This window comes from Geodermatophilus obscurus (genome assembly GCF_900115395.1).
Lineage (GTDB): Bacteria > Actinomycetota > Actinomycetes > Mycobacteriales > Geodermatophilaceae > Geodermatophilus > Geodermatophilus obscurus_B.
In genome coordinates this window covers 54,635-283,710 of the sequence record NZ_FOWE01000002.1, presented here as the reverse complement: position 1 = coordinate 283,710, position 229,076 = coordinate 54,635, and the positions used below count along the sequence as shown (strand labels likewise).

General features: G+C 75.3%; 221 protein-coding genes, 3 tRNA genes and 1 pseudogene (2 of these 225 running past the window's edge). 114 read left to right on the top strand and 111 right to left on the bottom strand.

Annotated elements, in window-relative coordinates:
* The 3 genes in view from BM165_RS04765 to BM165_RS04755 are tightly spaced (at most 2 nt apart) and all read left to right on the top strand, a layout consistent with a single transcriptional unit that may run on beyond the window.
* Positions 1-186: the 3' portion of a sugar phosphate isomerase/epimerase family protein gene (locus BM165_RS04765; protein ID WP_244274036.1), read on the top strand. Its footprint begins 663 nt before the window's first position; only the last 186 of its 849 coding nucleotides appear in the window; its start codon lies beyond the left edge, outside the window; its stop codon occupies positions 184-186.
* Complete coding sequence (locus BM165_RS04760; protein WP_075012354.1) at positions 183-1,391, top strand: glycosyltransferase family 4 protein; 1,209 nt, start codon at positions 183-185, stop codon at positions 1,389-1,391. Before BM165_RS04765 ends, BM165_RS04760 begins: the two co-directional genes overlap by 4 nt.
* 2 nt (positions 1,392-1,393) lie before the next feature.
* The gene (locus tag BM165_RS04755) at positions 1,394-2,110 is read left to right on the top strand and encodes a PIG-L deacetylase family protein (RefSeq protein ID WP_244274034.1); all 717 of its coding nucleotides are present in this window, start codon (positions 1,394-1,396) and stop codon (positions 2,108-2,110) included.
* A 46-nt stretch (positions 2,111-2,156) separates the two neighbouring features.
* On the opposite strand, the gene galE is transcribed toward BM165_RS04755, so the two are convergent.
* Together galE and BM165_RS04745 are read right to left on the bottom strand one after the other, a co-directional pair.
* Positions 2,157-3,125 (bottom strand): UDP-glucose 4-epimerase GalE, encoded by a 969-nt coding sequence (gene galE / locus BM165_RS04750; RefSeq protein ID WP_075012352.1) that lies wholly within the window; start codon positions 3,123-3,125, stop codon positions 2,157-2,159.
* 36 nt (positions 3,126-3,161) lie between these two features.
* Positions 3,162-3,440 carry a DUF1905 domain-containing protein gene (locus BM165_RS04745; RefSeq protein ID WP_244274033.1) on the bottom strand — a complete coding sequence of 93 codons (279 nt, stop codon included), beginning with the start codon at positions 3,438-3,440 and terminating at the stop codon, positions 3,162-3,164.
* A gap of 63 nt (positions 3,441-3,503) precedes the next feature.
* On the opposite strand from BM165_RS04745, the gene BM165_RS04740 reads away from it, so the two are divergent.
* The 6 genes from BM165_RS04740 (at position 3,504) to BM165_RS25985 (ending at position 7,736) form a co-directional block, all read left to right on the top strand.
* A complete protein-coding gene (locus tag BM165_RS04740; RefSeq protein ID WP_075012350.1) occupies positions 3,504-3,704 on the top strand; it encodes a hypothetical protein in 201 nt (66 codons plus the stop codon).
* Between the two features lie 93 nt (positions 3,705-3,797).
* A complete protein-coding gene (locus tag BM165_RS04735; RefSeq protein ID WP_208976647.1) occupies positions 3,798-4,592 on the top strand; it encodes a VOC family protein in 795 nt (264 codons plus the stop codon).
* Positions 4,593-4,638: 46 nt separating this feature from the next.
* On the top strand, positions 4,639-5,445 hold the full coding sequence (locus BM165_RS23745; protein WP_348271787.1) for a reverse transcriptase domain-containing protein: 807 nt from the start codon (positions 4,639-4,641) through the stop codon (positions 5,443-5,445).
* A gap of 52 nt (positions 5,446-5,497) precedes the next feature.
* A complete protein-coding gene (locus BM165_RS04720) occupies positions 5,498-5,698 on the top strand; it encodes a DUF1905 domain-containing protein (protein ID WP_075012349.1) in 201 nt (66 codons plus the stop codon).
* Positions 5,695-6,084 (top strand): DUF1761 domain-containing protein, encoded by a 390-nt coding sequence (locus tag BM165_RS04715; protein WP_177225109.1) that lies wholly within the window; start codon positions 5,695-5,697, stop codon positions 6,082-6,084. The genes BM165_RS04720 and BM165_RS04715 overlap by 4 nt, the downstream gene beginning before the upstream one ends.
* Before the next feature lie 143 nt (positions 6,085-6,227).
* Positions 6,228-7,736 carry a PRC-barrel domain-containing protein gene (locus BM165_RS25985; protein ID WP_083427056.1) on the top strand — a complete coding sequence of 503 codons (1,509 nt, stop codon included), beginning with the start codon at positions 6,228-6,230 and terminating at the stop codon, positions 7,734-7,736.
* Between the two features lie 53 nt (positions 7,737-7,789).
* Here the strand turns inward: BM165_RS25985 and BM165_RS04705 are convergent, their stop codons facing one another.
* A complete protein-coding gene (locus BM165_RS04705; RefSeq protein ID WP_075012347.1) occupies positions 7,790-8,629 on the bottom strand; it encodes an SRPBCC family protein in 840 nt (279 codons plus the stop codon).
* A gap of 183 nt (positions 8,630-8,812) precedes the next feature.
* On the opposite strand from BM165_RS04705, the gene BM165_RS04700 reads away from it, so the two are divergent.
* From BM165_RS04700 to BM165_RS04685, 4 genes are read left to right on the top strand one after another with little or no spacing between them, the layout of a single operon-like run.
* The gene (locus BM165_RS04700; RefSeq protein ID WP_075012346.1) at positions 8,813-9,166 is read left to right on the top strand and encodes a hypothetical protein; all 354 of its coding nucleotides are present in this window, start codon (positions 8,813-8,815) and stop codon (positions 9,164-9,166) included.
* A 55-nt stretch (positions 9,167-9,221) separates the two neighbouring features.
* The gene (locus BM165_RS04695; protein WP_075012630.1) at positions 9,222-10,322 is read left to right on the top strand and encodes a winged helix DNA-binding domain-containing protein; all 1,101 of its coding nucleotides are present in this window, start codon (positions 9,222-9,224) and stop codon (positions 10,320-10,322) included.
* A 53-nt stretch (positions 10,323-10,375) separates the two neighbouring features.
* A complete protein-coding gene (locus tag BM165_RS04690; protein WP_075012345.1) occupies positions 10,376-10,876 on the top strand; it encodes an inorganic diphosphatase in 501 nt (166 codons plus the stop codon).
* A 23-nt stretch (positions 10,877-10,899) separates the two neighbouring features.
* Positions 10,900-11,769 carry a glycoside hydrolase family 26 protein gene (locus BM165_RS04685; protein ID WP_075012344.1) on the top strand — a complete coding sequence of 290 codons (870 nt, stop codon included), beginning with the start codon at positions 10,900-10,902 and terminating at the stop codon, positions 11,767-11,769.
* A 117-nt stretch (positions 11,770-11,886) separates the two neighbouring features.
* Here BM165_RS04685 and BM165_RS04680 read toward each other — a convergent pair whose 3' ends face one another.
* The 3 genes from BM165_RS04680 to BM165_RS04670 all read right to left on the bottom strand — a co-directional run bounded on the left by BM165_RS04680 (position 11,887) and on the right by BM165_RS04670 (position 17,234).
* Positions 11,887-12,723, bottom strand: coding sequence for a class I SAM-dependent methyltransferase (locus BM165_RS04680; RefSeq protein ID WP_075012343.1), 837 nt, complete (start codon positions 12,721-12,723; stop codon positions 11,887-11,889).
* A 91-nt stretch (positions 12,724-12,814) separates the two neighbouring features.
* The gene (locus BM165_RS04675; protein ID WP_244274032.1) at positions 12,815-15,682 is read right to left on the bottom strand and encodes an AfsR/SARP family transcriptional regulator; all 2,868 of its coding nucleotides are present in this window, start codon (positions 15,680-15,682) and stop codon (positions 12,815-12,817) included.
* A gap of 91 nt (positions 15,683-15,773) precedes the next feature.
* Positions 15,774-17,234, bottom strand: a complete 1,461-nt coding sequence (locus BM165_RS04670; protein WP_075012629.1) for an NAD(P)-binding protein — start codon at positions 17,232-17,234, stop codon at positions 15,774-15,776.
* A 23-nt stretch (positions 17,235-17,257) separates the two neighbouring features.
* Here BM165_RS04670 and BM165_RS04665 point away from each other — a divergent pair, with 23 nt between their 5' ends.
* The 4 genes from BM165_RS04665 to BM165_RS04650 all read left to right on the top strand — a co-directional run bounded on the left by BM165_RS04665 (position 17,258) and on the right by BM165_RS04650 (position 19,422).
* Positions 17,258-17,860, top strand: coding sequence for a TetR/AcrR family transcriptional regulator (locus BM165_RS04665; protein ID WP_083427054.1), 603 nt, complete (start codon positions 17,258-17,260; stop codon positions 17,858-17,860).
* 80 nt (positions 17,861-17,940) lie between these two features.
* The gene (locus BM165_RS04660; protein WP_177225121.1) at positions 17,941-18,330 is read left to right on the top strand and encodes a VOC family protein; all 390 of its coding nucleotides are present in this window, start codon (positions 17,941-17,943) and stop codon (positions 18,328-18,330) included.
* A gap of 79 nt (positions 18,331-18,409) precedes the next feature.
* A complete protein-coding gene (locus tag BM165_RS04655) occupies positions 18,410-18,784 on the top strand; it encodes a nuclear transport factor 2 family protein (protein ID WP_075012627.1) in 375 nt (124 codons plus the stop codon).
* Positions 18,785-18,900: 116 nt separating this feature from the next.
* The gene (locus BM165_RS04650; RefSeq protein ID WP_075012340.1) at positions 18,901-19,422 is read left to right on the top strand and encodes a hypothetical protein; all 522 of its coding nucleotides are present in this window, start codon (positions 18,901-18,903) and stop codon (positions 19,420-19,422) included.
* A 48-nt stretch (positions 19,423-19,470) separates the two neighbouring features.
* Here BM165_RS04650 and BM165_RS04645 read toward each other — a convergent pair whose 3' ends face one another.
* Positions 19,471-20,382 carry a hypothetical protein gene (locus BM165_RS04645; protein WP_143108023.1) on the bottom strand — a complete coding sequence of 304 codons (912 nt, stop codon included), beginning with the start codon at positions 20,380-20,382 and terminating at the stop codon, positions 19,471-19,473.
* A 129-nt stretch (positions 20,383-20,511) separates the two neighbouring features.
* Between BM165_RS04645 and BM165_RS04640 the strand changes: the two genes are divergently transcribed.
* Both BM165_RS04640 and BM165_RS04635 read left to right on the top strand, forming a co-directional pair.
* Complete coding sequence (locus BM165_RS04640) at positions 20,512-21,087, top strand: carboxymuconolactone decarboxylase family protein (RefSeq protein ID WP_075012339.1); 576 nt, start codon at positions 20,512-20,514, stop codon at positions 21,085-21,087.
* Entirely contained in the window at positions 21,084-21,953 is an 870-nt protein-coding gene (locus BM165_RS04635) for an RNA polymerase sigma-70 factor (RefSeq protein ID WP_075012338.1), read from the top strand. Before BM165_RS04640 ends, BM165_RS04635 begins: the two co-directional genes overlap by 4 nt.
* A gap of 18 nt (positions 21,954-21,971) precedes the next feature.
* Here the strand turns inward: BM165_RS04635 and BM165_RS04630 are convergent, their stop codons facing one another.
* On the bottom strand, positions 21,972-22,544 hold the full coding sequence (locus tag BM165_RS04630; RefSeq protein ID WP_075012337.1) for a TetR/AcrR family transcriptional regulator: 573 nt from the start codon (positions 22,542-22,544) through the stop codon (positions 21,972-21,974).
* A gap of 45 nt (positions 22,545-22,589) precedes the next feature.
* Here BM165_RS04630 and BM165_RS04625 point away from each other — a divergent pair, with 45 nt between their 5' ends.
* Positions 22,590-23,555, top strand: a complete 966-nt coding sequence (locus tag BM165_RS04625; RefSeq protein WP_075012336.1) for an SDR family NAD(P)-dependent oxidoreductase — start codon at positions 22,590-22,592, stop codon at positions 23,553-23,555.
* Between the two features lie 104 nt (positions 23,556-23,659).
* Here the strand turns inward: BM165_RS04625 and BM165_RS24130 are convergent, their stop codons facing one another.
* Entirely contained in the window at positions 23,660-24,025 is a 366-nt protein-coding gene (locus BM165_RS24130; protein ID WP_143108022.1) for a hypothetical protein, read from the bottom strand.
* Between the two features lie 548 nt (positions 24,026-24,573).
* On the opposite strand from BM165_RS24130, the gene BM165_RS04615 reads away from it, so the two are divergent.
* The 3 genes from BM165_RS04615 to BM165_RS04600 all read left to right on the top strand — a co-directional run bounded on the left by BM165_RS04615 (position 24,574) and on the right by BM165_RS04600 (position 29,540).
* Positions 24,574-27,201, top strand: coding sequence for an NB-ARC domain-containing protein (locus tag BM165_RS04615; RefSeq protein ID WP_143108021.1), 2,628 nt, complete (start codon positions 24,574-24,576; stop codon positions 27,199-27,201).
* 668 nt (positions 27,202-27,869) lie between these two features.
* Positions 27,870-28,643: an endonuclease/exonuclease/phosphatase family protein gene (locus BM165_RS04610; protein WP_143108020.1), complete on the top strand. Its 774-nt coding sequence runs from the start codon at positions 27,870-27,872 to the stop codon at positions 28,641-28,643.
* Between the two features lie 498 nt (positions 28,644-29,141).
* Positions 29,142-29,540 carry a hypothetical protein gene (locus tag BM165_RS04600; protein WP_075012331.1) on the top strand — a complete coding sequence of 133 codons (399 nt, stop codon included), beginning with the start codon at positions 29,142-29,144 and terminating at the stop codon, positions 29,538-29,540.
* Positions 29,541-29,575: 35 nt separating this feature from the next.
* Here the strand turns inward: BM165_RS04600 and BM165_RS04595 are convergent, their stop codons facing one another.
* Positions 29,576-30,463 carry a tyrosine-type recombinase/integrase gene (locus BM165_RS04595; RefSeq protein ID WP_177225108.1) on the bottom strand — a complete coding sequence of 296 codons (888 nt, stop codon included), beginning with the start codon at positions 30,461-30,463 and terminating at the stop codon, positions 29,576-29,578.
* 389 nt (positions 30,464-30,852) lie between these two features.
* On the opposite strand from BM165_RS04595, the gene BM165_RS04590 reads away from it, so the two are divergent.
* The 3 genes and pseudogenes from BM165_RS04590 (at position 30,853) to BM165_RS04575 (ending at position 33,763) form a co-directional block, all read left to right on the top strand.
* Positions 30,853-31,449: a hypothetical protein gene (locus tag BM165_RS04590; protein WP_075012329.1), complete on the top strand. Its 597-nt coding sequence runs from the start codon at positions 30,853-30,855 to the stop codon at positions 31,447-31,449.
* A 490-nt stretch (positions 31,450-31,939) separates the two neighbouring features.
* A pseudogene (locus BM165_RS04580) lies at positions 31,940-33,109 on the top strand (IS3 family transposase).
* Between the two features lie 195 nt (positions 33,110-33,304).
* Positions 33,305-33,763, top strand: coding sequence for a hypothetical protein (locus BM165_RS04575; RefSeq protein WP_075012327.1), 459 nt, complete (start codon positions 33,305-33,307; stop codon positions 33,761-33,763).
* 30 nt (positions 33,764-33,793) lie between these two features.
* Here BM165_RS04575 and BM165_RS04570 read toward each other — a convergent pair whose 3' ends face one another.
* Positions 33,794-34,204, bottom strand: a complete 411-nt coding sequence (locus tag BM165_RS04570) for a hypothetical protein (RefSeq protein WP_075012326.1) — start codon at positions 34,202-34,204, stop codon at positions 33,794-33,796.
* A 421-nt stretch (positions 34,205-34,625) separates the two neighbouring features.
* Between BM165_RS04570 and BM165_RS04565 the strand changes: the two genes are divergently transcribed.
* The 5 genes from BM165_RS04565 to BM165_RS04550 all read left to right on the top strand — a co-directional run bounded on the left by BM165_RS04565 (position 34,626) and on the right by BM165_RS04550 (position 38,212).
* Positions 34,626-35,201 (top strand): hypothetical protein, encoded by a 576-nt coding sequence (locus tag BM165_RS04565; RefSeq protein WP_208976646.1) that lies wholly within the window; start codon positions 34,626-34,628, stop codon positions 35,199-35,201.
* Positions 35,202-35,467: 266 nt separating this feature from the next.
* On the top strand, positions 35,468-35,815 hold the full coding sequence (locus BM165_RS04560; protein ID WP_075012325.1) for a hypothetical protein: 348 nt from the start codon (positions 35,468-35,470) through the stop codon (positions 35,813-35,815).
* Between the two features lie 506 nt (positions 35,816-36,321).
* Positions 36,322-36,579 (top strand): hypothetical protein, encoded by a 258-nt coding sequence (locus BM165_RS23740; protein WP_177225107.1) that lies wholly within the window; start codon positions 36,322-36,324, stop codon positions 36,577-36,579.
* A gap of 138 nt (positions 36,580-36,717) precedes the next feature.
* Positions 36,718-36,927, top strand: coding sequence for a helix-turn-helix domain-containing protein (locus BM165_RS04555; protein WP_075012324.1), 210 nt, complete (start codon positions 36,718-36,720; stop codon positions 36,925-36,927).
* A 130-nt stretch (positions 36,928-37,057) separates the two neighbouring features.
* Positions 37,058-38,212 carry a tyrosine-type recombinase/integrase gene (locus BM165_RS04550; protein WP_083427051.1) on the top strand — a complete coding sequence of 385 codons (1,155 nt, stop codon included), beginning with the start codon at positions 37,058-37,060 and terminating at the stop codon, positions 38,210-38,212.
* 249 nt (positions 38,213-38,461) lie between these two features.
* On the opposite strand, the gene ychF is transcribed toward BM165_RS04550, so the two are convergent.
* Positions 38,462-39,535: a redox-regulated ATPase YchF gene (ychF, locus tag BM165_RS04545; RefSeq protein WP_075012323.1), complete on the bottom strand. Its 1,074-nt coding sequence runs from the start codon at positions 39,533-39,535 to the stop codon at positions 38,462-38,464.
* Positions 39,536-39,630: 95 nt separating this feature from the next.
* Here ychF and BM165_RS04540 point away from each other — a divergent pair, with 95 nt between their 5' ends.
* Genes BM165_RS04540 through BM165_RS04530 form a run of 3 tightly spaced genes read left to right on the top strand, consistent with a single transcriptional unit; the run spans position 39,631 to position 42,506 of the window.
* Positions 39,631-41,151, top strand: coding sequence for a flavin-containing monooxygenase (locus BM165_RS04540; protein ID WP_208976645.1), 1,521 nt, complete (start codon positions 39,631-39,633; stop codon positions 41,149-41,151).
* 21 nt (positions 41,152-41,172) lie between these two features.
* Complete coding sequence (locus BM165_RS04535) at positions 41,173-42,201, top strand: alpha/beta fold hydrolase (protein WP_143108019.1); 1,029 nt, start codon at positions 41,173-41,175, stop codon at positions 42,199-42,201.
* Positions 42,198-42,506 (top strand): cupin domain-containing protein, encoded by a 309-nt coding sequence (locus tag BM165_RS04530; protein WP_075012322.1) that lies wholly within the window; start codon positions 42,198-42,200, stop codon positions 42,504-42,506. The genes BM165_RS04535 and BM165_RS04530 overlap by 4 nt, the downstream gene beginning before the upstream one ends.
* Here BM165_RS04530 and BM165_RS04525 read toward each other — a convergent pair.
* The 8 genes from BM165_RS04525 to BM165_RS04490 all read right to left on the bottom strand — a co-directional run bounded on the left by BM165_RS04525 (position 42,400) and on the right by BM165_RS04490 (position 50,017).
* Positions 42,400-43,737 (bottom strand): HNH endonuclease signature motif containing protein, encoded by a 1,338-nt coding sequence (locus BM165_RS04525; protein ID WP_348271786.1) that lies wholly within the window; start codon positions 43,735-43,737, stop codon positions 42,400-42,402. The two genes, BM165_RS04530 and BM165_RS04525, sit on opposite strands and share 107 nt — an antisense overlap.
* A gap of 136 nt (positions 43,738-43,873) precedes the next feature.
* Positions 43,874-44,395 (bottom strand): hypothetical protein, encoded by a 522-nt coding sequence (locus BM165_RS04520; RefSeq protein WP_075012320.1) that lies wholly within the window; start codon positions 44,393-44,395, stop codon positions 43,874-43,876.
* A 33-nt stretch (positions 44,396-44,428) separates the two neighbouring features.
* On the bottom strand, positions 44,429-45,061 hold the full coding sequence (locus BM165_RS04515; RefSeq protein WP_075012319.1) for a response regulator: 633 nt from the start codon (positions 45,059-45,061) through the stop codon (positions 44,429-44,431).
* A complete protein-coding gene (locus BM165_RS04510) occupies positions 45,058-46,296 on the bottom strand; it encodes a sensor histidine kinase (RefSeq protein WP_075012621.1) in 1,239 nt (412 codons plus the stop codon). The genes BM165_RS04515 and BM165_RS04510 overlap by 4 nt, the downstream gene beginning before the upstream one ends.
* Positions 46,293-47,120: an ABC transporter permease gene (locus tag BM165_RS04505; protein ID WP_075012318.1), complete on the bottom strand. Its 828-nt coding sequence runs from the start codon at positions 47,118-47,120 to the stop codon at positions 46,293-46,295. Before BM165_RS04505 ends, BM165_RS04510 begins: the two co-directional genes overlap by 4 nt.
* On the bottom strand, positions 47,117-48,040 hold the full coding sequence (locus BM165_RS04500; RefSeq protein ID WP_075012317.1) for an ABC transporter ATP-binding protein: 924 nt from the start codon (positions 48,038-48,040) through the stop codon (positions 47,117-47,119). The genes BM165_RS04505 and BM165_RS04500 overlap by 4 nt, the downstream gene beginning before the upstream one ends.
* Positions 48,041-48,134: 94 nt before the next feature.
* On the bottom strand, positions 48,135-49,016 hold the full coding sequence (locus BM165_RS04495) for an ABC transporter permease (protein WP_244274030.1): 882 nt from the start codon (positions 49,014-49,016) through the stop codon (positions 48,135-48,137).
* On the bottom strand, positions 49,013-50,017 hold the full coding sequence (locus tag BM165_RS04490) for an ABC transporter ATP-binding protein (RefSeq protein ID WP_244274029.1): 1,005 nt from the start codon (positions 50,015-50,017) through the stop codon (positions 49,013-49,015). Before BM165_RS04490 ends, BM165_RS04495 begins: the two co-directional genes overlap by 4 nt.
* 93 nt (positions 50,018-50,110) lie before the next feature.
* Here BM165_RS04490 and BM165_RS04485 point away from each other — a divergent pair, with 93 nt between their 5' ends.
* Positions 50,111-50,923: a TetR/AcrR family transcriptional regulator gene (locus BM165_RS04485; RefSeq protein ID WP_075012315.1), complete on the top strand. Its 813-nt coding sequence runs from the start codon at positions 50,111-50,113 to the stop codon at positions 50,921-50,923.
* On the opposite strand, the gene BM165_RS04480 is transcribed toward BM165_RS04485, so the two are convergent.
* Genes BM165_RS04480 through BM165_RS04470 form a run of 3 tightly spaced genes read right to left on the bottom strand, consistent with a single transcriptional unit; the run spans position 50,880 to position 53,065 of the window.
* Positions 50,880-51,452 (bottom strand): hypothetical protein, encoded by a 573-nt coding sequence (locus BM165_RS04480; RefSeq protein WP_075012314.1) that lies wholly within the window; start codon positions 51,450-51,452, stop codon positions 50,880-50,882. The two genes, BM165_RS04485 and BM165_RS04480, sit on opposite strands and share 44 nt — an antisense overlap.
* A gap of 54 nt (positions 51,453-51,506) precedes the next feature.
* Positions 51,507-51,752, bottom strand: coding sequence for a hypothetical protein (locus BM165_RS04475; RefSeq protein WP_075012313.1), 246 nt, complete (start codon positions 51,750-51,752; stop codon positions 51,507-51,509).
* An 11-nt stretch (positions 51,753-51,763) separates the two neighbouring features.
* Entirely contained in the window at positions 51,764-53,065 is a 1,302-nt protein-coding gene (locus BM165_RS04470) for a S8 family serine peptidase (protein WP_075012312.1), read from the bottom strand.
* A gap of 126 nt (positions 53,066-53,191) precedes the next feature.
* Here BM165_RS04470 and BM165_RS04465 point away from each other — a divergent pair, with 126 nt between their 5' ends.
* From BM165_RS04465 to BM165_RS04450, 4 genes are all read left to right on the top strand, one after another.
* Positions 53,192-54,688, top strand: a complete 1,497-nt coding sequence (locus BM165_RS04465) for an AlkA N-terminal domain-containing protein (protein WP_280140681.1) — start codon at positions 53,192-53,194, stop codon at positions 54,686-54,688.
* Positions 54,685-55,221: a methylated-DNA--[protein]-cysteine S-methyltransferase gene (locus tag BM165_RS04460; protein WP_075012310.1), complete on the top strand. Its 537-nt coding sequence runs from the start codon at positions 54,685-54,687 to the stop codon at positions 55,219-55,221. The genes BM165_RS04465 and BM165_RS04460 overlap by 4 nt, the downstream gene beginning before the upstream one ends.
* A gap of 96 nt (positions 55,222-55,317) precedes the next feature.
* The gene (locus tag BM165_RS04455) at positions 55,318-56,478 is read left to right on the top strand and encodes a DNA recombination protein RmuC (protein ID WP_083427049.1); all 1,161 of its coding nucleotides are present in this window, start codon (positions 55,318-55,320) and stop codon (positions 56,476-56,478) included.
* Positions 56,479-56,699: 221 nt separating this feature from the next.
* The gene (locus BM165_RS04450; RefSeq protein ID WP_075012309.1) at positions 56,700-57,473 is read left to right on the top strand and encodes a DUF6542 domain-containing protein; all 774 of its coding nucleotides are present in this window, start codon (positions 56,700-56,702) and stop codon (positions 57,471-57,473) included.
* An 81-nt stretch (positions 57,474-57,554) separates the two neighbouring features.
* Here BM165_RS04450 and BM165_RS04445 read toward each other — a convergent pair whose 3' ends face one another.
* On the bottom strand, positions 57,555-58,523 hold the full coding sequence (locus BM165_RS04445) for a 4-hydroxy-3-methylbut-2-enyl diphosphate reductase (RefSeq protein WP_083427048.1): 969 nt from the start codon (positions 58,521-58,523) through the stop codon (positions 57,555-57,557).
* 179 nt (positions 58,524-58,702) lie between these two features.
* Here BM165_RS04445 and BM165_RS04440 point away from each other — a divergent pair, with 179 nt between their 5' ends.
* The 3 genes from BM165_RS04440 (at position 58,703) to BM165_RS04430 (ending at position 61,947) form a co-directional block, all read left to right on the top strand.
* Positions 58,703-60,340 carry a hypothetical protein gene (locus tag BM165_RS04440; RefSeq protein WP_075012307.1) on the top strand — a complete coding sequence of 546 codons (1,638 nt, stop codon included), beginning with the start codon at positions 58,703-58,705 and terminating at the stop codon, positions 60,338-60,340.
* Positions 60,341-60,419: 79 nt separating this feature from the next.
* Entirely contained in the window at positions 60,420-61,643 is a 1,224-nt protein-coding gene (gene xseA, locus BM165_RS04435; protein WP_075012306.1) for an exodeoxyribonuclease VII large subunit, read from the top strand.
* 76 nt (positions 61,644-61,719) lie between these two features.
* The gene (locus BM165_RS04430) at positions 61,720-61,947 is read left to right on the top strand and encodes an exodeoxyribonuclease VII small subunit (RefSeq protein WP_075012305.1); all 228 of its coding nucleotides are present in this window, start codon (positions 61,720-61,722) and stop codon (positions 61,945-61,947) included.
* Between the two features lie 18 nt (positions 61,948-61,965).
* On the opposite strand, the gene BM165_RS04425 is transcribed toward BM165_RS04430, so the two are convergent.
* Positions 61,966-62,574 (bottom strand): DUF4245 domain-containing protein, encoded by a 609-nt coding sequence (locus tag BM165_RS04425; protein WP_075012304.1) that lies wholly within the window; start codon positions 62,572-62,574, stop codon positions 61,966-61,968.
* Positions 62,575-62,707: 133 nt separating this feature from the next.
* Between BM165_RS04425 and glpX the strand changes: the two genes are divergently transcribed.
* The gene (glpX, locus tag BM165_RS04420) at positions 62,708-63,766 is read left to right on the top strand and encodes a class II fructose-bisphosphatase (protein ID WP_208976644.1); all 1,059 of its coding nucleotides are present in this window, start codon (positions 62,708-62,710) and stop codon (positions 63,764-63,766) included.
* 47 nt (positions 63,767-63,813) lie between these two features.
* Here the strand turns inward: glpX and BM165_RS04415 are convergent, their stop codons facing one another.
* Positions 63,814-64,737 (bottom strand): hypothetical protein, encoded by a 924-nt coding sequence (locus BM165_RS04415; RefSeq protein ID WP_075012303.1) that lies wholly within the window; start codon positions 64,735-64,737, stop codon positions 63,814-63,816.
* A gap of 232 nt (positions 64,738-64,969) precedes the next feature.
* Here BM165_RS04415 and BM165_RS04410 point away from each other — a divergent pair, with 232 nt between their 5' ends.
* The 4 genes from BM165_RS04410 to BM165_RS04395 all read left to right on the top strand — a co-directional run bounded on the left by BM165_RS04410 (position 64,970) and on the right by BM165_RS04395 (position 70,101).
* Complete coding sequence (locus BM165_RS04410) at positions 64,970-66,364, top strand: class II fumarate hydratase (protein ID WP_075012302.1); 1,395 nt, start codon at positions 64,970-64,972, stop codon at positions 66,362-66,364.
* Between the two features lie 92 nt (positions 66,365-66,456).
* On the top strand, positions 66,457-67,758 hold the full coding sequence (locus BM165_RS04405; protein ID WP_075012301.1) for a citrate synthase: 1,302 nt from the start codon (positions 66,457-66,459) through the stop codon (positions 67,756-67,758).
* A gap of 11 nt (positions 67,759-67,769) precedes the next feature.
* Positions 67,770-67,967, top strand: coding sequence for a hypothetical protein (locus BM165_RS04400; protein WP_075012300.1), 198 nt, complete (start codon positions 67,770-67,772; stop codon positions 67,965-67,967).
* Between the two features lie 169 nt (positions 67,968-68,136).
* A complete protein-coding gene (locus BM165_RS04395; RefSeq protein WP_075012299.1) occupies positions 68,137-70,101 on the top strand; it encodes an NlpC/P60 family protein in 1,965 nt (654 codons plus the stop codon).
* 133 nt (positions 70,102-70,234) lie between these two features.
* Here the strand turns inward: BM165_RS04395 and BM165_RS04390 are convergent, their stop codons facing one another.
* From BM165_RS04390 to BM165_RS04350, 9 genes are all read right to left on the bottom strand, one after another.
* Positions 70,235-70,999: a hypothetical protein gene (locus tag BM165_RS04390; RefSeq protein ID WP_177225106.1), complete on the bottom strand. Its 765-nt coding sequence runs from the start codon at positions 70,997-70,999 to the stop codon at positions 70,235-70,237.
* Entirely contained in the window at positions 70,996-71,337 is a 342-nt protein-coding gene (locus BM165_RS04385) for a hypothetical protein (protein ID WP_075012297.1), read from the bottom strand. Before BM165_RS04385 ends, BM165_RS04390 begins: the two co-directional genes overlap by 4 nt.
* 150 nt (positions 71,338-71,487) lie before the next feature.
* Positions 71,488-72,588, bottom strand: a complete 1,101-nt coding sequence (locus BM165_RS04380; RefSeq protein ID WP_075012296.1) for a sigma-70 family RNA polymerase sigma factor — start codon at positions 72,586-72,588, stop codon at positions 71,488-71,490.
* 34 nt (positions 72,589-72,622) lie between these two features.
* Complete coding sequence (locus tag BM165_RS04375; protein ID WP_075012618.1) at positions 72,623-73,090, bottom strand: hypothetical protein; 468 nt, start codon at positions 73,088-73,090, stop codon at positions 72,623-72,625.
* Positions 73,091-73,290: 200 nt separating this feature from the next.
* Positions 73,291-73,599, bottom strand: a complete 309-nt coding sequence (csrA, locus tag BM165_RS26280) for a carbon storage regulator CsrA (protein ID WP_075012295.1) — start codon at positions 73,597-73,599, stop codon at positions 73,291-73,293.
* An 85-nt stretch (positions 73,600-73,684) separates the two neighbouring features.
* Entirely contained in the window at positions 73,685-74,089 is a 405-nt protein-coding gene (fliW, locus tag BM165_RS04365) for a flagellar assembly protein FliW (protein WP_075012294.1), read from the bottom strand.
* Positions 74,086-74,991: a flagellar hook-associated protein FlgL gene (gene flgL / locus BM165_RS04360; protein WP_075012293.1), complete on the bottom strand. Its 906-nt coding sequence runs from the start codon at positions 74,989-74,991 to the stop codon at positions 74,086-74,088. Before flgL ends, fliW begins: the two co-directional genes overlap by 4 nt.
* Before the next feature lie 5 nt (positions 74,992-74,996).
* Positions 74,997-76,430, bottom strand: a complete 1,434-nt coding sequence (gene flgK, locus BM165_RS04355; RefSeq protein ID WP_075012292.1) for a flagellar hook-associated protein FlgK — start codon at positions 76,428-76,430, stop codon at positions 74,997-74,999.
* On the bottom strand, positions 76,427-76,912 hold the full coding sequence (locus tag BM165_RS04350; RefSeq protein ID WP_075012291.1) for a flagellar protein FlgN: 486 nt from the start codon (positions 76,910-76,912) through the stop codon (positions 76,427-76,429). Before BM165_RS04350 ends, flgK begins: the two co-directional genes overlap by 4 nt.
* 157 nt (positions 76,913-77,069) lie before the next feature.
* Here BM165_RS04350 and BM165_RS04345 point away from each other — a divergent pair, with 157 nt between their 5' ends.
* The 32 genes from BM165_RS04345 to BM165_RS04190 all read left to right on the top strand — a co-directional run bounded on the left by BM165_RS04345 (position 77,070) and on the right by BM165_RS04190 (position 106,551).
* The gene (locus BM165_RS04345) at positions 77,070-78,038 is read left to right on the top strand and encodes a sigma-70 family RNA polymerase sigma factor (protein ID WP_083427047.1); all 969 of its coding nucleotides are present in this window, start codon (positions 77,070-77,072) and stop codon (positions 78,036-78,038) included.
* A gap of 135 nt (positions 78,039-78,173) precedes the next feature.
* Entirely contained in the window at positions 78,174-79,307 is a 1,134-nt protein-coding gene (locus BM165_RS25975) for a flagellin N-terminal helical domain-containing protein (protein WP_177225105.1), read from the top strand.
* A 116-nt stretch (positions 79,308-79,423) separates the two neighbouring features.
* The gene (gene fliD / locus BM165_RS04335; RefSeq protein WP_075012289.1) at positions 79,424-80,749 is read left to right on the top strand and encodes a flagellar filament capping protein FliD; all 1,326 of its coding nucleotides are present in this window, start codon (positions 79,424-79,426) and stop codon (positions 80,747-80,749) included.
* A gap of 67 nt (positions 80,750-80,816) precedes the next feature.
* Positions 80,817-81,197: a flagellar export chaperone FliS gene (gene fliS, locus BM165_RS04330; protein ID WP_075012288.1), complete on the top strand. Its 381-nt coding sequence runs from the start codon at positions 80,817-80,819 to the stop codon at positions 81,195-81,197.
* Positions 81,194-81,538, top strand: a complete 345-nt coding sequence (locus BM165_RS04325) for a hypothetical protein (protein ID WP_075012287.1) — start codon at positions 81,194-81,196, stop codon at positions 81,536-81,538. Before fliS ends, BM165_RS04325 begins: the two co-directional genes overlap by 4 nt.
* Positions 81,539-81,881: 343 nt before the next feature.
* A complete protein-coding gene (gene flgB, locus BM165_RS04320; protein ID WP_075012286.1) occupies positions 81,882-82,229 on the top strand; it encodes a flagellar basal body rod protein FlgB in 348 nt (115 codons plus the stop codon).
* 1 nt (position 82,230) lies between these two features.
* Positions 82,231-82,629, top strand: a complete 399-nt coding sequence (locus BM165_RS04315; protein WP_075012285.1) for a flagellar basal body rod protein FlgC — start codon at positions 82,231-82,233, stop codon at positions 82,627-82,629.
* Between the two features lie 2 nt (positions 82,630-82,631).
* Positions 82,632-82,961, top strand: coding sequence for a flagellar hook-basal body complex protein FliE (gene fliE, locus BM165_RS04310; protein WP_075012284.1), 330 nt, complete (start codon positions 82,632-82,634; stop codon positions 82,959-82,961).
* Positions 82,961-84,556 (top strand): flagellar basal-body MS-ring/collar protein FliF, encoded by a 1,596-nt coding sequence (gene fliF, locus BM165_RS04305; protein WP_075012283.1) that lies wholly within the window; start codon positions 82,961-82,963, stop codon positions 84,554-84,556. The genes fliE and fliF overlap by 1 nt, the downstream gene beginning before the upstream one ends.
* Positions 84,553-85,632: a flagellar motor switch protein FliG gene (gene fliG, locus BM165_RS04300; RefSeq protein WP_083427045.1), complete on the top strand. Its 1,080-nt coding sequence runs from the start codon at positions 84,553-84,555 to the stop codon at positions 85,630-85,632. The genes fliF and fliG overlap by 4 nt, the downstream gene beginning before the upstream one ends.
* A complete protein-coding gene (locus tag BM165_RS04295; RefSeq protein ID WP_083427044.1) occupies positions 85,616-86,467 on the top strand; it encodes a FliH/SctL family protein in 852 nt (283 codons plus the stop codon). The genes fliG and BM165_RS04295 overlap by 17 nt, the downstream gene beginning before the upstream one ends.
* The gene (locus BM165_RS04290; protein WP_075012282.1) at positions 86,464-87,762 is read left to right on the top strand and encodes a FliI/YscN family ATPase; all 1,299 of its coding nucleotides are present in this window, start codon (positions 86,464-86,466) and stop codon (positions 87,760-87,762) included. The genes BM165_RS04295 and BM165_RS04290 overlap by 4 nt, the downstream gene beginning before the upstream one ends.
* Position 87,763: 1 nt before the next feature.
* Entirely contained in the window at positions 87,764-88,228 is a 465-nt protein-coding gene (locus tag BM165_RS04285; RefSeq protein ID WP_075012281.1) for a flagellar export protein FliJ, read from the top strand.
* On the top strand, positions 88,216-89,196 hold the full coding sequence (locus tag BM165_RS04280; protein WP_075012280.1) for a lytic transglycosylase domain-containing protein: 981 nt from the start codon (positions 88,216-88,218) through the stop codon (positions 89,194-89,196). Before BM165_RS04285 ends, BM165_RS04280 begins: the two co-directional genes overlap by 13 nt.
* A complete protein-coding gene (locus BM165_RS04275) occupies positions 89,193-90,596 on the top strand; it encodes a flagellar hook-length control protein FliK (protein WP_075012279.1) in 1,404 nt (467 codons plus the stop codon). The genes BM165_RS04280 and BM165_RS04275 overlap by 4 nt, the downstream gene beginning before the upstream one ends.
* Before the next feature lie 12 nt (positions 90,597-90,608).
* Positions 90,609-91,043, top strand: coding sequence for a flagellar hook capping FlgD N-terminal domain-containing protein (locus BM165_RS04270; RefSeq protein ID WP_075012278.1), 435 nt, complete (start codon positions 90,609-90,611; stop codon positions 91,041-91,043).
* Positions 91,044-91,082: 39 nt separating this feature from the next.
* Complete coding sequence (locus BM165_RS04265) at positions 91,083-92,270, top strand: flagellar hook protein FlgE (protein ID WP_075012277.1); 1,188 nt, start codon at positions 91,083-91,085, stop codon at positions 92,268-92,270.
* Positions 92,271-92,504: 234 nt separating this feature from the next.
* A complete protein-coding gene (locus BM165_RS04260; RefSeq protein WP_075012276.1) occupies positions 92,505-92,807 on the top strand; it encodes a flagellar FlbD family protein in 303 nt (100 codons plus the stop codon).
* Positions 92,808-92,810: 3 nt separating this feature from the next.
* Complete coding sequence (locus tag BM165_RS04255; RefSeq protein ID WP_075012275.1) at positions 92,811-93,581, top strand: flagellar motor protein; 771 nt, start codon at positions 92,811-92,813, stop codon at positions 93,579-93,581.
* Entirely contained in the window at positions 93,578-94,540 is a 963-nt protein-coding gene (locus BM165_RS04250; RefSeq protein ID WP_075012274.1) for an OmpA/MotB family protein, read from the top strand. Before BM165_RS04255 ends, BM165_RS04250 begins: the two co-directional genes overlap by 4 nt.
* Entirely contained in the window at positions 94,537-95,028 is a 492-nt protein-coding gene (locus BM165_RS04245; protein WP_075012273.1) for a flagellar basal body-associated FliL family protein, read from the top strand. Before BM165_RS04250 ends, BM165_RS04245 begins: the two co-directional genes overlap by 4 nt.
* A gap of 126 nt (positions 95,029-95,154) precedes the next feature.
* Positions 95,155-96,123, top strand: a complete 969-nt coding sequence (locus BM165_RS04240; RefSeq protein WP_244274027.1) for a flagellar motor switch protein FliM — start codon at positions 95,155-95,157, stop codon at positions 96,121-96,123.
* Positions 96,120-96,878, top strand: a complete 759-nt coding sequence (gene fliN / locus BM165_RS04235) for a flagellar motor switch protein FliN (RefSeq protein ID WP_075012272.1) — start codon at positions 96,120-96,122, stop codon at positions 96,876-96,878. The genes BM165_RS04240 and fliN overlap by 4 nt, the downstream gene beginning before the upstream one ends.
* Positions 96,879-96,883: 5 nt before the next feature.
* Positions 96,884-97,282 (top strand): FliO/MopB family protein, encoded by a 399-nt coding sequence (locus tag BM165_RS04230; protein ID WP_244274081.1) that lies wholly within the window; start codon positions 96,884-96,886, stop codon positions 97,280-97,282.
* Positions 97,282-98,100, top strand: a complete 819-nt coding sequence (gene fliP / locus BM165_RS04225; RefSeq protein ID WP_075012270.1) for a flagellar type III secretion system pore protein FliP — start codon at positions 97,282-97,284, stop codon at positions 98,098-98,100. Before BM165_RS04230 ends, fliP begins: the two co-directional genes overlap by 1 nt.
* Positions 98,097-98,372, top strand: a complete 276-nt coding sequence (gene fliQ / locus BM165_RS04220; RefSeq protein ID WP_075012269.1) for a flagellar biosynthesis protein FliQ — start codon at positions 98,097-98,099, stop codon at positions 98,370-98,372. The genes fliP and fliQ overlap by 4 nt, the downstream gene beginning before the upstream one ends.
* 5 nt (positions 98,373-98,377) lie before the next feature.
* Positions 98,378-99,142: a flagellar biosynthetic protein FliR gene (gene fliR / locus BM165_RS04215; RefSeq protein ID WP_075012268.1), complete on the top strand. Its 765-nt coding sequence runs from the start codon at positions 98,378-98,380 to the stop codon at positions 99,140-99,142.
* Positions 99,143-99,148: 6 nt separating this feature from the next.
* Complete coding sequence (locus BM165_RS04210) at positions 99,149-100,297, top strand: EscU/YscU/HrcU family type III secretion system export apparatus switch protein (RefSeq protein ID WP_075012267.1); 1,149 nt, start codon at positions 99,149-99,151, stop codon at positions 100,295-100,297.
* Positions 100,298-100,429: 132 nt separating this feature from the next.
* On the top strand, positions 100,430-102,460 hold the full coding sequence (gene flhA / locus BM165_RS04205; RefSeq protein ID WP_075012266.1) for a flagellar biosynthesis protein FlhA: 2,031 nt from the start codon (positions 100,430-100,432) through the stop codon (positions 102,458-102,460).
* Positions 102,441-105,254, top strand: a complete 2,814-nt coding sequence (locus BM165_RS04200; RefSeq protein WP_075012265.1) for a hypothetical protein — start codon at positions 102,441-102,443, stop codon at positions 105,252-105,254. Before flhA ends, BM165_RS04200 begins: the two co-directional genes overlap by 20 nt.
* Entirely contained in the window at positions 105,251-105,487 is a 237-nt protein-coding gene (locus BM165_RS04195; RefSeq protein WP_075012264.1) for a hypothetical protein, read from the top strand. The genes BM165_RS04200 and BM165_RS04195 overlap by 4 nt, the downstream gene beginning before the upstream one ends.
* Before the next feature lie 140 nt (positions 105,488-105,627).
* Positions 105,628-106,551, top strand: coding sequence for a type IV toxin-antitoxin system AbiEi family antitoxin domain-containing protein (locus BM165_RS04190; protein ID WP_075012263.1), 924 nt, complete (start codon positions 105,628-105,630; stop codon positions 106,549-106,551).
* Positions 106,552-106,664: 113 nt separating this feature from the next.
* Here the strand turns inward: BM165_RS04190 and BM165_RS04185 are convergent, their stop codons facing one another.
* The 4 genes from BM165_RS04185 to BM165_RS04170 all read right to left on the bottom strand — a co-directional run bounded on the left by BM165_RS04185 (position 106,665) and on the right by BM165_RS04170 (position 110,565).
* Entirely contained in the window at positions 106,665-107,960 is a 1,296-nt protein-coding gene (locus tag BM165_RS04185; RefSeq protein ID WP_208976642.1) for a PhoH family protein, read from the bottom strand.
* A gap of 246 nt (positions 107,961-108,206) precedes the next feature.
* Entirely contained in the window at positions 108,207-108,551 is a 345-nt protein-coding gene (locus BM165_RS04180; protein WP_075012262.1) for a hypothetical protein, read from the bottom strand.
* A gap of 3 nt (positions 108,552-108,554) precedes the next feature.
* Entirely contained in the window at positions 108,555-109,772 is a 1,218-nt protein-coding gene (locus tag BM165_RS04175; protein ID WP_075012261.1) for a DUF885 domain-containing protein, read from the bottom strand.
* A 13-nt stretch (positions 109,773-109,785) separates the two neighbouring features.
* Positions 109,786-110,565 (bottom strand): isoprenyl transferase, encoded by a 780-nt coding sequence (locus tag BM165_RS04170; RefSeq protein ID WP_075012260.1) that lies wholly within the window; start codon positions 110,563-110,565, stop codon positions 109,786-109,788.
* A 134-nt stretch (positions 110,566-110,699) separates the two neighbouring features.
* On the opposite strand from BM165_RS04170, the gene trhA reads away from it, so the two are divergent.
* Positions 110,700-111,512, top strand: a complete 813-nt coding sequence (trhA, locus tag BM165_RS04165; RefSeq protein WP_083427043.1) for a PAQR family membrane homeostasis protein TrhA — start codon at positions 110,700-110,702, stop codon at positions 111,510-111,512.
* 50 nt (positions 111,513-111,562) lie between these two features.
* On the opposite strand, the gene BM165_RS04160 is transcribed toward trhA, so the two are convergent.
* Genes BM165_RS04160 through BM165_RS04150 form a run of 3 tightly spaced genes read right to left on the bottom strand, consistent with a single transcriptional unit; the run spans position 111,563 to position 114,131 of the window.
* Positions 111,563-112,816, bottom strand: a complete 1,254-nt coding sequence (locus BM165_RS04160) for a geranylgeranyl reductase family protein (RefSeq protein ID WP_075012259.1) — start codon at positions 112,814-112,816, stop codon at positions 111,563-111,565.
* Positions 112,817-112,846: 30 nt separating this feature from the next.
* Entirely contained in the window at positions 112,847-113,503 is a 657-nt protein-coding gene (locus BM165_RS04155; RefSeq protein ID WP_075012258.1) for a maleylpyruvate isomerase N-terminal domain-containing protein, read from the bottom strand.
* A gap of 19 nt (positions 113,504-113,522) precedes the next feature.
* On the bottom strand, positions 113,523-114,131 hold the full coding sequence (locus BM165_RS04150; protein ID WP_143108018.1) for a hypothetical protein: 609 nt from the start codon (positions 114,129-114,131) through the stop codon (positions 113,523-113,525).
* Between the two features lie 207 nt (positions 114,132-114,338).
* Between BM165_RS04150 and BM165_RS04145 the strand changes: the two genes are divergently transcribed.
* Both BM165_RS04145 and BM165_RS04140 read left to right on the top strand, forming a co-directional pair.
* Positions 114,339-115,010, top strand: coding sequence for an SDR family NAD(P)-dependent oxidoreductase (locus tag BM165_RS04145; RefSeq protein WP_075012257.1), 672 nt, complete (start codon positions 114,339-114,341; stop codon positions 115,008-115,010).
* A gap of 201 nt (positions 115,011-115,211) precedes the next feature.
* On the top strand, positions 115,212-115,769 hold the full coding sequence (locus BM165_RS04140) for an AMIN-like domain-containing (lipo)protein (RefSeq protein WP_075012256.1): 558 nt from the start codon (positions 115,212-115,214) through the stop codon (positions 115,767-115,769).
* 63 nt (positions 115,770-115,832) lie between these two features.
* Here BM165_RS04140 and BM165_RS04135 read toward each other — a convergent pair whose 3' ends face one another.
* Both BM165_RS04135 and mca read right to left on the bottom strand, forming a co-directional pair.
* Positions 115,833-116,171 carry a hypothetical protein gene (locus tag BM165_RS04135; RefSeq protein ID WP_244274026.1) on the bottom strand — a complete coding sequence of 113 codons (339 nt, stop codon included), beginning with the start codon at positions 116,169-116,171 and terminating at the stop codon, positions 115,833-115,835.
* Positions 116,168-117,055 (bottom strand): mycothiol conjugate amidase Mca, encoded by an 888-nt coding sequence (gene mca, locus BM165_RS04130; RefSeq protein ID WP_075012255.1) that lies wholly within the window; start codon positions 117,053-117,055, stop codon positions 116,168-116,170. The genes BM165_RS04135 and mca overlap by 4 nt, the downstream gene beginning before the upstream one ends.
* Positions 117,056-117,269: 214 nt before the next feature.
* Here mca and greA point away from each other — a divergent pair, with 214 nt between their 5' ends.
* A complete protein-coding gene (greA, locus tag BM165_RS04125; RefSeq protein ID WP_075012254.1) occupies positions 117,270-117,770 on the top strand; it encodes a transcription elongation factor GreA in 501 nt (166 codons plus the stop codon).
* A 19-nt stretch (positions 117,771-117,789) separates the two neighbouring features.
* Positions 117,790-118,110, top strand: coding sequence for an RNHCP domain-containing protein (locus tag BM165_RS04120; RefSeq protein WP_075012609.1), 321 nt, complete (start codon positions 117,790-117,792; stop codon positions 118,108-118,110).
* A gap of 97 nt (positions 118,111-118,207) precedes the next feature.
* On the opposite strand, the gene BM165_RS04115 is transcribed toward BM165_RS04120, so the two are convergent.
* The 4 genes from BM165_RS04115 to ilvA all read right to left on the bottom strand — a co-directional run bounded on the left by BM165_RS04115 (position 118,208) and on the right by ilvA (position 123,576).
* Positions 118,208-120,283: a M3 family metallopeptidase gene (locus BM165_RS04115; RefSeq protein WP_075012253.1), complete on the bottom strand. Its 2,076-nt coding sequence runs from the start codon at positions 120,281-120,283 to the stop codon at positions 118,208-118,210.
* A 102-nt stretch (positions 120,284-120,385) separates the two neighbouring features.
* Positions 120,386-121,189 (bottom strand): ABC transporter permease, encoded by an 804-nt coding sequence (locus tag BM165_RS04110; RefSeq protein ID WP_075012252.1) that lies wholly within the window; start codon positions 121,187-121,189, stop codon positions 120,386-120,388.
* Entirely contained in the window at positions 121,186-122,190 is a 1,005-nt protein-coding gene (locus BM165_RS04105) for an ATP-binding cassette domain-containing protein (RefSeq protein ID WP_075012251.1), read from the bottom strand. Before BM165_RS04105 ends, BM165_RS04110 begins: the two co-directional genes overlap by 4 nt.
* 156 nt (positions 122,191-122,346) lie before the next feature.
* Positions 122,347-123,576 carry a threonine ammonia-lyase gene (ilvA, locus tag BM165_RS04100; RefSeq protein ID WP_244274024.1) on the bottom strand — a complete coding sequence of 410 codons (1,230 nt, stop codon included), beginning with the start codon at positions 123,574-123,576 and terminating at the stop codon, positions 122,347-122,349.
* A 72-nt stretch (positions 123,577-123,648) separates the two neighbouring features.
* Between ilvA and BM165_RS04095 the strand changes: the two genes are divergently transcribed.
* The 4 genes from BM165_RS04095 (at position 123,649) to BM165_RS04080 (ending at position 128,464) form a co-directional block, all read left to right on the top strand.
* Positions 123,649-125,112, top strand: a complete 1,464-nt coding sequence (locus BM165_RS04095; protein WP_244274022.1) for a sigma 54-interacting transcriptional regulator — start codon at positions 123,649-123,651, stop codon at positions 125,110-125,112.
* An 81-nt stretch (positions 125,113-125,193) separates the two neighbouring features.
* Entirely contained in the window at positions 125,194-127,176 is a 1,983-nt protein-coding gene (locus BM165_RS04090; RefSeq protein WP_075012248.1) for a VWA domain-containing protein, read from the top strand.
* 8 nt (positions 127,177-127,184) lie between these two features.
* Positions 127,185-127,616, top strand: coding sequence for a GNAT family N-acetyltransferase (locus tag BM165_RS04085; RefSeq protein WP_244274021.1), 432 nt, complete (start codon positions 127,185-127,187; stop codon positions 127,614-127,616).
* Positions 127,617-127,645: 29 nt separating this feature from the next.
* A complete protein-coding gene (locus tag BM165_RS04080) occupies positions 127,646-128,464 on the top strand; it encodes an alpha/beta fold hydrolase (RefSeq protein WP_075012246.1) in 819 nt (272 codons plus the stop codon).
* Here the strand turns inward: BM165_RS04080 and BM165_RS04075 are convergent.
* Positions 128,430-129,794: a DUF2252 domain-containing protein gene (locus BM165_RS04075; RefSeq protein WP_244274020.1), complete on the bottom strand. Its 1,365-nt coding sequence runs from the start codon at positions 129,792-129,794 to the stop codon at positions 128,430-128,432. The genes BM165_RS04080 and BM165_RS04075 overlap by 35 nt on opposite strands.
* A gap of 62 nt (positions 129,795-129,856) precedes the next feature.
* On the opposite strand from BM165_RS04075, the gene BM165_RS04070 reads away from it, so the two are divergent.
* Together BM165_RS04070 and BM165_RS04065 are read left to right on the top strand one after the other, a co-directional pair.
* A complete protein-coding gene (locus BM165_RS04070; protein ID WP_083427042.1) occupies positions 129,857-130,882 on the top strand; it encodes an SGNH/GDSL hydrolase family protein in 1,026 nt (341 codons plus the stop codon).
* A 137-nt stretch (positions 130,883-131,019) separates the two neighbouring features.
* The gene (locus BM165_RS04065) at positions 131,020-132,240 is read left to right on the top strand and encodes an acetyl-CoA C-acetyltransferase (RefSeq protein WP_075012244.1); all 1,221 of its coding nucleotides are present in this window, start codon (positions 131,020-131,022) and stop codon (positions 132,238-132,240) included.
* 135 nt (positions 132,241-132,375) lie between these two features.
* On the opposite strand, the gene BM165_RS04060 is transcribed toward BM165_RS04065, so the two are convergent.
* The 4 genes from BM165_RS04060 to BM165_RS04045 all read right to left on the bottom strand — a co-directional run bounded on the left by BM165_RS04060 (position 132,376) and on the right by BM165_RS04045 (position 135,737).
* Positions 132,376-133,302, bottom strand: coding sequence for a Bax inhibitor-1/YccA family protein (locus BM165_RS04060; RefSeq protein WP_244274019.1), 927 nt, complete (start codon positions 133,300-133,302; stop codon positions 132,376-132,378).
* 140 nt (positions 133,303-133,442) lie between these two features.
* A tRNA-Leu gene (locus tag BM165_RS04055) sits at positions 133,443-133,516 on the bottom strand.
* Between the two features lie 25 nt (positions 133,517-133,541).
* Complete coding sequence (locus tag BM165_RS04050) at positions 133,542-134,927, bottom strand: NAD(P)/FAD-dependent oxidoreductase (RefSeq protein WP_075012243.1); 1,386 nt, start codon at positions 134,925-134,927, stop codon at positions 133,542-133,544.
* A 9-nt stretch (positions 134,928-134,936) separates the two neighbouring features.
* Positions 134,937-135,737, bottom strand: coding sequence for a uracil-DNA glycosylase (locus BM165_RS04045; RefSeq protein ID WP_075012242.1), 801 nt, complete (start codon positions 135,735-135,737; stop codon positions 134,937-134,939).
* A gap of 62 nt (positions 135,738-135,799) precedes the next feature.
* Here BM165_RS04045 and BM165_RS04040 point away from each other — a divergent pair, with 62 nt between their 5' ends.
* Positions 135,800-136,093 (top strand): DUF4235 domain-containing protein, encoded by a 294-nt coding sequence (locus BM165_RS04040; protein WP_075012241.1) that lies wholly within the window; start codon positions 135,800-135,802, stop codon positions 136,091-136,093.
* A gap of 13 nt (positions 136,094-136,106) precedes the next feature.
* On the opposite strand, the gene BM165_RS04035 is transcribed toward BM165_RS04040, so the two are convergent.
* The 4 genes from BM165_RS04035 to eno are packed head-to-tail and all read right to left on the bottom strand — an operon-like array spanning position 136,107 to position 139,472.
* Positions 136,107-137,057 carry a Ppx/GppA phosphatase family protein gene (locus tag BM165_RS04035; RefSeq protein WP_208976641.1) on the bottom strand — a complete coding sequence of 317 codons (951 nt, stop codon included), beginning with the start codon at positions 137,055-137,057 and terminating at the stop codon, positions 136,107-136,109.
* Positions 137,054-137,656 (bottom strand): DUF501 domain-containing protein, encoded by a 603-nt coding sequence (locus BM165_RS04030; RefSeq protein ID WP_244274017.1) that lies wholly within the window; start codon positions 137,654-137,656, stop codon positions 137,054-137,056. Before BM165_RS04030 ends, BM165_RS04035 begins: the two co-directional genes overlap by 4 nt.
* A complete protein-coding gene (locus tag BM165_RS04025; protein ID WP_244274016.1) occupies positions 137,653-138,186 on the bottom strand; it encodes an FtsB family cell division protein in 534 nt (177 codons plus the stop codon). The genes BM165_RS04030 and BM165_RS04025 overlap by 4 nt, the downstream gene beginning before the upstream one ends.
* A 5-nt stretch (positions 138,187-138,191) precedes the next feature.
* Positions 138,192-139,472, bottom strand: coding sequence for a phosphopyruvate hydratase (gene eno, locus BM165_RS04020; protein WP_075012239.1), 1,281 nt, complete (start codon positions 139,470-139,472; stop codon positions 138,192-138,194).
* A 159-nt stretch (positions 139,473-139,631) separates the two neighbouring features.
* Between eno and BM165_RS04015 the strand changes: the two genes are divergently transcribed.
* Positions 139,632-140,273 (top strand): hypothetical protein, encoded by a 642-nt coding sequence (locus BM165_RS04015; RefSeq protein WP_075012238.1) that lies wholly within the window; start codon positions 139,632-139,634, stop codon positions 140,271-140,273.
* Here BM165_RS04015 and BM165_RS04010 read toward each other — a convergent pair.
* Together BM165_RS04010 and BM165_RS04005 are read right to left on the bottom strand one after the other, a co-directional pair.
* Positions 140,270-141,184 (bottom strand): nucleoside triphosphate pyrophosphohydrolase, encoded by a 915-nt coding sequence (locus BM165_RS04010; protein ID WP_075012237.1) that lies wholly within the window; start codon positions 141,182-141,184, stop codon positions 140,270-140,272. The genes BM165_RS04015 and BM165_RS04010 overlap by 4 nt on opposite strands.
* 3 nt (positions 141,185-141,187) lie before the next feature.
* A complete protein-coding gene (locus BM165_RS04005; RefSeq protein ID WP_177225104.1) occupies positions 141,188-142,168 on the bottom strand; it encodes a SurA N-terminal domain-containing protein in 981 nt (326 codons plus the stop codon).
* Positions 142,169-142,295: 127 nt separating this feature from the next.
* Here BM165_RS04005 and BM165_RS04000 point away from each other — a divergent pair, with 127 nt between their 5' ends.
* Together BM165_RS04000 and BM165_RS03995 are read left to right on the top strand one after the other, a co-directional pair.
* Positions 142,296-142,952: a 4'-phosphopantetheinyl transferase family protein gene (locus BM165_RS04000; protein WP_075012235.1), complete on the top strand. Its 657-nt coding sequence runs from the start codon at positions 142,296-142,298 to the stop codon at positions 142,950-142,952.
* A complete protein-coding gene (locus BM165_RS03995) occupies positions 142,949-145,867 on the top strand; it encodes an acetoacetate--CoA ligase (RefSeq protein WP_075012234.1) in 2,919 nt (972 codons plus the stop codon). The genes BM165_RS04000 and BM165_RS03995 overlap by 4 nt, the downstream gene beginning before the upstream one ends.
* Before the next feature lie 298 nt (positions 145,868-146,165).
* Here BM165_RS03995 and mfd read toward each other — a convergent pair whose 3' ends face one another.
* Entirely contained in the window at positions 146,166-149,741 is a 3,576-nt protein-coding gene (gene mfd / locus BM165_RS03990) for a transcription-repair coupling factor (RefSeq protein ID WP_208976640.1), read from the bottom strand.
* A 281-nt stretch (positions 149,742-150,022) separates the two neighbouring features.
* On the opposite strand from mfd, the gene BM165_RS03985 reads away from it, so the two are divergent.
* Both BM165_RS03985 and BM165_RS03980 read left to right on the top strand, forming a co-directional pair.
* Complete coding sequence (locus BM165_RS03985) at positions 150,023-150,883, top strand: WecB/TagA/CpsF family glycosyltransferase (RefSeq protein ID WP_083427040.1); 861 nt, start codon at positions 150,023-150,025, stop codon at positions 150,881-150,883.
* A complete protein-coding gene (locus tag BM165_RS03980; RefSeq protein ID WP_075012233.1) occupies positions 150,880-152,094 on the top strand; it encodes a glycosyltransferase in 1,215 nt (404 codons plus the stop codon). Before BM165_RS03985 ends, BM165_RS03980 begins: the two co-directional genes overlap by 4 nt.
* Before the next feature lie 22 nt (positions 152,095-152,116).
* Here the strand turns inward: BM165_RS03980 and BM165_RS03975 are convergent, their stop codons facing one another.
* The 20 genes from BM165_RS03975 to BM165_RS03880 form a co-directional block, all read right to left on the bottom strand.
* Positions 152,117-152,944: a GumC domain-containing protein gene (locus BM165_RS03975; RefSeq protein WP_075012232.1), complete on the bottom strand. Its 828-nt coding sequence runs from the start codon at positions 152,942-152,944 to the stop codon at positions 152,117-152,119.
* Between the two features lie 3 nt (positions 152,945-152,947).
* A complete protein-coding gene (locus tag BM165_RS03970) occupies positions 152,948-154,234 on the bottom strand; it encodes an O-antigen ligase family protein (RefSeq protein ID WP_143108016.1) in 1,287 nt (428 codons plus the stop codon).
* A gap of 119 nt (positions 154,235-154,353) precedes the next feature.
* Positions 154,354-155,346, bottom strand: coding sequence for a glycosyltransferase family 2 protein (locus tag BM165_RS25970; protein WP_177225103.1), 993 nt, complete (start codon positions 155,344-155,346; stop codon positions 154,354-154,356).
* A 95-nt stretch (positions 155,347-155,441) separates the two neighbouring features.
* The gene (locus BM165_RS03960) at positions 155,442-156,365 is read right to left on the bottom strand and encodes a glycosyltransferase (protein ID WP_075012229.1); all 924 of its coding nucleotides are present in this window, start codon (positions 156,363-156,365) and stop codon (positions 155,442-155,444) included.
* The gene (locus BM165_RS03955; protein WP_083427038.1) at positions 156,362-157,624 is read right to left on the bottom strand and encodes a hypothetical protein; all 1,263 of its coding nucleotides are present in this window, start codon (positions 157,622-157,624) and stop codon (positions 156,362-156,364) included. The genes BM165_RS03960 and BM165_RS03955 overlap by 4 nt, the downstream gene beginning before the upstream one ends.
* 124 nt (positions 157,625-157,748) lie before the next feature.
* Complete coding sequence (locus BM165_RS03950; RefSeq protein ID WP_075012228.1) at positions 157,749-158,954, bottom strand: rhamnosyltransferase WsaF family glycosyltransferase; 1,206 nt, start codon at positions 158,952-158,954, stop codon at positions 157,749-157,751.
* A 44-nt stretch (positions 158,955-158,998) separates the two neighbouring features.
* Entirely contained in the window at positions 158,999-160,063 is a 1,065-nt protein-coding gene (locus BM165_RS24125; RefSeq protein WP_208976639.1) for a glycosyltransferase family 2 protein, read from the bottom strand.
* 86 nt (positions 160,064-160,149) lie between these two features.
* The gene (locus BM165_RS03940) at positions 160,150-161,631 is read right to left on the bottom strand and encodes an oligosaccharide flippase family protein (protein WP_075012227.1); all 1,482 of its coding nucleotides are present in this window, start codon (positions 161,629-161,631) and stop codon (positions 160,150-160,152) included.
* Positions 161,632-161,659: 28 nt separating this feature from the next.
* Positions 161,660-162,727: a glycosyltransferase family 2 protein gene (locus tag BM165_RS24120; protein WP_177225101.1), complete on the bottom strand. Its 1,068-nt coding sequence runs from the start codon at positions 162,725-162,727 to the stop codon at positions 161,660-161,662.
* Positions 162,724-163,320 carry an acyltransferase gene (locus BM165_RS03930; protein ID WP_075012226.1) on the bottom strand — a complete coding sequence of 199 codons (597 nt, stop codon included), beginning with the start codon at positions 163,318-163,320 and terminating at the stop codon, positions 162,724-162,726. Before BM165_RS03930 ends, BM165_RS24120 begins: the two co-directional genes overlap by 4 nt.
* Positions 163,313-164,458, bottom strand: coding sequence for a DegT/DnrJ/EryC1/StrS family aminotransferase (locus tag BM165_RS03925; protein WP_208976638.1), 1,146 nt, complete (start codon positions 164,456-164,458; stop codon positions 163,313-163,315). Before BM165_RS03925 ends, BM165_RS03930 begins: the two co-directional genes overlap by 8 nt.
* Complete coding sequence (locus tag BM165_RS03920) at positions 164,455-165,147, bottom strand: NeuD/PglB/VioB family sugar acetyltransferase (RefSeq protein ID WP_075012225.1); 693 nt, start codon at positions 165,145-165,147, stop codon at positions 164,455-164,457. The genes BM165_RS03925 and BM165_RS03920 overlap by 4 nt, the downstream gene beginning before the upstream one ends.
* The gene (locus BM165_RS03915) at positions 165,144-166,304 is read right to left on the bottom strand and encodes a DegT/DnrJ/EryC1/StrS family aminotransferase (RefSeq protein ID WP_208976637.1); all 1,161 of its coding nucleotides are present in this window, start codon (positions 166,302-166,304) and stop codon (positions 165,144-165,146) included. Before BM165_RS03915 ends, BM165_RS03920 begins: the two co-directional genes overlap by 4 nt.
* A complete protein-coding gene (locus BM165_RS03910) occupies positions 166,301-167,311 on the bottom strand; it encodes an NAD-dependent epimerase/dehydratase family protein (protein ID WP_075012224.1) in 1,011 nt (336 codons plus the stop codon). The genes BM165_RS03915 and BM165_RS03910 overlap by 4 nt, the downstream gene beginning before the upstream one ends.
* Positions 167,308-168,381: a Gfo/Idh/MocA family protein gene (locus BM165_RS03905; protein ID WP_075012223.1), complete on the bottom strand. Its 1,074-nt coding sequence runs from the start codon at positions 168,379-168,381 to the stop codon at positions 167,308-167,310. The genes BM165_RS03910 and BM165_RS03905 overlap by 4 nt, the downstream gene beginning before the upstream one ends.
* A gap of 85 nt (positions 168,382-168,466) precedes the next feature.
* The gene (locus BM165_RS03900) at positions 168,467-170,005 is read right to left on the bottom strand and encodes a sugar transferase (protein ID WP_083427035.1); all 1,539 of its coding nucleotides are present in this window, start codon (positions 170,003-170,005) and stop codon (positions 168,467-168,469) included.
* 523 nt (positions 170,006-170,528) lie between these two features.
* The gene (locus tag BM165_RS03895; RefSeq protein ID WP_208976636.1) at positions 170,529-171,347 is read right to left on the bottom strand and encodes a polysaccharide deacetylase family protein; all 819 of its coding nucleotides are present in this window, start codon (positions 171,345-171,347) and stop codon (positions 170,529-170,531) included.
* Positions 171,344-171,805 carry an FAD synthase family protein gene (locus BM165_RS03890; RefSeq protein WP_075012222.1) on the bottom strand — a complete coding sequence of 154 codons (462 nt, stop codon included), beginning with the start codon at positions 171,803-171,805 and terminating at the stop codon, positions 171,344-171,346. Before BM165_RS03890 ends, BM165_RS03895 begins: the two co-directional genes overlap by 4 nt.
* Positions 171,806-171,899: 94 nt before the next feature.
* Entirely contained in the window at positions 171,900-172,511 is a 612-nt protein-coding gene (locus tag BM165_RS03885; protein WP_075012221.1) for an arsenate reductase/protein-tyrosine-phosphatase family protein, read from the bottom strand.
* Between the two features lie 8 nt (positions 172,512-172,519).
* Entirely contained in the window at positions 172,520-173,959 is a 1,440-nt protein-coding gene (locus BM165_RS03880) for a tyrosine-protein kinase domain-containing protein (protein ID WP_083427033.1), read from the bottom strand.
* Between the two features lie 242 nt (positions 173,960-174,201).
* Here BM165_RS03880 and BM165_RS03875 point away from each other — a divergent pair, with 242 nt between their 5' ends.
* From BM165_RS03875 to BM165_RS03865, 3 genes are all read left to right on the top strand, one after another.
* Positions 174,202-176,643, top strand: coding sequence for a hypothetical protein (locus tag BM165_RS03875; protein ID WP_143108014.1), 2,442 nt, complete (start codon positions 174,202-174,204; stop codon positions 176,641-176,643).
* 80 nt (positions 176,644-176,723) lie between these two features.
* Entirely contained in the window at positions 176,724-177,716 is a 993-nt protein-coding gene (locus tag BM165_RS03870) for a glycosyltransferase family 2 protein (protein WP_075012218.1), read from the top strand.
* Positions 177,625-179,217: a lipopolysaccharide biosynthesis protein gene (locus tag BM165_RS03865; RefSeq protein WP_348271785.1), complete on the top strand. Its 1,593-nt coding sequence runs from the start codon at positions 177,625-177,627 to the stop codon at positions 179,215-179,217. Before BM165_RS03870 ends, BM165_RS03865 begins: the two co-directional genes overlap by 92 nt.
* Before the next feature lie 76 nt (positions 179,218-179,293).
* Here BM165_RS03865 and BM165_RS03860 read toward each other — a convergent pair whose 3' ends face one another.
* From BM165_RS03860 to BM165_RS03845, 4 genes are all read right to left on the bottom strand, one after another.
* Positions 179,294-180,037: a polysaccharide deacetylase family protein gene (locus BM165_RS03860; protein WP_208976634.1), complete on the bottom strand. Its 744-nt coding sequence runs from the start codon at positions 180,035-180,037 to the stop codon at positions 179,294-179,296.
* Positions 180,034-181,041 (bottom strand): glycosyltransferase family 2 protein, encoded by a 1,008-nt coding sequence (locus BM165_RS03855; protein WP_075012217.1) that lies wholly within the window; start codon positions 181,039-181,041, stop codon positions 180,034-180,036. The genes BM165_RS03860 and BM165_RS03855 overlap by 4 nt, the downstream gene beginning before the upstream one ends.
* Entirely contained in the window at positions 181,038-183,200 is a 2,163-nt protein-coding gene (locus tag BM165_RS03850; RefSeq protein WP_143108013.1) for a glycosyltransferase, read from the bottom strand. The genes BM165_RS03855 and BM165_RS03850 overlap by 4 nt, the downstream gene beginning before the upstream one ends.
* A 207-nt stretch (positions 183,201-183,407) precedes the next feature.
* A complete protein-coding gene (locus tag BM165_RS03845) occupies positions 183,408-187,724 on the bottom strand; it encodes a PKD domain-containing protein (protein ID WP_075012215.1) in 4,317 nt (1,438 codons plus the stop codon).
* Between the two features lie 374 nt (positions 187,725-188,098).
* Between BM165_RS03845 and BM165_RS03840 the strand changes: the two genes are divergently transcribed.
* Positions 188,099-188,854 (top strand): CDP-alcohol phosphatidyltransferase family protein, encoded by a 756-nt coding sequence (locus BM165_RS03840; protein WP_075012214.1) that lies wholly within the window; start codon positions 188,099-188,101, stop codon positions 188,852-188,854.
* A 453-nt stretch (positions 188,855-189,307) separates the two neighbouring features.
* Here the strand turns inward: BM165_RS03840 and BM165_RS03835 are convergent, their stop codons facing one another.
* The 6 genes from BM165_RS03835 to BM165_RS03810 form a co-directional block, all read right to left on the bottom strand.
* The gene (locus tag BM165_RS03835; RefSeq protein ID WP_083427031.1) at positions 189,308-190,087 is read right to left on the bottom strand and encodes an acyltransferase; all 780 of its coding nucleotides are present in this window, start codon (positions 190,085-190,087) and stop codon (positions 189,308-189,310) included.
* Positions 190,088-190,118: 31 nt separating this feature from the next.
* Entirely contained in the window at positions 190,119-190,766 is a 648-nt protein-coding gene (locus BM165_RS03830) for a hypothetical protein (protein WP_075012213.1), read from the bottom strand.
* Positions 190,763-192,013 (bottom strand): DUF1972 domain-containing protein, encoded by a 1,251-nt coding sequence (locus BM165_RS03825; protein ID WP_083427030.1) that lies wholly within the window; start codon positions 192,011-192,013, stop codon positions 190,763-190,765. Before BM165_RS03825 ends, BM165_RS03830 begins: the two co-directional genes overlap by 4 nt.
* 184 nt (positions 192,014-192,197) lie before the next feature.
* Positions 192,198-193,733 (bottom strand): sugar transferase, encoded by a 1,536-nt coding sequence (locus BM165_RS03820; RefSeq protein WP_244274014.1) that lies wholly within the window; start codon positions 193,731-193,733, stop codon positions 192,198-192,200.
* A 135-nt stretch (positions 193,734-193,868) separates the two neighbouring features.
* Complete coding sequence (gene pth, locus BM165_RS03815; RefSeq protein WP_075012212.1) at positions 193,869-194,519, bottom strand: aminoacyl-tRNA hydrolase; 651 nt, start codon at positions 194,517-194,519, stop codon at positions 193,869-193,871.
* An 8-nt stretch (positions 194,520-194,527) separates the two neighbouring features.
* The gene (locus BM165_RS03810) at positions 194,528-195,232 is read right to left on the bottom strand and encodes a 50S ribosomal protein L25/general stress protein Ctc (RefSeq protein WP_075012211.1); all 705 of its coding nucleotides are present in this window, start codon (positions 195,230-195,232) and stop codon (positions 194,528-194,530) included.
* 297 nt (positions 195,233-195,529) lie between these two features.
* Here BM165_RS03810 and BM165_RS03805 point away from each other — a divergent pair, with 297 nt between their 5' ends.
* Entirely contained in the window at positions 195,530-196,414 is an 885-nt protein-coding gene (locus BM165_RS03805; RefSeq protein ID WP_075012210.1) for a phytanoyl-CoA dioxygenase family protein, read from the top strand.
* A 33-nt stretch (positions 196,415-196,447) separates the two neighbouring features.
* On the opposite strand, the gene BM165_RS03800 is transcribed toward BM165_RS03805, so the two are convergent.
* The 3 genes from BM165_RS03800 to BM165_RS03790 form a co-directional block, all read right to left on the bottom strand.
* Positions 196,448-197,428, bottom strand: coding sequence for a ribose-phosphate diphosphokinase (locus BM165_RS03800; RefSeq protein ID WP_075012209.1), 981 nt, complete (start codon positions 197,426-197,428; stop codon positions 196,448-196,450).
* Between the two features lie 13 nt (positions 197,429-197,441).
* A complete protein-coding gene (gene glmU, locus BM165_RS03795) occupies positions 197,442-198,950 on the bottom strand; it encodes a bifunctional UDP-N-acetylglucosamine diphosphorylase/glucosamine-1-phosphate N-acetyltransferase GlmU (RefSeq protein WP_075012208.1) in 1,509 nt (502 codons plus the stop codon).
* A 56-nt stretch (positions 198,951-199,006) separates the two neighbouring features.
* Positions 199,007-199,079: transfer RNA gene (locus BM165_RS03790), tRNA-Gln, on the bottom strand.
* A 191-nt stretch (positions 199,080-199,270) separates the two neighbouring features.
* On the opposite strand from BM165_RS03790, the gene BM165_RS03785 reads away from it, so the two are divergent.
* Complete coding sequence (locus BM165_RS03785; protein ID WP_083427029.1) at positions 199,271-200,254, top strand: acyl-CoA desaturase; 984 nt, start codon at positions 199,271-199,273, stop codon at positions 200,252-200,254.
* 53 nt (positions 200,255-200,307) lie between these two features.
* Positions 200,308-200,910: a TetR/AcrR family transcriptional regulator gene (locus BM165_RS03780; protein WP_075012207.1), complete on the top strand. Its 603-nt coding sequence runs from the start codon at positions 200,308-200,310 to the stop codon at positions 200,908-200,910.
* A 4-nt stretch (positions 200,911-200,914) separates the two neighbouring features.
* Here the strand turns inward: BM165_RS03780 and BM165_RS03775 are convergent, their stop codons facing one another.
* From BM165_RS03775 to BM165_RS03740, 8 genes are all read right to left on the bottom strand, one after another.
* Complete coding sequence (locus BM165_RS03775) at positions 200,915-201,874, bottom strand: 4-(cytidine 5'-diphospho)-2-C-methyl-D-erythritol kinase (RefSeq protein WP_075012589.1); 960 nt, start codon at positions 201,872-201,874, stop codon at positions 200,915-200,917.
* Between the two features lie 25 nt (positions 201,875-201,899).
* The gene (gene rsmA / locus BM165_RS03770) at positions 201,900-202,619 is read right to left on the bottom strand and encodes a 16S rRNA (adenine(1518)-N(6)/adenine(1519)-N(6))-dimethyltransferase RsmA (protein WP_244274012.1); all 720 of its coding nucleotides are present in this window, start codon (positions 202,617-202,619) and stop codon (positions 201,900-201,902) included.
* Positions 202,620-202,764: 145 nt separating this feature from the next.
* Positions 202,765-203,871 (bottom strand): resuscitation-promoting factor, encoded by a 1,107-nt coding sequence (locus BM165_RS03765; protein WP_075012205.1) that lies wholly within the window; start codon positions 203,869-203,871, stop codon positions 202,765-202,767.
* A gap of 319 nt (positions 203,872-204,190) precedes the next feature.
* Positions 204,191-205,030 carry a hypothetical protein gene (locus tag BM165_RS03760; protein ID WP_075012204.1) on the bottom strand — a complete coding sequence of 280 codons (840 nt, stop codon included), beginning with the start codon at positions 205,028-205,030 and terminating at the stop codon, positions 204,191-204,193.
* A 27-nt stretch (positions 205,031-205,057) separates the two neighbouring features.
* Positions 205,058-205,948 (bottom strand): TatD family hydrolase, encoded by an 891-nt coding sequence (locus BM165_RS03755; RefSeq protein ID WP_075012203.1) that lies wholly within the window; start codon positions 205,946-205,948, stop codon positions 205,058-205,060.
* Positions 205,945-207,741: a methionine--tRNA ligase gene (gene metG / locus BM165_RS03750; protein WP_075012202.1), complete on the bottom strand. Its 1,797-nt coding sequence runs from the start codon at positions 207,739-207,741 to the stop codon at positions 205,945-205,947. The genes BM165_RS03755 and metG overlap by 4 nt, the downstream gene beginning before the upstream one ends.
* Before the next feature lie 24 nt (positions 207,742-207,765).
* Entirely contained in the window at positions 207,766-208,371 is a 606-nt protein-coding gene (locus tag BM165_RS03745) for a hypothetical protein (protein ID WP_075012201.1), read from the bottom strand.
* Positions 208,372-208,457: 86 nt separating this feature from the next.
* Positions 208,458-209,981, bottom strand: a complete 1,524-nt coding sequence (locus BM165_RS03740) for an amino acid permease (RefSeq protein WP_075012200.1) — start codon at positions 209,979-209,981, stop codon at positions 208,458-208,460.
* 134 nt (positions 209,982-210,115) lie between these two features.
* On the opposite strand from BM165_RS03740, the gene corA reads away from it, so the two are divergent.
* A complete protein-coding gene (gene corA / locus BM165_RS03735; protein WP_244274011.1) occupies positions 210,116-211,252 on the top strand; it encodes a magnesium/cobalt transporter CorA in 1,137 nt (378 codons plus the stop codon).
* A gap of 37 nt (positions 211,253-211,289) precedes the next feature.
* Here corA and BM165_RS03730 read toward each other — a convergent pair whose 3' ends face one another.
* Positions 211,290-212,204 (bottom strand): endonuclease domain-containing protein, encoded by a 915-nt coding sequence (locus BM165_RS03730; RefSeq protein ID WP_244274009.1) that lies wholly within the window; start codon positions 212,202-212,204, stop codon positions 211,290-211,292.
* A gap of 123 nt (positions 212,205-212,327) precedes the next feature.
* Entirely contained in the window at positions 212,328-213,167 is an 840-nt protein-coding gene (gene rsmI, locus BM165_RS03725; protein ID WP_075012587.1) for a 16S rRNA (cytidine(1402)-2'-O)-methyltransferase, read from the bottom strand.
* Between the two features lie 53 nt (positions 213,168-213,220).
* Here rsmI and BM165_RS03720 point away from each other — a divergent pair, with 53 nt between their 5' ends.
* On the top strand, positions 213,221-214,747 hold the full coding sequence (locus BM165_RS03720) for a dolichyl-phosphate-mannose--protein mannosyltransferase (protein WP_075012198.1): 1,527 nt from the start codon (positions 213,221-213,223) through the stop codon (positions 214,745-214,747).
* Positions 214,748-214,902: 155 nt separating this feature from the next.
* Here BM165_RS03720 and BM165_RS03715 read toward each other — a convergent pair.
* The 5 genes from BM165_RS03715 to galU form a co-directional block, all read right to left on the bottom strand.
* Positions 214,903-214,976 (bottom strand) — tRNA-Ala (locus tag BM165_RS03715).
* A 73-nt stretch (positions 214,977-215,049) separates the two neighbouring features.
* A complete protein-coding gene (gene sepX, locus BM165_RS03710; RefSeq protein WP_075012586.1) occupies positions 215,050-215,757 on the bottom strand; it encodes a divisome protein SepX/GlpR in 708 nt (235 codons plus the stop codon).
* Positions 215,758-215,914: 157 nt separating this feature from the next.
* The gene (locus tag BM165_RS03705) at positions 215,915-216,475 is read right to left on the bottom strand and encodes a GNAT family N-acetyltransferase (protein ID WP_280140686.1); all 561 of its coding nucleotides are present in this window, start codon (positions 216,473-216,475) and stop codon (positions 215,915-215,917) included.
* A 67-nt stretch (positions 216,476-216,542) separates the two neighbouring features.
* Entirely contained in the window at positions 216,543-217,952 is a 1,410-nt protein-coding gene (gene glp / locus BM165_RS03700; protein WP_208976633.1) for a molybdotransferase-like divisome protein Glp, read from the bottom strand.
* A gap of 32 nt (positions 217,953-217,984) precedes the next feature.
* Positions 217,985-218,899: a UTP--glucose-1-phosphate uridylyltransferase GalU gene (galU, locus tag BM165_RS03695; RefSeq protein ID WP_075012196.1), complete on the bottom strand. Its 915-nt coding sequence runs from the start codon at positions 218,897-218,899 to the stop codon at positions 217,985-217,987.
* 77 nt (positions 218,900-218,976) lie between these two features.
* Between galU and BM165_RS03690 the strand changes: the two genes are divergently transcribed.
* The 5 genes from BM165_RS03690 (at position 218,977) to BM165_RS03670 (ending at position 224,200) form a co-directional block, all read left to right on the top strand.
* Positions 218,977-219,570, top strand: a complete 594-nt coding sequence (locus BM165_RS03690) for a 5-formyltetrahydrofolate cyclo-ligase (protein WP_075012195.1) — start codon at positions 218,977-218,979, stop codon at positions 219,568-219,570.
* Between the two features lie 45 nt (positions 219,571-219,615).
* Positions 219,616-220,956 (top strand): SLC13 family permease, encoded by a 1,341-nt coding sequence (locus BM165_RS03685; protein WP_075012194.1) that lies wholly within the window; start codon positions 219,616-219,618, stop codon positions 220,954-220,956.
* 19 nt (positions 220,957-220,975) lie between these two features.
* Positions 220,976-222,163, top strand: coding sequence for a CaiB/BaiF CoA transferase family protein (locus BM165_RS03680; RefSeq protein ID WP_075012193.1), 1,188 nt, complete (start codon positions 220,976-220,978; stop codon positions 222,161-222,163).
* On the top strand, positions 222,160-223,677 hold the full coding sequence (locus tag BM165_RS03675; protein WP_075012192.1) for a carboxyl transferase domain-containing protein: 1,518 nt from the start codon (positions 222,160-222,162) through the stop codon (positions 223,675-223,677). Before BM165_RS03680 ends, BM165_RS03675 begins: the two co-directional genes overlap by 4 nt.
* A 151-nt stretch (positions 223,678-223,828) precedes the next feature.
* Complete coding sequence (locus BM165_RS03670; protein ID WP_208976632.1) at positions 223,829-224,200, top strand: DUF1801 domain-containing protein; 372 nt, start codon at positions 223,829-223,831, stop codon at positions 224,198-224,200.
* Here BM165_RS03670 and BM165_RS03665 read toward each other — a convergent pair.
* The gene (locus BM165_RS03665) at positions 224,197-224,694 is read right to left on the bottom strand and encodes a MarR family winged helix-turn-helix transcriptional regulator (RefSeq protein ID WP_075012191.1); all 498 of its coding nucleotides are present in this window, start codon (positions 224,692-224,694) and stop codon (positions 224,197-224,199) included. The genes BM165_RS03670 and BM165_RS03665 overlap by 4 nt on opposite strands.
* Positions 224,695-224,911: 217 nt before the next feature.
* Here BM165_RS03665 and BM165_RS03660 point away from each other — a divergent pair, with 217 nt between their 5' ends.
* Positions 224,912-226,204 (top strand): aminotransferase class I/II-fold pyridoxal phosphate-dependent enzyme, encoded by a 1,293-nt coding sequence (locus BM165_RS03660; RefSeq protein ID WP_075012190.1) that lies wholly within the window; start codon positions 224,912-224,914, stop codon positions 226,202-226,204.
* Here BM165_RS03660 and BM165_RS03655 read toward each other — a convergent pair.
* Positions 226,201-226,788: an MBL fold metallo-hydrolase gene (locus BM165_RS03655; RefSeq protein ID WP_075012189.1), complete on the bottom strand. Its 588-nt coding sequence runs from the start codon at positions 226,786-226,788 to the stop codon at positions 226,201-226,203. The two genes, BM165_RS03660 and BM165_RS03655, sit on opposite strands and share 4 nt — an antisense overlap.
* Before the next feature lie 160 nt (positions 226,789-226,948).
* Between BM165_RS03655 and BM165_RS03650 the strand changes: the two genes are divergently transcribed.
* The gene (locus tag BM165_RS03650; RefSeq protein ID WP_075012188.1) at positions 226,949-227,299 is read left to right on the top strand and encodes an FmdB family zinc ribbon protein; all 351 of its coding nucleotides are present in this window, start codon (positions 226,949-226,951) and stop codon (positions 227,297-227,299) included.
* An 85-nt stretch (positions 227,300-227,384) separates the two neighbouring features.
* Positions 227,385-227,984, top strand: a complete 600-nt coding sequence (cpaB, locus tag BM165_RS03645) for a Flp pilus assembly protein CpaB (protein WP_075012187.1) — start codon at positions 227,385-227,387, stop codon at positions 227,982-227,984.
* A 6-nt stretch (positions 227,985-227,990) separates the two neighbouring features.
* Here the strand turns inward: cpaB and BM165_RS03640 are convergent, their stop codons facing one another.
* Entirely contained in the window at positions 227,991-228,695 is a 705-nt protein-coding gene (locus BM165_RS03640) for a YbaK/EbsC family protein (protein WP_075012186.1), read from the bottom strand.
* A gap of 90 nt (positions 228,696-228,785) precedes the next feature.
* On the opposite strand from BM165_RS03640, the gene BM165_RS03635 reads away from it, so the two are divergent.
* Positions 228,786-229,076, top strand: partial view of a VOC family protein gene (locus BM165_RS03635; RefSeq protein WP_177225100.1) — the 5' portion only. Its footprint extends 69 nt past the window's final position; only the first 291 of its 360 coding nucleotides appear in the window; the start codon lies at positions 228,786-228,788; its stop codon lies beyond the right edge, outside the window.

Genomic DNA, 229,076 nt, shown 5'->3' with positions numbered 1-229,076 from the left:
CACGACCACCTGCCGCTCGACGAGGGCGACGTCGACCTGCCCGCGGTGCTGCGGGCGCTGCGCGAGGCCTCCTACGACCGGCTGGTCACCCTGGAGCTCTCCCGCGACGGGCACCGCGCGCACGAGATGGTGCCGCGCTCGATCGAGGTCCTGCGCCGGGCGGAGTCCCAGGGGATGGCCGCGTGAGGATCTGCTTCGTCAGCCGGCGCTACTGGCCGGCGGTCAGCGGGATGAGCGTCTACGCCGAGAACCTGCTGCGCGAGCTGGTCGCGCTGGGCCACGAGGTGGTGCTGGTCAGCCAGTACCGCGACGACGAGGCCGGCACCCGCGTGTACGGCGGCGGCCCGCCCCCCGCCGCCCGGGTGCCCGCCGGAGTCGAGGTGCACGCGCTGCCCAGCCGTGGCGAGACCGTCGTCCCCGCCGACTGGGAGGGCGACGTCGCCGAGATCGTGCGCACGGTGCTGGACCTGCACCGCGAGCGCCCGTTCGACGTGCTGCACGCCCAGTACGGCTACCCGCCGGGGCTGGCGGTGCTGGCCGCCGCGCGGGAGACCGGGCTGCCGGCGGTGGTGAGCATCCAGGGCGGTGACGGGCACTGGGTGGGTACCTGCTGCACCACCCACGCGCACGCGATGCGCGCCGTCGTCGACGCCTCGAACGCCGTGCTCATCGGCAGCGCGAGTTTCCGCGACGAGGTCGTCGGCAACCTCGGCAGCGACCCCGCGCGGTTCACCATCGTCCCGGGCGCCACCGACACCCGCCGGTTCACCCCGGCCGAGCGGCCGATCGGCGCCCTGCAGGACGCCCCGGTGCTGCTGTTCCACGGCCGCGTCGACCGCCGCAAGGGCGTGCTCGACCTGCTGGAGGCGCTGCCCGACGGCGTCCGGCTGGTCGTCTCCGGCATCGGCCCGGACCTCGACGAGGCGCGGGCCCGTGCCGACGACCGGACGACGTTCCTCGGCTACGTCCCGCCCGACGAGGCGCCGGCGGTGTACCGCTCGGCCGACGTGTTCGTCAGCCCCACCTACAGCGAGGGGTTCTCGAACACGCTGCTCGAGGCGATGGCCAGCGGGCTGCCCACGGTGAGCACCGACAGCGTCGGCGTCGTCGACTGCCTGCGCGACGGGGAGAACGGCCTGCTGCACACCCCGGGCGACGTCGCCGGGCTGCGCGCGGCGCTGGACCGGCTGCTCGCCGACGGCGCCCTGCGCGCCCGCCTGGCGACGACGGCGCTGGAGGAGGTGCGCCGGCTCTACTCCTGGCCGGTGCTCGCCCGCTCGATCGACGACGTCTACCGGTCGGTGGCGGGGGCTCCCCCGTCGCCGGACTGGACGATGCCGGCCGACGTCGACCTCTCCTGCCGGTTCCGGTCGGCGGCACACCTGCTGTGAGGGTGACCGCGGTCAGCCCGCACCTCGACGACGCCGCGTTCTCCGTGGGCGGCACCCTGGCCGCGCTGGCCGACGCCGGGCACGAGGTCACCGTGGTCACCTGCTTCACCGCGAGCGTCCCCGGCCCCACCGGCTTCGCGCTGGCCTGCCAGCTGGACAAGGGCCTGCCGGCCGACGCCGACTACATGGCGCTGCGCCGGGACGAGGACGCCGCCGCGATGGCCGTGCTCGGCGCGACGCCGCTGCACCTGGACCTGCCGGAGGCCCCGCACCGCGGCTACGGGAGCGCGGCGGAGCTGTTCGCCGGGGCGCACGAGGGCGACGAGGTGTGGCGCACCGTGCGGGACCTGCTGGAGGCCGTGCCGGGCGACCTGTGGCTCGCGCCGCAGGGGCTGGGAGCGCACGTGGACCACCTGCAGGTGCTGCGCGTCGTCGCCGGGACGGGCCGGCCGGTGCTGTGGTGGCGGGACTCGCCGTACGTGCTGCGCGACCCCGACGCGCGGCCCGGGCCCGACCTGCCCGGCGGGCTGACGGCCCTCGAGCTGCCGCAGGACCTCGACCGGCGGGCCGACGCCTGTGCCTGCTACGCCACCCAGCTCGGCTTCCAGTTCGGCGGGCCGGAGCGGATGCGCGCGGCGCTGGCCGGCCTGCCCGAGGTGCTGCTCGCCGACGCCGCGGCCCAGGAGCTGGCGGCCACGGTGGTGTCCCCCGCCCGCTAGTGCCCTGCCCACCACCCGGGGGCAGAGCTCGAGCGAGCGCGGGAGGTCAGAGCGGCTGCAGGGCCCGCCAGGCGGTCCAGGCGCCGGCGATCATCTCCCGCAGGTCGCGGGTGGCGCGGAAGCCCAGGTCGCGGGCGATCCGGTCGACGGCGGCGACCACGCGGGCCGGGTCGCCCGGGCGCCGGTCGGTCACCTCCGGCGTGGTGTCCCCGCCGGTCACCTCGGCGACGACCCGCAGCACCTCCCGGACACTGCTGCCCTCCCCGCGGCCGACGTTGTACGTGCCCCCGGGCCGGCCGGCGGCGAGCGCGCGGACGGCGGCCACGTGCGCGTCGGCGACGTCGGAGACGTGCACGAAGTCGCGGACCGGGCTGCCGTCGGGGGTCGGGTGGTCGTCGCCGAACAGCAGCGGCGGCCGGCCGGCGTCGAGCGCCTCGAACACCAGCGGCACGAGGTTCGCCGTCCCCCGGTCGCCCAGCCCGGGCGCCGCGGCACCGGCCACGTTGAAGTACCGCAGGCTCGTGGCGGCCAGCCCCCAGGCAGCGCAGTCGCGGAGCAGGTCCTCCCCCGCGAGCTTGGTGCGGCCGTACGGCGACAGGGGGCGGCATGCGGTGTCCTCGCCGACCCGGTCGACGTCGGGCATGCCGTAGACCGACGCGCTCGAGGAGAACACGAAGCGGGTCACGCCCTTGGCGCGGCAGCCCTCCAGCAGCGCGACGAGGCCCTCGACGTTCTCCGCCCAGTAGAGCAGCGGATCGGCCACCGACTCGGCCACCTGCTTCTTCCCCGCCAGGTGCACGACCCCGGTGACGCCGTTCTCCCGCAGCACCCGCCGGACCATGCCGCGGTCACGCACCGATCCGACCTCCAGCCGCACCCGCGGCAGCGCCGCCAGCCGCTGAGCGTCGCCGGTGGAGAGGTCGTCGAGGACGACGACGTCCTCACCCGCCGCCACCATCGCGTGCACGACGTGCGCGCCGACGTACCCGGCGCCCCCGGTGACCAGCCAGCTCACCGCCCCAGCCTGCCCTGCCGCACGCCGGGCCGCCCGTCAGGACAGGCGCTGACGCAGGTGGACGGCGACCTCCTGACCGGCGGCGTCCTTGCCGATCGCCGCGCAGACCGCCTTCCGCAGCGGGAGCCAGTGCGGGCCGTCGCCCGAGGGCATGCACGTGGCGGCGAACTCGTGGCCGTCGACGGTGCCGGTGACCTTGACGGCCCGGCGGGTGCCGAACAGCTCCGCGGAGCCGGGCACGGTCACGAAGGTGGCGAAGGCGCCGTCCTTCTCGATGGGTGCGGTGAACGAGGCGTCGATGTCCTGAGGGGTCACGGCGGACAGACTGGGCGCACGCGCAGGACTCATCGGGCCGATGCCGCGAGATCGGAGCCGTCCATGGCCGACGTGGCCGTCACCGTGACGCTCGCCCGCGTCCCCCACCGGGCGGTGCGCTTCGCCGACGACCCCGAAGGCGCCGCCGCGGTGCGGGCGCACCACCCGGAGGGCTTCGAGCTCTCCCCCACCGTCGTGGTGGGTGGGCGGTACCTGACCGACCCCAGCCTGCGCGAGGTCCGCGAGGCGATGGCCGCCCGCTGACGCGGAACCGTCCCCGGGCGTCCCTACGCTGCTGGCCACCCGGACCCCGGTGGGAGGAGCGGTCGTGATCCGGACGTACCCGCACGGCGTGACGTGCTGGATCGACACCGAGCAGCCCGACCCGGTCGCCGCGGCCGCCTTCTACGCGGGCCTCTTCGGCTGGACGCTCACCGACGCCGTGCCGCCCGGCGTCCCGGGCCCGTACCTGATCGCACCCTCGACGGGCGGGACGTCGCCGCGATCGGCCCCGGGGACGGCCTCCCGGCCTGGCACACCTACGTCGCCGTCGACGATGCCGACGCGGCCGCCGCCCGGGTGCCCGGGCTGGGTGGCGCCGTCGTCTCCGGCCCCGAGGACGCCGGCCCGGGCGGGCGGACGGCGTCCTGCACCGATCCGCAGGGTGCGGCGTTCCGGCTGTGGGAGGCCCGTCGCCGCCCCGGCGCCCAGATCACCAACACCCCGGGCACCTGGAACTTCTCCGACCTGCACACCCCCGACCGGGGCGCCGCGATGGCGTTCTACCAGCCGCTGTTCGGCTGGCGCGACGTGGACATGGCCCAGGACGCCGGCACGATGATCCAGGTCCCCGGCTACGGCGACCACCTCGCCGCGACCGTCGACCCGGGCATCCACGAACGCCAGGCCTCGGCGCCGCCCGGCTTCGCCGACGTCATCGGCGGTCTGCTGGTCACCGCCAACGAGCCGCCGCACTGGCACGTCACCTTCACCGTGGCCGACCGCGACGACAGCGTGGCGACCGCCGAGCGGCTGGGCGCCACCGTGCTCCGCTCGGCCGACGGCGCGTGGACCCGCGACGCGCTGCTGCGCGACCCGCAGGGCGCGGAGTTCACCGTCAGCCAGTTCACCCCGCCCGACGGCGACTGGTGAGCGGTCAGCTCCGCGAGCCGGCGGCCAGCCGCTCGGCCGCCGGGCCGTGGAGTCGCCCTGCGGGCTGACGCGCCGGCCGCAGACGGCGAGCAGCAGGTCCCCCGGTGCCGGCACGGTGTTCGCGATGGACCTCGAGTCCTTCTTCGCCAGCGTCCCGGCCGCGCGGGTGTGGAGCCTGCTGCAGGGCGTCGTCGAACTGCCCGAGCCGGTGGCCCACGCCGTCACCGGCCTGGTGACCACGGTGGTGCCGGCGGCGGTGTGGCGGCAGGTGCCGGTGCCGGCCGACCCCGCTGGCCGCGACCGGCACGCCCGCCTCGGCCGCCTGCTCGCGACACCGCACCTCCCGCAGGGCGCCCCCACCTCGCCCGCGCTGGCCAAGCTCGCCTGCACCCGGCTGGACCGGCGGCTGACCGGCCTGGCGGCGTCGCTCGGGGCGGTCTACACCTGCTACGTCGACGACCTGTTCCTCAGCGGGCCGCCCACGCTGCACCGCCCGGCCGTCGCCGCCCGCGTGGCCGCGATCGCCGCCGGCGAGGGGTTCCGGGTCGACCCGGGCAAGACGCGCAGCGCCGGGTCGGGACGCCGCCAGACGGTGCTCGGCGCCGTCGTCAACACCCGGCCGACGCTGCCGCGCCCCGAGCGCGACGCGCTGCGGGCCCTGCTGCACAACTGCGCCGTCTCCGCCTGGGCCTCCCAGGTCCGGGACCGCGACCCGGCGACCTTCCGCGACCACGTCCTCGGCCGGGTCGCCTGGGCCGCCTCGGTCGACCCGGTCCTCGGCGCCCGGCTGCGCGACCTCGCTGCCCGGATCGACTGGGGCACACCGGGAGGACGGAGCGGTGACGTGCACTGACGGCGCAGTCCAGCGCGAGATCACGCCATCAGCGCACACCACCGCCCGCCCGATGAGTCCGGCGCCCGACGCCGGTCTGCCCCCGTACCACCGCGACGAGGAGGACGTCATGGACCAGCGGTTCAGCGCGACCCTGCAGAAGAGCCCGGCACCTGGCGGCTGGACCCACCTGGTCTGGCGGGAGTCGGTGCGGGAGCTCGGCACCCGCGGGCGGGTGGCGGTGGCCGGCACCGTCGACGGGTACCCGTCGTGAGCGCCGTCTCGCCGCTGCGGGTCGCCGCCGCGGCCGGAGCCGCCTTCGTGGCGAGCTCGGCCTGGTACGCCGCGTTCGGCTCCCGGCTGGCCGGGCTCGACGAGGCCTACGCCGGACCCCCGCGGTCGCCCACGGTGGTCGCGCCGGTGGAGCTGCTGCGCAGCGGCGTGGTCGCCACCGGGGTGTCGGTGCTCGTCGACCGGCTGCCCGCCCGCGGTCCCCGTGAGGCGCTGGCCCTCGGGACCGGGTTGTGGGCGGCCTTCCCGGTGGTGCTCCTGACCGGGTCGGTGTTCCACGAGAAGGTGCCCTGGCGGCTGGCCGCCATCCACGCCGGCGACTGGCTGCTCAAGCTGCTGCTGGTCTCCGCCGTCGTGAGCCGCCGCTGAGCGGGGCGGGCCCAGGCGTGCCACGGTCGGGCGCGGACCGCCGCGGCGATCCGGAGCCGAATGCTCCGGGAGTCGCGGGGTAGGGGCGGTCGGATGTGCGCGGCCGGGCCACCCGGGCCCGGCGACGAGGTGGGGAGACAGCGATGACACTGCCTGAACGGGAGTCGGTGACCGACTGGGTCGGCAAGCCGGTCGTGGACCGCGACGGCAACGAGATCGGCACGGTGACGCACCTGCTGGCCGACGAGGACACCGGCCGGCCGGAGTGGCTCTACGCCGAGCACGGCGGCGCCACCGTCGTCGTCCCGCTGGTGGGTGCCACCGGGGACGGCGAGCGGGTGCAGGTCACCGTCGAGCGCGGCATGGTCGACGGCGCCCCGCGCTACGGCGAGAGCCGCGAGCTCACCACCGACCAGGAGGCCGCGCTCTACCGGCACTACGGGATCGAGGCGACGACGGCGACCTCCGACACCCTGCTCCCGGCGGAGGGCGCCGAGCCCACGACGACGACCACGACGGCGGCCGCCGCGAGCGACACGGTGCCGGTCGCGCAGCCGGCCGAGGCGCTGCCCAGCGGGGACGACGCCGGCGAGGCGCTGCCCCCGACCCCGCCGCCGACGGTGGCCCAGCCCGGCGACCGGGACTTCGGGCGGGCCGACGACACCTCCGGCGGAGGCACCGGCACCACCCGGATCGCCGCCGCCGTCGCCGCGGCGCTCGCCCTCGGGGCGGTCGTCCTCTCGGTGCTCCGCCGGCGCCGGCAGCCGGCCGCCCGGCTCCCGCGCAGCGCCCGCCGGACGGCGCGCCCGTCCACGCGCAAGACCGCCCGCAAGGCCTCCCGCAAGGCGTCCCGCAAGGTCGGGCTGAAGGTCGCGAAGGTCGGCCGGAAGGCCGCCGAGGCCGACCGGAAGACCCGCAGGGCCACGCGAAAGGCCACCGGGAAGGCCGCCGGGAAGGCCGCCCGCCGGACGCGCGCCGTCCCGGCCACCGGGGCCTCCCTCCTGCAGCAGGCGACCGCCGGGGTCGCACCGGCCGTGCTCAGCGCCACGCGGCAGGTGCGGGAGGCCACCCGCAGCGGCACCGCCGGCGCCGGCGCGGTCGTCGGCAACGCCGCCCAGCAGGTCCTCGAGGCCACCCGGTCCGGCGCCGCGGCGGCCGTGCCGGCCGTGACCGGCGTCGCCCAGCAGGCCCTGGAGGCCACCCGCGGCAGCCTGTCCGCGGCCGGGCCTGCCGCGGCCAACGCGGCGGCGCAGGTCCTCGGCGCCACCCGCAGCGGCGCGCTGGCGGCCGCTCCCCTGCTGGCGTCCACCGGGTCCGTGCTGCGCGAGGCGGCCGACGAGAGTGCCGCCGCCGCCCGGCAGGCGCTGGGGACCGGTGCCGCGCTGGCGACCGCCGCGGTGTCGAAGGCCGCCGAGGTCGGGGCCGAGCTGGGCCAGACCGGGATGCGGGCGGCGATGCGCGCCGAGCGCGCCGTCGAGTCGGTGCCCGAGGAGGTCGCCGAGGCCGGCCACCGGCTGAAGAAGAAGGGCAAGCGGGTCGTGCGCCTGACGGCCTTCGGGCTGGGCGCGGGCACCGGCTACGTCGTGGGCGCCGGGTACGGCGACTACGAGCAGATCACACGGGCCGCCGGCCGGCTCACCGGCCGGGCCTGAGACCGCGACCGGCCGGGTGCCCGCTGCGTGCGGGCACCCGGCCGGTCGGCAGGTCAGCGGCGGCTGCCGCCGCCGATCATCGGGTCGTCCCCGTCACCACGGACGGTGTGCTCGACGCCCTCCGTGGACGACGGGGCGGTGTAGCCCTCCGCGTCGGACTCGGGGATGAGCACGTCGTCGCGCACCACGACGTCCGCCGGCGGCTGGTCCACCACGGTGACCTGCTGCGGCTGGGCGACGCCCTCGGGCCGGTCCACCGGCTGATCCACCGGGCGGCTCTCCTGCTGCCCGCCGGACGACGCCACCGCCGCGGCCGCTGCCGCGACCCCGGCCACCGCCGCGGCCGCACCGGCGACGACCTTCCCCGAGACGCCGGCCTTGCCGCTGTCGCCCTGCGACCGGTGCGCGGTCTCGGCGGTCGGCGTGCCGACGTCGAGCTCCTCGTTGATCGACCCGCGCCAGGCGCCGCTGGCATAACCCTGGCTCTCGACCAGGCTCTTGAACCGCTCGAGGTCCGACCGCACCTGCCGCTCGACGATCCCGAGCTTGTCGCCGACCTGCTCCACCAGGCCCTCGGGCTCGTACTCCAGCTGCAGGTACACGATCGTCGAGTCGGGGCCGGCGGCCTCGAACCGGACCGCGCCGGCGTTGGTCGCCCCCTCCGTGGCGGCCCAGGCGACCTTCCGGTCGGGGTCCTGCTCGAGGACGGTGGCCTCCCACTGCCGGCGGACGCCGGCGATCTCGGCGACCCAGTGCAGCCGCCGGTCGTCGAGCTGGCGGACCTCCTTGACCCCGCCCATGAAGTGGGGGAAGTCCTCGAACTGCGTCCACTGGTCGTAGGCCGTGCGCACCGGCACGTCGACCTGGATCGACTTCTCGACCTTGGTGGTCATCGCTCCTCCTGTCGTCGTCACGACCGTCTCGGCACGTGTGTGAGCTGCGTTACCCCTGGTCAAGGTGGACAACCGTGCCGCGTGTCCGAGGAGAGGAGGAGCGCCCGCCGGCCCCGGTGCGACGGCTGTGGCGCGTGGGGCTGCCGCGTCCCTCCCGGGCCGTGGACCGCCGATGGGGAGGGCATGCGCGCCAGTCACGTCGCCACCGCCCTCGCCGCCTTCACCGCCGGTCTCACCGCCGCCTCGGCACTGCACCGCCGTGCCGGCCGTGCGGTCCCGGCTCCCGCCCGCGCCGCCGTGCCCGGCCCGGTGCCCGCCGAGGCACCCGCCGTCGCCCGGGACGCCATCGCCCGGGACGCCGTCGTCCTCCCCTTCCCCCGCCCGGCACTGGCCGCCCTGCCGGCCGCACAGCCCGCGGCGCGGCCCGCGGCCCCGGCCCGCTGCGGCGACAGCGGCGGGGTGACCCGGGCCGGCGCACCGTGCGCCGCCCGCGCCACCAGCAACGGCCGCTGCCACCACCACCCGCTCGCCGCCTGACGACGGTCGGCCCGCGCGGTAGACAGACGCGGTGGGCGCGCGCCGGGGAGCCGAGGTGCTCTCCCGGCGTGCGCTCGACCGCGCCACGCTCGCCCGGCAGCTGCTGCTGCACCGCGACGAGCGCGACGCGTCCGGCGCCGTCGACCACCTCGTCGGCCTGCAGGCCCAGGAGCCGCAGGAGCCCCACGTCGGGCTGTGGTCGCGGCTGGCCCGGTCGTCCCCGGCCGAGCTCGACGGCCTGCTCGAGGGGCGGCAGGTGGTCCGCACCCAGCTGATGCGCCGCACGCTGCACCTGGTCACCGCCGACGACTGCCTGCGCCTGCGGCCGGTGCACCAGCCGATGCTCCTCGCCCGGATGCTGGGCGTGCTCGGCCGGCGGCTGCCGGGCGTCGACCTCGACGAGCTCACCGCCGCCGGCGAGCCCCTGTTCGCGGCGGAGCCGCGGCTGCTGCCCGAGGTCGGCCGGCTCCTCGCCGGCCGGTGGCCCGACGCGCTGCCGCGCGACCTCGGCGACGCCCTGTCCAGCCTCGTCCCGCTGGTCCAGACGCCGCCGCGCGGGCTGTGGCGGCAGCAGGCGCCGGCCCGCAACACCACCGTCCGCGCCTGGCTGGGCCGCGACCTGCTCGTCGGCCCGCCCGACGACGTCCTCGACGCCCTCGTCCTGCGCTACCTGCGGGCGTACGGGCCGGCGGCGAGCGCGGACCTGCGCGCCTGGTGCGGCCTGAGCGGACTGCCGGCGGTGGTCGCCCGGCTGCGGCCGCAGCTGCGCTCCTGGCGCGACGAGCGCGGACGCGAACTGCTCGACGTCCCCGACGCTCCCCTGCCCGACCCCGGCGAGCCGGCGCCGGTGCGCTTCCTGCCGGCGTTCGACAACGCCGTCCTGGGCTACGACGACCGGTCGCGGGTCATCGCCGACGAGCACCGCGGGCTCAGCGTGACCGGTGCCCGCCTCGTCCTCGTCGACGGCTCCGTGTCGGCCACCTGGACCACCGGCGGGCGCGACGACGGCGGCGTCGACGTGACCGTCCGGCCGCTGCGCCCGCTCACCCCCGCCGAGCGCGACGACGTCGAGGCCGAGGGCACCGCCCTGGCGGCCTTCCTCGGCGACGGCGCACCGGGCCGGCTGACCGTCGTCGGAGGACCGGCCTCCGGTTGACGCGCGGCCGGCGCTCGGCGAGGGTCGCTCCCACCGCTCGGGAAGGGGTCCGCGTGGAAGCCGACGTGATCGTCGAGGTGCCCAAGGGCTCCCGGAACCGCTACGAGTACGACCAGCGGCTCGGCCGCATCCGGCTGCTGCGGATGCTGTTCACGGCCACCGGCTACCCCGGCGACTACGGGTTCGTCCCGGACACCATCGCCGAGGACGGCGACCCGATCGACGCGCTGCTGCTGCTCGGCGAGCCGACCTTCCCCGGCTGCCTGGTGCGCGCGCGGGTCATCGCGGTGTTCTGGGTGCACGACGAGCGCGGCCCGGACGCCAAGCTGCTCTGCGTCCCGGCCACCGACCCGCGCCAGCAGCACCTGCAGGAGCTCGAGGACGTCCCGATCCACCAGATCGCCGAGATCTGGCACTTCTTCGAGATCTACGAGGCGCTGGCCCCGGAGAAGTCGGCCGAGACCCGCGGGTGGGAGCGGCGGGCGCAGGCGGTGGCCGCGCTGGAGGACGCCCGGCGCAGGTTCGCCGAGCAGGCCCGGACCGTCACCGGCTGAGGCCCCGGCCCCCGAGGGATCCGGTGACGGACGACGAGTGCCCGGAGCTGGTCACCCGGTGCCGGTTCGGGGCCTGGTCGGCCCTGGGGGGCACGCCGGTGGAGGACCACCGGGCGCTGGAGGCCCGCCTCGGCGCCGCGCTCCCGGTCTTCTCCTGGTTCTCGGCCCTCCACGACTGGGACGCCGGCACCGCCGGCGGCATCGCCGCGTTCGACCCGGCCGACCCCTACGACTGCATGGTCTGCCTGGAGCCCTGGGACACCCGCCTGGCCGACGTCGTGTCCGGCGCCCGGGACGGGTACTTCCGGCGCTGGGCCGGCGGGGCCCGCGCCTACCCGGGGCGGGTCCTCGTGCGGCTGATGCACGAGGCCAACGGGAACTGGTACCCGTGGTCGGTCGCGCACGAGAGCGATGCGGTGACCGACCCGGAGCAGTGGCAGGAGGCCTGGCGCCGCGTCGTCGGGATCGCCCGGGGTCAGGGGGCGACCAACGTGGCGTTCGTGTTCTGCACGAACACCAACGACGTCGGCGGGGTGCCCGCGGAGGCCTACTGGCCCGGCGCCGAGTGGGTCGACGTCGTCGGGGTCGACGGCTACAACTGGGGATGGGACGCCGCCGGGAGGCCGCAGGTCACCGCGGAGCAGGTCATCGGGCCCATGTACCGGCGCCTGACGGCGCTGCACCCCACCGCCGAGTTCGTGGTCGGCGAGATCGGCTGCGCCGCCGGGCCCGGCAAGGCCGCCTGGCACGAGGCGCTCTACCGCTCCCGCCGGTTCCCACGCCTCACGCGGGTCGCGTACTTCCACGAGGCCAAGGAGCAGGACTGGCGGCTGGACTCCGACGAGGCGACCCTGCGGGTGCACCGCCGGTACCTGGCCCGGGCACCCCGGTGACCGCCGCCCGCTGCTCCAGCGGGGACGGACGGCGCTGCAGGAGGGGCCGGCGCCCACCGCCCCGTCGTCGCCGGGGCCCGGCACCGGGACGCAGGACCGCCGTCCCGGTGCCGACGCTCAGGCGCGGCGGGCCGTGAGCAGCAGGTACTCCCAGTCCATGACCGTCGACCCGGTGCCGCGGTCGTACCGCGCGGCGAGCGCGGCCAGGTCGTGGTCGAGCGCCGCGGTGCGGGCCGGATCGTCGGCGATCCCGCGGTAGATGGCGATGGTCGGCCCGTAGACGGTCTTCCACCAGTCCCGCCAGGCCTCCGGGGAGGCGTACTCCGGCGAGGTGACGGTCTGCCGGCGGGCGACGACGTCGGTCACCCGGTCGCCGAGCAGGCCGCGCACGTGCTGCTCGTCGCCCCACAGCGGCGGCGGCTGGGCGCCGGGCGGCGGCGTCGGCGCGTAGGGCTTCATCGTCCGGAACATCTCGCCGACGAAGCCCTGCGGCGTCCAGCTGAGCAGGCCGATCCGCCCGCCGGGGCGGCACACCCGCACGAGCTCGTCGGCGGCCTGCTGGTGGTGCGGGGCGAACATGACCCCGACGCAGGACAGGACGACGTCGAAGCTCGCGTCCCCGTAGGGCAGCGCCTCGGCGTCGCCCTCCTCCCAGGTCACCGGCACACCCTCGCGGGCGGCGAACGCGCGGCCGGCGTCGAAGAGCTCGGGGGTGAGGTCGGAGGCCACGACGTCGGCGCCGGTCAGGGCGGCGGGGACGGCGGCGTTGCCGCTGCCGGCGGCGACGTCCAGCACCCGCTCGCCGCGCCGGACGCCGGCCGCGGCGACCAGGACGCGGCCCAGCTCCGGGATCACGTCGCGGGCCACGGCCGGGTAGTCGCCCAGCCCCCACATCGCCCGGTGCCTGCCCTTGAGGGCACGGTCGGCGGCGGTCGTGTCGACGGTGTCGGTCATCGTCTGCTCCTGTCGTCGTGCGGGTCCTCCCCCGCGGTGGGACGACGGTCCCGCCGGCGCGTTGCAGACCGGCTGCACCTGGGCTGCAGCCTCAGCCACGGACGGGCGCGGGCTCCCCGGACACCAGGCGGCGCAGCGCCGCGCGGGCGTGCGCGACCGCGGCGGCCTCGACGGCCCGCGGGTCGGGCGGGGCTCCGTCGCGGTGCGGGGCCGGCAGGTCCAGCGGCGAGGGCCGGCCCGCGGCGAGCAGGTGGCCGTGCAGGACGGCGGCGTCGTCGTCGGCGTGCACGCGGTGCAACAGCCGGGTGACGTAGCGCAGGTCGAGCCACTGCTGCGTGGAGTCGCCCACCCGCTCCCAGTGCGCGAGGACCGCGAGCAGCCCCTGCGCGGCGACCCCCGGGTCGCCGTGCACCGCCCGGGTCGCCGCGGCCTCCATCATCGCGATGCCCTGCCACCAGAAGTTGCGCACGGCCGCGGCCAGCGCCTCGGCCTCGTCGAACAGCGCCAGCGCGCGCTCGGGGTCGGACTTCTTCACCACCAGCCCGAGGGCGTAGCGGGCCATCGACCGCGCCGTCGGGTTGGCCGTCGCCTCCGCGACCTCGAGGCTCTCCCGGGCGGCGGGCAGGCCGCGCTCGGCCCGGCGGCTCACCGCGTGGCAGACCGCGACGTAGTACAGCGTCCACACCAGCCGGATGCGGTCGCCCTCGGCGCGGGCCCGCTCCGCCTCGCCGGTGTAGTGCGCCAGCGCGGCGCCGACGTCGCCCTCGTAGAGCGCCACGTCGGCGAGCACGTCGCCGGGGTGGGCGATGCGCGGCGACCCCGGCGGTGGCCGGCGGTCCCCCGCCCGGCGCGCGGTGGCCACGGCGGTGGCGAAGTCGCCGCGGTTCCAGGCACCCCGGGCGGCGGCGCCGACGGCGGCCGGGTACCGCGGGTGGTCCGGGTCGACCACGGGCAGCAGCTGCTCGGCCCACGCGTAGGCCTCGTAGCCGACGCGCAGGTGCACCAGCTCGGGCACGGCCGCGACCAGCCGCACGGCGAGGTCCCAGTGCGACCCGGCGGCGGCCCGGGTGAAGGCCGCGCGCAGGTCGTCGTAGACGCCGAGCGCCTCCTCCGCCCACGCCCGCTCGTCGGGGCCCTGCAGCCCCGCGCCGGCCCGCTCGGCGTAGTCGACGTGGTACTCGACGTGCCGCCGGGTGAGCCCGGCCGTCTCACCGGCGGCCTCGGCGCGGGACCGGCCGTAGGCCCGCAGCGTCTCCAGCAGGCGGTAGCGGCTGTGCACCCCGCTGCGGGCCACGACCATCGACCGGTCGACGAGCCGGGAGAGCCGGTCGAGGACGTCGTCCTCGGAGGCGCCGGGGTCGGCGACGCCGTGCACGGCGCGCAGGTCGGCCCCGCCCGCGAACACCGACATCGCGCGGAAGAGCCGCTGCTCGTCCTCGGGCAGCAGCCGGTAGGACCACTCGATCGCGGCGACGAGGCTCCGGTGCCGGGCGACCGGGCCGCGGCCGCCGCCGAGCAGCGGGGCGTCCTCGAGCCGGGCGGCCACCTCCGCGGGGCTCATCGCCCGCATCCGGGCCGCGGCCAGCTCGATGCCCAGGGGCAGGCCGTCGAGGCGGGCACAGATGGCCGCGACGGCGTCGGCGGTGGCCGGGTCGAGGGAGAAGTCCGGCGTCGCCGCCCGGGCGCGCTGGACGAACAGCGCGGTGGCGTCCGCGAGCGGCAGCGGCGGGACCGGCCACACCTGCTCGCCGTCGACGCCGAGCGGCTCGCGGCTGGTCGCGAGCACCACCACGCCGGGACACCGCTGCACGACCTCACCGACGAGGGCGGCCGCGTGCGGGCGCACGTGCTCGCAGTTGTCGACGACGAGCAGCAGCGACCGCGGGCGCAGGTACTCCAGCACCGTCTGCTCCACCGACAGCCCGCTGCGCTGCCGGATGCCCAGCGCCGCCGCGACCGCGTCACCCACCGGGCTGCCGTCGGGGAGGGCGGCGAGCTCGCACAGCCACACGCCGTCGCCGAACCGGGCCCGGCCGAGGGCGGCGACCTCCACCGCCAGGCGGGACTTCCCCGCTCCCCCGACGCCGGTCAGCGTCACCAGCGGGCCGGCCTCCAGGGCGGCCAGCACGCCCCCGGTCTCCTGCCGGCGGCCGACGAAGCCACTGGCCCGCCGCGGGAGGTTGCCCGGGGCCGGCGTCGCGGTGAGCGCGGGGTCGTGGGCGAGGACCCGCCGGTACAGCTCCTGCGCGGGCGCGGCCGGCTCGACCCCCAGCTCCTCGGCGAGGCGGGCCCGCAGCTCGTGGAAGGCGGCGAGGGCGTCGGCCTGGTGCCCGGTGGCGTACCGCGCCCGCATGAGGCTGACCGCGGGCCGCTCCCACGACGGGTGTGCGCGCACCAGCGCCTCCAGCTCGGGCACCGCCTCGGCGGACCGGCCGAGCTCCACCAGCGCGTCCGCGCGGTCGGCCGTGGCGCCCGTGCGCAGCTCGGTCAGCCGGGCCGCCTCACCGGCGGCGAACTCCTCGTCGGCGAACTCGGCCAGCGCGTCCCCGCGCCAGAGCGCGAGGGCGGCGTCGAGGTCGGCGAGCGCCCGGGCGTGGTCGCCCGCCGCGGCCGCGGCCCGGGCGCTGCGGACCCGCTGCTCGAACTCGGCGGCGTCCAGCGTCGCGGCGTCCAGCGAGAGGCAGTAGCCGGGCGGGCGGTGCCGCAGCGGGGCGGCGTCCCGGAGGACGCCGCGCAGCCGGGAGACGTAGGCGCGCAGGGCGGTCGCCGCGCCGTCGGGCGGGGCGTCGCCCCACACCGCGGCGACCAGCCGGTCGGCGGGCACCACCTCGCCGCGGGCGACGAGCAGGGCCGCCAGCAGGGAGCGTGGCCGGTGGCCACCGACGGCGAGCGGCCCGTCCCCGTCCTCGACCGAGAGCGGCCCGAGGACCCGGAAGCGCACGTGCCCTGTGCCTGTCATGGATGCCTCGCCCTGCACGCGGACCGCCACGGGCCGGGGCGACCCTAGCGGCGACCCGCGGGCGGGGACAGGGGCGAGCGCGCCGCCTGGCTCAGCCGGCCCCGGCCCCACCCGCGGCGCCGGTGAGCGCGGGCATGTTGCCGACCGCGGCCATCGCCTGCTCCCGGTACCGCGCGAGCACGGCCTGCCGCTGCGCGTCCTCGCGGTCGACGCCGGCGACCAGCTTGCCGAAGCCGTCGAGGCGGCTGGTGCGGATCCAGCGCCGCAGCTCGCGGTCCTGCGACCAGTGGAACTGGTTGAGCATCGTCGTCATGACCGAGCCGGCGTACTCGTCGAGCGTGTGCGGGAACCGCACCGGCGCGCACAGCCGGTTCTGCTGCTCCTCGTCGTCGTGGTGCGCCTCGACCCAGGCGGTGAGCGCCGAGCTGAAGGCCGGCTGCGGCAGCCGCAGCATCTGCAGGACGATGCGGTCGCCCTGGAACACCGGCTGCACCGGGCGCGGCCGCACGGCGGAGGCGGTGCAGTCGACGAACAGGGTGCCCGGCGCCACGGGCACCTCGCCGCCGTCGAGGACCATGCGGCCGGGCTCCAGCGCCCGCACCCGCCCGAGGCGGACGACGTCGCGGACCCGGCGCAGCACCTCGACCTCGCCGGGCGCGACCGTGGCGAGGTGGAACATGCCGGGCGTGCGCTCGCGGTCGATGCGCGTCACCGCGCCGCAGGCCTCCAGCCGCAGGAACAGGTCGTCGGTGGAGGTGGCGGCGGCGAAGGCGGCCATCTGGTCGGCCTGCCCGCCGATGACCGCGTCGAAGAACTCCGGCGCCGGCTGCGTGGTCACCCGGTTGATCAGCCAGGAGTCGCGCGGGACCACCCAAGTGATCGCGTCCGGGTCGGCGCCGGCCTGGACCAGCCAGACGACGGTGTCCATCGCCGTCTTGCCGCCGCCGAGCACGGTGAAGCGGTGCGGGACCTCGTCGGTGCCGGTGCCGGTGCCGGTGCCGGTGCCGGTGCCGGTGCCACTGCCCAGGCCCGGCAGCGCGTTGGGCGGGACCATCCGCACGCCGGGCGCCACGGAGAACGACGGCGTGTGCGTCGACGGCACCGTGGGGCTGGCGTAGGTCGCGTCGACGACCTTGCGGCGCACGTGCACCCGCGTGACCGCGCCCGAGAGCAGCGAGCGGAACCGCCCCTCCCCCTCGTAGTCGCTCATCGGGTGGTAGGAGACGCGCCCGCTCGGGACGAGGCGGGTGCTGACCACCCGGTCGTAGTAGCCGCAGATCTCCGGGCCGGACGCGAGCTCGTAGAGGCCGGCGTTGAGGCCGGTGGTGTCCTTGCGGCCGCTGCCCAGCTCGGTCGAGTTGACGCCGTAGAAAGCCGACGGCTGGTGCAGCGTGACGAAGGGGTACGCGTCGTTCCAGTGACCGCCGGGCTTGCCGTGCCGGTCGACGATCGTGACGTGCGCGTCGGTCTCGTCGAGCAGGGTGTCGGCGAAGGCAAGCCCGGAGGCGCCGGCGCCGACGACGAGGTAGTCGGTCTCGATGACGGGGTCCACGACCGCCACGGTATAACAGTGTCATGACAGTGTCATGGGGGAACGGGGACGACGACCCCCGGCGCACCCGCGTGGTGGAGCTCGCCGCGCGCCTGATCGCTGAACAGGGGCCGCACGCCCTGTCCCTGCGACGCCTGGCGACCGCGGCCGGCGGGTCGACCCAGCTGGTCTACACGCTGTTCGGCGGCAAGCCCGGGCTCGCCGACGCGCTCTACGCCGAGGGCTTCCGCCGGCTCGGCGAGGCGATGCGCGCGGCCGCGGCGGAGGCCCCGGCGCCGGTGGGCGACCCCGCCCGGCTGGTCGTCCTCGCGCAGGCCTACCGCCGGTTCGCCGCCGACGAGCCGGCGTTCTTCTCGGTCATGTTCGGGCCGGTCATCCCGGGGTTCACGCCGAGCCGGGCGACCCGCGAGGTCAGCCGCGACCGGTCCTTCGGCCAGGTCGTCACCGCGGCGCAGGAGTGCCTCGACGCCGGGACGCTGCGGGCGCAGGACGCGCTCGCGCTGGCGCGGGCCTGCTGGACGACGACCCACGGGGTGGCCGCCCTGCAGCACGCCGGGCTCCTCGACGGCGGCGCCGGCGACCTCGACCCGGTGCTGCGGGTGGTCGTCGACGCGCACCGTCCCTGAGCGATGAGCCCGGCGGTCGGGCACGGTCTCCCCTGCGGGCGGCACGGCGCCGCCGGTGCGGGAGGTGGGTCGTGGTGAGGATGAAGCTGGAACTGGTGCCGGTCCCGGTCGCCGACGTCGACCGGGCGAAGGCCTTCTACGTCGAGCGGCTCGGCTTCACCGAGGACGTCGACGTGCGGCCCGTCGACGGCGTGCGGGTGGTGCAGCTGACGCCGCCCGGCTCGGCCTGCTCGATCGGCCTGGGCACCGGACTGCCGGCCTACGACGACGCCGCGCCCGGCTCGGTCCGGGGGCTGCACCTGGTGGTCGACGACATCGAGCGCGCCCGCGCCGACCTCGTGGGCCGCGGTGTCGACGTGGGCGAGGTGGTCGATGTCGGGGGCGGGGTGAGGTACGCCTGGATCACCGATCCCGACGGCAACACGCTGACCCTGCAGGAGATGGCCTGGCGCACCGGCGACGCGTTCTAGCGGGCCCGTGGCGCTCGGAGGTTCCCCGCGGGGCCCGACCTCCGCCACGATGGGGCCCGGCACCGACGAGGGGACGACCATGACCACGCCCGGCACCGTCGAGGACCTGGTCCTCCGCAACGTCTTCGGCGTCTTCGGCGAGCGGGACGCCGCCGCGCGGGCCGCCGCGATCGCCGAGGTCTACGCCCCGGACGCGGTCCTGCACCTGGGCGCCGAGGCCGTCCGCGGCACCGAGGCCATCGACCGGCACGTGCAGGCGCTGCAGGACGGCACCCCGGGCTTCGTGTTCCGGACCCTCGGTGAGCCGGAGGTCGACGGCGGCCTGGGCACCCGGGCCTGGGGCTACGGCCCGGAGGGCGCGCCGCCGGTGGTCACCGGCCGCGACGTCATCCGCGTCGAGGACGGCCGGATCGCCGAGGCGTTCGTGTTCGTCCACGCGCCCGCGGGCGGTTGAGTACCGGTCCCGGTTGGCCCGCCACCTGCTGGGTAGCTGCGGGCGAACGGGTCGGCCCTGCCGGTCGCGGCGTCCGAGATGGCCGCCGGGAACGGCGGACGAGTGGAGGAGAAGACATGGGCAAGCTGTCGTTGGGACTGGGTCTCGCCGTCGGGTACGTGCTGGGCGCGCGGGCCGGCAAGGAGAAGTACGAGCAGATCAAGCAGGCCGCGTCCGGCGTGATGGCCCGGCCGGAGGTGCAGCAGGCGGTGGGGCAGGCCGTCGAGCAGGCCCGGGCGGTCGCGCCGGCCCAGCTGCGGGGGACGATCGACAAGCTGGCCGCGAGCGCGACCGGCGGCAGTGGCTCCGGCGGCGCCGGCTCCGGGGGCAGCGGCTCCGGGGGCAGCGGCTCCGGGGGCACCGGGACCGACGCCGCAGGCCGCACGCCGGCCGGGACGATCGAGGGCGAGGCCACGCTCCTCGGCGACGTCGAGGCCGTGGTCCCGCCGCCGCCCGCGACGACCGGCACGGGCACCACCACCGTCACCACCACGGGCACCACCACGGTGACCGGCGGTCCGGTGACCGACGACGTCCCGGTGCCCGACCCGCTGGTCCCGCCCGCCAAGTCCAACCGCGGCTCCGCCGGGCGGGCCTGACGACCGCCCCGCCGGTGCAGGTGGCCCGCCCACCTGCACCGGCGGGCGTCATCCGGGACGGTGCCGGACGACCCACCAGCCGTAGCCGCCGGTCGCCACGACGACGGTGAGCACGGCCCCGTAGGCCCACAGGGCCGGTCCGGCGTCCATCTCCCCGCGGTAGCGGAGCAGGACCGCCCCCTGGAGGACGCCGAAGGCCGCGTAGGTGACGGCCGGGACGCGCAGGCCGGCGGGGTCCCGCTCCCGGACGACCAGGGCGGCGCCGATCGCCAGGGCCAGCAGCCAGGCCCCCAGCACCTGGGCGCTGAGCGGCATCAGGGGCCAGGGCCAGCACCCCGCCGTCGCCCCGGTCCCGTGGTGGGCCGTCAGGCCGCGGCCGAAGAGGACCGCGCCGGTGGCGCCGAGCGCCAGGCCCTGCGCGGCGACCACCCATCGCAGCCATGTCGGCAGCGGGCTGCGGGCGGGGCGCGACCGCGGCTCCGTCCACTGCCGGGCGAGCACCGCCAGACCGGCCGCCGGCACCGCGAGGTACACCGCCAGCCAGACCCAGGCCGCCGACCGCGCCAGGGGGTCCGCGGTGGACAGGTGCAGCTTGTGCCCGTGGACCAGCGTGGCCGCCAGCGTGAGGACCGTGAACGCGGTGACGGTGGCCACCGCCACGCGGACGTGCGGCCACGAGCGCTGCCGCAGCCCGGCGACCGACAGGACGAAGCCGGCGGCGTACGCCGCGCCGAGGAAGGCGACGGTCGGCCGCGTGTGGATGGTCCACGCCCAGTACTGGTCGGTGCGCCCGCCCAGCACGAACAGCTGGTGCGTCGCCAGCGCGGTGAGCACCGCGAAGGCGGTCAGCAGCCGCCGGGGCCCCGACCCGAGGGTGCTCTCCGCCTCGGGGAGCACCCGTTCGGCGTCGAGCGGGTCCACGGTGCCGGTCGTCTCGTCCTCGCACAGGTGTCCTGTCACGCGACGACGGTGGACCCCGGGTGTTGCAGGCCGTCTGCAGCCCGGATGCGGCCGGCTGCAACGGGCCTGTCACACCCGGACGGCGGCCGGTGTCTCCATGTCGGACACACCGCATCCCCTGGAGGAGACATGGCCGGCAGCACCCGGGTCCCCGCGACCGAGATCACCGGCGCCTACGGCGCCCTCGTCACGACGATCAGCCGCAGGGTGCTGGGCCAGGTGCCCGACGCCGTCGGGGTCATGTGGCACCACCCCCGGGTGCTCAGGGACTCGATGGGCTTCGGCCGCAAGGTCGACTCGTGGGACCGGCTGGACCGGAGCCTGGCCACGTTCGCGGCCATGGCCGCGGCCGGGACGATCGGCTGCGGCTTCTGCCTGGACCTGCACCACTTCCTGTCGCGCGACCGCGGCCTCGACGAGACGAAGGTCCGGGAGGTCCCGCGGTGGCGGGAGTCGACCGTGTTCACCCCGCTGGAGCGGCGGGTCATGGAGTACGCCGAGGCGATGAGCCAGACGCCGCCGGCCGTGACCGACGAGATGTCCGCCGCGCTGCTCGCCGAGCTGGGGGCTCCCGCACTGGTGGAGCTGACCGCCAGGATCGGGGCGATGAACATGACCGCACGGGGCAACGTCGCGCTCGGCATCCGGTCCCAGGAGTTCGCGGCGTCCTGCGGCCTGCCGCCGCTGGCGGCACCGTCGTCGTGACCGGGGACCCCTTCGTCGCCCACCGCGGCCTGCTGTTCACCGTCGCCTACGAGATGCTCGGCTCGGCGGCCGACGCCGACGACGTGGTGCAGGAGACCTGGCTGCGGTGGGCCGACGCCGACCGAGCGGCGGTGCGCGACCCGCGGGCCTACCTGGTGCGGATCGTCACCCGCCAGGCGCTCAACCGGCTGCGCACCCTCGCCCGCCGGCGGGAGGACTACGTCGGCGAGTGGCTGCCGGAACCGCTGCTGACCAGCCCAGACGTGGCCGACGACGTCGAGCTGGCGGAGAGCGTGTCGATGGCGATGCTGACCGTGCTGGAGACGCTCGGACCGACCGAGCGGGCGGTCCTGGTGCTGCACGAGGTGTTCGCCGTGCCGTACGACGAGATCGCCGAGGCGGTGGGCAGGACGGCCGCCGCGGTGCGGCAGATCGCGCACCGGGCGCGCGAGCACGTGGCCGCCCGCCGTCCGCGGGCGGTGGTGAGCCGCGCGGAGCAGCAGCGCGTCGTCGACCGGTTCCTCGCGGCTCTCGCCGGGGGCGATGTCCAGGAGCTCATGGACGTGCTCGCACCGGACGTCGTCGTGGTCGCGGACAGCGGCGGCCTGGCACCGGCCGCGCTGCGCCCGCTCACCGGCCACCTGCGGGTGGCGCGGGCGCTGGCGCGGTTCGCCGACCTCGCGCCGGGGGTGGGGATTACGACGCCGCTGGTCAACGGCACGGTGGGCGTGCGCATCGACGCCGGTGGCGCGTTCGACACCGCGATCACCTTCGCCGTCGAGGACGGCCGGATCAGCCGTATGTACGCGATGCGCAACCCGCACAAGCTGCGCCGTCTCGACGAGGTGGCCGACCTGCGCCGGTGAGCCGGTCCCCGCCCCGGGTCACGGCACCAGGGCCCGCCCGACGACCAGTCGCAGCGCGGCCCGCCGCCGCTCGTGCTCGCCGGGGTCCTCCCCGGCCGAGGCGGTGTAGGTGCTGCTGACCGGCGACCAGGTCCCCGCGAGGGCGACGACGAGGGAGTAGACCTCGTCCGGCCGGATGCCGCCGACGACGCGCCCCTCCCGCTGCGCCTCGGCGATCGCGTCGTACTTGGGCTGCGCCAGCGTCTCGTGCCCCGCCAGGATGTCGCCGGCGGGGACGCGTTCCAGCCGCTTCCAGCTCGTGAGGCGGACCAGTTCCGGTGCGGCGAGGTAGGAGTCGTAGAGGGCGACGGCGTAGCCGGGCAGGTTCTGTGCGTCGAAGGGCACCGAGTCGACGATGCGGTGCAGCTGCTCGTCGAAGACGGCGTCGAACAGGCCGTCCTTCGACCCGAACCAGGCGTACATCTGCGCCTTGTTCACGCCGGACGACGCCGCGATGCGGTCGACCCGCGCACCGGCGATCCCGTACGCGGCGAACTCGGCCGCCGCGGCCTCGAGCACCCGGCGACGACTCCGCTCCCCGTCCCTCGGCACCCGTCCACGCTAGCAAGTAACCAAACAGTTGGTTACCTTCGGGGCATGACACGCATCCGGAGCCGCTTCACCAGCAGGAGCACCGCGCTCGAGGTCGTCGAGGGCATCGACCTGACCGGCCGGCGGGCGGTGGTGACGGGGGCCTCCTCGGGCATCGGCGTCGAGACCGCGCGGGCCCTCGCCTCCGCCGGGGCCCAGGTCACCCTGGCCGTCCGCGACCCGCGCGCCGGAGAGCGCGTCGCCGCGGACATCGCCGGCACGAGCGGCGGGCCAGCGCCCGACGTCGCCCGCCTCGACCTCGCCGACCTGGCGAGCGTGGACGCCTTCGCCGGCGCCTGGGCGGGCCCGCTGCACGTCCTGGTCGCCAACGCCGGCGTCATGGACACCCCGTTCGGCCGGACGGCGCAGGGGTGGGAGACGCAGCTCGGCACCAACCACCTGGGCCACTTCGCCCTGACGACGGGTCTGTCCGGGTCCCTGGCGGAGGCCGGCGACGCCCGCGTCGTCGTCGTCTCCTCCAGCGGCCACGCCGCCTCACCGGTCGTCTTCGACGACCTGTTCTTCGAGCGTCGCCCGTACCAGCCCGGCCTGGCGTACGGGCAATCCAAGACGGCGAACGTGCTGTTCGCGGTCGAGGCGTCGCGGCGCTGGGCCGGCGAGGGCGTCACCGCCAACGCCCTCATGCCCGGCGGCATCTGGACGCCGCTGCAGCGTCACTGGCCCGCGGAGCAGCGCGCGGCGGCGGAGGAGCAGGCGCGCCGGGCGGAGAGCGCGGGCCTGTTCCACATGAAGACCCCCGCGCAGGGCGCTGCCACGTCGGTCTTCCTGGCCACCTCCCCCCTGGTGGCCGGCGTCGGCGGGAGGTACTTCGAGGACTGCCAGGAGGCCGAGGTCGTCGAGCGGCTGGACGGTATCCACGGGGTCGTGCCCCACGCGCTGGACCCCGACGCCGCCCGGCGTCTCTGGGACGTCAGCGAGCGGCTCGTGACTGCCGCACGGTCGACCGCCTGACCGGAGGCGTTCAGCAGCCGGGCATGCCACGAGCGCAGCGGCCGATCTCTCCGCGCCGCGACAGCCTCACGTCGAGGAGGGCCGCGCCGGTGTGCGCATTCCGATCAACTCGACCGCCGGTCCTCGTCCTGCATGTCGTCGGCCGCTCTCAGCAGGCCGGAGACCGCCATGGACAGGGCGTGGTGACGGGGGTTGCTGCGGTCCTTGGGCTCACAGGTCCTGTTCCGGATCCGACGGACGTCCTCGACCATGGCGCGGAGGAGGGCCACGTCCTCGTCATGCGTCGACATGGAGCCAGTACACCGCTCCACCGGGCGAGCCTCCGCCGGACGGCCCGGACCAGCGGCCGATCCGAGCGCCGGGCTGAGCCGAGCGCAGACCCGCCCGGTCAGACGTTGAAGCGGAACGTTCTCAACGTGCCCGGTCGTCGTTGGACGCTTTGGAAAGTTGCTGTTGACCAGCAGTTTCATGGTTGGTCGGTGTTGGCCGATCGTGGTCTACAACGGGAGTCTTGTTGACTGGCTGTTGACTGACGTCCACGCGGTCGGGCGTGGCGTTTGCCTTTAGGTGCCTGCCGCCGCCCCCGCTACTTGTGAGCCGACGGTCCAGCGTCACTCTGGGCGATGGGTTATCGGTCGACAGAGGCCGCGCGTCCCTGAAGGCGGCTTCAGGGACTCCTGTCATGCAGCGGCACGTCCAGGCAACGACCCCACCGGCTAGGTGTTCGTTGAGCACCAGCCAACCGCACTTCTGCCTCACAACCCGTCCCCTCGGCAGGTGTCGATGGGCATTCAGGTTCACTCCGACAGGAGCCGCGGGTTCGACTTGACGCCCTCGACAGACAGCAACGAGGTCCGCCATCGATCTTGAAGTCAGGGTGAGGGCAGGAGCGCCGGAGTTCGGGAACGCGGAGTGCCGTGGCGCTGGCCTGTTCAACTTGGCCTAATCTCACCTAATCGACGATGGGGGAGCTGTGAGTACAGACATTAGGATTAGCCGGTCCCGACTTTATGCCTTGATGGACGCCTTCGAGGCGGACATGCGGGATATCATCGAGCACTACATTCTGGATCACTTATCGGAAGAAGAAGCTCTTGGTAACGACTACGGGCCGGTCGCGCAATTAAGAGAGAGCGATGTGGGCGACCAGCCCGTATCAATCGTGCATTACCTATACACGCGTCAGGCGTACGATCTTCTGAACCGCCACCGGACAAAGCTGCCCGGAGAACTAGCGGACGAGCTCCGAGTCAGCGCTACACGCATGGATGAATTGGTGCCTGTGCGAAACCGCGTGATGCACGGGAGGCCCCTTCGGGTGGACGACCCTGAACGTGCCGTATCCGCGCTGCAAGGGTTCACCACACGGCATTGGGCGGCCACGCATGCAATTCTGCGAAGACTAGCCCAAGACAGTACGTGGGAGCCCGCCTTTGCCACTCTCCCATCCCCCACGGAACGCATCCTGCATAACCTTCCTGAGGCCGACTACGACGAGACCGGCCTGATCGGCCGGTCCGACGAACTCGTGAAGCTCAAGACGCTCGTGCAGAAAAGGCGAGAGGCGATAGTCACTATCACCGGCGAAGGGGGCATCGGAAAGACGGCTTTGGCTCTGGAGGTTGCCTACGCCATCGTCGATGACCCAGCCTCGGACTTCGACTGTGTGCTTTGGGCGTCCTTGAAGTCGGAACTCCTGACAGTGTCAGGGGTGCGCACAATCGAGAAGGCAATCAAGGACCTTACGGGAGCCACACAAGAGTTCGGTAGGACCCTTGATCAGTCCTTCAATGGCTCTGTCGCGGAACTTGCCGATAGTCTGCAGGGAATCAGGGCGCTCATCATCATCGACAATCTGGAGTCAGCCAAAGGCGATGAAGTTCTGCGCCTCTACGACACTCTTCCCGAGACCGCGACCTACTTGTTGACAAGTCGCGTCGGCATCGGCCAAATTGAGCGTCGCTTCCCGCTCGGCGCCCTTCAGCAGAAAGATGCGGAGTTGCTCCTGCGGAAAATGGCTAGCATGCGAGGCCTTCGAAATCTGGCCAGATTGACCTCGCGGACCGCTAACGAGGTGTTGGCGCGGCTGCGGTTCAGCCCCTTGGCGATTCGCTGGTACGTCCTGTCCGTGGAGGCTGGACGGGAGCCTTCCTCGGCCCTCCGGGATCAAGCGGAATTGATTCGCTTCTGTGTGAAAAACGTGTATGACGCCTTGTCCGTCAATTCCAAGCATATCCTTTCGGTCCTCGAGTCTCTAGACCGTGGCGTTACGTTTGATGAATTGGCCGTATTAACTGATTTGACGATCGACGACCTGCGGAGTGCGGCTCAAGAGCTCGGCCGAGGCTCGTTGGTCGTTCACCAACCCGATCCGCAGGGAGGTCTCGCCTCTCAGATCAGCCTTAGCGCCGCGGCTAGCCTTTTCCTTCGGACGCAGCCGCGCGTCGGACCCTCAGCCGCCGACATATTGGCGCGGGAGGACGCCTACATCAAGAGCGCGGAACGCCGCCGCGCCGATGAGGCCGCACGGGGCATGGGTCCCAACGTCGTGCGCGTACGTGGACCGGAGGACGAGCCAACAGCCCATCTGCTGCGGTTGGCGTTGTCGCACAGTAAGAGAGGGGACACTGAAACAAGCCGGGCCCTTATTGATCGAGCCCGGGCATTGAACCCGGACTACTGGGAGACGGATCGGGTTGCTGCGTTCGTTGCCTCCTCCTCTGGGCGACGCGAAGAGGCGGTAACTCTCTATAAGTCGGCCTTAGTTAAAGCTCAGGCCCCCGAGGAGAAAGCGATAGTTGCGTACTTCCTGGCGGGTCACCTCGCCCGTGCGATGCATGAGCTCGAGTTGGCGCTACCTTACGCTGTAATGGCTCATCAAATCCTGCAGAGCGGCGATACTGCGCTAAGTCTCGGCACGTACCGCGTGTGGAACCGGGAGTTTGAAGAAGGCCAAGCGCTCCTAGAGGACGCGCTTGATAGCACGCAGGAGAAGACCTGGCTCATAGCGCTGACATCGCTTGTGGAAAGTTGGCGACGCTGGGCGGAGGCGGATCTAGAGGGGCACCGGGCAATGAATGCGTTCGAGAAGGCCTATGCTGGCTTCAACGTCGGCGCCGAAAAGATCAACGTTGGAATTTTCGATGGTCGTCTGGCCGGAGCCGTGCTTGAGTCCGTGACGATCGCTTTTCGTGCCGCAAGTCATCGCGGCGTATTGAATGACGAGGTTGCTCGACAAGCCTTGGTTATGCTTACCGCCATCAAGAGCCGCCGACCCCTGTACAGAGGACAAAGAAACTGGACCGTCTTCGTGCGACACCTCGCTCAATGGCTTCGGGAAGGAGGTAGTAGTTCGCACGTCTCGGGGATCGCTCAAGAGGTGCTCGGTGACGCGTTGGATGCGGGACCAGCGCGCCAGGATGCGAGCGTGATCGGTGACCTCGCGGGGGAGATCGTCTCGTGGAGAGGCCGATATGGATTCATTGCGCACTCCGAGTACCCTCGCAACGTATTCTTCCATCGAGGGTCGCTTGGCTCGCAGGGATTTGAACCAAGGCAAGGTGCCATGGTGCTGTTTCGCGTCGAGGAGAGTGATGGAGATCGCCCGAGAGCTGTGGCCGTGCGGCCACTTGGTGCCAGTATGTGACTCGGCACGTTTAGCGATTACGCAGTTGGGTGAGATGGGGTCGAGTCAGCCCTGCAGGATGACCCAGCAGGGCGCTTGATCCGCCGCGGCGAGGCCCTGCGCGTGGCATGGACAACGCCAGAAGCGTCATACAGGCTTCGTCAGAGCGCGGTCGGGTCCGACAGTAGGCGATCTGCTCACCGTGCACGCACCCGGCTGCGCGTGTCTCTCAATGGGGCAGTTCAGGTGTGGTCGGACTCCGGTCGGATCGCAGCACCAGTCGCAGCACAAGATTGTGGAGCAAACCGAAGGCGACTTTCACTCCCTATCCCGCCTCGCCGTCCGTGAGCCAGTCCACCGACGATGCCTCACGGCCGCCAGCAAGCACGACGGCGATCTGCACCCTTGTCGACGTCGCCGCGTGATCGTCCCCATCAAGGCTACGGCTGAGCCATTCGCTAACCCGACGGTACGCTTGGCTGGTGTCTCGTAGTGGGCCGCTCAGGGATAGCCACCGGCCCGCCTAGAGGGCGGCCTCGGGGACAGACGACCCGCGGCATGGATTGCAGTGAGGCGCCAACGACATCCGAGTCCGTTCGGCGTGGATGCCGCCGTGTCTGCGCCCAGGATGGGAGCGAGGTCGACGTACCGTCGCCGCTGGCCCCTCGATCGTCTGAAAGCGGAAAGCCTTGCGCATCGGCACCTGGAACATGGAGAAGTACCCGTTCGCGGGGCAGGGCAAGGGACCCGAAGCCGCGGCCTTCTTGGCGTCGGCCCGGGTCGACCTCTGGCTGCTCACGGAAGTCAACGCCGGATGGCGGACTCCGGGAGAAGTATTGGTGGTCTCGCCGCGCCGTGTGCTCGGCGACTCGCAGAGGCGGTGGGCGGGCATCCAGACAGCGTTGCCATCGACACCGCTGCCCGACGACGGGCGAATCCCGGCTGCCGCCGAGGAGGCACTCTGTCTCGCTCGGGTTCAGTTGCCGACCGGATCCTCCGCCGCGACCGTCCTCGTGGCGTGCTCCGTCCTGCCGTGGGATGACGCCGCGGCCTCGTGGCCGGGGCTCCCATCCGGCAACCTCAACGACCAGGCGAGGTTCGTCCTCGACCACCACGTCGACCGGATTCGACGGGCTCGCCGACCAGGGGAACCGATCATCTGGGGTGGGGACTTCAACCAGGCACTGCGCCGGCCCACCCCCGAGCTGGAGCAGGTCGGCTACCGGACTCTCGGCACGGTCGATGGCATCGCCCGGCTGAGGACGGCCTTCGATCAGTGTGGCCTGAGGCCGCTGACCGAGTACGCCGAAAATCGCATGCCGGGCCGCGAGGCCATCGACCACCTGGCCGTCTCGCGCGAACTGACCGTCGCAGGAGATGTCGAGGTGTTCCGCCCACCGACAACGGCCGCCGGCACGCGGCTCAGCGACCACGCGGCCTACGTCGCCGACGTCGAGCTCTGACGCGTCAACGCCGCCCGGCAGCCGTCCGAGCTGTCCCTGAGTGGGCCGCTCAGAGACACCGGCCGGCTGACCGCAAAGGCGGCTGCAGGTACGGGGGTAGCAGGTCCCTCAGCCGACTGGGCGACCTCGATCGCGATAGCCCCCGGTGCCAGGCAAGCTGCATGGGTGCGGTGGTGGCGGGCGCTCAACACACCACGCGGTGTCTTCTGGTCCCGTGTGGGGCGGCCCTCCTGATGGTGGTATTCGGGGTGCTCGTCTTCGTCTTCGGGGACCAGGACGAGCAGGTCATCGGGGGAGCTGCCTTCCTCATCGCATTGGTGAACGCGGGGATGGCCGTGGGGCAGTGGCCGGAGGTGAGGGCAGCCAGGAGACGGACAGATCCCGGGCTGCCGAGCTGACCGCAAGGCGCCCCATGTCCCTGAGTGGGCCGCTCAAAGACACGGCCGAGTCGTCGCAGAGCCGGTCGAGGCGACCTCCGCCGTCGGCCACGACAACCCGGTGAGGGAGGCTAGCGAGGTGGTTCCGCAGCAGGCTGTCTACACGTTCGAGGGACCGAGCGTCCTGTACGTCCACCCCTCCCTCGCCGCTGCTGAGGACTACTTCGAGGCCATCGATCTCGAGAACGACGAGTACGTCTTCTTCGGACAGGACGGCACCGTGATCCAGCCAAAGGTCGAGGACGGTCGAGTCGTGCTGACCGCGACCCTTGAGCAGCGGGCGGATAAACTCCGGCAGCGCCTGCGGACCTATCTCGACCACTCCGGAGAGTCCAATCTGGCGTTGGCCGACGACGCCGCCTACCTCGCGCGCTTGCTACTGGACCGAGAGAGGGAGTGCCAGAAGTCGAGGTGGTTATCCCGCTTGTCTGGCATCCTCGCTCGTCGTCGCACCGGGTGACGGGTGTCCCTGAGTGGGCCGCTCAAGGACATAGCTCAGCCGGCCCAGCCGGCGAGGAAGCCGGCGACCTGGTGGAAAGCGTGACGTTCCAGCGCTTCGCCGGTGATGTCGTAGCTGCCCAGGGTGGTCTCCGGGCGGGCGTGGCGGAGTAGTCGCTGAACATCGCGCAGCGGGATGCCCTGGTTAAGCCCGACGGTGCCCACGGTGCGACGCAACGCGTGCGGGCCGATGGGCCGGGAGATGCCCGCGGCCTTGGCGGTTGCGGCGACGTAGCGGTACACCGTGCGCCGGTCCATGCCGGCACCGGTCCGGGTGCGCAGCAGCGGCCCGGCGGTGCGGCCGTCGATGGCGGCCTGGACGGCGCCGAGGGCGGGGATGGGCACCGGCACGCGGGCGGGCTTGTCGCCCTTGCCCAGGACGATGAGGGTGGCGTAGCCGCGGACGGTGCCGAAGGACTGCACCGTCAGGGTGGCCATCTCTGTGGCGCGCAGGCCCATCATGCCGCCGAGTACGGCGATGGCGTGGTGGCTTGGGCCCAGGTGGCGGGCGGTGGTCAGGAAGGCGGCGTACTCCAACACGGTGAGCACCTCGCGGCGCTGCAGCTCGCGCTGAATTTTCGGCCGGGTGACGCGGGCGCAGGGATCAGCCGCGACCAGCTCCTCTTCGTAGGCGAGGCGGTAGAGGCTGGCGATGGCGTCGTAGTGGGCGGCGACCGAGGCGCGGGACAGCCCGGAGTCGGCGACGGCGCGCAGCCATAGCTCGACGTCGGCGCGGCGGGCGGCCAGCGGATCGATGCGGCGGTCGGCGCACCACCTGCTCCAGCGCGGCAGGTAGGTGGCGTAGGTCTGCTGGGTGGAGGGCTTGTAGCGAGCCAGCCACCAGGCGGCGAGCTCATTCCAGGCCGCATGCTCAGAGGACGGCAAGATCACAGGCGTCATGCGCGAGCAGACGCGCGACAGCTCAGGGCTGGCCCCGATGCCGCCGCGGCCGTGCCCAGGCAGACTCGAACGGGGGATCAGCGGTCACCTGTCGGAGTGAGCGCCTGACCTGGTGACCGTGTAGGAGCTGCTCGAGCACGCGCGGATCCCAGACCGACCCGCCCTCTGCATCGAGGCCCCGCAGGGGCATTCAGCGCCGCGGTCGTCGCTGCGGTCTGACCAGGAAGGTAGCTCGGAACAGCGAACGCCTCTGAGCCCGGTAGCGAACCTCAGTGAGGGTTCGCCTATCGCCAGAACGCCTCGCTGCCGATACGAGACAGCAGCGACCCGACAGGCGGGGCCACCGGAGCAGGAAGTTGACCGCAATGACTGCTGTGCAGCCCGACCCGACCGTGGAGCCGACCACCACTCCCAGCGAGTCGACGGAGCGGCCAGGGCAGCGGACCGCCGGGTGGCTGCGCTGGACCGTCCCTGTCGCCGGTCTGGTCCTCGGAGTCGGGATCGGGGCAGCGGCGGCACAGTCTGACCCGACGCAGAGCGCGGAGTACCTCACCCTCGAGCGCGACCTGCAGTCGCTCGAACAGCGGAACAAGTCGCTCGAGGAAGGATCCCGGCGGGTGAGCGAGGCGGCTGAGCGGGCCGAGGCTAACGCCGCGCGGGTTGTTGCGGACGTGGAGGCGCGGGAGCGCACGGTTGCCGCCCGTGAGGCAGCCGTGGCTGTTGTGGAGGAGCAGGTCGCCGCGAACTCGATTGGCGAGGGCACCTGGACCGTCGGCGTCGACGTTCAGCCGGGCACCTACCGGACCTCGTCAGCCGTCCTTGGGCAGTGCTACTGGGGCATCTACCGCTCCGGGACGAACGGCTCGGACATCATCGACAACAACATCGTGACCGGCGGCTTTCCGACCGTGCAGCTACGCGAAGGACAGGACTTCACCAATCGGGACTGCGGGACCTTCGTCAAGCAGTGATGCCGTTGGCGTCGTCCGTTCCAGCAGCCACGTGCACGTGTTGGCCAGCGCGGCAGTCCGTGAGGCGGAATGCTAGCCCGCGGCGCCGGTGGTCGGATGGCGCGCTGGACGCCTTGCCCTCGGTCCATTCGGCGACGCGGGCAAGATTGACGAGGGGTAGGCCGTCGAGGTGATGGTGGGGCCACTCCACAGCCTGTTGCCGCCAGACACGGCCGGTGCGGCGGGGTACAGCACGGGTAAGCGCTGACGCCGTCCCTGGGCGTCGAGGGCGGTGTCCTTCAGCAGCCCGCTGTGAGGCATCAGGGTCGGTCAGGCTGGACCGCTCGGCGCATGAGGGCCTCGGGACTCTGCCGTGGGAGGCGCTGCCGAGGCTCCCACGGGGGACGGCCCCTAGCCGCGGCCCGGTCTGGCCGACGGCACTCCGGGACTGCCCCCGGTTCGGTTGACTCCTTGCCTGTGAGGCTTCGGCCTCGCTGGAAGGATCAGCATCGTGCCCAAGCCGTTCCCGGCGGAGTTCCGTCGTGACGTGATCGCTGTGGCCCGCAAGGGCGAGGCGTCGATCGCTCAGATCGCCCGGGACTTCGGGATCTCGGAGTCCTGTCTGCAGCGCTGGCTGAAGATCGCCGACCGCGAGGACGGGCTGGCCCCGCCGGCCACCGCTGACCGCGGCGGCGGGAGCTCGAGGGAGGAGTCGGCGGAGCTCCGCGAGTTGCGCCGGCGCAACAAGCTGCTCGAGCAGGAGAACGAGATCCTGCGCCGGGCGACGGCCTACTTCGCCCGCGACGTCCTCCCAAAATGATCTACCCGCTGGTCCGTGAACTCGCCGCCGAGCACATCCCCGTCGCGGTGACCTGCCGGGTGCTGGGCTTCTCTACGCAGGCCTTCTACAAGTGGTGCGCCAACCCCGTTTCCCAACGGGACTGGGATGACGCGCACCTGATCAACGCTGCCTACGACATCCACCATGACGACCCCCGCCTTCGGCTACCGGTTCATCGCCGACCAGCTGCACGAACGCGGCCTGGCCGCCGGTGAGAACCGGGTCGCTCGGCTGTGCTCCCAGCAGCGGATCTGGTCGGTGTTCGCCAAGAAGCGCGGCCTCAACCGCAAGGCCGGACCGCCCGTGCACGACGACCTGGTCGACCGCCAGTTCACCGCCAGGGCACCGAATGCGGTCTGGCTGACCGACATCACCGAGCACCCCACCGGCGACGGAAAGCTCTACCTCTGCGCGATCAAGGACGTTCACTCCGGCCGGATCGTCGGCTACTCGATGGACGCCCGGATGACCGCGGCACTCGCGGTGACGGCGCTGCGCAACGCGATCGCCCTGCGCGGGCCGGCCGGCACAATCGTGCATTCCGACCGCGGCAGCCAGTTCCGCTCCACCGCCTTCGTCACCGCGCTGAAGAACAACGGCCTGATCGGCTCGATGGGCCGGGTCGGCGCCTGCGGGGACAACGCCGCGATGGAGTCCTTCTTCGCCCTGTTGCAGCGCAACGTCCTCGACCGGCAGCGCTGGGCTACCCGGGAGGACCTGCGGCTGGCAATCATCACCTGGATCGAGAAGACCTATCACCGCCGGCGCAGGCAACGCCGCCTCGGCCGACTCACGCCCATAGAGTTCGAGACCCTGACCAGGACCGCTCACGCGGCCTGACCGCTCCTACCGAACCGAGTCAACTGAAGTCGGGGCAGTCCCGTTGCCAGGCCAGCGCACTCTGCTGCACACCAGCGACCCCTTGAGAGCCGCTACGGCGACCTCTCAGGGGGACTTCTTGGTCCCTCTGACCCGATGGAGCCACGCAGTCACGGGGGCGCTAGAACTTCGTAACCCTGTGCTTACCTCGGCGCTGTGACCGACTGGATCGCCCTCCTACTCTCCGGCCTGGCCTTGATCGCTTCCGGCATCGCCCTTGTCTACAGCCGCCGCGCCACGCGCGCGGCCGAGGTATCAGCGACCGCCGCAGAGCGCTCAGCGGCCGTCGCCGAGCGGGGAGAACTCCGCGAGCAGGAGGCCGCGGAGGAGCGTGCGGTGCGATGGCAGCTCACTCACGACTCCGTGCCCGGCGATGCCAACTTGACCAACCGGGGCGAGAGAGCTGCGCACGACGTCAAGGTGGACCTTGAGTCCGAGGGCGGGCAGCGTCGTCACCTCAACGCCGCCGAGATCGTGGAAGTCGGCGATCACGCCGTCGAGAGACTGGCCATGGGCTCGCTGGGACGGCAGCAGGTCCTAACCGTTCGATGGCGGACCAGCCCGGATGGTCCGGAGAGGACCTCTCGGCAGGCCCTATACCTGTGGTGGCGATGACGGCCCGCGCTGGGGCGAGTTCGCGCCGTCCTACCGCGATGCCGTCTCGGTCGAATCCTCGAGGCACTCGCCGATGGCCTCGTGCAGCGCTCGTAGCCGGTCCACGTCAGTGCGGTGACGCGTCCAGTCGCGGAACAGCAAGTCGATGTGCCGGGTCCGCCGCTGGGCCTCCTGAGGCACGGGCGCGTCCGCATCGGCGTTGATGAGCTCAGCCCGCATCTGGCCGCCGACTCGGCTGCCATCGCGGCGGCGGTACTGCTCGACGTAGGCAGCACCGCGGGGGCTGCGGACGCTGACGGCGATGTGCGGCCCGTCCGCGCGGACGACGACGCCGGCGGTGTGCCTCGGCCGGCCGGACTCGGCGCCGGACTGGATGACGACCGGGTCGCCGGGCAACAGCGCGGCCAGTTGGTCGGCGGTCAGCCGGTTATCGACGCCCATGGCGTTCGTCCTTCGATGCTCGTCTGCACCGGGGAAGTGTCGGCACTGCGCCGAGCACGTCGGGAAGAGGCCACGGCTGCCGTTCAGGATAGGCGCGTGCGAGCGGGTTCGGGCTGCTCGGGCCTGTCCTGCGGATCATGTGCGGCCGCTGCCGGTGTCCCTGAGCGGCCCACTTGAGGACAGCTCCTGCCACAACGGCCCGCGAGAACGCGGTCGACGTGCGCGGCTGGCGGCGCTTTCTGAGCGCCCGTGTCGCTGCGACGGGAACTCCGAGCGGGTCCACTACGGGCCAGCGTGGATCCTGGCGCCACGACAGACGGGACATCATCGAACCGCTCAGCCGGTTGCGGGTGGTCGGCGACACGACACGCCGCGTCGAGCTGTTGCCAGTGAGGTAACAGGTCGATTGCTAGACAGCACCATGCCGTTACTCGACGACGACCGCGTTGCCCGCCTAGTCAAGGCTCGCCAGGAGGTCGAGCAACAGGTCTCGGGCGCTTACGACGAGGTGCTCGACGAAGTGGTTGGACGCATCCGCGGCTCCGGCAGCATCGGCAAGCTCGACATCGGCGCGCTGCTGTTCTGGAAGCGACTGCAGGCCAACACCCCTTGGGCCGCGCAGCTACACGCGATGCCTGAGGTCCAGGTGCGGCGGATCACCGCAGTCGCGGTACAGGCAGTCACGGACGAGCTTCTCGACACTCCTGAGGCCGCACGTCAGGGACGCTCGGCCTTGTCGCCGCTGCCAGGGCTCTCGACAGGGGATGCGCTGGCGTCAGCTCTGCTGCTAGCCGCCGCGCCGGAGCGGATGGCGGTGTACGACCGGCGGGCGCAGACGGCGCTCCAGCGACTGGGAGTCGAGCTGAGCCCCGCGCCCGGACGCTTTGGGCGGTACATGGACCTCGTCGAACAACTGCGCACACAAGCGGCGGCAGTGGCCGGCCAACCATGGAAGGCGCGAGACGTCGACCTCGCCCTGTACTGGCTGGGTGGATAAGCAACTCCACCGACGACGAGGCCTAGCGAAAACAGCGAGCGAGCGGTAATTCGGCCCAGCCATTGCCCGCCCAGCGCGACCTTCCGCTTGACCCCCGGGTGTCAGCCGACGTCCCGTTCGTCAGTAACTTCGCGGCGGCTGCGAACCACTGGAGTATCCCTGGAGCCGCCGTGTGTCCCGGAGCGGCCCACTTTGGGACAGCATGCCTGTGATGCCGTGAGCGTGTTCGATCCGCGACGGTCCGGCGTCCGTGCCATCTTGTCGCCATGTGGCGGGGAGACGATGGACGCCTTCACACGGTCGCTCTGCCTGAGCCGGATGAGATCTTCACCGACGCTGCCCTGCCGGCCGTCGAGCGGGTGCTGGAACGTACGGATCACGAAGAAGTAGCCGATCTTCTGGAGCGCCGTGAGCTGGCCGCTGTCGAGTACTGGGACAACCGGCCGGTCGATGAGGAGACCGAAGCGCCTTTTGTGGACATCCCCGCACCCACCGGCCTGTTCCATCGCGTCGTCGCCAGCCTCGCCGAGCTTGAGGCCGCTCTGGCGGAGGTCGACCCCCGTTGGGCGCTGGACGTCGCTCTGGCGCTGGACGACCTTGCTGGAGCCGAGTGACCGAAGGTCTGCCTGTCCCATAGGCCGCCTTTAGGGACACCTCTCCGACTCGTGCAGACCACTCAAGCACCCCTCGACACGCTGCCTCCGCAGTCCTCGACGCTCCGCCAAGCCGACCTGGAGAACAGCAAGATCACAAGGCCACACACCTCTTGCACCGTCGGGTCTCACAATTCGTGGTGACGGGTAACTGGAGGTTCGTCAGCAGTCTCAGCGCCATGGGCAGCAAGGGAACGGCCGATCACCGAAGACGACGCGCGGAGGCTGAGCGCCGCCGGCGCCAGAAGGTAGAGCGGGCGCAGATCGAGCCGAGGCGATCCGACGCAGCCGACGCAGCTGCCAAGGAGAGGCCCTTCCCGGGACGTCGGGCGGCGGCCACCGAGTGCGCCTGGTGCGGCGGACCGATCACCCCACGCAGCCGCGGTCCGATTCCGAAGTGGTGTTCCGCCACCTGCCGGCACCGCGCGTGGGAGCAAATCCGAGCCGCAGCGTCTGGCCGCTCCGCCGTGGAGGTCGTCGAGCGACGCGTCGAGGTCCCAGTACCCGCGACACCGACACGCCGCGACTGGCCGCCCCTGCTCGACGAGCTCGCTCGCCAAGTGGACGACGGCCGGATCTACGACCGCGACTTGCTGAACTTGTCCAAGGCGCTCGGTGATGTCCTCGAGGCATTTCGCCGCCGCCCGTCTGTGCGCAGCGGATCGTTCGACGACCAGCGTCGGGCGCGGGCGCGGCGACAAGCCCGCCGCGGCTCGATCACCTGAGCGACTACCGCAACGCCGGCACTGCAGATCAACTGGGGAAGGTTGCTCAGGCTGGCTGGTGAGTGAGGCGGCCGAACGGTGCTGGCAGGAGTGGACGCCTCCTCGTCAGTCATCAGCCGCCATCTGGGGAGACCCGCCATGCCTTCGACCAACGCTTTGAGCAGTGGAAGCGACCTCATGACCCTCGTCGAGGCTGCGGCCTCCCTCCGGACCCCTGTCGCGACTCTCCGCTACTGGCGGCACCTCGGCGCCGGCCCCGCCGGCTTCCGCCTTGGCCGCCGGGTCATGTATCGCCGCGAGGACGTCGACCGGTGGATCGGTCAACGCCAGCGGGCACAGGCGTACTGAGCTGACTCGCGGGGCGTCGGCATCAAGGACCTTGCGTCACCGTGCTCGTCGTGCACCGCCTCAGACGTCGGGCCCCCAGACTACGTTGACCGGCATTTGAACCTCATCGCGCGGCCGACTGGAGGTCACCGTGGCGAGCATCCAGGACCGGTGGCGCCGGAAGGACCCGGTCACCGGCAAGCTGGTTCCGACAGCGCAGGACGGCAAGGGCCTGCGCTACCGACCGCAGTTCCGCGACCCGTCGGGCCGACAGGTAGCCAAGTCCTTCGCTCTCAAGCGGGACGCACAACGGTGGCTCGACGAGCAGACCGCGCACGTCGCACGAGGCACTTACGTCGATCCCGGCGCAGGCCGGATCACCTTTGCTGAGTTCTACGCCGACTGGTCCGAACGGCAGGTGTGGGCTCCGGGGACTGTCTTGGCCATGAGGCTGGCCGCCAACTCCGTGCCGTTCGCCGACGTCCCGCTGCGATCACTCCGTCGTTCACATGTCGAGGGCTGGGTGAAGGGCATGGTCAGCCGCGGACTCGCCCCCGGCACGGTGCACACCCGGATGAACAACGTCCGCGCGGTGCTGCGTGGCGCTGTCGCGGACAGGCTCATCCCGACCGATCCCAGCGTCGGGGTGGCACTCCCCCGCCGTCGTCGCCCTCAGGCCGCGATGACCCTGCCCACAGCGGCGCAGGTGGGCAGGATTCTCGACGCGGCCGACCCAGCCTTCCGGCCGTTCGTAGCGCTCTGCGCGTTCGCCGGGCTCCGGCTCGGCGAGGCCGCCGGCCTCCAGGTGGCGGACATCGACTTCCTGCGTCGCACCCTCACCGTCGCCCGCCAAGTGCAGCGGGCCGGCCGCGGACAGGTCGAGGTCCGGCCGCCCAAGTACGGCAGCGAGCGAGTCGTGTTCCTGGCACCCGGACTGGTCGAGATGCTGGCCGTACACGTCGCCGCGCAGAACCACGAGGGCGGCTGGATGTTCACCGGGGAAGGCGATCAACCGCCGCACCAGAACACCGTCGGCCACCGCTGGCGCACCGCGATCACCGCTGCCGGAATCTCCGGACTCCGTCTGCACGACCTCCGGCACTTCTACGCCTCGGGGCTGATCGCCTCCGGCTGCGACGTCGTCACCGTCCAGCGCGCACTCGGGCACTCCTCCGCGACCACCACGCTGTCCACGTACTCGCATCTGTGGCCGAGCGCCGAGGACCGCACACGCGCCGCCGCGCAGGCGATGCTCACCGAGTCCTACGGCCCGGAGGCCGACCGGAGCACCACCGGAGGTCGCTGACGAGGCCGGCGCCGGCCTCCAGTGCCTTCCGCCGCGGCGCCCGCCTCCTCCGGCTGTCACGCCGCAGCGGCCTGCCGAGACTGCTCCACGCGTCAGCGACGACCGTCCCCGTCAAGCGTTAGACCGGACCGCAGAGCCGCCCGGAGAGGTGCGAGTCGGCGGCGTCGACGACCTCGAGCTCGGAATCCTGTTGACTGGGTGTTGACTGGAGGACCTGCATCGGCCGCTGACCTGCGGAAACAGGCCGTCCTACACGTTGAAGCGGAACTCCACGACGTCGCCGTCGGACATGACGTAGTCCTTGCCCTCGATGCGCACCCAGCCGCGGGACTTGGCCTCGGCCATCGAGCCGGCCTCCATGAGCTGGTCGTAGGACACGACCTCGGCCTTGATGAACCCGCGCTGGAAGTCGGTGTGGATGACGCCGGCGGCCTGCGGGGCGGTCGCGCCGACCGGGATGGTCCAGGCGCGCGCCTCCTTCGGGCCCGCCGTCAGGTAGGTCTGCAGGCCCAGCGTGCGGAAGCCGACCTTCGCCAGCTGGTCGAGGCCCGGCTCGTTCTGCCCGATCGACGCGAGCAGCTCCGCGGCCTCCTCGGCCGGCAGCTCGGCGAGCTCGGACTCGGTCTTGGCGTCGAGCAGGATCGCCTCGGCCGGCGCCACCAGCTCGCGCAGCTCGGTGATCAGCTCCTCGTTGGCCAGCTCGTCGGCGTCGACGTTGAAGACGTACAGGAACGGCTTCGTCGTCAGCAGCGTCAGCTCGCGCAGCGGCGCGGGGTCTACCCCGGCGGCGAACAGCGTCTGCCCGGAGTTGAGCACCTGCTCGGCGACCTGCGCCGCCTGCAGCAGCGCCGCGCGCTCCTTGTCCTTGCGCGACTCCTTCTCCAGCCGCGGGATCGCCTTCTCCAGCGTCTGCAGATCGGCGAGGACGAGCTCGGTGTTGATCGTCTCGATGTCGTCGCGCGGGGAGACCTTGCCCTCGACGTGGACGACGTCGGGGTCGGTGAACACGCGGATCACCTGGCAGATCGCGTCGCTCTCGCGGATGTTGGCCAGGAACTTGTTGCCCAGCCCCTGCCCCTCGCTGGCGCCGCGGACGATGCCGGCGATGTCGACGAACGACACCGTCGCCGGCACCACCTTCTGCGAGCTGAACAGCTCGGCCAGCTTCCCCAGCCGCTCGTCGGGCACGCCGACGACGCCGACGTTCGGCTCGATCGTGGCGAAGGGGTAGTTGGCCGCCAGGACGTCGTTCTTGGTCAACGCGTTGAACAGCGTCGACTTGCCGACGTTGGGCAGCCCGACGATCCCGATGGTGAGACTCACGGGGGTCCAGCCTACGGGGACCCCGGACGGTGCCGACGACGACCGGTCGGACCCGTGCGACGCTCCCCACACCCCGCACGCCACCGGAGGCGCCCGTGTCCGCGACGACGACGTCGCCCGCTCCCCGTCCCCTGCCCCCGCACGCCCGCGTGGTCGTCGTCGGCAGCGGGTTCTCCGGCATCGGCACCGCCGTCGCCCTGCGGGAGGCGGGCATCGACGACTTCGTCGTCCTCGAGCGCGCCGACGGCCTGGGCGGCACCTGGCGCGACAACACCTACCCCGGCGCGGCCTGCGACGTCCCCAGCCACCTCTACTCCTTCTCCTTCGCGCCGAAGCGGGACTGGTCGCACGTCTACTCGCGCCAGCCGGAGATCCGCAGCTACCTCGAGCAGGTCGCCGCCGACTCCGGCGTGCTCCCGCACCTGCGCTGCGGCACCGACGTCGTCTCCGGGCGGTGGGACGACGACGCGCTGCTCTGGCGGCTGCGGACCTCGCGCGGCGACCTCACCGCCGACGTGCTGGTCAGTGGCGCCGGCGGCCTGGTCGAGCCGCACCTGCCCGACGTGCCGGGCACCGGGACCTTCGCCGGCCCCTGGTTCCACTCCGCGCGCTGGGACCACTCGGTCGACCTGACCGGCAAGCGGGTCGCCGTCGTCGGCACCGGTGCGTCCGCCGCGCAGTTCGTGCCGGAGCTGCAGCGGACGGCGGCGGAGGTCGTCGTCTTCCAGCGCACGCCGCCGTGGGTGATCGCGCGGGCCGACCGCGCCTACACCGAGCGCGAGCACCGGGTGATGGCCGGCGTGCCCGGCTTCCTGCGCCTCGCCCGCGGGGTGCAGTACTGGAGCCGCGAGGCCCGGCTGCGCGCCTTCATCGGCGGCGGGCGGCTGCGCGGCCTGTTCGAGAAGCAGGCGCTGGCCTTCCTCGAGCAGCAGGTGCCCGACCCGGAGCTGCGCGCGAGGCTCACCCCGGACTACGCCATCGGCTGCAAGCGGGTGATCGTCAGCGACGACTACCTGCGGGCGCTGACCCGGCCGAACGTGCAGGTCGTCGCGTCCCCGGTGACGGAGGTGCGCCCGCACGCGGTGGTCGCCGCCGACGGGACCGAGCACGAGGTCGACGTCGTCGTCTACGGCACCGGCTTCCGGGTGATGGACATCCCGCTCGCCCACCGGCTCACCGGCCGCGAGGGCCGCACGCTGTCCGAGGAGTGGGAGCGCTCGGGCGTCCAGGCCCACCGCGGCACCACCGTCGCCGGCTTCCCGAACCTGTTCCTCCTGCTCGGCCCGAACACCGTGCTCGGCCACACCTCGGTCGTGATCATGATCGAGGCGCAGATCGGCTACGTCGTCGCGGCGCTGCGCGCGATGCGGGACGCCCGTGCCGACGCCCTCGAGGTGCGGCGGTCGGCACAGGACGCCTCGAACGCGCGGCTGCAGGCCGAGCTCACCGGCACCGTGTGGAACGCCGGCGGCTGCCGGTCCTGGTACCGCGACGAGCAGGGGCGGAACTTCACCCTCTGGCCCACGCACACGGTCACCTTCATGCGCCTCATGCGGCGTTTCGACGCCGAGTCCTACGAGCTGCGCGCCGCCCGGCGCGTCCCCGTCCCCGCCTGACCTCCGGAGGTCCACTCCCCCATGCGCACGTCCATCACCATCGCCGGAGCCGCCGTCCTCGCCGCCGGTGCCGCGGTCGCCCGGCGCCGTGCCGCCCGTCCCGCTCCGTCGCCGGCGGCCGCACCCGAGCCGCCGCCGCAGGGCCGCGTCCGCACGGTGACCACCGAGGACGGCCTCGAGCTGCACGTCGAGGAGTTCGGGGCGGAGCAGCCCGTCGCGACCGTCGTCCTCGCGCACGGCTACGTGCAGTCGTCACGGCTGTGGGCCGGCCAGGTGCGCGACCTGCTGGCGGCCCGGCCGGACCTGCGGGTGGTCACCTACGACCACCGCGGGCACGGGCGGTCCGGGCCGACGACGCGCGACCGCGCCACGATCGAGGTGCTCGGGCGGGACATGGCGCGGGTGGTCGAGGAGGTCGCGCCGGCCGGGCCGGTGGTCGTCGCCGGGCACTCGATGGGCGGCATGACGCTGATGGCACTGGCCGAGCAGCGTCCCGACCTCCTCGGCGAGCGGGTGGTCGGCGTCGCGTTCGTGGGCACCAGTTCCGGCGGCCTGGACGCGGTGACCTACGGGCTGCCGCGGCCGGTGGCCCGCGTGGTCGAGAAGCTGCTGCCGGTGCTCAACGAGCGGGCGGTCCGGGCGGAGCGGGCCGGCCGGCCGCGCGTGGTCGGCCCGCTGGACATGAAGCTGATCTTCAGCGGCACGGCCGACGCGGCGGACGTCGCGGCCGCGATGGACGTCCACCGCGCCTGCTCGGCGGAGACCGTGGCCGCGTTCCTGCCCACCTTCTCCGACCACGACCGCGCCAGGGCCCTGGAGGCGCTCGCCGAGGTGCCGGCGCTGGTGGCCGTGGGCGACGCCGACCGGCTCTGCCCGGTCGAGCACAGCCGCGCCATCGCCGACGCCCTGCCCATGGCCGAGCTCGCCGTCTACCCCGGGGTCGGACACATGGTGCAGCTGGAGCGCCGCGCGGAGGTCAGCCGGCGGCTCCTCGCCCTGGTCGACCGCGCGCTCGCCCGGGCGTCGGCGTCGGTGGACGTGGTGCCGTGAAGCGACCCGTCGACCTGGCGGCGGTCCTGGCCGGCATCGACGAGCCGTGGTCGCCGCGCACCGTCGCCGTCCTCAACGACTACGACGTCCGCGTCGTGCACACCCGTGGCAGGTTCACCCGCCACAGCCACCTGGAGACCGACGAGGTCTTCCTCGTGCTCTCGGGCTCGCTGACCATCCGGATGGACAACGGCGACGTCACGCTCGGCCCGGGCCAGCTCTACGTCGTGCCGAAGGGCACGCCGCACCAGCCGTACTCGCCCGACGGCGCGCAGGTGCTGCTGGTCGAGCGAGCACCACGGTGAACACGGGGGACAGCCCGAGCGAGCTCACCGCGGAGCGTCGAGTGGTCGACCTGTAGCGATCAAGCGGCGGGGACCAGCGCCGCGGGGGTGGTGATCTCCGAACCGTCGGGTCGCCAGGTGCGCCATCGCCCGTCCGGTTTCGTTCGACGCGGAACCCGTGGTGGACCTTCGTGTGGTGCCGTTCGCAGAGCAGCCCGCTGTTGGCCAGCGACGTCTGGCCGCCGTCGATCCAGTGGATCAGGTGGTGGACGTCGCACCAGGAGTTCGGTGCGTCGCAGCCGGTGAACACGCAGCCGCCGTCGCGGGCCTCGACCGCCCGCCGCAGCGGCCCGGAGACCAGTCGCTGTTCGCGGCCGACGTCGAGCGGGGCGCCGTCGGGGCCGAACACGACCCGGGCGATGCCGCTATCGCAGGCCAGCCAGCGGGCGCGGGCGGCGGAGATGGTGGCGCCGAACCCCGTGGTGGCCGCACCGGCGCCGGTGGCCGGGTCGGCCAGGTCGTCGAGGTCGATGCGGACCGCGACGTGGGGCTTGACCGTGCGCAGCACCGGCGCCGCGCCGGAGGCGAGGGCGTTGTCGGCGATCTGCACCAGGGCGTCGCCCTGCCGCTGCGCGCGGGTGCGCTCGTCCCCGGCGGGCCGGTCGGCCTGGACATGCGCCTCCACCGCGGCCTGGACCTTCTCCCTACCCACGGCGTCGAGGTGCCCGTGGAAGGACACCGACCCGTCGGCGTGCCGGACGAAGACGAGCCGGCGCCCCTCGGTGGGGTCCGGCCCGGGCCCGTCGGGCTCCAGACCGAGCAGGTAGCGGGCCACCACCGCCACCAGGTCGGCGTGCGGCCGCTGCACCGCCACCCCGGTGAAGACGGCGTCGATGACCGCCAGGTCCACACCGGCAGCGGCGGCCGCGGCCAGCCGCCGCGGCGTCACCGCCCGGGCCGCCTCGGCGACCTGCCCGGCGCTGGCCAACCCCGCCTCGGCCGCCTCGGCCAGGGCGGGCAGGTGCTCCATCGCTCGCCCGGCGGTCACCAGCCGCAGGGCCTCCGACCCCGACAGCCGGCAGTGCCCCCGCAACCACGCAGCCATCGACCGCTGACCGTCCCGCTCCGGCGCCTGCGCCAGCTCCGCGGCCCGCACCCGGCGGGCCAGCGCGGCGTCGATCCGGTTGCGCTCGGCGACCAGCGCGGCGACGTCGTCGAGCACGTCACCCGGCCGCCAGTCACTCGAACACATGATCGAATTATAGCCGAAGTCGGATCAGTCCGCGACCCGAATCCGCAGGTCAGCGACCCGTCCACAGATCGCGGCCGCGCGTGACGCAGGATCATCGACCGCCCACGCCGACCGACCGGCCGGCCGCCGCCACCCGTCAGCGGACGGAGTCGTCGCGGTCCTGCATGAACTCGACCTGGGCCTGCGCCCGGACCTCCACGCCGTCGAGGAACGCTGCCGCGGCGAGCATCTCGCGGTGGACCGCGGCGACGTCGACGCGCTCGGCACCGAAGGCCGTCTGCAGCCGGATCAGGGCGCGGGACGTGACCGCGGCGTCCTCGGCGGCGTCAGGCCACAGGTCGAGCAGCACGTCCTGCACCCCGCCCCAGTGCGCGAAGACGTCGTCCCCGTCGAGGGTCAGCGACCGCCCGGTCAGCAGGGGCAGGCTGTCGACGAGGCCGCGCAGTGACAGGCGCAGGTGTCGCCGCCAGGCACGCAGGAAGCCGTAGGCCACCCAGTGGTCGGCCGGGTACCCGGTGGTCAACCGCGCGTAGAGCAGGGCCACCTCCTGGCGGGCACCCTCCCGCTGCTCGTACCAGCCCTGCGGCCCGTCCCAGGACAGCCGGACGAGGAGCGCCTCCGGCGCCCCGGTCACCACCGGTTCCGGGTCGTCCGTCATGGTCCGGCACGGTAGAGGACGGACGCGGGCCGGTCAGCCGCCCGGCCGCGGCAGCAGGCCGCGCTCGACGGCGACCATCACCGCGCGGGTGCGGTCGTCGACGCCGAGCTTGGCGAACAGCCGCAGCAGGTGGGTCTTCACCGTCGCCTCGCCGATGAACAGCTCGCGGCCGATGTCGGCGTTGGTGAGCCCCCGCGCCACCCCGGCCAGCACCTCGAGCTCCCGCGCGGTCGGCTCCTCGACGACCGGCGCGCGCATGCGGGACACCAGCCGGGCGGCCACCGGCGGCGCGAGCACCGTCTCCCCGCGCGCGGCGGCCCGGACGGCGTCGGCGAGCTGCGGCAGCGGCGCGTCCTTGAGCAGGTAGCCGGTGGCGCCGGCCGCGACGGCCCGCACGATGTCGGCGTCGGTGTCGTAGGTGGTCAGCACCAGCACGCGCACGCCGGGATGGGAGGCGGCCAGCCGCTCGATCGCGGTGACGCCGTCCATCCGCGGCATCCGCAGGTCCATGAGCACGACGTCGGGCGCGGTCGCGGCCACCTGGGCCAGCGCCTCCAGCCCGTCGGCGGCCTCCCCGACGACGTCGAGGTCCTCCTGGGCGGCCAGCCAGCCGACCAGGCCACCGCGCACCACCGGGTGGTCGTCGACCACGAGGACGCGGATCACGAGCCGGGCACCCGCACCGTCACCCGCGTGCCCGAGCCCGGCACCGAGACGACGTCGACCTCGCCGCCCACCTGCGTCACCCGCCCGCGCAGCCCCTCCAGGCCCGACACGGTCACCGCCGCGGGGTCGAAGCCCACGCCGTCGTCCTCCACGTGCACCGACACCTGCGAGCCCACCCGCGCCAGCCGCAGCACCACCGCCGAGGCACCGGCGTGCCGGCGGACGTTGGTCAGCGCCTCCTGCGCCCCGCGCAGCAGCACCACCTCCTCGTCGGTGCGCAACCCCGGCGCGGCGTCGAGCGCCGAGGTGTCCACCCGCACCGGCAGCCCGGTCTCGCGGGCGAACCGCTCGGCGAGGCGGCCCAGCGCCTCCATCAGCGTCGACCCGTCCAGGGCCACCGGCCGGAACGCGGCCACCACCGCCCGCGCCTCGGCCAGGTTGTCGCGGGCCACCTCCTCGATGACCGCCAGCTTCTCCCGGGCGGCGTCAGGAGCGGGGCCGACGAGCGCCGCGGCGGTCTGGGAGAGCACGACGATCGACGTGTAGCCCTGCGCCAGGGTGTCGTGCACCTCCTGCGCCAGCCGCTCGCGCTCGGCCAGCACGCCGCGCTCGCGCTCGGCGGCGGCGAGCTCGGAGCGGGTGGCCTCCAGCTGGGCGATCAGCGAGGCCCGCTCGGCGCTCTGCCGCAGCACGTGGCTGATCCACAGGCCGAGCGCCAGGCTGAACGCCAGGCTGATGACCGACTCCCGCAGGACCTCCAGCGTCGACCGCCCGGCCTCCGCGTCGGTCACCGGGCCGACGGCGCTGGCGACGGCGAGCAGCACCGTCCACACGACCCCGGTCCGCGTCCCCTGCACGACGAACCACACCTGCGGGTAGGCGAGGAAGAGCAGGAACAGCAGCCCGGGCGCCAGGACGCCGAGCAGCCCGAAGGAGACGACCACGACCACGAGGTGGGTCAGCGCCCGCCAGCGGTGCCCGCCGCTGAGCGCCGGGCCGCCGGCGAGCACGTAGGACAGCGCCAGCGCCCCCAGGACGGCGAGCACCGGACCGCGCTCCCCGGTACCGGTCACCTCGCCGGACCCGACGCTGAGCAGGGCCAGCGCCCAGAGCCCCGCCGAGATGACGTGCATCCCGACCAGGGTGGTCCGCCAGCCGCGCTCGGACAGCGGCGCGCCGCCGTCGTCCTCCGCGGGAGGGACGACGGCGGCGGTCAGCCGGTGCCGGAGGCTCACGTCGTCCGGCGCCAGCGGAAGGTCCGGGCGCACACCACGACGCCGATGATCACCCATGCGGCCAGCACCAGGGCAGTGGTCCCGTGCTCCCAGGTGCCGGCGGGCTCGGCCACCGCGGCGGCGTCGGGGAGGAAGACCGAGCGCATGCCCTGCACCATCCACTTCAGCGGGAAGACCGCGGCCACCTCCTGCATCCACGACGGCAGCTCGGAGAAGACGAAGAAGACCCCCGAGAAGAACTGCAGGACGATGGCGAACGCCGCGATCCCGTTGCCCACCGAGCGGGTGCTGCCGACCGAGGCCACCGCGATGCCGAGCACGGTGCCTGCCAGGGCGCCCCCGAGCACCACCCAGGCGAAGGTCACCCAGCGGCCGGCCTCCGAGGGCAGCGGCACGTCGTAGACCGTGGCCGCCACGGTCAGGAGCGCGGTCAGCTGGACCGCGGTCGTCACCAGCACCTGGCCGGCCTTGCCGAGGAAGTAGGACACCGCCGGCGTACCGACGGTCTGCAGCCGGGCGAGGTCGCCGCGGTCGCGCTCCTCGGCGATCGCCGTCCCGACCGCCTGGAAGCTGGTCAGCATGATCCCGGTGGCCGCGATCCCCGCCAGGAAGTACTGCGCGAACGGCACCCCGGCCGGCCGGTCCTCGTCGGCCATCACCGACGCGAAGATCACCAGCATCACGATCGGGTAGGCGAAGGAGAACACCACCTGGCCGGGGTCGCGGACGAACAGCCGCAGCTCCAGGCCGACGCGGGCCAGCCCGATGGCGGCGGCCGACGGCGGCGACGGGCGGGTGACGGCGGGGGTCAGGGCGGCGGTCATCGCGCGGTCTCCTCGGGAGCGGTGGCGCCGACCATCGCGAGGTAGACGTCCTCGAGGCCGGGGCGGGTGACGGTGAGGCCGGGGACCTCCCCGGCGGGGTGCGCGGCGAGCAGGTCGCGCAGGACGGCGGCCGGCTCCGGCGTGGTGACCTCGCGGGGCACGCCGTCCTCGAGCCAGCGGACGGTGGCCGCCTGCCGCAGGCCGGCGCCGAGCTCGGCCGGCGGGGCGACCTCGACGAGCCGGCCGGCGCTGATGACGCCGACCCGGTCGGCCAGGTGCGCGGCCTCGTCGAGGTAGTGGGTGGTGAGCAGCACCGTGGTGCCGCGGTCGCGCAGGCCCTCGACCAGCGACCAGAACCGGCGGCGGGCCACCGGGTCCATGCCGGTGGTGGGCTCGTCGAGGAACAGCAGCTCCGGCCGGCCCTGCACACCGAGTGCCACCTCCAGCCGCCGGCGCTGCCCGCCGGAGAGCCTGTCCACCCGGGTGCGGGCGGCCTCGCGCAGCCCGACGTCGGCGAGCAGCTCGGCCGTCGGCACCGGCGTCGCGTGGTAGCGGGCGAAGTGGTCGAGCGTCTCGCGCACGGTGAGCGCGTTGCCGGCGCCCGTGCTCTGGCCGACGACGCCGACCCGGTCGCGCCAGGCCCGTCCCGCGCGGGCGGGGTCCTCGCCCAGGACGTCGACGTCGCCGCCGTCGCGGCGGCGCACGCCCTCCAGAATCTCGACGGTGGTCGTCTTGCCCGCCCCGTTCGGCCCGAGCAGGGCGAACACCTCCCCGCGCCGCACGTCGAGGTCGATGCCGTCCACCACGGTCCGGTCGCCGTAGCGCTTGAGCAGCCCGCGCGCGCGGACCGCGGAGTCGTCCCGCGCCCCGGCCACCGGGGCGGGCGCCGTCTCGGTCGATGTCACCCGGGTCGATGTCATGGCACGAGCCTGTCGGCCGCAGGCGGTCGGCGGCACCTCCGGTCCGTGGGCCGGCCGTCCACCGGTCGGTGGACGGCCGGCCTCTCCCGTCAGGTCACCGCGACAGCGCCTGGTACCGGCGGACGCTCAGCACGGCGAACACCGTGCCGATCACCACCGGCCAGACCACCGCGAGCAGCAGCGCGTTCTCGGTCGGCCAGCCGCCGCCGGCCCCGACCGGGTTGCCGAACAGCTCGCGCACGGCGGTGACCGTGGTCGCCAGCGGGTTCCACTCGGCGACCGCGGCCAGCCAGCCGGGCATCGTCGCGGTGGCGACGAAGGCGTTGGACAGGAACGCGAAGGGCCAGACCAGGATCTGCACGGCGACCACCGCCGCGGGGTCGCGGGCGACCAGGCCGAGGTGGATGCCGGCCCACAGGCAGGCCAGCCGCAGCAGCAGGAGCAGCCCGACCGCCGCCAGCGCGGGTCCCACGGCGCCGGGCCGCCAGCCGATCGCCAGGCCGCCGGCCAGCAGGACGAGCAGGCCGGCGACGGAGGCGGCCACGTCGGCCAGGAAACGGCCCAGCACGACCGCCGACGGCGCCATCGGCAGCGAGCGGAACCGGTCGGTGATCCCGCGGCCGGCGTCGGTGGCCACCGCGGTCATCGTGGCCTCCAGCCCGAACACCATCGCCAGCGCGAGCATCCCGGGGAACAGGAAGTCGAGGTAGTCGCCGCCCCCGGGGACGACCATGCCGCCGCCGAGCAGGTACCCGAACATGACCAGCAGCAGGACCGGGAACAGCAGGCCCACCAGCAGCGCGGCAGGCCGGCGCCGCCAGTGGGCGACGTCGCGGCCGGCCACGGTCAGGCCGTCGGCCACCGCCCACCGCAGCCGCTCCAGCACCGACTCCTCCTGCACCGACTCCTCCTGCACCGACTCCTCCTGCACCGACTCCTCGGGCACCGGCTCCCCGTGCACCGCAGGCGCGCTCACGCCGGCACCCCCGCCGGCGCCTCCGCCGGCTCGCGGCGGGTGATCCGCAGGTAGGCCTCGTCCAGGGTCGTCGGGCGCAGGGCGAGGTCGTCGACCTCGATGCCCGCGGCGTCCAGGGCGCGGACGACGGCGCCGACCGCACCCGCCCGCCGGGCGACCGGCACGGTCACCCGCACCGGCGGTGGCCCGCCGGGCGCGGCCCCGGGTGGACCGGCGAGGGCCGGCCCGGCCAGCGCCCGTTCCACCAGCGCCCGTTCCACCACGGAGACGGCCTCCGCCGCGCGTGCCGGGTCGCTGACCACGAGCTCGAGGCGGTCCCCGCCGACCGCCGCGGTCAGCTCCGCCGGGGTCCCGCGGGCGACCACCCGCCCGGCGTCGAGCACGCAGACGTCGTCGGCGAGCTGCTCGGCCTCCTCCAGGTACTGCGTGGTGAGCAGGACCGTGGTGCCGGCGGCCACGAGGGCACGGACGGCGTCCCACACGTCGCGGCGGCCGGCCGGGTCCAGACCGGTCGTCGGCTCGTCGAGGAAGAGCACCCGGGGGGCGAGGACCAGCCCGGCGGCGAGGTCGAGCCGCCGGCGCATGCCGCCGGAGAACTGCTGCACCGGCCGGTCGCCGGTGTCCGACAGCCCGACCTGGTCGAGCAGCTCCCCGGCCCGCCGGCGGGCGGCGCGCCGGTCGAGGTGGTGCAGCCGGGCGAACAGCTCCAGGTTCTGCCGCGCGCCGAGCACCTCGTCGACGGCGGGCTGCTGCCCGACCAGCCCGATGCGGCGGCGCACCTGCCGCGGCTCGCGGACGACGTCGTGCCCGGCCACCTCGACGCGGCCGCGGTCGGGCCGCACCAGCGTGGTCATGATGCGCACCGCCGTCGTCTTGCCCGCCCCGTTCGGACCGAGGAGGGCGCACACCGTGCCGGCGCGGACGTCAAGGTCGACGTCGTCGAGCACCGCCGTCCCGCCGTAGCTCTTCCCCAGGCCCGTCGCCCTGACAGCCGTCTCCACCGGATACCTCCGTACGCTGTACGCCATTGCCGGACGATGGCACCGTACACCGTACGGAGACGCGTCGCTACGACGCTGCGGGAGGCTGGGCGCATGGCCACCGAGTTCACGGGCATCGGCGACCCGGCCCGCAGCATGGACCTGCTCTGGCGCACGGCACCGGCGTCCGGGCGGCGGCCGGGCCCGCGGTCGTCGCTGGACGTCGACCGGGTGGTCGCCGCCGCCGTGCGCCTGGCCGACGCCGAGGGGCTGCCCGCGCTGTCGATGCGCCGGGTGGCCGCCGACCTGGGCGTGGGCGCGATGACCCTCTACGGCCACGTGCCCGGCAAGGGCGAGCTCGTCGACCTCATGCTCGACTCGGTCCTGGCCGAGCTCTACCCGGACGAGACCGTGGTCACCGGCGGGGACTGGCGCGCGCGCCTGGAGGCGGTGGCCCGGGCCAACTGGGACCTCTTCCTCCGGCACCCGTGGGCGCTGCACCTGGCCACCGGCCGCCCGCCGCTGGGCCCGCACCTGATGCGCAAGTACGAGCTCGAGCTGCGCGCCGTCGACGGGCTCGGCCTGTCCGAGGTCGAGATGGACCTGCTGGTCACCCTCGTCAACGACCTCGTGCAGGGCACCGTCGGTGGCGTCCACGAGAAGGTGGTGGCCGAGCAGGTCAGCGGCGTGTCGGAGGACCAGTGGTGGACGGCGATGGCGCCGCACGTCGACCGCTTCTTCGACGCGGAGCGCTTCCCCACCGCCGCCCGCGTCGGGCCGGTGGCCGGCGAGGAGCTGCAGGCCGCCTCCGACCCCGAGCGCTCCTTCGCCTTCGGCCTGGCCCGGCTCCTCGACGGGGTCGGCGTGCTGGTCGAGCAGCGCGCTAGCGACCCGTCCCGAGCACCGGCCGGCCCGCCAGCGCGCTGACCACCTCGACGGCGTCGTCCCACCAGCGCGCGTAGTGGTACGGGTCGGCGTTGCGCTGGGTGCGGTGCGCGGCGATCGTCGGCGGCAGCGAGCGCCAGCCGGGCACCTCCTCCAGCGCGCGGAAGAAGTTGGTGGCACTGGTGGCCGGGTCCATCCGGTCGGCGTAGGAGCCCCAGGCGCCGTTGTCGCGCTGCTGGAACAGCCCGCGCGAGTCGGGGCCCACGGCGTCGCCGCGGTCGAGGACGCGCAGCGAGGACTCCCCCATCGCCGTCATCACGCCGACCACCTGGGCGCAGGTGTCCAGCCCGAGGGCGTGCGCGGCGTTGACGATCGCCGCGGCGTTGGCCAGCTGCTCGCCGGACCACCCGGCGACCGGCCCCTCGGGCACCGCCGCGGGGTCGACCCGGATGCCGGGCCCGGCCGCCGCGCACTCCGCCGACGGCGGCGGGTCGGCGGTCACCTGCCGCACCGCCAGCAGTGCCCCGAGCACCGCGAGGACGACGACGGCGACCCCCACCGCCGTCCGCACCCCCGTCCACCGCACACCCCGGTCAACGGACGGCGGTCCCGGGACGTCCCCGGCCTACTGGACCGGCGCGTCCGGCGGCGGCAGCTGGACCCGCAACTGCTCGTCGACCGACGTCACGCCCTCGACGGCGAGCAGGGTCGACCGCGCGTCGGCGGGCGCCTGGCCGGTGATGAGCCCGAGCGTGCCGAGCACCCGGTCGACCTGCATGCCCGAGTCGCGCAGCGCCCGGGCCACGGCGTCGAGGTCGGCCAGGTGCCCGTCGTCGACGGTCACGCTGAAGCGCGCCAGCGGGGACCCCATGGGGCGGGAGGTTACGCCGTGCCGGCGCCCTCCTGGGGTGCCAGCGCCAGCCCGCTGCCGACGTCGACCGACGGCTCGCCCAGCCGGCGGCTCGCCTGGGTGAGGGTGGCCCACAGCTCGAGGCCGCGCCGCCCGGTGGCCTCGGCCCACAGCGCCGCCAGTCCCGCGACGTGCGGGGTGGCCATGCTGGTGCCGCTGATCGTCTCGTAGCGGGTGGGCATGGGCCAGGTCGAGAGCACGTCGACGCCCGGGGCGGCGAGGTCGACCTCCCCGCCGGGCGTGGGCAGGCTGCGGGCGGAGAACCAGGCGGTGGTGAGCGCGCTGGTCAGGGCCCCGACGGCCATGATCTCGACGCTGTTGGCAGGGGCGCCGACGAAGCCGGGGTCGCCGTTCTCCCGGTCGGCGTTGTTGCCGGCCGCGGCCACGATCAGCGAGCCCTGCTGCAGGGCGCGCCGCCCGGCGGCCGAGTACGGCGGGTGGGCCTCGGCGACGTCGGCGCCCAGCGACATCGAGATCACGGCGCAGCCGTTGGCCACCGCCCAGTCGATGCCGGCCAGGATGCCGCCGTCGTCGCCGCTGCCCTCGTCGCTGAGCACCTTGCCGGCGAAGACCTCCGCCTCCGACGCGACGCCGTACCGCGGCCCGGCCGGGGGCACCCGCGGGCCGCACGCGGTGCCGGTGCAGTGGGTGCCGTGGCCGTGCCCGTCCTGGGCGCTGTCGACCCCGGTGACGAACGACTCCGCGGTCACCGGGCGGCCGGCGAAGTCGGGGTGGGCGAGGTCGAGCCCGGTGTCGAGGACGGCGACCCGGATGCCGCGGCCGGTGAACGGCGACGTGGTCGCCTGCACCGCCTGCACGCCCCAGGTGGCCGCCGGGGTGTCCTCGAACAACGGCGGCGGGGGCGCGGTGCCCTCCCCGGGGCCGCTGCTCCCGAGCCGGCCGGCGAGGTCGGTGACGCCGTCGCGGTAGCCGCGGACGTAGGCCGACGGGTCCTCGGGGAGCACCCGGTGCACCAGCTCCGGCGACACCGACAGCACCGGCCGGCGCGCCGAGCGCAGCGCGCTGACCTGGTCCGGAGCGGCGTCGACGACCGCGATGCCCAGCCGGGCGAACACCGTGGCACCCGCCTGGCGGAGGGCCTGCGCGGGGACCCGGCCGGACGTGAAGTCCCGCGAGTCGGCGACGTCGGTGATCCCGGCCGCCGACCAGTCGACGGCCTCCCCGTCGGGGTCGGCGAAGACGACGACCTGCCGCCCGGTCGTGCTCACCCCCGGCAGGCGTCGCGGGCGGCGGGCGGCCGGCGGGTCGATCATGGTTCCCCCTGGTGAACGGCGTGGTACCGACAGTGGTCGCAGTCTGACGGCCGGTACCGACGACTGCCCACGGCCGCGTCCGATTCCCGCCGGTCGCCGTCCCCGCGCGGTGCCATGCTCGGTGCCGTGACCACCTCCCTCGACGCCGAGCGCTGCTACCGCGCGGTCGCCAGCCGGGACGCGCGTTTCGACGGCTGGTTCTTCACGGCGGTGCGCACCACCGGCATCTACTGCCGGCCCTCCTGCCCGGCGCGCACCCCCGCCGCGGCCAACGTGACCTTCTTCGGCACCGCGGCCGGCGCCCAGTCCGCGGGCTTCCGGGCCTGCCGGCGCTGCCGCCCCGACGCCGTCCCCGGGTCGCCGGAGTGGGACGTCCGCGCCGACGTCGTCGCCCGGGCCATGCGGCTGATCGCCGACGGCGAGGTCGAGCGCGCCGGCGTCCCCGGCCTGGCCGCGCGGCTGGGCTACTCCGAGCGCCAGGTGCACCGGCTGCTGGTCGGCGAGCTCGGCGTCGGCCCGCTCGCCGTGGCCCGCGCCCAGCGCGCGCAGACCGCCCGGGTCCTCGTCGAGACCACCGACCTGCCGATGGCCGACGTCGCCTTCGCCGCCGGGTTCGCCAGCATCCGGCAGTTCAACGACACCGTCCGCGAGGTCTTCGCCTGCACCCCCAGCGAGCTGCGCAGCCGCCGGCCCGCCACGCGCGGCGGCGGCACCCCGGGCTGGCTGACCCTCCGGCTGGCCGCCCGGGCGCCGTTCGACGCCGGTGAGGTGCTGCTCTTCCTCGGCGCCCACGCCGTCCCCGGCCTGGAGGAGTGGGACGGGACGACGTTCTCCCGCGTCCTCGACCTGCCCGGCGGCCCCGCCGTCGTCCGGCTCTCCCCCGCCCCCGACGGCGGCCCGGCCGTCACCGCGCGGCTGCTGCTGGCCGACCTGCGCGACCTGCGCGCCGCGGTCCCCCGGTGCCGGCGGCTGCTCGACCTCGACGCCGACCCCGCCGCCGTCGACGACGTCCTCGGCGCCGACCCCGCCCTGGCCCCGCTGGTCGCCGGCGCGCCCGGCCGCCGCGTGCCGGCCTCCCCCGACGCCCCGGAGACGGCGGCGCGCGCGGTGCTGGGCCAGCAGGTGTCGGTGGCCGGCGCGCGCACGCTCACCGCCCGGGTGGTGGCGCTGGCCGGCACGCCGCTGGCCGAGCCGGTCGGCAGCCTCACGCACGCCTTCCCGCGGCCTGAGGCGCTCGCCGCCGCCGACCTGTCCGCCGTCGGCCTCACCGGCGCCCGCCGCCGCACGCTCACCGGGGTGGCCGCCGCGCTGGCCGACGGGCGCGTGGCGCTCGACCCCGGCTGCGACCGCGACGAGGCGGTCCGCGACCTGCTCGCCCTGCCGGGCATCGGGCCGTGGACGGCGGCGCTCGTGGCCATGCGCGGCCTCGGCGACCCCGACGTCTGGCTGCCCGGCGACCTCGCGCTGCGGCGCTCGCTGGCGGCCCTGGGCAGCTCCGACGCCGACGCCGCCACCCGCTGGCGGCCGTGGCGCTCCTACGCCGTGATGCACCTGTGGTCGCTGGCCGCGCCCTCCCTGTTCACCCGACCCCCCGCCCCTCCCTCCGATCGGAGTGCGTCATGACCACGTCCGCCCGCTTCGCCACCGTCGCGACACCGCCCGGCCCGTTCACCGTCGTCGTCACCCCGGGCCCCGACGGCGGCGACGTCGTCCTGGCCGCCGGGTGGACCGGCGACGTCGCCGACCTGCTGCCCGTCGTCCACCGCTCGCTGCGCCCGACCTGGGTCGAGCGGGCGGAGCACCTGCCGGTGCTCGACGCCGTCGAGGCGCACGCCGCGGGCGACCTCGGCGCGATCGACGCCGTCCCGGTGCGGCAGCGGTCGGGGCCCTTCCTCGAGGACGCGTGGGACGTGCTGCGCACCGTGCCCGCCGGGCAGCCGGACACCTACGCCGCCTTCGCCGTCCGCTGCGGCCGGCCCGCGGCGGTGCGCGCGGCGGCCAACGCCTGCGCCCGCAACGCCGCCGCGCTGTTCGTGCCCTGCCACCGGGTCCTCGGCTCCGACGGCGGCCTCGGCGGGTTCCGCTGGGGCACGCCGGTCAAGCGCTGGCTGCTCGACCACGAGGCGGAGCACGCCGCCGTCCCCGTCGAGGCATAGGAAGCGATACCCACGTCCCGGGAGCCGGGACGTGGGTATCGCTTCCCATGCCTGCGCCTCCTGGGAGATGTCGGTCCCGTCCGGCACGCTGCTGGCGTGGACGCCGCCTCCCTGCTCCTCGGCCTGCTCGTCGGCGCGCTGCTGGGGGTGGCCGTCACCCTCGGCGTGGTGGCGCTGACGTCGCGCCGCCGCCCGGCCGACGACGCCCTCGAGCCGGTGCACGAGTCGCTGGACCACCTGCACCGGCTGCTGGCCGGAATCGAGCGCGACCGCGCCACCGCCCACGGCGAGCTGCGCGAGCAGATGGGCACCGTCGGGCAGACCAGCGCGTTGCTGCGCCAGGAGACCGCGGCGCTGGTGACGGCGCTGCGCACCCCGCACGTGCGCGGCCGCTGGGGGGAGGTGCAGCTGCGCCGGGTGGTCGAGGTGGCGGGCCTGCTCGAGCACTGCGACTTCGTCGAGCAGCCGTCGTCGGTCAACGACGAGGGCGCCGGCGTCCGGCCCGACCTCGTGGTCACCCTCGCCGACGGCCGGCAGGTCGTCGTCGACGCGAAGGTGCCCTTCACCGGCTACATCGAGGCCGTGCAGGCCACCGACGAGGCCGTCCGCGTGCAGCGGGTGGCCGCGCACGCCCGGCAGCTGCGCACCCACGTCGACCAGCTGGCCGCCCGCCGCTACCCCACGGCGTTCCGCCCGGCGGCCCCGTTCACCGTGCTCTTCGTCCCCTCCGACGGCTTCCTCACCACCGCGCTGGAGGCCGAGCCCGCGCTCCTGGAGCACGGCTTCGCCCGCGACGTCGTCATCGCCACCCCCAGCACGCTGCTCGCCCTGCTGCGCACCGTGGCCCACTCCTGGCGCCAGGAGCGGCTGGCGCGCGACGCCGACCAGGTCATCGAGGTCGGCCGCCGGCTGCACGCCCGGCTCACCACGCTGTCGGGGCACCTCACCCGCCTGGGCTCCGCGCTGGGCACCGCGCTGACCCGCTACAACGAGACGGTCGGCTCCTACGAGCGCTCCGTCCTGGCCGCCGCCCGCCGCTTCGACGACCTCGGCGTGGCCGAGACCGCCGTGCCCTCGCCGCCCGAGGTCGAGGCGGTGGTCCGCCAGCTCCGGCCGGCCGTCGACGACGACGACGCGGACGCCGTCCCGCTGCCCGCCGTCCCGCTCCCCGAGGTCCCCGTGCGCGAGGTCCCCCTGCGCGAGGTCCCCGTGCACGAGGACGCCCCGGTGCGCTGGCGGCTCACCGACGGCGGCTGACCCGGGCACCCCCGGCGCGGCGGTGCCGCCGGCTCGTCCCGCCGGTCGCGCTGGACCCCTCCGTCACACCCACCCCGCCGCTCACCGAGACTTGCCAAACCGCGGCGGCGACGTGTCGCATCCCGACACCACGAGGTGCCCCGCCGGACGTCCTCCCGTCGCTACGGTGGAGTCCGACACCGGCCCGGCTGGGACAGGCCGGGCGAAACGGGGAGGTGGCCATGGCCTCGGCGAGTGCAGCCGACACCTGGCGCGACAGCAGCGCCGGCGGCGGGCGGCCCCTCGCCGGTCCGCAGGTGCCACGCCGGGACCTGCCGCGGCACGACGCGACGCCGGCCCGGGCCGCGCGCATGTCGCTGCCGCCCGTGCCGCCGCCTCCGCCGCGTGGCCGCCCCGCGGGTCCCGGTCCCGAGCGCCGCAGCGCGCCGGGGCACGGCACGAGCATGGGCAACGGCCGCCCCGTCGCCGACTCCCGCCCGCCGGCGGCCCGGCCGCAGCAGCGCACCCCCTACCCCGGCGTGCACCCGCTGTCCGAGCGCGGCGCCCCCGAGGCGCCGGTCCGCCGCAGCCGAGCCGCCGACCGCCCGCCGGCCCCCGATGCCCACCGCGCCCCGGACCGCGGTGCGCCCGCCGAGGACCGCGGCACCGGTCTGCGCGGCAGCCTCGCCGTCCTCGGTGTCTTCGTCATCACGCTGGCCGGCGGTGCCGTCGACTCGTTCCTGGGCATCGGCCTCGGCACGCTGACCCTGGTCACGCTGGTCGCCGCGTCCGCGGTGGGCACGCTGCTGGTGCGCAAGCGCGACCTGCTGAGCCTCGTCGTCGCCCCGCCGCTGGTCTTCGTGCTGGTCGGCGTGGTGAACATCGGCCTGGCGCCGTCGGCGAGCTTCAACCTCCCGACGCTCGCCACGATCCTCATCCGCGGCTTCCCCACCATGGCCGTCGCCACCGTGGTCGCGGCCGTGGTCGCGATCGTCCGCTGGGCCGCCCGCCGCTGAGGAAGGACCACCCCGGCACGCAGCAGGGCCCCCTCCCGATCGGGAGGGGGCCCTGCTCGTGTGGGGTGGGGAGGTCCTCCGTCAGGAGGTGGGCCGGGCGGCCTTCTCGGCGCGCCGCAGCTCGTGCGGCAGCGCGAACACCAGCCGCTCCTCGGCGGCCTTGACCGTCTCGACGTCGGCGTAGCCGCGCTCGCCCAGCCAGTCGAGGACCTCGCTCACCAGCACCTCGGGCACCGACGCGCCGCTGGTGACGCCGACCGTGGACACGCCCTCCAGCCAGGCCGGGTCGATCTCGGCGGCGTAGTCGACCAGGTGCGAGGCGCGGGCACCGGCCTCCAGGGCCACCTCGACCAGCCGGACGGAGTTCGACGAGTTGGTCGACCCGACGACGATCACCAGGTCGCACGCCGGCGCCATCTGCTTGACCGCCTGCTGCCGGTTCTGGGTGGCGTAGCAGATGTCGTCGCTGGGCGGGGACTGCAGCCCGGGGAACCGGTTCCTGAGCTGGTCGACCGTCGCGAGCGTCTCGTCGACCGACAGCGTCGTCTGCGACAGCCACACCACCCGCTCGGGGTCGCGCACCTGCACGGAGGCGACGTCGTCAGGGCCGTCGACGAGCTGGATGTGCGACGGCGCCTCACCCGAGGTGCCCTCGACCTCCTCGTGGCCGCGGTGGCCGATGAGCAGGATGTCGTAGTCGTCGCGCGCGAACCGCTTGGCCTCCTGGTGGACCTTGGTCACCAGCGGGCAGGTGGCGTCGATCGTGCGCAGCTGCCGGGCGGCGGCCTCCTCGTGGACGGCCGGCGAGACGCCGTGCGCGCTGAAGACGACGACCGAGCCCTCGGGCACCTCGTCGGTCTCGTCGACGAAGACCGCGCCGCGCCGCTCGAGGGTCGCGACGACGTGCTTGTTGTGGACGATCTGCTTGCGGACGTACACCGGGGCGCCGTGGATCTCCAGCGCCCGCTCGACGGCGACCACCGCCCGGTCGACGCCGGCGCAGTAGCCCCGGGGATCGGCCAGCAGGACCCGTCCGCGCTGATCAGCCATGCCTCCCATGGTAGGAGCACCCCGGCCGCACCCCCGGCGTCCACGCGCCTCCGGCGGGACCCGGCAGGGCCCTGCGCATGGAGACTTCCGACACACCGGGGGGAGCAGCCCCGCCCGACCGGGTGGCCGCAGCCGGGGCCGTGCTGCCGACACAGGCGGCCTGCGGCAGTCTGGGGAGCATGTCCCGTGAGATCCCCGAGCCGGTCCGCGCCTACGTCGGACTGGCCGCCACCGTCCTCGACGAGGCCCGTCGCCTCCCCGAGACGCTGCCCGGCCTCCCGGTGCGCCTCGTCGGCATCGCGCTCCAGACGGCCATGAAGCTGCAGCAGCACTGGTCGGGGCTGGTGGCCCGCGGCGACGAGGTGCTCACCGGGCTGCGCGGTGACCGCGAGCCGGGCCTGGCCACCTTCGACGACGACGAGGAGGTGCCCGCCGTCGGGCTCGTCGCCCAGCCGATCGACGTGCTGCGTGACTCCGCGTTCGACCGCGCACCCGACGTCGACTCGATCGGCATCTCCGACGAGGAGGTCGCCGAGCTGCCCACCGACCCGGCCGCCGACGCCGTCGCGGCCGCGGTCGAGGACACGGCGGGGCTCACCGAGGTCGACGTCATGGAGGTCGACGTCGACACCGACGCGGCCGGACTGGTGGACGACGAGCTCGCCGGCCTGCCGCAGGACCCGGCGCCGGCCGCGGTCGTCGCCGCCGTCGAGGACGTCAACGACCAGGTCCTGGGCGCCCAGGAGGCCGAGGCGGCGCTCGGCGCCGCCGACTCCGCGCTGACCGCCGAGGACGCGCTGGAGAGCGCGCTGCTGGAGGCCGAGGGCACCGACGCCACGCCGGCGGCGGGCACCCCGGACGACGCCCCGGCGGCCAGCGACCCGGGCGGCTCCCCCGTCGGCGAGCTCGCCGGCGCGCCCGACGTGGGCAGCGACGACACGACGACGCCCGACGCCGCTGACTCCGGCACCCCCGACACCGACATCGGCCTGGCCGACGAGGCCGCCGGCGATGCCACCGGTGACGCCACGGCCGGCACCGCGACCCCGCCCGACGCCGGCGTCCTCGGCGAGGACGCCGAGGCCGACGCGTCGGCGGCCGAGGACGCCGCCACCGAGGTCGACGTCATCACGCCCGACGGCCAGGTCACCACGGTCGAGGGCACCGTCACCGACGAGGGCGTCGTCGCCCCGGAGACCGGTGACACGGGCGGTGACACGGCCGGTGACACGGGTGCGGAGGCCGGCGGCGCCCCCGACTCCGACGTCGTCACCGACGAGCACGTGCGCGTCGACGAGGAGATGGGCACCGAGGCCGGGCCCGGCGAGGACAGCGGGGCGGCCACCGACACCGTCGAGCCCGAGCCGGCCGCCGACGCGCTCAGCACGGAGGCCACCACGGAGGCCCCTGCGGAGGTCATCGACGAGGGCGGCACCCCCGTCGCCGCGGCCACCGGCGTGCGCACCGACGTCGGCGACACCGACACGGCCGAGGACGACGCCGCGATCGCCGAGGGGGCGGCCGTCGACGCCGTCGGCGGGGAGTCCGCGGCACCGACCGACGACCCGGAGGGCGGCAGCGACCTGTCGGGCTCCCAGGCGGCCGGCGCCGCGCCGGTGGAGGGCTACGACTCCTTCAGCGTCGCCCAGCTGCGCGGGCGGCTGCGGGGCTACCAGCTGGCCACGGTGTCCGACCTGCTCGCCTACGAGGAGGCCACCCGTGCGCGGGCGCCGTTCGTGACGATGCTGCGCAACCGGCTGGAGAAGCTCGAGCAGCAGGCCGCCGACAACAGCCCCTTGCAGCCGCGCGGCCAGTAGGACGCCGCCACACCGGCCCGGGATCCCCGATGCGGGGTCCCGGGCCGGTGTCGTCGGTGGCGCCTGGCAGGCTCGGAGCATGACCGCGCCCTCCTCCCCCGAGGCGCCGTGGCCCGTGCGCACGGTGGCCCGCAAGGTCGCCGAGTGGATCGGCCGGCTCGGCGAGGTGTGGGTGGAGGGCCAGGTCGCCCAGCTCAACCGGCGCAGCGGCGCGGCCACGGTCTTCCTCACCCTGCGCGACCCCGCCGCCGACCTGTCGGTGCCGGTCACCTGCGCCCGCGACGTCGCCGACCGGCCCGGCCTCGAGCTGACCGAGGGCGCCCGGGTCGTCGTGCGGGCCCGGCCCGACTACTACATCGCCCGCGGCTCCTTCTCCCTGCGTGCCACGGAGATCCGCGCCGTCGGCCTGGGCGAGCTGCTGGCCCGCATCGAGCGGATCCGGAGGCTGCTGGCCGCCGAGGGACTCTTCGACGTCGCCCGCAAGCGCCCGCTGCCCTTCGCCCCCGCCGTCGTCGGCCTGGTCACCGGCAAGGACTCCGCCGCCGAGCGCGACGTGCTGGTCACCGCCCGGCGCCGCTGGCCGGCGGTGCGCTTCGCCGTCCACCACAGCCTCGTGCAGGGCGTCAACGCCGCGGCGTCGGTCATCGACGGCCTGCAGCGGCTCGACCGCGACCCGGAGGTGGAGGTCATCGTCCTCGCCCGCGGCGGCGGGTCGGTCGAGGACCTGCTGCCGTTCTCCGACGAGGGCCTCGTGCGCGCCGTCGCCGCCTGCCGCACGCCGGTGGTCACCGCCGTCGGCCACGAGACCGACACCACCCTGGTCGACCACGTCGCCGACGTCCGCGCCGCCACCCCCACCGACGCCGCCCACCGCGTGGTCCCCGAGATCGGCGAGCAGCGACGGCTGGTCGACGGGCTGCGCGCCCGCGCGCGGCACCTGCTCACCGTGCGCATCGAGCAGTCCGAGCGGTGGCTGGAGAGCGTCCGCAGCCGGCCGGTCCTGGCCGATCCGGAGCGCCTGCTGCACGGCCGCGCCGACGACGTCACCGCGCTGCGCGACCGGGCCCGGCGCACCCTCACCCACCGGGTCGAGACCGCCGAGCGCGACCTCGAGCACGCCCGCGCCCGGGTGGCCGCCCTCTCGCCGCAGGCGACCCTGCAGCGCGGCTACGCACTGGTGCAGCGGGCCGACGGCGGGCTGGTCCGCGACCCGGCCGAGGTGGCCGACGACGAGCGGCTGTCGGTGCGGGTGGCGGGCGGCCGGCTTCCGGTGCGGGTCGCCAGGGAGGATGGGCAGCCGTGAGCGGACAGGAACGTGAGCATCGCAGCGAGGAACGAGCGAGGAGCGGAGCGTTCCGCGGGAGCGAACCGAGGACATCGTGAGCAGTCCCGAGCAGCCGACGCGCGAGCAGCCGACGCAGACCTACGAGCAGGCGCGCGAGGAGCTGGCCGACGTCGTGCGCCGGCTGGAGGCCGGCGGCCTCACGCTGGAGGAGTCGCTGACCCTGTGGGAGCGCGGCGAGCAGCTGGCCGAGCTGTGCCGGCACTGGCTGGACCGGGCCCGCGAGCGGCTGGCCGCCGCGACCCCCGCCGACCGGGAGGGCTGAGCTCCTCCGGCCGGGCGCTCAGCGCACCACGACGGGGGCGATCGAGGCGGCCACCGTCTCGAGCTCGCCGTCGTCGGCCGAGCCGGTGACCAGGGTGGTCACCCCGGCCTCCTCCCGGGACAGCACCGTCTCACCGCGCTGGCTGGTCAGCCGGGTCCAGGTGCGCCCCGCCACGTCGACGCTGCCGTCCTCCTCCGCGCCGTCGAGCACCGCCCGCAGCGGGTCGGCGCGCGGGTCGTCGCTGGTGACGAACCCGGCGTACTCGTCCGACGGCGTCACGTAGCCCACCTCGAGGGTCACCGGCGCACCCGGGGCGGCGTCCCCGGCGTCGGTGCGGGCGCTGGTCGGCCGGTAGCCGTCGGGCAGCCCGGACGGCGCCTCGACGAGGTAGTCCGCCCGAGCCGCGGCCAGCTGGACGGTGCTGGAGGGGTCGATCGCGCGGACCGGGTCGGTGCCGCCCTGCCGGAACGCCATCCAGCCGACGGCGAGCAGGCAGATGACCACCAGCGGCAGCAGCGAACGGATCATGTTCGCCGCGCTCATCCGGTTGGCCCGCTCGACCGCGGACGGCGCCGGTGGGGGCTGCTCCTCGGGGGCCTGCTGGCCCGACGGGCCGGTCGTGGTCATACCCCTAGGATCGCAGCACCGATCCCGTACCCCGCCGCGCCGCGTCCCGACGACCCCGTCCGCCCGATCGGCAGCGGGGGACGACCGCCCTGGGCGGTGGGTACCGGCGACGTCGCCGAGACAGGAGGTCCTCGTGACCCTTCCCGTGCCCGACGGCCCCGTGCCCGCGAGCAACCGCGCCAGCACCTTCCGCGCCGGCCGCCCCGCCCCCGACCGCAACCTCGCCCTCGAGCTGGTCCGCGTCACCGAGGCCGCCGCGATGGCCGCCGGCCGCTGGGTGGGCCGCGGGGACAAGAACGGCGGTGACGGCGCCGCCGTCGACGCGATGCGGGCCCTCATCGGCACGGTGAGCATGCGCGGCGTCGTCGTCATCGGGGAGGGCGAGAAGGACGAGGCGCCCATGCTCTACAACGGCGAGCAGGTCGGCGACGGCTACGGCCCCGAGTGCGACGTCGCCGTCGACCCGATCGACGGCACCACCCTGATGGCCAAGGGCATGCCCAACGCGATCGCCGTCATGGCCGTGGCCGACCGCGGCGCCATGTACGACCCGTCCGCGGTGTTCTACATGGAGAAGATCGCCGTCGGGCCCGCCGCCGCCGACGTCGTCGACATCACCGCACCGGTCGCGGAGAACGTCCGCCGGGTCGCGCGGGCCAAGCACAGCTCCCCCGGCGACGTCACCGTCTGCATCCTCGACCGGCCCCGCCACGACCGGCTGGTGCAGGAGGTCCGCGAGGCCGGCGCGCGCATCCGGTTCATCACCGACGGCGACGTCGCCGGTGCCATCGCCGCGGCCCGCGAGGGCACCGGCGTCGACATGCTGATGGGCATCGGCGGTACGCCGGAGGGCATCATCGCCGCCTGCGCCCTCAAGTGCATGGGCGGTGCGCTGCAGGGCCGGCTGTGGCCCAAGGACGACGAGGAGCGGCAGAAGGCGATCGACGCCGGCCACGACCTCGACCGGGTGCTGCAGATCGACGACCTCGTCCGCGGCGACGTCTTCTTCGTCGCCACCGGCATCACCGACGGCGAGCTGCTGCGGGGCGTGCAGTACCGGGCGGGCGGCTGCACCACCCAGTCGCTGGTCATGCGCTCGCGCTCGGGCACCATCCGCTCGATCGACAGCCTGCACTCGCTGCAGAAGCTGCGTGCCTACTCCGCGGTCGCCTTCGACCACACCGACGACTGAGCGGCCGGCCCCGGGCGGGTGCCCGGGGCCGGCCGCTCAGGGGCGGGTCACTGCGGGAAGGTGACCGTGCACAGCTCGCCGGTGCCCTCCGGTTGCCGGCCGGCGCAGGTGTCGCCGTAGGTCTCGTAGGACGTGTCGACGTCGGCCTCGAAGAACAGGTCGTCGCACGCCGTCATGGTGCCGTCGAAGCACTGCTGGGCGAGGGCGTCGAGCGCCGGGTCCGCGCCGAGGCCGGTGGGCGGGATCGTCGCCGGCGGCAGCCCCGCCCCCGGGGGCGGCGCGCTCGGGCTGCTCGGCGGCGGCGCGCTCGGCGAGGACGGCCGCGGGCTGCTCGACGAGCTCGACGACGAGCTCGACGAGGACGAGCTCGACGAGGACGAGCTCGACGAGGAGCCGGACGACGGGCTCGACGACGCGGTGGAACTGCTCCGCGTCGGGTCGGCGACGGTGGTGGGGTCGTCGTCGCGGAGCAGGAAGAACAGCAGCGCACCGATCCCGGCGATCACCAGCACGCCGACGACGGTCAGGACGACCGCCAGGTTCCCCCTGCTCTTCTGCGCCGGCTGACCGGGTGGCGGCCCGTACTGGCCGTACTGCTGGTCCGCGCCGTAGCCGGCCGGCGGGTACTGCTGCACGTACGGCTGACCCGTGCCGTACCCGCCCGGCCGGTACGGCTGCCCGTAGGGCTGGTTCGGGTCGTAGGCGGGCTGGGTGTCCTGCCGGTTCGGGTCGTAGCCGCCCGGCGGGTACTGCTGGCCGTACTGCTGGCCCGGGTCGACGCCGGGCTGGGTCTGCCGGTTCGGGTCGTAGCCGCCCTGCGGGCCGTACTGGCCGGGCTGGAACTGCGCCGTGGGCGGGGCCGGCTGGCCGAACTGCCGGGTCGGGTCGTCGGACTGCCCCCAGCCCTGCTCCCCGGGCTGCCGGCCCGGGGGGTCGTTGCCGTCCTGCGGCGGATGCGGCGGCTGGGACATGGGGCGGACTCCTCGGGCTCGGTCACTGGCGGGCCCAGGCTAGGTCGGGCCGGGGCGGGGGCCAACCACCGACAGGTCACGGGACGGCGACGGACCGGCCACTCCGCCCCGGTGGGCCACGCCCGCCCCCTCGCGAGGGCCGCCGGCGGGCAGGCGGGCGGCGGGCGGAGCGGAGCCCCTCCTAGGGTCACGGCTGCAGCACCGATCCCACCGACACCACACGGGAGCCAGCGTGGCCACCGAGCAGGAACACCGCGTCGAGCACGACTCCATGGGGGAGGTCCGCGTCCCGGCCTGGGCGAAGTGGCGGGCCCAGACCCAGCGCGCCGTCGAGAACTTCCCGATCTCCGGGACGCCCATCGAGCGGGAGCTCATCGCGGCCCTGGCCGCGATCAAGGGCGCGGCCGCGCGGGTCAACGCCGACCTCGGCGTCCTCGACGGCGAGGTCGCCGCGGCGATCGCCGACGCCGCCGCGGAGGTGGCCTCCGGGAAGTGGGACGAGCACTTCCCCATCGACGTCTTCCAGACCGGCTCGGGGACGTCGAGCAACATGAACACCAACGAGGTCATCGCGACCCTCGCCACCGAGGCCGGCGGCACGCCGGTGCACCCCAACGACCACGTCAACGCCTCGCAGTCGTCCAACGACGTCTTCCCCTCGGCCATCCACGTGGCCGCCACCCGGGCGATCGTGCGCGACCTGGTGCCGGCGCTGCAGCACCTGGAGGCCTCGCTGTCGCGCAAGGCCGAGGAGTTCCGCGAGGTCGTCAAGAGCGGCCGCACCCACCTCATGGACGCCACCCCGGTCACCCTCGGGCAGGAGTTCGGCGGGTACGCGGCGGCGGTCCGCTACGGCGTCGAGCGGCTGAACGCGTCGCTGCCCCGCATCGGTGAGCTGCCGCTGGGCGGCACCGCCGTCGGCACCGGGATCAACACCCCGCCCGGCTTCGCCGCGGCGATCATCGAGAAGCTGGCCGCCGAGCTCGAGCTGCCGCTGACCGAGGCGCGGGACCACTTCGAGGCGCAGAGCTCGCGCGACGGCCTGGTCGAGGCCTCCGGCCAGCTCAAGACGATCGCCGTCGGCCTGGTGAAGATCGCCAACGACCTGCGGTGGATGGGCTCGGGCCCGCGCACGGGCCTCGGCGAGATCCAGCTCCCCGACCTGCAGCCGGGCAGCTCGATCATGCCCGGCAAGGTGAACCCGGTGATCCCCGAGGCGGTCATCCAGGTGGCCGCCCAGGTCATCGGCAACGACGCCGCGGTCACCTACGCCGGCACCACCGGCGTCTTCGAGCTCAACGTGACGCTGCCGCTCATGGCGCGCAACGTGCTGGAGTCGATCCGGCTGCTGGCCAACGTGAGCCGGATCCTGGCCGACCGCTGCGTCGACGGGGTCGTCGCCAACGTCGAGCAGTGCCGCACCTATGCCGAGTCCTCGCCGTCGATCGTCACTCCGCTGAACAAGTACATCGGCTACGAGGAGGCGGCGAAGGTCGCCAAGCAGTCGCTGGCCGAGCAGAAGACGATCCGCCAGGTCGTCCTCGAGCGCGGCTACGTCGACCAGGGCAAGCTCACCGAGGCCCAACTCGACGAGGCCCTCGACGTCCTGTCGATGACCCACCCCTGACCGCCCGGCGGGGTGGACGCCGCGCCGGTCCACCCCGCCGCGTGGCGGTCCCTGTCGTCTGCGCGGCCTGACGCCAGTAGCGTCGGGCCACCATGACCGAGACAGCCACCACCCCTGAGGTATCCCTCCGGCACCCGGGAGGTGAGCTCCCGCTGCGCACGGTCCCGGCGACGGAGGGCTCCTCCGGGCTCGACGTCTCCAAGCTGATGGCGACGACCGGACAGGTCGCCCTCGACATCGGCTTCGTCAACACCGCCGCGTGCACGTCGGCGATCACCTACATCGACGGCGACGCCGGGATCCTGCGCTACCGCGGGTACCCGATCGACCAGCTCGCCGGGAAGGCCAGCTTCCTCGAGGTCACCTACCTGCTCATCTACGGCGAGCTGCCCACGACCGACCAGCTCGGCGAGTTCGACGAGCGGCTGCGGCGGCACACGCTGCTGCACGAGGACCTCAAGCAGTTCTTCAACGGCTTCCCGCGGGACGCGCACCCGATGCCGGTGCTCTCCTCCGCGGTGAGCGCCCTGTCGACCTTCTACCAGGACTCCCTCGACCCCTTCGACGAGCGGCAGGTCGAGATCTCCACGGTGCGACTGCTGGCCAAGCTGCCCACGATCGCCGCCTACGCCTACAAGAAGTCCGTCGGCCAGCCGTTCCTCTACCCGGACAACTCCCTCGGCCTGGTCGAGAACTTCCTCCGGATGACCTTCGGGTTCCCCGCCGAGCCCTACGAGGTCGACCCCGAGCTCGCCTCCGCCCTGGACATGCTGTTCGTGCTGCACGCCGACCACGAGCAGAACTGCTCGACGTCGACCGTCCGGCTGGTCGGCTCCTCGCACGCCAACCTCTTCGCCTCCGTCTCGGCCGGCATCAACGCGCTGTTCGGCCCGCTGCACGGCGGGGCCAACCAGTCAGTGCTGGAGATGCTGGAGGCGATCCAGCGCGACGGCGGCGACATCCCCGCCTTCGTCGAGCGGGTGAAGAAGAAGGAGCCCGGCGTCAAGCTCATGGGCTTCGGTCACCGGGTCTACAAGAACTACGACCCGCGCGCGACGATCGTGAAGCAGACCGCCGACACCGTGCTCGACAAGCTGGGCGGGGACAACCAGCTCCTCGACCTGGCCCGCCAGCTCGAGGAGATCGCGCTGTCCGACGACTACTTCGTCGAGCGCAAGCTCTACCCCAACGTCGACTTCTACACCGGGTTGATCTACCGGGCCATGGGCTTCCCGGTGCGGATGTTCACCGTGCTGTTCGCCCTCGGCCGGCTGCCCGGCTGGATCGCCCAGTGGCGTGAGCTGATGGACGACCCGGCCACCAAGATCGGCCGTCCGCGACAGGTGTACACCGGCGAGACGGAGCGGGCCTTCGTCCCGCTCGCCGAGCGCTGATCCCGGCGCCGATGGGCAGCGAGCCGCCCGAGGACGTCCTGGTCCTCCCCCCGATCCCCCTGGCGACCGGGCGGCTGCTGCGCGACGACGACGACCGGCCGCTGGCCATCACCGCGGTCGAGCTCGTGGTCTCCACGGAGGACGGGGGCGAGCACCGCATCGCCCTCGTCCCCCGGCACGGCGCCTGGTGGGCACCGCCCGACCGCTGACGCCCCGCGCCCCGTCCCCCGGGCGGGCGCACCGTCTCACCCCCTGGGGTGAGACCTCCTCCCTCGTCCCTCCTCCGGGTCCCCCGACCGGTCGATCTGACGGCGAGCGCTCCACGGCACGACGCCGCGGAGCGCGGCCAGCCGATCGAGACCGCCGGGGGACCACGCCGTGCCCGCACCACGCACGACCACACCCCGCACGACCGCCTCCCGCAGCTCGGCCTCCCGCAGCTCGGCCTCCCGCAGCTCGACCCCCCGCAGCTCGGCCCCCCGGCGCGAGCTCACCGCCCGCGAGGCCGAGGCGCTGCGCGCCCTGCTGGCCGCCCGCGCCGCGGCCGGCACCCCGGCGGCTCCCGGTGCCTCCCGCCCGGCGCCGGCGCGTGCCGCGTCGCGGAGGAAGGGCCCCGCCCGGAAGCGCCGGCCGGCCGCCCGCCGCCGGCCCGCCGCCCGGACGCCCCGCGAGCGCGGCCCCTGGCGCACGCGGCTGCTCGTCGTCGGACTGGCCACGCTGCTGGCCCCGGTCGTGACCGTGCTGCTGACCCCCGCCGCCACCGCGCCCGGCGCGGCCACCGCGGCCGACCCGTCCGGCCTGGCGCTGGCCGCCCGCAGCACGCTGCTGCAGGACGCCGACGCCTACCGCCGGCTGCAGGCCGAGATCGCCACCCGCCGGGCCGAGCTGGCCGACGCCGTCGCCGCCGAGCGGACCGCCCGCGACGCCGTCGCCGCCGAGCAGGTGACCGTCGGCAGCGCCGCGGCCGACCTCTACCGCTCGCGGGCCACCGGCCGGATGCCGGTGCTCGCGCTGGACGCCACCGCCTCGGCCAGCACCCCCGACGTCCTCTACCGGCAGGCGCTGGCCGACCGGGCCGCCGCCGAGCGGGAGGCCGCCGTCGTCCGGGCCCGGCGCGCCGCGGCCGCCGCGGAGGCCGCCGCCGCGCGGGTGACCGGCGCGCAGGCCGCCGTCGACGCCGCGACCGCGCAGGCCCGCGTCCTGCTCGACGGTGTCCGGGAGACCGCCGACGACCTCGGCCTCGACGTCGCCGCGCAGCTGGCCGGGCTGGGCACCGTGCCCGCCGCGGGTGCCCAGCAGGAGCGCAACACCGCCGCGCTGCAGCGCTGGCAGGGCTTCCTCGCCGAGCTGGCCTCGGCCGGGATCGAGCCGCCGTCGGCCGCCGAGCTGGCCGACCCCACCGCGCTGCCCGACGGCTTCTCCCCCGCGCTCGACGCCGCCGGCCAGGCCGTCCCCGGTGTCGCGTGGGCCGTCGTCGGCAACCGCCCGGTGACCGTGCTCCCGGCGGAGACGGTGGCCGCGGTCAGCACCGCGCTGTCGCAGGCCGGGCGTCCCTACGCCCCCGGTGCCGCCGGCCCGGACAGCTACGACTGCGGCGGGCTCACCGCGGCGGCGTGGCTGCTGGCCGGGTACGACCTGCCGGCCACCGCGGCCGGGCAGTGGGCCGTTGCCGCCGTCGTCCCCGCCTCGCAGCTGCAGGTCGGCGACCTGGTCGTCTCCGACGGCGGCGCCGACGTCGGCCTCTACGTGGGCGCCGGCGAGGTGCTCGGCGCCTCGGCCGCCACCTACCAGGTCGGCGTCCGGCCGGTGCCGGCCGACGCCCGCGCGGTGCGGGTCACCCTGCCCGCCCCGGCGCAACCCAACGCCCCGCTGCCGCCGACGGCCTCGAGCCGCGGCGCCTGCGGCGCTCACCCGGCGCCGGTCGGGCCGGTCAGCCCCGCCTGGGGCGGCTGGGCCAACGGCCGCATCCCCGGCGAGGCGCTGTGCCCGGTCGCCCGCGGCCACGCGCTGCGCTGCGACGCCGCGGCCGGCTACGCCGCGATGAGCCGGGCGTTCGAGGCCGACCTCGGTGAGGCGCTGTGCATCACCGACTCCTACCGGCCGATCGGCGCCCAGGTGGACGCGTTCCGCCGCAAGCCCGGGCTGGCCGCGGTGCCGGGGACGTCGAACCACGGCTGGGCGCTGGCGGTCGACCTGTGCGGCGGCGTCAACGTCGCCGGCACCCGCGAGTGGACCTGGATGACGCAGCACGCCGGGCGGTTCGGCTTCGTCAACCCCGACTGGGCGCGGCCCGGCGGCGAGAAGCCCGAACCCTGGCACTGGGAGTTCGGCCACCTGGCCTGAGCGGCCGGCCGCCGAGATCACGTGATCTCCGCAGGGAATGCGGGGTCGGAGCGCCGAGATCGCGCGATCTCGGCAGGGAATGCGGCGTCGGAGCGCCGAGATCGCGTGATCTCGCCAGGAGCCTCCGGACCTCCTACAGCCAGGCGAGCCGGGTCAGGCCTGTCCAGGGCAGGCGCACGCACGCCTCGCCGGTCAGGCCCGCCAGGCGGTCGGCCACCCCGGCGGCGGCACAGGCCAGCGGCCGCGTCGGCGTGACGACGACGTTCGGGTCGCGCAGGCCGAGCCCCGCGTCGGCGATGCGCGCGAGCAGCCGCTCGGGTGCGGCCAGCGCGGCGGTGGCCAGCATCGGTGCGCCGGGATGCGACCACAGCGCCACCGGCCCCTCGACCCGCAGCACCCCTCCGGCGTCCGCGGCGCGGGCGGCCGCGCCGGTGCGGGTGCGGGCCACGGCGGCGGCGTCGGCGCGGTCCGACGGCGTCCAGGCGACGGTGCGCTCACCACGCCGGACGACGACCCGCCAGCCCACCGCCGACCGGCGCTCGTCGGTCCAGTCCAGGACGGCGACCCCGGTGCGGGCGGCGACGGCGTCGCTGACCGGGCGCCGGGCCACGACGGCGGTCAGCGCGGCGGCGACCCCGTCGGTCGCGGGGTCCACCCCGGCGTCGGTCATGTCCTCGGCGAGGTCGCGCAGCGGGAGCCGGGTCCGCCGCTCGTCCTCGGCGAGGACCAGCACGGGACCGCGGGCGGGGTCGGTCAGGACGGCGGCGCGCAGGCCCCCGGTGACCAGGCCGGGCAGCACGGCGGCCGCGGCGGCGCGGACGTCGTCGACGGCGACCGGTGCCGGCCGCCGGCGGTGCAGCAGGCCGGCCGGGGACCGCAGCGGGCGCTGGGGCATCACGGGCGGCGCCCGGCGAGGGTGGCGCGCAGCGCGGCCGGCAGTGCGGGGAGGCCCAGGACGCTGTCGAGCTCCTCGGCCGACAGCCGCACCGGCAGGACGTCGTCGGCCCAGCCGGTCACCCGGCGCACGCGCGCGGCCGGCGCGGGCCAGACGGCGTCGCGCGCGGCGGCGACGTGCAGCTCGGTGAGCACGTCGGCGAGGTGGACGGCGGTGACCGGGTGCAGCCCGGGTGCGGTCAGCCCGTCGCGGACGAGACCGGCCAGGCACGCGCGGTCGGCCTCCGAGAGCCAGTGCGGCAGCAGGACGACGGCGGGGTCGCCCGCGGGCAGCACGCTCACCGCACACCTCCCCCCGTCGGCGTCTGCGGTCCCGGCCGGCCGGCGGCTGCGGCGTGTCGGCGGGGACTCGCGGTCACGTCCTCGGTATCGGCAGGTCGGAGGCGGGATGGACCCGTCTGGACCGCACTGCTTCCAGCCGATTCCCGGGCGTCACTCCGACAGCTCGGTCAACCTGTCCTTGAGCGCCCGCTCGACGCGGTCGGCGTGCACGTTCATGTTCCGGACCGAGGTGCCGAGGTCGGCCGAGACCTGGGTCTTGGTCTGCCCGCCCCAGGTGGTCAGGTACCAGGTGGCCCAGCCGAGGACGTTGGGCTGCGCGGCCCGCTGGCCCCGGGCCGCGGTCGGGTCGGGGGCGCAGGCGGCGGTCAGCGCGTGCGACAGCAGCGTCTGCTCGGCCTCGTCCATGATCTGGTCGGGCGCCTCGGTGGAGTCGGGCACCAGCACCTCGGTGGCGTCCGGGCCGCCGTCGAGGGACTGCAGGTTGCGCAGGCCGTTGAGCGTGGCCACGGTCTGCGAGTTGCGCCGCAGGGTCGCGACGCTCTGCCCCATGTACTCGGCGAGCTCCCGCTCGGTGGGCCGCCGCTGGTGCTCGGCCTGGAACGCGGCGAGCGCCTTCTGCTGGCGGTTCTCGGTGTCGGCCGCCGTCCGGCCGTGGGCGCTGCGGCCCAGGTCGTGCACCCACTTGGACAGCTGGGTGGCGAGGAAGGCCCCGAACGGGACGCCCTTGGTCTCGTCGTACTGCCCGACGGCCTTGAGGATCCACTCGGCGACCTGCTGGTGCAGGTCGTCCTGGTCCGGCACGTGCATGCGCAGGGTGCTCGTGTTGCGCTGCAGCCGCTTGAGGCTGACCGGGTGGTAGTGCCGGCACAGGTCCTCGAGGAACGCCGGAGGCAGGTCCCGGGGGGCGCGGCGGCGGACGCCGGGCTCGGCCCGCAGGCCCACCGTGGCGCAGCCGCGGCCGGCGCACCACGCGCGGATCCAGTCGGCGAGGACCTGGCCCTGGCCGCACGGGCCGTCGACCCGGTACAGCCCCTCCCCCTCGTCGTGGCTGACCGTGACGCCCTCGGGCAGGTCGGCGCGTAACTCGGCGAGCGGCAGGTCCTGGTCGACCCGGAAGTGCACCCGGTCGCGGGCGGTGATCGGGACGGCGGCGAAGCCCTCGGCCTCGGGGATCCCGCCGAAGACGAGCGGCGCGCGGCCGGCGGCGTCGGCCGGCTGGTCGGTGGCGGGGACGGCGGTACGGGTGCTCACGGAGGTCCTCACGTCGATCGCGGGGTGGCGGCCGTCAGGCGAGGACGCGCGGGGCCGGGACGACCCGCGGGGCCGGGACGCGGACGGCCGGGGCCGCCTCGACGTCGGCGTCGCCGAGCAGGACCTCGGCCGCGGCGCGCTCGGCGGCCGACGGCTCGGCGGCGTAGACCGGCATGTGGTCGTAGAGGACCGTGAAGACGTCGCTGACGAAGGCGTAGGCCGCCTGCGCCTGCGGCGAGAAGCGCGCGATGGCCTCGCGCGGCCCGAGCTCGACGCCGACGGTCACGCGGACGACGCGGTCGTCCTTGGCCAGGCCGGTGACGGCGAAGGCGATGTCGGGGTGCGCGGCGGCCAGGGCCGACAGCTCGGCGAGGCAGCGCCGGGTCGACCCGCGACGCGGCCGCAGCTGCACGTGCACGACCACGGTCTCCTCGGCCGGCAGGCCGTACCCGTCCTCGACCCGAGTCCGCTCGGTGTCCACTGCGTACGCGCTCTGACGCATCTCCATCGCCCCCTGTGTCGTGCTCGGGGGCAACTCTGTCGCATGAGCGCACAGTAACGGGCACACAACTCGCCGTGCCCTGCGCAATCCGCGGGCCGACCTTCGTCAGGTCTTGCCCGTGCGCGGCGGCCGTGCGGTCCAGCGGGTCGGCGCCACGGCAGGAGTTGCCGAGCCGCCGACCCGCCGTCCGTGCGAGTCGTTCAGCGTCGGCCGGTCTCCGGCGGGCCGGGGCGGGCGGCGCGGCGCGGGGCCGCGCCGTCGGCGGGCGCGGGGGCGCTCCCGGACGACGGGGCGAAGGCGGCCAGCGCCCCCAGCGTGTCGGCGGTGACCTGGGCGGCGAGCAGGTTGGCCTCGGCGATCTGCCGGTAGACCTCCTCGCGGTGGATGGTCACCTCGCGGGGGGCGGTGAAGCCCAGGCGGACGGTGCCGCCGCGGACCTCGACGACGTGGACCTCGATGTCGTCGCCGATGCGGATCGTCTCGCCGACGCTGCGGGTCAGTGTGAGCACGGGTACCCCTCCATGGGTGTCTGTCAGCCTCCGTGGCACACCCGCTCGGGAGCGGGTGGTGGAGCGATCGTGCGCTCCGCTTCCTCTATCGGCGCAGGGGACGCCGGATCGGATGACGGCTGTCGGGCAGGACCACCTGGGTGGCCCGCCAGTTCGCCGGGTTGAGCACGACCGGTGCCCGCAGGTTCGCCGTCGCACCCGCGACGCCCTCGGCCGGCACGGTGACCAGGCAGAAGAGCAGGGCGCCGGCGGCGTCGTCGAGGTCGAGGTCGGTGAGCACCTGGCGCGGCAGGGACGGGGCGTAGTCCGGGAACCACCGGGCCGGGGGGATGGCCAGGAAGCGCGGACCGTCGGCGTCCATCGACTGCAGCCAGAACAGCAGGCCGTCCCCGTCGGCCGTGACGAGCACGTAGTCACGGGAGTCGGGGAAGCCGGGCAGCGGGGTCACCATGCCGAGCAGCGGCAGGGTGACGACGGGGGCGAGCGTCACCGGAGGAAGTCCACGAGCGTGGGCTGGATGACCTTCGCCGTCGCCGAGAGCGCCGCCTGGTAGCCGGTCTGCTGCATGTTCAGCTGCATGATCGTCTTGGGCAGGTCGATGTCCTCGACAGCCGTCAGCTGCTTGGTGAGCGTCAGCTGGAGGTCGGCGTTGACCTGGCTCGCCGTGTCGACGCGCACCGCGCGAGCGCCCACGGAGGCGGCCGCGGTGAGCAGCCGCTCCATGCCGGCGTCCAGGGCGTTGAGGTGCCCGGACAGCGCGGCCGGGTCCGCCGTCACGTCCGTGGCGATCCTGCCCACGAGCGCGAAGAGGTCGTCCCCGTCTGCGGGGTCGCCGAAGGCCTCGGGACCCGCGACGTCGATGCGGACCACCTCGGTGTTCGACAGCCGGCGCTCGACCGCGATGGCCGGGATCCCCGCCGTGCCGCCGACCCCGACGTAGGCCCCGTTCTCGTCGTAGGCCCGGGATCCCTCGGTCACGCCACCGAACAGCGGGCGGCCGTCGAGGGTCTGGTTCGCCAGCCCGAGGAGGGCGTCCCGCAGGGCGGCCACCTCGGTGGCGACGGCGGCTCGGCTCGTGCCGGACATCGCGCCCTCGTTCGAGGCCTGGACGGTGAGGTCCCGCACGCGCCGCACCTGCGCGAGCATCGTCGTCAGCGCCGTGTCGGTGGCCTCCAGCCAGCCCTTCGCGTCGGAGATGTTGCGTTCCTGCTGGAGGGCGGCCGACTTGTCCTGCCGCACCTGCATGGCGCGGTTGACGCCGGTCGGGGAGTCCGACGGGCGGCTGATCTGCTTGCCGGAGGTGAGGCGTTCCTGGGTCCGGCCCAGCTCGCCGAGGTTGCGGTTGAGGCCCTGGAGCGCCGTCTGGGCGACGGCGCGCTGCGTGATGCGCACTCAGGTCACCGCCCCACGAGCCCGGTGCGGCTGATGAGCGTGTCCAGCGCCTCGTCGATGGCGCTCACCAGGCGGGCGGCCGCACTGTAGGCGTGCTGGTAGGACAGCATGTTGGTCATCTCCTCGTCGAGGTTCACCCCGGAGACGGACTCGCGCGCGGCCTCTACCTGCGTGGAGACCGCCGACTGCACCTCGAGGTTGCGTGTGGCGACCGAGGTCTCGACGCCCAGGGCGACGACGAGCTTGCGGTAGGTCGCGTCCAGACCCGCCGGGTCCAGGCTGAGCTTGAACATGGCATCGGCGTTCTTGCCGTCCGCGGAGACCGCGCCGGCGATCGTGGCGGGGTCGGTGGCCGACGCCGCCACCTGCTCCGGCGTCAGCGCCCGGAGGCTGATGTTCGCGGCGGTGACCGCGCCGAGGACGACCGGCAGGGTGCCGCTGCCGTCGTCGAACAGCGGGCCGCCCCTGACGCCCTTCGCGTCGAAACCGGCCCCGTGGGCGGCGTTGAGCGACGAGACCAGGTCGCGGGCCAGGGTGTCGAGCTGGGCGCGGTAGCCCGGCACGATCGTCGTCAGCGTCGCCACGTGGCTCGCGGCGGTGCCACCGACACGGAGCGAGGTGCCGCCCGGCTGGGTGACGAGGCGGGGTGGGTCGCCGGCGACGTCGTCGGGTCCCGAGGCGCCGGCCAGCCGCACGCCGATGGCGGTGTTGCCGGAGACCAGGCTCGTCCCGCCGATGACCACGTCGACGACGCCGTCGTCGCGCGCCACCCCGGTCGCCCCCACGGTCAGCGACAGCTCCATCACGAGGACGTCACGGCGGTCGGAGAGCTCGTTGGTGGGCAGTCCGGACAGGCTCGCCTGCCGGATCGCCTGGTTCAGCTCGGCGATCGAGGTGGCTGACGCGTTGACGTCCGCCGCCAGCGCCGAGAGTCCGTCACGGGTCTGGTCCCACTGCTGGTCGAGCGATGCCCGGGTGGTGCGGATGCCGGCCGCCAGGGTGTCCAGGCGCTCCAGGACCTGGCTGCGCGGGGCCAGCTTGAGCGGGTTGTTGGCCAGGTCGCTGAAGCCGGACCACACGTCCGAGAGCAGGCTCTGGAGGCCGCTGTCGGTCGGCTCCCGGAAGGCCTCCTCCACCCGCGACAGCGCCTGGCTCTCCGCGGTCAGCCGGGCCGTGGTCCCGGTCTCCAGCTGCGCCCTCGCCTCCAGGAAGGCGTCCCGCACCCGGCGCACGGCCTCGACGTCGACACCACCCTCGGCGGTCCCGGCGACCGAGTGGATCGCCGGGACGGCGGCGCCGCCCATGGCGCGCTGGTCGACCCGCTGCCGCGAGTAGCCGGCGGTGTTGACGTTGGCGATGTTCTGGCCGGTGACGTCGAGGCCGCGCTGCGCGGCCCACAGTGCCGTCGACGCGGTGTTCAGACCGGAGAACGTGCTCACAGGGCACCGTCCAGGGTGACCGCCCGGTGGGCGGCGGTGTCCGAGCGGCCGGTGGCGCCGTAGGTGCCGGCCGAGGGGTGCCGCACCGACAGCAGCGCGTCCCCGATGGCGGCCAGGCCACCCTCGATCAGCCCGCGATTGGCGTCGGAGAGGCTGCGGAGGTCGGTCACCAGGACCAGCAGCGCCTCGTGGTGCCGGGCCAGCAGGTCGTTCCACGGGGCGGGCGAGGCCTCGGCGAGCTGGCGCAGCGACGGGTTGACCCCGGTGCCCAGCCGGACGGCGATCGCCTCGGTGGCCGCGGCGCGCTCGACCTCGAGGGTGCGCAGCTGGTCGAGCACGACCTCGATCTCGTGGGCGATGCGCGCCAGCCAGCGCGTCTTGCCCGAGAGGATCAGGTACTGCTTCTCCTCTGCCTTGAACAGCAGCAGGTCGAGCAGCTCCTGCTCGCGCCACAGCAGCGTCGACAGGTGCTGGTAGTCCACGTCCGCGACCGCCTCCCTCGTGTCCCGGCGGAGGTCACCGCCGTCCGCGCCATGCGGTCAGACCGTCGGCACCGGGCAACGGCCCCTCAAGCCGAGATCGCAGGATTGGCAGGAGTTGTGCGTCCCCCACCCCCCGGTCCCTGCCGAGGAAGGGGCCGTGCCCGCTGCCCGCCTTCCGGTGACCGCCCCGGTCGCCCCGCGCTCCGCTCCCCCGCTGCCGACCGTCCCGGCGCGGCCCCGTGCCGTGCGGTCCGAGGCCCTGCGCCCGGAGTCGGAGGTCGAGACGCTCGTCACCGACCACCTCCCTCTGTGTTCCTTCGCGGTCAACGCGGTGGCCTCACGCATCTCCCTCCCCGGTCACGTGAGCCGCGAGGACCTGCTGTCCTGCGCCAAGGTCGCGCTGGTCGAGGTGGCCCGCCGGTTCGACCCCTCGGCCGGCGCCACCTTCGCCACCTATGCCCTGCCGCGCCTGCAGGGCGCCGTCCTCGACGAGCTGCGCTCGGGCGACTGGGCCAGCCGGTCGGTCCGCGCCGCGGCCCGGCGCAGCGACGCCGCCGCCGACGCCCTCACCATCCGCCTGGGCCGCCCGCCGACGCGCGAGGAGCTCGCGGAGAGCCTCGGCGTCCGCCGCGAGGACCTCGAGGCGCTCCAGGTCGACGTGCACCGCGCCGTCATGGTCAGCATCGACGCCGAGAGCGGCGGCGAGGGCGGCGGCTCCCTCGACCTGCCCGACCCGGGTGAGTCCCCGGAGCGCGCCGTGCTGCGCGGTGAGCGGGCCCGGTACCTGCAGGACGCCATCCGCGCGCTGCCCGACCGGCTCGACGAGGTCGTCGAGCGCAATTTCTTCGGCGGGGAGTCCCTCACCGACATCGCGGCCGACCTCGGCGTCACCCTCTCCCGCGTCTCGCAGATGCGCGCCCGTGCGCTGACCCTGCTGCACGCGGCCATGAGCGAGGTCTGGGACGGTCGCGCCGTCCCGGCCGACGGCGGCGTCCGGGCACGCAACCAGCAGCGCCAGTACGTCGACCGGGTCGCCGGCCGCGCCGTGCCGACCATCCCCGCGCCCCGGTCGGCGCCCGTCCGGGCCGGCTGGCAGGCGGCCTACGGGGCCTCGCGACCCGCCTGAGTGAGACCGGGCGGAAAAAAGCCGTAGTTCGCCTCAAGCGCCGGCCGGTGCCGGCCGAAACACCACCTGCACGACCCGCAGCACGGATGCAGCGGTAACCAGTCAGCCCCGATTCCACGGAGGAACACCATGGGCATGAGCGTCAACACCAACATCGGCGCGCTCAACTCGTACCGCAACCTGTCGGTCACGAACGACCAGATGGGCAAGTCGCTCGAGCGGCTGTCCTCCGGTTTCCGCATCAACCGCGCCGCCGACGACGCGGCGGGCCTGGCCATCTCCGAGGGTCTCCGCTCGCAGATCGGCGGCATGAAGCAGGCCGTCCGCAACACCCAGGACGGCATCAGCGTCGTGCAGGTCGCGGAAGGTGCCCTGGGCACCACCACCTCGATCCTGCAGCGCATGCGCGACCTGGCGGTCCAGGCGGCCAACGACTCCAACAACCAGGCCGCCCGCGACGCGATCGGCACCGAGGTCGAGGGTCTGCAGAAGGAGCTGGCCCGGATCGCAGACTCGACCAACTTCAACGGCACCAAGCTGCTGGACGGGTCGACGACCACCCTGAACTTCCAGGTCGGCGCCAACGGCGACACTGCCAGCCAGATCGCCGTGGACCTGTCCTCGGCCGACGTCTCCGCCGTGGCCGACGCCCTCGGTGTCGGTGGCGGCAGCAAGACCTCGTTCGCGGTCATCACGCCGAGCACGGCGGCTGGGACCTACACCTTCTCGGACGGCCAGGGCGCCAGCGCCGCGGTCGACCTGGGCACCGCCGGCGACCACACCACGGTCGACTCGGTCGCCAAGAAGCTGAACGGGGACAGCAGCTTCTCGGCTGCATTCCGAGCGTCGGTCAACTCGGAGAACAAGCTCGTCGTGACCGCGAAGGACAGCGCCGCCACCGCGGTGACCGTGGCCGCCGGCACCGGTGCCGCTGGCATCAACACGACGGGTGCGGCCGTGACCGGTGGCATCAGCTTCGACAGCGCCGCCGACGCTCAGGACGCCATCGAGTCCATCAACGACCAGCTGGCGCAGGTCTCGGAGGCCCGGGCCCAGCTCGGTGCCTACCAGAACCGGTTCGAGCACACGATCAACAACCTGAACGTGGCGATCGAGAACACCACGGCCTCGGAGTCGCGGATCCGCGACACCGACATGGCTCAGGAGATGACCAACTTCACCCGGACCCAGATCCTGACCCAGGCCGGCACCTCCATGCTGGCCCAGGCCAACCAGTCCTCGCAGGGCATCCTCAAGCTGCTGGGCTGAGCCATCCGCACCACCTGAGCACCACTCGGTGAGGGGGGAGGCCCTGGGCCTCCCCCCTCATCGCTGCTCGCACGTTCACCGACCCCGGACCTCGAGAGGGGACCCGCATGGCTGGCATGAGCACCGGCATCGGACTGGCCTCCGGCCTGGACTACACGACGCTGGTCAGCCAGTTGATGCAGATCGAGGCCCAGCCTCAGAAGCTCCTGGAGACGCGGCTCTCCGAGACGAGGGTCGACGCGTCGGCCTACCGCGCCGTCAACACCGCGGTGTCGGCGATGCAGACGGCAGCCGAGGCACTCACCAAGGCCACCACCTGGACGCCGGTCAAGGCCTCCAGCTCGTCCTCGACGGTCACCGCGAGTGCCGCCACCGGCGCCGCACCCGGCTCCGTCACCTTCACCGTCGACCGGCTCGCAGCCCGGCACGCGCGCGTCAGCGCCGTGGACTGGGCGCCGCCGGCCACCGAGACCACCCTGACCGTCACGCGGGCCGACGGCACCGCGAAGCCGGTCACCATCGCCGCGGGCGCATCGGTCCAGGACGCGGCAGCGCAGATCAACAGGGCCGGCGCCGGCGTGACCGCGACGGTCCTCGACACCGGGGCCGGCCACCGGATCCAGCTGACCGCGTCCGCCTCCGGGGCCGACGGCGTCTTCTCCGTCAGCGGCGGCCTCGACTTCAAGCTCCTCACCCAGGGCGCCGACGCGCAGCTGACCGTGGGCGCCGGGAGCGAGGGCAGCTTCCCGGTGACCTCCTCGACCAACACCTTCAGCGACCTGCTGCCCGGGGTGACGTTCACCGTCGCCGAGAAGGGCGCGACCGCCACCGTCACGGCGGCCAGCGACCCGTCCGCCGTGACGGCCGCGGTGCAGGCGCTGGTCACCGCCGTCAACAGTGCGCTGACCACCGTCAACGGGTACAGCTACAACGGCACGGGCAGCACCGCCGCCCTGCGCGGGGACAGCGCACTGCGGCAGGTGGCCAGCGACATCCTGAGCGCCGTCTCGTACGCCGTCGGGAACCGGTCCCCCGCCACCGCCGGCGTCGAGCTGACGCGTGAGGGCGCGATCAAGTTCACCCCCGAGACCTTCACCAAGGCACTGGAGTCCGATCCGGCGCTGGCGCAGGCGCTGCTCAACGGCACGTCCGGCACGGGTGGCGTGCCGGGCGTCGCGCAGCGGGTGCTGGAGGTGGCCAAGCGCGCCACCGACGCGACCACCGGCACGCTGACGAGGCTGGCGAAGAGCAAGGACGACCAGGCCACGGAGCTCGAGAAGCGCATCGACGACTGGGACCTCCGCCTGGACCTGCGCAAGCAGTCGCTCACCCGGCAGTTCACCGCCATGGAGTCCGCACTGGGCGCCCTCCAGAACCAGTCGTCATGGTTGTCCTCCCAGCTCTCGGCGCTGCCCAGCTGGTCGAAGTCCTCGTCCGACTGACGTCGGACCTGTCCACCTGCTCACTGCCGTCGGCGTCCGACGTCGCGTTCCCGAGGAGTCCTGTCCCATGAGTGCTGCCCTGCGCGCCCGGTACATGGGCGACACCGTCGCCACCGCGTCGCCCCAGCAGCTGCTGGTCATGCTGTACGACCGGCTGGCGCTCGACCTCGAGCGTGCCGAGACCGCCCTGGTCTCCGGTGACCGGCAGGAGGCCGGCGCGCAGCTCCTGCACGCCCAGGAGATCGTCTTCGAGCTCCGCAGCAGCCTGCAGGTCGACCTCTGGGACGGCGGCCCGCGCCTCGCCGCGCTGTACGGCTGGCTGATCACGGAGATGCTGCAGGCCAACGTCAAGGGCGACCTCAACCGCGTCGCCGCCTGCCGTCAGGTCGTCGAGCCCCTCCGCGACGCGTGGCGCCAGGCCGCGGCGAGCCTGGCGGGCACCGCATGACCGCCGCGCACGCCTCGGACGAGGACCGCCGCGCCGAGTGGGCGGGCGTCCTCGAGGAGATGGAGGTCGAGGTCCTCGACGCCGAGCGCTCCATCCGCGGCAACCGCGCGGAGGAGATCGCCGCCTGGGGCCGGCGCATGGAGGACTGGACGCCGCCGAACATGCTCGGCCCGCTCCCCCCGGACCTGCGCGAGCGGGCCGCCCGGCTCCTGCAGCACCAGCTCGCCGTCGCCGAGGAGCTCGTCGAGCGCATCACGCAGTCCCAGCGCCAGCGCGACGTCGCCGCCCGCATGGCCTACCGGCCTCGCCCGGTGGCCGCCTACGTCGACCGCGCCCTCTAGCAACACCTCACGAACACCGACCCCGGCCGGGCCCGCCTCACCGCGGGCCCGGCCGTCGTCGTCGTGGGGTGGGTGTCACCGTCCGCGCGCGGACGGCGCCTCACGTGCCGCCACGGACCCCACCCGCGCCCGTCCGGCTCATCCACTCCCCCGGTCCCACCCGTCACGCGCACCACGGACGGTGGTCAAGGTCTGCCCGGGCACTGCCGATGTCGGCCCTGCACGGACAGCACCGCACTCGCCACGGATCGGCGGCCACTCCCCTGCGCCTCGCGCGCGGGGGTCCCCGACGTACCCGGAGGCACCTCGTGTCCTGCCGTCCTGCCCACCGGCGGTCCGCCCGATGATCAGCGACGTCACGATGACCACGCTGCACGCGGCGCTGAGCGGCCTCGCGCAGCGCCAGCGTGTGACGGCGGACAACATCGCCAACGTCCAGACCCCGGGCTTCCTCGCCGGCCGGACCGACTTCGAGTCCTCGCTGCGCGCCGAGCTGCGCCAGGGACGGACGCCGACCGTGTCCGGCGGGTCCATCGCCCGCTCGCTGGAGCCCACCCGGGAGGACGGCAACAACGTGAACCTCGACAGCGAGACGGTCATCGCCACCGAGACCGGCCTGCGCTACCAGCTCGCCCTCACCGCGCTCGAGGGCAAGTACAACGGTGTCCGCTCGGCCCTCAGGACGGCATGACGTGTTCGACGGCCTCGACATCTCCGGATCCGCGCTCTCCGTCCACCGCCGGTGGATGGACGCCGTCTCGGACAACATCGCCAACATCAACACCGCCAGCCCGACCGACGGCGAGGCGTTCAAGGAGCGCATGGTCGTCGCCCAGGCCGTGGACTACGGCTCCGGCGAGGGCGGCGTGCGCGTCGCCGGCGCCGCGTTCGGCAGCGGTGAGGGCCGGGTCGTGTACCAGCCCGACCACCCGCTGGCCGACGCCGACGGCAACGTCCGCTACCCGGACATCGACCTCGGCGAGCAGATGACCCAGCTGATCATGGCCCAGCGCGGCTACCAGGCGAACATCGCGGCCATGGAGCGGGCGACCAACGCCTACCAGGCCGCTCTCCAGTTCGGGAAGGGCTGACCGTGACCTCCCCCATCGGCGGCGTCTCGCTGCCCGGCATCCCCCTGGTCGGCGCCCTCGGCGGCGCCGCCGAGGTCGGCGCGGTCGTCCCGGCGGTGCCCGCGGCCTCCGGCGAGGGCTTCGCCTCGGTGCTGACCGGTGCGCTCGAGCAGCTCGGGAGCCTGCAGAAGACCCGGGACGCCATGGCCGTGCAGGCCGCCACCGGCGACCTGCGTGACGTGCACGACTACATGATCGCCGCGCAGGAGTCCTCCGTGGCGACCGAGATGGTCGTGACCCTGAAGAACAAGGCCGTCGAGGCCTTCACCGAGATCATGAGGATGCCGGTCTGATGCCTGCCGCACTGGCGGGGCCGCTGGCGAAGGTGCGCGGCACCCTCGCCACGATCAGCCTGGGCCAGAAGGTCGTCATCGGCCTGCTGGTCGCCGCGCTGGCGATGGGCGGCTTCTTCTTCTACCGCTGGATCACGACGCCGACCATGGCGCCGCTGTTCTCCAACCTGGCCTCCACCGACGCCTCGGCGATCGTCGACGAGCTCAACGCCGGCGGCGTCGCCTACGAGCTGGCCGACGGCGGCGGGACGATCCTGGTCGCCAACGACGCCGTCTACGACCTGCGGCTGCAGATGTCCGGCAAGGGCCTGCCCGCCGGCGCCGACACCGGGTACGCGCTGCTCGACGAGCAGGGCATCACCACCAGCGAGTTCCAGCAGCAGGTGCAGTACCAGCGCGCCATCGAGGGCGAGCTGGCCAACACCCTCGAGGCCCTCGACGGCGTCTCGCAGGCGGTCGTGCACGTGGCGCTGCCCGAGGACGAGGTCTTCGCCTCCGACGAGGCCGAGCCCACCGCGTCGGTGCTGCTCGACCTGACGCCGGGGACCGACCTCTCCGGCGAGCAGATCCAGTCGATCACCAACCTCGTGTCCTCCAGCATCGAGGGGATGGCGCCCGAGCAGGTCACCGTCAGCGACTCGGCCGGCCAGCTGCTCTCGGCCGCCGGCCAGACGTCGTCGGCGGCGTCCGGTGACGCCCGCTCGCAGATGGAGACCGACTACGAGACCCGGCTGGCCGCCAACGCCCAGTCGATCCTCGACACCGTCCTCGGCCCGGGCAACGCGCGCGTGTCCGTCCGCGCCGACCTCGACATGAGCCAGCGAGACAGCACCGCGACCACCTACGGCTACACCGAGGGCACCCCGCCGATCAGCCGGCAGTCCTCGACCGAGCAGTACACCGGCGACGGGGCCGCCGTCGGCGGCGTCCTGGGCCCGGAGAACACCGCCGACGCCGCGGACGGCGGCGCCGGCGGCGCCGCCGACTACTCGACCGAGTCGTCGACGGAGAACAACGCCGTCGACCAGACCGTCACCAACACCGTGTCCGCCCCGGGCGAGGTCAACCGGCTCACCGTCGCCGTCGTCATGGACGACACCGTGGCCGGCGGGCTCAACCAGGCGCAGGTGCAGGACCTGGTCAGCAACGCGGTGGGCCTCGACGAGGCCCGCGGCGACGACATCAGCGTCGCGTCGCTGGCCTTCGACACCAGCGCGGCCGACCAGGCCGCCGCCGAGATGGCCGCCGCCCGCGAGGCCGAGCAGCAGGCCCAGATGTGGTCGCTGATCAGGACCGGCGGCATCGCCCTCGGCATCGCCCTCCTCGTGCTCGTCGTCTGGCTGCGCTCGCGCCGCCGCGACGACGAGGAGGACGACGACGAGGAGGAGTACGACGTCGACGACGGCCTCCTGGCCGAGCTCGAGCGGCTGCGGGTGTCCAGCTCCCGCGACGACACCGCGGTGCTGGACAACCGGGCCCTGGAGCTGGAGGCCGCCGAGCGCCAGCGGGTGCGAGGGGAGATCGCGTCGATGGTCAGCGAACGTCCCGACGAGGTGGCGCAGATGCTGCGCGGATGGCTGAGTGACGTGAAATGACGCTGGCATCGGTCGAGCAGCTGGTGGGCGCGGGCGGGACCAACCTCCCCGCGCTGCCGCCGGCCCCGCCGCGCCCGGAGCTGCCGGGCCTGCGCAAGGCCGCCGTCTTCCTGGCCCAGATGAGCAAGGAGGAGGCCGGGCTGCTGCTGTCGAAGCTGCGCCCGCGCGAGGTCGAGGCGATCACCCGCGAGATCATGAAGCTCGGCTCGGTGGAGCCCGAGGACGTCGACGGCGTCCTGTCGGAGTTCCACCAGCTGATGAGCGCGCAGCGGTTCGTCGGCCGCGGCGGCGTCGACTTCGCGCGGGAGATCCTGGCCGCGGGCTTGGGCGAGGACAAGGCCGAGGGCATCCTGGCCCGGCTCAACGTCGTCTACACCGAGGTGCCCTTCGCCTCGCTGCGCAACGCCGACGTCCGGCAGCTGGTCACCTTCCTCAAGGACGAGCACCCGCAGGTCATCGCGCTGGTGCTCGCCCACCTGTCGGCCGCCCAGTCGGCCGAGGTGCTGTCGGGCTTCGGCCCCGAGCAGCAGGCCGAGGTGGCGCACCGGATCGCCACGATGGACCGCACCTCCCCGGAGATGGTCCGCCTGGTCGAGGAGGAGCTGGGCCGGCGCATGGGCTCGCTGCTGGCCCACCAGGACATGTCCACCGTCGGCGGCGTCGAGACCCTCGTCGAGATCATCAACCGCTCCCCGCGGCCCACCGAGCGCTCCATCCTCGAGTGGCTGGACTCCTCCGACCCGGAGCTGGCCGAGCAGGTCCGCGCGCAGATGTTCGTGTTCGAGGACATCACCACGATCGACGACCGCTCGATGCAGCTGGTGCTGCGCGAGGTCGAGGCCAACGACCTGGCCACCGCGCTCAAGGGCGTGCGCCCCGACGTGCGGGACAAGGTCGTGCGGAACCTCTCCGAGCGCGCCGCCGAGAACCTCGCGGAGGAGATCGAGCTGCTCGGCCCGGTCCGCGCCCGCACGGTCGAGGAGGCCCAGGGCAAGATCGTCGCGGTCATCCGCACGCTCGAGGAGCAGGGTGTCGTGACCATCTCGCGCGGCGGGGACGATGAGTTCGTCGCCTGAGGCGCGGGGCGGGACCCTGGACGGGGCCGACCGGGGCGTGCGGCCGTCGGTGCTGCTGCGCGGCGCGTCGGCCGTCGCCGCGGCGCCGTACCGCTCGGTCCCCGGGACGACGGTGCCGCCGGCGCCGCGGCGCGCCCCCGCGCCCGCGCCGGCCGGCCCGTCCCCCGTCGTCGCCACCGCGCCGGAGGTCGTCGTCGAGCGACGGACGGCGCCCCGACGCGCCGCCGACGTGCCGGTGCCCAACGGCCGCGGCGTGCTGCGGCTGGGCGACGTCTACGCCGAGGAGCTGGCCCGGCTGCGCGAGTTCGCCCGCGCGGAGGGCTACAGCGCCGGGCACGCCGAGGGCGTCGCGTCGGCGGCGGAGGTCGTCGCCGAGGCCGAGGCCGCCGCGGCCGCCCGGCTGGCCGACGTCCAGGCCCGCTGGGAGCGCCGCATGGCCTCGGCGACCGCGGCGCTCGCCGCCGCCGTCGCCGCGCTGGAGGCCGCCGCGGTGCCCACGGCCGAGGACGTCCGCGACACGATCGTCGACGGCGTCGCCGGCCTGGTCGAGGAGCTGCTCGGCCGGGAGCTGTCGGCGTCGGGCACCGCCGGCGTCGACGCGCTGCGCCGCGCGCTGACCCTCGTCCCCGCCGACGCGCCTGCCGTCGTCCGGCTGCATCCCGACGACCTCGCCGAGGTGCCGCCGCACGCCCTCGCCGCGCTGCCGCCGAGCGTCACCGTCGTCGCCGACGACGCCGTCGAGCGGGCCGGCGCGGTCGCCGAGTGCGGCCCGCGCCGGGTCGACGCGCAGCTGTCGACGGCGCTGGCGCGGGTGCGGGCGGTGCTGTCGGCGTGAGCGTCGCCGCCACCCTGGCCCGCGCCCGCCTGGCCGCCCGCCCGCAGCCGACCGGCTCCGTCGTCGGGGCGATGGGCCTCACCCTCACCGTCGAGGGCGTCGTCGCCGCCGTCGGTGACCTCGTCGAGGTGGGCGCCGGGCTGCTCGCCGAGGTCGTCGCCGTGTCCCGCGACCGGCTGACCTGCATGCCGCTGGGTGAGATCTCCGGCGTCCACGCCGGGGCACCGGTGCGCGCCACCGGCATGCCGCTGCAGGTGCCGGTCGGCGAGGCGCTGCTGGGCCGGGTGCTCGACGGCCTGGGCCGGCCGGTCGACGGCCTGGGCCCGCTGGGCGGCGGGGTCGACTGGGTCGACCTGGCCAGCGAGACCCCGCACGCGCTGTCGCGCCGCCGGGTGGAGGAGCCGCTGCCGGTGGGGGTGCGTGCCCTGGACACCCTGGTGCCGGTCGGCAAGGGCCAGCGGCTGGGCATCTTCGCCGGCTCCGGCGTCGGGAAGTCCACGCTGCTCGCGCAGATCACCCGCGGTACCGAGGCCGACGTCCGGGTCATCGGGCTGATCGGCGAGCGCGGCCGCGAGGTGAAGGAGTTCCTCGAGGAGAACCTCGGCGCGGAGGGCATGGCCCGCACGGTCGTCGTCGTCGCCACCTCCGACGAGCCGCCGCTGGTGCGGCTCAAGGCCGCGTTCGTGGCCACCCGGATCGCCGAGGGCTTCCGCGACCAGGGCCGCGACGTGCTGCTGCTCATGGACTCGATCACCCGCACGGCGATGGCCCAGCGCGAGGTCGGACTGTCGGCCGGCGAGCCGCCGGCCACCCGCGGCTACCCGCCGAGCGTGTTCGCGATGATGCCCCGGCTGCTGGAGAAGGCCGGGCCGGGCGCCACCGGCTCGATCACCGGCCTCTACACCGTGCTCGTCGAGGGCGACGACCACAACGAGCCGATCGCCGACACCGCCCGCTCCATCCTCGACGGGCACGTCGTGCTCACCCGGAGGCTGGCCACCGCCGGCCACTTCCCGGCGATCGACGTGCTCGAGTCGATCTCCCGCGTGGCCGGCGCGGTCACCTCCCCGGCACGCATGGCCGACGCCCGCGAGGCCCGGCGGCTCATGGGCGCGCTGCGCGACGTCAAGGAGCTCGTGGAGATCGGCGCCTACCAGGCCGGCAGCGACCCGCTGGTCGACCGCGCCCGGATGCTCTCCCCCGCCATCGACGCCTTCCTGCGCCAGGCGCTGGAGGACACCACCTCGCCCGACGACGCCTGGTCGATGCTGCACCGGCTCGTGACCGCGGGCTGACGTGGGCAAGCACGCCGCCTTCCGCCTCGAGCCCGTCCTGCGGGTGCGCGCCGCCGCCGAGGAGGCCGCCCAGCGGGCGGCCTCCGCGGCCGACGCCGCCGCGCACGACGCCGCCCGCCGCGCCGAGGAGCAGGCGGCCGCGCTCCACACCCGCGTGCCCCCGGCGTCCGCACCGGGGCACGTCTTCCTCGCCGCGATGGTCGCATCGGCCGCCGCGGCTGCCGATGTAGCGGCTGCACGGTCGCTGGCGCAGGCCTCGGCCGAGCAGGCGGACCTGCTGCGGCAGCGGTGGACCGCCGCCGCCCAGGAGACCCGGGCGCTGGAGAAGCTGCGCGAGCGGCACCTCCTGGCGCTGCGGACCGCCGAGCTGGCCGCCGAGGAGCGCGCGGTCGACGACCTGGTGACGCGCCGGCACTCGGTGCGCGCGGCCGACGAGCAGGGAGAGGAGGAGCCGTGGAGGGCCTGACCGCGGTGCACGGCCGCATCGCCGAGATCCAGAACCGGATCTTCACCCTGGCCTCGGCGTCCTCGACGTCGACGTCGACCGCGGTGTCCTCGCAGTGGGCCTCCGCGGCCTCCGCCGCCGGGCTCACCGGGACCTCCGCGACGACGGCGACCGGCACGGCGGCGACCGCCGCCAGCGGGATGGAGGGCCGCGTGGTGGCCGCCGCGCAGCGCTACCTCGGCGTCCCCTACGCCTGGGGCGGCACCGACCCCGCGGTCGGCCTGGACTGCTCCGGCCTGGTGCAGCGCGTCTACGGCGACCTCGGCATCGACCTGCCCCGCACCAGCTCCCAGCAGGCGACCGCGGGCACCGCCGTCGCGAGCCTGGCGGAGGCCCGCCCCGGCGACCTCGTCTTCTTCGACCACTCCCCCTCGCGTCCGGGCATCGACCACGTCGGTATCTACGTCGGCGACGGGAAGATGATCGCCGCGCCGCAGGCGGGCGAGGTCGTCAAGGTGCAGGACGTCGGCGACCCGGCCCTCATCCGCCGGGTGCTCCCGTCGTCGGCCGCCGCGGCGGCGGCGGCGGCCGTCCCCGGCTCCGGGCTCGCCGGCGTCCCCTACGCCGACCTGTTCACCGCCGCCGGCGCCCGCCACGGCGTCGACCCGGCGCTGCTGGCCGCGGTGGCGAAGGTGGAGTCGGGCTTCGACTCCTCGGCCGTCTCGCCGGCCGGCGCCACCGGCCTCATGCAGTTCATGCCCGCGACGGCGGCCGGCCTCGGCGTCGACCCCGCCGACCCGGCGTCGGCCGTCGACGGCGCGGCCCGCTACCTGCGCCAGCTCACCGACCGCTTCGGCTCCACCGACCTGGCGCTGGCCGCGTACAACGCCGGCCCCGGCACGGTCGCCCGCCACGGCGGGATCCCGCCGTACGCCGAGACCCAGTCCTACGTCCGCAAGGTCACCAGCGCCGTGGAGGCCTACTCGTGACAGCCCCCGTCCTCCCCTCCGTCCCCCCGGCCGCGCCGCCGTCGGGCCCGTCCCGCGCCGCCGGCCCCGCGTCGGCCGCCGGGTTCGCCGCCGCCCTGGGCAGCGCGGTCGCCGACCGTGCCTCCGCGGCCCGGGCCCCGGTGGCCCGGGGTCCGGTCGACCGCGGTGCCGACGAGCGGGGCCCGGTGGCCCGCGGTCCCGCCGGCCGGGGTCGCCCCGAGCGCGACCCCGCCGACCCGGCAGCCGGCGGACCGGCTCCCGGCGAGCCCGTCCCCGCCGAGGAGGCCGCGGCCACCGGCCAGGCAGCCACCGACCACGCGGCCACCGACCACGCGGCCACCACCCCGGTCACCCCGCTGCCCGCCGGCTGGGCGATGGCGCTGGCCCTCGGCACGCCCGTCGCGGCCCCGGGCACCGCGGCCGCGCCCGTCACCGTCCCCGGCGCCGTGGTGCCCGCCGCGCCCCCGGCCGCGGACACCACCGGCGGACTGCCGGCCGGGCCCGTCGTCGCCGCGGCGCCCACGGGTGCCGCGCTGCCCGGCGGCCCGCTGCCCACGGATCCGGTCGGCGTCCCGGCCGCGACCGCCGCGCCGTCCGCCCCGCCCGCCGCCGCGCCGGCTGCCGTGCCGGGCACCGCGCCCGCCGCGGTGCCCACGGTGCCCGCCGTCCTGCCGGAGGGCCTCGTCGTCGTCGCGGCGGACCTCGCGCCGGCTCCCGACGCCGCTGCCGGCCCCCTCCCGTCCGCGGCCGCCCCGGCCGTGCCCGCCGTCCCGGCGGCGGCGTCCGGCGAGGACGCCGGCCCCGGCACCGGCGACCCGCGGCCGCGGCCGGTCGAGTCGCCGTCCACCGCGCCGGCCCCGACCGGTGCGGGCGCCGTGGCCGCACCGGCAGCGCCGTCCCCCGTCGCCGCCCCGGTCCCGGTGGCCCGCGCCGACGCGCCTCCCCCGCCGGTCGCCGGCCAGGTCGCCCCCGTCGTCGCCACGCTGGCCGCCGGGCCGAACGGCGCGCACACCATGACCCTGGTGCTCACGCCGGAGACCCTCGGACCGGTCGAGATCCGGGTGACCGTGCAGAACGGCACGATCGACCTCGGCCTGCGCGGCGCCTCCGAGGCCGGCCGGGCGGCGCTGCTCGACGCGCTGCCCGACCTGCGCCGCGACCTCGAGTCCTCCGGCCTGAGCTGCTCGCGGCTGCAGGTCGACCGCGAGCAGGCCGGCTCGGGCCAGTCGCAGGACCGGACCGCCTGGCAGCAGGCCGACGACCGCGGCCGCGGCCACGGTCAGGGACGCGGCCCGGCCGACGACCGCGGCCGCCCGTGGCCGCGCACCGACCCCGACGGGAGCCGCCCGGCTGCCGCCCCGACCCACCCCGCGTCGAGCCGTCTCGACGTCCGGGCCTGAGAGGAGCCGACGATGACCAACCCCGTGGGCGGCGTGGGCACCTCCGCCCCGGCCGCCGCGACCTCCACCGCCACCAGTTCGGTGGACCGCGCCGACCAGATGGGCAAGGACACCTTCCTGCAGCTGCTGGTCGCGCAGATGAAGTACCAGGACCCCAGCAACCCCACGAGCACGACCGAGTTCATGTCGCAGACGGCGACGTTCACCCAGGTCGAGAAGCTCGAGGAGATCGCCACCCAGAACGCCGCGCTCCTGTCGCTGCAGCGCTCGCTGTCGGCCGGGGCCCTGGTCGGCCACGCGGTCAGCTGGACCGCGGAGGACGGCTCGACCCGGACGGGGACGGTGTCCTCGGTCCGCTTCGGCGGTGACGAGCCCCAGGCCGTCGTCGACGGCCAGGAGGTGCCCCTCGGGCGCCTGACCGAGATCTCCGTGCCCGCCTCCTCCTGACCCCGCCCCGCGCTCCCCCTCCCGAGAGGACCTCCCCCCGTGCTCCGTTCGATGTTCTCGGCCATCTCCGGCCTGCGCGCCCACCAGACCAAGCTCGACGTCACCGGCAACAACATCGCCAACGTCAACACGGTCGGCTTCAAGAGCTCCCAGACCGTCTTCGAGGACACCCTGTCCCAGGTCATCCGCAACGGCTCCGCGCCGACCGCCGACACCGGTGGCACCAACCCGGCCCAGGTCGGCCTCGGCGTCAAGGTCGCCGGCATCACGACCAACTTCGGTCAGGGTTCGACCCAGAACACCGGCCGCTCGACCGACTTCATGATCAGCGGCGACGGCTTCTTCGTCACCCGGGCCGGCAACGAGAACCTCTACACCCGCGCCGGGTCCTTCGACTACGACGGCGCCGGCAACCTGGTCACCCCCGACGGCGCGCAGCTGCAGGGCTGGATGGCCGACGACGGCGTGGTCAACACCAACGCCGCGGTCGGCCCGCTGAGCATCCCCTTCGGCCAGGTCATGCGCCCGACCGCGACCACGGAGGGCGCCGTCGCCGGCAACCTGTCGACGACGGCCGGCGTCGGCGAGGCGGTGCAGACCCAGATCACCACCTACGACGCGGTCGGGACGGCGCACCCGATCGCGCTGACCTTCTCCCGGACCGCCACCGGCTGGTCGGTCGCCGCCACCGAGAACGGCGCCCCCCGCGGGACGACGGCGCTCGCCTTCGGCGCCGACGGCCGGCCCACCGGCGCCACGGCCTTCACCGTGAACGTCGGCGGCGCGCCGGTCGACATCGAGCTCGGCGGGATGACGCAGTACGGCGGCAAGACCTCCCTGACGCCCAGCGGTGTCGACGGCAACGCCATGGGCACGCTGCAGTCGATCTCGCTGAGCGGCGACGGCACGATCATGGGCGTCTACTCCAACAGCCTCCGGGAGCCGATCGGCAAGCTGGCGCTGGCCACCTTCGCCAACCCCAGCGGCCTGTCCAAGGCCGGCAACACGAGCTACCGGGTGGGCGACAACTCCGGCCAGCCGGTCGTGGGCGAGGCCGGCACCGGCGGCCGCGGCTCCCTGACCGCCGGCGCGCTGGAGATGTCCAACGTCGACCTGGCCGAGGAGTTCACCGGCCTGATCGTCGCCCAGCGCGGCTTCCAGGCCAACAGCCGCGTGATCACCAGCTCCGACGAGATCCTGCAGGACCTGGTCAACCTCAAGCGCTAGCCGCAGACCCCTCCGGGCGGCCCGGCACCCGCGCGGGTGCCGGGCCGCCCGTCGTCGCGGGCCGTCCCGGTGCCCCTGGGGCGCACGGGGACGCGGTGCGCAGGTCACCCGCGCGGGTGACCCGGCGGACGGTGTTCGGCTCAAGCAGCCCCCGCGCGGGACCGATGGTCCCTGCAGCCGGCAGTCCGCAGCGCCGCGGCCGCCCCTCCCCCGACGAGCCAAGAGGACCCACCCGTGATCCGTGTGACGCGCCTGAACGGGGAGCACTTCGCGCTCAACCCCGACCTCATCGAGCGGGTCGAGGGCCACCCCGACACGGTCGTCTTCCTCGTCGACGGCACCAGGTACATCGTCCGGGAGGGCGTCGACGAGGTGCTCGACGAGATCCGCGAGTACCGGGCGAGCATCCTCGCCACCGCCTACGCCATGGACCGCGGCACCTACCGCGCGGCCTCCCCCGGCTCGGCCCCCGCCCACCCGGCCGACGGCGCCCCGCGCGCCTCGGTCGTGCCCTTCCCGGCCCGTGAGGAGCGCTGACCCATGGACCCCGCCACCCTCATCGGGTTCGTCGTCTCGATGGTCGCCCTGCTGGTCTTCATGATCATGGAGGGCGCCGACCCGACGTCGCTGCTGTTCCTGCCGGCGATCATCCTGGTCATCGTCGCGACCTTCGGTGCGGCGATGTCCGGGCAGACGATGGACGACCTCAAGAAGATGCCCGGCTGGTTCAAGCAGGCCCTGACGCCGGCCAAGGTCCCGCCGGCCAGCGAGCAGATCCAGACCCTGGTCAGCCTCGCCGAGAAGGCACGCAAGGAGGGCCTGCTCGCGCTCGAGGCCCAGGTCAAGGCGATCGAGGACCCGTTCCTCAAGCGCGGACTGCAGATGGGCATCGACGGCACCGACCCCGAGGAGCTGCGCTCCGTCCTCGAGAGCGAGATCTCGGCCAAGAAGGCGGAGGACAAGACCGCCGCCAAGTTCATGACGACGATGGGCGGCTACGCCCCGACCATCGGCATCGTCGGCTGCATCGTCGGCCTGATGAACGTCATGGGGAACCTCAGCAACCCCGAGGCGCTGGGCCCGATGATCGCCGCGGCGTTCGTCGCCACGCTGTGGGGCGTCATGGCCGCCAACTTCTGGTTCCTGCCCATGGGCGCCAAGATCCTGCGGGTCAGCGAGCTGCAGGCCGCGCAGATGGAGCTCCTCGTCGAGGGCATCGCCGAGATCCAGGCCGGCACCAGCCCCCGCGCCGTCCGGCTCAAGCTCAACTCCCTGATCCCGCCCAGTGAGGTCGCCAAGGAGGCCGCGTGAGCGGCGGCGGCCACGGCGGCAAGCGCCGGGCCAAGAAGCACGAGGAGGAGGAGCACGAGAACCACGAGCGGTGGCTGGTGTCCTACGCGGACATGATGACGCTGCTGCTGGTGCTCTTCGTGGTCCTCTTCGCGATGAGCCAGGTGGACAAGGAGAAGTTCGCCGCCCTGGCGAGCGGGCTGTCGGAGGCCTTCGGCGCCCCCGTCACCGCGATGCAGGGGTCGGCGAGCAACCCCGAGGCCTCGGTGCTCGACTCCCTGGACGCCGCCGTCGACGTGCAGATCCCGCCGGCCCCGGCCGCGCAGGAGTCGATCGACGCCGCCGCGGCCGAGGCCGCCCGCCAGGAGGCCCAGCGGGTCGCCGCCGAGGCGCGGGCCGAGTACGACCAGCTGCGCGCCGCGCGCGACGCCATCGACGCCGCCCTCGCCGCCGCCGGTCACGCCGGCGCGGCCAAGTACGAGATCGACGAGCGCGGCCTGGTCGTGCACATCGTGTCCGACCCGGTGCTGTTCGGCCCCGAGGAGGCCGCGCTGCAGCCCACGGGCCGCGAGATCCTCCGCGCCGTCGCCCCGGCGCTGACCGGCCTGCCCAACCAGATCGACGTCGAGGGGCACGCCAACTCCCTCCCGGTCACCCCGGGCGGGCCGTGGCCGTCGAACTGGGAGCTGTCGGCCTACCGCGCCACCACCGTCGTCCGCTTCCTCGCCGCCGAGGGCGTCCCCCAGACCCGGCTGCAGGGCACCGGGCTCTCCGACACGCGGCCGATGGTGCCCGCGACCGACCCCGGCGCGCTCTCCCTCAACCGCCGCGTCGACATCGTCGTGCTGTCCGACGCCTCCGCCGAGGCCCGGGAGCTGCTGCCCGGCCTCGATGCCCCCGCACAGCAGGCCCCCGCCCAGACCGCACCCGCGCCGGCCGCCCCGGCCGCGCCGGCCGCACAGGAAGGCACCCACGAGTGAGCACCAGGACCAGGGACAAGGCCGCCAAGGGCAAGGACGACGCGACCGACGGCGAGGAGGGCGGGGGCGGCGGCAGGAAGAAGCTCCTCGTCATGCTGGTGCTCCTGCTGGTCGCCGCCGGCGCGGGTGTCTACTTCTTCCTCTTCGCCGGCAGCGGCGAGGCCGCGGCCGAGGAGCCCGAGCACGGCGGGTACACCGCCCTGGAGCCCATCGCGGTCAACCTCGCCGGCGGCGGTTACCTCAAGATCGGGATCACGCTCGAGTACACCGCGGCCGCCGCCGCGGGCGGGCACGGCAGCGGTGGCGTCGACGGCTCCAAGGCCCTCGACATCGTCATCGCCACCTACTCCCAGGCCCAGCCGGCCGACGTCACCGGCGCCCGCGAGGCGCTCAAGGAGTCGCTGGAGCACCAGATCGTCGAGGCCTACACCGAGGACGGCGTCCCGATGGTCATGCACGTCTACCTCACCGAGTACGTCACCCAGTGACGTCCTGACCCACCCGCCACGCCCCAGTGGCCCCCGGGCGCACCACGCGCCCCACCCTCCCCTGCTGACCGGCGGCGCCCCGCGCCGCCGGTCAGTTCGCGTTCCGGCCCCGCCGATGAGGGAGGCGTGACCCGCCCCGAGAACGCGACCGTGCCCGCCGGGCACGAGGCGCAGTCGCCGGCCGTGGGCGGCCGCAGCCGGCGCGGTGCACCCCGCACCTACGACTTCCGCCGCCCCACCAAGCTCTCCCGCGAGCACGTCCGGGTGCTGCAGATCGCCCAGGAGTCCTTCGCCCGCCAGGCGACGACGGTGCTCACGACCATGCTGCGCACCGGCGCGCGCATGGAGCTGCTGGGCATCGAGCAGCACTCCTACGACGACTTCGTCGCGACGCTGCCCGACCCGTACTTCCTGACGACGTTCACCATCGAGCCGCTGGCCGGCAAGGGCCTGCTGGCCTACCCGCTGGACATCGCGATGGCGACCGTCGACCACATGCTCGGCGGCTCCGGCGCCGCGCAGCAGCCCACCCGGCCGATGACGGCGATGGAGACCACCATCACCCACTCGCTGCTCGGCCGGCTGCTGCGGGAGTTCGCGGCCGCCTTCCAGCACGTCAGCACGCTGCAGCCGGTCATGGACGGCATCGAGTACAACCCGGCGCTGGCCCAGGCGGCCGCGGGCTCGGACACCGTGATGGTGGCCCGCTACACGCTGTCGATCGGCTCCCGCGAGGGGACGGCGTCGCTCGTGCTGCCGTTCTCCTCCTTCCACCAGGCCCTGGACAACGCCGCCTCCCCGCAGCTGTCGGAGTCCGCGCAGCGCAAGCGGCAGCGCGCCGCCGAGCTGCTGGCCGAGCGGATCGAGCTGGTCCCGGTCGACGTGAGCGTGCGGTTCAGCCCGCTCGAGGTCTCCTCGGAGGACCTGCTGTCGCTCACCGTCGGCGACGTCCTCCTGCTGCGCCACCCGCGGGACGCGCCGCTGGAGGTCACCACCAACGACGCCGTATTCGCCCACGCCATCGCCAGCAACCACCGCCGCCGGCTGGCCGCCTCCATCGTCCCCGCCCCGTCCGCCGAGAAGGACACCGCATGACCGCCACGCTCGACCCGTCCCAGGCCCACGCGCAGGCGTCGGAGGCCATCACCAGCGTCGTGGTGGCCGCCGCGCGCGCCGCGGCCGTCCTCGTCCCGGCCGGCACCGAGCTCGAGCCCGGCCCGGCGGTGACCGACCCCGACGCCGTCCCGGTGCCGCCGTCGGCCGCCGCGGCCGTGAGCGCCCGGCTCTCCGGCGAGGTCACCGGCGACGTCGTCCTGGTGCTGTCGGCCGAGGTGGTCGAGGCCCTGGACAACTCCCCCGTCGGCCCGATGGACGTCGCGACGGCGCTGCGCCCGGCGCTGGAGGCGGCCGCGGCCACCCTCGGCCGGGTGCGCGTGGACTCCGAGCGCACCGAGGACCCGGTCACCGCCCTCGACGGGCTCCGCGACAAGGGCATGTTCGTCGCCGTGCCGCTCGTCACCGGCGGCGACCACCAGGCGACGCTGGCGCTCCAGGTCACCCTGCCGACGGCGCCCCGCGCGCGGCGCAACAGCCTCGACCTGCTGCGGCACGTGGCCATGGAGGTCACCGTCGAGATCGGCCGCACCCGCATGACCGTCGGCGAGCTGCTCTCGCTGCACCCGGGCGAGGTGGTCGAGCTCGACCGCGCCGCGAGCGCCCCGGCCGACCTGCTGGTCAACGGCACGCTCATCGCCCGCGGCGAGGTCGTCGTCGTCGACGAGGACTTCGGCCTGCGGATCAGCGAGATCGTCGCCGACGCCGCCTCCGAGCTCGGGCAGGACCGGCCGTGACCTGGATGGTGATCCGGCTGCTGCTGTCGCTGGCCTTCGTCGCCGGCGTGCTCTGGTTCGCCGCCCGGCTGGCGAAGAAGCGCGGCCTGGGCTCCTCCGGCGGCCTCGTCGAGGTCGTCGCCCACCAGCGGATGGGCCGCGCCAGCACCGTCAACGTGCTGCGCATCGGCGACCGCGTGCTCGTCGTGGGCGCCACCGAGCAGCAGGTGACCCTGCTGGCCGAGCTCGACGGCGAGGCGCTCGAGGCGACCCTGGCCGAGCGGGCCGACCGCGAGGGCCGGCCCGCCCTGCCCGTGGCGTCCGCTGCGGGCCGGTCGGGCGGCGCGCTCGCCGGGTCGGTGCTCGACCGCAGCGCGTGGTCGGGCCTGGTCGGGCAGCTGCGCGAGCGGACGGTCCGCCGCTGATGACCCGCACCGCCCGCGCACGGGACCTGGCGCGCCGGGTCGCCGCCGTCCTGCTGGCCCTCCTCGGCTGCGCGCTCGCCGGCGTGCTGCTGGCCGGGCCCGCGGGGGCGGCCCCGACCGCGCCCACGGCCCCCACGCCCCCGGCCGTCCCCGCCGTCGACGGCGGCGTGGACATCTCGGTGGGCAGCGGCAGCCCCAGCACCTCGATCACGCTGATCCTCGCCGTCACCGTGCTGTCGGTGGCGCCGTCGGTCCTGCTGCTGACGACGTCGTTCACCAAGATCGCGATCGTCCTGTCGCTGACCCGCAACGCGCTGGGCCTGCAGCAGTCGCCGCCCAACTCGGTGCTGACCGGGATCGCCCTGTTCCTGACGCTGTTCGTCATGGGCCCGGTGTTCTCCGACGTCAACGAGGTCGCCGTCCAGCCCTACATGGACGGGGCGATCACCGTCTCGCAGGCCTACGACGCCGGCGTCGTGCCGCTGCGGGAGTTCCTGCTGTCCAACACCCGCGACGACGAGCTCGAGCTCATGGTCGGGCTGTCGGGCGAGGAGCAGCCCGAGGACGCCGCCTCGGTCAGCATGACCACGCTGGTGCCGGCGTTCGTGCTGTCGGAGCTCAAGAGCGCCTTCATCATCGGGATCGTCGTCTTCATCCCGTTCCTGGTGCTCGACATGCTCGTCAGCGCCGCCCTCATGGCGATGGGCATGATGATGGTGCCGCCGTCGGTGGTGTCACTACCGTTCAAGCTGCTGCTGTTCGTGGTGGTCGACGGGTGGGCGCTGATCACCACCGCGCTGGTGGGCAGTTACACGTGACGGACGCCGACGTCACCGAGATCGCCGTCGAGACGATGACGGTGGGCGCGAAGGTCGCCGCCCCCGTGCTGCTGACGGCGCTGCTGGTCGGGTTCCTCATCTCGCTGTTCCAGGCGGCGACCCAGATCCAGGAACCGACCCTGTCCTTCGTGCCGAAGATGATCGCGGTGTCCATCGCGCTGCTGGTGACGGGCAACTGGGTGCTCGCCGAGATGGTGAGCTTCACCGAGCACCTGTTCGACCAGCTGCCGCGTTTCCTCGGGCGGACCTGAGCGCCATGGACCTCGAGGTCCCGGCGGTCACCCTCGCGGCCCTGCTCCTGGCCACCGCCCGGGCGGCCGGCTTCGTCCTGCTGGCCCCGCCGTTCAACACCCGCACGGTCCCCGGGCCGGTCAAGGGCGCGCTCGCGCTGGCCCTGTCGGTCGCGCTGGTCGACCGCGTCGCCGTCGGCCTGCCCGAGCCGACCACCGGCTTCCTGGTGGTCACCGCGGTCACCGAGGTGGCCATCGGCGCAGCCCTCGGCTTCGTCGTGCAGCTCTTCTTCACCGCGGTGCAGTTCGCCGGCGAGCTCATCGACGTCACCGGCGGCTTCACGCTGCAGCCGGCCTACGACCCCCTGTCGATGACGATGAACTCGGTCATGGGCAAGCTGCACACCCTGCTGGCGACGACGCTGTTGTTCACCAGCAACGGGCACCTGCTGCTGGTCCGCGGGTTCGCCACCTCCTACGAGGGACTGCCGGTCACCGGCGGCTTCCCCGTCGACTCCATCGGGGCGGTGGTGCTCACCGCGTTCTCGATGATGTTCCTGGCCGCGCTGCAGATCGCCGGGCCGATGGTGGCGGTGCTGCTGCTCTCCGACGTCGCCCTGGCCCTGCTCTCGCGTGCCGCACCGACGCTGAACATCTTCGCCATCGGCTTCCCGGTGAAGATCATGCTCACCCTCACCCTGCTGGGCCTGACGTTCCCGCTGCTGCCCACGGCGCTCGACGCCCTGCTCGAGCAGGCCACCCGCGCGGTCATCAGCATCCGGAGCGGGTGAGCGGCGGTGGCCAAGGACGGTCCGGGCGGTGAGAAGACCGAGAAGCCCACTCCGAAGCGCCTGAAGGAGGCGCGCAAGGAGGGGCAGATCCCGCGCACCCAGGAGCTGGGCACCTGGACGGCGATGGCGGTGGCCAGCGCGCTCCTGCCGTTGCTCGCGGGCGATGCGTTCGACTCGGTGGGCCGGTTGTTCGTGCAGATCGGGGCGGTGGCACGCCGGCCGGAGGTCGAGGCCCTCTCCGTGCTGCTCGGGCAGGCGCTGACGGCGTTCCTCGAGGCGGTCCTCCCGATGGCGCTCGCCCTGATGCTCGTCGGCTTCCTCGCCTCCGCCGCCCAGGGCGGGATCGCGGTGTCGGCGAAGGGCATGAAGCCGACGCTGAAGAAGCTGAACCCGTTCCCCGGGATGAAGCGGATGTTCGGCACGCACGGCGTGTGGGAGGCGGCCAAGGCACTGCTCAAGACCGCGGCCCTGGCCACGGTCGTCGTCGTCACCAGCGACCGGGCGCAGGAGATGGTCTCGGCGTCCGGCGCGCTGCCGCTCTCGGCCGTCGTCGCGACCTTCGCCGACTCGGCCGTCCTGCTGTTCCGCGTGGTCGCGGTGACCGGGCTCGTCATCGCCGTCGCCGACTACGTCGTCGTCCGCGTCCAGATCATGAAGAAGCTCAAGATGAGCAGGTACGAGATCGAGCAGGAGCACAAGCAGTCCGAGGGTGACCCGCACGTCAAGGGACAGCGGCGGTCCATGGCGATGGCCCTGTCCCGGAACCGGATGATGGCCGAGGTCGCCGACGCCGACGTCCTGCTGGTCAACCCGACGCACGTCGCCGTCGCGCTGCGCTACCGACCGGAGAAGGGCGCGCCGCGGGTCGTGGCCAAGGGCGCCGACGAGATCGCCGCCCGGCTGCGGGAGCGGGCGGCCGAGGCGCGGGTGCCGATGGTGCAGGACGTCCCGCTGGCCCGTGCGCTGCACGCCTCCTGCGAGATCGGGCAGGAGGTGCCGCCGCAGCTGTTCACGGCCGTCGCGCGGGTGCTCGCCTTCGTCATGCAGCTCGGCGCCCGCGGGGTGCGCGGAGGGGTGCACCGGCCCGGGTTCGAGGCGCCGGACGTCACGGGGCTGCCGAAGGCCGGCCGCCGGAGGGCGCCGCTCGCCTCCTGACCCGAGCGCACCCGTGCGACGACCCGTGCACTCCCGCGGACGTGCACGGGTCGTCGTGGTGCGCGTGTGACGCGTGCGCCGAGCGCGGTCGGTACGCCCTCGGCGGCTGCCGATGGGAGGTCCGTGAGAGGGATGACGAAGGCCGCCGTGCCGATCGGTGTCGTGGCCATCGTCCTGATGCTGGTCGTGCCGCTGCCGGCGGCGCTGATGGACCTGCTGATCGGGCTGAACCTCGCGATCTCGCTGCTGATCCTGCTGGTGGCGATGCAGATCCGGAAGCCGCTGGACTTCGCGGTCTTCCCGTCGCTGCTGCTCATCGCCACGCTGTTCCGGCTCGCGCTCAACGTGTCGTCGACCCGCCTGGTGCTCACCGACGGCTACGCCGGCAAGGTCATCGAGGCCTTCGGGCACATCGTGATCGGCGGCTCGCTGATCGTCGGCATGGTCATCTTCCTGATCCTCACGATCGTGCAGTTCGTGGTCATCACGAACGGTGCCGGCCGTGTCGCCGAGGTCGGCGCGCGCTTCACCCTCGACGCCATGCCCGGCAAGCAGATGGCCATCGACGCCGACCTCAACGCCGGCCTGATCGACGAGGCGCAGGCCCGGAAGCGGCGCACCGAGGTCACCGCCGAGGCTGACTTCTACGGCTCGATGGACGGTGCGTCGAAGTTCGTCAAGGGCGACGCGATCGCCGGCATCATCGTCACGCTGGTCAACCTCGTCGGCGGCATGGCCATCGGCGTCATGCAGCGGGGCCTGGCGCCCGGCGAGGCCGTCTCCACCTACTCCCTGCTCACCGTGGGCGACGGCCTGGTCTCGATGATCCCGGCCCTGCTCATGTCGACCGCCACCGGCATCATCGTCACCCGCTCGGCGACCGAGGGCGACATGGGCAGCGACCTGCTCGCCCAGCTCGGCCGCTTCAAGCAGCCGGTGCGCATCTCCGGCGGCGCCGCGCTCGCGCTGTGCCTGATCCCCGGGCTGCCCAAGCTGCCGTTCCTGCTCGTCGGCGGCGCCTTCCTGCTCATGGCCGCCCGCATGCAGGAGGCACCGGACGAGGACGAGACGACGCCGGCCACCGACGTCGACGACGAGCCCAAGCCGGACTCCCCCGAGGCGATCGCCGAGCGCATGCGCGTCGACCCGCTCGAGCTCGAGGTGGCCTTCGACCTCGTCGACCTCGTCGACTCCTCCCGCGGCGGCGACCTGCTCGACCGGGTCAAGGCGCTGCGCCGGAAGGTCGCGATGGAGACCGGCCTGGTCATCCCGCTGGTCCGCACCCGCGACAACCTCGACCTGCCGGCCTCGCAGTACGTCATCTGGCTCAACGGCGTCCCCGCGGCCAAGGGCACCTCCCCCGCCGGCACGGTGCTGGCCATCGGCGACTCCCTCGACGGGCTGCCCGGCCGCCCCACCCGCGAGCCGGTCTTCGGCCTGCCCGCCAAGTGGGTGCCGGCCGAGCTGCAGCGGCAGGCGGAGATGGCCGGCGCCACCGTCGTCGACCGCTCGTCGGTCATCACGACGCACCTGGCCGAGGTCGTCCGCCAGCACTCCGCCGACCTGCTCGGCCGCGAGGACGTCCGCGTGCTCGTGGAGATGGTCCGCCGCACCCACCCGGTCGTCGTCGAGGAGCTCACCCCGGCGCTGCTCACCCTCGGCGAGGTCCAGCGGGTGCTGCACGCGCTGCTCACCGAGAACGTCTCCATCCGCGACCTCGTGCGCATCTTCGAGGCGCTGTCGCTGCGGGCGAAGACGTCGACCGACCTCGACGGCCTTGTCGAGGCGGTGCGCTCCTCCCTCGGCGCGGCCATCAGCCAGCCCTACGTCACCCCCGACGAGCGGCTGCACGTGCTCACCCTCGACCCCGCCTTCGAGCAGCGGCTCCTGGAGGCCGTCCGGCACAGCGACGGCGGCCAGGTGCTGGCGCTCGACGCCGGCTCGGTCGACGCGCTGGTCACCGGCTGCACCGGGCTGCTGGAGGAGGCGGAGAACCACGGCCTCTCGCCGGTCCTGGTCTGCTCGCCGCAGGTCCGCGCCGCCCTGTCCCGCCTGGTCCGCCAGGTCCTGCCCCGGCTGCCGGTGATCTCCTACACGGAGGTCTCCCGGACGGCCCAGATCGAGTCACTGGGAGTGGTGAGCGGTGCCGTTGCCATCCGTTGAGGCGCCCACGCCCGAGGCCGCCGTCGCCGCGGCGCGGGAGCGGTACGGCAACGCCGTCCGGGTCGTCGGGGTCCGTCGCATCCGCTCCGGCGGCGTGCTCGGGTTCTTCGCCACCGAGCGGTTCGTCGCCGAGGTCGAGGACGTCGAGCCCGCCCGCCCGCGGCCGGCGTCGAAGTCGGAGTCCGCGCGGCGCATCGAGGCCGCGCTGAGCCGCGACCCCGGCCCGCTGGCCGACACCGGCGCCTTCCTGCGCGCCACCGGGATGCACCGGTCGCGTCCCGCGGCCGCACGTCCGACGGCGCGCCCCGCGCGTGGCCTGCCCGACCCGGTGGACGAGGCCGCCGGCCTGCTCGGCGGCGGCGCCGGCCCGGACGTCGACCTGTACTCGCGGACGGCGTTCGCCGCGGCCCGGCAGCCCTCCTCCGGGACGACGGCGTTCCGCCCGGCCGCCGCGCCGCGCACGGCTCAGCACCGGACGGCCGCCTCCTCCCCTGCTGCCGCGGCCGCCGCCCCGGTCACGCCCCGGCGCGCGCCGAAGGCCGCGCCGCGGCCGCCGGCCACCCCGGCCGAGCCCGCCGGCCCGTCGCTCTTCACCGCGGCCCTGGCGCAGGTCGTGGCCGGTGACCGCGAGGTCCGTGAGGCCGTCGACGACGCCGTCCGCACCGCCGCCGCCACCTCCGCGGCCGAGGCGCTGCGCGCGCTGACCGAGGCCGCGGCGGCGTCGGTGCCGCTGGTCGACGAGGCGCCGTTCCCCGCGGAGCCGGTGTCCGACGAGCTGGTGTCCGACGAGCCTGCGTACGACGAGCCGGTGTCCCGGTCGGTGCTGCGGACGCCCGCGTCGGCGCCCGCTGCCCCGGCGATGCCGCTGGCCGCCGCCCTGGCCGCCGCGATGGCCGCGCCCGTCCCCGCCGCGACCCCGGCTCCCGCTGCTGCTGTGCCCGCTCCCGCGCCTGCTGTGCCCGCTCCCGCTGCGGCCCCGGTCGTGGCGGAGGTCGCCGAGCCGATCGCCGTCGAGGAGGTGGCCGTCGAGCCGGTCACCGCGCCCGTCGTCGAGCCGGTCGCCCCCGCCGTGGAGACCGTCGCCGTGGAGGCCGTCGCCGTAGAAGCCGCCGTCGACGAGCCCGTCCTGGAGGAGCCCGTCCTCGAGGAGTCCGTCCTGCAGGAGGACACCGGCGGGGAGGACGCCCTCGGCGTGGACATGTGGGCCGAGCCCGTGCCCGTGTCGCGCCCGTCGGCCGCCCCGGCTGCGGCGCCGGTCGCCGTCGTGGAGCCGGTCGTCGAGATCCTCTCCGAGGAGTCCGCCGAGGAGGGCGTCGACGAGGACGAGGAGTCGCTGCTCACCGAGCTGCTGGGGACGGCCGAGGACGAGCACGAGCCCGCCGTCGCCGAGCCGGTAGCCGAGCCCGCCGTCGCCATCGCCGAGCCGGTCGCCGAGCCGACCACCGACGTGCTGCCGGCGGTCGTCGTCGAGCCCATCGAGGTGCCCGCCCCGCAGCCGGTCGCGGCCGGCTGGCCCGACGCGGAGACCGGCCCGTCCACCGGCCGCGAGGAGGCCATCGCCGAGGTGCTGCGCGCCGCGCTGGCGCACGACACCCCCGACGACGCGCTGACCGACATCCTCCGCGGTGTCCTGGCCAGCGCCTCCACCCACGGCGGCGTGCACCGCGGCCGCCCGCCGGTGCCGGCCACCGCCCGGCGGATGGACCGCGAGCCGGCGTGGGTCGAGGCCTCCGCGGAGTCCGACGAGTGGGAGGTCGAGGAGGCCGCCGAGGCCGGCACCGAGGTGGTCGCGCTCGCGGCCACGGCCAGCGACCCCGCACCCCTCCCGCTCGACGCCACCGCCGTCCTCCCTCCCCTGTCACTCCTCCCGCCGCCGACCCCCGGTGCGGAGCTCGCCGTGCCGCGCCTGCTCGGGCGCCCGCCGGTCCCGCCGGCCCGGCGGCTGCCGCCGGTGCCCGGCCGGGCGGTGGCGCGTGTCGCGGCGCCGCTCGCGACGGTCACCCGCCTGCCCGTCGAGTCCCGCGGTGGCTGGTCCGGCGGCCGGGTCGTCGTGTCGTCGGTGCGCGAGCGCGGCGCGGCGGGCCCCTCCGGCCGTGAGCTCGTCGACCCGCGGATGGTCGAGGCGGCCGGCATCGTCAGCCGGCTGCGCGCCCTCGGCGTGCCCGAGGACCTGCTCGGCGGCGGCTTCGCGGCCGACGTCGCCGCCGGCGGCACCTACGCCGCCCTGACCCGCGCCCTCCGCGGGCTCCCCGCCGCGCCGGCCGCTCCCAGCGGTGCCGGTGAGGTGCTGCTGGTGGTCGGCCCCGGCGTCGAGACCCTCGCCGCCGCCCGGTCGCTGTCGGTCTCGATGCGGCTCGACCCCGACCGGCTGCAGTGGGCCACCCGCGGCGACCTCGCCGCCCTGGTCCCCGAGGCCAGCCGGGTCACTTCGGTCGACACGGCGCTCGTGCGGCGTCAGGAGGCCGCGCGGGCCGGGACCCCGACCGTCGTGGCGGTCGACGCCCCGATGCGCGCCGGTGGCCGCACCTGGCTCGAGCAGGTCATGGCGGTCTTCTCACCGGTCGCCGTCTGGGCCGTGGTCGAGGCCACCCGCAAGCCCGAGGACGTCGGCCCGTGGCTGGACGCGCTGCCCCGCGTCGACGCGCTCGTCGTCCAGGACACCGACCTCACCGCCGACCCCGCCGCCGTGCTCGGCCGCAGCGCCGTGCCCGTGGCCCTCCTCGACGGCGTCCGCGCGACCGCCCACCGCTGGGCGTCGCTGCTGTGCGAGCGGCTGGAGACCGCCGGGACATGAGTCCGCTGCGCTGGGACGTCCTCGGGCTGGGCCTGCTCCTCGCCCTGCCGGTGCTCGCGCTCGGCGCGCGCGGCGACTTCTCGGCCGACGAGGTCGTCGTCCGGCTGCCGTGGTGCCTGCTGGCAGCCTGGGGCGCGGTGGCGCTGCTGCGCTGGGCGATGACGCCGCCCGCCCCGCCGGCACGGCGTCCCGCCGCGCCGACGCCCGAGGACGAGCCGGCCCCCGGCCCCTGACCGCCTCGCATCTCCCGCGGCGCCGTCCCCGCTCCTGCGGTGTAGCGACACCGCAGGAGCGTGTGGACGGCCGCACGAGGGCCGTCCACAGATGTCGTCGGAGAGGTCCGCCCCGGCCCGCGTCCCGTGAGGGTCGCAGCATGGACGACGCACTCCCCCTCGGCCGGCCGCTGCTGCTCCGTGCCGACGCCCTCGCCGCTGGTCTCGACGACCGGGATCTCGCGCGAGCGGTCCGTCGCGGACAACTCACCCGAGTCCGCCCAGGCGCCTACCTCGACCCGTCGGCGACCCTCTCCGCCAACCACGCCCTGGTCCTGGCGACGGCGGCCGTGCTCCGCGACGGTGGTGCGGTCAGCCACGTCTCGGCCGCGGTCCTCCACGGGCTGCCGCTGTGGCACGCAGCGACCGACCGCGTGCACGTCACCCGGTCTCCGCCCGCGGCGGGCAGCGGCAGCGCGAGGGTGCACCTCCACGTCGCCCGGCTGCCCGAGGACGACCTGACGACCGTCGACGGCGCGACGACCACCAGCCTGGCGCGGGCCGTCGTCGACCTAGGGCGCTCCCTGCCGTTCGAGTCCGCGCTGGTGGCGGCGGATGCGGCGCTCGCCTCCGGTCAGGTCACCCCCGCGCACCTAGACGCGTGTCTCGCACGGATGGGACCGGTACCCGGCTCGCGCCGGGCCTCCCGCGTCGTCGCGTTCGCCGACGGGCGCAGCGAGAGCGTCGGCGAGAGCCGCAGCCGGGTGCTGATGCACCGACTCGGCCTACCCGTGCCCGATCTACAGGTCCGGCTCCTGCGACCCGACCGTTCGGTGATCGCTCGGTGCGACTTCGGCTGGCGTGACCACCGGACGGTGGGCGAGTTCGACGGTCGGGTCAAGTACCGGGGCGAGGCCGCCGGTCCCGACCCCGGTGAGGTCGTGTTCCGGGAGAAGCGGCGCGAGGACGACATCCGCGACTCGGGTTGGGAAGTCGCACGGTGGACGTGGGCGGACCTGCGCACCCCGGCCGTGGTCGAGCGCCGGATCCGCCGCGCCTTCGCCCGGGGCGGACGCTCGCTCTGATCCGCTCCTGCGGTGTGGTGTGCACTCCTGCGGTGTCGCAGCACCGCGGGAGCGCATGCGACACCGCAGGAGCGGAGCCGGCCAGCAGCCGGAGCCGGAGCCGGCGCCGGGCGTCAGAGTGGGAGGTCCCCCAGCATCTCGGTCACCAGCGCGGCGATCGGCGAGCGCTCGGAGCGGGTGAGCGTGACGTGGGCGAACAGCGGGTGGCCCTTGAGCTGCTCGACCACCGCCGCGATGCCGTCGTGCCGGCCGACCCGCAGGTTGTCCCGCTGCGCGACGTCGTGGGTCAGCACCACCCGCGACCCGCTGCCCAGCCGCGACAGCACGGTCAGCAGCACGCCGCGCTCCAGCGACTGGGCCTCGTCGACGATGACGAAGGAGTCGTGCAGCGACCGGCCGCGGATGTGGGTCAGCGGCAGCACCTCGATGAGCTCGCGCGCGGCGATCTCCTCGAGGACCTCCTTCGACACCAGCGCGCCGAGGGTGTCGTAGACGGCCTGCGCCCAGGGCGACATCTTGTCGCCCTCGCTGCCGGGGAGGTACCCGAGCTCCTGCCCGCCGACGGCGTACAGCGGCCGGAAGACGACGACCTTGCGGTGCGCCCGCCGCTCCATCACCGACTCCAGCCCCGCGCACAGTGCCAGCGCCGACTTGCCGGTGCCCGCGCGCCCGCCCAGGGAGACGATGCCGATGGTGGGGTCGAGGAGCAGGTCGAGGGCGATCCGCTGCTCGGCCGACCGCCCGTGCAGGCCGAACGCCTCGCGGTCGCCGCGCACCAGCCGCACCTGCTTGTCCGGCATCACCCGGCCCAGGGCCGACCCGCGCGAGGACAGCAGCACCAGGCCGGTGTGCGCCGGCAGCTCCGCGGCCGCCGGGATGTGCACCTCGCCGTCGTCGTAGACCGCCGACAGCTCGGCGTCCTCGAGCGCGACCTCGGCCATGCCGGTCCACCCGGCGTCGACGGCGTCGAGCACCCGGTACTCGTCGGTGTCCAGGCCGACGGCGGCCGCCTTGACCCGCAGCGGCACGTCCTTGGTGATGAGGCAGACGTCGCGGCCCTCGGCGCGCAGGTTCAGCGCGACGACCATGATCCGGCTGTCGTTGCTGTCGCTGCGGAAGCCGGCGGGGAGCACCGCGCCGTCGCTGTGGTTGAGCTCGACGTGCAGCGTGCCGCCGTCCTCACCCACCGGGACCGGCGCGTCGAGCCGGCCGTGGGTGACCCGCAGGTCGTCGAGCATGCGCAGCGCCTGGCGGGCGAACCAGCCGAGCTCGGGGTGGTGCCGCTTGTCCTCGAGCTCCCCGATGACCACCAGCGGGAGCACCACGTCGGCGTCGCCGAAGCGCAGCAGCGCCCGCGGGTCGGACAGCAGGACGGAGGTGTCGAGGACGTACGTGCGGCGCAGAGTCACGAGTCGTCTCCCCTGGGGCGCACGGCGCGCCCCGGCTCTGAGGTGGCCGGGACCCGGCACAGGGGCCGGGTCGCGGCCCCCCTGGTCGACGAGCTCGTCAGCACCAACCGGGCCTCCCGCGGACGGCGGGGCGGGCCCGTCGTCCACTGCGGACGCTAGAGCCGGGAGGTGACAGGAGCATGACGAGCAGGCGGCGTGTCCTCCATCGGGGGGACGCAGCCGTCCCGTCCGTACCAGCGGCCCGGCTCAGCCCCAGCGGGTGTCCGGGGGGCGCGGGCGCGGGCGCGACGCCGGCATCTCCCGCGTCGGCGGCACCTCCCGCGGCGGCTCGCCCCACGGCCGCGCCTCCCACGACGACGCCTCCCACGACCGTGCCTCCCACGACCGCGCCTCCCACGGGGGCGCGGCCCGGCCCGGATCCCGACGGCGCGGCCGCAGCGCGACCAGCGCCCACAGCACCGGCACGGCGAGAACCGGCCACTGCACGCGCAGGTCACCGATCCACAGCAGGCCGGCGAGGAGCAGCGCGAACAGCCAGCCCGCCGTCCAGAGCCCGAGGGCGCGGGCCTCGCGCGGGTCGCGGCGCGGCACTGCTCAGGTGGCCGACAGCTCGGCCGTGACGACGGCGGGGGTCAGCGGCTCGTCAAGCAGGCGCACGAACCGCCCGGCGACGTCCTGGCCGGCCGGCCGGGCGGCCAGCCAGCGGTGCAGCAGGTCGTAGCCCTCGACGTAGGTGGTGATGTAGGCCCGCCACAGCGGGTGGGTGAGGAAGCGCAGCTGCTGGCGGGCCCGCTCGGCGCTGACCAGCGACCACCGCTGGATGTAGGCGGCGACCTCGTCGGCGTCGGCACCGCGGTCGTGCAGCATCACGGCGGCGTCCTGGCGCACCCGGTTCAGCGGCGCGGCGGCCGCGGCGATCCGCTCGGCGAGGTGTCCGTCGAACCGCAGGCCCAGGTCGCCGAGGACCTCGGCCGACCACGGGCCCCACCCCTCGCCGACGGCGGCGGCGACGCCGAGGTCGGCCAGCCCCTCGGCCATCAGGCACTCGGGGGTGTTGACCAGGAAGACGGTGTGCTCGAGGTGGCCGGCGCGCTCGACCAGCCCCTGCTCCTTGCGGCAGTGCTCGGTGTGGTGCCCGGGGTAGGACTCGTGCGCGACCAGGTGCACGAGCTGGCCGAGCCGGTGCGGCAGGTCGGCGTTGATCGCCACCCGCGAGCGGAAGTCGCCCTCGTAGTAGTTGAAGCCTGACCACGGCTTGTCGGTGACCACCTCGTAGCGCACCGTCTCGACCTCGGGCAGGCCGTACCGGCCGCGCACCCGGTCGCGCAGCGCGCTCGACAGCGCGTGCACCGCGGCGTCCAGCCGCTGCGGCGGGCACTCCTCGCGGCGCCGGTGCGCGGCGTAGCGCTCGGCCAGCGTGCCGTCGCCCGGCAGCAGGGTGTCGAGCTCGGCGTGCGCGACGGCGTAGTCGGCCGGGTCACCGAGGGTCAGGTCGACCTGGAAGTAGCTGCGCACCTCCTCGAGGAAGCCGACCGGCTCGCCGCCGAGCTTGCGGGCGCTGCACTCCAGCCCGGTCAGCTGGCCGCGCAGGAACTCGGTGCGGTCGGCCGGCAGCGCCGCGGCGTCGAGCTCGCGCAGCAGCGCCCGCGCCTGGTCGCGCAGGGCCTGCGGCGTCGGTGCGGGCTCGCTCTCCACCTCGGCGCGGATCCGCTTCGTACCGGTGTAGGCGTCGACGAAGCCGGACTCCAGGCGGTCGAAGCGCAGTCCCAGCCGCACGTACTCGAGGGGGACGTCGACCGTGCCGGGTGCCATGCGCCCGAGTCTGTCACCCGCCGAAACGGCGGTGCCGCGCCGCGTAGGCCCGCAGCGCCCGCAGGAAGTCCACCCGCCGGAAGTCGGGCCAGTAGACGTCGGTGAAGTGGAACTCCGAGTGCGCCGTCTGCCACAGCAGGAACCCCGAGAGCCGCTGCTCGCCGCTGGTGCGGATGACCAGGTCGGGGTCGGGCTGGCCGCGGGTGTAGAGGTGCTCGGCGATGTGCGCGACGTCGAGGACCTCGACGAGCTCGTCGAGCGGCGTCCCCCGGGCGGCGTGCTCGGCCAGCAGCGACCGGACGGCGTCGGCGATCTCCCGCCGCCCGCCGTACCCGACGGCGAGGTTGACCGTCGCCCCCGGCCGGCCGCGGGTGGCCTCCTCGGCCTCCTTGAGGACGGTGACGGTCTCCGCCGGCAGCAGGCCCAGGGCGCCCACCGGGTGCAGCTGCCAGCGGCGGTCGGGGGCGGAGAGGTCCTGGACGACGCCCTCGATGATCCGCAGCAGCGGCGTGAGCTCGGGTTCGGGACGGCCCAGGTTGTCGGTGGAGAGCAGGAAGAGCGTGACCACCTCGACGCCGGCCTCGTCGCACCAGGTGAGGAAGGAGGCGATCCGGCCCGCGCCGCGGCGGTGCCCGGCGTTGGGGTCGAGCAGCCCGGTGGCGCGCGCCCAGCGGCGGTTGCCGTCGATGATCACGCCCACGTGGCGGGGGACGTCGGCCCCCACGAGCTGGCGGGCCAGACGGCGCTCGTACAGCTGGGTGAGCGCGTCGCGGACCCACTGACGCGCCCCCACGGGCACCAGCCTAGGGCCCCCGGGACGCTCCCGTTCCGCGGGCGCACCACCCCTCCCCCGGCCTGCGCCGATGCGGGGCGAACTCACAGCCGCGTGCCGGTGCGCCGTTCCCTACGCCTCCGTAACCTCGGTGCATGACCGGTGTCCCCGACGACCGCCAGCCCGTCCGGGTGCAGGCGGACCAGGCCGAGATCGAGGCCCCGCACGCCGCCGCCGTCGGCACCGTCCTCGCGGAGGGCGAGCAGGTCGAGCAGACGTGGACGGCGGCGGACTTCGCCGACGACGACTGGGAGCACCCCGACACCCGGCCGCGGATGCGCGGGTGGCTGCACCTGTTCGCGTTCTTCGGCGCGATCGTCGCCGGCGCGGTCCTGATCCCGCTGGCGTCCGTGCTCGGCGCCCGGTCGGGCTTCTCCGTCGCCGTCTACTGCCTGACCATCTGCGGCCTGTTCGGCACCAGCGCGCTCTACCACCGCCGCCGCTGGTCGCCCCGCGGCTGGAAGGTCATGAAGCGGCTCGACCACTCGATGATCTTCCTGTTCATCGCGGGCACCTACACGCCGTTCGCGCTGCTCGCCGTCGACCAGCCGCTGGGCTGGTGGGTGCTGGTCGGCGTCTGGGCCGGGGCCCTGGCCGGGGTCTGCCTGAAGCTCACCTGGCCCACGGCACCGCGGTGGGTGGGCGTGCCGCTCTACATCGGCCTCGGCTGGGTGGCCGTCTTCATCCTCACCGACATCCTGCACATCGCCGGGGTGACCTCGCTGGTGCTGCTCGCGGTCGGCGGCGTGCTCTACACGGTCGGGGGCGTCGCCTACGCGATCAAGTGGCCCAACCCGTGGCCCGGCGTCTTCGGCTACCACGAGGTCTTCCACGCGATGACGATCGTGGCCGCGATCTGCCACTACATCGCCGTCTACTTCGCGATGTACAACTCCCCCTTCGTCTGAGCGGGGCCCCCTGCCCCACCGCTCACGGCGGGGCCCCGGGGGTGGGCGGGTCACCCGAACGGCGGCCGCTCGTCCCACCGGGTCGAGGCCCGGCCCGCCGCCCGCCAAGCCCGCGCGACGACGTCGCGGTCGGCCTCGCCGACCAGGTTGCCCATGACCCGCAGCGCGACGGTCATCAGCGGCCGCGAGCGCATCCCGACCGGACCGGCCGTCGGCAGGAACCGGGGCACCGTCAGCAGGGCGGCCAGCCGCCGGGCGATGGAGAACGCCTCGCCGTAGTGCTCCCGGAGCGTGGCCGGCCAGGCGCGCGACCAGTCGTCCTCCGCGAACAGGCCGACGACGGCGCGACCGGTCTCGAGGCCGTAGTCGATGCCCTCGCCGTTGAGCGGGTTGACGCACCCGGCGGCGTCGCCGATCAGTGCCCAGTTCCGGCCGGCGACCCCGGAGACGGCGCCGCCCATCGGCAGCAGCGCGGAGGCGACACCGCGGACCGGCCCGTCGAGCTGCCACTCCTCGCGCCGCGACTCGGCGTAGAACTCCAGCAGCGACTTCAGCTGCACGCCGGCCGGCCGCCGCGCCGTCGCCAGGGTGCCGACGCCGAGGTTGACCTCGCCGGCAGCGGCACCCAGCGGGAAGACCCAGCCGTAGCCCGACAGCAGCTCGCCCTCCTCACCGCGCAGCTCCAGGTGCGAGGAGATCCACTCGTCGTCGCTGCGGCCGGAGCGGACGTAGCTGCGCGCGGCCACCCCGTAGGCGGTGTCGCGGTGCCACTCCCGGCCGAGCACCCGGCCCAGCGGCGACCGCACGCCGTCGGCGACGACGAGCCGCCGGCAGGCGACGCTGACCCGGCTGTCGTCGGCGAGCTCGAAGACCACCGCGCGCACCCGGTCACCGTCGCGCTCCACGTCGACCGCCCGTGCGCCGTCGAACGGGACCGCCCCCGCGGCGAGCGCCACCTCCCGGATGCGCGCGTCGAGCTCCGTGCGCGGGACGGCGCTGCCGTGGTCGGGGAACTGCCCGCCGGGCCAGGGCAGCTCCCACTGCCGGCCGAAGCCGGCGGCGCGCAGACCCCGGTTGCGGGCGTGCCCGCGCACCCAGTCGCCCAGGCCGAGCAGGTCCAGCTCGGCGACCGCCCGGGGGGTCAGCCCGTCGCCGCAGGTCTTGTCGCGGGGGAAGACCGCCGCGTCGGCGAGCACGACGTCGTGCCCCGCGCGGGCCGCCCAGGCCGCGGCGGCCGAGCCGGCCGGACCGGCGCCCACCACGAGGACGTCGGTCGCGGACGGGAGGGCAGCGGTGGGGGGCACGTCCCCAGTGTCCCTGCTCGGCGGGGTGCGCTATCCGAAGAGCGGGAACGACGCCGCTGCGTCCCCCAGCGCCGCACGGTCGGCGTCGGTGAGCGGCTCCCGGCCGGTGCCGCGGCGGGCCGCCGTCGCGTCGTCCCACCCCGCCGGCAGCGGGTGCCCGAGCAGTTCCCCCAGCACCCGCCGCACCTCCGCGAGCGCTCCGGGCGGGGGCCCGGGCCGGTCCAGGTGCGCCACCAGGTCGAGGTGGTGGACGGCGGCCTCGACGGCGAGCGTGGACAGCAGGTCGTCCACGCGCACGACCCAGCCCTGCGTCGCCACGAGGCCACCGGGGTCCGCGCGGCCGGCCGCGACGACCACCGCGGCCGCCGTCTCCGCGTACAGGGGTGCCAGGCCCGGCAGCCCGCCGGTGACGCTGGCCCGGACGCGGGTGCGCCAGGCCGTCGAGTCGTCGTCCTCCGGCGAGGGCTGCCAGGACCGCCAGTACGCGACGGCGTCGGTGGTGGCCGGGCCGTCCGCCGGGGTGGCCAGTGCGACCAGTCCCCGGCGGGCGTCGTCGAGCAGGTGCTGGGTGAGGTCGAGGACGCTCCAGCCGGCGCACCCGCTGGGCTGCCAGCCCTCCTCCGGCCGCAGGTCGGACACCAGGGCGGAGAGGTCGCCGTAGGCCGACCGCAGCAGCTCCGGGCTCACCCCGCCAGCCTGGCAGAGGTCAGGTCTGCGGGCCGCGCGCCCGGACCTCCTCCACCGACGCCATGGCCTGGCGCAGCTCGGTCAGCCACTCGTCGGCGTGCTGCCCGACCAGCCGGACCGCCCAGACCAGCGCCTCCGACCGGGACCGGGCGACGCCGGCGTCGACGAGGGTGTCGAGCACCAGCCGCTCGGGCTGGCGCAGCCGCGTCATCACCGGCACCGAGGCGTTGGTGAAGACCTCGCGGACGTCACCGCAGGCGGCGCCCCAGGCCACCGAGCGGCCGTAGCGGGCCTGCGCGGCGTCGGCGATGGCCATCCGCTGCTCGCGGGTGTCCTCGCGAAACCGCGCGATCCGCCCGGCGCGGGCGGCGGCGGGGTCGCCCTCGCCGGCCTCGGGCTCGGCGAGCGGGCCGACGACGGTGATCTCGTCGCGGTCGACGACCAGCTCGACGGGGCCGGTGAACCAGCCGTCGGGCAGCCGGCCGGCGAACCAGCCGGCGACCTCGGCGCGGTCGACCGGCGGCGAGCTGTCGGCGCCGCGGCCGCGTCCGCCCGGTCCGCGACCGCGGAAGCCGGGGGCGCCCATGCGGGCGAAGGGGGAATCGGCGAAACGGTGGTGTCCGTACACGGCGGCCTCCTCGTGGCACATCTGATTACACGCTTACACGGTAACGCTGATCGGGCCCGGTCGGGCTACGCCCAGAGCGGACGGTGCGCCGGCCCATCCTCCGCCCCGGGAGAGGACACGCCGGTTCCGCCGTCCCGGCGCCGGTCCACGGTGTCCCGGTGTCCCCGCCGGTCCGAAGCGGCCCGACCCCCGGCCCGCGGCGTCCCGGTGAGGGCGCTGGTCACCGGGGCCTCGTCGGGGATCGGCCGGGCCACCGCCGCCGCCCTCGTCGCCCGCGGCCACTCCGTGCTCGGTGCCAGCCGCGACCCCGACCGGCTGGCACCGGCCGACCGGGTACCCAGAGTGGAGTACGCCGCCCTGGACCTGACCGACCCGGCTGCCGTCGAGGCGTTCGCCGGGCGGCTGGCCGACGTCGACGTCCTGGTCAACGCCGCCGGGGAGAGCCAGAGCGGCCCGCTGGAGGGGCTGCCGGCCGAGGCGCTGGAGCGGCTGTTCCGCCTCGACGTGCTCGCCCCGGTCCGGCTGACCCAGCTGGCCCTCCCGGGCATGCGCGCCCCCGGCCACGGGCGGGTGGTGATGGTCGGGTCGATGCCGGCGAGCTTCCCGCTGGCGCACCACTCGTCCTACGTGGCCACCGAGGCGGCGATCCGTGGCTTCGCCGACGCCGCGCGGCTGGAGCTGTCCCCGTTCAGCGTGCACATCACCACCGTCGAGCCGGGCTCGGTGAGCACCGGCATCGGGCAGCGCCGCACGACCTACGTCGCCGACGGCTCCCCCTACGCCGACGACGTCGCCACGATGCTCGCGGTGCTCGACCGCAACGAGGCCGCCGGGACGGTGCTGCGGATGGTGGCCCGGAGGCACGGACCGCGCCGCTGACCGAGCGTCGCCATTTGGTGACCCTGGCGACATCTGCCGTTCCGTGTCGCGCCCGGAGGGCTGTTCGTCGTCGACATCTGCCCGGGGAACGGCGCTGGGATCGACACTTCCGCGCAGTCCTGGCCATGGCGCGGGACGGCGTGTCTGCGGACCCTCGTCCTCGTCCGCACCGCCGATCCCCCTGACCCCGGGAGGCACACCATGAGCACCACCCTCACCCGCGCCGCCGTCGTCGTGTCCGCCGCCGCGGCCGCCCTCGCCGGCGCCGTCCTGCCCGCCACCGCCGCCCCCACCTGCAGCACGGCGTGGGGCTCGCTGACCGAGTCCGCCGTCGAGGACGGGGGCGGCACGCTCGACGACGCCCGCAGCGGCCGGCACGCCTGCTACGACCGGCTCGTCCTCGACCTCGACGGCGTCGACGCGTCCGACGTGTCCTACGACGTGCGCTACGTCCGCGAGGTCATCGAGGACGGTTCGGGCCGCGTCGTCCCGCTCCGCGGGGCCGCCGACCTGCAGGTGCTGGTGCACACCCCGGCGTACGACGGTGGTGGAGCGGCGACCTACGCCCCGCGCAACGCCGCCGAGGCCCTCGACGTCCGCGGCTACAGCACCTTCCGCCAGGTGGCGTGGGCAAAGTCCTTCGAGGGGGAGAGCCGGTTCGGCGTGGGCGTCCGCGCCCGGCTGCCCTTCCGGGTGCAGGTCCTGGACGGGCCCGGCGACGGCTCGCGTCTCGTCGTCGACGTGGCGCACACCTGGTGACGACGACGGGCGGGTGGGCCGTCACCACCCACCCGCCCGTGGCCGGGTCGCGGCCCGCCGGCGTCAGTGCGCCGGCGGGCCGTCCCGGTCGTCGTCGCGCCCGGCCCGCGGGCCCTCGATCGCCCGCGGGGCGCGGCGCAGCGTGTCGAGCAGGTCCTGGCCGGGCTGCCGTGGCTCGACCAGCTCGGCCGGGGTGTCCGGGACGACGACCCGCGGGCCGTCGTCCTCGTCGAAGCTGCGGGGCAGCCGCCTGAGGTGCTTGCCCATCGACCGCACCAGCAGCGCGGTGGCGAGCAGCAGGACGAGGATCAGGAAGAGCCCGAGCGGGCCGGACTTGCCGACGTCCTCGGGCAGCTGCGGCTCGGCGGCGAGCACCGTGCCGACCGCGGCGATCGTGTTCACGGGATGGTCACCTCACTGCGGATGCCGGCGAACAGGTCGTCCTCGGGCAGCGTCGAGTCGACCAGCGAGCGGGCCAGCTCGTAGTCCTCGGTGGGCCAGACCCGCTGCTGGACGTCCATCGGGCAGGCGAACCAGCGGCCGGTGGGATCGATCTGGGTGGCGTGCGCGATGAGCGCGGCGTCGCGCACGGGGAAGTAGTCCGCGCAGGGCACCCGGGTGGTCACCCGGTGCGACATGTCCCGCTCGGGGTCCCAGGTCGCCAGCCACTCGGCGTAGGGCGACTCCGCGCCGGCCTCGAGCATCGCCTCGTGCAACGCCCGCATCCGGGTCAGCGTGAAGCCCATGTGGTAGTAGAGCTTGCTCGGCTGCCACGGCTCACCCAGCTCCGGGTAGCGCTCGGGGTCGCCGGCCGCCTCGAAGGCGACGACGGAGATGTCGTGCGTCTTGATGTGGTCGGGGTGCGGGTAACCGCCGCGCTCGTCGTACGTGAGTACCACCTGCGGGCGGAACCGCCGGATGATCTCGACCAGCGGTGCGGCGGCCTCCTCGGTGGGCACCAGCGCGAAGCAGCCCTCGGGCAGCGGCGGCAGCGGGTCGCCCTCGGGGAGGCCGGAGTCGACGAAGCCGAGGAACTCCTGCCGGACGCCGAGGATCTCGCGGGCGCGCGCCATCTCCTCGACGCGCAGCTGCGGCAGGCGCTCCCACACTTCCGGGCGGTCCAGGGCCGGGTTGAGCACGGAGCCGCGCTCGCCGCCGGTGCACGTCGCCACCAGCACCTCGACGCCCTCGGCGACGTACTTCGCCATGGTCGCCGCGCCCTTGCTCGACTCGTCGTCGGGGTGGGCGTGCACGGCGAGCAGGCGCAACGGGTCTGCTTCGGTCACCCGACCAGTGTCCCCCGTGGCGGGGACGGTCCGCCGCGGGCGGTGGCCCGGAGGGGTGGATGTGCTGCTCTTCACGCCCGTCGTGGGTACGGTCCTGCACTCCCGGCGGGTCCTCGGGTCCGTGCAGGGGCCCGTCGGCCGGTGTTAGTTTGGCGGATCGACGTCGACCGCCTCCCGTCCGGGAGGTGGCCCCCGAGCTGCAGGAGTTCCACGCGTGACCACCCCCACTGAGCACGAGCAGGGCATCTGGCTGACCCAGGAGGCCCACGACCGGCTGAAGGCCGAGCTCGACCAGTTGGTGGCCGGCCGGCCCGCCATGGCCGCCGAGATCAACGCCCGCCGCGAGGAGGGTGACCTCAAGGAGAACGGCGGCTACCACGCCGCCAAGGAGGAGCAGGGCAAGCAGGAGGGCCGGATCCGCCAGCTCACCGACCTGCTGCGCAAGGCGCGCGTCGGCGAGCCCCCGACGACGGCGACCACCGCCGAGCTGGGCACCGTGATCACCATCCGGTTCCAGGGCGACGACGACACCGAGAAGTTCCTCCTCGGCTCGCGCGAGATCGCCGGCACCACCGACCTCGCCGTCTACTCGCCGGAGTCGGCGATGGGCTCGGCGATCATGGGCTCGGAGCCGGGCACGTCGGTCACCTACAAGGCGCCGAACGGCCGCGACATCACCGTCGAGGTCGTCGCCGTCGAGCCGTTCGTCCCCTGACCCGGACCCTCCCGTGCGCGTGACCCGCTCCCGGCGGGCGGAGAACACCGGCTTCGCCTGCGTGCACTGCGCCGCCGACGTCCCGGCCAACACCGACGGGCACTACCGCAACCACTGCCCGGTCTGCCTGTGGTCGCTGCACGTCGACGACCTGCCCGGCGACCGTGCCAGCGGGTGCCGGCAGCCGATGGAGCCGATCGGGCTGGTCGAGAAGTCCGGCAAGGGCTGGCAGGTGGTGCACCGCTGCACGGCGTGCGGCCACCGCCAGCCCAACCGGCTCGTCCGTGACGGCGACGCCCCCGACGACCTCGACCTGGTGCTCTCGCTGCCCTGGCTCTGAGCCAGGAGCAGCGCCCAGGGGTCGCCGGCGCGTCCTCCCTCACCGTGGCGCGTCCTCCCTCACGGTGGGACGTGAGGGAGGACGCCCCACGATCAGGTCACCTGATCGTCGGGGGACCCACCGGGGTGAGCCCCCGGCGGCGGAGCAGCGGCCCGGGGTCGGCGTCGCGGCCGCGGACGGCGCGGAAGGCCTCCAGCGGGTCCACCGACCCGCCGCGGGACAGCAACCGCTCCCGGAAGACGTCGCCGTTCTCCCGGCGCAGCCCGCCGTTCTCCCGGAACCACTCGACGGTGTCGGCGTCGAGGACCTCCGACCAGATGTAGGAGTAGTAGCCCGCCGCGTAGCCGCCGGCGAAGACGTGCTGGAAGTAGGTCGTCCGGTAGCGCGGCGGGACCAGGTCGGAGGCGACGCCGGCCTCCTCCAGCGCCCACCGCTCGAACTCCGCCGGGTCGCCGACCTCGGTCTCCGGCGTGATCCGGTGCCAGGCCTGGTCGAGCAGGGTCGCGGCCAGGTACTCCAGCGTCGCGAAGCCCTCACCCCACAGCCGGGCGGCGTCGATCGCCTCGACGACGGCGCCCGGCAGCGGCTCCCCGGTCTCGACGTGCCGGGCGTAGTGCGCGAGCACCTGCGGCTCCATCGCCCACATCTCGTTGACCTGGCTGGGGAACTCGACGAAGTCCCGGGGCACCGCGGTGCCGGCGAACCGCGGGTAGGTCACCGCGGAGCTCAGCCCGTGCAGCGCGTGACCGAACTCGTGGAACAGCGTGTCGACCTCGGACAGGGTCAGCAGCGTCGGCCGGCCCTCGGGGGCGGGGGTCACGTTGAGGTTGTTCACCACCACCGGCCGGGTGCCGAGCAGCCGGGACTGGGTGACGAACGAGCTCATCCACGCCCCGCCGCGCTTGCCCTCCCGCGCGAGGAAGTCCCCGAGGTAGAGCCCGACCTGCTCGCCGCCGGGGCCGGAGACCTCCCACACGCGGACGTCGGGGTGGTACCCGGCGAGGTCGGGCCGGGCGGTGAACGTGTAGCCGTAGAGCAGCTCCGCGGCCCGGAAGACGCCGTCGACGAGCACGCGGTCGAGCTCGAACCAGGGGCGCAGCGCGGCGGTGTCGACCGAGTAGCGCTCGGCGCGCACCCGCTCGCTGTAGAACGCCCAGTCCCAGGGCGCGAGGTCGGGAACGCCGTCGCGGGCGGCGGCCTCGGCCAGGACCTCGGCCTCGGCCCGCGCGTTCGCCGTCGACGGGCCGACCATCGAGGCGAGCATCGCGTCGACGGCGGCCGTGCTCCCCGCTGTCTGGTCGGCCAGCACCAGGTCGGCGTGGGTGGCGAAGCCGAGCAGCCTCGCCCGCTCGGCGCGCACCCGCGCGATCCGGGCGGCCACCGGCCCGTTGTCGTGCTCGCCCGACGACGCACGGGTGACCGACGCCTCGAACACCCGGCGGCGCAGCTCCCGGTTCCGCAGCGCGGCCAGCACCGGCTGACCGGTGGGCAGCAGCAGCGGCAGCACGTACCCCTCGAGGCCGCGGTCGGCGGCGGCCCGGGAGGCGGCGGCCACCTCCTCCTCGGTCAGTCCGTCGAGCTGGGCGGCGTCGTCGACCCGGACGGCGGCGGCCTCGGTGGCCAGCTGCAGGTTCTGCCCGAACCGCGTCGACAGCTCCGACAGCTCGCGGTTGAGCTCCGAGAGCCGGGCGCGGCCGGCGTCGTCGAGCCGGGCGCCGGCGAGCACCCGGTCGAGGTGGTGGCGCTCGACCAGCCGCACCGCCTCGGCGTCCAGCCCGGAGTCGCGGCGCGCGGCGTGGACGGCGTCGACGCGGGCGAACAGCGCCGGGTCTAGGCGCAGCGCGTCGGCGTGGGCGGACTCCAGGGGCGCGAGCTCCCGCTCGATCTCGCGCAGGCGCGGCGTGGACAGCGACGAGGACAGGTTGCCGAACACCGCCTCGGCCCGGCGCAGCAGGGCGCCGGAGCGCTCGAGGGCCTCGATCGTGTTCTCGAACGTCGGCGGCGCGGTGGAGCCGGTGATCGCGTCGAGCTCCGCCCGCTGCTCGGCCATCCCGGCGAGCACCGCCTCGCGGCAGTGCTCGAGGGTGATGTCGGCGAACGGCGGCAGCCGGTACGGCAGCGGCGAGTCGGTCAGCAGCGGGTTGGACGGGGCGGTGGTGGCGTCGGCGCTCATCGCTCCCCATCCTGCTGCACCACCGCGGTCCGGACCGCCGCACGCCGGTGGCCCGGGACCGGCCGGGTCCCGGGCCACCGGTGTGCGGCGGGGCCGTCCGGTCTAGCGGCTGGAGGTCCGCCGGTAGATGCGCACCGACAGCGGCACGAACACCGCCAGGAGCAGCGCCGACCAGATCAGCGTGTACAGCACCGGGTTCTGCAGCGACCAGGTGTCCCCGGCCGACAGCCCGGGCGCGGTGTTGCCGAACAGCTCCCGCGCCGCCTGCACCACCGCCGACACCGGGTTCCAGTCGGCGATCCACTTGAGCACCGTCGGGAAGTTGTCCGTGGGCACGAACGTGTTGGCGATGAAGGTCAGCGGGAAGATCACGATGAAGCTGGCCTGCTGCACCACCTCCGGGGCGCGCACGAGCAGCCCGACCGTGGCCATGAGCCAGCTCATCGCGTAGGCGAACAACAGCAGCAGCGCGAAGCCGGCCAGCGCCTCCCCCAGCGAGGAGCGGATCCGCCACCCCACGATGAAGCCGGTCACCCCCATGACCACGATGGACAGCGCGTTGAGCGCGAGGTCGGCGACCGTCCGGCCGACCAGGACGGCCGAGGAGGCCATCGGCAGCGAGCGGAACCGGTCGATGAGGCCCTTCTGCAGGTCCTCCGCGAGGCTCGCCCCGGTGATCGTGCTCCCGAAGACGATCGTCTGGGCGAAGATCCCGGGCAGCAGGAACTCGGCGTAGCTGATGCCCTGGATGGGGATCGCGCTGCCGAAGACGTAGCGGAACAGCAGCACGAACATGATCGGCGACAGCGTCGCGAAGACGATCAGCTCCGGCACCCGCTTGACCTTGACCAGGTTGCGGCGGGTGATCGTCAGGCCGTCCTCGACGGCCACGGACAGCGAGCTCATCGGGCACTCCCCGCGGTCTGGGTCGCGGTCCGCCCGGCGGGCGTCCCGTCGTCGGAGCCGTCCTCGGCCGCGTGACCGGTGAGGCTGAGGAAGACGTCGTCGAGGTCGGGGCGGCGCAACCCGACGTCGAGCACCTCCACGCCGCTGCCGGCCAGCAGCCGCAGCGCCTCGGCCAGTGCGTCGGTGCCGCCCCGGACCGGCACGCTCAGCCGCCGGGTCTGCTCGTCGGCCTGGGGCTCACCCGCCGCCAGCGGCGTCAGCAGCCGGACGGCGTCGGTGAGCTCGGCCGCCGAGCTGACGGTCAGCTCCAGCCGCTGCCCGCCGACCTGGGCCTTGAGCTCGTCGGCGGTGCCGCGGGCGATGACCCGGCCGCGGTCGATGACCACCATCCGGTCGGCGAGCCGGTCGGCCTCCTCCAGGTACTGGGTGGTGAGCAGGATCGTCGTGCCGCCGGTGGCGAGGTCGGCGATGAACTCCCACATGCCGAGCCGGCTGCGCGGGTCGAGCCCGGTGGTGGGCTCGTCGAGGAAGAGCACCCGCGGGCGGGCGATCAGCGAGGCGGCGATGTCGAGCCGCCGGCGCATGCCCCCGGAGTAGGTCTTCGCCGGCCGGGACGCGGCGTCGGTGAGGTCGAAGCGCTCGAGCAGCTCGTCGGCCCGCACCCGCGACTCCCGCTTGCCCAGCCGGTAGAGCCGCCCCACCATCTCGAGGTTCTCGAAGCCGGTGAGGTACTCGTCGACCGCCGCGTACTGGCCGGTCAGGCCGATGACCGCGCGCACCCGGTCGGGCTCGCGCAGGACGTCGATGCCGGCGACCTCCGCCCGGCCGCCGTCGGGCTGCAGCAGCGTGGTGAGGATGCGGACGACCGTGGTCTTGCCCGCGCCGTTGGGTCCCAGGAGGCCGAGCACGCTGCCCTCCGGGACCGTGAGGTCCACGCCCGCGAGGGCGGTGTTGGACCCGAAGCGCTTCTGCAGTCCCTCGACGAGGATGGCGTCGCTCATGCCCGTGGAACTAGGTGTGAGCACGGACACTTCCCGAGCCCTCTTCGCGGTCCGCGAACGCCCGTACACCTGCTGTTCGTCTCCATGACGCCCTCCCTGTCCGGGCCGTGCCGACGGCCCGGGAGGAGAGACGCCGCGGCGCCCGGGAACTGAGCGCTACGCCTCCGAGACGGCGAACCCGGCCTGCTCGAGCGCGCCCACCACGGACCGCGCGTGGTCGGGACCGCGGGTCTCCAGGACGACGAAGACCTCCACCTGGCCGAGGTCCAGACGGGTCGCCGTCCGCTCGTGCTCGACCTCCAGCACGTTGGCCCCGACACCGGCCAGCACCGACAGGACCCCCGCCAGCGACCCCGGGCGGTCGGGCACGTGCAGCCGCAGCCGCAGGTAGCGGCCGGCCGCGGCCATGCCGTGCTGCACGACCTTGAGCAGCAGCACCGGGTCGATGTTGCCGCCGGAGACCACCGCGACCACCGGCGGCGCGAACGCGGTCGGGTCGGCCAGCACCGCGGCCACCGCGGCCACGCCGGCCGGCTCGACGACGAGCTTGGCCCGCTCCAGGCAGAACAGCAGCGCCCGGGAGAGGTCCTCCTCGCTGACCGTGCGCACCTCGTCGACGAGGTCGCGGACGTGCGCGAAGGTCAGCTCCCCCGGCGACCCGACCGCGATGCCGTCGGCCATCGTGGCCATGCCCGACAGCGCGACCGGCCGGCCGGCGGCCAGCGACCCCGGGAAGGCCGCGGCCGCGTCGGCCTGCACCGCGACCACCCGGACGCCGGGCCGCCGCTGCTTCACCGCCGCGGCCACCCCTGCCACCAGCCCCCCGCCGCCGGTGCAGACGACGACGGTGGCGGCGTCGGGGCACTGGTCGAGGACCTCCAGCCCGACGGTGCCCTGACCGGCGATGACGTCGGGGTGCTCGAAGGGGTGGATGAAGACCGCGCCGGTCTCCTGCGCGTACGCCACCGCGGTGGCCAGCGCCTCGGTGAGGTCGGCGCCGGCCAGACGCGCGTCGGCGCCGTAACCCCGGGTGGCCGCGACCTTCGGCAGCGGGGCGGCGTCGGGCATGAACACCGTCGCGCGGACGCCGAGCATCTGCGCCGCCAGGGCCACCCCCTGCGCGTGGTTGCCGGCGCTGGCCGCGACCACGCCGCGCGCCCGCTCCTCCGCCGTCAGCCGGGACAGCCGCGTGTAGGCGCCGCGGAACTTGAACGAGCCGGTGTGCTGCAGGTTCTCGCACTTGAGCCACACCGGGCCGCCGACCCGCTCGGCCAGCGCCCGGGAGTGCTCCAGCGGCGTGCGCCGCACGACGCCGTCGAGCAGGGCCGCCGCCGCGGCGACGTCGTCCCCCGAGACCAGCTGCACACCCACGTCCGGAACCGACACGACCGGGATCCTCCCAGGCCGGTGCGCCGAGGGCGTTCACGGATCACCGCAGGTCGTCGTACCGTGGCTGAGGTGACGGACGTCGCACCAGCGCAGACCCCACCCGCACCCACGACACTCGGCGAGCTCCGTGCCTCCGGGGCCGCCTTCCGGCCCGTCAAGGCCGAGATCCGCGCGAACCTGCTCGCCCGCCTCGGCGCCGGCGAGCCCACCCTGCCCGGCATCGTCGGCTTCGAGGACACCGTCGTCCCCGAGGTCGAGCGCGCACTGATCGCCGGCCACGACCTGGTCCTGCTCGGCGAGCGGGGCCAGGGCAAGACCCGCCTCATCCGGACCCTCGTCGGCCTGCTCGACGAGTGGACCCCGGTCCTGGCCGGCAGCGAGCTCAACGAGCACCCGCTGGCCCCCATCAGCGCCTGGGCGCACCGCCGGATCGCCGAGGAGGGCGACGACACCCCGGTCACCTGGCTGCACCGCAGCGAGCGCTTCGGCGAGAAGCTGGCCACGCCCGACACCAGCGTCGGCGACCTCATCGGCGACGTCGACCCGATCAAGGTGGCCGAGGGCCGGACCCTGGGCGACCCGGAGACGGTCCACTACGGGCTGGTGCCGCGCACCAACCGCGGCATCTTCAGCGTCAACGAGCTGCCCGACCTCGCCGAGCGCATCCAGGTCGCGCTGCTCAACGTGCTGGAGGAGCGCGACATCCAGATCCGCGGCTACCGCGTGCGGCTGCCGCTGGACCTGCTGCTCGTCGCCAGCGCCAACCCCGAGGACTACACCAACCGCGGGCGGATCATCACCCCGCTCAAGGACCGCTTCGGCGCCGAGGTGCGCACCCACTACCCGCTGGAGCTCGCCGACGAGGTGCGGCTGCTGCGCCAGGAGGCGCAGACCAGCGGCCTGGGCGCCCCCAGCGGGCACGACGCCTTCGACGCCCCGGTGGTGCCCGAGCACCTGGTGGAGATCGTCGCCCGGTTCACCCGGCTGGTCCGCGAGTCCAGCCACGTCGACCAGCGCTCGGGCGTCAGCGCCCGGTTCGCCATCGCCGGGCTGGAGACCGTCGCCGCCTCCGCCGTCCGGCGGGCCGCCGTCGCCGGGGAGACCCGGCCGGTGGCGCGGGTGGTCGACCTGCCGAGCATCGTCCCGGCCAGCCGCGGCAAGGTGGAGTTCGCCGACTCCGGCAGCGACCCCGACGACGACCGGGAGACGGAGGTGCTCGAGCACCTGCTGCGGCAGGCCACCGCGCAGACCTTCCGCGCCCGGTGCGGCGGGCTGGACCTGACCGGCCTGCAGGAGCACTTCACCGGCGGGGAGACCGTCGAGTCCGGCGAGCTGGTGCCCGGCGCGGCGCTGCTCGGCCAGCTCGGCACCATCCCGCGGCTGGCCGAGCTGCTGGGCCGCCTCGGCGTGCCGGAGGGCGAGGAGTCCGCCGAGCAGGCCGCGGCCGCGGTCGAGTTCGCGCTCGAGGGCCTCTACCTCACCCGCCGGCTGGCCAAGGACACCGACGGCACCCGCACGGTGTACGGGGCCTAGTGCGATGAGCGAGCGTGCGAGCTCATCCACGAGCACAGCGCCTCTGGTCACTGCTCCGACGAGCGCCAGCGAGGAGGAGTAGTGGCCAGGCCCCGCCCCGGCAAGGGGTACCGGTACGGCCGCTGGCGGGGCGGGGCCGACCCGCTCGCCCCGCCGTACGACCTCGGCACCGCCGTCGACGAGATCGGCGACTCCGTCCTCGGCGGCAGCGGCGTCCGCGAGGCGCTGCGCGAGCTGCTGCGCCGTGGCATGGACGGCCGGCGCGGCCTCGACGAGCTGCGCCGCTCGGTCCGCGACCGGCTGCGGCAGGCGCGCACCGCCGGGCGCATGGACGGCACCCTGCAGGAGGTCCGGGAGCTGCTCGACCGGGCGCTCGACGCCGAGCGCCGCGCGCTCTTCCCGGACCCCGACGACGCCGCCCGGCTGGCCGAGGCCGAGCTCGACGCGCTGCCCGAGGACACCGCGGGGGCGGTGCGGGCGCTCAAGGAGTACCCGTTCCGCAGCGGCGAGGCCCGGGAGGCCTACGAGCAGATCCAGGACCTGCTGCGCCGTGAGGTGCTCGACAGCTCCTTCGCCAACATGAAGCAGGCGCTGGAGAACGCCTCCGAGCAGGACGTGCAGGCCGTGAAGGACATGGTCGCCGACCTGTCCCGCCTGGTCGACGCGCACAACCGCGGCGAGGACACCGACGAGCGCTTCCGCGAGTTCATGGAGAAGCACGGGCAGTTCTTCCCGGACGACCCGCAGTCGGTGGACGAGCTGATCGACTCCCTCGCCCGCCGGGCCGCCGCGCAGGAGCGGATGATGGCCGGGCTGTCGCCGGAGCAGCGGGCCGAGCTGGCCGACCTCATGGCGCAGACGATGTCGGACATGGGCCTGGCCAGCGAGATGGCGCACCTGCAGGACGCGCTGCGGCAGGCCCGCCCGGACCTGCCGTGGGGCCAGCGCGGCCAGGTGCCCGACGGCGAGCAGGCCCTCGGCCTCGGCGACGCCACGAGCGCCGTCGCCGAGCTGGCCGACCTCGAGGCGCTGTCCAACCAGCTCTCCCAGGGCTACGCCGGCGCCTCGCTGGCCGACGTCGACGAGGAGCTCCTGGAGCAGGCGCTGGGCCGCGAGGCGGTCGACGACCTCGCGGCGCTGCGGCAGATGGAGCGCGAGCTCGAGCGGCAGGGGCACCTCGTCCGGCGCGACGGCAAGCTCGAGCTGTCCCCGAAGGCGGTGCGCCGGCTGGGCGCCACCGCGCTGCGGCGGGTGTTCGCCAAGCTCGACGCCACCGGCCGCGGCGAGCACGACGTCGCCGACGCCGGTGCGGCCGGGGAGCTGACCGGCGCCTCGCGGGAGTGGCAGTTCGGCGACGAGCAGCCCCTCGACGTCGTCCGCACGGTGCGCAACGCCGTGCTGCGCACCGCCGGCGGCCCCCGCGGGGACCGCGGGGTGCGGATCGCCGTCGAGGACTTCGAGGTCGTCGAGACCGAGCGGCGCACCGGCGCGGCCGTCGCGCTGCTGGTCGACCTGTCCTACTCGATGGCGCTGCGCGGCACGTGGGGCGCGGCCAAGTCGACAGCGATGGCGCTGCACTCCCTGGTGACCACCCGGTTCCCCCAGGACGCCATCCAGATCATCGGCTTCTCCTCCACCGCGCAGGTGCTCCGGCCCGAGACGCTGGCCGAGCTGAGCGTGGACACGCTGCAGGGCACCAACCTGCAGCACGGGCTGATGCTGGCCCGCCGCTTCCTCGCCCGGCACCGCGACGCCGAGCCGGTGGTGCTGGTGGTCACCGACGGCGAGCCGACGGCGCACCTGGAGGACGACGGCACGCCGTACTTCTGCTGGCCGCCGATGCCCGAGACGATCGCCCGCACGGTCGCCGAGGTGGAGCGGGTCGCGCGGTCGGGGGCGACGCTCAACGTGTTCGCGCTCGACCCCGAGCCCAGCCTGGTGCACTTCGTCCACGACATCACCGCGCGCGCCGGCGGCCGGGTGTTCACGCCCGACACCGACCGGCTGGGCGAGTACGTCGTCGCGGACTACCTGCGCACCCGCCGGGGCCGCCGGGCCCGGTGAACCCGCAGGTGACGGTCGAGGAGGTGCCGGTCGGCGTCGTGCTGCCGCTGCGCAGCGCCGTGCTGCGCGACGGCGGGCCGGCGGACCTCCCCGGCGACGACGACCCGGCCACCGTGCACCTCGCCGCCCGTACCGCCGACGGGCGGGTGGCCGGCGTCGTCCGACTCTCCCCCGCTCCCTGCCCGTGGCGCGACGCCGGCGCACCGTGGCAGCTGCGGGCGATGGCCACCGACGACGCCGTCCGCGGCACCGGCACCGGCCGGGCGTTGGTCACCGCCGGGCTGGCCCTGGTGGGAGCGCGCGGTGGCGACCTGGTGTGGTGCAACGCGCGGGTCACCGCGGCCGGGTTCTACGAGCGGATGGGCTTCACCGTGGTCACCGACCCCTTCGACGTGCCGCCGATCGGCCGCCACGTGGGGATGGTCACCGGCCTCCGCTGAGTTGCGCCGCCGCAGGCGGTCTGCACCGCGTGACCGGATTCGTGCAGACCGCGGACGGCGTCCGCATCGCCTACGACCGCGTCGGCGGTGGCCGGCCGCTGGTGATGGTGGGCGGCGCGGGCCAGTTCCGCGCGGTCGACCCCGCCACCACCGGGCTGGCCACCGTGCTGGGCGGGCGCGGCTTCGACGTCGTCGTGTACGACCGGCCCGGGCGCGGGGACAGCGGCGGCGAGCCGCCGTTCGGGCTGGCGGGCGAGCTGGCCGCGATCCGTGCCCTCCTCGACCTCCTCGGCGGGCGGGCGTGGCTCTACGGCAGTTCCTCCGGGGGTGCGATCGCCCTGGCCGCGGCCAGGGAGCTGCCCGGGGTCGAGCGGCTGTTCCTGTGGGAGGTCCCCCTCGACGAGGAGGAGGGCACCGGCGGTGCGGAGGCCCTCGCCGCCGTGCGGACCCTGGTGTCGGCCGGCGACCCCGAGGGGGTCTGGCGGTACTGGACCGACGGGATGCCGCCCGAGTGGTTCGAGGCCGTGCGCACCGGCCCGCACTGGCCGCTGTTCGAGCGCATGGCGCCGGCCCTCGAGGCCGACGCCGAGGCGCTGGCCTGGACGCAGTCGGCGCCCCGCGCGCGGCTGTGGGGGTCGGTGACCGCGCCCACCGTCGTCCTGCTCGGGTCGCGCACCTTCCCCTCCATGGCCGACGCCGCGGACTCGGTCGTCGCCGCGCTGCCGCACGCCGAGCGGGCGGTGATCCCCGGCCACGACCACGGGTGGGAGCCCGAGGCCATGGCGGCGGCGGTGCTGGCCGCCGCCCTCCCGGTCAGGGGCGGACCGGGTGCGAACCGCTCGAGCTGATGCCCGGGATCGCGCCGGCGCGGAAGGCGTCGACGAAGAGCCGGTGGTCCTCCTGCGCCTGCCGGGCGTAGGCGTGCGCGAACGCGACCAGGTCGTCGAGGAACGCCTCGCGCCGGTCGCCGACCACCGCCAGGACCGCGTCCTCGGTCTGGAAGTCCACGAGCGCGTGGTCGCTGTCGGCGTCTGCGACGCAGTGCATCTTCGCCGTCGCCCGTCCCAGCTGGGCCAGCACCGGGGCGATCTCCTCCGGCTCGGTGAGGTCCTCCCAGTCCAGGTCGTTCTCGTAGGGCGAGAGCTCCTGGACGACGAACCCGACGCCGTCGATCTCGGTGTGGCCGAGGAACTGCGAGGCGTTGGACTGCAGCGCCCGCTGGCTGACCGCCGTGCGGTGCCCGTGGTGCTCGAAGAACCCGGCGATCCGCTCGTCGCGGACGATCCGGCTCGGCGCGGCGACGTTGCCCTGCTTGATCGACAGCACGACGTCGTTCTCGAGCGCCTGGTCGTACCCCTCCAGCAGCACGTTGTAGGCCGGCAGGCCGGCGCTCCCGATGCCGAACCCGCCGGTCCCGATGACGTCCTTGACGTCGTAGGCCACGTCGCGGCGGCGCACCGGCGGGTGCACGGTCCCCCGCCAGCGCTCCAGCGCGGCGAGCACGCGGTCGCGCTCGCCGTCGTCGAGGCGGCGGGTGCGGCCGCCGTCGGCGAACCGCCGCTGGTAGCCCTCGACGACGGTCATCCGGTCCAGCAGCGAGGCGCGGGTGCGCAGCGTGGTCTCCAGGATCGCCGTCCGGACCGCGCCCTCGGTGTCGGCGGCGGTGAGGGCGAAGGACCGGTCGTCGTCGGAGCGGGCGAAGGCACCGACCTGATCGAGGTAGGCCCGCAGGTAGGTGCGCAGCAGGTCGGAGATGACGTCGTCACCCAGCGCCTTCCGCCACGCCAGCAGCGCGAAGCTGGCACAGAAGCGGCGCAGGTCCCAGGTGACGTGCCCGACGTAGGCCTCGTCGAAGTCGTTGACGTCGAAGACGATCCGGCCGGCGCCGTCCATGTAGGTGCCGAAGTTCTCCGCGTGCAGGTCGCCCTGGATCCACACCCGGCCGGTGCGCTCGTCGGCCCACGGGTCCGCGAGACCGTCCATGTCGGCGTAGAACAGACACGCGCTGCCCCGGTAGAACGCGAACGGGTCGGCCGCCATCTTGCGGAACTTGGTGCGGAAGGCGTCGGCGTCGGCGGCCATCAGCTCGGAGAAGGCGTCGACCAGGACGTCGACGATGAGGCGGGACCGCCCACCCGGAGTTCCCTCGGTGGACACCCGTCGGGGGGATTCGGACACGGGGGGCACCGTAGAGGCTGACTAGCCTGCTGGACAGACGGTGGCAGGGCGCGACGATCGGGGTGGCGGTGACTCGAGCGGGCAGGGCGCGACGGCTGGTCGCCGCCACCGCCTACGGCGGTGGCGGGGTCGGTGTGGCCGGCGCCGGCCTGCTCGGGCTCCTGCGCCTGCAGGCCCGCGCGGCCCGTCGCCGGGTGGAGGCGCGGACCTCCCGGCAGGACCCGCCCTCCGGCGACGGCGTCTACGGCCGGGGCCGCGGCCGGGTCAGGCCGCTGGTGTTCACCGTGCTCGGCGACTCCAGCGCCGTCGGCCTGGGGGTCGAGCGCGCCGGTGAGACGCCGGGGGTGCTGCTCGCCGCGGCCCTCGCCGAGCTGGCCGAGCGCCCCGTGCGGCTGGTCCGGGTCGCCGTCTCCGGTGCGGAGTCCTGCGAGCTGGACCCGCAGGTGGACCGGGCGCTCGCCGAGCGGCCCGACCTCGCGCTGGTCATGATCGGCGCCAATGACGTCACCACCCGGACCCGGCCGGCGGTGTCGGTGGCCCACCTCGCCGACGCCGTGCGCCGGCTGCGGGAGGCCGGCGCACAGGTCGTCGTCGGCACCTGCCCCGACCTCGGCACCATCCGGCCGATCGGCCAGCCGCTGCGCCTGCTGGCCCGGCGCTGGAGCCGGCAGCTGGCCGCGGCGCAGACCATCGCCGTCGTCGAGGCCGGGGGCCGCACCGTCTCCCTGGGCTCGGTGCTCGGCCCGTCCTTCGCCCAGGACCGGTCGCTGTTCAGCGTCGACGAGTTCCACCCGAGCGCCGCCGGCTACGCGTCCGCCGCCGCCGTGCTGCTGCCCGCGCTCGCCGACTCCGTCGGCGTGTGGCCGGCCCGCGACGAGCGGCGGCTGCGCGGCCGCGGCCGCGTCCGCCCGGTGGCCCGGGCGGCCGCGCGGGCCGCGGGGCGTCCCGGCACGGAGGTGCGGGCCACCGAGGTGCGGGGCTCGGTCACCGGCCCGCTGGGCACCTGGGCCCGCCTGCTGCGCCGGCGGCCCAGCGACCTGCCGACACCCGAGGAGGTCACGCAGGCCGCGGAGATCCCGGTCGGCTGACGGCCCCGTGATGCGGGACACAACCGCCCGCGCCCGCGGGGAGGCCCGCGTCCGCCCGGCTACCCGGGGGTAGTTTCCGGGGTGACCCGACACCCGGCACTCCCCGGCCGGGAGCCCGCCTCATCGTGGAGGACCCCATGCCCGAAGCCGTCATCGTCGCGACCGCCCGCTCCCCCATCGGACGCGCGTTCAAGGGGTCGCTGAAGGACTTCCGCCCCGACGACCTGGCCGCCACCGTCATCCGCGCGGCGCTGGACCAGGTCCCCGCCCTCGACCCCACCGACATCGACGACCTGATGCTCGGGTGCGGGCTGCCCGGCGGCGAGCAGGGCTACAACATGGGCCGCGTGGTCAGCGTGCTGCTCGGCATGGACCACCTGCCCGGGACCACGATCACCCGCTACTGCTCCTCCTCGCTGCAGACCACCCGCATGGCGATGCACGCCATCAAGGCCGGCGAGGGCGACGTCTTCATCTCGGCGGGCGTCGAGATGGTGTCGCGCTTCGTGAAGGGCAACAGCGACTCGCTGCCCGACACGCAGAACCCGGTGTTCACCGACGCCCAGGCCCGGGTGGCCAAGACCGCCGAGAGCGGCGCCGACTCCTGGACCGACCCGCGGGAGAACGGCGACGTCCCCGACGTCTACATCGCCATGGGCCAGACCGCCGAGAACCTGGCGCTGCTCAAGGGCGTCACCCGGCAGGACATGGACGAGTTCGCCGTCCGCAGCCAGAACCTGGCCGAGAAGGCGATAGCCGAGGGCTTCTGGGAGCGGGAGATCACCCCGGTCACCACGCCCGACGGCACCGTCGTCAGCACGGACGACGGCCCGCGCGCCGGCACCACCCTCGAGGGGATCTCCGGCCTCAAGCCGGTCTTCCGCCCCGACGGCCGGGTCACCGCCGGCAACGCCTGCCCCCTCAACGACGGCGCCGCCGCCGTGGTGGTCATGAGCGACACCAAGGCCCGCGACCTCGGCCTCACGCCGCTGGCGCGGATCGTCTCCACCGCGGTCACCGGCCTGTCGCCGGAGATCATGGGCTACGGCCCGGTCGACGCCTCGAGGCTCGCCCTGCAGCGGGCCGGCCTGACCATCGACGACATCGACCTGGTCGAGATCAACGAGGCCTTCGCCGCGCAGGTCATCCCGAGCTACCGGGACCTGGGCATCGACATCGACAAGCTCAACGTGCACGGCGGCGCCATCGCCGTCGGCCACCCCTTCGGCATGACCGGCGCCCGGATCACCGGCACCCTGATCAACGGCCTGCGGACGAAGGACGGGACGCTCGGCCTGGAGACCATGTGCGTCGGTGGCGGCATGGGCATGGCGATGGTGCTCGAGCGCCTGTCCTGACGAAGGACCCCCTCGCCCCCCGCCACGAGCGAGCTCGCGGCGGGACCCTGCGAGGGGGCCGTTCCAGCACGTCACCTACAACGGGCAGTGGCCCGGCCCCCGCGAGGGGACCGGGCCACTGTCGTGCGGTGCGGGCTAGTTGTCCTGGAAGTAGGACAGCAGCCGCAGGATCTCCAGGTACAGCCAGACGACCGTGACGAGCAGGCCGAAGGCGACGTACCAGGCGAACTTGGCCGGGGCGCCGCGGCGGATGGCCTGGTCGGCCATGTCGAAGTCGAGCAGCAGCGAGAAGGCCGCCACACCGATCACGACGAGGCTGAACACGATGGCCACCGGGCCGCCGTCACGCAGGCCCAGGCCGCCCTGGACGAAGAAGCCGGCGACCAGGTTGACCAGCACGAGCGCGAGGACGCCGAACAGGGCGCCGACGATCCAGCGGGTCAGCTTCGGGGTCACCCGGATGGCGCCGGTCTTGTAGACCACCAGCATGCCGGCGAAGACACCGAACGTACCGACGAGCGCCTGGGTGACGATCCCCGGGAACAGGTCGTTGAAGGCCTCGCTGATGGCGCCGAGCGCGACACCGTAGAGCGCGCCGTAGGTCAGCGTGGCGACCGGGTTGGCGATCTGCTTGAAGGCGATCACCAGGCCCAGCACGAAGGCCACGAGGACCGCCGGCAGGGCCAGGCCGAGCGCCAGGTCCTGCGGGAGCAGGGCCCAGGTGACGGCGGCCGAGAGGACGGTGACCAGGAAGGACAGGCCCGTCTTCTGGACGACGTCGTCCATCGTCATGTACCGGGTGGCCGGCGGGCCGAAGGGCGTGCCGGCCGGCGCCGGGGCGCCGTACTGCTGGTCGTAGCCCTGCGGGGCGCCGTACTGCTGGCCGTAGGCGGGGGCGCCGTAGCCGGGGGCACCGTACTGCTGCTGGCCGTAGCCCTGCTGGCCGTACTGCTGCCCGTAGCCCGGGGCACCAGGGCCCTGCTGGCCGTACTGCTGGCCACCACCGGACCCGGCGTTGGCGAAGCCCCGGCCGAAGACCGGGTTGTGGCTGGGCATCGTCATCTCCTCGAGGTGACTGGTCGGTCGGTGGGCTGCTACCTCGCACCCCACTCGGTTCTTACAACGCAGCAGGTGGCCTGCGCGTTCCGCATGTCGGCCACCCCGGACGGGTGACCGGGCACACCGGACGCAGGACCCTGCGGTGCCCCCGGTGGGACTCGAACCCACACTGCGACCCTTTTAAGGGGCCTGCCTCTGCCGATTGGGCCACGGGGGCGTGCGGACGGCCCGCCGACCCGGGCTCAGCTCGCCTGGGCACGGTCGGCGGCCGACGGGGCGGGCAGCTGACCGGTGCCGCCGAGGCCGGCCGCGGTGACGAACTCCCGGCGCGGGTCCTGCAGCTGCCCGAGCGCGATCACCTCGCGGCGGAACACCGAGGCCAGCGTCCAGTCGGCCACCACCCGGGCCTTGCGGTTGAACGTCGGGACCCGGCTGACGTGGTAGCTGCGGTGCATGACCCAGGCGGGCCAGCCCTTGAGCTTGACGCCGTAGACCTGGGCCACGCCCTTGTGCAGGCCCAGGCTGGCCACCGACCCGGCATAGGCGTGCCGGTAGGGCTGCGGCTGCCCGCCGCGCAGCACGGCGACGACGTTGTCGGCGAGCCGCTTGGCCTGCCGCACGGCGTGCTGGGCGTTGGGCGCCGTCGTGGCGCCGGGTTGGTCCTTGGTCAGGTCGGGGACGGCGGCGAGGTCGCCGGCGGCCCAGGCGTCGTCGAGCCCGCTGACCTGCAGCGTGGACTCGCAGCGCACCCGGCCGCGCTCGTCGAGGGGGAGGTCGGTCTGCGCCAGCACCGGGTTGGGCTTGGTGCCGGCGGTCCAGACCAGGGTGTCGCTGGCGAAGGCGTCGCCGTCGCTGAGGCGCACGACGCCGTCGTCGGACACCTCCTCCAGCCGGGTGTTGAGCCGCACGTCCATGCCGCGGGCGGTGAGCTGCTTGACCGTCCAGGCGGCCATGTCGAGGTCGACCTCGGGCAGGATCCGCCCGGTCGCCTCGACCAGCACCCAGCGCATGTCGCTGGGCGACAGCCGCGGGTAGTAGTGCTCGACGGCGTAGCGGGCCATGTCCTCGAGCTCGGCGAAGGCCTCGATGCCGGCGTAGCCGCCGCCGACGAAGGTGAAGGTGAGCGCGCGGGCGCGGACGGCGGGGTCGTCGGTGGAGGCGGCCGCGTCGAGGCGGGCCAGCACGTGGTTGCGCAGGAAGATGGCCTCGCCGACGGTCTTGAAGCCGACGCCGTGCTCGGCCAGCCCCGGGATGGGCAGGGTGCGGGCCACCGAGCCCGCCGCCATGACCAGGACGTCGTAGGAGAGCTCGTAGGTGGCGCCCTCCGCGGGGGCGATGCGGGCCCGCCGCTGCGCGTGCGAGAGCGAGACGACGGCGCCGGTGACCACGCGGCAGCGGTTGAGCGTGCGCCGCAGCGGGACGACGACGTGGCGCGGCTCCACCGAGCCGGCCGCCGCCTCGGGCAGGAACGGCTGGTAGGTCATGTGCGGCTGGGGGTCGACCACGATGATCTCGGCCCGGCCCCGCGACAGCCGCTTCTGCAGCCGCAGCGCGGTGTAGAGGCCGACGTAGCCACCGCCCACGACGAGCACCACCGGACGGGACGCGGGACCCTGACGAGACGCCATGCGCCCACCCTAGGGGCGGACGGACCGGTCCTCTGCCCCCTCGGGGCGTCCCGTTCCGGCGAGCTCCGTGGCCCGCGCCAGGACGGCGTCGAGCATCGGCTCGGTGAGCCGGCCGGTGAAGGTGTTCTGCTGGCTGACGTGGTAGCTGCCCAGCACGGTCAGCTCGCCGCGCGGCCCGGACAGGGTCACCTCGGCGCCGTGCCCGAACGCCGGGCGCGGCCGGGGCAGCGCGTAGCCCGCCTCCGCCAGCACGGGCCACAGCGCCGTCCAGCCGAAGCCGCCCAGCACGACGGCGACCCGCAGCCGCGGCAGCAGGGCGAGCTCGCGGGCCAGCCACGGTGAGCAGGTGTCCCGCTCGGCCGGCGTCGGCGCGTTGTCCGGCGGCGCGCAGCGGACGGCGGCCGCGATCCGCACGCCGGTGACCTCGAGCCCGTCGCCGACGTGCGTCGACGTCGGCTGGCTGGCCAGCCCGGCGCGCCACAGCGCGGCGAAGATCCAGTCGCCGCTGCGGTCGCCGGTGAACACCCGGCCCGTGCGGTTGCCGCCGTGCGCGGCCGGGGCCAGCCCGACGACGGCGATCCGCGCGTCGGCGGGGCCGAGGCCCGGCACCGGGCGGCCCCAGTACTCCTCGTCGCGGAAGGACGCGCGCTTGACCCGCGCCACCTCCTCGCGCCAGGTCACCAGCCGGGGGCAGGCGCGGCAGCCGGAGATCCGGGCGTCGAGGACGGCGAGGTCACGCGCGCCCCGGGCCGAGCGGGCGACCCCGGCGGGCGTGCGGGTGACGGGGAACCCCAGGGCGTCGGCTGCCACCCACCCAGTGCAGCACCCGGCCGGGGCGGGCGGCTCCCGGGGTGGCAGGGCATGATCACCGCATGGCCAGGAAGACCAAGCCGCCGATGACCTGGAAGCTCCTGGGCGCCGGAGCCACCACCCTGTCCGGCATCGCCGTCCGCAAGCTCACCGACGCGGCCTGGTACGCCGCGCGCGGCACGACCCCGCCGAAGAACCCCGCCGCGCCCGGCGTCTTCTGGCCCGACGCGCTGGCCTGGGCCGCGTTCTCCGGCCTGGCGGTCGCCGGCGGCCGGCTGCTGGCCGCGCGCGGCGCCGCCGCGGCCTACACGTCGCTGACCGGCAAGCTCCCGCCCGGGGTCGACGAGGTGGGGTGAGGCAGGGGGTCCGTCATCCGCGCGCGAGCCGGATCGCGATGCCGTCGAGGATGTCGTGCTCGCTGACGACCACCTCGTCGAGCGCGAACGCGTCCATCACCACCCGCAGCACCAGCGCGCCGGCGCCGATGACGTCGACCCGCCCCGGGTGCATCACCGCCTCGACCGCGCGGCGCTGCCGGGTGGCGGTGAGCAGCCCCGCGGTGACCGACCGGACGGCGCCCACCGGGATCCGCGAGCCGTGGATGGCCTCGGCGTCGTAGGCCGGCAGCCGCAGCGCCAGCGCCGCCACGGTGGTCACCGAGCCGGCCAGGCCCACCAGCGTCGCCGTCTCCCCCACCGGCACCGCCTCGGCCACCTCGGCCAGCGCGGCCCGGATGTCGGCCTCGCTGCTGCCGATCTCGTCGGGGGTCGGCGGGTCGCCGTGCAGGTGCCGCTCGGTGAGCCGCACACACCCGATGTCGACCGAGCGGGCGGCGCGCACGCCGCCGGAGTCGCCGAGCACGAACTCCGTCGACCCGCCGCCGATGTCGACGACCAGGTACGGCGGGCGCGGAGGCGGGCCCCCGTGCGCGGCGGCCGCGGCGTCGAGGGAGGCGGTGGCGCCGAGGAAGGACAGCCGCGCCTCCTCGTCGCCGGGGACGACGTCGGGCCGCTGGCCCAGGGTGTCGAGGACCATCGACTCGAAGTCGGCGCGGTTGGCCGCGTCGCGGGTGGCGCTGGTGGCCACCATCCGCACCGCCGTCGCGCCGAGGTCGCGGGCCTGGGCGGCGTACTCGGCGAGCACGACGCGGGTGCGCTCGATCGCCTCGGGGGCGAGCCGGCCGGTGGCGTCGACGCCCTGGCCGAGGCGGACCACCTCCATGCGGCGCAGCAGGTCGGTGTGCGCGCCCTCCGGCGGGACGTCGGCGACCAGCAGGCGGATGGAGTTGGTGCCGCAGTCGACGGCGGCCACGCGGGTCACGGACGTCCCTCCGGCTGAGGTGTCTCCGGCTGTGCGCAGGGGCCGTGCGCCCACCACTCCCCCATCTCGGCCACCGCGCGGTCGCCGACCGGGTTGACGCCGGGGCCGGCGGCCAGCGCGTGCCCGGCGAGGGCGTGCAGGCACTTGACCCGGTCGGGCATGCCGCCGGCGGTGCTGCGGGTGGGCAGCTCGCCGAGGGCGTCCCGCTCGGCGAGGTAGGCCTCGTGCGCGGCGCGGTAGGCGGCGGCCAGGCCGGCGTCGGTGCCGAGGTCGGCCTGCCACTCGCGCATCCGGCCGGCCGACTCCAGCCGGCTGGCGGCCGCCGACGCCCGCGGGCAGGTCAGGTAGTACAGCGTCGGGAACGGCGTGCCGTCCTCCAGCCGCGGCGAGGTCTGCACCACGTCGGGCTGGCCGCACGGGCAGCGGTGCGCCACCGCCCGCACCGCCCGCGGGTCGCGGCCCAGCTGGCGGGCGACGACGTCACGCTCCTCCGGCGTGACCGGCTCGCGGACCGGCCGTCCCGGTGAGGAACCGGAACGGCCCTGCTGCAGGGGCTCGTCCCGAGCCTGCGAGCGGTGAGGGGCAGGTAGGTCCTTCACCCGTCGGCCTCGGCGACCGAGCCCAGCAGCTCCTCGTACCAGGGCCGTGGCGTGGTGTCCGGCGCCTCGGGCAGGGTGCCGGCGTCGCCCTCGGCCACCTCGCCGTCGACCACGACGACGAGCCGGTCCCCGGGCAGCACGTAGGCCAGCCGCTCGCGGGCCTGGCGGGCGGTCCAGTCCGGGTCGGACTGGCGCGCCAGCTCCGCCTCGAGGTCGGCGATGCGCTGGTCGTAGGCGGTGCTCCCGGCGGCCAGTCGGGCGAGCTCGGCCCGGCCCTCCAGCCACTGCCGCACCGGCCCGGCCAGGGTCAGCGCCAAGAGCAGCAGCAGCCCGACCAGCAGCACCACGCGCCCGGTGACCAGGGGCCGCCGGGCGGCCGTGGCACGGGGTGCCGGCCGCGCCGCGCGCCGGTTGGGCCGCGGGGCGGGACGGCTGCCCGCGCCCGAGCGCGTCCCGGCCGGGACCGGCCGGGACGCGGCGTGCGACAGCGGCCGGCCGGTGGAACGTCGCCGGCCGGTACCCGCGCTCACCTGCGTCAGCGGGCCCGCAGGCGCGGGAAGGCGGCCGCACCGGCGTAGCGCGCGGCGTCGTCGAGCTCCTCCTCGAGGCGCAGGAGCTGGTTGTACTTGGCGACCCGCTCGCTGCGCGCCGGGGCGCCGGTCTTGATCTGCCCGCAGTCGGTGGCGACGGCGAGGTCGGCGATCGTGGTGTCCTCGGTCTCGCCCGAGCGGTGGCTCATCATGCAGCGGTAGCCGTTGCGGTGGGCCAGCCCGACGGCGTCGAGGGTCTCGGTGAGCGTGCCGATCTGGTTGACCTTGACCAGCAGGGCGTTGGCGGCCCCGCGCTCGATGCCGTCGGCCAGCCGGGTGGGGTTGGTGACGAACAGGTCGTCGCCGACGATCTGCACGCGGTCACCGAGGGCAGCGGTCATCGCGACCCAGCCGTCCCAGTCCTCCTCCGAGAGCGGGTCCTCGATGGAGACGATCGGGTAGGCGTCGACCAGCTCGCGGTAGTAGTCGACGAGGTACTCCGCCGAGCGGGTCTGCCCCTCGAAGTCGTAGCCGCCGTCGCCGTGGAACTCGGTGGCGGCGACGTCGAGCGCGAAGCCGATGTCGGTGCCCAGGGTGTAGCCGGCCTTCTCGACCGCCTCGGCGATGAGGTCCAGCGCCGCCCGGTTGGTGGGCAGGTCGGGGGCGAAGCCGCCCTCGTCGCCCAGGCCGGTGGACAGGCCGCGGCCCTTCAGCACCGACTTCAGGGCGTGGTAGGTCTCGGTGCCGACGGCCAGCGCCTCGGCGAAGGTGGCCGCCCCGATCGGGGCGATCATGAACTCCTGGACGTCGACGTTGCTGTCGGCGTGGGCGCCGCCGTTGAGGATGTTCATCATCGGCACGGGCAGCAGGTGCGCCGACGGGCCGCCGACGTAGCGGAACAGCGGCAGGCCCGTGGAGTCGGCGGCGGCGCGGGCCACGGCGAGGCTGACGCCGAGGATGGCGTTGGCGCCCAGGCGCGACTTGTCCGGCGTGCCGTCGAGGTCGATGAGCCGCTGGTCGACCAGGCGCTGCTCGGTGGCCTCGTAGCCGACGAGCTCCGGGCCGATGACGTCGAGGACGCCGTCGACGGCCCGGGTGACGCCCTTGCCGCCGTAGCGCTCGCCGCCGTCACGGAGCTCCACCGCCTCGAAGGCGCCGGTGGAGGCGCCGCTCGGCACCGCCGCCCGGGCGATCGTCCCGTCGTCGAGGGCGACCTCGACCTCCACGGTGGGGTTTCCGCGCGAGTCCAGGATCTCCCGCGCGCCTACGGCATCGATGCTCGGCACGGGGAGCAGCCTAGCGAGGGACGGCGCACACCCGTCCGCGGCGCGTGGCCGCCGGTCTCCTGTCACGGAGCGGTCACGGAACGGCGTCGGCGGAACCGATCCGGCGCTATTCTCGGACACGTCGGACGCCTCCCCACGTCCGCACGGTCGGAGGACCCGATGACCGAGCGCCAGCAGGAACGGCACCCCGCGGACGCGGACGCCGGGACCGGTCCGTCCATCCTCGGGTTCGCGCCGGACACGGCCGAGGACGACGTCGCGGACGTGGAGCCGGTCCCGGACGGGACCGAGGTCGCCGGCGTGGCGCTCCACCCCGGCGGGCTGGTCCACGTGCGGCGCCCCGACGTGGTCGGCGGGGTGCTCCTGCTGCTCGCGGGCGTGGCCGACACGGCGAGCGCGTGGCTGCCGTGGGACCGGGACGGGGGGACCACCGGCCTGGACCTGGTGGTGCGCTCCATCGGGTCCGCCCGGGAAGGGGCCGCCGAGCTCGGGCGCACCGGTCTGTGGCAGCCGGCGACCGTGGCGGCCGGCGGCGCCGTGCTCGTCGTCCTCGCGCTCCTGCTGCTGCGTCCCGCGCGGAGCCACCGGGTGTCCGGGGTGCTGGCGCTCGGCGTCGCGCTGGCCGTGGCCGCCGCGGTGGCCGGCCGGCTGGTGGACGCCGGCTGGGACGTCCGCTCGCTCGGACCCGGGGTCTGGTGCGCCGTCGCGGTGGCCGGGCTCGGCGTGCTGGGCGCGCTGAAGGCCATGCTCACGTCGCCGCGGGTCACCACTGCGCCGGCCGGGCCGGTCCCCGTCGGCTAGTCGCGGCCCCGTTCCGCGCGGCGGTGCGCCTCGGCGTCGAGCTCGCCGGCGTAGCGCCGGACCGCCTCGCGCAGGGCGTCCTCGGCGTCCCAGCCGCGCTGCTCGGCCGCGGACACGACGGCGAGCAGCCGCTCCCCGAGCTCCTCCGGCGACGCCGACGCGAGCTCGGCCGGCTCCGGCGTGGGGAGCCCCGCGCGACCGGCCCGCCGCACCAGCGCGGCGCCCCACGAGGCGGCCGGCTGCGAGCGCGAGACGCCCTCTGTGGGCGAGCGCCGCTGCTTCTCCGCCTTCTTGATCTCCTCCCAGCCCGCCTCGACGCCGGCCACGTCGCGCGGGCCCGCGTCGCCGAACACGTGCGGGTGCCGGCGGACGAGCTTGTCCACGAGGTCGCCGGCCACGTCGTCGACGTCGAAGCGCCGGCCGGGGTCCGCCTCGGCCGCCACCCGGGCGTGGAAGACGACCTGCAGCAGCACGTCGCCGAGCTCCTCGCGCATCGCCGCGGGGTCGTCGTCGACGATCGCGTCGTAGGCCTCGTGCGCCTCCTCGAGCAGGTAGCCGCGCAGCGAGGAGTGCGTCTGCTCGGCGTCCCACGGGCAGCCGCCGGGCGAGCGCAGCCGGTCCATCACCGCGACGACGTCGAGCAGCCGGGCGCCGGGCGGCTCGGGGGCGCCGTCGACCACCTCGGCCCCCGGCACGGACTCCCCCGGCCCGGCCAGGAGGGCGACGTCGGCGTCGAGCGCGGCCGCGTCAGCGACGTCGGCGACCTCGTGCCCCGCGGCGCGCAGCAGCTCCGCGGTGGCCGCGGCCCCGGGCAGCGCGGCGAGGCGGCGGCCGGTCAGCGCCGCCCAGCCGGCCGGGCCGAGCAGGCCGGGCAGCCGCGGGCTGACGGTGACGACGACGGCGCGTGGCACGCCTCAGCCCCCGGTCGTGGCGGCGGCGTCGTCGTCCAGCAGGTCGACGACGCCGCCGTCGGCCTCCTGCACCACGTCGTCCTCCAGCGAGCCGTACCGCGGGTTGACGGTGAGCCGGAGGTCGCCGCGGAACTCGTCGACGACGCCCGCGCCGGCCTCCTCCACCCCCTGCCCGGCCTCGCTCTCCAGCTGCGGCCGGACCTCCTCGAACGGCGGCGTGACCCGCTCGGCGACGAATACGACGACCACGCCCACCACCTGGGGCACCGTCAGCGTGAAGCCGGTCCCGGCCGGCGCCGCGGCGATGCCCTCGGCGAGGGGGCCGCTGACCTCGCCGGCCGCGGTCTCCTCCAGCTGCGGCAGCGAGTTCTGCCCCGGGAAGCGCGCCGCGACGGCGGGGTAGGACGCCGGGTCGGCGGTGAGGGCGGCGAGTTCGGCGTCGGCGGTGGCCTGGTCGGGGACGACGAAGTAGCCCAGCCGGAGCCGCTCGAGCTGGCCGCGGACCTCCTCGTAGCGGGCGCGCAGCGCCGCCTCGTCGACGGGCGGGACCTCCCCGGTGGCCGCGCCGAGCTCCCGGCGCAGCAGCTGCTGACGGGCGCTCTCCCGGACGTCCTCGCGCGAGTAGCCCTCCCCGGCGGCCTGCGCGTACAGCGCCTCGGCGTCCTGGCCGGCCAGCGCCTGCTCGACGTACGCGGCGACCTCGCGGTCGGTGACCTCGACGCCGTACTCCCGGGCGGCGGCGGCGTACACCTCCTCGCGCACGAGGAGGGTGAGCACCTGGCGGGTGTAGGCGCTCCCGGGCCCGCCGACGGCCTCGGCGACCGCCGGGTCGGCGAGCCGGTCGTCGACGGCGGACCGGAGCTCGGCCACCGTGATCTGTTCCTCGCCGACGTAGGCGGCGACGTTCGGCGAGGTGCGGCAGCCCGCCGCGGTCAGCGCGACGAGGCCAGCGGCCAGCGATGCGGTCAGGCGACGCGTCTGCACCAGCGGAGCGTGCCACACCGGGGTCGGAGCCCCGGGCAGGCGCAGACCTCGCCCGGGCGGGTGCCGCCGGCTCCGGCTCCCCCCGACGAGGGATCCGCGCGCGTGCCCGCCCTGCCAGCATCCGCGCATGCCGCTGCCCGCCCCGCCCTCCCCGCGGGCCGACGTCGCCCTGACGCTGGTCGACCTGGCCGCCGACGACGACGAGGTGGCCCGCGCCGAGTCCGTGCTGAGCCCGGCCGAGCTCGCCCGGGCGCGACGCGGCACCCCCGCCGTCCACCGGCGCCGCGTGCTGCTGCGCGCCGCCCTGCGCACCGTCCTCGCCGCCGAGCTGGGCACCGGCCCGGCCGAGGTGCCGCTCACCGCGGGGGCGCTGGGACGGCCGCAGCTGCCGGCGGGCACCGGCCTGGACGCCGGCTGCTCGGCCGCCGGCGCGCTGGGCCTGGTCGCCGTGGGCCGCGGCTGCCGGCTCGGCGTCGACGTCGAGCCGGTGGCGCCCTGGACGGCCGCGGTGCTCGACGAGGGCTGGCTGGCCCCGGTCGAGCAGCAGCAGCTCGCCACCCTGCCGGCACGGGACCGCGCCCTGGCGGCGACGCGCGCCTGGACCCGCAAGGAGGCCGTGCTCAAGGGCCGCGGCGCCGGCGTGCGGGGTGGGCTCGCCGCCACCGTCACCGGGGTCGGGCACGCCCCGGTCACGGTGGACGGCTGGTCGGTCCGGGACGTGCCCGTGCCCGACGGATGGGTGGCCAGCCTCGCCACCGCCCCCGACGAGGAGACCCCGCGATGACGCTCGCTCCCGCCCGCACCCAGCTCGCGCTGTTCCGGGCCCGCTGCGAGGAGGTGACCGGCCTCGCGCTGGACGCACCCGGCGCCCTCCACGCCTTCTCGGTGGCGCAGCCGGAGCTGTTCTGGCGCACGCTGCTGGACTGGACGCAGCTGCCCTGGTCCGGATCGGCCGACGTCGTGCGGACCAGCGGGGACGTCGAGACCGCGCGCTTCTTCCCCGACGTCCGGCTCAACTACGCCGAGGCGCTGCTGCGGCCGCTGCCCGGCGTCCCCGACGACGCCCGGGCGGTGACCGCCGTGCACGCCGGCCGCCCGGCCGAGACGCTCACCCGCGGCCGGCTGCGCGCGGAGGTCGCCGGGACCGCCGCCGCGCTGGCCGGCGCCGGGCTGGTGGCCGGTGACCGCGTGGTGCTCGTCGCGCCGCACACCGCGGGCACGATCGTGGTGGCCCTCGCCGCCGCGGCGCTGGGGGCCCCGGTGTCCACCGCGGCGCCGGACATGGGGGCCGCGGCCCTCCTCGGGCGCTTCGAGCAGGTCGAGCCGGCGTTCCTGGTGCTCGACCGCGCCGCCATGGGCACGGGGACGGCGGAGGCACTGGTCGCCGGCCTGCCCACCGCGCGCCGGCTCGTCGTCCTCGACGACCTGCCGCTGCCCGGCGGCCCGCTGCCGGCCGACCGGCTGGCCGACCTCGTCGCCGGCGCCGGACCGGCACCGGAGTGGGAGCGGCGGCCCTTCGACCACCCGCTGTTCGTCATGTTCTCCTCGGGCACCACCGGCCCGCCCAAGGCGATGGTCCACGGCGCGGGCGGCACGCTCCTCGAGCACGTCAAGGAGCACCGCCTGCACGGCGACCTCACGCCCGCCGACACGCTGTACTTCCACACCACCACCGCCTGGATGATGTGGAACTGGCAGCTGTCGGCGCTGGCGGTCGGCGCGCACGTGGTCACCTACGACGGCCCGGTCAGCGGTCCGGGGACGCTGTGGGAGCTGGTCGCCGCGCACGGGGTCACCGTCTTCGGCACCAGCCCGGCATACCTGCAGCTGTGCCAGGACGCCGGCTACCGCCCGGCCGCGGAGGTCGACCTGTCCCGCGTGCGCGCGGTGCTCTCGACCGGTGCGGTGCTGCACGACTGGCAGTTCGACTGGGTGGCCGAGCACGTCGGCCCGGTCCCGCTGCAGTCGATCTCCGGCGGCACCGACGTCATCGGCTGCTTCGTCCTGGGCACCCCGGACGCGCCGGTGCGCCGGGGCCGCAGCCAGGCTCGCAGCCTCGGGCTCGACGTGGCCGCCGTCGACGAGGACGGCGCGGAGGTCGTCGGCGCCGTCGGCGAGCTGGTCTGCCGCAACCCCTTCCCCTCCCGCCCGGTGGGCTTCCTGCGCGACCCCGACGGCGCCCGCTTCCACGCCTCCTACTTCGCCGCGCACCCGGGCGTGTGGACGCACGGCGACCTCGTCGACGTCGACGCCGACGGGTCCGCCCGCGTGCACGGCCGCTCCGACGGCGTGCTCAACGTCGACGGCGTCCGCATCGGGCCCAGCGAGATCTACACCGTGCTGCGCGGCGTGCCGGAGATCGCCGACGTCATGGCCGTCGAGCAGCGCGACCCCGGCCGCCCCGGCGCGACCCGGATAGTGCTGCTGGTCGTGCTGCGCGAGGGGGCCACGCTGTCCGGCGGCCTGGACCGCACGATCCGCCGCCGGCTGCGCGAGCAGGCCTCGGCCGCGCACGTGCCGGCGCTGGTGGTTGCCGTCCCGGAGCTCCCGACGACGCACAACGGCAAGCGCTCGGAGCGGGCCGCCCGCGACGCGGTGAACGGCGACCCGGTGGCCAACGCCGGCGCGCTGCGGTCCCCCGGCTGCCTGGAGGCCGTCCGGGCCGCCGTGGCCGCCGCGACGGCCGGTGGCGCTGCCGCGGCTCCCGACGGCGACCCGCTGCTGCAGGCGGTCACCGCGCTGTGGACCGAGGTGCTCGGGACCGGCGCCGTCGGGCCCGACGACGACTTCGCCGACCTCGGCGGCACCTCCCGGCAGGTGCTGAGCCTGCTGCGGCGGGTCCGGCTCGACCTCGGCGCCGACGTGCCGCTGGAGGTGTTCGCCGACCGGCCGACGCCGCGCGGCCTGGCCCGGGCGGTCGCGGCGGGATCGGCCGGGGACGGTGGCGTGCCGGTGCTCCGCGGGGGCGCCGGGCGCCCGGTCGTGCTGGTGGCCGACGCCTGGGGACAGCTCAACCTCTACGCCGGGCTGGTGCGCCGACTCGCGACCGGGCGGCCGGTCCTCGGCCTGCAGCCCGCACTCACCGGCCCGGACGGGACGCACTCGACCATCGAGGAGGTGGCGCAGCGGGCGGTGAGCCGGCTGCGCGCGGTGCAGCCCGAGGGGCCCTACAGCCTGGCCGGCTACTCCTTCGGCGGCCTGGTCGCGACCGCGATGACGGCGGCGCTGGAGGCCGAGGGCGAGACCGTCGCCTGGCTGGGGCTGCTCGACGTCCGCCCGCCGCGCGCCTCGCTCGGCCGGCGGGAGCTCACCGCCCAGCGCTGGTGGGCCCGGCTGCGGACCCTGCGCTCCGGCGGCCCGGCCGCCGCGGTGCGCCGCCGGCTCCGTCCGTCCGCCGCCGTCCCGGAGAGGTCACCGGCCGCCGTCGCGGACCCGGAGCTGGCCTTCTTCACCCGGTCGGAGGCCGTGGGCGAGGCGTTCCGGCCGGCGCAGGTCGCCGCGCCGGTGACCTTCTTCCTGGCCGAGGGGTCGCGACCCACCGTCCGCGGGACGCTGTCGGCGTGGCGGCGCGTCGCCCGCCGGCTCGCGGTCGTGGTCGTCCCCGGGCACCACGGCGACCTCGACGACGACCGGGTCGGCCTGCTCAGCGAGCAGCACGTCGGCACTCTCGCCGCCCGCTTCTCGGTGGCGCTGCGATGACACCGTCGGCCTACCGGCCGACACCACGGCCACGTGCCGTCCCCCGGCTGCGCTGAGCCCCACCCGCCACTCCTCGCGGAGGCCTCCGGCCCCCACTCGTCGCGGCGACACCACGGCCACGTGCCGTCCCCCGGCTGCGCTGAGCCCCACCCGCCACTCCTCGCGGAGGCCTCCGGCCCCCACTCGTCGCGGCGACACCGCGGCCACGTGCGGTCCCCCGGCTGCGCTGAGCCCCACCCGCCACTCCTCGCGGAGGCCTCCGGCCCCCACTCGTCGCGGCGACCCGGCCAGCCGGGAGCTAGGCGGCGACCGGCTGCTCGAGCACCGCCTTGAGCAGCGAGTGCAGGTGCTCGAGCAGGGCGACGTCGCGCAGCGGGGTCCGCCGGTCGGGGCCGACCGGCACCTTGAGCGACACCGTCTCGACCGTGGCCTTGTAGCTCGCGCCGTCGGCGAGCCGGGCCAGCCGCATCTGCTGCGACTCGCGCAGCGGCACCGGCGACACCCGGATGGCGCGGCCCTGCAGCGACACCTCGGTGATGCCCAGCTGCCGCACGGCCGCGCGGAAGCGGGCCACCGCGAGCAGGTTGAGCACCGGGGCCGGCGGCGCCCCGTAGCGGTCGGTCAGCTCGTCGAGGACGGCCTGCGCCTGGTCGTCGTCCTGCACGCTCGCGACCTTGCGGTAGGCCTCCATCCGCAGCCGCTCGCCGGGGACGTAGTCGTGCGGCAGGTGGGCGTCGACCGGCAGGTCGACCCGCACCTCGACCGGCTCGGCCGGGACGGCCTCCCCGGTGACCTGGGCGCGGTAGTCGGCCACCGCCTCGCCGACCAGCCGGACGTAGAGGTCGAAGCCGACCCCGGCGATGTGCCCGGACTGCTCCCCGCCGAGCAGGTTGCCCGCGCCGCGGATCTCGAGGTCCTTCATCGCCACGGCCATGCCGGCGCCGAGGTCGGTGTTGTGCGCGATGGTCGTCAGCCGGTCGACCGAGGTCTCGGTCAGCGGCCGCGAGGGGTCGTAGGTGAAGTAGGCGTAGGCCCGCTCCCGCCCACGGCCCACGCGACCGCGGATCTGGTGCAGCTGCGAGAGGCCGAAGGTGTCGGCGCGGTCGACGACCAGGGTGTTGGCGTTGGGGATGTCCAGGCCGGACTCGACGATCGTCGTCGCGACCAGGACGTCGTACTCCTTCTCCCAGAAGCCGACCATGATCCGCTCGAGCTCGTGCTCCTTCATCTGCCCGTGGCCGACGGCGACGCGCGCCTCGGGCACCAGCCGGCGGATCTTCGCGGCGGCCTTGTCGATCGACTGCACGCGGTTGTGGATGACGAACACCTGCCCGTCGCGCAGCAGCTCGCGGCGGATGGCGGCGGCCATCTGCTTGTCGTCCCACGCGCCCACGTAGGTGAGCACCGGGTGCCGCTCCTCCGGGGGCGTGAGGATCGTCGACATCTCGCGGATGCCGGTCAACGACATCTCCAGCGTGCGCGGGATCGGGGTGGCCGACATCGACAGGACGTCGACCGCCGTCCGCATCGTCTTCAGGTACTCCTTGTGCTCGACGCCGAAGCGCTGCTCCTCGTCGACGACGACCAGCCCGAGGTCCTTGAAGCGGGTGGTCGGCTGCAGCAGGCGGTGGGTGCCGACCAGGACGTCGACCTCACCCGCGGCCAGCGCACGCAGCGTCTCGGTGCTCTCGGCGTCGGACTGGAAGCGGGACAGCACCTTCACCGTCACCGGGAACTGGGCGAACCGCTCGGAGAAGGTCTTGTAGTGCTGGTTGGCCAGCAGCGTCGTGGGCACCAGGACGGCGACCTGCTTGCCGTCCTGCACCGCCTTGAACGCCGCGCGCACGGCGATCTCGGTCTTGCCGTAGCCGACGTCGCCGCAGATGACCCGGTCCATCGGCACCGGGTTCTGCATGTCGGCCTTGACCTCGTCGATCGCGGCGAGCTGGTCGGGGGTCTCGGTGAACGGGAAGGCGTCCTCGAGCTCGCGCTGCCACGGGGTGTCCGGGCCGAACGCGTGGCCCTTCGTGGCCATGCGCGCGGAGTACAGCCGGATGAGCTCGGCGGCGATCTGCTTGACCGCCTTGCGCGCCTGGCCCTTGGTCTTCTGCCAGTCGGCGCCACCGAGCTTGGACAGCGCCGGCTGCTCGCCACCGACGTAGCGGGTGAGCTGGTCCAGGGCGTCGGTGGGCACGAACAGCCGGTCCGGCGGCTGGTTCCGCTTGGACGGGGCGTACTCGACGATGAGGTAGTCCCGCTGCCCGCCGTGCACGGTGCGGCTGACCATCTCGACGTACCGGCCGATGCCGTGGTGCTCGTGGACGACGAGGTCGCCGGGCTGCAGCTGCACCAGGTCGACGGCGTTGCGGCGGCGGGCGGGCATCTTCTGCGCGTCGCGCATCGTGGTGCCCCGCTGGCCGGTCAGGTCGTGCTCGGTGAGCAGCGCCAGCCGCACCCCCGGGAAGGTGAACCCGGACTCCAGGCTGCCCTGGGTGATCGAGGTCAGCCCCGCCTCGGGCGCGGACTCGACGCCGGGCACCAGCCGCACGCCGAGCTCGGCGGCACCGAGCTGCTCGGCCGCGCGCTGCGCCGGGCCGGGGCCGGCGAAGGTCAGCACGACCCGCCAGCCCTCGCGGGTCCAGTCGCGCAGCGACCCGACGGCGCGGTCGAGGTCGCCGGCGAACCGCTCGACGGTGCTCGCCTCCAGCGCGGCGGCGCCGTCGTCGAGGTCGCCGAGGGTGAACGCGCCGGTGGTCCACCACGGCAGGCCGCGGCCGCGGGCGGCGGCCTCGACGTCCTCCAGCGCGCGGAACGAGGACGCCCCGAGGTCCAGCGGCGCCTCGCCGGCCATGCCGTCGGAGGAGTCCGCGGCGGTGGCCCAGGAGGCGGCGAGGAACTCCTCGGCGGTGCGCACCAGGTCGGCGGCGCGGCTGCGCACCCGCTCGGGGTCGGCGACCAGCACGTGCGTGCCGGCCGGCAGCAGGTCGGTGAGCAGCTGCATCCGCTCCGCGCTGTCCCCGCCCTCCCCGCCGGAGCCGATGAGCGCCGGTGTCAGCGACTCCATGCCCTCGACGGCGATGCCCTCGGCGAGCTTGCCGAGCACCTCGAGCAGGCCGGGGTGCTCGACCGCCAGCGCGGCGGCGCGGGCACGCACCTCGTCGGTGAGGAGCAGCTCCCGGCACGGCGGGGCCCACAGCCGCTCGGGCCGGTCGTCGAGGGAGCGCTGGTCGGCGGCCGAGAAGTAGCGCAGCTCGTCGACCTCGTCGCCCCAGAACTCGACCCGGACCGGGTGCGGCTCGGTGGGCGGGAAGACGTCGAGCAGGCCGCCGCGGACGGCGAACTCGCCGCGCTTCTCGACCAGCTCCACGCGGGTGTAGGCGGCGTCGGACAGCGCGCGGGCGACGTCGTCGAGCTCGGCGGTGTCGCCGGGGCGCAGCTCCACCGGCACCAGGTCGCCGAGGCCCGGCGCCAGCGGCTGCAGCACGCTGCGCACCGGCGCGACCAGCACGTCGACGGTGCCGTTCTCGCCGGGGTTCGTGAGGTCGCGGAGCACGGCCAGCCGGCGGCCGACGGTGTCCGCGCGCGGCGAGAGCCGCTCGTGCGGCAGCGTCTCCCACGCCGGGAAGGTCTCCACCCGGCGGCCGGGCAGGAAGCAGCGCAGCAGGTCGGCGGCGACGTCGGCGTCGCGCTCGCCGGCGGTGACCAGCAGGACCGGCACCCCGGCGCCCGGCGCCGCCGCGGCCAGCGCCGCGGCGACCAGCGGCTGCACCGGCGGGGGTGCGGGGACGGCGAGCTCGGCCGACCCGGCGGAGGCCACCACGCGCGCCATGCCGGGATCGCTGAGGACGACGTCGAGCACGCCGCGCAGGCTCACGGGGACTTCCTCCAGGGGGACGACGGCCCGCAGCGGTGCCGCCGAGTGCGGCGCAGGCCCCCTCCCAGGCTAACCGCCGGGTGGGGGCCGTGCCGGACGTCCCGGTGCCCCCGGACCGGTGACCCACCGTGAGGTGATCCGCCGCATCCGTGTTGCTCACCGCGGCACGAGCGCGCGCAGACGGCGGGCCCGGTCACCGCTCGTGAGGACACGCGTCAGGGGGAACGGGCCGGGAGGCCGGACCGCCTCCCGCGACCCCGACGTCGACACGATCCGGCCCCATGACCAGCGTCACGGCTCCACCGCCGCGGGACGACCGCATCACCGGCGGGGCGCCGGAGCCGGATCCCGTGCGGCTGTGCACGGTCGGGGGCACCGCCATCGCGGCGCTCACCGAGCCCGCCGTCGCCGGCGAGGTGGTCGCCGGGTGGGCCGCCGGTCGCGGCGGCTGGATCGTGACCGTCAACGTCGACATCCTGCGCGCGGCCGCGCGCGACGCCGGGCTGGCGGAGCTGGTCGCGTCGGCGACGTTCGCCGTCGCCGACGGCATGCCCCTCGTCTGGGCCTCGCGGCTGGCCGGTGACCCGCTGCCCGAGCGGGTCACCGGTGCCTCGCTGGTCGGGACGCTCGCCGCGGCGGCGGCCGCCCACGGCCGCTCCGTCTACCTCCTCGGCGGCGAACCGGGGGTGCCCGAGGCGGCCGCCGAGGCGCTGGTGACCCGCCTCCCCGGCACCACCGTGGCCGGCACCGACTCCCCGCCGTACGGCTTCGACCGCGACCCCGGGCACCTGGCCGCCGTCCTCGACCGGGTCGTGGCCGCGCAGCCCGACCTCGTGCTGGTCGGCCTCGGGTTCCCCAAGCAGGAGCGGCTCATCGCCCGGCTGCGGCCCCGGCTGCCCGAGGCGTGGCTGCTCGGCTGCGGCGCGGGCATCCCGTTCGCCGCCGGACAGTTCAGGCGGGCACCGGTCGTGCTGCAGCGGGTGGGCGGCGAGTGGGTGCACCGGCTGGCCCTCGAGCCCCGCCGGCTGGCCCGGCGCTACCTCGCCCACGACATGCCGTTCGCCCTGGACCTGCTCAGCCGGGCCGCCGCCTACGGGTTCGCCACCCGGCCGGCCGACCCGCGCCGGACGGCCCGGTCGTGAGACGGCGGCGCCCCCGCTCCCGGTCGTCCGCGCCGGCCCCGGACGGGGCGGCCTACGTCTGCTTCGCCGCGCAGGACTGGTGGTACCACAACCGCGCCCACTCCGACTTCCAGCTCATGCGCTCGGTCGCCCGCGACCGGACGGTGCTCGTGGTCAACAGCATCGGCATGCGGATGCCGCGGCCGGGGGTCAGCACGCACGTCACCCGGCGGCTGACCCGCAAGCTCGGCAGCGTCGCGCGGCTGGTGCGCCGTCCCCTGCCCGACCTGCCCGGCTTCCACGTCGTGTCCCCGCTCCCCCTCCCCTTCTACGGCTCACCGCGTGCCCGCCGCGTCGGCGCCCGTGTGGTGCGGGCCCAGGTGCGGGCGACGATGTGGTGGCTCGGCATCCGCGAGCCGGTCGTCGTCGTCACGGTCCCGACGGCGTGGGAGGTCGTCCGGCCGATGCGGCGCCGGTCGCTGGTGTTCAACCGGTCGGACCGGCACTCGGCCTTCCCCGAGGCCGACACCGCCACGATCGAGGCGATGGAGGCCGACCTCCTGCGCTCGGCCGACCACGTCCTGTACGTCAGCCGCTCCCTCATGCGCGAGGAGTCCCCGGCCGCCGGCGCCCGCGGGCACTTCCTCGACCACGGCGTCGACGTCGGGCACTTCCGGCGCCGGCCGCGCGAGGAGTGGCCCGCCGACGTCCGCGACCTCCCGGGGCCCCGCGTGGGCTTCTACGGCGCGCTGGACGACTTCGTCGTCGACTTCGACCTGCTCGAGCGGCTGGCGGCCGAGCTGCCGGAGGTGTCCCTGGTCCTCGTCGGGGACGCCAACCACCCGATGGACCGCTTCGACCGGTACCCCAACGTGCACTGGCTGGGCCGGCGGCCCTACGAGTCGATCCCCGCGTACGGGTCGGCCTTCGACGTGGCCGTGATGCCGTGGCAGGACAACGAGTGGATCACCCACGCCAACCCGATCAAGCTCAAGGAGTACCTCGCCCTGGGCCTGCCCGTGGTGAGCACCGACTTCGCCGAGCTGGCCGGGTACCGCGACCGCGTCCGCGTCGCGTCGACACCGGAGGAGTTCGTCGAGGCGGTCCGCCGGACCCTCGCCGACGACGGCCCGTCGACGCCGGAGCTGCGCCGGGCGTCGGTGCTCGGCTGCTCCTGGGACTCCCGCGCCGCCACGCTCGTCGAGCGCGCCGAGGCCGCCCGCCCGGGCTGAGCCGGGCGGGCGCGGCCCGGACCTACAGGCCCGGACGGGTACCGGCGGCCTCCGGCCGGTGGTCGAGCAGCTCGGACCGCAGGTCGGCGTCGTCGGGGTCGAGCAGGTCCTCGACCGGCCGGGGCCGCTCCGGTGCCCCGGTGCCGGGCAGGGGCCCGGCCGCACCGGCTCCCGCTCCGGGTGTCCCCTCGGCGGGCTCCGCGCCGGCCTCGAGCTCACGCCGCCGAGCGTCCCGGGCCTCGGCGAGGCTGATGGTCACGAACAGGACGACGACGCCCGCCCCCACGACGCCCACCAGGGACCGCACGGTTCCCGAGAGGACGACCGAGGCGGGGGTCGGCTCGGCGACGGGCAGGGCCTCGATGAGCGCGGCGTCGTCCGCGCCGTTCACGGTCTGGGCGTCGTAGAGCTCCTGCACCATGCGCTCGGACACGAGGCGCAGCGTCGCCTCGGCCTCGGCCGCGCTGGTGCCGGTCCCCGCGACGTCGATGATCTGGGCCGAGCTGGGTGACGGCGCGAGCTCGTACGCCGGGTTGGCCCCCTGGGCCGCCAGCGCCTCGCGGACCGTGCCGCTGTTGACGCGGCCGGCCAGCACCTGGCCCACCGTCGCCTCGCTGGTGAAGCGCAGGTAGGGGTTGTCCCGGTTGCCCTGTGCCAGAGAGGGGTTGGCCGCGATCTCCTCGTCGGTGGGTGGCGGCAGGGGGTTCACGAGCACGTACGAGGCCGTGGCCCGGTAGTCGCGCGGCATGAAGGCGAGCAGCGCGACGGCACCGACGAGCGTCGCCCCGAGCACGAGCACGGTGACGATCAGGTGCCGTCGGAGCGAGCTCAGGATGGCGAACAGGTCCACGGGTCAGCTCCCAGCTGGTGGTGAGGAGGATGCGGGCTGCCGGGTCTCGCGGCCGGCGACGAGCCAGCACGCACCCGAGCAGCCGACGACGAGGGCGTGCAGGCCGGCGAACATGGAGAAGGAGAAGCCGTCGAAGGTGGCGACGCACAGGGCCGCCGCGAGGCCGGACCCGGCCAGTGCGGAGGCGAGGGCGCGCAGCAGCGGGTCGCGGGACCGCGCACGGGCCACCAGGGCGGTGACGATCGGCACCAGGAACCAGGCGAGCACGCCCGTCATCCCGAGCAGGCCCATCTCGACCGCGCTCTTGTAGTACTGGTTGTCGAGGATGTCGAGGGCGTTCGCGGGGAGGAAGGTCCCACCTCCGGTGCCGGTCCAGGGGTGCTCGGCGACGAGCCGCTGGACCATGGGGATGTCGCTCAGCCTCGAGGCGACGGAGCTGTCGTCCTCTCCCGCACCGATGAACTCCGCCAGCGTGCGCATGTAGCCGGGGCGGGCGAGGGCGATGACGAACGCCCCGACGGGCAGGAACAGCAGTGCGGTGACCCGCGGGCGGGCGGGCATGGCGACGATGAGGACCACCACGGCAACGAGGACGGCCAGCACCGCCGAGCGCGAGACCGAGGCCGGGATCGCCAGGCCGATCACGACGACCGGGGTCCAGCGCCGGGCGGCCGACCGCGCCGTGTCGTACATGGCCACGGTCACGGCCAGGGGCAGCACCATGCCCGCGACCACGCCCAGCTCGATCGGGTGCAACGTCGTCCCGGTCACCCGCTGGAGGGCGCCGCGCGCCTGGTAGGCGCTGTAGAGGTTGTCGGTGCTGAACCCGGGCGTGTACAGGCGGATGACGCCGCTGAGGTCGAAGGTGAACAGCCACTGCAGGATCGCCACGACGGCGCAGAAGGCCGCACCCAGCACGGTGACGCGGAGGACCGTCAGGACCGAGCCGGCGCTGCGCAGCCCCTCGGCGGCCACCAGGACCACGCCGGCGAAGCCGGCGACCATGAGGATCCAGCGGTCCGCCGCGAGCTGCTGGACGGGCGTGAGCCCGTGGAACGGCGTCAGCGCCCAGCACACGAGGCTGGTCACGGCCAGGTAGGCCAGCGCGCCGCGGGTGGGGTGGCGGACGCGGAGGGGGTCGTGCGCCCCGAGGAGGGAGGAGGTCGCCCAGGCGGCCAACAGGGCGAGCGACACCAGCCCCGCCACGTACCCCTGGCCGCCCACCACGCGGATCACCAGGTCCGACGGGAACACGAAGAGGGTGACCACGTAGAGACCGAGGGCGGCCACGGCCTGGCGGTCGGCCCCGGGTGCCGTCCGCTCCCGGGAGGTGGACGGACCCGCTAGGGACCGCGCCCCGGCCGTGACGGCGCCGCCCGTGGGCCCCCGCCCGGTGTCCGGCCCGGCCGTCACGGGGCACCCCCGGCCGCCGCGGCGGAGGCCGCACCGGGCAGGCGCCGCCGGACCCGGCGGGACACCAGAGCCGCCAGGGCCCGCCGCTGCCCCGGGTCCCGGAGGCGGAGGGAGCAGTGCAGGAGGCCGATCGACCAGGCCGCCGCCGCGGTCGGCGGACCGTGCCACTTGCGTGCGTAGCGGACCCGGTTCACCGCGAGGAGCGCGACGAGGTCCGGCGACGTCCCGGAACCACCTCCGCGGTGCCGCGCGACGGCGTCGGGTGTGTACCGGATCTCCCACCCTGCCGACCGCAACCGCCGGCAGTAGTCGGTCTCCTCCGAGTACAGGAAGAAGCGGGGGTCCCAGGCACCCACGGACTCGACGGCGCTCCGGCTGACCAGCAGCGCGGCCCCGGTGGCCCACTCGACCGCGTGCTCGTGGGCGTAGGCCTCCGGCTCCCGGACCATCTCGGCGGCCCAGGCGGGCCGGCCCGGGAGGACGTCCCCCAGCAGCGCCTCGCCCAGCGTCCGGGACACCCGCGGTTCCCGGCGCAGCGACGGGGACGGCGAGCCGTCGGCGTCGAGCATGCGGGGGACCACCGCGCCGGCACCGCTGCGCTCGGCGCAGTCGACCATCGTCTCGATCGCCCCCGGGTCCAGCACGAGGTCGGGGTTGAGGACCAGCACCCACCGGCTCGCCGGCAGGTGCCGGTAGGCGAGGTTGATGCCGCCGGCGTACCCGAGGTTGCCGGCCGCGCGCACCAGCCGCACGCCGTCACGGTGCGCGACGACGTCCGCGACGTCGTCACGTGAGTCGTTGTCAATGACGGTCACGGTCACCCGGAGGCCGCCCGCCGCCGCCGGGACGGAGTCCAGCAGCCCGCGCAGGTCGGCCGCGCTGCGGTAGGTGACCACCACGACGGCGCAGTCGGTCCCCGCCGGCCGCGGCGCCGTCGTCCCGGCGGCAGCCGTGGGCTCCCCGTGGCCGTTCGCGACGGATACCCGCACGCGCACCGCCTCCCGTCCCGGTGTGCAGCCCTGCCCGCCGGGGGAGTCCCCGACCGGCCCTTCGCCGCGCACCGTACGGAGCAGACCGGGCCGCGTCACCGGTTCCGGCCACGGTTCGGCAGCAGTCCGCGTCCCGGGTCGCGGCGGGCGAACGGCCGCCGGGTGGCCGCACCCCACACCTTGACGCGGTCGAGCTGCTCCCTCCCGAGGACGGCCGACACGGCGGTCTTGGCCGTCGCCCGGCCCGCTTCGCGCACCCCGCGCACCGGGGCGTCCAGCACCCGGTCGCGGAGCACCTCGGTGACCGTCGGCCTCGGGAGGTCGTCGAGCAGCCCGGGGAACAGGTCGCGGTGCGCCCCGGGGTCGGTGCGCCTCCCGCGTACCCGGTTGCTGACGTTGGCGCCGTGCACGACCTGCAGCCAGGCCGGGGCACCGCGGAGCACGACCGCCGGCATGTGGTCGGCCAGCCGGTTGTGCCAGTCCGCCCAGCAGGTCAGCGGCTCGTCCGGGGCCTCGCGCACGGAGCAGAAGGCGTTGCTCTCGTCCACCCGGAGGAACACCTGGTCGTCCCGGCGCACGAGGCCGACGGCGAGGTAGACCGCGACCGGGCCGGCCGTCCTGGTCGACGCCTGCACCCGCGCGACGAAGTCCCGGGCGAGGCCGTCGTCGTTGTCGAGGTTGGTGGTCAGCAGGTCCCGGTCCCCGGGCCGGCCGACCGCGGTGCGCAGGTCGTGGAGCAGGGCCTCGCGCGGCACCTCCTCGCGGAGGACGGGGCGGAAGTGTCCGCGCGCGGCGTGCGCGGAGGCCCACGAGAGGAACCAGGACGGGCTGCCCGGGTCGATGTAGACCAGCCACTCGAAGTCCCGGCAGGACTGGGCCAGGACCGACGGCAGGCAGTACCGCTCGAACAGCGCCACCCGGTCCCTCAGCCAGCCCTCGCGGGCCCGGACGAGGCTCTCGTGTCCCGGCGAGGGCAGGTTGAACCGGGTCAGCAGGACGTGGTCGACGGTGCGGGTCATGCGGGCTCCCCGGTCCCCTCGAGCGGGATGCGGTAGACGTGGTAGGTCGACTCCGTCGTGAAGGTGTCCGTGATCCGGCCGTCGACGACGGGCACGGTGCGGTCCTCGAACAGGACCTCGGCCTCCCCGCCGGCGAGCCCGGCCGGCAGGTCGAGCCGGCGCTCCCCCGGCGGGCCGCTCCCGTCGACCATCGCGAAGAGGTAGGCGTACCCGTCGTGGGCCTTCAGCATCGTGTCGAGCCCGGGGCCGGCGTCGTGTTCGTAGGACTGCGTGTTGAGCACGGGCGCGAGCTCGTGGATCTGCGCGTTGACCTCGCCGGCCGCGGCGACCTGGGCGGCACCGCAGAAGTCCTCCTGCACCTGCGACAGGCGGATGACGTTGCCGCCCTGGCAGGGCCCGCTGAGGCTCTGGTTGAAGTAGACGATGCCGCGGGCCTCGTGGATGAGGCTGCTCATCACCGCTCCGCGGAGCTGGTCGGGCTCGATGTTGCCCAGGAACGGCCCCTCGCCGGGCCCGCCGTTGAGCACCTCGACGAACTGCCAGGTCGCCTGCAGTTCGCCGTCCGCGGCGTCCCGCTGGCGCAGCATCTCCACGACCGTGCCGTAGCTCGACGCGGTCCGGCAGGTCTCCTGCTCGACGGGGAGGAGGTAGACCGCCCGGTAGGGGTCCCAGTCGCAGAAGGGGATCGTGTACCAGTACATGTCCACCGACACGACGTCCGTGTAGTCGTTGATCAACGCCTCGGCGTCGTCGTCGGTCATGTCGCGGCTGACGACCGTCTGGGTGAAGTTGGCGTAGGCCGGGCGGTCCGCCGGTGCCGACTCCCGCAGCTGCGCCAGCCGGTCGCGCGCCTCGTCCGGCGGGAACCGGCCGTCCACCTCGTCGTCGAGGAAGGTGCCCACCCAGTTGCGGGAGTCCTCGGTGAACGTCTCGTTGAGGGCTCCGCCGATCCAGTAGACGTCGTTGTCGGCGAACAGCGAGTACGGCGTCGACGGGTCCATCCCGATGTAGGTGTTGAAGCCCAGTGACCGGTCGTACCGGACCTCCTCGTCGCTGCTGATGCCGTTGAACCAGGAGACGACCGGGAAGAAGGCGGGGTCGGTCCAGCCCGCGTCAGCCGTCGCCGGGAACCGCGCCCAGTACTCCGGGCCGCCCTCCCACGGCACCCGCGGCAGGTCGAGGAGGGCGGTGTCCGGCCCCGCGCCGTCCGGCCCGCCGTCGCGGTCGGCGACCAGGAGGGTGACGACGAGGACCGCCACCGCGAGGGCCGCGACGCCGGCCAGGAGCGCCCTCCGCCGCCGCGCGGGACGGCCTCCCGCACCGGGCGCAGCGGGATCCGGTGGGACGTCGTGGTCCGGCGGCCCCACGGGGGCGGGCCGGGCCTCAGGCGACCGGGACACAGCTGCGCTCGATGGTGTCGACGACGGCGCGCTCGGCCGGGCGCCAGCTGGTGTCCGCGACGCTCGCGGCGATCAGCCCGGCGGGCCGGCCGGCCGCCCCGTCGACGGCCCGGGTCAGCGCTGCCGCGACCGCGGCGGGGGTCGGGCGGGCCCACTCGACGAAGGGGCTGTCCAGGTCCGCTCGCGGCCCGGGGCCGTCGTTGACGACCGGGACCACCCCGGCGGCGAGCAGCTCGAAGGCGACGAGGGAGACGTTGGTGAAGGACAGCGCCAGTCCCGCCGCGCACCGGTTGTAGAGCTCGTTGAGGCGAGCGGGCGGGACGGCGGCGTGGACGCGGGCCGGGAACGGCAGGTGGCGGGCCTGCACCCCGAAGGTGTTGACCACGACGTCGGGCCGCGCCCGGGTGAACAGCTCGAGCGCGGCGACGCCGAGTTCGTACCCGCGGCGCGGGACGCCCGGGCGGGCGTAGAAGACGACCTCGTCCCTGGGCCCGGACCCGGTGACGCGGTAGGTCCCGTGGTCGCAGCCGAAGGGCAGCACGGTCGAGTCGAGGCCGAACCGGTCCCGCAGCTCCCCGGCCACCATGTGTCCGACGGCGAGCACCTGGAAGCCGAAGGAGTAGGTCTCCTCCGCGAGCGCCGCGGCCGAGCCCCGGGCGTAGAAGTACGGCTCGAAGTCCTGGACGAGGTAGAACCGCGCCCCGGCCGCGCGGTCGTGCCGCGCCAGCACGTGCGCCGTGGTCCACGCGGTGGCCACGTGGGCGTCGAGGTCGGGGAGGCCGTCGGCGACGCTGCGCACCTCGGCGCGCATCCCGGGCCACCAGGTGCGGATCACCCGCTCGTGGTCGGCGAGCGCGCCGCCGTGCGGGTCGTAGAGGAAGAGCAGGCAGCGGTGCCCGGCGGCCTCCATGGCCTGCACCATCCGGAAGGCGGTGGTGTGGCCGCCCGAGCCCGCCGCCGGAGGCGTGATGACCCACCCGACCTCCAGCGGCCCGCCCTCGGCACGGGCGCGTCGGGGCGGGACGCGCGTCGACGAGGCGTCCACGACGTCGTCGGCGGCGAGACCGGTCTGCTCGCCGGCCGATCCGAACCGCCGCGCGGCGGCCCGGACCAGGCGGTCGGCCACCCCGGTGCGGCCCTCGACCCGCGCGACGCGGACGGCCTTGCGGATGTCGTTCCTGAGGCGCACTGATCCTCCAGTGGTTCCCGGGACCCGGTCCCGGCGGTCGGTGCTCACAGTCCGGTGCGCTGCCAGGCGCGGGCGCGCAGGCGACGGTCGACGAGGGTCAGGACCGCCGGGGCCACCAGGCGGGGCACGTACCTCGCCCGCCGCGCACCCGCCCGGCGCGAGGCCCGCAGGCGCGCGGCCTCCGGGAGGTCGTCGACGTCGTCGACCATGGCGTGGGCGAAGTCCAGCAGCGGGCGGGTGCTGGCGTCGTCGGCCCAGCCGCGGACGTAGCCCTGGCAGGCGCCCAGGAGCGCCTCGCGGGCCAGCGCCCGCCGCGCGAGTCCGTGGAGCCGCTGCGACTCCACCGGGTCACCCCGCCCGTCGCCGAACAGCGTGGCGAAGGCGAGGGCCCGCTCGTGCAGGTCGGTCAGCCCGTCGACCTCACGGGCCGACAGGCTGGCCTCGTGCTCGCGGTGCCACGCCTGGTCGGGCCCGTCCAGTCTGGCGACGTCCGCGGCCCGGGCCAGGCGCAGCCACATCTCCATGTCGTGGGCGTGGGCGAGGTCCCGCTGGCCCCCGACGTCGCGGACCACCGACGTCCGCATCAGGACCTCCGGCGAGGTGATGCAGTTGACCCCGCGCCGGCAGCGGTGCTCCAGCCAGCTGGCACCCGACCAGACGACCCAGGAGCGCACGTCCGTCCGGGCCGGGGGGAGGACGGGACCCGAGAAGTGCACCGGCCGCCCGTAGACCATCCCCACGGACGGGAAGCGCTCGGCCAGGGCCACGGCCCGGGCCAGGGACCCCGGGGTGAGGGCGTCGTCCGCGTCGAGGCGCACCAGGTAGTCACCGGTCACCCGGGCCAGCCCGTCGTTGAACGTCGCGACCGGCCCCTGGTTGGTCGAGTGGGCGAGCACCGTCACGCGGTCGTCGTCGGCGGCCAGGGCCCGGGCCACGGCGAGGGAGTCGTCGGTCGACGCGTCGTCGACGACGACGACGTCCACGCGGACGCCGGTCTGCGCCAGCGCGCTGCGCACCGCCACGGGCAGGTAGCCGGCGTAGTCGAAGCACGGGACGACCACCGTGACCCGGGGCGCGGGGGCGGTCGGGTCGATCGGGGCCGGCGCCACGCGGGCGAGGACGCGGACCGCGCCGGCTCCCCGGGACGGGCGGTCCGCCGACCGCAGGACGCCCGTGCCCGCCGTCGCCGTGCCCCTCACGACGACGCCACCGGGAGACGGTCGGGCGCAGTGCCCGGCACCGCGGCCGCAGCCGCGGCGGGCGCGAGCAGCCGCCGGACCCAGGGGACGACGAGAGCCGCGTACGCGGCCACCCCGACCATCCCGCCGAGGAGGACGGCGCCGAGCGGGTGGTCGGCCTGGCGCGACACGAGGAGGACCGGTACCGCCATGCCGGCGGAGGCCAGCGCCGGGCGCCACAGGCTGCCCAGGACCGCGCCGGCCCGCGCCCCGGCCCGGTGGGAGGCCACGAGGTAGGCCGGCAGGACCAGCGCCGCGGCCACGACGACGTGCGCCCAGCCGGCGCCGGCCAGGCCCGCAGAGGTGGTGCCGAGGACCATCGCCGGGACGAGCGCGACGATCCAGACGACCTGGACGGTGAGGACGGCCCGGGCGGCGCCCCGGGCGGTGAGGAAGGTGGCCAGGACGTCGGTGACCACGCGCAGGCCGCCGAAGACGCCGAGGGCCGCGAGTGCGGCGGCCGCGGCCGCCCACCGCTCGCCGTAGACCACCGTCACGACCGGCAGGGCGAGGACGGCGAGCAGGGTGCCCGCCGGGAACGCCACGGCGGCGGCGAGCCCCACGGCCCGGGCGACGGACTCGCTGGCGTCGCCGTCCTGCCGCCGGGCGAAGGCCGCGAGGGTGACCGGGCGGATGGCCTGGCCGATGGCGGACATCGGCCAGGACGAGACGTTGAAGGCCAGCACGTAGAAGCCGAGGACGACCGGCCCCGCGAGCCGCGCGACGACCACGGTGTCCACGTTGAGCAGCGCCCAGGACAGCGTGTTGGCGAGCGCGATCGGCACGCCGAAGCGCATCGCGCTGCGGGCGACGACGCGGTCCCAGCCCAGCCGCGGCCGTGTGCGGGCCAGGACGAACTGCAGAACCACGACGACGACCTGGGCGGCCAGCCGGGCCCAGGCCAGGGCCATCGGCCCGGAGCCGAGGAGGACCAGGCAGATGGAGAGACCGGTGCTGACGACGAAGCCGCAGCCGTCGACCAGGAAGAGCTTCCGCTGCTCGAAGCCGCGCTGGAGCTTCGCGTAGGGCACGACGCCGGCTCCGCTGAGCACGAGGGTGAACGCCAGGACGGCGATCACCGGGGCCGCCTCGGCGCTGCCGAGCGCGGTGGCCAGCGGGACCGCGGAGACGACCATCAGGACCGTGAGCGTCGAGCCGGCCAGCAGGGCGATCGTGGCCACGGTCGGCGCCCGCTGCTCCGGTCGCTCCGCGCGGACGAGGTCGGCGCTGAGCCCGAGGTCGGCGAGGGTCACCAGGACCGCCTGGGCGGTCAGGGCGATCGCGTAGACGCCGAAGTCCTCGGGCGCGAGCAGGCGGGCCAGGACGATCCCGGTGAGCAGGCTCCCGATGCGCAGCGCCACGCTGTTGAGCCCGCTCCAGGCCAGTCCCCGCCTGACCTGTCCGGCAAGCCCGGCGTCGCCTGCGGGCCCGGCCGGCACGGAGGCCGGCCGGGCTCCCCTCGCGGAGTCAGACACCGAGGCGCCGCCAGACGCGCCACCGTGCGCTGTCGCGGACCTGTCGTGCCGTCTCGCCGGCCCGTGCACGGAGCGCGGACGACCCGCCGCCGAGGCGGCCGACGGCGGCCTGCCAGGCCCGCCCGTGCCGGACGGCCGGCCAGGTCTCCTCGGCGAACGCCAGGTACTGCTTGCAGCGGACGGCGGCCTCCGGGTGTCCGCCGTCGACGGTGCGGATCGCCAGGTCGACGGCCTCCCGGGCGAGCGCCCGGTACGCGGTCGCGTGCAGTCGCCGTCTCTCCGGAGGCGCCACGACGTCCCTCGCCGAGACCAGGAGCACCCGGTCGAAGACCAGCCGGCGACCCACGAGGTCGTCGAGGACGCCGCCGAAGGACTCGACGTGCATGTTGTCGTCGTGCTGCCGGTAGAGCCCCTGCTCGGGCCCGACGACCCGGCCGACGTCCCAGTGCAGTGCGGTCCGCATCCACAGGTCCATGTCCGCTCCGTGCGGCAGGGCCGGGTCGTAGGCACCCAGTTCGGCCATGACCTCCCGGCGCAGGACCACCTCCGGGTTGAAGACGAGGTTCCTGCCCCGGCGGCAGAAGACGTGCAGCCACTCGTGTCCGGGCCAGGTGATCCACGTCGCCGGACCGCTGCGCGTGGTGGGCGGCTGTCCGCGGAACTCGAGCGGATAGCCGTAGGCCAGGCCGACGGACGGGTGCGCCTGCATGAGGGCCACCGACCGGGTCAGCGACCCCGGGGTCAGGAGGTCGTCGGCGGACAGCAGGACGACGTAGTCGCCCGTGACCTCCGCGATGCCGCGGTTGTAGGTGGCGATGTGGCCGAGGTTCGGGTCGTTGACGACGACCCGGACGCGGGGCTCCTCCTCGGCGATGGCGTGGGCGATCGCCGCGGAGTCGTCCGGTGAGGCGTCGTCGACGACGAGCACGTCGACGTCCAGGCCGGGCTGGTCCAGGGCGCTGGCGACGACGTCGTGCAGGTACCTGCCGTAGCGGTAGCAGGGGACGACGACGCTCACCCGGGCCGGCGCGCTCAGGGGGAGTGCGCGGTGGAACCTCACTGCGGCACCTCCGCGTACTGCTGGGCGGCCACACCGAGGCCCGCCTCCGACTCCGTGTGCGCCGTCCCGCAGGCGGGGCAGGCGAGGTCGCCGTCGAGACGCTCGCCGCAGGCGCAGACCCAGCCGCGCTGCCGGGCGGGGTTGCCGGCCACGAAGGCGTGCGCGGGGACGTCGCGGGTGACCACCGAGCCTGCGGCGGCGAACGCGTGGCGGCCGATGCGGGTGCCGCAGACGACCACCGTGCCGGCGCCGAGCGTGACGCCGTCCTCGACGACGGTGGGCAGCAGCGCGTCGGCACCCTTCTTCACGTGGGCGCGGGGCCGCAGGTCGTTGGTGAAGACCACGCCGGGGCCGAGGAAGACGTCGTCGCCGACGTCGACGCCGTCGAAGACGAGCACGCCGTTCTTCACGGTGACCCGGTCGCCGAGCCGGGCGCCGCCCTCGACGTAGGCGTGGTCGCAGACGTTGCAGTCGGCGCCGAGGCGGGCACCGGGCAGCACGTGCGCCCACGCCCAGATCCGCGTGCCGGGGCCGACGTCGTCGCTCTCGCACAGCCCCAGCGGGTGCACCCGCACGCCGGCCGGCTCAGCCACGGCGGACCACCGCCCGGGCCAGCTCGGCCGCCACGCGCTCCTGCTGGGCGGCGGTGATCCCCGGGAAGATCGGCAGCGACAGGATCTCCCCGGCCGCGCGCTCGGCGACCGGGGCGGCGCCGGGCCCGGAGCCGGCCATCGCGCCGGCCATGGCGCCGGTCAGGTGCACCGGCACCGGGTAGTGCACCCCGGCGCCGATGCGCGCGGCGGCGAGGTCGGCCAGGACGGCGTCGCGGGCGGGCACCCGCACGACGTAGAGGTGCCACACGTGCTCGTTGCCGGGGGCGACGCCGGGCAGCCGCACGCCCGGGACGCCGGCGAGCAGGTCGGCGTAGCGCTGCGCGGCCTCGGCGCGCTCGGCGTTCCAGGCGGCCAGCCGGCGCAGCTTGGCGCGGAGGACGACCGCCTGCAGGGTGTCCATCCGCGAGTTGAAGCCCAGCACGGGGTGCTCGTACTTCACCTCGCTGCCGTGGTTGGCCAGCAGCCGGACCGCGCGGGCGACGCCGGCGTCGTCGGTGGTGACCGCGCCCGCGTCGCCGTAGGCGCCGAGGTTCTTGCCGGGGTAGAAGCTGGTGCCGGCCGCGGTGCCCCAGCCGCCCATCGGCACGCCGCGGTGGGTGGCGCCCTGGGACTGGGCGGCGTCCTCGACGACGACCAGCCCGTGCCGCTCGGCGACGTCGCGGATCGCGGCCATCGGCGCCATCTGCCCGAACAGGTGCACCGGCAGCACGCCCCGCAGCCCCTCGGCGACGGCGTCGAGCGCGGCGGGGTCGAGCAGCAGGTGCTCGTCGTCGACGTCGACCGGGACCGGCCGGGCGCCGGCGCGCACGATCGCCTCGGCGCTGGCCAGGAAGGTGTTGGCCGGGACCGCGACGGCATCGCCGGGGCCCAGCCCGCACGCACGCAGCGCGAACTCCAGGGCGTCGGTGCCGTTGCCCACGCCGACGCAGTGCGCCCGGCCGGTGGCGGCGGCGAACTCCTCCTCGAAGGCGCCGACGTCGGGCCCCTGCACGAAGGCGGTGGTGGCCAGCACGCGGGCGAAGCCCTCGGCGACCTCGCCGGCCACCCGGTCGCGCTGGATGCCGAGGTCGACCAGCGGCACGGGGCCGGTCACCGCGGGGACGTCGACGGTGGTCACGGGGATGCCTCCAGCAGGGCCGCGGGGGTGGTGAGCGGGCGGGCCGGGTTGCCCGCCCAGGTCTGGCCGGGCGGGACGTCGCGGACGACGACGCTGCCCATGCCGACGAGTGCGCCGGCGCCGATCCGGCGGTGCTCGCGGACGAGCGCGCCGGAGCCGAGGTAGGCCGCCGAGCCGACGACGACGCCGCCGGCGAGCCGTACGCCCGCGCCGAAGGTGGCCGCGTCGCCGACCTCGTCGTCGTGGGTGAGCACCACGTGCGGCATCGCGTACACGTGCCGGCCGACGGTCACGGCCGCGGTGAGGACGACGCCGGCGTGCAGCACGCTGCCCGCGCCGACGGTGCTGTCCGGGGAGACGGCGGCCAGCGGGTGGACGACGGTGGCCCAGACCTCGTCGGGCAGGCCGAGCCGGCCGGTCAGGCGCCGGCGCGCGCCGGGGTCGCGGGGCGAGCCCACGCAGGCCAGCAGCAGCGCGCCGCGGGCCGCGGAGTCGGCGGCCGCGGCGGTCGGACCCAGGACGGGGACGCCGTCGACGAGGGTGCCGGCCCGGGCGGGGTCGTCGTCGAGCAGGCCGGTGACGGTGACCGGCCCGCCCGCCGCCGTGGGGCAGGCGCGCAGGAGCTGGACGGTCTCGCGCGCGGCGCCACCGGCACCGAGGACGACCAGCGGACGGGGTGCCCGGCTCACCGCAGCGCCGCGTGCAGGGCCTCGACGACGCGGTCCTGCTCGGCCGCGGTCATCTGGTGGAACAGCGGGAGCACCAGGCTGTCGGCGGTGAGCCGCTCGGTGGCCGGCAGGTGCACCCGCGGCCGGTCGGCGTAGGCCGGCTCCAGGTGGGCGGCCATGATGCCGCGCCGGCCGGAGATGCCGGCCGCGGCGAGGCTCTCGAGCAGCTCGTCGCGGCCGACCGGGGAGTCCTCGGGCAGCAGCAGCCAGCAGGACTGGTGGTTGGTCGTCCCCCACGGCGGGTCCTCGACCAGCCGCACGCCGGGCAGGTCGGCGAGCAGCGCCCGGTAGCGGGCGGCGAGCTCGCGGCGGCGGGCGACCATCGCGTCCAGGCGGGTGAGCTGGACCTGCCCGATGGCGGCCTGCACGTCGGTCATCCGGTAGTTGAACCCCGGCTCCAGGTACTGCTCGGGGGCCACGCTGCCGGTGGCGTGCCGGTCGGCGGCACTGACGCTCATCCCGTGCTCGCGCAGCCGCCGGGCGCGGGCGGCCACCTCCGCCGAGGAGGTCACGAGCATGCCGCCCTCGCCGGTGGTCACCAGCTTGCGCGGGTGGAAGGAGAAGGCCCCGAGCGCCACACCTGCGCCCACCGGCCGCCCGTACAGCGTGCTGCCGATCGCGCAGGCGGCGTCCTCCACGACGGCGACGCCGAGGGGGTCGAGCAGGGCGCCGAGCGCGGCGGTGTCGGCGGGCACGCCGGCCTGGTGGACGACGATCACCGCGCGGGTGCGGGCGGTCAGCACCGGCCCGACCGTCTCCGGCGTGAGGTTGCCCGTGACCAGGTCGACGTCGGCGAAGACCGGATGCGCGCCCGCGTGCCGGACGGCGTTGGCGGTGGCGATGAAGGAGAAGGACGGGACGACGACCTCGTCGCCGGGACCGACGCCGACCAGGTGCAGCGCCAGGTGCAGCGCCGTCGTGCAGTTGGAGACGGCGACCGCCTCGGCCGCGCCGACCCGCCGGGCGAAGGCCTCCTCGAAGGCTCGGACCCGCGGACCCTGGGCGACCCAGCCGGAGGCGACCGCCTCGGCCGCGGCCGCGGCCTCCTCCTCGCCCAGCCACGGGCGCATCACCGGGATGACCGGCAGCGCGGCCGCCGGTGTGTCGACGACGGTCACGCGCGCGTCCCCTCCACCGGCGCCTGCACCGGCGCCTGCTCGGTGCGCCACCACTCGACCAGCCCGCGCAGCCCCTCGTCGAGGCCGATGCGCGGCGTCCAGCCCAGCCGCTCGCGGGCGGCGGTCACGTCGGCCAGTCGACGGGAGACGGCGTTGACCTTGCGCGCCTCGCCGTGAACCGGGGTGAGGTCGGAGTCCATCGCCGCCAGCAGCCGGCCGGCCAGCTCGAGCAAGCTGGTCTCGGTCCCGGAGGCGATGTTGAAGACGTCGTCGGTGACGTCGGCCTGCGCGGCGAGCAGGTTGGCGCGGGCGATGTCCTCGACGTGGACGAAGTCCATGGTCTGTGCGCCGTCGCCGAGGACGAGCGGCGGCTCCCCCGCGGCGATGCGCTCCATCCAGCGGATGAGGACCTCCGTGTAGACGCCGTGGACGTCCATCCGCGGGCCGTAGACGTTGAAGTACCGCAGCGCGACGTAGGGCAGGCCGTACATCGCGGTGAAGCTGCGCAGCATGCCCTCGTTGAAGGCCTTCGCCGCCCCGTAGAAGGTGTCGTTGTTGTACGGGTGGTGCCGCTCGGTGGTGGGGAACTCCTCGGCCAGGCCGTACACCGACGCCGACGAGGAGGCGACCACCTTCGCCACGTCGTGCTCGGCGGCGGCCTCCAGCACGGTGAAGGTGGCGTCGACCAGCGATTCCAGGGCCAGCCGCGGCTGCTCGGCGCACTGGGTGATCCGCAGCGCGGCGAGGTGGAAGACGACGTCCTTGCCGCGCGTGAGGTCGTGCACCAGGCCGACGTCGCGGATGTCGCCCTCGACGACCCGGACGACGTCGCCGCCGGTGCGCAGCGCCCGGTCGAGGTTGGCCAGCCGCCCGCGGACGAGGTTGTCGAGGACGACGACCTCGGCGGCGCCGGCGTCGACCAGCTGGTCGACGACGTGCGACCCGATCGTGCCCGCTCCGCCGGTGACCAGCACCCGGCTGCCGGCGAGCTCCACCCCGGCGCTCACGCGGCGACCTCGGCGGGGAGCTGCTCGACCGGCACCGCGGCGCCACCACGGCGGAGGCTGGCGCTGGCCGCCTCCAGCATCGCCAGGACCCGCAGGCCCGACCGCCCGTCGGTGAGCGGCGCCCGCCCCTCGCCGATCGCCGCGGCGAACTCACCCATCATCGTGCGCAGTGCCTCTCTCTCGGGGAGGGCCGGGGCGACCATGTCCCCGATCCGGTAGGACACCCGCGTCTGGTTGCGGGCCTCGACGCCCAGCTCGGCGGGGTCACGGGTCTCGATCGAGCGGTCGTAGACGGCCACCCGCTGCGTGGGGTTGAGGTCGTCCCAGACGGCGGTGCGCCGCGAGCCGCCGACGATCGTGGTGCGCACCTTGGTCGGGGACAGCCAGTTGACGTGGATGTGTGCCAGCGCCCCGGTGCTCAGCTCGACCGCCAGGTGGGCCACGCACACCTGGCCGCAGCCGAGCGGGTCGGCGCCGTGCGCGGCCACGCTGACCGGCGTCACGTCGTCGGGCAGCAGCGAGTCGAGGATCGACAGGTCGTGCGGGGCGAGGTCCCAGACGACGTCGACGTCGGCCTGCACCAGGCCCAGGTTGATCCGCACCGAGTCCAGGTACTGCAGGGTGCCGAGCTCGCCGCCGCGCACGAGTCCGCGCAGGTGGGAGACGGCCGGCGTGTAGCAGTAGGTGTGGTCGAGCATGAGGACGAGCCCGGCGTCCTCGGCGGTCCGCACCAGCTTGGCGCCGTCGGCGAGGCTGGCCGCCAGCGGCTTCTCGACCAGCACGTGCTTGCCGGCCGACAGCGCGGCCATGGCGATGCCGGCGTGCGTGGCGGCCGGGGTGGCCACCGCGACCGCCGCGACGGCGGGGTCGGAGAGCACCGCGTCGAGGTCGTCGGTGGCCCGCACGGTGCTGTAGCCGCCGAGCACCGCCCGCGCCCGGGCGACGTCGAGGTCGCACAGGTACTCCAGGTGCAGGCCCGGCGTCACCTGGGCGTTGCGCACCAGGTTGGGTCCCCAGTAGCCGGCGCCGATGACCGCGATGCCGATCGGTGTGCCGTTGGTCGTCGTCATCGTCCGCTCTCCGTGTCGTGCCCGACCGCGCGCACTCCGCGCCGGTCCACTGCCCGTCCGCCCCGCCCGGGGGGTCCGCCGTCCATCAGTAGGCGCCCGACGACCGGGTGACGGCGTAGAAGGTCTTCCAGACGATCTGCAGGTCGAGCGCGAGGGACCAGTTCTCGACGTACCGCAGGTCCAGCCGCACCGCCTCGTCCCACGTCAGGTCGCTGCGGCCCGACACCTGCCAGAGGCCGGTCAGCCCGGGCTTGACCAGCAGCCGCCGGGCGACGGAGTCGTCGTAGACGGCCACCTCGTCGGGCAGCGGCGGCCGCGGGCCGACCAGCGACATCCGCCCTGTGAGCACGTTGAGCAGCTGCGGCAGCTCGTCGAGGGAGTAGCGGCGCAGCACGCGGCCGACGCGGGTGACCCGCGGGTCGTCGGCGACCTTGAACAGCGGCCCGTCGCCGTTGCGGTTGCGGTCGGCCAGCTCCGCGCGGCGCTGCTCGGCGTCGACCACCATCGTCCGGAACTTGAGCATCGTGAAGTCGGTGCCCAGCCGCCCCACCCTCTGCTGGCGGAACAGCACCGGGCCGGCGCTGTCGAGGCGGACCGCGAGGGCCACGCCGAGAAGCAGCGGGAGCAGCACGACCACGGCCAGCGCGGCCGCCGTCCGGTCGATGAACTCCTTGACCAGCCGCGTGGGCCCGGTGAAGACCGGCTCCTCCACGTGCACCAGGGGCAGCCCGATGAAGGGGCGCACGTGCATGCGGGGGCCGGCGACCTCCATCAGGCCCGGCGCGACGAGCAGCTCGATCCCGCTGCCCTCGAGCTCCCAGGACAGCCGGCGCAGGTAGACCGCCGCGGTCTCGCTGGAGCTGGTGACGGCGACCGTGTCGGCGTCGAGGCGGCGCGCCACGGCCGCCGCGGCCTGCAGGTCGCCCAGGACCGGGACGTCGGTCCCGGCCAGGACACCGCTCCCGGGGGCGTCGGGGACGCACGCCGCCAGCACGGTCATCCCGCAGTGCCGGTCGTGGTCGAGCTGGCGGACGAGGTCGGCGACCGGGATCGAGCGGCCGACGGCGACCACCGTCCGCAGGCAGGAACCGCGGGCCCGCAGCCGGTGCACCCGGCGCCGCAGCACGTGCCGGCCGACCGCGCTGAGGAGCACGGCGCCGGGCAGCGCGATGACGACCAGGCCGCGCGAGACCGAGAGCATGAGGGCGTACGAGAGGAGGGCGACCACCGCCAGGCACTGGACGCCGGCACGCAGCACCGCCCGGTACTCCTCGGTGCCGGTGCCGAGGTGGGCGCTGCGGTGCCCGCCGGCGAGCGCCACGACGGCGACCCACAGCACCGGGAAGGCGCTCAGCGCCTGGAGGGCCGAGGGCACGACCTCGGTGCCGAATCGGACGGCGTGGGCCAGGGCCCCGGCAGCGAGGGCGGCGAGCAGGTCCGAGACGACGGTGGCGGCCTGGTAGCGGCGCAGCCAGAGGGGGTGCCGGCGCCGGCCCGTGTCGGTACCGTGGCCGGCCGCGGTCCTCGGCGCGACCGGCCGGTCGAAGCCACCGGCCCGCGGCGGCGAGGCGGGTGGCGTGCCCTCGGTGCGGGGGGTCGGGACACCGACGTCGTGGAGGACCATCGACCGCCCCCCTTCTCGGGGAAGACAGGGGGACGCGACGCGCCTCCCCGTTGTGGTGGGCTCGGACAGCGACCCGGAGGTCGTGACCCGCTCACCGAAGCGCGGTCAACGAACCAGAGGCGGTGACGCAGCGCAACCCTCTTGGGCGCCGTTCCCGCTGGTCAGGTCTTTGGTCCCGAGGCGGCGGTGTGGATCCGGCCACGGATCGTCACGACGCTCCACAGGGGCCGATTACCCGGGGACGGCGACGACGGGAGACGTGGTGACGGGGACGAGGATGCGCGCGCCGTCGTCGTCGGGCCGGCCGCACGGGAGGTGGCGCGGACACCGTCGGTCGCCCGGCCTCGGCCCGCGTGGGACCGGGCAGCCGGGGCGGTCGGGCGGGGCCGGCTCCGGGCGCACGCGGGACATCGCCACCCCGGCCCAGCCGACGTCGACGGGCCGGGGTGGTCAGGGCGACGCGTCGCCCACCAGCACGACGGCGCGCGGCGCCGGACCCGCCGCGGTCGGCGTGGTCCCCCGCTCAGCCGGCGGCCGGGACACCGATCATCCGCACGCGGTGCCGGACGAGCCGGGCCACCAGGTGCGGCGCGCGGTGCTCCGGCGCGACGTAGGCACGGGGCAGGGTGAAGCGGTCCCCGGGCAGGTGGTCGCCGGTCACGCAGGCGTGGTCGTAGCCCGCCGCCCGGACGGCCTCGGCCGCGGCGGCGTTGAAGCGGCCCCAGGGGTAGCAGAAGCCGGCCACCTCGGCCTGGAGCACCTCCTCCAGCACCCGGCGGCTGCCGGCCACCTCACGCTCCAGGGTCGTGGCACCGGCGTCCCGGAGGTCGGCGTGGCTGAGCGTGTGGCTGCCCACCTCGTGCCCGGCCGCGGCCACGGCCCGGACGCCGTCGGCGTCGAGCAGGTCCAGCCGCGGGCCCTCGTCCCAGTCGTTGTGACCGCCGAGCAGGCCGGCGACGACGTACACCGTCGCGGTGACCTCGTGCCGCGCGAGGACGGGCAGTGCGTGCTCGAGGAAGTCGGTGTAGCCGTCGTCGAAGGTCAGCCCCACCAGGCCGCCGGCCTCGCCGCGCCGCTGGGCGGCCAGCAGCTCACCGAGCGGGACGCCGCGCAGGCCGAGCCGGCGCAGCAGCCGCAGGTGGCGGTCCAGCCGCTCCGGGGAGACCCGGATCCGGTGGGGGTCGGGCTGCGTCGACGGGCAGATCGAGTGGTACATCAGCACCGGAGGGATCCGCATGCGGCGCCGCCCCTCCGCGTCCACGGCGGCGGCGTCCGGGGTCACAGCGGCGTCGAGGGTCACAGCGGCGTCGAGGGTCACGGTGGCGTCCGTCGGCACGGTCACCGCCGGCCGTCCCCGGCCAGGGAGGCGGCACGCGGCGCGCCCTCGAGGGCGGCCAGCGCGCGGCGCAACGCCGTGCTCGACGTGTGCACCGTGTACGGGAAGTAGCGGACCTCGACGCCGACCGCGCCGAAGTCGCGCTCCAGCCGGCGACCCTTCTCCGTGCCGCGCCAGTCGTCGCCCTTGAAGATGACGTCGAAGCCGACCTCACGCCACGTGTCGATCTTGTCCGGCACCACCTCGGCGTGGACCTCGTCGACGATGCGCAGGCTGCGCACGATCTCCATCCGCTCGGCCAGCGGGATCACCGGCGCGCGGCCCTTGGTCAGGACCAGCATCTCGTCGGAGACGACACCGGCGATCAGGTGGTCACACTGCTCGGCGGCGTGCCGCAGCAGGTTGAGGTGACCGATGTGGAACAGGTCGTACGCGCCCGGCGCGTACCCGACGACTCGTGTCATGTCCGCTTCTCCCCCGAGGCAGCCCGTGCTGCCGATGACTCCCGGCCACTCCACCAGTCCGACTACGCTGAGTCATCACCCGGAGGGGGTGGTGTCACCCGAAGGTGCGCCGCCAGTTGCGAGGACCGCCCGCCACCGGTGACGGCGGGTGAGCGCGGGACGGGACGAGCACGTCGAGGAGCGTCCCGACGGCCTCCTGGATGCGGCCGAAGGAGCGGGCGTGGACGTCCGCGGACCGGCCGTGGGGGTCCTCGACGTCGTCCTCACGGGGACCGGTGCGCAGCGCACGCAGCCGGGGCGCCGCGGCGAGGAGGGCGGCGAGCCGCCCGGCCGGGTCCGGGCCCAGTGGCAGGTCCGCGCCCAGCCGGGCCAGGTCGCTGAACTCCCGCAGGGTGAAGGTGCGGCGGACGACCGCCGGCGCGCGACCGACGACCGCGCTCCGCTGCGCCGTCGTCATGGTCAGCACCAGCCGGGCCTCCCGCAGCATCGACGGCTGCAGCTGGCGGGCCACGAAGCCCGCCGGGTCGATCCCGGCACCGGCCAGCAGGTCCGCCACCGGCGCCGCGACCGGCTCACCGGCCCGGGCCGCGAGGCCGGCGCTGACCACCTCGGGACCGCCGTCGCCGAGCCCGGCCCGCAGGAGCAGCTCCGCAGCCGGGGAGCGGCAGATGTTGCCGGTGCAGACCACCAGGAGCGGGCCGTCCACCGTCGCACTCACCGGACCGGCTGCCGGCCCACCGGGGCGCGCCCGACCCGCCCGGAGCCGGACCGCACGTCGCCGTCGGCAGGCTGCGCCCGGTCCTCGTCCCGGCCGTAGCTGTAGGACTCCTCGTCGCGGCGGACCTGGTTGAGGACCACCCCGAGCACCCGGGCGGAGACCTTCGACAGGTCGTCGAGGCTCTGCCCCAGGTGGCGGCGGCGCGCCTGGCGCGCGTTGGCCACCACGACCACCCCGTCGACGACACGGGACAGCACGCTCGCGTCGGCCACAGGCAGCACCGGAGCGGTGTCCACGACGACGTGGTCGTAGCGCGTGCGGAGCCCGGCCAGCAGGGCGCGCATCGCCGGGGAGCCGAGCAGCTCCGCCGGGTTGGGCGGCACCGGTCCCGAGGGGAGCACCGCCAGGCCGGCCGACCCCCACTCCTGCACCACGTCGTCCAGGGCGGCCTGTCCGGCCAGCACGGTGGTCAGCCCGACCCCGCCCTCGATGCCGAGCACGCCGGCGACGGTCGGGCGGCGCAGGTCGGCGTCGAGGAGCAGGACGCGGGCCCCGGTCTCGGCCAGCGTGGTCGCCAGGTTGGCCGAGACGGTGGACTTGCCCTCGCCGGAGAAGGAGGAGGTCACGGCCACCACGTGGGCGCCGGTGCCCCCGGAGCCGCCCTCGGCGACGCGCAGGAACTGGAGGTTCGTGCGCAGCTGCCGGAAGCTCTCCGCCGCCTGGCTGAACGGTTCGGCCGCGACCACCACGCGGCCGGTCCGCCGTGGCCAGCTGGGCACGTTGCCCAGCACCGGCAGCGGGGTCACCTCGGCGACGTCCTCCGCGTCGGCGATGCGGGTGTCGAGGGTCTCGCGCAGCCAGGCCAGGCCCAGCCCGGCGAGCAGCCCGGCGACGAGGCCGGCGGCGAGGACGAGCGGCACGTCCGGCGACGCCGGGGCGGACGGCACCTCCGCCGGGGTCACGGTCGTCGCGACGACGGTCGGGTCGCCGGCCTCGTCCTGAGGGGCGATGCGCTCGACGACGTCGGACAGCGAGGTGATGACGGCGTCGGCGAGCTCGGCGCTGCGCTCGGCGGAGCCGTCGGTGACGGTGACCTCGACGATCACCGTGCCGGTCGGCACCGTGACCTCCACGGCGCGGGCCAGCGCGGCCGGGCTCTCGGGCAGGTCCAGCCGGTCGATCACCGGCTGCAGCACCTCGGGCGTGACCGCGAGCTGGGCGAAGGACTCGACCTGGTTCTGCGCGTAGGTGGACCCCTGCACCAGGTCGGAGGCCGTGCTCCCCGACACCAGCGAGAAGAAGGCGCCGGCCGTGGACTCGTAGGTGACCGGTGCGGTCCAGGCGTACGTCAGTCCGCCCAGCAGGCCCACCAGCGTGACGCCGGAGATCTGGACCCACCTCCGGCGGAGCACGTGCAACGGCCCTCGGGTGCTCACGGCTGGTCCTCCTCGTCTGCCACCGTCGCGCGACGTGTGCGACGACCGGTGACCGCGTCGGCCCGTCCGTCGGTGCTGCGGACGGGGTGTCGGTCCGGAGTCTGCGGCCGGGACCCGGCCCGGACCGGCGCTCGGCGGCCGACGCCACCCCTTGGGGTCAGGCCCGGACCCCGATCCGCGCAGGACGGGCCGATCGGCGTCCGGGCGGGGTCAAGATGACCGCCGGACACGAGGAGGGGTACGTGGAGCTCAGGGACTACGCCCGGGCCGTCGCCGGCCGCTGGGTGGGAGTCGTCGCGGCGGCGGCGGCCGGCCTGCTGGTCGGGAGCACCGTCGGGCTGCTGACCCCCGACGCGTTCGAGTCGCGCGTCTCGCTCTACGTCGACGCCGCCGTCGTCGCGGGACCGCAGGACCCCTCCTCGGCCGCCGCGGTGCGCACGACCGTGCTGCCCTCGGTCGCCGCGCTCGCGACCTCCTCGACGGTGCTCACGCGGGTCGGCGCCGGGCTCGGGCTCGGGGAGTCCCCCAGCGAGCTGGCCGACGGCCTCGAGGTCGTCGTCGAGGAGGACGTCAGCGTCCTGCGCGTCACCGCGACACGGCCGACGCCGGCCGAGGCGTCCGCGGTCGCCCGGGCGGTCGGCGCGGAGGTCGTGCGCCGCGCCGCCACCCTGTTCGCGGGCAGCGACGGTCCGCAGCTGCGCGTGACCCCGGTCCGGGACGCCACGCCCCCGGTCGCGGCGGACCGCCCGACCGTCCTCCTGGCCGCCCTCGGGGCACTCGCAGGCGCCGGCGCGGCGGGCCTGGCCGCCGGCCTGGCCGAGCTGGCCCGGCCCCGCGTGCGCGGCCGTGCGGACGTGGCCCGCGTGACCGGCGCTCCCGTGCTGGGGCTGCTGCCGGCAGCCGTCCCGCGGCACGGGCGCCGCTCCTCCGCCCGCCGACCGGCCTCCCTGCCCCAACGGGCCGAGGAGGTCGCCCGGCTGCGGCTGGCCCTGCGCTCCGCCGTCCCCGCCCGGGCGACGGCGACGGCCCCCACGACGGCCCCCGTGACGGCCCCCGTGACGCCCTCCGCCACCGACCGCGCCCCCCGTGTCGCCCTCCTGGGGGCGGCCACCACCACGACGGAGCTGGCCGCGGAGCTGGTCACCACGGGGCCGGCCGTGGTCGCCGTCGACTCACCCGATCAGCTGCTCGCCGCCGGGCCGCTCGACGGCGTGGTCGTGGTGGCCGACGGCCGGCGCACCACGCTCGCGGAGCTGGCGGCGAGCACGTCGGCAGCCGACGCGTCCGGTGTGCCGCTGGCGGGCGTGGTGGTCGACGGCCTGCTCCCGCCGCGAGCCGGCCTGCGGACGGCGCTGCGGGCCGCCGCCCGCGGGCACGCCACGTGGCGGCTCGACGGCCGTCCCGGTGCCGCGGCCACCGTCGGCGCCGGTCACCGGGCGTCGGGGGCGACCACGGGCGTGGCGGTCCTGGCCGTCGCCATGACCGGCTTCACCAGGCCGCTCCCGATGGGCCTCGTGACCGGCCTGGTCGCCGCGGTGGCCCTGCTCCCGCTGTGGCTGCCGGTGGTGCGCCGGACGCGCGGGCCGGTGCCACTGCTGGCGCTCGCCGCCGTCGGCGTCCTGTCCGGTGCACTGCTGGCCTGGGCGCACTCCGCCGACCACGGGTTCGTCCTCAACGGGGCCTCCGTGCGCACCTCGACGGTGCTGGCCGCGGTCGGTGGGGTCGGCGTTCTCCTGTGGGCGCGCACCGTCCTCCCGGTCCCGGTGCTCGGGGTGGCCTTCGGTCTGGGGATGCTGGCGACGGGGCTGCTCGGCGCGCCCGGCACGGACAACCTGTGGAAGTTCCAGCTGTCGGCCCCGCTGATGGTCATCGCGCTGGCCCTCGCCGTCCGCCGGGGGCGGCCGCTGCCCACCCTGGCCGTCCTGGGCGTGCTGGCGCTGCTCAACGTCACCAACGACGCCCGCAGCGCCTTCGGCTTCTGCGTCGTGGCCGGCGCGCTCGTCCTCTGGCAGCAGCGCCCGGGACGGCCCGGCCCGGCGCCGGGTCCGCGGCGCTGGCTGGTCCTGCCCGTCCTCGCCGCCCTCGCGGCCGCGGGGTACTGGGTCCTCACGCGGCTGATGCTGGCCGGTGCCCTGGGTGCCGAGATCCAGGAGCGGACGGCCGTGCAGATCGCCCAGACCGGCTCGCTCATCCTCGGCGGCCGCCCGGAGTGGGCGACGACGTGGGCGCTGGCGCAGACGCACCCGCTCGGTTTCGGGCTGGGGATCGTCCCGGACAGCCGGGACGTCCTGGTCGGCAAGGCCGGCATCGCGGTCACCAACATCCCCACCGCCGAGTCCTACGTGCAGAACTACCTGCTCCAGGGCGGGGTGGAGCTGCACTCGATCCTCGCGGACCTGTGGGCGGACCTCGGACCGGCCGGGGTGCTCCTGGGCCTGCTCATGGGCGCGCTGGTCGTGACCGGGTTCGCCGAGCAGGCGCGCCGCCGCACGGCGTCCGGCCTGGTGTGCCTGCTCCTGCCGATGGCCCTCTGGGGACTGCTCTTCGGCCCCATCGCGAGCAACACCGACACGCTCGTCCTGGCCCTCGGACTGCTGCTGCTGCCGCGCCGTCCCGCCGAGGACGACGACTCCCCCGGCGCCGGCCCGCTGCCGGCCCGCCGGCCGCTGGGAGCGGCTGCGTGACCCGCGACGGCGCCGGAGGGCTCCAGGACCGGCGACACCCGGCCGATGCAGCAGGAGGACCTGCCCGAGGGGAGCACGCGGTGGACGGAACCGACGACGGCGGCACGGCGGGGACGGTCGTCGCCGTGCTGACCTACCGGCGCGCCGGGCACCTGCCGGCGCTGCTGCGCGAGCTGGTGGGCCAGGCCGCGACGGTGACCCCCCGTGCGCAGGTGCTGGTCGTGGACAACGACCCCGCCGGGAGCGCGGCCGACGTCGTGCTCGGCTGGGCCGACCGCGGCGTCCGGTACGTGCACGAACCCCGGCCGGGCATCTCGGCGGCCCGCAACCGCGCCCTGGCCGAGGCCCGCGGGGCCGCGGTCCTCGTCTTCATCGACGACGACGAGCTGCCCTGCCCCGGCTGGCTGGAGCGGTTGGTCGGGGCCTGGCGCTCCTGGGGGTGTGCGGCCGTCGCCGGTCCGGTGTCCTCGCAGCTGCTGGTGCCCGCCAGCGCCTGGGTGGCCGGCACCGGGGTCTTCGACCGGCGGCGCGCGACCACCGGCTCGCTGGTCGGCGGTGCCGGCGCGGGCAACCTGCTGCTCGACGTCCGCCGGGTGCGCGACCTCGGCCTCGCCTTCGACGAGCGGCTGGGGCTCACGGGCGGCGAGGACACCCTGTTCACTCACCAGCTGGTGCACCGGGGCGGGGAGCTGCGCTGGTGCGACGAGGCCGAGGCCGTCGAGTCCGTCCCGGCCGAGCGGGTCACCCGGTCCTGGGTCGTCCGCCGCTGCTTCCGCTCCGCCGGTTCGTGGAGCCGCGCGGAGGTCTCGCTGGCCGCCGGGCCCGGTGGCCGGCTGCGCACGCGCGCCGGGATCCTGGCCCGGGCAGCGGTCCGGCTGTCGCTGGCGCTCCTCGCGCTCGCCGCGGCCTCCGTGCGCCGGGACGCCCGTGCGCAGGGCGCGGCGGTAGGCACGCTGGCCAGCTACAGCGGCCTGGTCGTCGGTGCCCTGGGGTTCGTCCCCCACGAGTACGGGCGGCCCCCGGCGCCGTCGTCGGAACCGGTCGGTGGGGACGCGCGTGTCGGCGGCCACTGACCCCTCGGGCGGTCCGCTCGCCCCCGGAGACGCTCCCCCGCCCGGCCGGACCGACCTCGGTCGCGTGGCGGCGCGCGGAGCGGGCGTGACGCTGGCCGGGCAGGGCGCGCGGATCGTGCTGCAGCTGGCGTCGGTCACCGTCCTGGCGCGCCTGCTCAGCCCCGAGGACTACGGCCTGCTGGCCGTCGGGCTCGTCGTGGTGGGCGTGGGCGAGGTGTTCCGCGACCTGGGCCTGTCGACCGCGGCGATCCGTGCTCCCGAGCTCACCACCGCGCAGCGCGACGGCCTCTTCTGGCTCAACGTCGCGGCAGGGGTGCTGCTGTCAGCACTCGCGCTGGTGGCCGCCGAGCCGGTGGCCGCCGCGTTCGGGCAGCCGGAGCTCGTCGACGTCGTGCGCTGCCTGTCCGTGGTCTTCCTGCTCAACGGGCTGGCCGCCCAGTACCGCGCCGGCCTGCTCCGCCGGCTGCGCTTCGGTGCGGTGGCCGGCGTCGACCTGGCTGCCCAGGTGGTGTCCTTCGCGGTGGCGGTGGGCGCCGCCGTGGCCGGGGCCGGGTACTGGGCGCTGGTCGCCCAGCAGATCGTGCAGGGGACGGTCGTGCTCGTCCTCGTGGCGGCGTCGGGGCGCTGGGTGCCCGGGCGGCCGCGGCGGGGTGTGGGCCTGGGCCCCCTGGTGCGGTTCGGCAGCGGCCTGACCGGCACCCACCTGGTCCACTACCTCGGCAACAACCTCGACAACCTCGTGCTGGGGCTGACCGCCGGCCCAGCCGCCCTCGGCGTCTACAACCGCGGCTTCCAGCTGCTGATGACGCCGCTCAACCAGCTGCGCTCACCGGCGACGACGGTCGCCGTCCCCGTGCTCTCGCGGCTCCAGGACGACCTCGGGCGCGCCGGTGACTACCTGCGCCGCAGCCAACTGGCGCTGGGCTTCACGCTGGTCGCCGCCATGGGGCTCGCGGCCGGTGCCGCGGGACCCCTCGTCGAGGTCGTGCTGGGCGACCGCTGGGCGCAGGTCGCCCCCGTGCTGGCGCTGCTGGCCGTCGCCGGCAGCGCCCAGACGCTGTCCTTCGTCGGCTACTGGGTCTACCTGTCCCGCGGGCTGGCCGGCGCGCTGTTCCGCTACACGCTCCTGACGATGGCCCTCAAGGCGGTCTGCATCGCCGTGGGCAGCCGCCACGGGGTGGTCGGGGTGGCCGCCGGCTACGCGACGGCGGCCGTGCTGGAGTGGCCGCTGTCGCTGTGGTGGCTCTCCCGCACCACGGTGATCCCGGTGCGCGCCCTGCTCGGCGGGGCGCTGCGGATCGCGGGGTGCGCGGTCACCGCGGGCGCGGTGTGCGCGCTGGCGGTCCAGCTGGCGTCCGGCTGGCCCGCCGTCGGCCGGCTCGCCGCGGGCCTCGCCGCGGGCCTGGCGGTCTACGGCCTGGCCGCGCTGGTCCCCCCGATCCGGCGGGACCTGGCCGGCGTCGCCGCCTGGGGCCGGCAGATGCTGGCGCGGCGGGGCTGACGGCAGGCCCGGACACGGCGCTGCCCCCGCTCCTCGCGGGAACGGGGGCAGCGCGCGTCGTCGGCCGTCGACCGGGTCAGCCCGGGAACCACGGCTCCCGGACCAGGACACCGGACCGCAGCGACTGCTCCAGCGAACGCGCCGACAGGCCGCGCTCGGCGTAGGCCTCGAGCACGCCGGTGACCAGCTCACCGCGGTCGAACCGGGGCGGCGGCCCGTCGCAGGCACCGTCGTCCGGCCCGGCGAAGCCGTCGTGGGCCAGGACGACCGCGCCCGGCCGGATGCCCCGCTGGGACCGGGCGACGCGCTCGGCGACGGGCACGTCCTTCCAGTCCCACGTGGTGGGTCCCCACAGCACCGGGACCAGCCCGGCACCGGTCACCGACCGCCAGTTGCGGAGGGTCTGCCGGCCGTAGGGCGGGCGGAACCAGCGCACCGGCCGCCCGGTCGCGTCCTCGAGCTCGGCCCGGCCCGCGCGGACGAGCCTGGCGACCTCCCCCGGCGGCAGGGTCGGCAGCGCCCGGTGGTCGACCCCGTGCAGGGCCACCTCGTGGCCGGCCGCGAGGACCTCACCGAGCAGCGCGGGGTACCGGCGCACGCGGGTCAGCAGGACGAAGAAGGTCGCGGTGGCCCCCGCGTCGGCGAGGGCCGACAGGACCCGGTCGGTGCCGCCGGGCTCGGGGCCGTCGTCGAAGGTGAGCACCACCTCGGGTCGCTCGGTCCGCACCTCCACGGCGGAGCCCAGCAGCGCGCCGGCCGACCGCCGGGCACCGCGGCGCGTGGCTCCGGCCACGGTCCGGGCCGTCGTCAGGGGGTTCACCGGAGTCCTCCTCGTGCGAAGTGCCAGCGGCGGCCGGACCGGGCGTACTCCTCGAAGACCAGGCCGCAGGCGCCGCCGGCCATCCCGGCTCCGCGCAACGACGTGCGCAGCCCGCGGGCCTGGTGCCGGTCGGACCGCAGCAGCAGCCCCCAGCCCCAGCGGAGTCCACCGGCGACGACGCGCGCCAGCCCGCCGGTCACGCCCCCCAGGCGCACGCGCAGCCGGGCGGCGGCCCCGGTGGTCAGCCGCAGCTCGATGCGCACGGCGGCGTTGCCGTGGCTCCACGCGCGGGTGAGCACCCAGGACCGGGTCATGCGGCCGGCCGGCACCCGGTCGACGACGGCCGCCTCGTCGCACCACACGATGCGGCCGCCGGCCCGGCTCAGGGCACGGCTGAAGAGGCTGTCCTCACCGCCGCCCAGACCGAGCGCCGGCTCGAACCGCAGGCCGAGCGCCCGCACCTGGTCGAGGTCGAGCAGGAGGTTGTTGCAGGCGGCGAGGTCCCGCGGCGTCCCGGTGGGCCAGCGACGGCGGACGAAGAAGCCGCCCGCCCGGATCCACGGGTCCAGCTCACCGGCGTACTCGGCGAGCACGACGCCGCACACGGCGGCCGCGCCGGTGGCGGCCCACGTGTCGAGCAGGGCGGCCAGCCAGCCGGGCTCGGGGCGCTCGTCGTCGTCGATGAAGGCCAGCAGCTCCGCGTCGGCGGCCTCGGCCAGAGCCCGGTTGCGGACGGCGGGGATGCCCGGCGTCGGCTCGGTGACGTGACGCAGCTCCGCCGCGGCCATCCCGGCGACGGTGGCGGCGGCGCCGCCGTCCGGGTCGTTGTCGACGACGAGGACGTCGACGGCGTAGCGGCCGCCGCTCGCGGCCGCCACCTCCCGCGCCTGGTCGAGCACCGCCGGCAACAGGACGCGCAGGTCGTCGGGACGGCGGTAGGTCGGCACCGCGACCGTGACGCGGACGGTCCGGGTGTGGGCCGGCTCGGTCGTGGGCGCGGTCACCGGGCCACCGCCCGGGAGCCGGCCGGCACCACGGCCGCGGTGGCGCCGGGCAGGTCGGTGGCGTCGAGCAGGTCGGTGGCGCCGAGCAGGTCGGCGGCGTAGCGGCCCACGGCGTGCCGGTCGGCCGCGCGGGCGGCGTCGGCCAGGGCCGCCCGGCGCACGGCCGGCCAGTCGCGGAGCAGGTCGGCGACGGCGTCGGCCCAGGACTCCGGCACACCGGGTTCGGCGATCCGGGCTGCCGCATACCCGTCGACGGCCTCGCGCAGACCGCCCAGGTCGCTGACGACGACCGGCCGGCCGGCCAGCACCGCCTCGACGGCCGCGTTGCCGAAGGACTCGTCGAGCGTGGAGGGGACGAGCACGACGTCGGCCTCCTGCAGCAGCGGCCACACGTCGTCGCGGAAGCCGGTGAGGTCGACGCGGCCGGTCAGCCCGGACGCGGCGATCCCGGCGCGCAGCTCCTCGGCGAACCACTCGTAGCCCTCGAAGACCGAGCCCGCGACGGTGAGCCTGGCGTCGACGCCGCGGTCGAGCAGGGCGCGGAGGGCGCGGACGGCGACGTCGGGGCCCTTCCGGGGCGAGAGGCGGCCGACGAAGAGCAGGCGGGCCGGACCCGTCGGCCGCAGGCGGGCGGGGACGACGTCGGGCGGCCCGGGCACCGGGTTGGGGACCACGGTGGTGCGGCCGGCGAGCGCCGGGACCAGGCCGGTGACCGCGCGGGCGGTGAACCGGCTGTTGGCGACCACGGTGTGGGCTGCGAGGAGCGTCCGCAGGAGCAGCCGCTGCAGGACCGCGGGGCCGGGCCACTCGGCCTCGTGCACGTGGCAGACGACCCGGCGGCCGGTGAGGCGGGCCAGCAGCAGCCAGCCCGGCAGGACGGTGGTGTTCACGTACACCGTCGACGCCCGGCGCAGCAGCGCCAGCGCCGACGGCAGGCCGAGCACCGTGTCGGCGAGGAGGCGCAGCACGCCGGCCGGCCGCAGCGCGGCCTTCCGGAGCACGGGCATGCGCCGGACGACGACGTCGGCGCCGCGGCTCCGGAGCTCCGCGACCAGGGGCCCGTGCCCGGGGAGCGCGACGGTGACGTCGGAGCGGTGCAGCAGGGACTCGACCGACGCGATCAGCACCCGGTCGGAGCCGTAGAGCTCGGCACCGGGGTGCACCACGAGCACCCGCGGGCGGGCCGGCCGCCGTCGCGGACCGCGCAGGAGGGCCGGCAGCACGCGGGCCAGGCCCTCGAGCGAGCCGCGCACCGCCGGCCACAGCAGCGACGGGTCCTGGACCAGCTGGCGCCGTCCACCGCGCAGCAGGATCTGCCAGCTGACCGCAGGCGTGGTCAGGACCCAGCGCAGCAGCGTGCGGCGGTCGAGGTTGCGCGCGGCGAAGACCAGCCGGTTGCGGCAGTTGTAGCGGTAGTACAGGGCGGACTTGGCCTGGCCCCGGCGGCGCTCCCCGTGGGTGCCGCCCTCGTCGTGGACGGCCACCAGGTCCTCGCGCAGGACCACCGTGGCGCCGGCCGCGACCGCCCGGAAGCCCAGGTCGACGTCCTCCCAGTAGAGGAAGTAGTCCTCGTCGTACCCGCCGATCCGGGAGAACAGCTCGTCGTGCACCACGACGCAGGCGCCGCACAGCCAGTCGCCGGGGTCGGTGGTGCGGGGCCCGGCGGCCGCGGGACGGCGCCGCACCCGGCCGTCGCGCAGGTCGGTGCGGGCGGCGAGGAACGCCACCGCGCCGTCGGAGGTCAGCAGCCGCGGGCTGATCAGCGACATCGGCTCCCGCAGGCTCTGCGCCCGCAGCTCGGCGACGACGGCGGGCGTGATCACGGCGTCCGGGTTGAGGAACAGGAAGGTGCTGCAGCCCAGCTCCCGGGCGGCGGCGACGCCGGCGTTGCAGGCCGCGCCGAACCCGCGGTTGTCCGGCATGGCGACGACGTGCCAGCCGCTGGCGGCCCCGAGCTCCCGGACGGCGGCGCGCTCGGCCGCGGTGGAGAGGTTGTCGACGACGACGACGGAGACGTCGGGCCCGGGCAGGCCGGCCGGGGCGAGGGTGCGCCGGAGCAGCTCCGAGCTGCCGTACGACACGACGACGACCCCGAGCCGGCCCCCGGTGGCGGGGCCGGCACCGGCGGGAGCGGGCCCGACGGGAGCGGTCGCCGTCATCCCGGCCTGCCGGTGCGTGTCGTCGGTGTCGCGGGGCGACGGGTCATGGTGGTCCTCCTGCCGGCGCGCCGCCCGGCGCTCGGAGGGCGCGGCGGCCGGACGATCGTGCGCCGGGCCCCCGGTGGCGTCATCACCCCTGCGGGGCACCCCGGGACGACCTCACCCCCGGCGGGGAGCCCGCCGGGGGTGAGGTGACCGTCGCTCCGCTCAGCGCGCCGGCGGGGTCTCCCCCGCTGCCGTCACCCGGACGTCGTCGATGCGCACGGCCGTGGGGCCGGTGGAGGAGCGGGCGTTGTAGACGTCCACGCGCAGCCCGCCGGCCCGCTGCAGCGCGGCGGTGGCGTCGCTCGCGGTGAGCTGCCAGTCCGGCTCCGCCGTCCCCGCGGCCCAGGCCTTGACCCGCAGCTGCGCCGGACCGGTCCCCGCCACCTCGACCCGGAGGTCGAGCGGCGTGCCGGGGGTGTAGGAACCGGCGGTGCCGTAGCCGGGCACCCAGCCGCCGGTCAGCCACGTCTCGGACCAGTCGACCACCCGGAGCAGGGCCACCTGCACGCGGCCGTCGGCGGAGAACCACAGCTGGGCCTTGTAGCGGGACCCACCCACGTCGCGGGTGCCCAGCACGACCCAGGTGCCACCGCCGGTGGCCGCCTGGTCCAGGGTCACCCGGGCCTGGACCACCAGGTCCTGCGCCCCCACGGGGAGCACGCCGCCGGCGCTGGTCCCCGGGCCGGCGGTGACCCGGCCGGACCCCGCGGTCACCGACACCGCGCCGGTCCCGCCGTAGGTGCTCCAGCTCCCGCCGACGTCCGCCCGGCCCCACCCGGAGGCGACCTCCCGGCCGAACGCGTCGGCGGCCAGCACGGTGGGCTCCGGCTGCGGCTGCGGCTGGGGTTCCGGCTGCGGCTGGGGTTCCGGCTGCGGCTGGGGTTCCGGCTGCGGCTGCGGGGCGGGGGCGGCCACGGTCACCGTCCGCGTCGTCGTGCCGGTGGCGCCGTCGTCGTCGGTGACGGTCAGCCGGACCGTGTAGGTGCCGGCCGCCGCGTAGGTGTGCGACGCCGTCGCCCCGGTGCCGGTGGCGCCGTCACCGAAGTCCCAGGCGTGCCCGACGACGCGGCCGTCGGCATCGGTCGAGCCGGTGCCGTCGACGCTGCCGGTCAGGCCCGACCCGGATGCGGTGAACGACGCGGTCGGGGCCTGGTTCGGCTGCGGCTCCGGCTGCGGCTCCGGCTGCGGCTGCGGCTGCGGCTCGACCGCCGTGCCGGCCGGCACGGCGCGCAGGTGGTCGACGACCAGGACCGAGGTCTGCGTCGCGCTCCCGGACGTGTAGGTCCGCACGAACACGGCGCCCGGTCGCTGCAGCGCGGCGGTCGCGTCCGTGCGGGTCAGCGTCCACGCCGAGGGCTCGGCGGTACCCGCGGTCCACACCTTGACCCGCAGCGTGGTCGGTCCGGTGCCGGCGGCCTCGAGGCGCACGGTCAGCGCGCGTCCCGGCGTGTACCGCTCGGGCAGCCGGACGATGCCGAGCACCGTCTCCACCCCGTCGACGTACCGGTCCAGCCGGACGTCGACCTCACCGGTCGAGTGGTAGCGCAGCGTCGTGCGGTAGTCGCTGGTGCCCACCCGCCGGGCGCCGAGGCCGGCGTAGGTGCCACCGCCGGTCGAGGCCTGCGGCAGGACGAGGTCCGCCTGCACCACGACGTCCTGTCCGGACACCGCGCCGAGCGCCGCCTCCACCCCGCGCCCGGCTGCACCGGCGAGCCTGCCGGAACCGCCGGTGACCGAGGCGTTCGACACCCCTCCGGTGACCGTCCACGCACCCCCGCTGTCCGCGGTGCCCCAGCCCGAGGCGACCGATCGCTCGAAGGCGTCGGCGGCCAGGACGCCGGGGGCCGGCGGCTCGGTGACCGGCGGCGCGGTCACGGTGACCGACCGGGTCGTGGCGGCCGTGGCGCCGTCGTCGTCGGTCACGGTCAGCCGGACGGTGTAGGTGCCGGCTGCCCGGTAGGCGTGCGTCACCTTCGCCCCCGTGCCGGTCGTCCCGTCACCGAAGTCCCAGGCGTGGGCGGCGACCAGGCCGTCGGGATCCGTGGAGCCGGTGCCGTCGAACGAGCCGGTGAGGTCCGCCGCGGCCGCGGTGAACGACGCCGTGGGGGCCACGTTGGGGGCCTGACCGGTCCGCCCCGCGGCGGTGTGGGCGGCCACGGCCCGGGCGCTCAGCGCGGTCGGGTAGACGGCGACCTCGTCGATCCGGCCGGTGAACCAGTACGAGCCGGACCAGGTCTTGTCACCGCCGATCCGCCAGTGGCCGGTGTAGGGGTTGGCCGAGGTGACCTCGGGACGGGCGCCGACGAGCACGCCGTCCACGTAGAACTCCAGGCCCCGGTGGCTGAGCGAGCCCACGACGTGGTGCCACTGGCCGTCGTTGTACGACCCGGCGGTGCTGACCAGCCGCTGGGCGCCGTTCCAGATCCCGAAGTGCACGCGGCCCGCCGCGTCCATGTACACGTGCCGGTCGTAGGAGCCGCTGGTCCCGGTGGCCGAGCTGCCGAAGCCGACGATCCGGCCGCCGGTCGTGCTGGTCGTCTGGAACCACGCCTCGACCGAGAAGGTCCGCGGGCTGGGCACGGCCGCCCCGGAGGCCACGAACGCCGAGGTGCTGCCGTTGAAGGCGAACGCGGTGTCGCGGTCGCCGGAGACGGCGCCGGCCTGGCCCCGGGTGACGCCGGAGTTGACCGCCGCGTCCTGCGTGCCGACCCGGTCGTACGCCGTCGTGCCGGCGGCCTCGCCCAGCGGCCAGTGCGCGAGCGCGCCGTCGGCTGCCACCAGGTCCGCGTACGGACGGGCGGGACTCCGGTCCGCGCTGCCGACCGTGGCCTGCACCCAGGACGAGGGCTGCCGGTTGCCCCACGGGTCGACGGCGACCACCTGGTACCGGTGGGCGCCGGCGGTCGCGCCGGTGTCCGAGCACGCGTAGCTCGGCCGGTTCCACCAGGTCGAGGGCCGGGTGACCGTGCAGACCGGGGTGCCGGTGGCGCTGTCCCGGTACACCCGGTACGTCAGCTGCTCGTTGTCACGGTCGGACGTCGCGCGCCAGGAGATCCGCACCGCTCCGGGGACCGCCGAGACGGTGGGGGTGAACCCCCCGTCGACCCACGGCCCGACCGCGTTGGGCGCCAGCGACGGGACGGCGAAGCGGACCAGGCCCTGCTGGCCGACGCCGTTGACGCGGGGGAACTCGCCGCCGTAGACGACGTAGCGGTCGTTGCCCGTGACCGACCAGCCGGCCTGCGTGGCACCGCTGACCGCTCCGGTGGTGAACGAGGGGAACCACGGCAGGAGCGCCGGCGCGGGCTTGCCCCGGAAGTTCGTGTTCCGCAAGGTGGAGGTGCTGGTGCCGGCCGGGGCCAGGCTGACGGCCGTCGCGAACTGGTTCACCCGCGGCGTCTGCTCGGGGAAGCCGCCGATGCTGCTGCAGTCGTGCGGGTGCCCCGCGTGGTACAGCACGCCGTTGGCGGCGTGGCTCGAGTACGAGTCGCCGAGGCAGGTGTTGACCCACTTCAGGGCACCGCCGTCGGCCGCCGCGGCGAAGGACCCCTCCAGGTTGCCGGGGCCGCCGTAGTCGTAGGCGGTGCCGTAGACGGTGGACCCGTCCGTGGACAGGCTCCAGACGGCCGACTTGGCGCCCTGGTTGGTGATCAGCTGGTTGACCGCGAACGGCCGGACGGCTCCGGAGGCGCCGTCCAGGGCACCGACCGCGGTCGCCGCGACACCGTTGAGCGAGGTGAACCGCCCACCGACGACCACCTGGCCGCCGGCACCGGGAACCATGGCCAGGACGTCGTTGCTGCCGCCGGTGGCGGCGGCTCCCGGCTGCGGGGCCCACGGCAGGAGGGCGCCGTCCGAGGCCCGGACCGCGGCCAGCTTCGTGCGGGCGCTCGACCCCACGGCCGTGAACCAGCCGCCGAGGTAGACCGTCGTGTCGGTGGCCACGATCGCCCGCACCTGCGCCGCCACGGCGGGGCGGAAGCCGGGGACGAGCTGACCGGTCGCGGTGCTGTAGGCCGCCACCCGGTACCGGGTCTGGCCGTCGGCGCGGGTGAAGTCACCGCCGACGTAGATGCGCGACCCGTCCGGGGAGGCGGTCACCACCAGCGCCTGGGCGTTGAGGTCGGGCGCGAAGGACTGGACGAGCTGCCCCGTCCGGATGTCGTAGGCCAGCAGGTTCTTCCGCTGCACCTGCTGGGTGCCGGGAGCGGCCCCGGCGGGGCGGGCGTACTCGAACTTGCCCGCCGCGTAGACCGTGTTGCCGACGACGACCTGCGACCAGACGATCCCGTCGATCTGCACCGTGGGCAGCGGGTCGGCGGTGACCGTGATCGGGCTGATCGGGCTGGTCGGCTCCAGCGGAGCACTGTCGGCCAGCGCCGCGCGCGGCGCCACCAGGCCCAGGACGCCGGCCGTCAGCAGCAGGCCGAGGACGGCCGCCACCACCTGCCTCAGTGCGGTGCCCACGCGTGCGGACATGCTCGGTTCCCCCGCTCGTTCGATGAGAGCCGCCTCGGTGCACGGGGCGGCCGACCGACACTAAGAGTGACGATCGTCGGATCACCAGAGTGACGACGTCCCCTGATCCGGTGACGCTCCGTGGTTTCTCCCCCGCTGGGGGTGTCCCGGGGGCGTCCGAGGTGACTGCACGTGACCATCGGTGCCGCCGCGCGGACGCCGTCCGGGCGGCCGGCCCGGTGGCCGGCACGGCACCGCCTCCCGCCTTGGGGGGAGGCCGCCCCGCGCACCCGTACCCGGGGCGCCGGCGTCCGGGGAGACTGGCCGCTCGCGTCCGTCCGGCGCCGGCGCACCAGGCGCCCGCGCCGATCCCGGCCCACCGAGGAGCGTGCCCGATGTCCGCAACGCCGTCCGCGACCCTGCCCCGCAGGTCGTTCGGGGCGGCGATGGCCGACCTGCGTGCCGCGGGCAAGCCGTCGCACCACGCGCCCCTCTACTCGCGGCTGGTGAACCGGCCGCTGGGGCGGGTCCTGGCCGCGGTCGCGCACCGGCTGGGCATGACGCCGGACCAGGTGACGATCACCAGCGCCGTCCTCACGTTCACCGGCATCGGTCTGGTGGCCGCGGTCCGCCCGGGAGTGGTCCTGGGGCTCGCGGTCGCCCTGCTCCTGGTGGCCGGCTACGCGCTCGACTCCGCGGACGGACAGCTCGCCCGCCTGCGTGGGGGCGGCTCCCTGACCGGTGAGTGGCTCGACCACATGGTCGACTGCGCCAAGGGGGCCGCGCTCCACCTCGCCGTCCTGGTGTCGCTGTACCGCTTCGCCGGACCGTCGCAGCCGGAGCTGCTGCTGCTCCCCGCCGCCTTCGGGCTGGTCACCACGGTGATGTTCTTCGGCACCGTGCTGACCGACCAGCTCCGCCGGGGCGCCGGGGCGCCGGGCGCGTCGGGGGACGGCCGCCGGTCCCGGCTGCGGTCCTTCGTGACCGCTCCCGCCGACTACGGGCTGCTGTGCGTGGCGTTCGTCCTGCTCGGCTGGCCGGCGGCCTTCCTGGTGGCGTACGGCCTGCTGTTCGCCGGGACGGCGGCCTACCTGGCCGCCGGACTCGTGCGCTGGCGCCGCCAGCTCGCCGCGCTCGACGCCGCCCGCTGACCGCCGGGCGGGACCGGCGTCCCGTCTGCCTCCCCGCCGGGGCCCCCGCGGGCGTCACCGTGCCGCCCGGCGAGGACGGCCCCCACGACGCCGGCCGGCACGAGCCGGCCGCCACGAGCCGGCGTGCGCGGCAACGGGTCCCGGGCGTGCCGCCGGGCCGGGGCCTCCCGGTCGTCAGGCTCCGTGACCGGCGGGTCGCCGGGTGCGCCGTGGCGGTGCCACGACGTACCCGGTCGCGGCACGCGGGAGCAGCGCCCCGACGGGACGGACCGCCGCCACCGTGGTCCCGGACTCCGTGCCCGCACCGCGCGGCTGCCACCGACCCGCCGCACGCCACGGTGGCGCGGGGACGACGACCCCTGACGCACGACTCCTGACGCGACGAGAACCCCTGACGCGGTGCGCTCCGGCGCACCCGCGTCAGGGGTCAGGTCGTACGGCCGGCCGCGGACCTCAGTCCTCCGGCCGCACCTTCAGGAGGCGGGCCGGCACGCCGCCGTAGATGCCGTGGGCCGGGTACTCGCCGGCCACGACCACGGCTCCTGCCGCGATCACACAGCCGTCCCCGATCCGGGCCCCGTCGAGCACGGTGACGCGGGAGCCGATCCAGCAGCCGGCTCCCACCTCGATCCCCCGGTGCGTGGTGCCCTGGTCGCGGATGGGGACCGCGCGGCTGGCGAAGACGTGGTCCTCGGAGTGGAAGGACACGAACTCGCCGACGATCGTGTCGGGGCCGATGCGCACTCCCCCGGCGCAGCCGTAGAAGCTGTCGGCGCCCAGCCCCGTCCCGGCGCCGACGACCAGCCCGCGGCCGAGGGTGGCCACGCTGCCGGTGCACTCGATGCGGGTGCCGCGGCCCACGGTCACCCCGTCGCCCAGGCGGACGCCGTCGATGGAGGTCGCGTCGACCAGGCAGCCGTGCCCGAGGGTGACGCCGCGCCCCACGGAGAGCAGCCGCTTCCCGCGGAGGCGGACACGGCTGCCGACGAAGGGCCGGGGCGAGCGCGCGGGGAAGCGCACCAGGCCGCGCGCGGCCATGAGACCGCGCTCGACGACCAGGGAGGCCAGGTAGGACGGCGGCATCCGCTCGTCGATGGCGAGCGGGCGGCCGCGCAGTGCGCCGGCCCGCCGGATCAGCCAGCTCCGCAGGACGTCGGCCCCGCGACCGGGGCCGGCGCTCGCCGGGACGCGGGTGCTCGGGCGGGCGGCGACTGCCGGTGGGGTCGTGACCATGGACGGGCTCCTCGGGACGGGCGGGGCGCGCTCAGGGCGTGCCGGTGAAGACCAGGAGCGGGGCGCCGGCCCGGTGGCCGACCTCGACGGTCACCGGGCCGTCGCCCTGGACGCCGAAGACGTACACGGCGGTGGCCGATCCCCCCGCGGCCAGCTCCCCGGCGAAGGGCCGGGTGGCGGGGTCGTCGATCGGCGAGCCGGGCAGGGCGTCGGCGCCCGTGGCGACGGTGACGGTGACCCCGTCCAGCGACAGCGCGGCGGTGGTGCCGTTGCGCAGCTCCACGGTGACGCGCAGGGCAGGGCCGTCGACCTGGCCGGGGCCGTAGCCGTCGCCCCGGACCGACTCGACCGACCGCACGGCCGCGGTGACGCCGTCGCCGGCGGTGGCGTCCTCGCCGAGCGCGACGGCCGGCAGGGCCGGCGGCGGCACGTCCGCGTCGTGGACCGGCTCGGCCGGGACGGTCGGCTCCACCGGGTCGGTCGGGTCGGCCGGCTGCGCCGGGTCGACGGTGGAGGCGTCCGCCGGTGCCGTCGGGGTCGAGGTCGAGGGTGTGGCCGCGCCGGCCGACGGGGTCGCGTCCTGCCGCCCGGCGAGGACGGCCCCCACGACGCCGGCCGCCAGGAGCAGGACGAGGAGCGCCGCCGGGATCGCGCGCCGGCCGCGGAGGAGCGCGCTCACTGCTGTCCCGCCGGGAGGTGCGCCCACGGCGCGGACCCGGCCGTCGGCAGCGGCACGACGTTGTCCGCCGGCGGGGCCGGCTGCGGACGCGGGGCGAGCGGCGCGTCCGCAGCCGTCGGACGCCGGCGGCCGCTCGGCCGCCGCCGGGGGACGTCGCGCGCGGCGAGCCGCAGCGCCAGCTCCTCGTAGCCGCCGGCGACCTCGTCCCAGTCGTAGCGCGCGGCCAGCAGGCGGGCGCGACGGCCGGCCCGCCGGGTGCCCTCGGGGTCGGCCTCGACCGCGGCGATCTCCCGGGCGACGTCCTGCGGCGTGCGGAAGAAGCGGCCCGAGTCGCGGACGACCTCGCGGTTGAAGTCGACGTCGAAGGCGGTGACCGCGGCCCCGGCGCCGATGGCGCGCAGCAGCGAGGGGTTGGTGCCGCCGACCGAGTGGCCGTGCAGGTAGGTGGCGCAGTTGGCGTAGAGCTGGTCGAGCAGCTCCTGGTCCCAGACGCCGCCGAGGAAGCGCACCCGCTCGTCGGCCAGCGCGTGCACCCGGCGGGTGTAGTCGTCGGCGTAGGGCGCCGAGCCGACGACGACCAGCGGCTTGGTCGCCTCGCTCGCCGTGTACCCCTCGACGACGACGTCGACGTGGTTCTCCGGCTCGAACCGGGCGACGGCCAGGTGGTAGCCGCCGGGTTCGAGGCCGAGCTCGGCCAGCCGGTGCGAGCCCGGGGCGATCAGCGGCGCGCCGTAGGTGAGCAGCGTGGTCGGCGCGGCGAAGGCCTCGCGGTAGTACTCGGCGATGCCCTCGGCGTCGGCGATGAGGACGTCGGACCAGCGCACGGCCAGCGCCTCGGCCACGCGGTAGTACCGCCGGCCGGCCGGTCCCCACTTGGCGCGCTTCCACTCCAGGCCGTCGACGTGGGTGGCGACGGGGATGCGGGCGGCGCGCAGGGCCGGCAGCAGGGGCGCGTTGGCCGAGTTGAACACGATCGCGGCATCGGTGCGGTGGGTCAGCAGGTGGCGGACCGAGAGCGCGGTGTGGCTCAGGGTCTCCAGCGACCGGCGGCGGGCGGCGGGCAGGTGCACCAGCTCCATGCCCAGGTGTTCGGCCGGCGGCGCCTCCCCGGCACCGGGGACGGTGCGGCAGTAGACGACGACGCGGTGGCCGCGCTCGGCGAGCCGCCGGCCCACCTCCTCGACCGCGGTCTCGAAGCCGCCGTAGCGCGCCGGCACACCGCGGGTCCCCACCAGGGCGATGCTCACGTGGTCCAAGGGTCCGTCCTCCGGTTGCTGCGGGATGGGGTGCGGTCGCGGGGTGCGGTCCCGGGGCCCGCCCGCAGGGCCTCGTTCGATGCGGTGACGTCCGATGCTGCGGCGCGGGCGGGTCACCGCTCCTCCCCCGCCGGGGTGGGCGGGGGGTGAGACACGGGGGAGCCGGCGGCGCGGGTCAGTAGGCGCCCGAGCGGCTGAGCACCGCGCGGACGGTCTTGGCGAGGATCAGGGCGTCGAGGGCGAGCGACCAGTTCTCGACGTAGCGCAGGTCGAGGCGGACGGCCTCCTCCCAGGACAGGTCGCTGCGCCCGGAGACCTGCCACAGGCCGGTGAGCCCGGGCCGGACCAACAGCCGCCGGCTGACCGAGGAGTCGTAGCGGGCGACCTCACGCGGCAGCGGCGGCCGCGGGCCGACCAGCGACATCGAGCCGCCCACCACGTTGAGCAGCTGCGGGAGCTCGTCGAGGGAGAGGCGGCGCAGCACGCGGCCGACACGGGTGACCCGGGGGTCGGCGCGCATCTTGAACAGCAGTCCGTCGGAGAGGTTGTGCGCCTGCAGCGCCTCGACCTGGCGGTCGGCGTCGACGACCATGCTGCGGAACTTCAGCATCGTGAAGTGCCGGCCGTTCACGCCGACCCGCTCCTGGCGGTAGAGGACCGGGCCGGGGCTGTCGAGCCGCACGGCCAGCGCCAGCCCCAGCAGCAGCGGGGCCAGCAGCACCAGGGCCACCAGCGCGACGGCGCGGTCGACCCCGCCCTTGACCAGCCGGCCCCAGCCCTCGAAGCGCGGCTGCTCGACCGCCAGCAGGGGCAGGCCCTCGAACGGGCGGATGTGCAGCCGCGGCCCGGCGACCTCGATGAGCCCCGGTGCCACGAGCAGCTCGATGCCGGTGCCCTCGAGTTGCCAGGACAGCCGGCGCAGGTACTCGGCGGCGGTCTCGCTGGCCGAGGTCACCGCGACCGTGTCGGCCCCCAGCCGCTCGGCGACCGCGGTGACCTCGTCGAGGCCGCCGACCGGCACGCCCAGCGTGTCGGCGACGCGCGCCCGGCTCTCCGGCGTGGCGCAGGCGGCCACCACCTCGAGCCCGGCGTAGTTCTGCCGCCGGATCGCGGTGGCCAGGTCGACGACGGCGCCGCCGCGGCCGACGACGACGACCCGCGTCGTGCAGCGGCCGCGGGCCCGGAGGCGGCGCAGCGCGCACCGCGCGGCGTAGCGGCCGCCCAGGGTGAGGACGGTGAGCGCGGGGACGGCCAGCAGGACGACCGACCGGCTGAGGTCGAGGGAGGCGACGAAGGAGACGACGCTGGTGAGCGCGAGCAGCAGGAAGCCGGCCCGGCCCACGCGGCGGTACTCGTCGCTGCCGGTGCCGAACACCCGCTCCTCGTGCGCGCCGGTGCCCAGCAGCAGCAGCGGCCAGGCGAGGACGAGCGCGGCCGCGGTGAGGACCAGCGGCGAGCCGAGGGAGGGCCGGCCGGCCCCAGCGACGACGACGGCGCCGGTGGCGAGCACGGCGGCAGTCACGTCGAGCACGTGCAGCGTGGCGGAGTAGCGGCCGACCCAGAGGCGGGCGGGGACCCGGCGGACGGCGCGGAGGGGACGGAGGGCCCCGGCAGCCGGGCGCGGGAGGGGCAGTCTCGGTGCGGTGCGGCCCGTCTCGGCGGCGTGGTGGTCCAGCAGCACGTCTTCCCCCTCGTCACTCCACGTGTGCACGGAGGACGACGGTCACGGACGGTGCATCTGCGCGGTGCCCTTGCCTGCAGCGCGTCCCCCAGTGCACGGAGGACACTCACAGAGCGTCACCACCGGGTCAATGCGGAGAGTGACCGTTCACCCGAAGGAGAGGGATCAGGACCGCGGGTGGACGACGTTCTGCGCCGTCTCGAGGCCGTGCGCCAGCAGCTCCTCGGCGGCGTCGGCGGCCTCGGCGACGAGCAGGTCGAGCTCCTTGCGCTCGGTCGCGGAGAAGTCCTTGAGCACGAAGTCGGCGGGGTCCTGGCGGCCGGGCGGGCGTCCGATGCCGACCCGCACGCGCAGGTAGTCGCGGGTGCCGGTGGACCGGCTGATCGAGCGCAGGCCGTTGTGCCCGCCCTCGCCCCCGCCGCGCTTGAGCCGCACGGCGGCGAAGGGGATGTCGAGCTCGTCGTGGACGACGACCAGGTCGGCCACCGGGACGGAGTGGTAGTCGAGCAGGCCGCGGACGGGGCCGCCGGACTCGTTCATGTACGTCGTCGGCCGGGCGAGGACGACGCGGCGCCCGGCCAGCCGGCCCTCGCCCAGGAGTGCCCGCGCCCGCTTGCCCTTCCCGGGGGCGAGCCGCACGCCCGCGCGCGCGGCGAGCTCGTCGAGGACCATCGCACCGACGTTGTGCCGGTTGCCCGCGTAGCCGGGTCCGGGGTTGCCTAGCCCGACGACGAGGAAGGGGCCCTCGGAGGGCGGGGACGCCGCAGGGGCGCCGGCGGGTGCGCCGGCGCCCCTGCGGGACGTGCTCTCGGTCAGCGGTGACCTCAGCTGTTCTCGGTCGACTCGATCGACTCGCCGCCGCCCTGGGCCTGCGGCTCGGGGACGACGTCGCCCTCGCCGATGCCGCCCTCGGCGGGCGCGGACTCCTCGCGCTCGATGCCGGCCTCGGCCTCGGCCTCGGCGAGCTCGGCCTCGAGGGCCTCGGCGGTCGGGGCACCGAGGAAGCCGATGACCAGCGCCTCGGGGTCGGTGACCAGGGTGGCGCCGCGCGGCAGGACGAGGTCGCCGGCGGCGATGTTCTGCCCGGCGGTGCGGCCGGTCACGTCGACCTCGATCGTGTCGGGCAGGGCGGTCGCGTCGGCCTCGATCGCGACGGTGTTGAGCTGGTGGTTGGTGATCGCGTCCACGCCGGGCTCCCCGACGACGACCAGCGGCACCTCGACGGTCGTCCGCTCGCCGCGGCGGACGGCCAGCAGGTCGACGTGCTCGTGCACGCGGGTGAGCGGGTCGCGCTGCACCGACTTGGTGAGCGCGAGGTGCTCGGTGCCGTCGAGGACGACGGTGACCAGGGCGTTGCTGCCGCCGTTGCGCAGGACCGCGGCGAACTCGCGGGCCGGCAGCGACAGGTGGACGACGTCCTGGCCGTGCCCGTACAGGACGGCGGGGATGCGGCCCGCGCGGCGGGTCCGGCGGGCGCTGCCCTTGCCGAACTCGGTGCGGGCCTCGGCGACGAGGCGGAAGTCAGCCACGGTGTGCTCCTCTGGTGGATCGGCCGGTGTGCCGGCGGCCGCGCGCGGCACACCTCGCAGGGAGCACACGCACGTCGATCACGGAGAGCGGACGGGCCGCCTCCCTCGCCGGGCTTCCCGCCAGTGTAGACGCCCGTCGCGGGCGCTCCTGCGCGGCGTCGCGCCGGACGGGACGAGAACGTCCGCATGGCGATCATGAACGGGGTTCCGGCGGCTCTCACGACGTCACTAGCGTGCGCGGCGCTCCGGACACCCATCCACGACCGGCGGAGCGGTCGGTTGCCGAGGAGGACCACCGTGCTCGATCTGGCCGTGCGTGCCGGGAACCGCGTCAAGCGGGAGGTGATCGGCCGGGTCGGCCCCGCGCGCGAGCTGTCCCAGCACCTGCACCGGCAGCGGCTGCGCCGCTACGAGCCGTTCGTCCCGACGCTGTCGCCCCAGCGGGCCGAGGTCGTGGCCACCCTCCGCGAGGAGGGCGTGTGCGTCAGCACGCTCGACCGTCTCGGCCTGCCCGGCACCGACCGCCTGCAGGCCGGGCTCGGGGCACTGGCGGCCGCGACCGCCCGCGGCGCGACCCCCGGCAGCGACACCAGCCGCCCGTCGCTCGACGACGTGCTCGCCGAGTCCGACGTGTGGCAGTGGGGCCTGCAACCGGAGCTGCTGGACCTCGCCGAGGCCCACCTCGGCCTGCCGCCCCGCTACCACGGCGCCGACGTGCGGTGCGAGCACGCGACGGCGCGGACGGTCGGCGTCCGGCAGTGGCACCGCGACATGGAGGACCACCGGATGTTCAAGATCCTGGTGTGGCTCAACGACGTCGACCTCGAGGGCGGGCCCTTCGAGTGGGTGTCCCGCCGGCACACCGACCGGCTGGTCCGGGAGCTGGCCTACGTCACCGGGTTCGTGGGCGACGACGCGCTGCGCCGCCGCGTCCCCGAGGACGAGTGGCGGCGGGCGACCGGCCCGACGTGGACGGCGGTCGTCGCCGACACGCGCGCGGTGTTCCACCGGGCGATGCCGCCGGTGCGCCGCGACCGCGGCTCGGTCACCTTCACCTACACCTCGCGCACGCCCATGACGACCGTGCCCGTCCCGCCGGTCACCGAGCGCCAGCGGGAGCTGGCCTCCCGCGGGCTCGACGACCGCCAGCTGGCCTGCCTCCCGCGCGCCTTCACCCGCTGACCGGGCTCCCCTGCGAGCCGGGGAGGCGACGGGTCAGCTGGCGCCGCCGAAGAGGCTGGTGACCGAGCCGTCCTCGAAGACCTCCTTGATCGCCCGGGCCAGCAGCGGGGCGATGGACAGGACGGTGAGCTTGTCGAACCGGCGCTCCGGCTGGATCGGCAGCGTGTTGGTCACGATGACCTCGCTGATCTGGCTGTTCTTCAGCCGGTCGACCGCCGGACCGGAGAGGACGCCGTGGGTGGCGCAGACGATGACGTCGGCCGCGCCGGCGGTGAACAGCGTCTCGGCGGCCTTCACGATCGTGCCGCCGGTGTCGATCATGTCGTCGAGCAGGATGCACAGCCGGCCCTCGACCTCACCGACGACGCGGTTGGCGACCACCTCGTTGGGCCGCATCGGGTCGCGGGTCTTGTGGATGAAGGCCAGGGGCTTGCCGCCCAGCTTGTCGCTCCACCGCTCCGACACCCGGACGCGGCCGGAGTCCGGCGAGACGACGGTGATGTCGCGGTCGCCCCAGCGCTCCTGCACGTAGCCGCTGAGCAGCTCGAGGGCGAAGAGGTGGTCGACCGGGCCGTCGAAGAAGCCCTGGATCTGCGCGGTGTGCAGGTCGACGGTCATCAGCCGGTCGGCGCCGGCGGTCTTGAACATGTCCGCGACCAGGCGGGCGGAGATCGGCTCGCGGCCGCGGTGCTTCTTGTCCTGCCGGGCGTAGGGGAAGAACGGCGCGACGACGGTGATCCGCTTGGCCGACGCGCGCTTGGCGGCGTCGACCATGAGCAGCTGCTCCATGAGCCAGGTGTTGATCGGCGCGGCGTGGCTCTGCACGATGAACGCGTCCGAGCCGCGCACCGACTCCTCGAAGCGCACGAAGAGCTCGCCGTTGGCGAACTCGTAGGCCGCCGTGGGCGTCGGGGTGACCCCCAGGTGCCCGGCGATCTCGTCGGTCAGCTCGGGGTAGGCCCGGCCGGAGAAGAGCATCAGGCTCTTGCTGGTGGTCTGCCGGATCGCGCTCATCGGCTGTGTACCCCTACCGCTCGTGGTCCGCCCCGGGCTCCGCCGGCCCGGCCGGGGTGTCGCCCGCGGGACGGCTCCCGGCCGTCCCCTCGGCTGCTGCTCCCGCCGCCGCAGCGGCGTCCGCGGCGGCGGTGCCGGGGCGGCGGCGACGGACCCAGCCTGCCACATTGCGCTGTGCGGCCCGCGCCACACCCATGGCACCCGGGGGGACGTCCTCGGTGATCACCGAGCCGGCGGCGGTGTAGGCGCCGTCCCCCACGGTGACCGGCGCCACGAGCATGGTGTCCGAGCCGATGCGGACCGCGTCGCCGACGGTCGTGTGGTGCTTGGCCACGCCGTCGTAGTTGACGAACACCGTCGCGGCACCGATGTTGCTGCCGCGCCCGATGGTCGCGTCGCCGACGTAGGACAGGTGCGGCACCTTCGACCCCTCGCCCACCTGCGCGTTCTTCGTCTCCACGAAGGCGCCCACCTTGGCGTCCGCGCCCAGCCGGGTACCCGGCCGCACGTAGCTGAACGGGCCGACCGTGGCCCGCGGCCCGACGACCGCGCCGAGCACGTGCGAGCGCACGACGGCGGCGCCCTCCCCGACGGTGGTGTCGACCAGCGTGGTGTCGGGGCCGACGACGGCACCGGTGGCCACCGACGTCGTCCCGCGCAGCTGGACGCCCGGCTCGAGCAGGGCGTCGGGGGCGACGGTGACCGTGACGTCGACCCAGGTGGTGGCCGGGTCGACGACGGTGACGCCGGAGCGCATGAGCTCGTCGAGCACGCGGTCGTTGAGCGTGCGGCGGCGCACGGCGAGCTCGCGGCGGTCGTTGCAGCCGAGGACGTCGTCGGGGTCCGGCGCGGGGACGGCGGCGACCGGCGCACCGCCCTCGACCAGGGGCGCGAGCGCGTCGGTGAGGTACTGCTCGCCCTGAGCGTTGTCGGTGGCCAGCCCGGCCAGCACCCGCCGCAGCGTGCCGGCGTCGGCCACGTAGACCCCGGCGTTGACCTCGCGGACCGCCCGCTGCCCGGGCGTCGCGTCGCGCTCCTCCACGATGGCGCGCGGGGCGCCGGCGTCGTCGCGGACGATCCGGCCCAGCCCGGTGGGGTCGTCGACCTCGGCGGTCAGGACGGTGAACACGCTGGCGGCCGCGGTGTGCCCGTCGACCAGCGCGGTGAGCGTGGCGGTCCGCAGCAGCGGGGCGTCGCCGTTGACCACCAGCACCGGGCCCTCGAGCTCGGGGACGGCGTCCAGGGCGACCCGGGCGGCGTGCCCGGACCCGAGCTGCTCGGCCTGCAGCACCGCCCGCGCGCCGGGTGCGACCGCGGCCAGGTGCGCCTCGACGGCCTCCCGTCCGGACCCGACGACCACCACGGTGGTGGCGGCGCCCAGCGGCTGCGCGGCCGCGAGCACGTGGCCGAGCATCGAGCGCCCACCGAGCTCGTGCAGGACCTTCGGCGTGGCCGACCGCATGCGGGTGCCCTGGCCGGCGGCGAGGACGACGACGGCGGCGACTGCCTGCTGGGAGCTCACGGATCTCCTCCGACGGTGGGCCCGCCGGCGCCGGCCGGCGGTGGATGGGGACGCTGCTGGGGGACTCGGACTCGAACCGAGACTTCCCGGCTCCAAAGGCCGGCGGGCTGCCGATTACCCCATCCCCCACCGCGGCGCCGCGCCCGCGCGCGGCACCACGCGCCCGAGCCTAGGGGCCGGGTGGCGCCGGGTCACCGTCCACCCGGCCCGCAGGCCCAGGCGGCGCGTCCGCCTACGGTGACGTAGGTTACGCAGCACCCATCCGCCGGTCGTCCACCTCGGACGACCCGCGACGGCCCACACCTGGAGGCTCCCGCCCCGTGTCCGCCCCCTCCCTGACCCGGCCGACGGCCTTCCGCCCCGCTGACCCCGACGCCGGTCTGCCGGCCACCGCGTACGGCAAGGAGAAGGGCCACCTCGAGCAGCTGGTCCTCTACGTGTTCGTCGTCGTGCCGTTCGTGGCCCTGGCCGCGATCGTGCCGGTCGTGTGGGGCTGGGGACTGTCGTGGCTCGACGTCGCGCTGTTCGCCGGCTTCTACTTCGTCCCCCTGCTCGGGGTGACGGTGGGCTACCACCGCTACTTCACCCACGGCTCGTTCAAGGCCAAGCGGCCGCTGCGCATCGCGCTGGCGATCGCCGGCTGCATGGCGATCCAGGGCCCGGTCGTGCAGTGGGTGGCCGACCACCGGCGCCACCACGCCTTCTCCGACCGCGAGGGCGACCCGCACTCGCCGTGGCGCTACGGCACCGACGCCCGGGCGCTGCTCAAGGGCATGTGGCACGCCCACCTGGGCTGGCTGTTCGACCGCCGGCAGACCAACGCCGAGCGCTACGCCCCCGACCTGCTCAAGGACGGCGGGCTGCGGATCACCAGTCGGCTGTTCAGCCTGTGGGCCTTCCTGAGCCTCGCCCTGCCCGCCGCGATCGGCGGCCTGGTGACCGGCAGCTGGGCCGGCGCCTGGTCGGCGTTCTTCTGGGCCGGGCTGGTGCGCACCGGCCTGCTGCACCACGTCACCTGGTCGATCAACTCGATCTGCCACGTCGTGGGCAGCCGGCCGTTCGCCTCGCGCGACCGCGCCACCAACTTCTGGCCGCTGGCGATCCTGAGCGCCGGGGAGTCGTGGCACAACCTGCACCACGCCGACCCGACCTGCGCCCGCCACGGCGTCCTGCGCGGGCAGATCGACATCAGCGCCCGGGTGATCTGGGTGTTCGAGAAGCTCGGCTGGGCCTCCTCGGTGAAGTGGCCCGACCCGGTGCGCCTGGCCGCGAAGCGGCGGGCACCCGAGCCCGCCGCCGCCTGACGGGGGTGCCGGCTCCGGCCGGACGTGCTGGCGTGCCGCGCCCACGGGTGCGGATGAGCGGTCCCCAACGGCGGGAGCAGCTGGTCGCGGTCGGCCGCGCGGTGTTCGCCGAGCGCGGCTACGAGGCGACGTCGATCGAGGAGCTCGCCGTCCGCGCCGACGTCAGCAAGCCGGTCGTCTACGAGCACTTCGGCGGCAAGGAGGGCCTCTACACCGCCGTCGTCGACCGGGAGATGCAGCGGCTGCTCGACCGGTTCACCGCAGCGCTCGCGCAGGGCGGCGGGCCGCGGGCGCTGCTCGAGCGCGCGGCCCTGGCGCTGCTGGACTACGTCGAGGACGACACCGACGGCTTCCGGGTGCTCGCCCGCGACTCCCCCGGCGCCGGCTCGTACTCGTCGCTGCTGGGCGAGATCGCCCACCGGGTCGAGCACCTGCTCGCCGAGCAGCTGGCCGCACGCGGTCACGACCCGCAGCCCGCCGGGCTCTACAGCCAGGCGCTGGTGGGGATGGTGGCGCTGGTCGCCCAGTGGTGGCTGGAGCACCGGACGACCAGCAAGGACGAGGTGGCCGCGCGGCTGGTCGACCTCGCCTACTCCGGCCTGTCCCACCTCGATCCGCACCCGGTGCTGCACACCGTCCGGCTCGACCCCGCCTGAGCGGTCAGCCCACCAGCCGGGCGCCCGGCACGGGGCCGTGCACCACCCGGACGGTGCGGAACACGCCCTCCCCCGCCAGGACGGCGGCCAGCCGCAGCGCCGCGTCCTCGTCGTCGGCCAGGGCGGCCACGGTCGGCCCCGAGCCGCTGACCAGCGCGGCGGCGGCCCCGGCGCCGGTGGCCGCCCGCAGCGCCCGCCGCAGCGCCGGGCGCAGCGAGATCGCCGGCGCCTGCAGGTCGTTGGTGAGCGCGGCGGCCAGCGCCGCCGTCGGCCCGCTGCGCAGGGCGGCCAGCACCGGCCCGGACTCGGGAGCCGCCGTCCCGTCGGGGAGCCGGCCCGCGGCGCGCAGCCGGTCGAGCTCGGCGTAGACCGCCGGTGTGGACAGGCCGCCCTCGGCGATGCCGAGCACCCAGTGCCACTGCCGCCGGGCCAGGACCGGCGTGAGCTGCTCGCCGTGGCCGGTGCCGAGCGCCACCCCGCCGGCGAGGCCGAAGGGGACGTCGCTGCCGAGGCGGGCGGCGAGGCCGGTGAGGTCGCCGCGGGTGGCGTGGATGCCCCACAGCGCGTCCAGGGCCACCAGGGCGGCGGCGGCGTCGGCGCTGCCCCCGGCGAGCCCCGCCGCGGCCGGGATCGTCTTGTGCACCTCGATGGCGGCGCCGGCGGCGACCCCGGCGTGCTCGGCGAGCAGCTCCGCGGCCTGCCAGACGAGGTTGCGCCGGTCGGTGGGCACCGGGTCGGGACCGTCGGCGCCCTCCCCGGTCACCGTCACCGACAGCCGGTCGGCGGGCCGCACGGTCACGGTGTCCAGCAGCGACACGGCGAGGTAGACGGTGTGCAGCGTGTGGAAGCCGTCGTCGCGCAGCGGGCCGACGGCGAGGGACACGTTGACCTTGGCCGGCGCGTGCGCGGCGACCGCGCCGTCGCCCCGGCTGTGCCCGGGGCCGCCCGGCGAGGACCAGCTCACGGGCACCCGCCTCCGCAGGACCGGCTCACGGCGCGGTCGCCGCCAGCCGCGCGAAGTCGGCCACCGACAGCCGCTCGCCGCGGGTGGCCGGGTCGATGCCGGCCGCGCGCAGCCGCTGCTCGGCGGCGGCCGGGCTGCCGGCCCAGCCGGCCAGCGCCGCCCGCAGGCCCTTGCGGCGCGTGGCGAAGGCGGCGTCGACGACGGCGAAGGTCGCGGCCCGGTCGCCGGGGGGCGGGTCGTGCCGGTCGAGGGCGACCAGCCCGGAGTCGACGTTGGGCTCGGGCCAGAACACCCGCCGGCCGATGCTGCCGGCGCGGCGGGCGGTGCCGTACCAGGCGGCCTTGACCGAGGGGACGCCGTAGGCGGAGCTGCCGGGCGGGGCCGCCAGCCGCTCGGCGACCTCGGCCTGGACGAGGACCAGCGCACGCCGCAGCGAGGGCAGCAGTTCCAGCAGGTGCAGCAACACGGGCACGGCCACGTTGTACGGCAGGTTGGCCACCAGCGCCGTCGGAGGGGGGCCGGGCAGCTCCCGGACCCGCAGCGCGTCGGCCTCGACGACGGTCAGCCGGCCGGCCAGGTCGGGCCGCCGGTCGGCCACCGTGCGCGGCAGCAGGCCGGCCAGCCGGGGGTCGATCTCGACGGCGGTCACGGCCGCGGCGGCCGGCAGCAGGCCGAGGGTCAGCGAGCCCAGGCCCGGGCCGACCTCGAGGACGACGTCGTCGGGGCGCAGCTCCGCCGTCCGCACGATGCGGCGGATGGTGTTGGCGTCGTGCAGGAAGTTCTGGCCGAGCGTCTTGGTGGGACGCAGGTCGAGCTGCTGGGCCAGGTCGCGGATGGCGGCCGGGCCCAGCAGCCCGTCGGCCTGCTCGGGAGTGGTCAGCGGGTGGGCCTCAGCCGAACAGTCGCGAGCCGCAGTGCGGCCACTGGCCGGCCCCGGAGCGGGCGTAGAGCATCTGGGCGCGCAGGGTCTGCTCGGCGGCGGAGGCGGCCGCGGGGTCGCCGGACCCGCCGACGGACTGCCAGGTCGCCGTCGAGAACTGGTACATGCCGCGGTACTTGCCGGTGGAGCTCACCGCGTCCGGCCGGCCGCCGGACTCGCACTGCGCCAGCGCCGCCCAGTCCAGGCCGTCGGCGGTGGCCGGCACGCCGCCGGCGGGCGCGGGGCGCTCCTTGGTGCCGACGGTGACGAGCTCGTCGACCGGGGGGACGGTCACGGCCATGTCGAGCTGCTCGCGCCCGGTCTCGACGCCGTCGACGACGGTGACGCGGAAGGTGGTGGCCTGCTCGCCGGGGACGCCCTCCTGCGTGACGGTGTCGTCGCCCTCGAAGGCCTCCGGGTCCTCGGTCTCGACGGTCCGGAACGGCACGGGGGCGGTGACCACCTCCTCGGTCACCGAGACGCGGGCCACCTGCAGCCGCATGGCGCTCAGCAGCGGCTGGGTCGGGTAGAGGCTGGTGCGGTCGTGCTCGCCGAGGACGACGCCCTGCTCCTCTAGGAACGCGCCGGCGGTGGCGGCGGTGGTGCTCACGACGCGGGTCGTGCCGTCGACGACGAGCGTGACGTCCTTCGGGGTGGTGATCGACAGCTCCATGCCGTCGAGCGGGAGCCGCTCGCTGCGGCTGGCCGACAGCACCATGCCCTCGGCGCGGTAGCCGAGCTGGGCGAGCGCCTCGTCGACCGACAGCGCGGTGACGTAGACCTCGCTGCTGACGCCGTCGACGGTGAGCTGCAGCGGCCGCGCACGGTTCACGACGACGGTGTCGCCGTCGACGACCTCGGCGTCGGGCCCGGGGAGGACGACGTCGTGCGCCTGGGTCTCCAGGCCCTCCTCGGCCAGCACCTCGCCCACGGTGCCGGCGGTCGTGGTCACCGCACGGTCCTGCCCGTCGACGGTCAGGGTCAGCGACTTCTGCGTGGCGAGGAACCACGCGGTCGAGCCGCCCACCAGTCCGGCGAGGACCAGGGCGAAGAGGGCGAGCTTCAGCGTTCGGGGCACGGTTCTCTCACGGGTCAGAGGACCGGGAGCGGCGACGCGCATCCGGGCGGGCGTCAGCTCCGAGGGGACCCCGGGGCCGTGGACGCCGCCCGGGTGGGTCCCCATCCCGGAGGTCGGTCACGACACGATAACGAGCGTGGTGCGCGTGCAACGGTGCGCACGGAGTGAACCACCGGGACGAGATGTCGATACGGCGCCGCGCCGACACGTACAGTCACGGGCGCGCCGTATGGGACGGGTGTGACGGCCGGGTCGCGCGGGGTCAGGCGGTGAGCGACGTCACGGTGTGGCCGGCGCCGCTCGAGGGCAGCGGGCCGCCTCAGCCGGTGAGGGCGCGCTCGCTCGTCTGGAGCGGCCGCAGCCAGGTGAGCAGGAAGCCGGTCACGGCCAGGCCCGCGGCCAGCCCGGCGAACCCGCCCGCCACCAGGGCGACCGGCACCAGGTCGACGCCCTCGGTGACCCGGTCACCGAGGTCGATGCCGCCGACCAGCAGCAGGGTGCCCAGCGGCAGCAGCGCCAGCACGCTGGCCGCCGCCGTGACCAGGTGCGCGGTCCAGGTGCGCAGCGCCTCGTCGACCGGCACGTCGGCACCGTCGGCCGGCAGCGGCCGGACGAGGGCGCGCAGCAGCGCCACCTCGGCGATCAGCCAGGCGGCCAGCGGCACGGCGAGGGCGGTCAGGCCGACGGCGTCGCGCAGGTCGCCCTGCTGCCAGGCCACGACCGCGGCGACCGCCTCGGCGGCGACGACGGCGCGCATGGTCCACAGCAGCCACAGCGAGATCTGCTCGCTGCGGCGGGGCCGGCGGGCGGGCTCGCTCAGCCGCCAGCGCGGGCGGGGGCGGGTGGCCTCGGCGAGCACGACGCCGACCAGCAGGCCCACGACCAGGGCCGGCAGCCACAGGAAGACCGACGCCTCGGCGAAGACGACGACGCTCGCCGCGATCGCGAGCAGGCCGAGCAGCAGCCCGACCCGGCGCACCCGGCGCCCGTGCAGGGCCTGCCGCTGCAGCGTCGTGACGGCCTCGGGGGTCGGCGTCGTGAACTCCACCGCCGCCGAGGCGACGGCACGGCGGCCCGCGGCCAGGGCCCAGGCGCGGGCGAGCAGCACGCCGGGCACCAGGACGGCGATGAAGAGCACGACGGCGATGAGGCGGCCCACGGTGACCAGTGTGCAACGCCGAGCGGGCTAGGCGGTGGGCCCTCGGTCCCACGGGCCGAAGACGCGCTCGGCCGTGCGGGTCAGGGCGTCGCACAACCGCACCAGTTCCACGCCCGTGACCTCGGCGAGCGCCCGGACGGTGTGCGGGACGAGCCGCGAGGCGTTGGGGCGGCCGCGGTACGGGACGGGCGTGAGGAACGGCGAGTCGGTCTCCACGAGCAGCTGGTCGACCGGGGTGAGCGCCGCCGCCTCGCGCAGGGCTCCCGCGCTGCCGAACGTCAGCGTGCCGGCGAAGGACAGCACGTGCCCGCGCTCCACGCACGCCTGGGCGAAGCCGGCGTCCCCGGAGAAGCAGTGGAACACCGTGTGCTCGGGGGCGCCCTCGTCGTCGAGGACCCGCAGGATCTCCTCGTGCGCGTCCCGGTCGTGGATGACCAGCGCGACGCCGTGCTCCTTCGCGATGCGGATGTGCGCGCGGAAGGACGCCTCCTGCGCCGCCCAGCCCTCCGGCCCGGTGCGGAACCGGTCGAGGCCGGTCTCCCCCACCGCGCGCACCCGCGGCAGCGCCGCGAGCCGGTCGATCTCGGCGAGCGCGTCGTCGGCGGCTAGGCCGGCGCCGGCCTCGTTGGGGTGGACGGCGACGGCGGCCAGCACGTTCGGGTGCCGGGCCGCCAGCTCCGCCGCCCAGCGCGAGGAGGGCACGTCGACACCGACCTGCACCAGCCGCGGCACGCCGACGGCGGCCGCGGCGGCGATCTCGGCGTCGACGGCGGCGTCGTCCGCCGGTTCGTCGGTGCGGAACCCGTCCAGGACGATGTCGAGGTGGGTGTGGCTGTCGACCGCCGGCGCCGGCAGCGGCTCCGGCGACGGCGGCGGCTCGCCCCGCCGGTCGGCACGGGACGCGGCCGACCGGCTCACTCCTGGCCCTCCTCCAGCCGGGCCAGCTCCTCGGCCACGATCGACTCGTCGAGCTTGCGGAAGACCGGCGTGGGCGGCGCCAGCGGCGTCCCCGACGGCAGCGGCCGCGAGGCCCAGACCGCCTGCGCGTCGCCGTAGTCGCCGGTGATGACCGGGTAGGGCGAGCCGTCGTCGAGGTCGGTGACCTCCTCGATCCGCGGCGCCGGCGACCACACGCCGGTGCCGCCGAGCAGCTCGTGCACCTTCTGGGCGGAGTGCGGGAGGAACGGGGTGAGCAGCGCGTTGCAGTCGCTGACCGCCTGCAGCGCGGTGTGCAGCACCGTGTCGCGCCGGGCCGGGTCCTCCTTGAGCTTCCACGGCGCCTGGTCGGAGAGGTACTTGTTCGCCTCGCCGACCACCCGCATCGCCTCGGCGGCCGCGGCCTTCTGCCGGTTGCGCCCGAGCTGCTCGCCGATCGGCGCGAACGCCGACGACGTCGCCCGCAGCAGCGCGCGGTCGGCGTCGGTCAGCTCGCCCGGCGTCGGGACGGCGCCGACGTTCTTCGCCGCCATCGACACCGTGCGGTTGACCAGGTTGCCCCACCCGGCGACGAGCTCGTCGTTGTTGCGGCGGAGGAACTCCGCCCAGGTGAAGTCGGTGTCCTGGGACTCCGGCCCGGCCGCGGCGATGAAGTAGCGCAGCGCGTCGGCGTCGTAGCGGGCGAGGAAGTCGCGGACGTAGATGACCACCTGGCGCGAGGAGGAGAACTTGCGGCCCTCCATGGTGAGGAACTCGCTGGCCACGACCTCGGTGGGCAGGTTGAGCCGGCCGAGGGAACCGGGGCTGCCCCCCTTGTCGCCCTCGCCGTCGTAGCCCTGCAGCTGGGCGGGCCAGATCTCGGCGTGGAAGACGATGTTGTCCTTGCCCATGAAGTAGTAGGCGTCGGAGTCCGGCGTCTGCCACCACTGCCGCCACGCGTCGGGGTCGCCGGAGCGGCGGGCCCACTCGATGGACGCCGACAGGTAACCGACGACGGCGTCGAACCACACGTAGATGCGCTTGTCGGGCCGGTCGCGCCAGCCGTCGAGCGGGACGGGCACGCCCCAGTCGATGTCGCGGGTGTAGCTGCGCGGCTTGAGGTCCTCGAGCAGGTTCGTGGCGAAGTTGAGGACGTTGGGCCGCCAGCTCTTCCGCGTGGCCAGCCAGTCGCCGAGGGAGCGGCTGAAGGCGGGCAGGTCGAGGAAGTAGTGCTCGCTCTCCACGAACCGCGGCGTCTCGCCGTTGATCCGGCTGACCGGGTTGATCAGGTCGGTGGGGTCGAGCTGGTTGCCGCAGTTGTCGCACTGGTCGCCGCGGGCGCCGTCGTAGCCGCAGATGGGGCAGGTGCCCTCGATGTAGCGGTCGGGGAGCGTGCGACCGGTGCTGGGGCTGATCGCGCCGAGCGTCGTCTGCGGGAAGACGTACCCGTTCTTGAGCAGGCCGAGGAAGATCTCCTGGCTGACCCGGGCGTGGTTGACCGTGGTGGTGCGGGTGAACAGGTCGTAGCTCAGGCCGAGGGACTGCAGGTCGCCGACGATGATCCGGTTGTTGCGGTCGGCGATCTCGCGCGGGCTCACCCCCTCGGCGTCGGCGGCGACGGTGATCGGCGTCCCGTGCTCGTCGGTGCCGCTGACCATGAGCACCCGGTCGCCGGCCATCCGGTGGTAGCGGCTGAAGACGTCCGAGGGGACGGCGAAGCCGGAGACGTGGCCGATGTGGCGCGGCCCGTTGGCGTACGGCCACGCCGGGGCGGTCAGGATGTGGCGGGCTGTCACACGACGAGCGTAGTGAGCGCCGGGTCAGTGCCCGGAGACCGCGGTCGACGGCGGCGGCTCGGTGGCCACCGGCGTGGTGACCGCCAGGGCGGTCAGGGCCACCCCGATGAGCGCGACGGTCGCCAGCCGCACCCGCGGGTGGGCCACGGCGGCCGGCCGGTCCCGCTCCCGCGGCGGCTGCGCGGCCGCCCAGGCCAGGGCCGAGGGCGCCGACAGCAGCACGAGCTTGCCGACGGGCACGGCGAGCACCAGCAGCGCCAGCGCCGGGAGCGGCAGGGGCAGGGGCAGCGGGACCGCGACGGCGGCCACGGTGAGCGCGCCGACCAGCGCCACCTCGGCGCAGGCGACGCCGGCCGGCAGCCGGCGCCCCGAGCCGTCGACGACGGCCAGCCCGCCCGCGGCGCACAGCACGATCCAGCCGGCCAGCCCGCCGAGGACGCCGGCGACGAGCGGGCCCGGGGGCCGCGGTGTCGCCGTCATCAGGCCGTCGAGCCCGGTGAGCCCGACGGCCAGCAGGGCGACCGACTCCAGGAGCGAGACGCCGGCCAGCAGCAGGACGGCCACCGGCCACCGGGCCCGGTGCCGGGCCGCGGGGGTCGGGAGGGGGGCGTCGAGGACGCTGGTCGCCACGGGGTCGCTCCTGGCCGGGGACGTCTGTCACCGGTCAGGTCGGCCTCCGTGGCGGGCCGCTGGAGGGGGTCTCACCCCTCCGGGGGTCAGCGGGGACCGCGGCGGGCCTCCCGGTCGGCGGCCAGCCGCACCGCCGCGGCCTCGCCCTCGGCGCCGGCCAGCCGGCTGTGCCGCCGTCCGTAGGCGAAGTAGACGACGAAGCCGATCGCCATCCAGATGGCGAACCGGAGCCAGGTCTCCCCGGGCAGGTTGAGCATGAGCCAGAGGCAGGCCAGTGCCGAGACGATCGGCAGGACCGGCATCAGCGGGACCCGGAAGGACCGGTGCAGGTCCGGCCGCGTACGCCGCAGCACGATGACGCCCAGCGACACGAGCACGAAGGCGAACAGCGTGCCGATGTTCACCAGGAGGGCCAGCTCCTCCAGCGGCACGACGGCGGCCAGCACGGCGACGGCGATCCCGGTCGCGATGGTGATCTTGTAGGGCGTGCCGTACCGGGGGTGCACCTGGGCCAGTCCCGGCGGCAGCAGGTGGTCGCGGCTCATGGCGAACAGCACCCGCGACTGCCCGAGCATGAGGATCATGACGACCGACGTCAGGCCGGCCAGGGCGCCCACGGAGATGAGGCTCGACACGAACGACAGCCCCACGCTGCTGAACGCCTCCGCCAGCGGCGCCTCGGTCGACAGCTCGGAGTAGGGCTGCATGCCGACGACGACCAGCGACACGGCGACGTAGAGCAGCGTGCAGACCACCAGCGAGCCGATGATCCCGCGGGGCAGGTCCTTGCTCGGGTCCTTCGTCTCCTCGGCCGCGGTGGCCACGATGTCGAACCCGATGAAGGCGAAGAACACGATCGAGGCGCCGGCGATGACCCCGCCCCAGCCGAAGACGCCCGGGCTGAAGCCGAACATCGTCTGGACCAGGGGCGCGTCCCACCCGCTGGCGCCCGGCGGGGCCGGCTCGGCGGGCGGCACGAAGGGCGTGTAGTTGTCCGCCTGCACGTAGAAGAGCCCCAGCGCGATGACCAGCAGCACGATGGCGACCTTGATCACCACGATCACGCTGGTCACCCGCGACGACAGCTTGATGCCCAGGACCAGGACCGCGGTCATGAGCAGGACGATCACGATGGCGGGGATGTTGAAGCGGGCCGTCTCCCCGGCGATGGCCTCGGGCAGCGGGATGCCGAGGTCGCCGAGCAGCTGGTTGAGGTAGCCCGACCAGCCGACCGCCACCGTGGCCGCGCCCAGCGCCAGCTCGAGCACGAGGTCCCAGCCGATGATCCAGGCCAGCAGCTCACCCATCGTGGCGTAGGAGAACGTGTACGCCGAGCCGGCGACCGGCACCGTGGAGGCGAACTCGGCGTAGCAGACGGCGGCCAGGCCGCAGACGACGCCGGCGATGACGAACGAGACCGCCACCGCGGGGCCCGAGTTCTCGCGGGCCACGACCCCGGTGAGCACGAAGATGCCGGTCCCGATGATCACCCCGACGCCGAACACGGCGAGGTCGAGGCCCGAGAGGTTCTTCTTGAGCCGGTGCTCGGGTTCCTCGGTGTCGCGGATGGAGTCCTCGACGGACTTGATCCGTCGTGCGCCCTCGGCCACGGCATCCCCCTGCCTGTCTCCCAGCGGTCCGTGCGTCGTCGGTCCTCCCGGGAGCGTGGCACGGGGTCCGGGGACCCGCACGCCTACGCTGGTCCCCCGCCCGCCGCCGCGGGTCGACGCGAGGAGGTGCGCCCGTGACCGACACCCGTGACGGGACGCCGCCGGGTCCGTCGCCGGCACAGCGCCCGGCGCGGCGACCGGGGCAGCCGGCGGGTCCGCCGCTGCCGGCCACGCGGCCCGCCGGGGCCCCGCGGCGCACCGGCAGCCGGCGGGAGGGGACCGACGCGGTCGTCGACTGCGCCGTCTACGTCGACGGGCGCCGCGAGCCCCCGGTCGACCCGGGCGACGCGCTGCGGGCGGCCGGCGAGCGGGGCGGCTTCGTGTGGCTGGGGCTGTTCGAGCCGACCGAGGCCGAGCTCGGCCACATCGCCGAGCACTACGGGCTGCACCCGCTCGCGGTGGAGGACGCCGTCTTCGCCCACCAGCGGCCCAAGCTCGAGCACTACGACGACGACCTGTTCATGGTGCTCAAGACGGCGCGCTACGTGGAGCACGAGCAGCTGACCGCGACCAGCGAGGTCGTCGACACCGGCGAGGTCATGGTCTTCCTCGGCCGCGACTACGTGATCACCGTGCGGCACGGAGGGCACGGTGACCTGTCCGAGCTGCGGCAGCGCATGGAGGAGCAGCGCGACCTGCTGTGCCTGGGCCCGGCCGCCGTCCTGTACGCCGTGGCCGACCTCGTCGTCGACACCTTCGTCGAGGTCGCCGAGCAGGTGCAGGACGACGTCGACGAGCTCGAGGCCTCGGTGTTCAGCCCCGAGCGCACCGACGACATCGGCCGGCTCTACCAGCTCAAGCGCGAGCTGATGAGCCTGCGGCGGGCGGTGGCGCCGCTGGAGCTGCCGCTGCAGAAGCTGTCCGAGCGGCAGATCGACGTCGTCCCGGACGCGATGCGCTCCTACTTCCGCGACGTGCAGGACCACGCCATCCGGGTGCGCGACCAGGTGGGCAGCCTCGACGAGCTGCTGTCGTCGATCCTGCAGGCCTCGCTCGCCCGCACGACGCTGGCCGACAACGAGGACATGCGCAAGATCTCGGCCTGGGCCGGCATCATCGCCGTCCCGACCGCGATCGCCGGCATCTACGGCATGAACTTCGAGTTCATGCCCGAGCTGGAGTGGCGGTACGGCTACTTCATGGTGCTGCTGGTGATCGTCGTGTCCTGCGTCCTGCTCTACCGCGGCTTCAAGCGCAACGGCTGGCTGTAGCGCGCAACCGTCGCTCGCGGGTGTGCACACACAGGGGTCACGCGCGCTCCCGTGAGCCCGGTAGGTGCACACGTCCCGCCTCCGTGAGTGCCCGGGCGATGCGGGCGACGAGCTCGCCGGGCCGGTCGAGGTCCTCGGCCGTCACGAACACGATCCGCCAGCCCGCCGCCTGCAGCCGGTTCAGCCGCTGCCGATCGCGGGCGAACTGCCCCGGCTCGGCGTGCCACAGGCCGTCGTACTCCACGGCCACCCGGTGCTCGGGCCAGGCGAGGTCGACCCGCGCGACGAAGCGCCCGTCCACCCGGACCGCGAACTGCGGGACGGGGGCGGACAGGCCACCCCGGACGACGAGGAGCCGCAACCGGGTCTCCTGCGGCGACTCGGACCGCTCGTCGGCGAGCGCGCACACCGCCCGCGCCCGTGCACTGCCCGGTCCGGTGCCCGTGGCCGCCCGCGCCCGGAGCGGCGCCAGGTCGACGAGCCCGCGGGCGAGGAACCGGTCGACGGCCACCACCGCGTCGTCGCCGTCCAGCCGCGCGGCCAGCCCGATGGCGGTCGCCTCCGGCGTGGTCGCCGGGACGCCGCGACGGCGGACGACGTCCGCGTCGGCCAGCGCGGCCCGGCGGACCCGCAGCCCGGTCGTCCGCACCGGGTGCCGGCCGGGCGGCAGGGTCAGCTCGACGTCGTGGTCGGTGCCGGCGAGGTCGACCCCCCACAGCACGGCGGAGCTCCTCCCCGACACGACCGCACCAGGCAGCACCATCGAGGCGGCCGTCACCGCGCGCAGCTCGTGGGTGACCGGCACGTCACGGTGCACGTACACGTCGCGGAACAGGCGCCGCCAGGCGCTGCTGCGCAGCTGGTCTGGGGTCAGGAGGCCCTGGGCGACGGCCTCGGTGCCGTGGAACGGCAGCTCGAGGAGCTCTGCAGGCACCATCGGAGGTCGGGGCACGGCGGAACCGTGCCGGACGAGGGGTCGCTGCCGCCGGCGTCGTCCACAGGCCCGGGCCGTCGTGCGCTCATCGGGGCCGGACGGGCCGTGCAGACCCCGACGAGCGCACAGCCCTCTGGGGGGTCAGGCTCCCTTGGTGGCGACGACGGCGTCGTAGACCGTGCGGCGGGGCAGGCCCGTGCGGGTGACGACGGCGCGGATGGCGTCCTTGCGGGTGGCGCCCGCCGCCTCCTCGCCGGCCACCAGCGCGGCCAGCTCCCCCGCCGACAGCGACACCGGCGCGGGCACCGCACCGGCCACCACCAGGGTGATCTCCCCGCGTACGCCGTCCGCGGCCCACGCGGCCAGCTCCGACAGCGGCCCGCGCCGGACCTCCTCGTGCGTCTTGGTCAGCTCCCGGCAGACGGCGGCCTCGCGGTCGGGGCCGAAGGCCGCGGAGCAGTCGGCGAGCGCGTCGGCCAGCCGGTGCGGCGACTCGAAGAAGACCATCGTGCGGCGCTCGTCGGCCAGCCCGGTGAGCCGGGACCGCCGCTCCCCCGCCTTGCGCGGCAGGAACCCCTCGAAGCAGAACCGGTCGACCGGCAGCCCCGACACCGCCAGCGCCGTGGTCACCGCGGTCGGCCCGGGCACCGAGGTGACCTCGACCCCGGCGTCGATCGCCGCGCGCACCAGCGTGTACCCGGGGTCGGACACCGACGGCATGCCGGCGTCGGTGAGCAGCAGCACGGTGGCGCCGTCGGCCAGCGCGGCGAGCAGCCCGGGCAGCCGCGCGCGCTCCACCGACTCGTGGAAGGTGACCACCCGCCCGGTCGGCGTGACCTCCAGGTCGGAGGCCAGCCGGTGCAGCCTCCGGGTGTCCTCGACGGCCAGGACGTCGGCGGTGCCCATCAGCTGCCGCAGCCGCGGGCCGACGTCGCCGGGCTGGCCGAGGGGTGCGCCACCGAGCACGAGCCGTCCCGTCACGCGGACGAGCCTGTCACGCCGGGGCCACCCGACCGGCCACATACCCTGAGGCCATGGCGGTCCTCGCTCCCGAGCGCCCCGGCGCCGGGCCACCGCCGCACCCGCCCCGCACCCGTCGTCGCTGGCCGGCGCCGCGACCGCGGGTCGACCGCATCCCGCCGCTGCCGGCCGACCGCCGGCTGTCCTGGGTGCTCGCGCTGGGGCTGGGGCTGCTGGTGCTGGCCGGCCGGCTGGTCGGGATCAGTTACCCCCGCACGCTGTTGTTCGACGAGGCGTACTACCCGCCCGAGGCGTGGGACCTGCTGACGTGGGGCCACGAGTACAACCGCGGCTACACGTTCATCGTCCACCCGCCGCTGGGCAAGTGGCTGATCGCCGCCGGCGAGCACCTGTTCGGCTACACGAGCCTGGGGTGGCGGTTCCCGTCTGCGGTGGCCGGGGCGGTCGCCGTCGTGGTCCTGGTGCGGCTGGCCCGGCGGCTCACCGGCTCCACGCTGCTCGGCCTGGTCGCCGGCCTGCTGCTCGCCTTCGACGGGTTCGCCTTCACCGTCTCGCGGATCGGCCTGCTCGACGTCTTCCTGCAGGTGTTCGTCGTCTCCGCGGTGGCGTGCCTGGTCGTCGACCGCGACCGGGTGCGCGCCCGGATCGCCGGCTCGATGCCGGTCCCGGTCACCGGGTTCCGCCTCGGCCCGCGGGGCTGGCGGATCGCGGCCGGGTTCCTGTTCGGCTGCGCCTGCGCGGTGAAGTGGAGCGGGCTGTACTTCCTCGCCTTCGCGGCGGTGCTGTCCCTGTTCTGGGAGCGGTCGGCCTGGCGTGCGGCGGGAGTCCCCCACCCGGTGGCGACGACGCTGCGCCGCGGCCTGCCCGGCGCCACCTGGGCGCTGGCCGCGGTCCCGGTGCTCACCTACCTCGCCGGCTTCACCGGGTGGTTCCTCGGCGAGACGGCGCAGGGCCGCTGGTGGGCGCAGCGCAACCCGGAGACGGCGTTCCCGTGGATCCCGGACGCGCTGCGCTCGTGGTGGCACATGCACGTCGAGTGGTGGACGTTCCACAACGGCCTGTCGACCTCGCACCCCTGGGAGTCCGGGCCCTGGACCTGGCTGGTCAACGGCCGGCCGATCCTGCTGTGGAACCCGCAGGGCCTCACCGACGCCTCCGGCGACCAGGTGATCCGCTACATCCTCATGGTCGGGACGCCGACGCTCTGGCTGGCCTTCGCGCCGGCGCTGGCCTGGGCCGCGTGGCGCATCGTCGCCCGGCGCGACCCCGCCGCGGTGCTGGTCGCCGTCATGGTGGCTGCCGGCTGGGGCACCTGGTTCCTCAACCCCGAGCGCACGATGTTCGTCTTCTACACGGCGCCGGTGCTGCCGTTCTTCGTGCTCGCCGTCGTGCTGGTGCTGCAGGACGTGCTCGGCCGGCCCGGGGCCCCGCCGTGGCGCCGGACGGCCGGCCTGGCGGCGGTGAGCGGCTACGTGGCGGTGGTGGCGGGGACGTTCGCCTTCTTCTACCCCGTGCTCGCCGGGCTGCCGCTGTCGCACGCGGAGTGGGTCACGCGCATGTGGTTCCCCTCCTGGTTCTGACACCGCGGACCGTCGGGACGACCCGGGGGGCCGGCCGCCGACGACGGCGTCGTGCGCCGGGCCCGGGGCGCCGACGACGGGGCGGACCCTGGGAGCCCGGTCACGAGACGACCGACGCCGCCGGGGCGGGTGCCCCGACGGCGTCGGTCTCAGGGTGGAGCTGAGGGGATTCGAACCCCTGACCCCCTCGATGCGAACGAGGTGCGCTACCGGACTGCGCCACAGCCCCTGACGGAGGACGAGAGTACCTGCCGCGACCCCGGGTGCCGCGGACGGGGTGGCACCCGGGGCGTCGACGTCCGCTACCCGTTGACCACCCGCGGCTGGTAGTAGTCGATGTCGGCGAAGCCGATGTCGTCGTCGTCCAGGCCCACGACGGCGCTGTCCTGCCAGCCGGCCGGCGCCGGGGTGCGCGCGGCCACCACGCGCGCCGGGCGCAGCGGGTGGACCGGCGCCAGCGGCAGGCTCGGGTGCGGCAGGCCGACGGTGGAGTGCACCGGCTCCGCGACGACCGGCTCCGCGACGACGGGCTGCGGCGCCGGGCGCGCGGCCGGCCGGGGAGCCGGCACCGGACGCGCGGCCGACCGGGCGGCGGCACGGGCCGCGCGGCGGGCGGCGGCCTGCTCGCGGCGCACCACGGAGCGCAGCACCGCCAGGTAACCGACCAGCGCGGCGTCGACCACCCCGTGGGTGATCCACAGCCACGGCGTGAGGACGAGCGCGCCGACCAGCGTCAGCACGGCCAGCGCCACGAGCGCGGTCAGCGTGCGCCGGCGGGCGGCGTGCACGTCGACCCGCAGCTCACCGGTGCGGCGCAGCGTGTCGCGGTCCACCGACACCCGCTCGGTCGCCACCGACGCCACCGGGTCGCCGACCCGCCGCCGCTGCAGCGTCCGGCCCCGGGTGACCTCCCCACGCGCCGTCGAGGAGTCGCCGCGGGTCACCACCATGGGCACCAGCACGACGAACCACAGCACGACCAGCGCGGCGAGCAGCACGCCTGACCCCATCGAGAACACCACCCGTCACACGAGTCACTTGCCGGCGCAGGTTATGCGCAGGCCACCCCCCGGACGAGGGAGGCGCGCGGCGTGTCGCCGGAGTGTTGTGTGACGGGAGTGGCGCGGACGGCGGCGTGTCGACATGCGGTCCCCCCGCGACCGGGCGTCAGCGTGGTAGGCCGGGCGCCCGGGAGCGCCAGAGGGCGAGCACCCCGCCGGGCACGTCCTCGGCCAGGAGCGCGTAGGACACGTGGTCGCGCCAGTCGCCGTCGATGTCGAGGTACCGGCGCAGCAGACCCTCCTGACGGAACCCCAGCCGCTCCACCAGGCGCCGGCTGGGCCCGTTCTCCGGGCGGATGTCGGCCTGCAGCCGGTGCAGCCCGCCCGGGCCGAACGCGTGGTCGCACACCAGCGCCACGGCGAGGGAGGCCATCCCCCGCCCGGAGACCGCGCGGTCGACCCAGTAGCCCAGCGACCCCGACCGCAGCGCGCCGCGGACGACGTTGTCCACGGTGACCTGACCGGCGAGCCGGCCCTCGACGCGGACGGCGAACGGCATCGACGTCCCCGCGCGGGCGCGGCGGGTCACCGACCGGCGCATCGCGCGGTAGGCCGCCGGGGTGTGCCGCACCGACCAAGCCACCGGCGCCGAGGGCTCCCACGGCCGCAGCCACGCCTCGTTGGCCAGCCGCAGGCGGCTCCAGTCGCCGGCGTCGCCGCGTCGCAGCGCGTCCAGCTCGACAGGGCCGTACGCCAGCCGGGCCGGCCAGCCCGGGTGCTGTGCCGGTTCCAGGTCAGCCGCCCAGCAGCAGGGGCATCACCGTCACCAGCCCGCCCTCGGCGACCTCGGTGACGTCCTCGTCGACGACGATGAGGCAGTTGGCCCGCGCCATCCGGGCGAGCATCGCCTCGTCCCCGCCGCCGAGCGGCTCGACGACGTAGCCGCCGTCGGGGTGGCGCATGACCTGGCCGTGCAGGTACTGCCGGTAGCCCAGGGGCGAGAGCAGCCGCTCGGCGGAGATGGCCTGCACCGTGCGGCGGAACAGCTGGCGCTTGCCGAGCATCGAGCGGATCGCCGGGCGCACGAAGACCTCGAAGGACACCAGCGCCGCGACCGGCTCGCCGGGCACGCAGATCACCGGGACGCCCTCGCGGCCCAGCCGGCCGAAGCCCTGGACGGCCCCGGGGTGCATCGTCACCTGGCGGAGGTGCATCGGGCCGAGCTCGGCGAGCACCTCCTGCACCTGGTCACCGCTGCCGGCGAACGTCCCGGAGATCAGCACCAGGTCGCTGCGCAGCAGCTGGCTCTCCAGCACCTCGGTCAGCCGGCGCCGCTCGGTGGGCAGGATCCCCCAGCGGTAGGCGGCGGCCCCGGCGTCACGGGCGGCGGCGGCGAGGGCGTAGGTGTTGACGTCGACCACCTGCCCGGGCGCGGGCTGGGTGGTGATGTCGACGAGCTCGGGGCCGGCGGACAGGACGGCGACCCGCGGCCGCGGCCGCACCTGGACGCGGTCCCGGCCGACGGCGGCCAGCAGGCTGATCTGGGCCGGGCCGATCGGGGTGCCGACGTGCACGGCGGCGGTGCCGGGCGAGACGTCGTCCCCGGCGCGGCGGACGTAGCTGCCGGCCTCCGGCCCGGCGTGCACCTGCACCCGGACCACCCCGCCGTCGGTCCACACGCCCGGCACGACGACGTCGGCGCCGGTGGGCAGCATCGCGCCGGCGGTGACCAGGTGCGCCTGCCCGGGGGCCAGCGAGGACACCGGCGCCGCCCCGGCGGCGGTCTCCCCCACCACGGCGAGCTCGACCGGCGCGTCGGGGGTGGCCGCGGCGACGTCCTCGGCGCGGGCGGCGTAGCCGTCCAGGGCGGCCTGGTCGAAGGGCGGCAGCGCGCGGGCGCTGACCACCTCCTCGGCGCACAGCAGGCCCTGCGCGTCGAGGACGGCGAGCTCGATGGGCTCCGGCTGCGGCACCGCGGCGAGGATCTCCTCGAGGTGGGCCTCCACCGTGCGCAGCGCCGGGGGCTCGGGCTCGGCGGCGGCCGCGCGCGGCGGCGGGACCGCGCCGCGGTCGATCTGCGCGGTCGCGTGCGCCGGCAGCGCGGGGGACGTCGGTGGGTCGACGGTGGCCCCGCTGCGGAGGTCCAGCGCCGACGTCTCCCGGTGCAGGGTGTCCCGCGCCCCGTGCGCGCCGTTCTCGCTCATCGCCTGCGATGGTCCCCCCTCCGGGGACCGCCTCAGGCCTGCGACGCGCCCTCGGCGGGCAGGTCGGCCACGAACTCGGTCAGCCACGAGCGCAGCGCCGGGCCGAGGTCCTCCCGCTCGGAGGCCAGCCGGATGACCGCCTTGAGGTAGTCGAGCTTGTCGCCGGTGTCGTAGCGGCGGCCGTCGAACACGACGCCGTGCAGCGGGTGCCCGCGCTCGACCAGGGTGGCCAGCGCGTCGGTGAGCTGGATCTCCCCGCCACGGCCGGGCTCGGTCTCGCGCAGCACCGCGAAGACCTCCGGGGAGAGCACGTAGCGGCCGATGATCGCCAGGCTGGAGGGCGCCTCGTCGACCGGGGGCTTCTCCACCAGGCCGGTGATGGTCACGACGCCCTGCTGGGTGTCCTCCCGGATGGCGACCGCGCCGTACTTGTCGATGTTCTCCCGCCCGACGTCGAGCAGCGCGATCACCGAGCCGCCGTGCTCGGCCTGGACGGCGAGCATCTGCTCGAGCAGGTGGTCGCGGGCGTCGATGAGGTCGTCGCCCAGGAGGACGGCGAAGGGCTCCTCGCCGACGAACGCCGCGGCCTGCAGCACCGCGTGCCCCAGCCCGCGGGCCTCGCCCTGCCGCACGAAGTGCACCTGCGCGACGTCGGTGGACTCCCGGACGGCGGCCAGCCGGCCGGCGTCGCCCTTCTTCTCCAGCGCCGTCTCGAGCTCGGGGGTGCGGTCGAAGAAGTCCTCGATCGCGGCCTTGTTGCGGCCGGTGACCATGAGCACCTCGGCGAGGCCGGCGCGGGCGGCCTCCTCGACGATGTACTGCAGCGCCGGGCGGTCGACGACCGGCAGCAGCTCCTTCGGCACCGCCTTGGTGGCCGGGAGGAACCGGGTGCCCATCCCGGCGACGGGGATGACGGCCTTGCGCGCGGAGCGCTGCGGGGTCGGCATGCGCGGCAGCCTAGCCGTGGCCGTACCGGCCGATCCCGTCCCGTCCGCGGGGGAGGCGGCGGCTCTAGCCTCCACCCGTGACCGCACCGCCGGAGGGAGAGGCGGCCAAGGCCGTCCTCCGCGAGCGGATCCTGGCCGGCCGTCGGGACCGCTCCCCCGCCGCGCGCGCCGGTGCCGCGGCCGCGGTGACCACCGCCCTGCTGGCCCGCCTGGCGCGCGTCCGCGTGCTGGCCGCCTTCGTCCCCGAGGACACCGAGCCCGGCGCCGGCCGGCTGCCGGCCGCCTACACGCAGCTGGGCGCCCGCGTGCTGCTGCCGGTCGTGCCGGAGTCCGGCGCGGAGCTGCGGTGGGCGGTCGACACCGGCCGGCTGGTGCCGGGTCGCTTCGGGCTCCTGGAGCCGGCCGGCCCGCGGCTGGGGCCGACGGCGGTCGGGACGGCGGACGTCGTCGTCGTGCCGGCGCTGGCCGTCGACCGCGGCGGCACCCGGCTCGGCCGCGGCGGCGGGTGGTACGACCGCGCGCTGCGGCACGCCCGCCCGGGCGCGGTCGTCGTGGCGGTGGTCTTCGACGACGAGCTGGTCGACCGGCTCCCGGCGTTCGACCACGACCGGCCGGTGACCGCCGTCGTCACCCCCTCCGGCGGCTGGCAGGAACTACCGACCGGTAGGTGACACGGTGGGCGCGCACCCGTCGACGCCGACGTGAGGAGCCCGCCCGTGTCACCGGAGATCGTCACGATCCTGGCGCTCGTCGTGATCTTCGCGATCGCGACGTTCCTGCCCATCAACATGGGTGCGCTCGCCTTCGTCGCCGCCTTCCTGGTCGGCACCCTGTCGGTCGGGCTGACGACCGACGACATCCTCTCGGGCTTCCCCTCGGAACTGGTCCTGACCCTCATCGGGGTCACCTACCTGTTCGCCATCGCGCAGAACAACGGGACGGTCGACCTGCTGGTGCGGGGGGCCGTGCGGCTGGTCGGCGGCCACGTCGCAGCCATCCCCTGGATCATGTTCGCCGTCACCGCGGTGCTGACGGCGATCGGCGCGCTCTCCCCCGCCGCGGTCGCGATCATCGCGCCGATCGCGCTCACCTTCGCCGCGAGGCACGGGATCAGCCCGCTGCTGATGGGGATGATGGTCATCCACGGAGCCCAGGGGGGCGGCTTCTCCCCCATCAGCGTCTACGGCGCCACGGTGAACGACATCGTCGAGGAGGCCGGCCTGCCGGGCAGCTCCCTCCAGGTCTTCCTCGGCAGCCTGGTCTTCAACCTGGCGATCGCCCTGGTGCTGTTCTTCGTGCTGGGCGGCCGGAAGCTGCTGGGACGCAAGGTGGCGGCCGTACCCCTCGAGCACGTCGAGCACTCCCACGGCACGGTCGTGCGCGGCCACGGCGCCGCTCCGGGGCCGGGCGTCGGCGGCGACGACGACGAGCACATCCACCCGGACGTCGCCCAGCCGGTGCGCTTCGAGCAGGTGCTCACGCTGATCGGTCTGGTCGTGGTCGCGGTGCTGGCGCTGGCCTTCGACCTCGACATCGGGTTCGTCTCGATCTCCGTCGCCGTCGTCCTGGCGCTGTTCTCCGCGCAGCAGCACAAGGGCGCGGTCACCCAGATCAGCTGGAGCACCATCCTGCTGATCGCCGGGGTGCTCACCTTCGTCTTCGTGCTGCAGGAGGCGGGCACCATCGACTACGTCGGCGAGGCGGTCACCGGGATCGGGGTGCCATTGCTGGTGGCCCTGCTGCTCTGCTACATCGGCGCGGTGGTGTCGGCGTTCGCGTCGTCCGTCGCGATCATCGCCGTGGCCATCGCGCTGGCCGTGCCCTTCCTGCAGACCGGGGACATCGGGGCCGTGGGCGTGGTGGTCGCCCTGTCCGTGTCCTCGACCATCGTCGACGTGAGCCCGTTCTCCACGAACGGCGCGCTGGTCCTGGCCAATGCGCAGGACGTGGACAAGGACCGCTTCTACAAGCAGATCCTGGTGTACGCCACGATCGTCGTGGTCGCAGGTCCGCTGCTGGCCTGGCTGACGTTCGCCGTCGTCCCGTCGTTCTTCTGATCGGAGTGAGATCCGAACCATGTCCGGACCCCTGGACGGCGTGCTCGTCGTCGACCTGACCCGCGCGCTGGCCGGGCCGCACGCCGGGATGATGCTCGGCGACCTCGGCGCCCGGGTGATCAAGGTGGAGAGCCCGGGCAGCGGGGACGACACCCGCGGATGGGGCCCGCCGTTCGTCCAGCCGGAGTCCGGTGACCGGGAGTCGACGTACTTCCTGTCGACCAACCGCAACAAGGAGTCGGTCACCCTCGACCTGAAGGACGACGGCGACAAGGAGCTGCTGCGCGAGCTGGTCCGCCGTGCCGACGTGCTGCTGGAGAACTTCCGCCCCGGCACGCTGGCCCGCCTCGGGTTCGGCACCGACGTGCTCGCCGACCTCAACCCGCGGCTGGTCACCCTCGCGATCAGCGGCTTCGGCCACGACGGGCCCGAGGGCGGGCGCGCCGGCTACGACCAGATCGCGCAGGGCGAGGGCGGCCTCATGTCGCTGACCGGCCCGGACCCGGACTCACCGCAGAAGGTCGGCGTCCCGATCGGCGACCTGCTGGCCGGCATGTACGGCGCCTACGGCGTGCTGGCCGCGCTGCTCGAGCGGCAGCGCACCGGCCGCGGGCAGGTCGTGCGCACCTCGCTGCTCGCCGCGATCGTCGGCGTGCACGCCTTCCAGGGGACGGCGTGGACCGTGGGCGGGCAGGTCGGCCGCGCCCAGGGCAACCACCACCCCTCCATCGCGCCGTACGGGCTCTTCCACTGCCGGGGCGGCAGCGTGCAGCTGTCCTGCGGGTCGGAGGGGCTGTGGCGCCGGCTGTGCGCCGAGTTCGGGCTGGACCCCGAGACGCCGGGGCTGGCGACCAACTCCGAGCGGGTGGGCAACCGGGAGCGGGTGGTCGAGCTGCTCGAGGCCGCGTTCGCCGACGTCGACGCCGAGACGCTGCTCGCCCGCCTCGCCGCGGCCGGGGTGCCGGCGGGCAAGGTCCGCACGATCGACGAGGTCTACGCCTGGGACCAGACCCTGTCGCAGGGGCTGCTCGTCGACGTCGACCACGCCACCCTCGGCCCGCTGCGGCTGCCCGGTCCGCCGCTGCGCTTCTTCGAGACCACTCCTGACGGCGAGACCGAGACCACCCGCCGCGAGCACGCCGCTCCCCCGGTGCTCGGCGGCTCGGACGCCGAGATCCGCGCCTGGCTGGCGCGGCCCGGCGCGTGACCCGCCTGGACGCCCGGACCCTGCGCGACCTCGTCCTCGACCCCGGCTCCTGGCGCAGCTGGGACACCCCGGTCGGGCACCGCGACGTCGACCCCGCCTACGCCGAGGAGCTGCGCGCCGCCGCCGCGGCCAGCCGGCAGGACGAGGCGGTGGTCACCGGCGAGGGGTCGCTGCGCGGGCGGCGGGTGGCCGTCGTCGCCGGGGAGTTCGGCTTCCTCGCCGGTTCGATCGGGGTGGCCACGGCCGAGCGGCTCGTCGCCGCCGTCGAGCGAGCCACCGACGAGGGGCTGCCACTGCTGGCCGCGCCGGTGTCGGGCGGCACGCGCATGCAGGAGGGCACGGTCGCGTTCCTGCAGATGATCGGCATCACCGCGGCGATCGCGCGGCACAAGGCCGCGGGCCTGCCCTACCTGGTGTACCTGCGCGACCCCACCTTCGGCGGCGTGCTGGCCTCCTGGGGGTCGACGGGGCACGTGACCATCGCCGAGCCGGGCGCCTCGATCGGCTTCCTCGGCCCGCGGGTGTACTCGGCGCTGTACGGCGAGCGCTTCCCCGAGGGCGTGCAGACCGCCGAGCACCTGGCGCGGCGGGGGCTGATCGACGCCGTCGTGCCGCACGAGGACGTCGCCGACCTCGCCGACCGGGCGCTCTCCGTGCTCTCGGCCCGCCGCACCTGGCACCGCGACGTCCGCGACGCCGAGCGGCCAGGCCCCGACGACGGCGCCGACACCGACGACCCCGAGGACGGGCGCAGCGCGTGGGACGTCGTCACCGCCTCGCGGCGGACCGACCGGCCCGGGGTGCGGCGGCTGCTGCGGACGGCGGCCACCGACGTCGTCGGCCTGTCGGGCACCGGGGCCGGGGAGAAGGACCCCGGCCTGCTGCTCGCGCTGGCCCGCTTCGGCGGCGCGCCGTGCGTGGTGCTCGGCCAGGACCGGCGCGGGCAGTCGCTGTCGGCGCCGCTGGGCCCGGCGGCGCTGCGGGAGGCCCGGCGCGGCATGCGGCTGGCCGCCGAGCTGCACCTGCCGCTGGTCACGCTCATCGACACCCCTGGCGCGGCGCTGTCGGTCGAGGCCGAGGAGGGCGGCCTGGCCGGGGAGATCGCCCGGTGCCTGGAGGACCTGGTGACGCTCCGGGCCCCGACGCTGGCGGTGCTGCTGGGCCAGGGCACCGGCGGCGGGGCGCTGGCGCTGGCCCCCGCCGACCGGGTGCTCGCCGCGGCCAACGGCTGGCTGGGCCCTCTACCGCCGGAGGGCGCCTCGGCGATCGTGCACCGCACCGTCGACCGCGCGCCGGAGATGGCCGCCGCGCAGGGCGTCCGGGCGACCGACCTGTGGCGCGCGGGGATCGTCGACCGCGTCGTCCCGGAGCGGCCCGACGCCGCCGACGAGCCGGTGGAGTTCTGCCGCCGCCTGGGCCGGGTCCTCGGCGACGAGCTGGCCGGGCTGCTGGGCCGCGACGACGCCGAGCGGCACCGCAGCCGACTGCACCGCTACCGCCACCTGGGCCGCTGACGTCGTCCGGGATCAGGTGACCTGATCGTGCTGCGTCCTGGCTCGGCGTCGACGGTGAGCCAGGACGCGCTCCGGTGAGCCAGGACGGCGCTGCTCGGGCCATCATCGGCGCAGGCACCGCCGGGCCCCCGGCCTGCCGGGAGGGGGACCCGTGCGCGATCCCGGCGTCGACGCCCTGCTGGCCGGCTCGCGACACCCGATGGTCCCGGCCGTGCAGGAGCTGCGCGCCGCCCTGCTCGACGGCGTCGACGGGCTGACCGAGCACGTGAAGTGGCGCTCGCCCACGTTCGTGCACGGCGGCGCGGACCGGATGACGGTCAGCCTGTCGCGGGCCGACCGGGCGGTGCTGGTCTTCCACCGGGGAGCCCGGGTGCGCTCGGACGCCTTCGGCTTCGCCGACCCCACCGGCCTGCTGGAGTGGCGGGGTCCCGACCGCGCTCTGGTCACCTACACCGACGCCGCGGCCCTCGGCGCCGCCGCCCCGGTGCTGACCGGCCTGGTCGGGGCCTGGGTGCGCGCCTAGGGGGTCTCGACGTCCCCGCCGTGGGCGACGCGGCGGGTGGCGTCGGGGTCGAGCGCCTCGACGACGGCCTCGAGCGCGTCGCGCAGGACGGCGGTCTGCTCGGCGGTCAGCGGGTCGAACAGGGCGGCGCGGACGGCGTCGACGTGGCCCGGCGCGACCTCGCGGACGACGTCCCACCCGGCGTCGGTGAGGACGGCGAGGTTGCCGCGGCCGTCGTCGACCGAGCGCTCCCGGCGCACCCAGCCGCGGGCCTCCAGGCGGGCCACGGTGTGCGAGAGCCGGCTCTGGGACTGGTTGGCGCGGCGCGCGAGGTCGGTCATCCGGCGGCTGCGGCCGGGGGCCTCGGACAGCATCGCGAGGACGACGTAGGCGGCGTGGGTCAGGCCGGCGTCGCGCTGCAGCTGCGCGTCGAGCGCGCGCGGGAGCAGCTCCGAGGCGGTGAGCCACGCACGCCAGGCCCGCTGCTGGGTGTCGTCGAGCCAGCGTGCGGTCACCCGGCGACGGTACCGGCGCGTCCTCCCCGGACGGGCGTCTGACCACCCGGTTCGGTGGTACGCAGGGTGAGTAGAAAGCGACCGGATGTCACACGGCGGGGGCACGAGGGACACCCGGGCGAACTGTGAGCTGACCCACCATTGACGCAGAGTCACCACGACGGTGAGGGTGACTCGCCACCGGGACCCGCCGGTGCAGGAACCGAACGGAGACCCCGTGGCCGACGTCCCCCATCCCCGCCCGCGTGCCGGCCGGGAGCACGGGAGCGGCCGGCGCGACGCCTTCGCCCCGCTGCTGCACGACCCGCTCGCCGCCCTGTTCCGCGAGCACGACCGGGCCGGCGTCGCGACGCACGGCGTGCCGACGGCGGGCGCGCCCGAGCCGGTCACCGTCTACGACGACGGCGTCCCGCGGGTGAACCTGGGCAGCAACAACTACCTCGGCCTGGCCGGGGACGAGCGCGTGGTCGAGGCCGCCGTCGACGCGGTGCGCCGCTTCGGCACCAGCACCTCCGGCAGCCGGGTCCTCAACGGCACCACCCGGCTGCACCTGCAGCTAGAGGAGGAGCTCGCCGACCACTACGGCGTCGAGGCCGCGGTGCTGACCTCCTCGGGCGTCAACGCCAACGTGGCCCTGCTGTCGACCGCCGGCGGTCCCGGCGACACCCTGCTGGTCGACGCGCACGCCCACGCCAGCGTGCACGCCGGCGCGGCCGCCAGCCGGGGCACCGTCGTCCGCTTCCGGCACAACAGCGTCGACTCCCTGACCCGCCGCCTGGAGCGGCTCGACCCGCAGGCCGGGGCCGTGGTGGTCGTCGACGGCGTCTACTCGATGACCGGCGAGACCGCGCCGCTGGCCGAGCTGGCGGAGCTGTGCGCGGCGTACGGGGCGCGCCTGGTCGTCGACGAGGCGCACGGTCTCGGCGTCCTCGGCGAGCGCGGCCGCGGGGCGGCCGAGCACTGTGGCGTCCTCGACCGGGTCGACGCCGTCACGCTGGCCTTCAGCAAGTCCCTGGCCAGCGTCGGCGGCGCGGTGCTCACGTCCCGGGCGGTCGCCGACGGCATCCGCGCCAGCGCCATGCCCTACGTGTTCAGCGCGGCCAACGAGCCGGCCGGCGTCGGTGCGGCCCTGGCCGCCCTGCGCATCCTGCGCGCCGAGCCCGAGCGGCGCGACCGGCTGCAGGAGAACGGCCGCAGGCTGCGCGTCGAGCTCAGCGTCGCCGGGACGCCCCCGCTGCCCGGCAGCGGCGCGGTCATCGCGGTGCCGACCGGCAGCGCGGAGGCCACCGCCGCGGCGTGGCGGGCGGCCTACGAGTCCGGCGTCTACTGCAACGCCGTCGGCTACCCCGCCGTCCCGCGGGGCCGGGGTGTGCTGCGACTGTCGGTCATGGCCACGCACACCCCGGAGCAGCTGCAGGCCGCCGCGGGCTCGGTGGCCGCCGCGGTGCTCGCCACCCGCGACGCCGCCACCGCGGGCCAGGAGGTCGAGGGCGAGCTCGCCGTCGCCTAGCGCGGCGTGGCGGAGCCCGGCCGGAACGGCGCGCCGTGCCCCGGCACGACCAGCGTGGCCAGCGCGAGCACCCGCTCGCGCTGCTGCCGCAACTGGTCGCGGTCGGGGGCGTAGGGGTCGTCCGCCGGGCCCTCGCCGGTCCACCACAGGTGGGTCAGCGCGACGACGTCGTCGGGCGTGCCGACCAGGGTGGTGACGTCCTGCGGGGTGTGCCCGGGCGTGGCCAGCAGCCGGACGGCGGGGGTGAGCTGCACCCCGTCGGCCGGCCGGCGGGTGAACACGTCGCCCTCGATGACCGACTGGAAGTCGTGCACCGGCACCACCGGGAACAGCGCGACGTTGACGGTGTGGTCGAGGTGGTGGTGGCTGACCACGACGTCGGTGACGTCCTCCGGGCGCACACCGAGGTCGCGCAGCGGCCGCAGCAGGAGGTCGCGGTCGGCCACCATGCCCGGGTCGACGACGAGCACCCGGCCGGCGTCGCGCACCAGCGTCACCGTGCCCGCCACGTGCGGCAGGCGGGCGTAGCCCTCGACCAGGACGTCGACGCGGGCGGTGCGGGCGAGTTCGGGAGGACCGGCCATGCGGCGACGCTAGAGGCCGGCACCCCGCGGGGCGACACCACGCGGATCACGTGGACGACCGGCCCGAGCGTGGCGCATCATTGGCAGTCGAGGGTCCCGAGTGCCAGCTCCCGCCGGCGCCGGGCCCACCCGACCCCCGCTCGACCAGGAGTGCCGCGCCGTGCCCACGTACCAGTACGCCTGCACCAACCCCGAGGGCAAGCACGAGTTCGAGGTGGTGCAGTCCTTCACCGACGCACCGGTCGCCGAGTGCCCGACCTGCGCCACCCCGGTGCGCAAGGTCTACGGCTCCGTCGGCGTGGTCTTCAAGGGCTCGGGCTTCTACCGCACCGACAGCCGCTCGAGCTCCTCCTCGGCCGAGAGCGCGAAGACCCCGTCGGAGAGCTCGTCGTCGTCCAAGGAGTCCTCCTCCACGGGCTCCTCGCCGGCGAAGGAGTCCGCGCCGGCGAAGGCGTCGTCGAGCTCCTCGACCGGCTCGTCCGGCAGCGGCAGCAAGGCCGCCGCCGGCTGACCCGCGGCCGTCCACACCCGGGCGGCTCCTCCACAGGCCGCGCCCGCCGCCCCGGGCACCGGCCGCCCACGGCCAGCCTGGGCCGGTGCCGCGACTGCGCCGTCCCCGCTCCCCCGCCACTCTGCTGCGCCGCTGCCTGGCGGCGCTGCTCGCCGCCGGCGCGCTGGTGCTCGCGCTGCGCCCGCCCGACCCACCGGTGCCGGCTCCGCTCCCGGGCACCCCGGTGGTCACCGCCGCCACCGACCTGCCCGCGGGGACGACGCTGACCGCGGCCGCCCTGTCGCTGACCGAGCTGGCTGCGGCCCCCGGTGGCGCGGCGACCGACCCCGGCGCCCTCGTCGGGCGGGTGCTGGCCGCCCCGCTGCGCGCCGGTGAGCCGGTCACCGACGTCCGGCTGGTCGGCCCGGGCCTGACCGCGCTGCTCCCGTCCGGTCAGGTGGCGGCCCCGGTCCGGCTCGCCGACCTCGCCGTCGCCGGTCTCGCCGGCCCGGGCGACCGGGTCGACGTCCTCGCCACCGCGCCCGACGCCGCCCGCGCCGAGGTGGTGGCCCGCGGCGCGCTGGTCCTGGCCGCCCCCGACGACGACGGCCTGCTCGTCCTCGCCGTCGACGAGGCCACCGCGGCCACGCTCGCCGCCGCGGCCACGGGCGCCACGCTGACGCTGAGCCTCCCCGCGCCGCCGTGAGCGGTCCTAGTCGCTGCCCCAGTGCGGCGGGCGGTCCTCCAACCAGCGCCGGTCGGGATCGGCGTCGTCGGGGCGCTCGCCCCAGCCGACGTCCCGGTCGTCGGGTGCCCGCTCGGCCGCCACGGCCGGGACCGGGGCCGCCGCCGGCGGCTCCTCCAGCGGCACGCCGAGGCCGTCGAGGACCTCCGCGGACGGCAGGGCGGCGAGCACCGCGCCGGGCAGCGCGAGCTTCGCCCCCCGGGTTCCCGAGCCGACGACGACCAGGCCGGCGGCGGCCACGGCGGCGTCGACCAGGACCGGCCACGACGGCGGCAGGCCGACCGGCGTGATGCCGCCGTAGGCCATGCCGGACTCGGCGACCGCGACGTCCTGCGGCGCGAAGGAGGCCTTGCGCGCGCCCAGGTGGCGGCGCACGAGGCCGTTGACGTCGGCGCGGGTGGTGGCCAGCACGACGCACGCGGCCAGCGCGGTCTGCCCGGCCCGGCGGGTGGCGACGACGACGCAGTTGGCCGACGCGGCCAGCGGGACGCCGTAGGCCTCGGTGAAGGCCGCGGTGTCGGCGAGGTCGTCGTCGACCGGCGCGACCCAGGCCGGGCCGGGCAGCGACGGGAGGGCCGCCGCGACGGGCCCGCCCAGCAGGTCGGGCCGCGAGGCGGCGGGCACCCAGGTGAGCGAGCCGAGGACGGGGGGCTGGTCGGCGGGGTCGGGCACGACGGCGATCCTGCCCCGTGGCCGGATCGCCGCGACGGACGGCCCGGGACCTGGCGGTGCCGGCCGCCGCTCTCGGCCAGGATGGGCGGCATGATCGGTCAGCTGCACTCCGTCGTGATCGACGCGCCCGACGCGCACGCGCTCGCCGGCTTCTACGCCGAGCTGCTGGGCCTGGAGGTGACCACGGGCGGCCCGGGCGACTCCTGGGTCGTGGTCAGCGGCCGCGGGCACCGGCTGGCCTTCCAGCAGGCGCCCGACCTCGTCCCGCCGGACTGGCCCGACCCGCAGCGCCCGCAGCAGTTCCACCTCGACGTGTTCGTGACCGACGTCGACGAGGCAGAGCCGAGGGTGCTCGCGCTCGGCGCGCGGAGGCTCCCCGGC

What these genes read in the sequence shown, in the direction of transcription:
- BM165_RS04740 (WP_075012350.1), top strand. Translation starts at nt 3,504, where the DNA reads ATGGCCGACGTGGCCGTCACCGTGACGCTCGCCCGCGTCCCCCACCGG.
- BM165_RS04720 (WP_075012349.1), top strand. Translation starts at nt 5,498, where the DNA reads ATGAGTCCGGCGCCCGACGCCGGTCTGCCCCCGTACCACCGCGACGAG.
- BM165_RS25985 (WP_083427056.1), top strand. Translation starts at nt 6,228, where the DNA reads ATGACACTGCCTGAACGGGAGTCGGTGACCGACTGGGTCGGCAAGCCG.
- BM165_RS04705 (WP_075012347.1), bottom strand. Translation starts at nt 8,629, where the DNA reads ATGACCACCAAGGTCGAGAAGTCGATCCAGGTCGACGTGCCGGTGCGC.
- BM165_RS04700 (WP_075012346.1), top strand. Translation starts at nt 8,813, where the DNA reads ATGCGCGCCAGTCACGTCGCCACCGCCCTCGCCGCCTTCACCGCCGGT.
- BM165_RS04680 (WP_075012343.1), bottom strand. Translation starts at nt 12,723, where the DNA reads ATGACCGACACCGTCGACACGACCGCCGCCGACCGTGCCCTCAAGGGC.
- BM165_RS04675 (WP_244274032.1), bottom strand. Translation starts at nt 15,682, where the DNA reads ATGACAGGCACAGGGCACGTGCGCTTCCGGGTCCTCGGGCCGCTCTCG.
- BM165_RS04665 (WP_083427054.1), top strand. Translation starts at nt 17,258, where the DNA reads ATGACAGTGTCATGGGGGAACGGGGACGACGACCCCCGGCGCACCCGC.
- BM165_RS04660 (WP_177225121.1), top strand. Translation starts at nt 17,941, where the DNA reads ATGAAGCTGGAACTGGTGCCGGTCCCGGTCGCCGACGTCGACCGGGCG.
- BM165_RS04655 (WP_075012627.1), top strand. Translation starts at nt 18,410, where the DNA reads ATGACCACGCCCGGCACCGTCGAGGACCTGGTCCTCCGCAACGTCTTC.
- BM165_RS04650 (WP_075012340.1), top strand. Translation starts at nt 18,901, where the DNA reads ATGGGCAAGCTGTCGTTGGGACTGGGTCTCGCCGTCGGGTACGTGCTG.
- BM165_RS04640 (WP_075012339.1), top strand. Translation starts at nt 20,512, where the DNA reads ATGGCCGGCAGCACCCGGGTCCCCGCGACCGAGATCACCGGCGCCTAC.
- BM165_RS04625 (WP_075012336.1), top strand. Translation starts at nt 22,590, where the DNA reads ATGACACGCATCCGGAGCCGCTTCACCAGCAGGAGCACCGCGCTCGAG.
- BM165_RS24130 (WP_143108022.1), bottom strand. Translation starts at nt 24,025, where the DNA reads ATGAAACTGCTGGTCAACAGCAACTTTCCAAAGCGTCCAACGACGACC.
- BM165_RS04615 (WP_143108021.1), top strand. Translation starts at nt 24,574, where the DNA reads ATGGACGCCTTCGAGGCGGACATGCGGGATATCATCGAGCACTACATT.
- BM165_RS04570 (WP_075012326.1), bottom strand. Translation starts at nt 34,204, where the DNA reads ATGGGCGTCGATAACCGGCTGACCGCCGACCAACTGGCCGCGCTGTTG.
- BM165_RS04565 (WP_208976646.1), top strand. Translation starts at nt 34,626, where the DNA reads ATGCCGTTACTCGACGACGACCGCGTTGCCCGCCTAGTCAAGGCTCGC.
- BM165_RS04560 (WP_075012325.1), top strand. Translation starts at nt 35,468, where the DNA reads ATGTGGCGGGGAGACGATGGACGCCTTCACACGGTCGCTCTGCCTGAG.
- BM165_RS04555 (WP_075012324.1), top strand. Translation starts at nt 36,718, where the DNA reads ATGCCTTCGACCAACGCTTTGAGCAGTGGAAGCGACCTCATGACCCTC.
- BM165_RS04535 (WP_143108019.1), top strand. Translation starts at nt 41,173, where the DNA reads ATGCGCACGTCCATCACCATCGCCGGAGCCGCCGTCCTCGCCGCCGGT.
- BM165_RS04525 (WP_348271786.1), bottom strand. Translation starts at nt 43,737, where the DNA reads ATGTGTTCGAGTGACTGGCGGCCGGGTGACGTGCTCGACGACGTCGCC.
- BM165_RS04520 (WP_075012320.1), bottom strand. Translation starts at nt 44,395, where the DNA reads ATGACGGACGACCCGGAACCGGTGGTGACCGGGGCGCCGGAGGCGCTC.
- BM165_RS04505 (WP_075012318.1), bottom strand. Translation starts at nt 47,120, where the DNA reads ATGACCGCCGCCCTGACCCCCGCCGTCACCCGCCCGTCGCCGCCGTCG.
- BM165_RS04500 (WP_075012317.1), bottom strand. Translation starts at nt 48,040, where the DNA reads ATGACATCGACCCGGGTGACATCGACCGAGACGGCGCCCGCCCCGGTG.
- BM165_RS04485 (WP_075012315.1), top strand. Translation starts at nt 50,111, where the DNA reads ATGGCCACCGAGTTCACGGGCATCGGCGACCCGGCCCGCAGCATGGAC.
- BM165_RS04475 (WP_075012313.1), bottom strand. Translation starts at nt 51,752, where the DNA reads ATGGGGTCCCCGCTGGCGCGCTTCAGCGTGACCGTCGACGACGGGCAC.
- BM165_RS04470 (WP_075012312.1), bottom strand. Translation starts at nt 53,065, where the DNA reads ATGATCGACCCGCCGGCCGCCCGCCGCCCGCGACGCCTGCCGGGGGTG.
- BM165_RS04460 (WP_075012310.1), top strand. Translation starts at nt 54,685, where the DNA reads ATGACCACGTCCGCCCGCTTCGCCACCGTCGCGACACCGCCCGGCCCG.
- BM165_RS04450 (WP_075012309.1), top strand. Translation starts at nt 56,700, where the DNA reads ATGGCCTCGGCGAGTGCAGCCGACACCTGGCGCGACAGCAGCGCCGGC.
- BM165_RS04445 (WP_083427048.1), bottom strand. Translation starts at nt 58,523, where the DNA reads ATGGCTGATCAGCGCGGACGGGTCCTGCTGGCCGATCCCCGGGGCTAC.
- BM165_RS04440 (WP_075012307.1), top strand. Translation starts at nt 58,703, where the DNA reads ATGTCCCGTGAGATCCCCGAGCCGGTCCGCGCCTACGTCGGACTGGCC.
- xseA (WP_075012306.1), top strand. Translation starts at nt 60,420, where the DNA reads ATGACCGCGCCCTCCTCCCCCGAGGCGCCGTGGCCCGTGCGCACGGTG.
- BM165_RS04425 (WP_075012304.1), bottom strand. Translation starts at nt 62,574, where the DNA reads ATGACCACGACCGGCCCGTCGGGCCAGCAGGCCCCCGAGGAGCAGCCC.
- BM165_RS04415 (WP_075012303.1), bottom strand. Translation starts at nt 64,737, where the DNA reads ATGTCCCAGCCGCCGCATCCGCCGCAGGACGGCAACGACCCCCCGGGC.
- BM165_RS04405 (WP_075012301.1), top strand. Translation starts at nt 66,457, where the DNA reads ATGACCGAGACAGCCACCACCCCTGAGGTATCCCTCCGGCACCCGGGA.
- BM165_RS04400 (WP_075012300.1), top strand. Translation starts at nt 67,770, where the DNA reads ATGGGCAGCGAGCCGCCCGAGGACGTCCTGGTCCTCCCCCCGATCCCC.
- BM165_RS04375 (WP_075012618.1), bottom strand. Translation starts at nt 73,090, where the DNA reads ATGCGTCAGAGCGCGTACGCAGTGGACACCGAGCGGACTCGGGTCGAG.
- BM165_RS25975 (WP_177225105.1), top strand. Translation starts at nt 78,174, where the DNA reads ATGAGCGTCAACACCAACATCGGCGCGCTCAACTCGTACCGCAACCTG.
- fliD (WP_075012289.1), top strand. Translation starts at nt 79,424, where the DNA reads ATGAGCACCGGCATCGGACTGGCCTCCGGCCTGGACTACACGACGCTG.
- fliS (WP_075012288.1), top strand. Translation starts at nt 80,817, where the DNA reads ATGAGTGCTGCCCTGCGCGCCCGGTACATGGGCGACACCGTCGCCACC.
- BM165_RS04325 (WP_075012287.1), top strand. Translation starts at nt 81,194, where the DNA reads ATGACCGCCGCGCACGCCTCGGACGAGGACCGCCGCGCCGAGTGGGCG.
- flgB (WP_075012286.1), top strand. Translation starts at nt 81,882, where the DNA reads ATGATCAGCGACGTCACGATGACCACGCTGCACGCGGCGCTGAGCGGC.
- fliF (WP_075012283.1), top strand. Translation starts at nt 82,961, where the DNA reads ATGCCTGCCGCACTGGCGGGGCCGCTGGCGAAGGTGCGCGGCACCCTC.
- fliG (WP_083427045.1), top strand. Translation starts at nt 84,553, where the DNA reads ATGACGCTGGCATCGGTCGAGCAGCTGGTGGGCGCGGGCGGGACCAAC.
- BM165_RS04295 (WP_083427044.1), top strand. Translation starts at nt 85,616, where the DNA reads ATGAGTTCGTCGCCTGAGGCGCGGGGCGGGACCCTGGACGGGGCCGAC.
- BM165_RS04270 (WP_075012278.1), top strand. Translation starts at nt 90,609, where the DNA reads ATGACCAACCCCGTGGGCGGCGTGGGCACCTCCGCCCCGGCCGCCGCG.
- BM165_RS04255 (WP_075012275.1), top strand. Translation starts at nt 92,811, where the DNA reads ATGGACCCCGCCACCCTCATCGGGTTCGTCGTCTCGATGGTCGCCCTG.
- fliN (WP_075012272.1), top strand. Translation starts at nt 96,120, where the DNA reads ATGACCGCCACGCTCGACCCGTCCCAGGCCCACGCGCAGGCGTCGGAG.
- BM165_RS04230 (WP_244274081.1), top strand. Translation starts at nt 96,884, where the DNA reads ATGGTGATCCGGCTGCTGCTGTCGCTGGCCTTCGTCGCCGGCGTGCTC.
- fliP (WP_075012270.1), top strand. Translation starts at nt 97,282, where the DNA reads ATGACCCGCACCGCCCGCGCACGGGACCTGGCGCGCCGGGTCGCCGCC.
- fliR (WP_075012268.1), top strand. Translation starts at nt 98,378, where the DNA reads ATGGACCTCGAGGTCCCGGCGGTCACCCTCGCGGCCCTGCTCCTGGCC.
- flhA (WP_075012266.1), top strand. Translation starts at nt 100,430, where the DNA reads ATGACGAAGGCCGCCGTGCCGATCGGTGTCGTGGCCATCGTCCTGATG.
- BM165_RS04195 (WP_075012264.1), top strand. Translation starts at nt 105,251, where the DNA reads ATGAGTCCGCTGCGCTGGGACGTCCTCGGGCTGGGCCTGCTCCTCGCC.
- BM165_RS04190 (WP_075012263.1), top strand. Translation starts at nt 105,628, where the DNA reads ATGGACGACGCACTCCCCCTCGGCCGGCCGCTGCTGCTCCGTGCCGAC.
- BM165_RS04175 (WP_075012261.1), bottom strand. Translation starts at nt 109,772, where the DNA reads ATGGCACCCGGCACGGTCGACGTCCCCCTCGAGTACGTGCGGCTGGGA.
- trhA (WP_083427043.1), top strand. Translation starts at nt 110,700, where the DNA reads ATGACCGGTGTCCCCGACGACCGCCAGCCCGTCCGGGTGCAGGCGGAC.
- BM165_RS04140 (WP_075012256.1), top strand. Translation starts at nt 115,212, where the DNA reads ATGAGCACCACCCTCACCCGCGCCGCCGTCGTCGTGTCCGCCGCCGCG.
- BM165_RS04115 (WP_075012253.1), bottom strand. Translation starts at nt 120,283, where the DNA reads ATGAGCGCCGACGCCACCACCGCCCCGTCCAACCCGCTGCTGACCGAC.
- BM165_RS04110 (WP_075012252.1), bottom strand. Translation starts at nt 121,189, where the DNA reads ATGAGCTCGCTGTCCGTGGCCGTCGAGGACGGCCTGACGATCACCCGC.
- BM165_RS04105 (WP_075012251.1), bottom strand. Translation starts at nt 122,190, where the DNA reads ATGAGCGACGCCATCCTCGTCGAGGGACTGCAGAAGCGCTTCGGGTCC.
- BM165_RS04065 (WP_075012244.1), top strand. Translation starts at nt 131,020, where the DNA reads ATGCCCGAAGCCGTCATCGTCGCGACCGCCCGCTCCCCCATCGGACGC.
- BM165_RS04060 (WP_244274019.1), bottom strand. Translation starts at nt 133,302, where the DNA reads ATGACGATGCCCAGCCACAACCCGGTCTTCGGCCGGGGCTTCGCCAAC.
- BM165_RS04050 (WP_075012243.1), bottom strand. Translation starts at nt 134,927, where the DNA reads ATGGCGTCTCGTCAGGGTCCCGCGTCCCGTCCGGTGGTGCTCGTCGTG.
- BM165_RS04040 (WP_075012241.1), top strand. Translation starts at nt 135,800, where the DNA reads ATGGCCAGGAAGACCAAGCCGCCGATGACCTGGAAGCTCCTGGGCGCC.
- BM165_RS04015 (WP_075012238.1), top strand. Translation starts at nt 139,632, where the DNA reads ATGACCGAGCGCCAGCAGGAACGGCACCCCGCGGACGCGGACGCCGGG.
- BM165_RS04000 (WP_075012235.1), top strand. Translation starts at nt 142,296, where the DNA reads ATGCCGCTGCCCGCCCCGCCCTCCCCGCGGGCCGACGTCGCCCTGACG.
- BM165_RS03995 (WP_075012234.1), top strand. Translation starts at nt 142,949, where the DNA reads ATGACGCTCGCTCCCGCCCGCACCCAGCTCGCGCTGTTCCGGGCCCGC.
- BM165_RS03985 (WP_083427040.1), top strand. Translation starts at nt 150,023, where the DNA reads ATGACCAGCGTCACGGCTCCACCGCCGCGGGACGACCGCATCACCGGC.
- BM165_RS03960 (WP_075012229.1), bottom strand. Translation starts at nt 156,365, where the DNA reads ATGACCCGCACCGTCGACCACGTCCTGCTGACCCGGTTCAACCTGCCC.
- BM165_RS03905 (WP_075012223.1), bottom strand. Translation starts at nt 168,381, where the DNA reads ATGACGACGACCAACGGCACACCGATCGGCATCGCGGTCATCGGCGCC.
- BM165_RS03900 (WP_083427035.1), bottom strand. Translation starts at nt 170,005, where the DNA reads ATGGTCCTCCACGACGTCGGTGTCCCGACCCCCCGCACCGAGGGCACG.
- BM165_RS03890 (WP_075012222.1), bottom strand. Translation starts at nt 171,805, where the DNA reads ATGACACGAGTCGTCGGGTACGCGCCGGGCGCGTACGACCTGTTCCAC.
- BM165_RS03850 (WP_143108013.1), bottom strand. Translation starts at nt 183,200, where the DNA reads ATGACGGCGACCGCTCCCGTCGGGCCCGCTCCCGCCGGTGCCGGCCCC.
- BM165_RS03845 (WP_075012215.1), bottom strand. Translation starts at nt 187,724, where the DNA reads ATGTCCGCACGCGTGGGCACCGCACTGAGGCAGGTGGTGGCGGCCGTC.
- BM165_RS03840 (WP_075012214.1), top strand. Translation starts at nt 188,099, where the DNA reads ATGTCCGCAACGCCGTCCGCGACCCTGCCCCGCAGGTCGTTCGGGGCG.
- BM165_RS03835 (WP_083427031.1), bottom strand. Translation starts at nt 190,087, where the DNA reads ATGGTCACGACCCCACCGGCAGTCGCCGCCCGCCCGAGCACCCGCGTC.
- BM165_RS03800 (WP_075012209.1), bottom strand. Translation starts at nt 197,428, where the DNA reads ATGAGCGCGATCCGGCAGACCACCAGCAAGAGCCTGATGCTCTTCTCC.
- BM165_RS03780 (WP_075012207.1), top strand. Translation starts at nt 200,308, where the DNA reads ATGAGCGGTCCCCAACGGCGGGAGCAGCTGGTCGCGGTCGGCCGCGCG.
- BM165_RS03720 (WP_075012198.1), top strand. Translation starts at nt 213,221, where the DNA reads ATGGCGGTCCTCGCTCCCGAGCGCCCCGGCGCCGGGCCACCGCCGCAC.
- sepX (WP_075012586.1), bottom strand. Translation starts at nt 215,757, where the DNA reads ATGGGGTCAGGCGTGCTGCTCGCCGCGCTGGTCGTGCTGTGGTTCGTC.
- glp (WP_208976633.1), bottom strand. Translation starts at nt 217,952, where the DNA reads ATGAGCGAGAACGGCGCGCACGGGGCGCGGGACACCCTGCACCGGGAG.
- galU (WP_075012196.1), bottom strand. Translation starts at nt 218,899, where the DNA reads ATGCCGACCCCGCAGCGCTCCGCGCGCAAGGCCGTCATCCCCGTCGCC.
- BM165_RS03680 (WP_075012193.1), top strand. Translation starts at nt 220,976, where the DNA reads ATGTCCGGACCCCTGGACGGCGTGCTCGTCGTCGACCTGACCCGCGCG.
- BM165_RS03655 (WP_075012189.1), bottom strand. Translation starts at nt 226,788, where the DNA reads ATGGCCGGTCCTCCCGAACTCGCCCGCACCGCCCGCGTCGACGTCCTG.